This is a genomic window from Serratia sp. X3 (assembly GCF_014982455.1).
GTDB classification, from domain to species: Bacteria; Pseudomonadota; Gammaproteobacteria; order Enterobacterales; family Enterobacteriaceae; genus Serratia; species Serratia ureilytica.
In genome coordinates this window covers 1-224,055 of the sequence record NZ_JADCNB010000005.1, presented here as the reverse complement: position 1 = coordinate 224,055, position 224,055 = coordinate 1, and the positions used below count along the sequence as shown (strand labels likewise).

The following is a 224,055-nucleotide window of genomic DNA, read 5'->3' as shown; positions in this document are numbered from 1 at the left end:
TTCAATTGACGTGCCAATTTGTCGATCAGCGTATCAATTGCGGCATACATATTCTCGTCTTCCGAGGTGGCGTGCAACTCGCCTCCATTCACGTGCACCGTTGCTTCCGCAATTTGCTGCACTTTTTCCACACTTAATACAACATACACCTGATTGATGCGATCAAAATACTGTTCGAGTTTGGCGAACTTGTTGTTCACGAACTCGCGCAACGGATCGGTGATTTCGATGTGGTGTCCGGTAATGTTGAGCTGCATAGTGTCTTCCTTCTCAATAGAGGTCAAACCAACTGTTTACGCTGGTTCGACGGCGGGATGGACAAAGACTCTCGGTACTTGGCGACGGTGCGCCGTGCCACGATGATCCCCTGATCGGCGAGCAGGGTGGCCAGCTTGCTGTCGCTGAGTGGTTTGGCGGGGTTTTCCGCCGCAATCAATTTCTTCACCAACGCGCGGATCGCCGTCGAGGAGGCTTCGCCGCCGCTGTCGGTATTCACGTGGCTGGAGAAGAAATATTTCAATTCGAAAATGCCGCGCGGGCTGTGCAGAAACTTCTGCGTGGTGACGCGCGAGATCGTCGATTCATGCATCTCCACGGCCTGGGCGATATCCGCCAGCACCATGGGTTTCATAAACTCTTCGCCTTGCTCGAAGAACGCCTGCTGCTGATCGACGATGCAGCGGGTGACCTTCAGCAACGTCTCGTTGCGGCTCTCCAGGCTTTTAATCAGCCACTTGGCTTCCTGCAGGTTGCTGCGGATGAACTGGCCGTCGGCTTCGCTGCGGGCGCTGTTACCCAGCGCGGCGTACTGCTGATTGATCTTCAAACGCGGCACGCTGTCGCCGTTGAGCTCGACCGTCCATTTGTTCTGCGTCTTGCGCACCAGCACGTCCGGAATGACGTATTCCGATTCGCCGGTATTGATCGACTGCCCCGGGCGCGGATCGAGCGACTGAATCAGCAGCATCGCTTCTTTCAGTGTATCTTCTTTTAGCCGGGTTGATCGCATCAGGCTGCGAAAGTCGTGGTTGGCCAACAGATCCAGATGCTCGCTGATGATCAGCCGCGCTTCGGCCAGATAAGGCGTATCTTTGGCGTATTGGGAGAGCTGCACCAGCAGGCAATCGCGCAGATCGCGCGCGGCGACGCCGATCGGATCAAAACGCTGCACGCGCTTCAGCACCGCCTCGACTTCCTCGAGGGTCACGTTCTCGTCGCCCAGGCTTTCCAGAATGTCTTCCAGCGGGACGGTGAGATAGCCGGTGTCATCCACCGCGTCGACGATGGAAGTGGCGATGGCGGCGTCGGTATCAGAAAACGGCGTCAGATCCACCTGCCACATCAGATAATCCTGCAGCGTTTGGGTGGTCTCGCCCTGATAGACCGGCAGCTCGTCGTCGCTGTAGTCGGTGCCGGTGCCGGACGGCGTGCCCGCGGTATAGATTTCATCCCAGGTGGCGTCCAGCGGCAGCTCTTCCGGCATGTCTTTCTGCTCCAAGGCTTCGCGGGTATCGAGCCCCTCGGTCTCCTGGGTTTCTTTGGCGTCGATTTCGTCGTGCAGATCGGTCTGTTCAAGCAGCGGATTGCTCTCCAGCGCCAGCTGGATCTCTTGCTGAAGCTCAAGCGTGGACAACTGCAGCAGGCGGATCGCCTGCTGGAGCTGAGGTGTCATGGCCAGCTGTTGGCTGAGCCTGAGTTGCAAACCTTGCTTCATAATTTTCTGTCTACTTCCGTTAACGGTGTCGTCCTGCAGGACGCGCCGGCGCTTAGAGGCGGAACTCTTCGCCCAGATAAACGCGTTTAACCTGCTCGTCGGCCAGAATAGCATCCGGCGTGCCGTGGGCAATCAGTTTGCCCTGGCTGACGATGTAGGCGCGTTCACACACGTCCAGCGTCTCGCGCACGTTGTGGTCGGTGATCAGCACGCCCAGGCCGCTGTCACGCAGGTGCTCGATGATTTTCTTGATATCGATAACGGAAATCGGATCCACCCCGGCGAAGGGTTCGTCCAGCAGAATGAATTTCGGGTTGGCCGCCAGCGCGCGGGCGATTTCGACGCGGCGGCGTTCACCGCCGGACAGCGCCTGGCCGAGGCTGTCGCGCAGATGGGAGATATGGAACTCTTCCATCAGCTCTTTGGCGCGGTCTTCGCGCTGTTCGCTGGTGAGATCGGGACGGATCTCCAACACCGCCATCAGGTTGTCGTACACGCTCAGTCGGCGGAAGATCGACGCTTCCTGCGGCAGGTAACCGATGCCGCGGCGCGCACGGGCGTGCAGCGGCAACAGGCTGATGTCTTCCTCGTCGATCACGATGCGCCCGGCGTCGCGCGGCACGATGCCGACCACCATGTAGAAGGTGGTGGTTTTACCGGCGCCGTTCGGGCCGAGCAGGCCGACGATCTCGCCGGATTTCACTTTCAGGCTGACGTCTTCGACAACTTTACGGCCCTTGTAGGCTTTCGCCAGGTTTTCTGCGATGAGTGTTGCCATAAGTGATTAGTTACTCTTTTTTTGCCCGTTTTTGTCTTGCAACTGCGACGGTACCAGAACCGTTGTCACGCGCTTGCCTTTGTCGCTAAACGCCTGCATTTGCTGCTGTTGCACCAGATAGGTGATGCGATCGCCTTTCACGTTGCTGTCGAGCTGCTCCAGATAGGCGTTGCCCGTCAGGGTCACCAGCTGGGTCGCCACGTCGTAACGCACTTTCTGCGCGTGGCCTTTGACCGGCTTGCCGCTGTCCTGCATCTGGTAGAAGGTTACCGGGTTGCCGAACGCTTCAATATAGGTCTTATTCTGATCTCCGCCCGGACGGGTGACCACCACCTTGTCGGCGCGGATATCGATGGTGCCCTGTTTGATCACCACGTTGTCAGTAAAGGTGCTGACGTTGCTTTGCATGTCCAACGACTGCTTGAGCGAGTCGATGCTGACCGGCTGGCTGGAGTCGGATTTCAGCGCCAGTGCAGGGGCGCTGGCGGCCAAAACTAAGCTGCCGATCAACAGATTACGGAGTTGGTTTTTGGTTCTGGATTTCATAGTTGGTCTTAACCTTATCAATCAGCTCAGCGGTTTTGGTCCGCAGGTTCCCACGCATTTTCATGCCGTTAGAGGTAAAATTGGTCCCGTAAAGCGTGACTTCGTCATCGGAGGTGACGTCCTGGGTGACCAGGTTTACCTGAGCGTTGTCCGTCTTAATTTTTTCCAGCTGCGAGGTGGTGGTCAGGCTGTTTACCTCGACGTGGCCATACAGATACAGCATCCGGTCTTTCGTCAGTTTGGCGCGATCGGCGCGAACTGACCAGGTGGCCACAGCATTCTCGTCGAACAGCGTCATCACCGGCTGGGTGAACCAGCTCAGCTCGCCGGCGGTGTAATACTTCGCGTCTTCCGCCACCAGCTTATAATTCAGTTTACCGGCCGGATTGTACACCACGGTGACCGTGTGCTGGCTCTGGTAGGTCGGATCCTGATCGTTAGCCGGACCAGGAGCCGTATCGTCGCTGAAGTCCGTCATGTTCCAGCCGATCAGCGCCAGAACGATCACCGTCAACAGGATGGTGATCCAAAGTTTGGTTTTACTCATATCGACAGCCCTTTGGCGTCCTCCAGCTTATTTTGAGCCAAAAGAATGATGTCGCACAGTTCGCGCACCGCGCCGCGGCCGCCGGCAATGCGGGTGACGTAGTGGGCACGCGGCGTCAGCAGCGGATGGGCGTCCGCGACCGCGACCGCCAGGCCCACCTGCGCCATCACCGGCCAGTCGATCAGGTCATCGCCGATATAGGCGACCTGATCCGCTGTTAACGACAGTTTATCCAACAGTTCGCGGAAGGCCAAAAGCTTATCGGATTGCCCCTGATACAGATGGGTGATGCCGAGCGTTTGCGCGCGGTCTTCCAGCAGCTTGGCGGAGCGACCGGTAATGATCGCCACCTCGATGTCGGAGGTTTTCAGACAGCGGATGCCGTAACCGTCGCGCACGTTGAACGCCTTCAATTCTTCACCGTTGTTGCCCATGAAGATCAGGCCGTCCGACAGTACGCCGTCAACATCGCAAATCAACAGGCGGATGTTCCCGGCACGCGCCATAACCTCTTGTTCTACCGGCCCGTAGCAGGTTTCTACCATACCCATTCCGTTCTATTCCTTAATTAAACGACGCCGGCGCGCAGCATGTCATGCATATGTACCACACCCAGCAACTGGTCGCCATCGGCAACCAGCAGCGCGGTGATGTGACGTTGCTGCATCAGATTCAGCGCATCGACCGCCAAGAGATTGGGACGTACCCGCACGCCGCCCGGCGTCATGACATCGGCGATCTTGGCTTCGTGCAGGTTGATGCCCATGTCGAACACCCGGCGCAGGTCGCCATCGGTAAAGATGCCGGCGATTTTCATCAGATCGTCGCAGATCACCGTCAGACCCAGATTTTTGCGGGTGATTTCCAGCAGCGCGTCGCGCAATGAGGCGTCGGCGCTGACGTGGGGCATTTCGTCGCCGCTGTGCATGATATCGCTAACTCGCAGCAGCAACTTGCGGCCAAGTGCGCCGCCCGGATGCGACAGCGCGAAATCTTCCGGCGTGAAACCGCGCGCCTTCAGCAGCGCGACGGCCAGCGCATCGCCCATCACCAGCGTGGCGGTGGTGCTGGTGGTCGGCGCCAGCCCCAGCGGGCAGGCCTCCTGCGGCACCTTGATGCACAGGTGGATGTCCGCCGCCTTGCCCATCGAACTTTCCGGATTGTTGGTCATGCAGATGAGGGTGATCCGCTGCCGTTTCAACACCGGGATCAGCGCCAGGATCTCGCTGGACTCACCGGAGTTGGAGATGGCGAGCACGATATCCTGCGCAGTGACCATGCCCAAATCGCCATGGCTGGCTTCCGCCGGGTGAACGAAGAATGAGGGGGTGCCGGTGCTGGCGAAGGTCGCGGCGATCTTGCAGCCGATATGGCCGGATTTGCCCATGCCCATCACCACCACTTTGCCGCCGCAGGCGGCGATCGTTTCGCAGGCGCGGGTGAAGTCTGCGTTGATGTAGCTGTCGAGCTGAGCCAGCCCGTCACGCTCTATCTGAAGCACTTCTTTGCCGGCCTGTTGAAAATCGAAGCCCGGTTGCAACTCAATGTTCGACATACTCATTCCCGTCGGTTTAGCCGAAAGTACTGAAAGGGTTAAAGAACAGCACCGCAAGATACGCAATAAAGCCGCATAATAACAGCGCGCCGGCCAGGTGGCCGATGCGGTGTTTGCGGCCGATGCACAGCACGCTTAGCAGCACGCTGGCCGCCAGCATCACCCAGTAATCGCGCTGGAAGGCGGCGGCGTCCACGCTGCCCGGCGACAGCAGGGCGGGGACGCCCAGCACGATCACCGTGTTGAAAATATTGGAGCCGATGATATTGCCAATCGCCATATCATCTTCGCCCTTTAATGCGCCGGCGATGGACGTGGCCAGCTCGGGCAGGCTGGTGCCGATGGCGATAATGGTCAAGCCGACCACCAGTTCGCTCAGGCCGAAATAGTGCGCGATCACCGTCGCGTTATCGACCACCATTCTGGAAGAGAGCGGCAGAATGATAAACGCCAGCACCAGCCACAGCACCGCCACGGTATTGCTGCTGTCCTGCGGCAGTTCGGCGATCTGCTCCATGGTCAGGCTGTCGCTGCCCTCGCGCTGCGCCAGCCGGGCGATTTTCAGCATCAGCAGGATGAAACCGGCGGCGGCGGTCAGCAGAAGCACGCCGTCCAGCCTGCTCAGGGTGCCGTCCATCAATACGAAACCGCACAATACTGTGACCGCTAACATCAGCGGCAGTTCGCGCCGCAGTATTTCCGATCGTGCAGCCAGCGGGTGAATCAGCGCCGCTACGCCCAGGATCAATAAAATGTTGGTGATGTTGGAACCTAATACGTTGCCAACGGCCATATCTATCTGCCCGTTCAGCGCGGCGGTGGTGGACACGATCAGCTCCGGCAGTGAAGTGCCGATGCCGACGATGGTCATGCCGATGATCAACGGCGGCACGCCAAGCGAACGGGAAATCACGGCAGCACCATAAACTAAGCGGTCTGCACCATACACCAGTAGAAATAAACCAACGATTAATAATGCTATTGCGAGAAACATGCAGGGTCCTTTGTCGGGTATTATCCCGGTTCGTTGGTTAAAGCCGTCAATGCGGCGGTATTGCTTGCCCTCCGGTGCGTGCGCTTGAGCGCAGCAACGGTTTTTCCCGGCTAATTGTTGAACACTTTCGTTTTTTTTCGTTATGGCGCCAATTTTGACCGGGTGGCGCGGAAAAGTAAAACCAATGGCATCATTGGTTGCGAAATGGCAGTAAGTTTTTGTAAAGATGAGACGGATTGCGCCCATTGCTTTAACATCACGGGTAGATTCAGCAAAAGATGAGTCGTAAAGGGTCCATTAACATGCTCCAAAAGGCAGATAATTTGGTCGAAGTGCGCGACATGAGCTTCTCGCGCGGCGACCGGCGGATATTTGAAGACATCAACCTGACGGTGCCTCGCGGTAAGATCACGGCGATCATGGGGCCGTCGGGCATCGGCAAAACCACGCTGCTGCGTCTGATCGGCGGTCAGCTGACGCCGGACCGCGGGGAGATTTGGTTTGACGGCGACAACATTCCCGCGTTGTCCCGTCGTCAGTTGTACGACGCGCGCAAAAAGATGAGCATGCTGTTCCAGTCGGGCGCGCTGTTCACCGATTTGACCGTATTCGAAAACGTGGCCTACCCGTTGCGTGAGCACAGCAACCTGCCTGAGCCCCTGCTGCGCAGCACGGTGCTGATGAAGCTGGAAGCGGTCGGGTTACGCGGTGCGGCGCAGCTGATGCCCAATGAACTCTCCGGCGGCATGGCGCGCCGGGCGGCGTTGGCGCGCGCGATCGCGCTGGACCCGGAAATGATCATGTTCGATGAGCCCTTCGTCGGCCAGGATCCGATCACCATGGGGGTGCTGGTCAAGCTGATCGACGAGTTGAACCATGCGCTGGGCATTACCTGCATCGTGGTGTCGCACGACGTGCCGGAGGTGCTGAGCATCGCCGACTACGCCTATATCGTGGCCGATCACCGGGTGATTGCCGAAGGCACCACGCAGCAATTGCAGAACAATCCTGATGCGCGCGTGCGCCAGTTCCTGGATGGTATAGCGGATGGACCGGTGCCGTTCCGCTATCCGGCCGGGGATTATCAGACTGAACTGCTAGGCTTAGGGAGTAAATAAGCTCATGTTATTAAGAGCGTTAGCGTCTCTGGGGCGCAGTGGCATCAACACCAGCGCCAGCTTCGGCCGCGCCGGGTTGATGCTGTTCAACGCATTGATTGGCCGGCCGGAACCCGGCAAGCAGTGGCCGCTGTTGTTAAAACAGCTTTACAGCGTCGGCGTGCAGTCGCTGCTGATCATCATGGTTTCCGGGCTGTTTATCGGCATGGTGCTGGGCCTGCAGGGGTATATCGTGCTTACCACCTACAGCGCTGAAGCCAGCCTCGGCATGATGGTGGCGCTGTCGCTGCTGCGCGAGCTGGGGCCGGTGGTGACGGCGCTGCTGTTCGCCGGCCGCGCCGGTTCCGCGCTCACGGCGGAAATCGGCCTGATGAAGGCGACGGAACAGATCTCCAGCCTGGAAATGATGGCGGTCGATCCGCTGCGGCGCATCGTGGCGCCGCGTTTCTGGGCGGGGATGATTAGCATGCCGTTGTTGACCATCATCTTCGTGGCGATCGGCATTTGGGGCGGCTCGGTGGTCGGCGTGGATTGGAAGGGCATCGACAGCGGCTTCTTCTGGTCGGCGATGCAGGGCGCCGTAGAGTGGAAAAAAGATCTGCTCAACTGCTTGATCAAGAGCGTGGTGTTCGCCATTACCGTAACCTGGATTGCCATTTTCAACGGGTATGACGCCGTGCCTACCTCTGAAGGGATTAGCCGGGCGACGACGCGTACCGTGGTGCATTCGTCACTGGCGGTGTTGGGATTGGATTTCGTGCTGACCGCACTGATGTTTGGGAATTGATTCGATGCAAACGAAGAAGAGTGAAATCTGGGTTGGGGCATTCATGCTGATCGCGCTGTGCGCCATCGTGTTTATCTGCCTGCAGGTGGCGAACCTTAAATCGATCGGCAGCGAGCCGACCTACCGCGTTTACGCGACGTTCGACAATATCGGCGGCCTGAAACCGCGTTCGCCGGTGAAGATCGGCGGCGTGGTAATCGGCCGCGTGGCCGACATCGAACTCGATCCGAAAACCTACACGCCGCGCGTGGCGCTCGATATCCAGAAAAAGTACAACGAAATCCCGGATACCAGCTCGCTGGCGATCCGCACCTCCGGCCTGCTGGGCGAGCAATATCTGGCGCTTAACGTGGGCTTCGAAGATCCTGATATGGGCACCACCATTCTGAAAGACGGCGGCACCATTCAGGACACTAAATCAGCCATGGTTCTGGAAGATCTGATCGGCCAGTTCCTGTATAAAAGCGGCGGTCAGGACAGCGCCAAACCGGGAGACGCGGCCGCTGAGCCGGCTGCCGGCGCTGCACCGCAACCCGCTGTTCCAAATCATTAAGAGAGGATACCTGCATGTTTAAACGTTTACTGATGGTGGCTCTGCTGGTGGTTGCGCCGCTGGCGAGCGCAGCCGACCAAACCAATCCTTACAGCATGATGCAAGACGCGGCGCAGAAGACCTTCAGCCGTTTGAAGAACGAACAGCCGAAGATCAAGCAGGACCCGAACTACCTGCGCTCCATCGTGCATCAGGAACTGATGCCGTTCGTGCAGGTGAAATACGCTGGCGCGCTGGTGCTGGGCCGTTACTACAAAGATGCGACGCCTGCGCAGCGCGAAGCTTACTTCACCGCTTTCCAGGCTTACCTGGAGCAGGCTTACGGCCAGGCGCTGGCGATGTACCACGGCCAGACTTACCAGATCGCGCCTGAACAGCCGCTGGGCAACGCCGACATTGTGGCCATTCGCGTCACCATCATCGACAACGGCGGCCGCCCGCCGGTGCGTCTGGATTTCCAATGGCGCAAGAACAGCAAAACCGGCTATTGGCAGGCGTATGACATGATCGCCGAAGGCGTCAGCATGATCACCACCAAGCAAAACGAGTGGGCGTCTACGCTGCGTACTCAGGGCATCGACGGCCTGACCAAACAGCTGCAGGCCGCCGCCGCGCAGCCCATCTCGCTGGACAAGAAAAACTGATGTCGGCAGCGCTCAGCTTCGAATCAGAGCAGCAGACGCTGATCCTGCGCGGTGAACTGGACCGTGAAACGCTGCTGCCGTTGTGGCGGCAGCGAGACGCGCTGATGGCGGATAAAACCGCGATCGACGTGGCGCAACTGCAGCGCGTGGACTCCTCCGGGCTGGCGCTGTTGCTGCATCTGCAGGAAGAGCAGCGCCAACGTGGCGTCGCGCTAAAAATTTTCGGCGTCACCGAGCGTCTGAAAACGCTGATCGCGCTCTACAACCTGCAGGCGATAATGCCTGTCGATACCGCCGGTTAGCGGCGTTTTACACCGCCTTTGCGTGGTTAAACGATACAAAGCCCCTGTTATGCAGGGGCTTTTTCTTTAGTTTAAGAAAACATCGTATTCCACTAAGATACTAGGCTGTTTATGATCCTTTAGCGGCAGAACTGGATACTATGGAAACCAACGAGATTAAAGACGTGCTGATGCAGGCATTGGCACTGGATGAAGCGCACGTGACGGGCGACGGCAGCCATTTTCAAGCGATCGTGGTCGGCGAACTGTTCGCCGGCATGAGCCGCGTCAAAAAACAGCAGACGGTTTACGCACCGCTGATGGAATACATTGCGGACAACCGCATTCATGCCTTGTCTATCAAGGCGTACACCCCTGAAGAGTGGCAGCGAGACCGCAAACTCAACGGATTTTAAGGCTGTTTGCCCTGCCGGGCGGGCAGCTTCAGATTAGATAACAGAGAGTAGTCAGATGGATAAATTTCGTGTGCAGGGTCGGACCCGCCTGAGCGGTGAAGTGTCTATTTCCGGGGCCAAAAACGCCGCCCTGCCGATCCTGTTCGCCGCCCTGTTGGCGGAAGAGCCGGTCGAGCTGCAGAATGTCCCCAAGCTGAAGGACATCGACACCACCATTAAACTGCTCAGCCAGTTGGGCACCAAGATTGAGCGCAACGGTTCGGTCTTCGTGGACGCCAGTGGCGTGAACGAGTTTTGCGCGCCTTACGATCTGGTGAAAACCATGCGCGCTTCCATCTGGGCGCTGGGGCCGCTGGTGGCTCGTTTCGGCCGCGGTCAGGTTTCCCTGCCGGGCGGCTGCGCGATCGGCGCGCGTCCGGTCGATCTGCACATCACCGGCCTGGAGCAGTTGGGGGCCGAGATCAAGCTGGAAGAAGGTTACGTCAAGGCGTCCGTCGATGGCCGTCTGAAAGGCGCGCACATCGTGATGGACAAGGTGAGCGTGGGCGCAACCGTGACCATCATGAGCGCCGCGACCCTGGCGACCGGCACGACCGTTATCGAGAACGCCGCGCGTGAGCCGGAAATTGTCGATACCGCCAACTTCCTCAATACGCTGGGCGCGAAGATCAGCGGCGCAGGCAGCGACAAGATCACCATCGAGGGCGTCGAGCGTCTGGGCGGCGGCGTGTATCGCGTGCTGCCTGACCGTATCGAGACCGGTACCTTCCTGATCGCCGCCGCGGTTTCCGGCGGCAAAGTGATGTGCCGCAACACCCGTCCGGATACGCTGGATGCGGTGCTGGCCAAGCTGCGTGAAGCCGGTGCCGATATCGAAGTGGGCGAAGACTGGATCAGTCTGGACATGCACGGCAAGCGCCCGAAAGCGGTCACCGTGCGCACCGCGCCGCACCCGGGCTTCCCGACCGACATGCAGGCCCAGTTCAGCCTGTTGAACCTGGTGGCGGAAGGCACCGGCGTTATCACCGAGACCATCTTCGAAAACCGCTTCATGCACGTGCCGGAATTGATCCGCATGGGGGCGCACGCGGAAATCGAGAGCAACACCGTGATCTGCCATGGCGTTGAACAGCTGTCCGGCGCTCAGGTGATGGCGACCGATCTGCGCGCTTCCGCCAGCCTGGTGATCGCCGGCTGCATCGCCGACGGCGTGACCGTCGTCGATCGCATCTACCATATCGATCGCGGCTATGAGCGTATTGAAGACAAGCTGCGCGCGCTGGGTGCGAACATCGAGCGTGTGAAAGGCGAGTAAGGCATTAGCGCCGGCGCGGCTGCGTCGGCAGGATGAAAATCAAAGGGCCGGCTATCAATGCCGGCCCTTTTTTAATTGCTGTCTTCCGGGAATTCACCCACCGTCATTTTCAACGTAATGCGCTTGCCGTCACGCAGCACGATAACCGGTATCTCGGTGCCCGGTCTGATCTCCGCCACCTGATCCATGGTCTCCAGCACGGACACCGCCGGTTTGTTATCCACGTTGATGATGATGTCGTTGATCTGGAAGCCGGCGTTGCTCGCCGGGCCGTTCGGCGTAATCTCGGTCACGATGATGCCTTGAAGGCGATCGATGCCGGAATTGGACGAGCGCAGCGGAATGATCTCTTTGCCCTGAATGCCGAAATAGCCGCGGATGACGCGGCCGTCGCGGATCAGCTTGTCCATGATTTTGGTGGCCAGTTCGATCGGAATGGCGAAGCCGAGGCCCTCCGGCGTTTCGCCGTCGGTAATTTTGTCATAGGTCAGGGTGTTGATGCCGATCAGCTCGCCCAGCGAGTTGACCAGCGCGCCGCCGGAGTTGCCGCGGTTGATGGAGGCGTCGGTCTGCAGGAACGTCTGTCGGCCGGTGGTGCTCATACTGATGCGGCCGGTGGCGCTGAGGATGCCCTGTGTGACAGTCTGCCCCAGGTTATAGGGGTTGCCGATCGCCAGCACGACGTCGCCGACGTGGGCAACGCGATTTTTATTGGTCGGGATCACCGGCAAATTGCCGGGATCGATCTTCAGCACCGCCAAATCGGTCAGGCCGTCCGAGCCGACCAGCAGCGCTTCATAGCGGCGGCCATCCTGCAACACCACGGTGATCTGCTGAGCGTCTTTGATCACGTGGCGATTGGTGATGATATAGCCGCGTTCATTCATGATCACGCCGGAACCGAGCGACAGCACGTTGGCGGCGCCGTTCAGGTTGCGGTTGTAAATGTTCACCACGGCGGGCGCGGCGCGGCGCACCGCTTTGTTGTAGCTCACTGGCGTTTCGTCGCTGGTGCTCTCAGGTTTGTCTGCAAACAGGCCGTTGGAAGAACGCAGCATGGGCAGTGCGGCCAACAGCAGGCCGGCAACGATGAGACCGATAACGACGGAACGCAAGAGCTTAGCAAACATGGAGTTTTCGTGGTGTGGTGAACGATGTTCGGAGGATAGCATGAGTTAACCGGGCGCAGTATGTCACCGAGCCCGGTTTTTGCACAAATTAACGCAGCAGCAGATAAATGGTTTCGTTGCCGCGCACGATATTGAGCGCCATCACCGGTGGCTTGGCCTCCAGCACTTTACGCAGCGTGGTGATGTTGTCCACGCGCTGACGGTTGACGCCGATGATCACGTCGCCTTTCTGCAGGCCGATCTGCGCCGCCGTTGACCCTTTATCCACGTTCTCCACCTTCACGCCCTTGTCGCCGCTCGGCAACGCGCCATTGCTGAGGGAAACCCCCTGCAGTGCCGGCGACAGCGTTTCGGCGTTGGTCGAGGCGCTCTCGCTGTTGTCCAGCGTGACCGAGACTTCCTGCGGTTTGCCATCGCGCAGCAGGCCCACCTTGAGGGTTTTGCCCGGCGCGGTGGTGCCGACTTTGGCGCGCAGTTCGGCAAAGCTGCTCACCGGTTTACCGTCGACGGAGACCAGGATATCCCCGGCCTTGATGCCCGCCTTGGCGGCGGCGGATTTCGGCAGCACTTCGCTGACGAAGGCGCCGCGCTGCGCGTCGGTGTTGAAGGCTTTGGCCATATCCGGGGTCATTTCGCTGCCTTTGATGCCCAGCAGGCCGCGTTTCACTTCGCCGAATTCAATCAGCTGCTGGCTCAGGTTCTGCGCCATATTGCTCGGAATGGCGAAACCGATGCCGACGTTGCCGCCGCTCGGCGCCAGAATGGCGGTATTGATGCCGATCAGCTCGCCGTTCAGGTTAACCAGCGCGCCGCCAGAGTTGCCGCGGTTGATGGAGGCGTCGGTCTGAATGAAGTTTTCCAGTCCTTCCAGATTCAGGCCGGAGCGGCCCAGCGCCGAGATAATGCCGGAAGTGGCGGTTTGGCCCAGGCCAAACGGGTTGCCGACCGCGACGGCAAAGTCGCCGACGCGCAGCTGATCGGAGTCGGCCATCTTGATGGCGGTCAGGTTTTTGGTGTCGCTGAGCTGCAGCAGGGCGATGTCGGATTGCTCATCGCGGCCGACCAGCTTGGCGTCCAGCTCGCGACCGTCGTTCAACTGCACGCGGATTTTATCGGCGTTGTTGATGACGTGGTTGTTGGTCAGCACGTAGCCTTTGGCGGCGTCGATGATCACGCCGGAACCCAGCCCTTCAAACGGGCGGGAGCTTTGCTGCTGGCCGGGGAAGTTAGGGCCGAAGAAGCGTCTGAACTCTTCCGGCAGTTGTTGACGCTGCACCTGAGTGCCGGCGACATGCACGCTCACTACGGCGGGCAAGACTTTTTCCAGCATCGGCGCCAGGCTCGGCAGCGGCTGCCCCTGAACGGCGACGGGCAGGGCCGCGTTGGCCACCGGTACGGAGCTGAGCGTCAGGCCGAGGCTCATTGCCAATGCACTAAGAATTAACGACTTTTTCTTCATTGATTATAACTCTCTCAATACCTGCCGATGAAAATTTGATGATAAGGCAATCGCCTTGTCATAGTGAAGGGTAAGACCGTGAATTTGCGTGCAAAGTTCAGTAAAGGTAATGCGAGGGAAGGTCAAGACGGTAAACGGAGGAAGCCCGCGGGTGGCCCCGCGGGCGAAGGGGGGTCAGTCGCGGCGCGCGCTTTGCCCGCGCAGCAGGCCGGAGGCGCCTTCCGAATAGTCGCGCGGCATTTCCACCGGCGCTTGATCGTTGTCTGCTTCCGCTTCGGTCAGGCGATAGCGGAACGGATTTTCCTGCATCGGCAGATCCGGCAGCAGGTTGTTCGAGCTTTTCGCCATGTGTTGATACAGCTGACGATAATCGCGCGCCATGTTGTCCAGCAGCTCGGCGCTGCGGGCAAAGTGGCCGACCAGCTCCTGACGGTACTCTTCCAGCTCGGTTTTGCTCTTGTCCAGCTCGTTCTGCAGGACTTGTTGTTGACGTAATTTACGGTTGCCAAAACGCATCGCCACCGCACCAATCACGATACCGACGACCAAACCAATCAGCGCATACTCCCAGGTCATGATGACTCCTATTTTGACTTCGTTGTTCCGCAGGGATTTTTCACTTAATAATATCCACTATAACCGTTAACCTTGTCCGAGTGGAATCCTGATGCGCTTCCACCTAATTTTTACAGGGTTTTCAGCGGCGCCCACAGCGGGCATTTGTGGCGATAACGGTGCGAATCGGCATCAACTTGCCGCCAACGTTGGCTAAATAATTTCTAAGCGTTCTTAGGGAACATCGAACAGATGCAGGCACTATCACCGTTATCTCGCTACCAGCAGGCGCTGGATGCGGGGGAATATCAGGCCGATGAGGTTCAACGCCGGGCCGTCACTCAACTGGATCGCATTTATCAGGCTCTGCTGCAAAAGCCGGCGGCGAGCGCGCCTGCCGGCGGGCTGCGCGGCAAGTTCAGCCGCTTGCTGGGTAAGGGCGGCGACACGGCGCCGCAGCGCCCGGTGCAGGGGCTGTATATGTGGGGCGGCGTCGGGCGCGGCAAAACCTGGTTGATGGATATGTTCTTCCACAGTTTGCCGGGCGATCGCAAAATGCGTCTGCACTTCCACCGCTTCATGCTGCGGGTGCATGAAGAGCTGACCGAGCTGCAGGGGCGGGAAAACCCGCTGGAAATCGTCGCCGACGGCTTTAAGGCTGAGACCGACGTGCTGTGTTTCGACGAATTCTTCGTGTCCGACATCACCGACGCCATGCTGCTGGCCACGCTGCTGCAGGCGCTGTTCGCGCGCGGCATCACGCTGGTGGCCACGTCGAATATCCCGCCGGACGATCTGTACCGCAACGGTCTGCAGCGGGCGCGTTTCCTGCCGGCCATCGATCTGATCAACGAGTACTGCGACGTGATGAACGTCGACGCCGGCATCGACTATCGTCTGCGTACCCTGACCCAGGCGCATCTCTACCTGACGCCGCTGAACGACCAGACGCGCGAGACGCTGGATCGGATGTTCGTCAAGCTGGCGGGCAAGGCGGGGGAGGACGCGCCGGTGCTGCAGATCAACCATCGGCCGCTGCAGGCGATCCGTTCGGTGGACGGCGTGCTGGCGGTGGATTTCCACACGCTGTGCGAAGAGGCGCGCAGCCAACTGGACTACATCGCGCTGTCGCGGCTGTATCACAGCGTGATCCTGTATAATGTGCGGGTGATGGGGCCGCTGAAAGAGAATACCGCGCGCCGTTTCCTGGCGTTGGTGGACGAATTCTACGAGCGGCACATCAAGCTGGTGATCGGCGCCGAAGCGTCGATGTTCGAGATCTATCAGGGGGTGCAGCTGAAATTTGAATTCCAGCGCTGCCTGTCGCGCCTGCAGGAAATGCAGAGCGAAGAGTACCTCAAGCTGCCGCATTTGCCCTGAGTCTGCCGGGCTTGCCGCCGCCGTATCGCCGGTTGTCCGCCGCCGGCGATAAATTTATTTTCCATTCAAAAACCGTTCGATCTTTGTGAGCGACTTCTCTATAATCTTGCGACCCCACGTTACAACAAAGTTTTTTTTCCCAAAAACTTTATAGTGCCGGCAATGGCTATTCGAAGGGGTAGGTTTGCTGGACTTGTATGGTCGTGTGAGCCTCAACTGTTTTCGAGCGTTTGGGTGTTCACCAACGTGTAACTAATTATTGGGTAAGCTTTCTAATGAAAACTTTTACAGCTAAACCAGAAACCGTAAAACGCGACTGGTACGTTGTTGATGCAGATGGTAAAACTTTAGGCCGTCTCGCTACTGAACTGGCTCGTCGCCTGCGCGGCAAGCATAAAGCGGAATACACCCCGCACGTGGATACCGGTGATTACATCATCGTTCTGAACGCTGACAAAGTTGCTGTAACCGGCAACAAGCGTACAGACAAAGTGTACTACCACCACACCGGCCACATCGGTGGTATCAAGCAAGCGACCTTTGAAGAGATGATTGCCCGCCGTCCTGAGCGCGTGATTGAAATCGCGGTTAAAGGCATGCTGCCAAAGGGCCCGCTGGGTCGTGCTATGTTCCGTAAACTGAAAGTTTACGCGGGCACCGAGCACAATCACGCGGCACAGCAACCGCAAGTTCTGGACATTTAATCGGGATTAATGGCAATGGCTGAAAATCAATACTACGGCACTGGTCGCCGCAAAAGCTCCGCCGCTCGCGTCTTCATCAAGCCGGGCAACGGTAACATCGTTATCAACCAGCGCAGCCTGGAACAGTACTTCGGTCGCGAAACTGCCCGCATGGTAGTTCGTCAGCCGCTGGAACTGGTCGACATGGTTGGCAAACTGGATCTGTACATCACCGTTAAAGGTGGTGGTATCTCCGGTCAAGCTGGCGCTATCCGTCACGGTATCACCCGTGCACTGATGGAGTACGATGAGACTCTGCGTTCTGAACTGCGTAAAGCTGGCTTCGTCACCCGTGACGCTCGTCAGGTTGAACGTAAGAAAGTCGGTCTGCGTAAAGCACGTCGTCGTCCGCAGTTCTCCAAGCGTTAATTTCCGCTGCTTCGGCAGTGCGATTTACGCAAAAAACCCGGTGCCTCACCGGGTTTTTTTATGCCTGAAATCCGCCGTCCCCGACTAAAATCTGTGGCATATCAGACAATTCAACATGAATTCGCCGCAGCGCCCCCACAAAACAAGCAAAATCTGGTAAACTATCATCCACTTTTGCGCCTGTTCGCCGTGCAGTTGACCTCCTGGGCCGGTTTTTTTATGGGTTCGGGTCCGCGCTGCGTGCTGCCGGCCTGCGGCAAGATTATTCAGGATAGCAGCCTGTCAGTTGGCTATTCGCAGTATTTTCTAGATAACTTGGAGGTTTTCATGGCTGTCGCTGCCAACAAACGTTCGGTAATGACGCTGTTCTCTGGCCCGACCGACATTTTTAGCCATCAAGTACGCATCGTACTGGCGGAGAAAGGTGTCAGCGTCGAGATCGAGCAGGTCGAAATGGATAACCTGCCGCAAGATCTGATTGACCTCAACCCTTACCAGACGGTGCCTACGCTGGTCGATCGCGAACTGACCCTGTATGAATCCCGCATCATCATGGAATACCTGGATGAGCGCTTCCCGCACCCGCCGCTGATGCCGGTTTACCCGGTTGCCCGTGGTGAGAGCCGTCTGATGATGCTGCGCATCGAGAAGAACTGGTACTCGCTGATGGACAAGATCGAGAAGAGCAGCGGTCAGGAAGCGGAATCCGCCCGCCGCCAGCTGCGTGAAGAGCTGCTGGCGATCGCGCCTATCTTCGGCCAGGCGCCGTATTTCATGAGCGAAGAGTTCAGCCTGGTGGATTGCTACCTGGCGCCGCTGTTGTGGCGTCTGCCGCAGCTGGGCATCGAGTTGAGCGGCGCCGGCTCCAAAGAGCTGAAAGGCTACATGACCCGCGTCTTCGAACGTGACGCTTTCCTGGCTTCCCTGACCGAAGCCGAGCGTGAAATGCGCCTGCAAACCCGGGGCTAAGCGCGATGGACATGTCTCAGATGACGCCGCGTCGCCCGTATCTGCTGCGGGCGTTCTACGACTGGCTGCTGGATAACCAGCTGACGCCGCACCTGGTGGTCGATGTGACTCGCCCTGATGTTCAGGTGCCGATGGAGTTCGCGCGCGATGGCCAGATCGTGTTGAATATCGCGCCGCGCGCGGTAGGCAACCTGGCGTTGGGCAACGAAGACGTGCAGTTCAACGCGCGCTTCGGCGGCGTGCCGCGCCAGGTTTCGGTGCCGATGGCCGCCGTGCTGGCGATTTATGCGCGTGAGAACGGCGCCGGCACGATGTTTGAACCGGAAGCCGCCTACGACGAAAGCGAAGGCGTGTTCGAAGGTTTGGACAATGAGACGATCCCTTCGGAAACGTTGATGTCGGTCATCGACGGCGATCGCCCGGATACCGCAGAAGATGACGGCCCGGACGACGAACCGCCGCAGCCGCCGCGCGGTGGCCGCCCGGCGCTGCGCGTGGTGAAATAAGCCTGCGTGAACAAACGAAAAAGCACCCCGTGGGGTGCTTTTTTTTTGGTTCATCACGTTAAAACGCGATGAACCTTTTTTTTGCCCGGCAGAAGCGGGTCAGCCTTTCAGGGCGGCAATGCAGGCATCGCGCGGCGCGCTGAGATCGCCTACGCGCACGGTGGACAGCGCGCGGGCCGCGCGCTCACGGAAGCTGGTGATGGCGGTGTCGCCTTGCACTTCCGGTGGCGCGGTGCAGATGTCATTGAGCGGCAGATCGTTGCCTTGGTTGAGCGCCTGCAATACCGCCGCCGGGTTGTAGATCAGGGCCGCGGAGAGGGCAGATTTAATGCCGGCGGTAAATCCGGCATTGCCGCCGCCGGCCAGCTTGGGCGCCAGGGCAATCCAGTTGTCGTCCCCCAACCGGATGCTGTTTTCCACGGCGCTGAACTGTCCGGCCTTGCCCAACTGCGCTACGACCGGCCGCGCGCCGCGCGCTTCGATATTGTAACCGACCTCCTGCGAATCCAGCGCCATGGCTGAGGTGCTGAAACTGACGGCCAGCAGTGCGCCGGCCAACAGGGAAATGGAGCATTTCATGTTCGCTATCCTTATCACGGTGTCAGGCGCAGCCGCGCCCTGCAATGGTGCTAACTCAATACTATAGCGCGTTGAGGCAGTGAGGAGAGGGGAGGTTGTTACAAAGCGTGGCCGGTTAAAACAAAGGCCCGGCAATGTGCCGGGCCTTTGGCGGTTCGGAAGGTTTACACTTCCAGGTAGTTCATGATGCCGTCTGCCGCTTTGCGGCCTTCGGCGATCGCCGTCACCACCAGGTCGGAGCCGCGGACCGCGTCGCCACCGGCGAAGATTTTCGGGTTGCTGGTCTGGAACGCGTTGTCGCTGCCTTCCGGCGCCACGATGCGGCCCTGTTTATCGAGCTGCACGTCGTGCGCCGCCAGCCAGTCCATGCGGTGTGGGCGGAAGCCGAACGCCATCACCACCGCGTCGGCGTCGATCACGTGCTCGGAACCCGGCACCTGCTCCGCCGCCTGGCGGCCGTTGGCATCCGGCGCACCCAGCTGAGTGCGCACCATTTTCACCCCGGCCACGCGGCCGGCGCTGTTCAGTTCGATGCTCAGCGGCTGCAGGTTGAACTGGAAGTCCACCCCTTCTTCCCGGGCGTTCTTCACTTCGCGCTTGGAACCCGGCATGTTGGCCTCGTCGCGGCGGTAGGCGCAGGTGACCTGCGTCGCGCCCTGACGCACCGAAGTGCGTACGCAGTCCATGGCGGTATCGCCGCCGCCCAGCACCACCACTCGTTTGCCTTCCATGCTGACATAAGGCTCGTGCTGCTCGGTTTCATACCCCATCAGCTGCTTGGTGTTGGCGATCAGGAACGGCAGCGCGTCGTACACGCCCTGCGCATCCTCATTCTCCAGCCCGCCACGCATCGATTGATAGGTGCCGACGCCGAGGAACACCGCATCGTACTCGCTCAGCAAAGTCTCCATGCTGACGTCTTTGCCCACTTCGGTATTCAGCTGAAACTCGATGCCCATCTCGCTGAAGATGCCGCGGCGTTTGACCATCACTTCCTTTTCCAGCTTGAAGGCCGGGATGCCGAAGGTCAGCAGACCGCCGATCTCAGGATGACGATCATACACCACCGCCTTAACGCCGTTGCGGGTCAGCACGTCAGCGCAGGCCAGCCCGGCGGGGCCGGCACCGACGATCGCCACGCGCTTGCCGGTCGGCTGCACGTGCGACATGTCCGGCTTCCAGCCCATTTCGATGGCCTTATCGCTGATGTAACGCTCGATATTGCCGATGGTGACCGCGCCGAACTCGTCGTTCAGGGTGCAAGACCCTTCGCACAGGCGATCCTGCGGGCATACGCGGCCGCACACCTCCGGCAGGCTGTTGGTCTGATGCGCCAGGTTCGCCGCTTCCATGATGCGGCCTTCGTTGGCCAGCTTCAGCCAGTTCGGGATGTAGTTGTGCACCGGGCACTTCCACTCGCAATACGGGTTGCCGCAGGACAGACAGCGGTCCGCCTGGGCTTTGGCCTGGGTTTCCGAAAACGGTTCGTAGATCTCGACGAACTCGATTTTGCGGATCTTCAGCGGTTTCTTAGGCGGATCAACACGCTGCAGGTCGATAAATTGATAAACGTTCTGACTCATTAATGACCTACCTCTTACTGCGCCTGCACCCGCAGCTCAGCTGCGGAACGGCTACGGTGACCCAACAGCGCTTTGACATCGCTGGACTTCGGTTTGACCAGGGCGAACTTCGGCGCCCACTCCGGCCAGTTGGCCAGGATCTCTTCCGCGCGGGAAGAGCCGGTCGCCTGCACGTGTTCGGTGATCAGGCCGCGCAGATGCTCCTCATGGATCGCCAACTGATCGACATCCAGCACTTCCACCAGCTCCGGGTTCACGCGCTTGCGGAACTCGCCGTCTTCGTCCAGCACGTAGGCGAAACCGCCGGTCATGCCGGCGCCGAAGTTGATGCCGGTTTTACCCAGCACGCAGACGATGCCGCCGGTCATGTATTCGCAGCCGTTGTCGCCGATGCCTTCCACCACGGTGATGGCGCCGGAGTTGCGCACCGCGAAACGCTCGCCCGCGCGGCCGGCGGCGAACAGTTTGCCGCCGGTGGCGCCGTACAGGCAGGTGTTGCCGACGATGCTGGCTTCATGGCTGCGGAAGGCGGAGCCGATCGGCGGACGCACCGCGATGCTGCCGCCGGCCATGCCTTTGCCGACATAGTCGTTGGCGTCGCCGGTCAGGGTCAGCTCGACGCCGCCGGCGTTCCAGACGCCGAAGCTCTGCCCGGCGGTGCCGGAGAAGTGCGCCTTGATCGGATCGGCCGCCATGCCCTGATCGCCGTGCACGTTGGCGATAGCGCCGGACAGCATGGCGCCTACGGAGCGGTCGGTGTTGCGAATGTCGAAGTAGAAGGTTTTACCCTGCTTCGCTTCGATGTGCGGCTGCGCCTGCGCCAGCAGCTCTTTGTTCAGCAGGCCCTTGTCGAACGCCGGGTTGCTGCTTTCGGTGCAGTACACTGCTTTGCCCGGATGCGGCGTGGCGGTTTTCAGCAGCGGCGACAGATCCAGCTTGTTCTGCTTGGCGGAGATGCCGTCCAGCTCGGTCAGGAAGTCGGTGCGGCCGATCAGATCCACCAGTTGGCTCACGCCCAGTTGCGCCATGATCTCGCGGGTTTCTCGCGCGATAAACTGGAAGTAATTCGTCACGCGTTCCGGCAGGCCGTGGTAGTGATCGCGGCGCAGCTTGTCGTCCTGAGTCGCGACGCCGGTCGCGCAGTTGTTGAGGTGGCAGATGCGCAGGTATTTGCAGCCCAGCGCCACCATCGGCCCGGTGCCGAAGCCGAAGCTTTCCGCGCCCAGGATCGCCGCTTTGACGATGTCCACGCCGGTTTTCAGGCCGCCGTCCACCTGCAGGCGGATCTTGTGGCGCAGACCGTTGGCCACCAGCGCCTGCTGGGTTTCCACCAGGCCCAGTTCCCATGGGCAGCCGGCATATTTCACCGAGGACAGCGGGCTGGCGCCGGTGCCGCCGTCGTAACCGGCGATGGTGATCAGATCGGCATAGGCTTTCGCCACGCCGGTGGCGATGGTGCCGACGCCCGGCTCGGACACCAGTTTCACCGAGATCACCGCCTTCGGGTTGACCTGCTTCAGATCGAAGATCAGCTGCGCCAGATCTTCGATCGAATAGATGTCGTGGTGCGGTGGCGGGGAGATCAGCGTCACGCCCGGCACCGAGTAACGCAGTCTGGCGATGTACGGGGTGACTTTGTCGCCCGGCAGCTGGCCGCCTTCGCCCGGCTTGGCGCCTTGCGCCACCTTAATCTGGATCACGTCGGCGTTCACCAGGTAGGCCGGCGTTACGCCGAAGCGTCCGGAGGCCACCTGTTTGATGCGCGACACCTTGTTGGTGCGGTAGCGCGCCGGATCTTCGCCGCCTTCGCCGGAGTTGGAGAAGCCGCCGAGGCCGTTCATGGCGATCGCCAGTGACTCGTGCGCTTCCGGGCTCAGCGCGCCGATCGACATCGCCGCCGTGTCGAAGCGTTTGAACAGCGATTCCGCCGGTTCGACCTGATCGACCGGAATCGGTTCGCCTTTCGGCGTGATGGCCAGCAGATCGCGCAGCATGGCGACCGGCCGCTCGTTCACCAGCTTGGCGTAAGCCTGATAGTCGCTGTACTCGCCGCTGTGCACCGCTTTTTGCAGCGAGTTCACCACGTCCGGGTTGTAGGCGTGGTATTCGCCGCCGTGCACGAACTTCAGCAGGCCGCCTTGCTCCAGCGGTTTGCGTTTCAGCCAGGCGCGCTTGGAAAGGTTCTGCAGATCCTGCTGGAAATCGCTGAAGCTGGCGCCGCCGATGCGGCTGACCACGCCCTGGAAGCACAGATCCGCCAGATCGCGGTGCAGGCCGACCGCTTCGAACAGCTTGGAGCAGCGGTAAGAGGCGATGGTCGAAATGCCCATCTTGGACATGATCTTGTACAGGCCTTTGTTGATGCCGTTGCGGTAGTTCAGCATCACGTCGCGGTATTTCTTGTCGATCGCCTGGCTGTCCACCAGCTTGGCCAGGGTTTCATAGGCCAGATACGGATAGATGGCGGTCGCGCCGAAGCCGAGCAGCACGGCGAAGTGGTGCGGATCGCGGGCGCTGGCGGTTTCAACGATCAGGTTGGCGTCGCAGCGCAGGCTTTTCTCCACCAGACGGGTTTGCACGGCGCCGACCGCCATCGGGGCCGGCACCGGCAGGCGGCCGGGCGCGATGGCGCGGTCGGACAGCACCAACAGCACCGCACCTTCACGCACCTTGCGTTCCGCTTCGTCGCACAGGGCGCGAATGGTTTGCTCCAGATCCTGCTGCTGCGGATCGAAGGTCAGATCGAGCGTCTCGGCGCGATAGTATTCGCCTTCCAGCGTGGTGAGCTGTTTGAAATCGGAGTACAGCAGGATCGGCGATTTGAAGCTCAGGCGGTGCGCCTGGCCTTCGGCTTCGCAGAACACGTTCATTTCGCGGCCGATGCTGGTGGCCAGCGACATGACATGCGCTTCACGCAGCGGATCGATCGGCGGATTGGTGACCTGCGCGAACTGCTGGCGGAAATAGTCGTAAACGATGCGCGGCCGGCTGGAGAGCACGGCGAACGGGGTATCGTCGCCCATCGAACCGGTGGCTTCCTGGCCAATTTCGCCCAGCACGCGGATCACCTGATCCAGCTCTTCACTGCTGTAGCCGAACTGTTTCTGATAGGTTTCGAGCTGCGCGTCGTCGAGCTCGCGGCTGCCGACCTGATCGTCCGGCAGATCTTCGAACGGCACCAGGCGTTTGACGTTTTTCTCCATCCACTCTTTATACGGGTGGCGGCTTTTCAGATCGTTGTCGGTTTCCGCCGAGTGCAGGATGCGGCCGCTGCGGGTGTCGATCACCATCAGCTCGCCGGGGCCGACGCGGCCTTTTTCCACCACTTCATCCGGCTGGTAATCCCAGATGCCGACTTCGGAGGCGCAGGTGATCAGCTTGTCTTTGGTGATCACGTAGCGCGCCGGGCGCAGGCCGTTGCGATCGAGGTTACAGGCGGCGTAGCGGCCGTCGGACATCACGATGCCGGCCGGGCCGTCCCACGGCTCCATGTGCATCGAGTTGAAGTCGAAGAAGGCGCGCAGATCGCCGTCCATGTCCGGGTTGTTCTGCCAGGCCGGCGGCACCAGCAGGCGCATGGCGCGGATGAGATCCATCCCGCCCGCCAGCAGCAGCTCCAGCATGTTGTCCAGCGAACTGGAGTCGGAGCCGGTTTCGTTGACGAACGGCGCGGCGGCCTGCAGATCCGGGATCAGCGGCGTTTGGAATTTATAGGTGCGGGCGCGCGCCCACTGGCGGTTGCCGGTGATGGTGTTGATTTCGCCGTTGTGCGCCAGGTAGCGGAACGGCTGCGCCAGCGGCCAGCGCGGCACGGTGTTGGTGGAGAAGCGCTGGTGGAACAGGCAAATGGCCGACTCCAGGCGCAGATCCGCCAGATCGAGATAGAAGCGCGGCAGATCCGCAGGCATGCACAGGCCTTTATAGATCGTCACCAGGTTAGAGAAGCTGCAGACGTAGAAACTGTCGTCCTGCACGCGTTTCTCGATGCGGCGACGCGCTACGAACAGGCGGCGCTCCATATCGCGCGGGCGCCAGCCGGCCGGGGCGTTAACGAAGATTTGCTCGATGCGCGGCAGGGAGGAGAGGGCGATTTCACCCAGTACGTCCGGGTTGGTCGGCACTTCGCGCCAGCCGACGATCGACAGCGTTTCGTTTTGCAGCTCTTCTTCCACGATGCGGCGGCTGAGGCGCGCTTCCTCTTCATTCTGGCTGAGGAACATCATGCCGACGGCGTAGTTCTTGGCCAAACGCCAGCCGCGCTCTTCCGCCACCATGCGGAAGAAGCGATCGGGTTTTTGCAGCAACAGGCCGCAGCCGTCGCCGGTCTTGCCGTCGGCGAGGATCGCGCCGCGGTGCTGCATGCGGGCCAGCGCGTGAATGGCGGTGCGCACCACCTTGTGGCTAGGTTCGCCTTCTATATGGGCGATCAGGCCGAAACCACAGTTGTCCCTCTCTTGGGATTTATCGTACAACATATCGTGAACCTCCCCAGGCTCTGCGTGACTCTCACAACCTACTGCGAGGGGGCTTCCCAATTTCAGGCAGAAGTCCAATCAGCAAGTTAACCCCGCCAATCTGCTTTTCCGCCCTCCATCAATGGCCTCTCGTGACGGTCTCACAAGTGGTATAGGACTTGTTTTAAGAGGGAGTCTTCAATTACTGCATAAATATGACGAGACGTTTGCCCGTCCAGAAAGCTTCCAGCGGACTTCCAACTTAGCGAGAAAGAATTCGCAGGTCAAATGTGGGCTTAAGATAGATTCTTATCGAATTGATGATGTTTATTTATTTGAAAAATAAGTATTTTAATGCATTTTTGCACTATCGTGGGGCAACGCCGATCCCCGCAGAAGTGTGAGCTGTCTCACTATAGTGCAACCCCTTAATCTCTGCACCATGCTAGTGCGGGGGGTAATGCCAGAGTTTTATTCTATAAGATATTGCTTATCTGATGTTTATGACTATTTTTCACCGTGTTGTCATATTGCCGTTAACGGTTGCGTGACGATTAGAATAATTCATCAGAATTAGAGTGAATTGATTTGCGTTTATGATGAATAGTTATGCCTAGTGGCGCCTTGCGGGGAAAGCGTTGATCTCTGTCATCGCGGGAAAAACCGTTTCTTATTAGCATCGCGGCTTTGAACACAGAGAAGCACCAAGATTATGCAGTTGCCGCAATTAGTCAATATGTTTGGCGCGGATCTCCAGCGCCGCTATGGCGAAAAGATCCATAAACTCACGCTGCACGGCGGATTCAGCTGCCCTAACCGCGACGGCACGTTGGGGCGCGGCGGCTGTACGTTCTGCAATGTCGCCTCGTTCGCCGATGAAGCGATGCAACGCCAGAGCATCGCCGAACAGCTGGCGCAGCAGGCCGCGCGGGCCGATCGGGCGCGGCGCTATCTGGCCTATTTCCAGGCCTATACCAGCACCTATGCGGAGGTTGAACGGCTGGAGACGATGTATCGGCAGGCGTTGGCGCAGAGCGCCATGGTCGGCCTGTGCGTCGGCACCCGGCCGGACTGCGTGCCGCCCGCCGCGTTGGACCTGCTGGCGGGCTACCGCGAGCAAGGCTATGAAGTGTGGCTGGAACTGGGGCTGCAGACGGCGCACGATAAAACGCTAAAGCGCATCAACCGCGGCCATGATTTTCGCTGTTATCAGCAGACGGCGCGGCTGGCCCGGCAGCGCGGGCTGAAGGTGTGCTGCCATCTGATCGTCGGGCTGCCGGGAGAAACTCAGCGCGATCATCTGCTCACGCTGCAGCGGGTGACGGAGACCGGCGTGGATGGCATCAAACTGCATCCGCTGCACGTTGTTACCGGCAGTACCCTGGCGCGGGCGTGGCAGGCCGGGCGGTTGCCCGAACTGGCGCTGGAAGCTTACGCCGTCAGCGCCGGGGAGATGATCCGCCATACGCCGGGCGAGGTGGTGTACCACCGTCTTTCCGCCAGCGCCCGTCGGCCGACGCTGCTGGCGCCGCTGTGGTGCGAAAATCGCTGGAGCGGCATGCAGGCGGTCGGCGCTTATCTGCAGCAATACGGCGGGCAGGGCAGCGCGCTGGATGAAAAGCGGCGCTACCGCCCCGGAATGCCGCTCTGAAGTGCAATCTTTGCCACACTTCGGCGTTTGCCGCCTTATCTCATCGCGGTTTTACGGTATGATTCAAAAGATTGTGTCTGATGGGAGCCGCTATGAAGCAAATCCGGGTGTTGGCCCAGTACTACGTTGATTTAATGGTGAAACTGGGGTTGGTGCGCTTCTCGCTGCTGCTGGCCTCGGCGCTGGTGGTGCTGGCGATGGTGGTGCAGATGGCGGTGACCATGCTGCTGCGCGGCGAAGTGGAAAGCATCGACGTGGTGCGTTCAATCTTCTTCGGCCTGTTGATCACCCCGTGGGCGGTCTACTTTCTCTCAGTGGTGGTGGAACAGTTGGAAGAGTCGCGCCAACGGCTGGCGCGGCTGGTGGACAAACTGGAAGAGATGCGCCACCGCGATCTGGAGCTTAATCAGCAGCTCAAAGACAATATCAGCCAGCTGAATCAGGAGATCGCCGACCGTATCAAAGCGGAAGAAGAGCGCCTGCAGGTGATGGAAAAGCTGACGGAAGAGATGGAACAGCGCGAGCAGGCGCAGATTGAGCTGGGCCAGCAATCGGCGCTGCTGCGCTCCTTCCTCGATGCCTCGCCGGATCTGGTCTACTACCGCAACGAAGACAAAGAGTTTTCCGGCTGCAACCGCGCGATGGAGCTGCTGACCGGCAAGAGCGAGAAACAGCTGATCGGCCTGACGCCGTTCGACGTCTACGGCAAGGAGATCGCCGAAAAGGTCATTGAGACCGACGAGAAGGTGTTCCGCCACAACGTTTCGCTGACCTACGAACAATGGTTGGTGTATCCCGACGGCCGCAAAGCCTGTTTCGAGCTGCGCAAGGTGCCGTTTTACGACCGGGTGGGCAAACGCCACGGGCTGATGGGCTTCGGCCGCGATATTACCGAGCGTAAGCGCTACCAGGACGCGCTGGAGAACGCCAGCAGGGAGAAGACCACCTTTATCTCCACGATCAGCCACGAGCTGCGTACGCCGCTTAACGGCATCGTCGGCCTGAGCCGCATTTTGCTTGATACCGAGCTGAACGACGAGCAACTGAAATACCTGAAGACCATTCACGTCAGCGCCATCACCCTCGGCAATATCTTCAACGACATTATCGAAATGGACAAGCTCGAGCGGCGCAAGGTGCAGCTCGACAACCAGCCGGTGGACTTCACCGGTTTCCTGGCGGATCTGGAGAACCTCTCGGGCCTGCTGGCGCAGCCGAAAGGGCTGCAGTTCATCATGGAGCCGCAGACGCCGCTGCCGCAGCAGATCGTGACCGACGGCACGCGCCTGCGGCAGATCTTGTGGAACCTGATCGGCAACGCGGTGAAATTTACCCAACAGGGGCAAATTGTGGTGCGCGTGCGGCGCGAGGCGCAGGAGAAGCTGGTGTTCGAAGTGGAAGACTCGGGCATGGGCATCCCGCAGGACGAGCAGGACAAGATCTTCGCCATGTATTACCAGGTGAAAGATCAGCGCGGCGGCCGCCCGGCCACCGGAACCGGCATCGGGCTGGCGGTCTCCAAACGGCTGGCGCAGAGCATGGGCGGCGACATTACCGTGCGCAGCGAACAAGGGCACGGTTCTTGCTTCACGTTGACCATCAAGGCGCCGGCGGTGCAGGAAGCCGTCAGCGCGGCGCCGGAGGAAGAGGAGCTGCCGTTGCCGGCGCTGCACATCCTGCTGGTGGAAGATATCGAACTGAACGTGATCGTGGCGCGCTCGGTGCTGGAGAAGCTGGGCAACAGCGTCGACGTGGCGATGAACGGCCACGACGCGCTGGCGATGTTCGATCCGGACGAGTTCGATCTGGTGCTGCTGGACATTCAACTGCCGGACATGACCGGGCTGGATATCGCCCGGGCGCTGCGCGAGCGTTACGCCGGGCAGGCGCTGCCGCCGTTGGTGGCCCTGACCGCCAACGTGCTGAAAGACAAAAAAGAGTATCTCGAGGCGGGCATGGACGATGTGCTGAGCAAGCCGCTGTCGGTGCCGGCGCTGACCAAGATCATCAAACACTATTGGGATCATCAACCTTCTCACACTTCTAAGAAAACGGAGCACAAGGCGATGCAGATTAATGAGTCGTTACTCGATACCGCGATGCTGGAGCAGTACATGGACCTGGTTGGCCCGCAGTTGATCCATCAAAGTCTGGAGATGTTCGAACAGATGATGCCGGGTTATCTGGCGGTGCTGGATTCCAACATGACGGCGCGCGATCAGAAAGGCATCACCGAGGAAGGGCACAAGATCAAGGGCGCCGCCGGTTCGGTCGGCCTGCGTCACCTGCAGCAGTTGGCGCAACAGATTCAAACGCCGACGCTGCCGGCCTGGTGGGATAACGTGCAGGACTGGGTAGATGAGCTGAAGCAAGAGTGGCGCAACGACGTGCAGGTACTGCGGGCTTGGGTAGAGAACGCTGAAAAAAAATGACCCCGACGTGAGCCGGGGTGCGCGAATATTGCGCCAACACCAGGGAAATTGTGAACCTGCGTATTGGTTTCAGTGTTCTGGTCGAGCAGGTTGTAGCGAATTCCTAAACATCATACAGCCAACAACATAGCAAATGTAAGCGCTCTTGTTAGAAGATTCATTAAAATGTGTGATGTAGATTAGTGTTTGTCAACTCCGAGCACGAACCAGTTGACAGCAGCGACAGGAGGAAGAGTGATGAAAAAGGTGGGTGTAGTCCTCAGCGGCAGCGGCGTTTATGACGGTACGGAGATCCACGAAGCGGTGCTGACGCTGCTGGCGCTGGACCGTGCCGGCGCGCAGGCGGTGTGTTTTGCGCCTGATAAACCGCAACGCCATGTTATTAATCACTTATCTGGTGAGGAGATGGCGGAGTCGCGCAACGTCCTGATTGAATCGGCGCGCATTGCCCGCGGCGCAGTGCAGCCGTTGGCGCTGGCGGATGCCGCACAGCTGGATGCGCTGATTGTGCCCGGCGGCTTTGGCGCCGCCAAGAATCTCAGCAATTTCGCCGAGGCCGGCGCGGAATGTTGGGTCGATGAAGCGTTGGCGCGTCTGACGCGCGAGATGCATAAGGCCAACAAACCAATTGGCCTGATGTGCATCGCACCGGCGCTGTTGCCGAAGCTGCTCGATCAACAAGCGCGGCTGACCATTGGCAACGATCCCGACCTGGGAGAAGTGATTGACGCCATGGGCGGCGAGCCGGTGATTTGCCCGGTGGACGACATCGTGGTGGACAGCGAGCACAAGATCGTGACCACGCCAGCTTATATGCTGGCGCCGTCGATCGCGCAGGCGGCCGTCGGCATCGATAAACTGGTGGCGCGGGTGCTGGAACTGGCTGAATGAGCAAATCGGTCGGCGGATGGCGGCGGCTGCGTCCGTGGTATTGGCTGAAGCGCGGTGTCATCGCGATTATCGGTCTGTGGGTGTTGGGCATTGTGGCCTTCGCCTTCCTGCCGGTGCCGTTTTCCGCCGTGATGGTGGAGCGGCAGGTCAGCGCTTGGCTGAGCGGCGACTTCGGCTACGTCGCTCATTCGGACTGGGTGTCGATGGACGACATTTCGCCGCAGATGGCGCTGGCGGTGATGGCAGCGGAAGATCAGAAGTTTCCAGACCATTGGGGCTTCGATGTGGCGGCCATTGAAAAGGCGCTCAGCCACAACGAGAAGCGCCCGACGCGCATCCGCGGCGCGTCCACGCTGTCGCAGCAGACCGCTAAAAACCTGTTTCTGTGGGATGGCCGCAGCTGGCTGCGCAAAGGGTTGGAGGCCGGGCTGACGTCGGGCATCGAGCTGGTGTGGACCAAGCGGCGCATTCTGACGGTGTACCTGAACATCGTCGAGTTCGGCGACGGGGTGTTCGGCGTGGAAGAGGCTTCACAGCGCTTTTTCCATAAGCCGGCCAAGCGCCTGACCGCTGCCGAAGCGGCGCTGCTGGCGGCGGTATTGCCGAATCCGCACCGCTTCAGGGCCGATGCGCCTTCCGGCTATGTGGTGCAGCGTCAACAGTGGATTATGCGCCAAATGCGGCAACTGGGCGGGGAAACGTTTTTACGCGAGAACAAGCTGGATTAAGCGGGCGGGAACGGCACGGCGCCGCTCCCGCCAGGCGGATTACTTCACATAGGTAAAGGCGGTGGTGACGTGTTTCACGCCGCTGACCTGGCTGGCGATCTGCGCCGCCGACTGCCCTTCCTGCTGTGTGACCAAGCCCAGCAAGAACACTTCACCGTTTTCGGTGGTGACTTTCACGTTGGACGATTTCACCGTATCGCTGGTGAGCAGCTGCGAACGCACCTTGGTGGTGATCCAGGTGTCGGAGGACGCGGTGCTCAGGCTGACCGGCGTGCCCTGGCGGATTTCGTTATACACTTCGGTGGTGCCTTCCACGCCCATGGCGATCTGCTTGGCGCGCGCGGTGAGATCGGCGTTAGGCGACTGGCCGGTCAACAGCACCTTGCCCTGATAGGCGGTGGCGACCACCCGGGCCTCTTTCTTCAACTGCTGGTCTTTGCTCAGGGCGCTTTCTACCCTGGCTTCCAGCGTGCCGTCATCCACCTGGGTCCCTACGCTGCGCGGGTCGGTGGCGGTTTTGGTGGCGACGGCCGCACTGCCGACGACGACGCCGGCGATACAGCCTTGCAACAGCAGGGCGCTGGACAGCACTGCAAATGTGGCTTTTAGCTTCATCTCAGTTCCTTAATCGTCCTGGTGGGGGAATAACGTATTGTCTATCAGGTCGCACAGGCAGTTTACGGTAAGCATATGCATTTCCTGAATGCGCGAACTGCGGTGCGACGGGATGCGGATCTCGACATCCTGTTGGCCGAGCAACCCGGCCAGTTCGCCGCCGTCGTAGCCGGTGAGCGCGACGATGGTCATGTCGCGCGTGACGGCCGCTTCGACCGCTTTCACAATATCACGGCTGTTGCCGCGGGTGGAAATCGCCAGCAGCACGTCGCCGGTGTGCCCGAGCGCGCGCACCTGCTTGGCGTACACTTCGTCGTGCAGGCGATCGTTGCTGATCGCCGTCAGCACCACGTTGTCGGCGTTGAGGGCGATGGCCGGCAGGCTGGGGCGCTCGGTTTCAAAACGGTTGATCATGCTGGCGGCGAAGTGCTGCGCGTTGGCCGCCGAGGTGCCGTTGCCGCAGCACAGGATTTTGTTGCCGTTGAGTAAGGATTGAACCAGCGTCATCGCCGCGCGGGAGATGGCGTCAGGCAACGCTTCCGCCGCCGCGATCTGGGTTTGGATGCTTTCGGTAAAACAGACTTTAATTCTATCCAGCACGTTGTATTAATCCACTAAGTCAAAGGGCCGGTCTGCGCCGCAAAACCCCGATTAATCCGCATTGAAGGCGTTGGGTATCCATTCTAACTGGCTACCGGTAATGGCCAAAACATCAAAACGGCAAGATGATGTGTCAAAACTGGCTCCGCGTCCCGCCAACCAGACGGCGTCGGCGTGCAGCAACCGCTGCTGTTTGCGAGAGGTGACGCTGGCGGCCGCGCCGCCGAAAGCGTCGTTGCGGCGGTAGCGCACTTCGACGAACACCCAGGTGGCGCCGTCGCGCATGATGAGGTCGAGCTCACCGCCGCGCACCGCGACGTTGGCGGCGCAGAAGGTGAGCCCGGCGTGTTCCAGATGACGGCGGGCCACTAACTCATAGCCCGCCCCTGAGGCGCGTGGGTTCAAGAGACCGGGACGACCGTACCCTGACGGTATTGCAGCCAAGGCAGTTTGCGGTTGATCACGCAGTTCGGCGACGCGCTCAGCGTACCGGTGGTGCCGGAAACCTGGAAGCCCGGCAGCTGGCGCATTTCAGCAAAATGGTTGGCCAATGTCCAGGCATCCATCCCCATCGCATACAGGCGCACCAGCGAGTAATCGTTGCGGAAACGGGCGCTGGCTTGCTGCAACAGCTGAGGGTTTGAGCCCGCCAGCAGAGGGATATCGCTGAACTGCAGACCTTCCATTTCCAGACGGAAGTCCGGGCCGGCGCCGGCCTGGTAGCTGCGCGAGCTGGCGTACATCGCCGGTTTGCCGCGCGAGCTGGTGGCCATGTCGATCATCGGTTTGATCAGCGTCAGCTGGGACTGGGTAGCGACGATATACACCGCGTCGACGCTGCCGCCGGTAGCGGCGGGCACGTCGCTCGGCGGCGCCGGAATGGTCAGCCCGGCGATGGTCACGCTCTGCGGCGCCGGGGCGCTCGACATCGGCGTGCCGGTCATGCGGATGCCGCCGCTGTTCACCATCTGGCGCAGTTCACCGGCGGAACCGATGTCCTGACGCAGCACGGTTTGCCCGCCTTGCTTCTGCCATTCCTGGTTAAAGGCCTTGGCGACGCGATCGCCGAAGGCGCCGCGCGGCACCAGCAGCAGCGGTTGACGCTTCTGTTGTTCCCAGATGTGGCGGGCGGCGTCGCGCGCTTCATCTTCCGGCGACAGGGCGAAGTAACAGATGTTCAGATTGTCCTTCGGCGTTTCGGGCTGGTTGAGCGCCAGCACGTTCAGCGTGGTGGTGCTGGCGGACAGTTGATCGACGTTCTCTTTCAGCAGCGGCCCGACCACCAGAGTGGCGCCATCCTGCTGCGCCTGGCTCAGCAAGGCGGCCAGCGGCTGGCTGGTGGTGTCGTACACTTTGACCTGTGCATTAGCGGCCTGCAGCGGCGTTATCGGCGCGCTGGACGGCGCAGCGGGTTGCGCGGCGGTCACGGCCGGCTGGCTCTCTTGCGCCGAAGGGCTGACCGCGCCGTTGGCGTTGATGTCACCGGCAGCGGCCTGATCGGCCGGCGCCGTTTGGGCCGGCGCGCCGGCTGGTTGCGCGGCTTGAGGCTGCGGCGCCGGCATGGAGCCGCCGTTTTTCGCCGCTTCGAACCCTTGCTGGATGGCGTCAGCGAACACTTTCGCTTGGCCGTTCAACGGCAGCAGCAGGGCGATTTTCGAGGTGGAGGCCTGGGTGAAGTTCAGCACCTGATTCAGGCGAGCCGGCAGCGTTTTGGCCGCCGGGTTCTTCGGATAACGGTTCTGCCAGTCTTTGATGCCGGCCTTCAGCAGATCGGGATCCTGCTTGTTGTCCTGATAGACACGCAGCAGATCCAGCCAGCCTTGCAGCACGTTCTCGTCGGCGTTGATCACCAGGCTGTTCATCTCCTGCGGCGTCAGCTGCAGCAGGGCCTGCCAGGTTTGATCCAGATTGTCCTGGTGCGCCTTGCCGGTCAGCAGCGGCTCCTGAGCGATATAGGCGCGGATCAGCGGCAGCGATGCTTTGCCCTGATTGGCGGCGATCTGCGCCTGGTAGTAACGCACCTTCTGATTCGGCGACAGCGCACCGCTGTCCAGGTGGCCCAGCGTGCTGCGGGCGCTGACGTAGCTCTTGTTGGCGATCTGCAGTTCGGCGGTCAGCAACTGGCGTTCGGTCTGCTGTGCACCACTGAGGTTTTTCGGCAACTGATTCAACTGGTCGCCGGCCTGCGGCAGTTTTCCTTCACGCAGCAAGGCGCGAATAGCAAGTAATTGCCAGTCAGCCTTGTTATCATCGCTGCTTTGCTGCAACTGCTGCAGGTAGTAATCGGAGCTGGCGCTCGCTTCGTCCTGTATATTGGCGGGCGGCGTTTGCGGGGCCCGACTCGGACAGCCTGCCAGGAAAAGGGCGGCGGCGATGACTGCGGTCAGTCGGACAGGCTTGGAACGCCCTGCTTTGGTACGAACGAATGTTGAGGAAAGCATACTGTATCCAGTGATGTTTTTTTCAAGATGCTCAATATTAAATCGGCAACCCGGATGAAACAATGAATCAACACCAACAATCAGTCATTTCTGCATCAACGCTGTATGTGGTGCCCACCCCAATCGGCAATCTGGGCGATATTACCCACCGCGCGTTAGAGGTACTGAAAAGCGTTGATCTGATCGCGGCGGAAGACACGCGCCATACCGGATTGCTGCTGCAACACTTTGCGATCAACGCGCGTCTGTTCGCGCTGCACGATCACAACGAACAGCAAAAGGCCGATCAGCTGCTGGCGAAACTGCAGGAAGGCCAAAGCATTGCGCTGGTTTCCGACGCCGGCACGCCGCTGATCAACGATCCCGGTTATCACCTGGTGCGCCGCTGCCGCGAGGCCGGCATTCGCGTGGTGCCGCTGCCGGGCGCCTGCGCCGCCACTACCGCGCTGTGCGCCGCGGGCGTCGCTTCCGACCGTTTCTGCTACGAAGGTTTTCTGCCGGCGAAAACCAAGGGGCGCAAGGATACGCTGATGGCGCTGGCGGAGGAACCGCGCACGCTGATTTTCTACGAATCCACTCACCGCCTGTTGGAAAGTCTGCAGGACATGGTCACCGTTTGGGGCCCACAGCGCTATGTCGTGCTGGCGCGTGAGCTGACCAAAACCTGGGAATCCATCCACGGCGCGCCGGTGGGCGAGCTGCTGGCGTGGGTGCAGGAAGATGAAGTGCGCCGCCGCGGTGAGATGGTGCTGATCGTCGAAGGCCACAAAGCGCAGGAGGATGCGTTGCCGCTCGAGGCGCTGCGCACGCTGGCGCTGCTGCAAAAAGAGCTGCCGTTGAAAAAGGCGGCGGCGCTGGCGGCGGAAATCCACGGCGTGAAGAAAAATGCGTTGTATAAGCACGCGCTGGAGCAACAACAGCCGTAAAGCGGTTGACCTGCCGCCGCCGCGACGCTAATATCCGCGCCGGAGTTGACCAGACAGTCGCCGCTTCATTGCCGTCCTCTTCGGGGAGACAGATGGAGGGGAGGAAAGTCCGGGCTCCATAGGGCAGGGTGCCAGGTAACGCCTGGGAGGCGCAAGCCTACGACTAGTGCAACAGAGAGCAAACCGCCGATGGCCCGCGCAAGCGGGATCAGGTAAGGGTGAAAGGGTGCGGTAAGAGCGCACCGCGCGGCTGGCAACAGTTCGTGGCACGGTAAACTCCACCCGGAGCAAGGCCAAATAGGGGTTCACATGGTACGGCCCGTACTGAACCCGGGTAGGCTGCTTGAGCCAGTGAGCGATTGCTGGCCTAGAGGAATGACTGTCCACGACAGAACCCGGCTTACCGGTCAACTCCCTCGACAAAAGAAAACCCCGCGCAACGTCAGTTGCGCGGGGTTTTTCGTTTTCCGGCCGGCTTACACCGGCAGATCAATCAGCAGCGCGCGCAGCGGCGTCTCGGCGCGGACCGTCAGGCGATTCTCCTCACGCACGAAGGCGCCGTCGCCGCAGGTCAGGCGTTGTTCCTCGTGGCGCTCGCCGGTGGCGGCGATGGTGCCGTGTATCGACTGCAGATAAGCGCGCGGCCCGTTAATCGTCAGCGTTTGTTCTTCGCCCGGCTGCAGATCGAGATGATGGATCCAGACCTGCTGGCGCAGCTGCAGGCTGCCCTGCGCGCCGTCCGGCGAAGCCAACAGCAGGCTGCCCGCCGCCGGCAACGCCAGGCGCTGCACCCGTTCGTTGCTGCGTTCCGGGCAGGCGTCCAGCCACAGCTGCAGGCGGGTGAGCGGCGTATCGCTGCTGACGTTCTGCTCGCTGTAGCTCAGGCCTGGGTGGGTAGCCAACAGCAGCGCTTCGCCGGCTTTACCGCGCGTGGTGTTGCCGTCGCTGTCGCGGTATTCCGCCTCGCCCTGCAGGATCAGGTTCAGGATATCCACGTTGGGATAGGTGCGCGGCTGGAACGACGCGCCCGGCGCCAGCACCTCCTGATTCAGCACCCGCAGCGACGCGTAGCCCATCAGTTTGGGATCGAAGTAGTGACCAAAGGAAAAGGTGTAGCGAGCCTGCAGCCAACCAAAGTCAGCTTGCCCGCATTGTTGTGCTGTTCTGCATGTAATCATGGCAATTGGCTCTCTAAATTCATTATCCAAATGGTAAGCATCTGGACGTCGGATTGTTAGCCAGTTAATCTGGTCGGCATATTCAAATTTCCTGACAGAGGGATGCGATGGCCAGAGATCGGGCGCTCACGCTTGAGGCGCTGAGAGTGATGGACGCGATCGACCGGCGCGGCAGTTTCGCCGCGGCCGCCGACGAATTGGGCCGGGTGCCGTCGGCACTCAGCTACACCATGCAAAAATTGGAAGAAGAATTGGACGTGGTGCTGTTCGACCGTTCGGGCCACCGCACCAAGTTCACCAACGTGGGGCGCATGTTGCTGGAACGCGGTCGGGTGCTGCTGGAGGCGGCCGATAAGCTGACTACCGACGCCGAAGCGTTGGCGCGCGGTTGGGAAACTCACCTGACTATCGTCAGTGAAGCGCTGTCGCCGCCGAGCCTGCTGTTCCCGCTGGTCGACAAGCTGGCGCTGAAGGCCAACACCCAGGTGTCCATTTTCACCGAGGTGCTGGCGGGCGCCTGGGAGCGGCTGGAGCAGGGGCGCGCCGACATCGTGATCGCGCCGGACATGCATTTCCGCGCGTCGTCGGAGATCAACACCCGCAAACTGTATAAGGTGATGAGCGTTTATGTCGCCGCGCCGGATCACCCGATCCACCTGGAGCCGGAGCCGCTTTCCGAAGTGACCCGCGTGAAGTACCGCGGCATTGCGGTGGCCGACACCGCCCGTGAGCGCCCGGTATTGACCGTACAGCTGCTGGACAAGCAACAGCGCCTGACGGTGAGCACCATTGAAGACAAACGCCTGGCGCTGCTGGCCGGGTTGGGGGTGGCGACCATGCCGTACCCGATGGTGGAGAAAGATATCGAAGCCGGGCGGCTGCGCGTGGTCGGGCCGGAATACAGCCGCGAAGCCGACATCATCATGGCCTGGCGGCGCGACAGCATGGGGGAGGCGAAAGCCTGGTTCCTGCGTGAGATTCCGCGCCTGTTCGCGCAGCGTTAACGTCGGTTGGATGACATCCCCTTGCCGGGCGGCAAGGGGATTTTTTTCGCCTTAACCAAAGCGCTGGTCGCGGCCGTGCGGCTCGTCCAGATCCTGCGCCGGCCCGATGGAAATGATGCCGTGCGGGTTGATGGTGGCGTGGCTACGGTAGTAGTGGTTGCGAATGTGCGGCAGGCTGACCGTCTCGGCGATGCCCGGCATCTGGTAGATGTCGCGCAGGAAGCCGTACAGATTGAGGTAGTCGCTGATGCGGTGTTTGTCGCACTTGAAGTGGGTGACGTACACCGGATCGAAACGCACCAGCGTGGTCCACAGACGCAGATCGGCTTCGGTCAGCCGATCGCCGGTCAGGTAACGATGCTGCCCCAGGATCTGCTCCAGGCGTTCCAGCGCGTTGAATACCCCGTTGACCGCTTCGTCATAGGCTTCCTGGCTGGTGGCAAAACCGGCCTTGTACACGCCGTTGTTCACTTGATCGTAAATCCAACTGTTCAGCTCATCGATCTTGCCGCGCAGCGCGGTCGGGTAGTAGTCGCCCGCCCGAGCGCCGACGCCGTCAAACGCGCTGTTGAACATGCGGATGATGTCGGCGGATTCGTTGCTGACGATGGTTTGCCGCTGTTTATCCCACAGCACCGGCACGGTCACGCGCCCGCTGTAGTGCGGATCGGCCCGCAGATAGATCTGGTACAGGAAGTCGGCGTGATACAGCGGATCGCCGGTGGTTTCAGGAAAATCCTGGCCGAAGGTCCAGCCGTTTTCCAGCATCAGCGGGTGCACCACCGAGACCGGAATGATCTGCTCCAGCCCTTTCAGTTTGCGCATCAGCAGCGTGCGATGCGCCCAGGGGCAGGCGAGAGAAACATACAGGTGATAACGGCCCGCTTCGGCCTGGAAGCCGCCCACGCCGTGTTCGCCCGGCTGACCGTCGGCGGTCACCCAATTGCGAAACTGAGCGGTTGAACGTTTGAAACGGCCGCCGGTAGATTTGGTGTCATACCAGATGTCTTGCCAAACGCCATCGACGAGTTGTCCCATGGGAATCTCCTTGGTGTCCGAGTTAAAAAACGGCAGGGCCCGGCATGCCGGGCCCTGAATGACAGTTTAGATTACCATTTCTTGTTCAGAATACGGTCGATGCTGAAGCCGCCTGGGCCTACGACCGCCAACACGATGAAGCCGCCGGCGATGGTCAGGTTTTTCATGAACATCAGCTGGTTTACTTCGTTCGCAAAATCAGTGTGGAACAGCAGCGCGGTCAGGATGGTGAAACCGGCAGTGAACAGCGCCACGGTGCGGGTCAGGAAACCGAACAGGATCGCCAGACCGCCGCCAAATTCCAGCAGGATGGTCAGCGGCAGCAAGAAGCCAGGCACGCCCATCGATTGCATGTACTGTTGGGTACCGGCATATGCGTCACCCATTTTGCCGTAGCCTGCCACGATAAACAGGATTGGCATCAGAATACGAGCAACCAACAAACCTGTATCTTCTAATTTTTTCATCATCTACTCCAAAGTGTTTTTGTATGCCTGTTCGGCGGAAGCCATGTCAACGAGCGGTATATCAGGACATTCGCCCTGTCCGGCTCGTATCGTATTGATGGAGTGAATGTTAAGCGGGAAGTGCTCAGGTTGTTAGCAAGTAAAACTGTCGTAATTTTTCAAAAAATCTGAATCTTTAGCGTGCTAATAAAATGCCGCCGATCAGCAGGTTGCCCGGCCCCGGGGTTGGACGCGTTGTATCAAGGGAGAAAATGCGGGCAGAGCAACAGGAGGTTTGAAGGAAAGGCCAAGCGGCTTACTTGGCGGAAAACGTCTTTTTAAACAGACGGATAGCGCTCCAGGCGCCGAAAGCGCGACGCGACCAGCGGATCATCTTGCTGGGATGGCGGATGCCGTACAGCGCCATGACGCTGGAACCGAGCACCAGATAGCGGCGCAGGCCAAACACCGTTTGCCAGCCGCGGTCGATGCGTTCGGTCTTTTCCAGCCACAGAGACTTGTGTTCGGCCAGATCCAGACGCTGTTGCTGGATCTGCCGAATCAGCCTCTCTTTTTTCCATGCCAGATAGCGGCGGCGGCTCATGGCTCTCGCTCCAGCTCGGCGCGATCGAGCTCCAGTTGCTTGCGCGTGGCGCCCAGCAGCGTGGTGCGACGGGCCTTGACCAGCGTCCAGATGGTGCCGACTACGGCGAGGAACAGCAGCACGCCGGTTGTCGCGCCCAGCGCCACCAGCCGATAGACCGGATCGATGGCCCAGAAGATCAGGATCAGCAGGCTCATCAAACCGAAGGCGGTGAACAGCAGCGTCATGCCGGCCATGATCAGCAGCTGAATGAGGTTGGCTTTCTCCTCTTCCAGCTCGACGACCGCCAGCCGGACACGGGTTTCGACCATGCCGACCAGGATCGTGATGATGCGCTGACCGATATCCAGGACCCCTTTAGCGGGGCCCTGTGCGCGCACTTGCGGTTGTTCAGCCATGATTAGCGACGCGCGAGCAGCACGCCCAACACCACGCCGACCGCCGCGCCGATACCGATGCCGGTCCACGGGTTGTCGCGCACATAGTCGTCGGCCTGGCCGGCGATCTGTTTGGTTTGCGAAGCCAGCTTGTCACCGGCGTCGCTCAGGCGAGCGCGAGTCTCTTTCAGCGCGCCTTCCGCCTTCGAGCGCAGCTTCTCCAGCTCGGCTTTCGGCTTGTCGGTGGAGGAGTTCAGCACTTCCTCCAGCGTATCGGCTAAGGACTTCAGTTCAGCGCGTAAGTTTTCTGCATTTGAATCATGTGCCATGTGATTATTCCTTAACGTTTATTTCGACAGACTTTTAACATAGCGGATTTTTTCGCCGGAGCAAAGGGGTGATGGCCAGCAGATAACACCAGACATCAATTCCATATGCTTAAGAAATCCCGTGTGATGGGGCTCTCATCGATAAATCCGCTGGTGTAAAAAAATTATTCCGCCTGGGCGCGTTTCAATTCAGCCTGCGCTTCGGCCAGCTTTTGCTGCTTCTTGGCGACCTTGTCCAGCTTGCCGGTTTGTTGCGCTTCTTTCAGCTCTTCCCGGCGCTCGTCCACCTTGCGCTGTTTCTCTGCGATATTTTTCTGGCGTTCGGCCTGCAGGCCGGCTTCAGTGCAGTGGGTCTGCACTTCGCTCAGCGCTTTTTTCAGCCCATCCACGCGGTGGGTGTTGCCGTGCTGAGTCGCGTAGTCGATTTGCTGCTGGATATTTTGCGCTTTGGCGGCGCAGCCGCCCTCAGCGGCCGAGGACAGCGTCGGCAGCGCGCAGAGTGGCAGCAGCAGTAACAGTGAGTGGCGAAATTTCATTTCTCAGTTCCTTTTCATGGGATGCCTGCACAGGCATCCGCTTTCCTGACTGCCGGAGGCGGCAGCGCGAGAGGAGGGCGTTCATCGCCAGCTGAAGTTACCCTTCAGCATAGTCATAAAACCGGCGCGCCCCCAAAGAATCAGTCGCGGCCTGGTGTCGACTGACTGATTTTTGAGCTAAGCGGTGCGAATGCAAATGAAGATAACGGCAATGAAAGGAATCCCCTTCATTTGAAGGGGATTATCCCAGATTGAGCGGGGAGCGCGCAAATTCGCGCACCCAGTGCGTTGGCACGGGAGATTCGCTCAGCGCGATGTGATAACCGGGCGGCAGGATGGTTTGCAGCGCTTCGCGCGCCAGCAACTGCTGCTCCGGAGAATCCAGACGGATAACCAAGCCATCGCCTTCCGGCGTGATGCTTTTGATGCGGATACCGCGCTCATCCAGGCGCTGGTAGACATAAAAACCGTCGGGCAGCGACAGCCCTTGCTGGCTGGCGCGAATGCGCAGCTCGCTCTCGGTGCGCACCATGCAGGGCACCAACAGCGTCGCCAGCGCCAGCAGGGCGAGCGCGATCATCAGGACGTATTGCCAGCGCGGGCGCTTTGCTGTCACGCCCCTTTCCCCGGGTTCTGGCCGCTGGCGCGTTTCTTGCGCCACAGCACGATCAGCGAGCCGACCAGGCCGACCACCAGCAACACCAGCGGCAACATCATCAGGCAGAACATCAGCTGATCTTCATACTTGCGGAACACCGGGGTTTTTCCGAGGGCGAAGCCCAGCGTCGTCAGGATCAAGACCCACAGCAGGCCGCTCATCCAGTTGAAGAACTGGAAGCGTGCGTTGCTCAGGCCGGACAGGCCGGCGATGGTTGGCAGCAGGGTGCGCACGAAGGCCAGGAAACGGCCGACCAACAGGGCGGAAAGGCCGTGGCGGTGGAACAGGTTATGCGCACGCTGATGGTAGTGGGCCGGCAGATGCGAAAGCCAGCCTTGCACCGTTCGCGTATTGCCGAGCCATCGGCCCTGTATGTAACTGACCCAGCACCCCAGGCTGGCGGCGACGGTCAGGATAACGATGGTCAATGGGAAGCCCATGGTGCCTTTGGCGATCAGCACGCCGACCAGGATCAGCAGGCTGTCGCCCGGCAGAAAAGCGGCCGGCAGCAGGCCGTTTTCCAAAAACAGGATCATGAACAGCAGGATGTAGAGGGTCCACACCAACGAAGGGTTCGCCAGCGTCTCAAAATCCTGCTGCCATAAGGCATGTATCAGTTCTTTAATGATGTCCATCCGGTGTTCCTAAAACGTCATTGTTTATTTTTATCTCAGCGGCGGAGCGGGCGTGGGCTGAAAGCGCGCGGCGATCCTGGATGCTGATAACGATGAAACGGCGTTGCTTTAAGGTTTCTAAGCGGTGCGACACCGGTCATAGGTGGTAAGTCAGCGTGCCACGGTACTGCATGTTGCTTTCTTTCCAGCCGGCCTGCCGACTTTGTTGCCTGGAGGCGTCCAGCATCCAGTCGACCTGGGCAAGCCGGTTGGGGGCCGGGGTGTCCTGGCGGGGGAAACGAATTCGGTAGCCCGGCTCTGCGGCCAGGATATAGACCGGCGCCGGCAGGGAGGACGCGAGCAGCGAACCGGGGAAAGAGTACGCTCTGGGCAGCAGCAGCGGCAACTTGCCGGGCGCTTTGCGGCGCGCTTCGGCCGGTGCCCGATACACATGATCATAGGGGGAAAGCGCCGGCTCCGCCAGCGGCGGCAGGCTGCTCAGCGCGCTGGGGGTGGGCTTGGATGACGCCACGCATAGCTGTTGGCCGGAGACCGAACCGGTCCAGCAGAAAAGAGCAATCAGCATGGCAAACAACCAGCGCATTTATTCGCGTCCCGCCCCCGCAGCAATGGGTAAAAAAGTGGGCTAACTCTACCAAAATAGCACGATTGGCAACAGGGAAATCTACGTTGCCGACGGTGAAATAGTACACGGCAAACGGCGGTTCCGGCATCGATTCAGCGGATTTTACATTACCTGACATAAGCCGACGGTTTTTGACCGCCGTGGCTATTTCTGCTCGTGGCTCACGCCGTCCAGGTGCACCACCGGGTTCTCGGCGAACAGATAGCGGTCGGCGTTGTATTCGAAGTCGTCGCTGGTGGCGTTGAACAGCATCTGCTTGGTGTTCTCCAGGTGCTGCCACATCGCCAGTTTGGCGGCGTAAGGATCTTTGCGCATCAGCGCCTTGAGGATCTGATCGTGATCGTCGCACCAGCTGGCGATCGAGCGTTCGTCGATGTGCTCGTGCAGTTTCTTCCAGTAAGGGTTGTTGACCCGCTGCACCCACATTTTTTCCACGATGGTGGCCATGGCGGTGTTCTGGGTGGCCAGCGCTACCTGCACGTGGAACTTCAGATCCCACTGCGAGTCGCGGAAACGGTCTTCTTTGCGGGCGTGTTCCTGGATCTCCATCAGTTGTACGATATCCTGCTTGGTCACCTGGGTGGCGGCGAATTCGGCGATGTTGCTTTCTATCAGCTGGCGGGCCTGCAGCAGCTCAAACGGGCCGGCGGTGGCGAACTCGATGCTGTCGCCCGGCACCACCAGGTGCTTTTGCTGGTTGGACACCACGTGGATCCCGGATCCCTTGCGCACGTCCACATAGCCTTCCACTTCCAGCATGATGATCGCCTCGCGCACCACGGTGCGGCTGACGTTCATCTCTTCGGCGATGTATCGCTCGGCCGGCAGCTTGTCGCCCACCGGGTAACGGCCGCTTTCGATGCGTTGCTTCAGCTCGGCGGCCAGTTGCTGATACAGGCGTCTGGTTTCAGTGAATTCCATAGTGAATGCTCTATACGGTGCGGTGGGAAGGGGCGCGTGGCCATCGGATTTGTTATACCACTTATTCGGCACCGCTGCCAGAGGAGCAAGGGGCCCGGCGCAGCGGCCGGGCGGGGGATCAGCTGCGCGCCGGGGTGGGCTGCAGCGCAGCGGGTTGCGGTTCGGCGGCCGGACGGTTTTGCAACACCGTCCAGATAACGATGGCGCCGAGAATGTCGAAGACCGACAGCGCGGCGAACAGCGGGCTGAAGCCGAGGGTGTCCGCCAGGGCGCCGACCACCAGGGCGAACAGCGTGCTGGCGGTCCAGGCCGCCATGCCGGTCAGCCCGTTGGCGGTCGCCACCTCATTGCGGCCGAACACGTCGGAAGAGAGGGTGATCAACGCGCCGGACAGCGCCTGATGGGCGAAGCCGCCGACGCACAGCAGCGCGATAGCCGCGTAAGGGCTGGTGAACAGGCCGATCATGCCGGGGCCGATCATCAACACCGCCCCCATCGTCACCACCAGCTTACGCGAGACGATCAGGTTGACCTTGAAATACTTCTGGAACAGCGGCGGCAGGTAGCCGCCGACGATGCAGCCGAGATCGGCGAACAGCATCGGCATCCAGGCGAACATGGCGATCTCTTTCAGGTTAAAACCGTAGGCCTTGAACATGAACAGCGGGATCCAGGCGTTGAAGGTGCCCCACGCCGGCTCCGCCAGAAAGCGCGGCAGCGCGATGCCCCAGAACTGGCGGTTGCGTACGATCTGCCAGGCGGACATCTTTTTGGCGTTAGAGGTCTGGTGCTGCGCTTCCTGGCCTTCGAGAATGTAACGGCGTTCTTCCTGGCTCAGTTTCTTCTGATCTTTCGGGTGTTTGTAGAACAGCAGCCAGCAGATGGCCCAGATCAGGCTCAGCACGCCGGTGATGATGAACGCCATCTCCCAGCTGTGCGCGACGATGGCCCATACCACCAGCGGCGGGGCGATCATGCCGCCGATCGACGAGCCCACGTTGAAATAGCCGACGGCGATCGAACGTTCTTTGGCCGGAAACCATTCGCTGCTGGCCTTCAGCCCGGCGGGGATCATCGCCGCTTCCGCCATGCCGACCGCGCCGCGCGCCAACGCCAGCCCGCCCCAACTGTTGGCCAACGCGGTGCCCATGCAGAACAGCGCCCACAGAATAGCGAACATCGCGTAGCCGACCTTGGTGCCCAGCACGTCCAGCACGTAGCCCGCCACCGGTTGCATCACGGTGTAGCACGCGGAGTAGGCGGCGACGATATAGGAATACTGTTGGGTGGTGATGTGCAGCGTATCTTCCAGCGTCGGCGCCGCCACGGCGATGGCGTTGCGGGTCAGGTAACCCAGCACAGTGCCGATGGTCACCAGTCCGATCATGTACCAGCGTAACCCTTTAATTTTACGCATCCGAAGTGTCTCCCCGTTTGAAGGTGTGGCCGTCGATGCGGCTGGCGAGACAATAACCTGTCATACAGGTTTAAAAGTTGAGTGATATCACAAAAGGAATTATTCGCCTGAGTGATACTGTGGCCGGTGAAATAGGGCATTTTTGCCGGTAAATTGAGCGAAAAAGGGCGTGGAGAGAGGATGAACGGCAGACATCGGGAAAAATCTGCTGGACGCCAGTTAAAATTGGTGTGATAACTTTTGTGATTCGAACCCCGTGCCGCACGGCAAGTAAGGAGCCCGAGATGGCGACGTTTTTGAGCGAAGATTTCCTGCTGGACAGCGAATTTGCCCGGCGCTTGTATCACGACTACGCGGCGCAGCAGCCGATTTTCGATTACCACTGCCATTTGCCGCCGCAGCAGATCGCGGAGAATACCCGCTTCAGCAACCTGTACGATATCTGGCTGCGGGGCGATCACTACAAATGGCGGGCGATGCGCACCAACGGCGTGGCGGAGCGGTTGTGCACCGGCGATGCGGGCGATCGCGAGAAATTCGACGCCTGGGCCGCCACGGTGCCGCACACCATCGGCAACCCGCTCTATCACTGGACGCATCTGGAGCTGCGTCGCCCGTTCGGTATCACCGATATGCTGTTGTCGCCGGCCACGGCGGATGAAATCTGGCAGCGCGGCAATGCGCTGCTGGCGCAGGATGAGTTTCGCGCGCGCGGCATCATGCAGCAAATGAACGTGAAAATGGTCGGCACCACCGACGATCCGATCGACGATCTGCGTCATCATCGGGCGATCGCCGACGATCGCAGTTTCGCTATCAAAGTGCTGCCGAGCTGGCGGCCGGACAAGGCTTTCACCATCGATGCGCCCGGCTTCAACGACTATCTGCGGCAGTTGGAGGCGGCGGCGGACACCGCCATCGGCCGCTTCAGCGCGCTGTGCGACGCCCTGTACAAGCGCATGGATCACTTTGCCGCCCACGGTTGCAAGGTGGCCGACCATGCGCTGGACGTGGTGGTGTTCGGCGAGGCTGATGAAGCGGCGCTGGATGCGATCCTGCTGCGCCGCCTGAACGGCGAGCTGCCGACGCCGGAACAGAGCGCCCAGTTCAAAAGCGCGGTGCTGCTGTTTTTGGCCGGCGAGTACCGGCGCCGCGGCTGGGTGCAGCAGTATCACATCGGCGCGCTGCGCAATAACAACAGCCGCATGTTGGCCGCCGTCGGGCCGGATATCGGCTTCGACTCAATCAACGACCGGCCGCTGGCGGAACCGCTGTCGCGGCTGCTGGATGCTCAGGCGCGGCAGGGCGGTCTGCCGAAAACCATTCTCTATTGCCTCAATCCGCGCGATAACGAAGTGATCGGCACCATGATCGGCAATTTTCAGGGGGAAGGCACGCCGGGCAAGATGCAGTTCGGCTCCGGCTGGTGGTTCAACGATCAGAAGGACGGCATGCAGCGCCAAATGACGCAGCTGGCCCAGCTCGGGCTGCTGAGCCGCTTCGTCGGCATGCTGACCGACAGTCGCAGTTTCTTGTCTTATACGCGCCATGAATACTTCCGCCGCATCCTTTGCCAGATGATCGGCCGCTGGGTGGCGGACGGCGAAGCGCCGGCGGATATCGCGCTGCTGGGCGAGATGGTGAAAAACATCTGCTTCGACAACGCCAAAAACTATTTCGCCATTGAACTGGCGTAGCCTTTATCCGGGACCGGTTTATGCAAAGTACGATAAAGATTCACGAGCAGGATAACGTGGCGGTGGCGCTGCGCGATCTGGCTGCCGGAGAGCGCGTTGAGCTGGAAGGGGCAGTCGTCAAACTGGCGCAGCCGGTGGCGCGCGGGCATAAATTTGCGCTCGGCCCGATCGCCGAGGGTGAAGACATCATCAAATATGGCCAGCCGATCGGCCATGCGCTCGCGGCCATTGCGCCTGGGGAGCATATTCATTCGCAAAACGTCAAAACCAACCTGAGCGATCTGGACAACTACCGTTACCAGCCGCAGTTCCCGACGCTGCCGCCGCAGGCGGCGGATCGCGAGGTGCGGCTGTACCGACGGGCCAACGGCGAAGTGGGGATCCGCAACGAGCTGTGGATCGTGCCGACCGTCGGCTGTGTCAACGGTATCGCTCGCCAGATCCAGCAGCGTTTTTTGCAGCAAACACAGGCGGACGGGATCGACGGCGTGCATCTGTTCAGCCACCCGTTCGGCTGCTCGCAGCTGGGGCAGGATCATGCCAACACCCGCATCATGCTGCAAAACCTGGCGCGCCATCCCAACGCCGGCGCGGTACTGGTGATCGGGCTGGGTTGCGAGAACAATCAGGTGGATGCCTTTCGCGCCACGCTGGGGATAGAGGACGAGCGGCGGTTGCGCTTTATGGTGTGCCAACAGCAGGACGACGAAGTGGAGGCCGGGCTGGCGCTGTTGCACGAGCTGTATCGGGAGATGCGCCACGATCGCCGCGAGCCGGGCCGCCTGAGCGAGCTGAAGTTCGGCCTGGAATGCGGCGGTTCGGACGGATTGTCGGGTATCACCGCCAACCCGCTGCTGGGGCGGTTCTCCGATTATCTGATCGCCAACGGCGGCACCACGGTGCTGACCGAAGTGCCGGAGATGTTCGGCGCCGAGCGCATTCTGATGAGCCGCTGCCGCGATGGGGAGACCTTCGACAAAACCGTCGACATGATCAACGATTTCAAACGCTATTTCATCGCCCATCAGCAGCCGATTTATGAGAACCCGTCGCCGGGCAACAAGGCCGGCGGCATCACCACGCTGGAGGAGAAATCGCTCGGCTGCACCCAAAAGGCGGGGCTAAGCCAGGTGGTGGACGTGCTGAAATACGGCGAGCGGCTGCGTGTGCCGGGGCTGAATCTGCTCAGCGCGCCGGGCAACGACGCCGTGGCGACCAGCGCGCTGGCCGGCGCCGGCTGCCATATGGTGCTGTTCAGCACCGGGCGCGGCACGCCGTACGGCGGCTTTGTGCCGACGGTGAAGCTGGCCACCAACAGCGAGCTGGCGGCGAAGAAACCGCACTGGATCGATTTTGACGCCGGCAGCCTGATCCACGGCGTGGCGATGGAGACGTTGCTCAGCCGCTTCATCGATCTGATTGTCGAGATCGCCAACGGGCGCCCGGCGCGTAATGAAACCAACGACTTCCGCGAGCTGGCGATCTTTAAAAGCGGGGTGACGCTGTAAGGCTGACAAAAAAGGCGCTCGAAGGAGCGCCTTTTTGATGAAGCAACGCGCGATTAACGCACCTTCAGCGGATCTTCGTTCGCCAGCCGCTGGTCTTCCGCCTGGCAGGCCGCGGCGGTGAACAGCACGTCGGTGGAGGAGTTGAGGGCGGTTTCCGCCGAATCCTGCAGTACGCCGATGATAAAGCCGACCGCCACCACCTGCATCGCCACGTCGTTCGGAATGCCGAACATGTTGCACGCCAGCGGGATCAGCAGCAGCGAACCGCCGGCCACGCCGGAGGCGCCGCAGGCGCAGAGGGCCGCCACCACGCTCAACAGCAGGGCGGTCGGGACGTCCACCGCGATGCCCAGCGTGTTTACCGCCGCCAGCGTCAACACGGTGATGGTGATCGCCGCGCCGGCCATGTTGATGGTGGCGCCCAGCGGGATGGAAACCGAGTAGGTGTCCTCATTCAGGTTCAGCTTCTTGCACAGTTCCATATTCACCGGGATGTTGGCGGCGGAGCTGCGGGTGAAGAAGGCGGTCACGCCGCTCTCGCGCAGGCAGGCGAACACCAGCGGATACGGGTTGCGGCGGATCTTCCAGTAAACGATCAACGGGTTGAGCACCAGCGCCACCAGCAGCATGCAGCCAAGCAGCACCATCAGCAGCTGGGCGTAGCCCCACAGCGCGCCGAAGCCGGTTTCCGCCAGCGTGGAGGCCACCAGGCCGAAGATGCCGAGCGGCGCACAGCGGATCACCGCGCGCACCACCAGCGTGACCGCATGGGACATGTCGTTGATCAGCCCCTTGGTGGCCTCGGAAGCGTGGCGCAGCGCCAGCCCCAGCCCGACGGCCCACGCCAGAATGCCGATGTAGTTGGCGTTAATCAGCGCATGGAACGGGTTGGCCACCACGCTCATCAACAGGCCCTTCATCACCTCCACGATGCCGCCCGGCGGGGTAATGTCCGTCGCGCCGGTGGTCAGCGCCAGCGTGGAAGGGAAGATAAAGCTGACGACCACCGCCACCAGCGCGGCGGCAAAAGTGCCCAGCAGGTAGAGGAACAGGATCGGGCGAATGTTGGTCTTCTGCCCCTGTTTATGGTTGGCGATCGAGGCCATGACCAGAATCAGCACCAGCACCGGCGCCACCGCTTTCAGCGCGCCGACGAACAGGGTGCCGAGCAGGCCAACCGCCGCCGCCGCCGCCGGTGAAACCAGCGCCACCAGAATGCCGGCCACCAGGCCGACCATGATTTGTTTGACCAGGCTGCCCTGCGTGATCTTTTGTAGTAGTTTTTGCATAGTGCTTTCTTCCTGATGTTATCTGGCCGCCGCGGCGGGAACGACGCCGGGCAGCTTTATATGATTCTGTAACTAAGTGTGTTTGCCGAATCAGTATTCAGCAATCGAATGATGTTGGAAAGAGGCGAGGGTGAAATTCTGAGCGCGGATCAACACTTGATAACATACTGGTTACATTTGTGTGATCGCAATAACGTTTGGCGTTTTGCGGGAATTGCCAAACAATCACGGGGCGACTAGCGCCCCGGATAACAGATTATGGTTATTTCTTCGCCAGGCGATCGTTGCGGTGATTGACCCAGGCGTTGATCAGCAAGGTGAGCGTCAGGATGCCCGCCACCACGCCGAGCGAAACGCCGATCGGGATGTGGAAGAAGTCGATAATCAGCATCTTGATGCCGATAAATACCAGGATCACCGACAGGCCGTATTTCAGCATCGAGAACCGTTCCGCCACGTTGGCCAGCAGGAAGTACATGGCGCGCAGGCCCATGATGGCGAACAGGTTGGAGGTCAGGACGATGAACGGATCGGTGGTCACGGCGAAGATCGCCGGAATGCTGTCCACCGCGAAAATCACGTCGCTCAGTTCCACCAGGATCAGCACCAGCACCAGCGGGGTGGCGAACAGGATGCCGTTGCGGCGCACGAAGAAGCGCTCGCCTTCCAGGCTGTCGGTCATGCGCAGGCGGCTGCGCAGCCATTTCACCAGCGGCTTGTCGCCGATCGCCGAGTCATCTTCCTTCGCCAGCGCCATCTTAATACCGGTGAACAGCAGGAAAGCGCCGAACAGATACAGCAGCCACTGGAACTGGCTGACCAGCCAGCTGCCGGCGAAGATCATGATGGTCCGCAGCACGATCGCCCCCAACACGCCATAGATCAGCACTCGCCGCTGCAGGTTGGCCGGCACGGCGAAGTAGCTGAACAGCATCAGCCAGACGAACACGTTATCCACCGCCAGCGCTTTTTCGATCAGGTAGCCGGTCAGGAAGGCCAGCGCCTGGGTATCGGCGACGGCGCGCCCGGCGGTTTCATTCAGGTAGTACCAGAAACCGAAATTGAACAGCAGAGAGAGGCTGACCCACACCAGCGACCAACTGGCGGCCTGCTTCAGGGTCATGGTGTGCGCGCCTTTACGGCCCTGCAACAGGAGGTCGATTGCGAGCATCACGACTATGACGGCGGCGAAGCTGCCCCATAACCACGGTGTGCCAACGGAATTCATCATCAGAGGTATCCTTCAAAAACAAAAACGGCCAACGTCGGAAGACGCCAGCCGCTCTGTGAACGCTGCAAGCAAACCTCGCCTTCCGGCAAGGTCTCACTTACAACGTTGATGAAGGTGGTTACACCTTTGACATCAGGTTGCCCGGTAACCGGATGCTTGCGCATCGTAATGACGATTGACCGGCAATGAAGTTACTCCCCTTTGCAGAGCAGAAAGTAATGCAAAATGTGTCGGCGGTCAACGTGAATCGCGTTAGCCGGCCAACGCTTTTTGCGCGCCCAGGCTGACGACGAATCCCTGCAGCAGCAGGCGGCTGAACGGCGTGTCGCTAACCTGTTGTTGTTGCTGCTGATAGCGGGCCTGCTGCTCGGGATGCAGCTCGCCGAGCCACTGCAGATACTGGCTCATCACCGCGCCGTTGAATTCCGGGTGGAACTGGGTGGTCAGGGCATGATCGCCATAGCGCAGGATCTGGTGCGCGTCCTGCTGCGAACGCGCTAGCGTCTGCGCGCTGGCGGGCGGCGTCAGCACGCTCTGCGAGTGGATCAGGTTGGCTTTGAAGCGCGGCGGCAGCAGGGTGAGCCGCCGGTCTTCGGCCGCGGCGGGCAGCAGTTCGATCTCCAGCGTACCCACCTCCATGCCCTGCGGGTGGTAGCCCACTTCGCCGCCGAGCGCGTAGGCCAACAGCTGGTGGCCGTAGCAGACGCCGAACAGCGGGAGTTTGATCGCCATCGCCTGGCGCAGCCACTCGGCCGCTGCCTCGCTCCACGGCAGCTGTTCGGTCACCATCGCCGGCGAGCCGGTGATGACCACGCCGCAATAGGCGGCCGGCGGCAACGGCCGTTCGCCGGCGGGCAGGTGCACGATGTGCGCACGTTCGGCGTCGATATTGCCCTGTTGCAGGAACATGTCTTCAAAGTTGGCCAATTCCTGACGAATGGCCTGCGGCGCGTCGCCGGTTTGCATCACGAGCAGCGGTTTCATCTCATTCTCCGTCGGCGGGGAAGACGACGCCGGTCTGGCGGCGGATATCGGTCAGCAGGCGGGCGACGATCAGCGAATTCTCCAGCCCCGGATGCTCCACCCGGTGATTTTCCACCAGCTCGGCAAAGGCCAGCGCCTCATACAGCATGGTGTTGATGTGCTGCGGCTGGCTCAGATCTTGACGGTTGCCGCCGCGCGGCGTTAGCGCCACGCCCTGGCACTCGGAAATCTTGTCGATAATCAGCGTGCCTTCCTCCCCCTGGATCTCGCTGGGGATCGCCGAGTCGCTGACCTTGGAATGGGAAAGCGTGACGTCGAAATCACCGTAGTTCAGGCAGACGGTGCCGTGGGCGTCAACGCCGGTATCGAGCAGTGTGGCGCTGGCGAGCACCGACTGCGGCGCGCCGAACAGCGCCACCGCGCTGGCCAGGCAGTAGTAGCCGATATCCATGATCGAGCCGTTGGAGAACTGCGGGTTAAACGTGTTGGGGTTCTCGCCGGCCAGGTAGCGCGGGTAGCGCGAAGAGTATTGGCAGTAGTTGATGAAGGCTTTGCGCAGCCGGCCGACTTTCGGCAATGCCTGCTGCAGCGCCAGAAAATTCGGCAGATAGGCGCTTTTGAACGCTTCGAACAGCACCACCTGATTTTCCCGCGCGCAGGCCGCCAGCTGTTCCGCTTCGCGCTGGTTGGAGGCCAGCGGTTTTTCGCAGATCACGTGCTTTTTATGGCGCAGGAACAGCAGCGATTGCGGGCAATGCAGGGAATTGGGGCTGGCGATATACACCGCGTCTATGGCGTCGGACTGGGCCATCACCTCGAGAGAGTCGAAAAACTGCGTGACCTGATAGTTGGCGCCAAACGCCTGCGCCTGTTCCAGCGAGCGTGAATACACGGCGCTCAGCTTGAGTTTGCCGCTTTCATGGGCGGCATCAATAAAACGTTCCGTAATCCAGTTGGTGCCGACGACGGCAAAGCGAATCATGGCGAGCTCCGGTCCAGGCTTAAAACCGCAGATTATCACGCCCTCATTCGCTATGCATACAGCTCGCCGAACAGCGAAAGGTGCGTCAGATACAGCCGGGTATCGAACTCCAGCTGGTGGTAATCCGGTTCCATATGGCAGCACAGGCTGTAGAACGCCTTGTTGTGATCTTTCTCTTTCAGGTGCGCCAGCTCATGCACTACGATCATGCGCAGGAACGGCTCGGGCGCGACTTTGAACACTGTCGCCACGCGGATTTCCGCCTTGGCTTTCAGCTTGCCGCCCTGCACGCGCGAGATGGCGGTATGCAGGCCAAGCGCGTGCTTCATGACGTGGATCTTGCTGTCGTAAGCCACCTTGCTCAGCGGCTGGGCGTTGCGCAGATACTGGTTTTTCAGATCGACGGTAAACTGATACAGCGACTTGTCGGTGGTGCAGTCGTGCACCTGCGGATAGCGCTGCAGCAGCACGTCTCCCAGCCGGTTCTGGTGGATCAATTGCTGCACCTGGCTTTGCAGATGCGCCGGGTAGCCTTGCAGGTAAGCGAGCTCGATGTCATGCATGAGTGATATTGCGTCCCAGTATTTCTTTGATTGGCCGCAGCCGCACACGCTGCGCATCGGCCTGTCTGGCCTCCCAGCGATCGTGCGCCGCCTGCAGGTTCAGCCAAAAGTCGGCGGTCGTTTCGAACAGATCGGCAAACAGGTTGGCCTCGGCAACGCTCATGCGTCGATGCCCATTGCACAGGCGGTTAACGGTGGCGCGGGTGACGCCCAGCACCTTCGCCAGTTCTTCCTGGCCGATGCCCAACGGCGTTAAATACTCTTCCTGCAGCACTTCCCCCACCGTGGTGGGTTCGCGAGTCGTGGTTTCCAACATGGGTTCTCCCTCGTTCAGGTATCTTGGTGAGGATCGAGGTAAATTCTTTCAGCGGCATCATGTCGCCACTGGAACATCAGCCGCCAGTGCATATTAACGCGCAGACTTGACCACCCCTGAAACGGCCCGGATAGCCGCTTGTAATAGTTGCCCGTGGGGTGATGCAAATCCCGCTCTTGCTGCGCGGCCGCCAACATATCGAGCTTTCTGGCCAACTGCCGTTCGAGCATGCCGGGAATCAGACGGCTGCGCCTGCCTTCCAGATAGAACTGTTCCAGATAGCGATCGCGGAAAGATTTAATCATGCTTCCCCCTTCCATAGGGATTGGCAGTGTAACATTTAAAGTTACACTCCGTCAGGTTAAAAAAACGTCAACATGGACGTGCGAGCAAGGAAGGTTAATGTTGTTAAAGGGGAAAAGGGGCGTGGGTTTTCAGATACGCGGCGCAATACGCAATTTATCCGAAAAAACATTTTACTGACGGGCGTTTTTAGGGGATAAACAGCCCAAATTTTATCAGTCAGGAGGGGCAATGACCCAACTCGATCTGGGAACACAGCAACTTGAGCTGGAGCGTTATCCCCAACAGGAAGAATCCACCCAGCTGCAGGCGTGGGAAGCAGCGGACGAATATCTGCTGCAACAGCTTGAAAATGTAGATATCGGCGGCCGCCCGGTGCTGATTTTCAACGATAACTTCGGCACCCTGGCCTGCGCGCTGCACGCGCATCGTCCTTACAGCGTCAGCGACTCGTACATGAGCCAGTTGGCGACGCGCCACAACCTCAAGCTCAACGGTCTGGATCCCGAGCAGGTCACGCTGCTGGACAGCCTGGCCGAGCTGCCGGCGGCGCCGGCAGTGGTGCTGATTCGCGTGCCGAAAGCGCTGGCGCTGCTGGAACAGCAGCTGCGCGCGCTGCGCCACGTCGTGACCGAAGACACGCTGATCGTCGCCGGCGCCAAAGCCCGCGACGTGCATACCTCGACGATGCAGCTGTTTGAAAAGGTGCTGGGCCCGACGCGCACCAGCCTGGCGTGGAAGAAGGCGCGCCTGATTTTCTGCCAGGCGGCGGACATCGTCCCGCCGGCGGCGGCGGAAACCACCAACTGGACGCTGGACGGCACCGATTGGCTGATCCACAACCACGCCAACGTCTTCTCGCGCGGCAGCCTGGATATCGGCGCGCGCCTGTTTATGGAGCATCTGCCGCGCGGCCTGAACGGCCATATCGTCGATCTGGGCTGCGGCAACGGTGTGATTGGCCTGACGGCGCTGGCGCAGAATCCGGACGCGCAGGTGACTTTCGTCGATGAATCCTACATGGCGGTGGCCTCCAGCGAGCTGAACGTGGAGCACAACCTGCCGCAAGAGCTGGACCGCTGTCAGTTTGAGGTGAACAACGCGCTGGCAGGCATCGAGCGTGAAAGCGTGCAGGCGGTGCTGTGCAACCCGCCGTTCCACCAGCAACACGCCATTACCGATCACACCGCCTGGCAGATGTTCTGCGACGCCAAGCGCTGCCTGCAAGTGGGCGGCGAACTGCGCATCGTCGGCAACCGTCACCTCGACTACCATCAGAAGCTCAAGCGCCTGTTCGGCAACTGCACGCTGGTGGCCTCGAACAAGAAGTTCGTGATCTTGAGAGCGGTGAAATCCGGCGCGCGTCGCTGAGCGTGAATAACAAGGGGCGCCGGGCGCCCCTTTTTTACAGCGCCATCGCCAACCGCGTACCCTGATCGATCGCGCGGCGGGCGTCCAGCTCGGCGGCCACGTCGGCGCCGCCGATCAGGTGCACGGTTTTCCCCATCGCCAGCAGTGGTTGCTGCAGTTCGCGGCGCGGTTCCTGCCCGGCGCAAATGACCACCGTGTCCACCGATAGGCAGCTGTCTTGCTCGGCGCGGGTGATGTGCAGCCCTTCGTCGTCGATCAGCCGATAGCTGACGCTGTTGAGCATCTTCACGCCGCGCATCGCCAGGCTGGCGCGGTGGATCCAACCGGTGGTTTTGCCCAGGCCTTCGCCCACTTTGCTGGTTTTGCGCTGCAACAGGTAGATTTGCCGGGCGGCGCGCGGCGCCTGCGGGCCTTGCTCAGCCAGCCCGCCGCGCTGTTCAAGGCGGCCATCGATGCCCCATTCGCGGTTGAATTCCGCCTGATCCAGGCTGCTGGACACGCCGTGCTGGCTAAGGTACTCGGCGGTATCGAAGCCGATGCCGCCGGCGCCGACGATCGCCACCCGCTGGCCGACCGGTTTTTTATCGCGCAGCACGTCCAGATAGCTCAGCACCTTGGCGTGCCCGATGCCGGGGATGTCCGGGGTGCGCGGCACGATGCCGCAGGCGAGGATCACCTCATCGAATTCGCTTAAATCCGCCGCCTCGACCTTGACGCCCAGTTTGACCGTCACTTCACGCAGCGCCAGCTGGCGGCGGAAGTAACGCAGCGTTTCATGGAATTCTTCCTTGCCGGGGATCTGCTTGGCGATGTTGAACTGGCCGCCGATCTGCTCGGCGGCGTCGAACAGCGTCACCTGATGGCCACGGCTGGCGGCGGTGGTGGCGAAGGCCAGCCCGGCAGGGCCGGCGCCGACCACCGCCAGTTTTTTCGGTTTTTCCGCCATCGTCAGCGGCATTTCGGTTTCGCGGCAGGCGCGCGGGTTGACCAGACAGGAAGTCAGCTTGCCTTCAAAAATCTGGTCGAGACAGGCCTGGTTGCAACCGATGCAGGTATTGATCTCGTCGGCGCGCCCCTCGGCGGCTTTCTGCACAAAGGCGGCGTCGGCGAGGAACGGACGCGCCATCGACACCATGTCGGCGCAGCCGTCCGCCAGCACCTGCTCGGCCACCGCCGGATCGTTGATGCGGTTGGTGGTGATCAGCGGGATGCTGACCTTGCCCATCAGCTTGCGGGTCACCCAGCTGAATCCGGCGCGCGGCACCATGGTGGCGATGGTCGGAATACGCGCTTCGTGCCAGCCGATGCCGGTATTGATGATCGTGGCGCCCGCCTGTTCGATCGCCAGCGCCAGCTGCTCGATCTCCTGCCAGCTGGAGCCGTCTTCCACCAGATCGAGCATCGACAGCCGGTAGATCAGAATGAATTCCGGGCCCACGGCCTGGCGTACCGCCCTGACGGTTTCGACGGCGAAGCGCATGCGGTTGGTGAAGCTGCCGCCCCATTGGTCGTCGCGCTGATTGGTGCGCGTCGTCAAGAATTGGTTGATCAGATAGCCCTCGGATCCCATCACCTCAACGCCGTCATAGCCGGCCTGCTGCGCCAGCGCCGCGCAGCGGGCGAAGTCGGCGATAGTCTGCTCGATCTCCGCTGCGCTGAGCGCGCTCGGCGTAAACGGGTTGATCGGCGCCTGCAGCGCGGAAGGGGCCACCAGCTTGGGTTGATAGCTGTAGCGGCCGGTGTGCAGGATCTGCAGCGCAATTTTGCCGCCCGCCCGGTGGACGGCTTCAGTCACCGGGCGGTGGTGGGGCAATTGCGCCTCGCTGTTGAGGATCGAACCGCCGCGAAACACCACGCCCTGTTCGTTCGGGGCAATGCCGCCGGTGACGATCAGCGCCACGCCGGCGGCGGCGCGCTCGGCATAGAACGCGGCCAGGCGCTGCGGGCCGTCGGGCAGCTCTTCCAGGCCGGTATGCATCGATCCCATCAGCACCCGGTTTTTCAGGGTGGTGAAGCCGAGATCCAGCGGCGCCAGCAGGTGAGGGTAATTGCTCATTGCACTCTCCATCGGGTGAAATCGGGCCCGTTGTTATAATTATGTGAACAAAAGTGGTCGGATGAGATAAATCTAGCCGTTGTCGCGTCGCTTGGGAATTTGCGTTGCGCCGAATGTGATAGATGTCATGAATCTCAGACTCTGTTTGCATAACGAACAAAAGATCGGTTAGCCTTTACGCGTTGCAAATTCCTTCTCTCTGCGGAGCCATTACCGAAAATGAACACCCACACCTGTTGATATCTGGTCCCACGCCGTGCGCTCTCGCGCCCTGTGGGGATGTTTTGATCTCATTCAGGAGTGCTTATGGCTCATTTTGCGCAGTCCCCTTATTTCGTTTTACATCAACTGACCTGCCAATTTGCTGACGGCGAAACGCTGTTCGGCCCGCTGGATCTCGCTTTCGACCGGCAGCTCTGCGGCCTGGTAGGGCGCAACGGCGTCGGCAAAACCCAGCTGCTGCGCCTGATCGCCGGGCTGGATCAACCGGGCAACGGGCACGTCGAATCTCATGCCGCAGTAGCTTACGTTGCACAGCAGCCGGAGATCGCCGCGGACACCACGCTGGCCCAGCTGTTGGGCTATGGCGAGGCGTTCGCCGCGCTGGCGCGTATCGAGCAGGGGCGGCCGCTGGCGGACGATATCGATCGTCTGGAAGGGCGATGGGATCTCCACGATCGCCTGCAAAACGCCTTCGCCGCCGCCGGGCTGCCGGCCTTCGATCCGTTGCGATCCGCCAGTTCGCTGAGCGGCGGCGAGCGGATGCGCGCGGCGCTGTGCGGCGCCTTGCTCGGCGAAGCGGATTTTCTGCTGCTGGACGAACCGACCAACCACCTCGACAGCGCCGGCCGCGCCTGGCTGTATCAGCAGCTGGATCAGTGGCGCGGCGGGTTGCTGATCGCCAGCCATGACCGGCAGCTGCTGGCGCGCATGGAGCGCATCGTCGAACTGACGCCCGGCGCGCTGCGCAGCTACGGCGGCAACTATGATGACTACCGGCGGCAGCGCGATGCGCAGCAGCAGGCGGCGCGCGCCGATCTGGAGCATGCGCGCGAGGAGCGCCGCCGCACCCGCGCCCGCCAACAGAAAGAGCACGACATGAGCCAGCGGCGCTCGGCGCAAACGCTGCGCGTCGTCGATACGCTGAATATCGCCTCTTTCGAGCGGGTGGCCTACAAGTCGGCGGCGAAGGAGAGCCTCGGCACGCTGCGCAAACAGCATCAGGATCGGCGCGACAGCCTCGATGCGGCGGTGCGCGAAGCCTACCAGCGGGTGGAAGAGGAACAGCCGGTGTTGCTGGCGCTGCCGGGCAGTGAAGTGAGCGCGAACAAGCAGGTGCTGGTGCTCGAGCGGCTGCAGCTGCCGTTCGTCAGCGCGCCGCCGCTCGATCTGCGTATCGACGGCCCGATGCGCGTCGCGTTGACCGGCCCCAACGGCTGCGGCAAATCCACCCTGCTGAAGACTCTTCTCGGTCAGCTGACGGCGCTTTCCGGCTATTGTCATTGTCCGCTGTCGACCGCCTACCTCGATCAAACCCTATCGCAGCTCGACCCGGGCCTGTCGGTGATGGAGCATCTGGGGCTACAGGATTCGCCGCTGGCGGAAGGCGCGTTGCGCACCCGGCTGGCGCAGCTGCAGCTTGGCGCGAATCGCATCGCGTTGCCGCTGGGCTCGCTCAGCGGCGGTGAAAGGCTCAAGGCGGCGCTGGCCTGTGCGCTGTGGCGGCGCCAACCGGCGCAGCTGCTGTTGCTCGACGAGCCGACCAACCACCTGGATCTGGCGTCGTCGTTGGCGATCGAAACCGCACTGGCGGATTTTCCCGGCGCGATGATGGTGGTGTCGCACGACGAAGACTTCCTGCAGGCGCTGCGGCCGACGCATCGCCTGAACCGGCAGGCGGATGGCTGGCGGCTTCAGGCCTGGTGAGGCAGGCGGGCGGCATTCTGACTTAGTGCGGGGCGTTGATGCACGTAAGCAGTTGGGTGAAGGCGGCGGCCATCTGCTCTTCCGGCACGCAGGCAAAGCCCATCAGCAGGCCGCGTCGGCGGTTGGGCAGCATGTAATAGCGCGACAGCGGCCGCACCAGCACCCCGCGCGCGCCGGCGGCGGCGGCGATCGCCACGTCGTCGGCCTCGTCCGGCAGGTTGAGGATCAGGTGCAATCCGGCGTTGCTGTTGAACTCGCTGAGCGCCTGCTTGCCGAGGTGCTGTTCGATCAACCCGGTCAGGAAGGCGCGCCGCCGGGCGTACAGCAGCCGCATGCGGCGGATATGCGCGGTGTAGTGTCCCTCTTGGATAAATTCCGCCAGCGCGCTCTGGATCAGCAGGTGCCCGCCGCGGTACAGCTCGGCGTGGGCGGTTTTCAGCGGCTGCACCAGCGGCGGCGGCAACACCACATAGCCGAGGCGCAGCGCCGGATAGAGCGTCTTGCTGAAGGTGCCGATGTAGATCACCGGCGCGTCGGCTTCCAGCCCTTGCAGCGCCGGGATCGGTTGGCCGGAAAAGCGGAATTCGCTGTCGTAGTCGTCCTCGACGATCCAAGCGCCGGCGTTGCGCGCAAGCGCCAGCAGCCGTTGGCGGCGCGCCAGGCTCATCACCGAACCGAGCGGATACTGGTGCGACGGGGTGACAAAGATCAGGCGCGGCGGGTTGACCGGCTGCTCCGGCGGCACCAGCCCGGCCTCGTCCACCGCCAGCGGGCAGATGTTCAGCGCATTGATGCGCAGGATATTGCGGATCCCCCAATAGCCCGGCTCTTCGATCCAGGCGTCATCCCCCGGATTGCACAACATGCGCGTCACCAGATCGATCGCCTGATGGATGCCTTCAGTGATCAGGATCTGTTCCGGCGAGCAGCGCACCGAGCGCGCCACCCGTAAATACTCCACCAACGCATGCTGCAGCTCCGGGCTGCCGCCCTGATTGCTGTAGGTCAGCCGTTGCGGCGTCGGGCGGCGGCTGAGGCGCGCCTGGATCTTGCTGAACAGCTGATGAGGAAAGGCGTTGACGTCGGGGACGCCGGGAATAAACGCCCCCCACTGTTTGGGGCTGGCGCTGGCGTGATGCAGCAGCGTGGCGCCGCGCTCCGACAGGTCGACGCGCCGCGGTTGCCCGCTGCCGTCCGCCGAAGCGCCGCCGGTGGAGAGGCAACTGTCCGGCACCGTGTCGGCGACGAAGGTGCCGCTGCCGGCGCGCGCCGACACGTAGCCTTCCGCCAGCAGTTGTTCATAAACGGTTAACACAGTGTTGCGGGACAGGCTGAGCTCCTGTGCCAGATCGCGCGAGGCGGGCAGGCGGCTGGAGGGCGGCAGGCTGCCGTCGAGAATGCTGGTGCGGATCGCGTTGTAAAGCCGCTTGTGCAGCTTGTCATCGGGCTGTTCGCCGAGGCGCTGCAGCAACAGATCACCACTCAATGAGCGCAATTGGATCCCTCAATTATTCGTAACTGGCACTCGATTATAGGGCCACATCCTGTGTAAATAAACGGCATTGTTTCACTAATGTGAACGAAACGTGTAACTGGCATCGACCGGAGAGAACAGCATGAAAAACGCAGAATTGAACCAACGCCGTCAGGACGCCACCCCGCGCGGAGTGGGCGTGATGTGTGGTTTTTACGCCGAGCGTGCAGAGAACGCCACGCTGTGGGATGTGGAAGGCAAAGAAGTGATCGACTTCGCCTCGGGGATCGCCGTGCTGAACACCGGCCACCGTCACCCGAAGGTGATCGCCGCGATTGAAAAGCAGCTGCAGGCCTTCACTCACACCGCCTATCAGATCGTTCCTTACGAAAGCTATGTCTCGTTGGCGGAGCGCATCAACCAGCGCGCGCCGATCGCCGGCCCGTGTAAAACCGCCTTCTTCACCACCGGCGCGGAAGCGGTGGAAAACGCGGTGAAGATCGCCCGCGCTTATACCGGCCGCCCGGGGTTGATCACCTTCGGCGGCGGCTTCCACGGCCGCACCTACATGACCATGGCGCTGACCGGCAAAGTGGCGCCTTACAAACTGGGCTTTGGCCCATTCCCCGGTTCGGTGTTCCACGGCCAGTACCCGAACGCGCTGTACGGCGTGACCACCGAAGACGCGATGAACAGCCTGGACCGCCTGTTTAAAGCGGATATCGATCCCAAGCAGGTGGCGGCCATTGTGCTGGAGCCGGTGCAGGGCGAGGGCGGGTTCAACGTGGCGCCGGCCGATTTCATACAGGCGCTGCGCGCGCTGTGCGACCAGCACGGCATCCTGCTGATCGCCGACGAAGTGCAGACCGGCTTCGCCCGTACCGGCAAGCTGTTCGCCATGGAGCACTACAGCGTTAAGCCCGATTTGATCACTATGGCGAAAAGCCTGGCAGGCGGCATGCCGCTGTCGGCGGTGGCGGGCCGCGCCGAGGTGATGGATGCGCCGGCGCCGGGCGGGCTGGGCGGCACCTATGCCGGTAACCCGCTGGCGGTGGCCGCCGCGCACGCGGTGCTGGACGTGATCGAAGAAGAGCAGCTGTGCCAGCGCGCTCAGCGCTTGGGCCAACACCTGGTGGAAGTGCTCCAGCAGGCGCGTAAAACCAGCCCGGCGATCGCCGATGTGCGCGCGCAGGGATCGATGGTGGCGGTGGAGTTCAACGATCCGGCTACCGGTAAACCTTCAGCCGATGTCACCCGTCAGGTGCAGCAGAAGGCGATGGAGGAAGGGCTGCTGCTGCTGAGTTGTGGCGTGAACGGCAACGTGATCCGCTTCCTCTACCCGCTGACCATCCCGGACGATCAGTTCACCAAGGCGATGGGCATTCTGTCCCGCGCGCTGGCCCACTAAGGAGCGAACGGCATGAAATTGAATAATCCCGAGCTGTTGCGCAGCCAGTGTCTGATCAACGGCGAATGGTGCGACGCCCTGAGCGGCAAGCGCGAAGCGGTGATCAACCCGGCCACCGGCGCCGAGCTGGCCAGCATTCCGCTGGTCAGCGAAGAGGAAACCCAGCAGGCGATCGCAGCGGCGCAGCGGGCGCAAAACGACTGGAAACAGCTGACCGCCAAGCAGCGTTCCGCGCTGCTGCTGGCCTGGGCCGATAAGGTGCTGGCCTCGCAGGAGGATCTGGCGCAGCTGATGACCGCCGAGCAGGGCAAATCGCTGGCGGAAGCGCGCGGCGAAGTGGCCTACGCCACGTCGTTCATCACCTGGTTCGCCGAAGAGGCCAAACGGGTGGACGGCGCGGTATTGCAGGCGCCGCAGGCTTCGCAGCGCCTGGTGGTGGTGAAGCAGCCGATCGGCGTGTGCGCGGCCATCACCCCGTGGAATTTCCCGGCGGCGATGATCACCCGCAAGGTGGCGCCGGCGCTGGCGGCCGGTTGCGCCATCATCGTCAAACCGGCCGAGCAAACGCCGCTGACCGCGCTGGCGTTGGCCAAGCTGGCGCAGGACGCCGGCATTCCCGCCGGCGTGTTGCAGGTGGTGACTGGCGAAGCGGCGCAGGTGGGCAAGGTACTGTGCGACAGCCCGGTGGTGCGCAAACTGAGCTTTACCGGCTCGACCGAGGTCGGCCGCATTCTGATGGCGCAGTGCGCGCCGAGCATCAAGAAACTGTCGCTGGAGCTGGGCGGCAATGCGCCGGTCATCGTGTTCGACGACGCTAATCTGGACGCGGCGGTGGCGGGCATCATGGCCTCCAAGTTCCGCAACAGCGGCCAGACCTGCGTGTGCGCCAACCGCATCTACGTGCAGGACGGCATCTACGAGCGGCTGGCGGAGAAGCTGGTGGCGGCGGTCGAGCAGTTGAAAGTCGGCGACGGCAGCCAGGAAGGCACCACTCAGGGGCCGCTGATCGACAGTGATGCGGTGGCGAAGGTGCAGAGCCACATCGATGACGCGCTGATCAAAGGGGCGCAGATCGCCACCGGCGGCCAGCCGCACGCGCTGGGCGGCACCTTCTTCCAGCCGACGGTGGTGACCGGCGTGACGCAGAAGATGCGCTTCGCCAAAGAAGAGACCTTCGGGCCGGTGGCGCCGCTGTTCCGCTTCCATGACGAGGCGGAAGCCATCGCCATGGCCAACGACACCGAATTCGGCCTGGCCGCCTACCTGTTCACGCAGAACGCCGCGCGCCAGTGGCGGGTGCCGGAAGCGCTGGAGTACGGCATGGTCGGCATCAACACCGGGCTGATTTCCAACGAAGTGGCGCCGTTCGGCGGCGTGAAACAGTCAGGGCTCGGGCGTGAAGGATCGCGCTACGGGATAGAAGAATATCTGGAGCTGAAATACCTGTGTATCGATGTGAGTTGTTGAGCGTCAGGACGTTAACCCATCCCGGCGGCCAGCGTCGCCGGGCGATAAAGGATGATGCATGTCTGATAATATCTCTGTTTCTCCGGCGCTTGCCGCCGGGGTGCGAGCACCTGCACCCGCCAAATCGTTAAGTTTCCTCGAAGGGGTGGCGATGATCGTCGGCACCAACATCGGCGCCGGGGTGCTCTCCATCGCCTATGCCTCCAGCAAGGCCGGTTTCCTGCCGCTGCTGTTCTGGCTGGTGCTGGTGGGGAGCCTGACCACCATCACCATGCTGTACGTCGCTGAATCCACGCTGCGCACCCGCGCGCATCTGCAGCTGAGCGGGCTGGCGAAGCGCTACGTCGGCGGGCTGGGCGCCTGGTTGATGTTCGCTTCGGTGTGCGTCAACAGCGTCGGGGCGCTCACCGCCTATATGACCGGCAGCGGCAAGCTGCTGCAATCGCTGTTCGGCATCTCGCCGGCGCTGGGCAGCCTGCTGTTCTTCGTACCCGCTGCCGGCGTGCTGTACCTCGGTTTGAAAGCGATCGGCCGCGGCGAGAAGTTCATCAGCATCGGCATGGTGGTGATGTTGACCGCGCTGGTGGCGGCGACGCTGCTGAAAGACACCACTCAGATGCGCAACCTGCTGGACGGCGAATGGCGCTATATGGTGCCGGTGTTCAACGTGGTGGTGTTCTGCTTCTCGGCGCAGTACATCGTGCCGGAGATGGCGCGCGGCTTTGCCGATAAGCCGGAGCAGCTGCCGAAGGCGATCATCGTCGGCATGGCGGTGACCTTCATTCTGCTGGCGGCGGTGCCGATGTCGGTGATTGCGCTCAGCGGGCTGGATGACATCTCCGACGTGGCCACCATTTCCTGGGGCCAGGCGCTGGGGCAGTGGGCGTTCTTCTCCGCCAACATCTTCGCGCTGTGCGCGATGTTGACCTCGTACTGGGGATTGGGCGGCAGCTTCCTGACCAATATTTTCGACAAGTTCCGGCTGGGCAACGACGAGCTGCCGCTGCGCCGCTTCGGCGTGCTGCTGCTGGTGGTGGTGCCGCCGTTCGTGCTGGCCTACAGCGGGCTGGTGTCGTTCGTCAACGCGCTCTACTTCGCCGGGGTGTTCAGCGGGGTGATCCTGTCGATCATGCCGATGCTGATCCTGCGCGGCGCGCGCAAACACGGCGACCAGACGCCACGCTGGCAGTGCAACTGGATCACGCACCCGCTGCTGCAGATCAGCATTGTGTTGCTGTACTTGGCCAGCGCGGTGTACGCCATCGCTTCATTGTTAGGCTATCTGCCCTCTGGATGGTGATTTGCCTTCCCTCAAGCAGTGATGTTGTTTCTCGGCATTGAGAACGGCGGCGTCGTGGCCGCCGATTTTTTCTCACGCGCGCTGCTTTTCCGACAGCGCCAGCCAGGCCTGCACCGAAGGGCGCTGCCACTGCTTGTGCGCATAATGGCGCACGCGCTCCGGCACCGGATCGCCGTGCATTACCAGCCGGTTAAGCATCAGCGCCAGATCGGTGTCGGCGATGCACCATTCCCTGAACAGATTATCCTGCCCGTGGCTCAGCAGCTTTTCTACGGCGGCGATCAGTTTGTGCGCGGCCTGTTGAGCCGCTTCGGACAGCGGCGGAAACTTGCCGTTGTTGAATACCACCTCGGTCGAGCGCTCGGCGCGGATCGGCAGCAGATCGCTGCGCAGCCAGGCCTGGATTTCGCGCGCCTTGGCGCGCAGCTTTACGTCGCGCGGGTATACGGCGTGGGCCGGATGGATGTCTTCCAGGTATTCGGCGATCGCCGAAGACTCCGAGAGCTGGAACTCGCCGATCGCCAGCGTCGGCACCCGGCGGGTGAGCGACAGCGCCGCGTAGGCCGCCTCTTTGTTCTCTTCTTTCGCCAGGTCCACCGGCTTCACGGTGAACGGAATGCCTTTTTCCGTCAGCACGACAAAGGCGGACATGGCGTACGGGCTGAAAAATTCACTGTCGGTATAAAGCTCGGTGATCGGTTGAGACATCGGCGGTTCCTCGGGGTTAAGGGGGGAACATTCATCATTGTTGAGGGGAGGCTAAAAATCAATCTGTTAGCCTAAAAGTTCTTTTATGACGTGGCGGACGGCGGCGCTGGCCATCGGCACGAGGCGTTGATGCAGGGAGATCTGTTCGATATCGATGAGGACGATCTGCAGGAGATCCTGCCGCGCGCCGAGCAGCTGGCGCATCAGCGGCAAAGCAAGACCGCCTGATCAGCCCAGCGTTTTGCGGTAAAACACCACCCGTTCCGTTTCGGCAAAGCCCAGCGCGGCATGCAGGCGCTGGGAGTCCAGATTGGCGATATCGGTATCCGATGCCAGCTCGCTGCAGCCTTGCTGCTTGGCCCATTCCTGCACCTGTGCGATCAATCGCGTGGCCCAGCCCTGGCGGCGGGCGCGTTCGACGGCATAGATCCCTTCCAGAAACGCCACCGGCGACGACTCGCAGCCGTTGACGTAATCGTAGCGCAGCGCCACTTCGGCAAAGCCGATGAAAGCGCCGTCCAGCCCCCGCGCCATAAACGCGGTGTGGTGCGGCGAAGCCAATATTTCGCGCATCTCCGCGCGGTGCTCTTCAGGCGAACTGGATGGCCACAGCGCCGCGCGCAGCGCCAGCCAGGCGTCGAGGTTGTCGTGGTCGCAGATGACGATCATGCGGGATCCTTATAAGTCGGAATAAATCAGGTATGCCGAAAGAGAAGTGTGGCACGGCGGCGGGAAACAAAAAAGCCACCCCGGACAGGATGGCTTGTAAGGCTGTGAAAACAGCAAAAATTTGGTGGCCCCTGTTGGGTTTGAACCAACGACCAAGCGATTATGAGTTCCTACGAAAACAACCGAAAATCAATAGTTTGCCTTTGTTTTCAGTGACATATTGGGCCAATGTAGGCCATTCATATGACATCATGTGCCAGTTCTACCGCCATTCTATCGCCATTTGTAGCCAGAGGATTTAACCGTACTGCGTCCTCTAAATGGTCGGGGGCAAAGTGAGCATAACGCATTGTCATTTTTATGTCCGTATGACCTAAGACTCTTTGTAGTACCAGTATGTTACCTCCATTCATCATGAAGTGGCTGGCGAATGTATGCCGTAGAACGTGAGTTAACTGGCCCGCGGGAAGTTCTATGCCAGTTCTTTCTAGGGCGGCTCGGAATGCTCCATAGCAACTAGTAAAAAGCCCCGTCTGTGGTTTGTTCTGGCTAGGTAGAGAATCGTACAGATCTTTACTGATAGGCACTGTCCGGTTTTTCCTGCCTTTAGTATTGATATATGTGATTTTGTATTTTGACAGCTGGCTTTTTCTGAGCCCTTCGGCTTCTGACCAGCGTGCGCCGGTAGCAAGACAAATTCTTACAACCTTTTCGAGATCAGTATTCTCGTGACGTTGGCATTCAGCCAGCAGGAGGGCAATCTGATCTCTATTGAGCCAGGCCATCTCCATTTCTTCAGTACGAAAAGGGCGTATGTTTTTTAATGGATTATCACCTTTCCACTCACCAAGGCGGTTTAGTTCATTGAATACGGCCCGAAAATAGGCCAACTCGAGGTTTAGCGTGCGAGGGGAAACCTCTTTCACTCTGTTGGAACGGGCATATTCACCTTTCAGCCTTTTTTCCCTGTAACGGGAGAACATTTGAGCATCGAAATCGCGAGCCAGCGGTTCCCCCATACAGTTAAAAGCATGATGCATGGATAATTGTCGTTTTAACCCATCTTTCAGGGTTATGCCGTGGGCGCTATACCATGAGTCCACGAGTTCTTTGACTGTGCGCCGATCCTCTTTCTCTTCTTGCCACGGGTTTTGTATGGTGTATTGCTCAAAGGCTAAGGCTTCACCTTTGGTTGCGAACTTTTTTCTGATCCGCTTACCCCTAGCCCCATTCGGATACAGCTCGCATACCCATCCGCCAGCAGGAATCTTACGGACAGCCATTAGTTAACCTCGCTGTAAATGCCAGCAATACGTCCAAGTATGCGGATCTCATCAGTTAAGCACTCAAACGGAACCTTCCCGCCAGCCACATGGAGCTTTTTACCGGGTAATACGGTTAGCTCTCGGATGCTAATTGCCCCCTCAATGTCTACCAGCCAAGTCCCATCTGCTAGCGAGGCTGATTTATCTATGAAGTGCAGCTTTCCATCGGTTCGAACTGCAATGCCGTCAGTAGGTTTCTTACGGAAAAAGTTAGGATCGATGCTCAAGCGGTCATCTTCTCTTAGCTCGCCGTCCTCAAGAGTGAATAATTCAATCTCAAGTGGGGATTCTTCCGTGGTTTTATTCTCAAATTTCGAGCCTTCACCAGTAAGAAGCCATTTAAGACTTGCACCAGTCTCTATGGAGCAGAGAGCTGCATAGTCATAAGAGATAGTGCCTCTCGTATAGCGATTTTGGAGAGAACTTGCAGAAATATCAAAGTGATGGGCTAGCTGAACTTTCTGCGTGAAACCATAGACATCGCAGATGCGCTCGAGGATTTTGATAGGTTCAAAACTAGTCTCTCTGATACTCATAAGTTAATCCAAATGTTGACCAATGCTAAAAAGTTCATTAGATTGCTCGTTAGTGAATTGTTTGTATTGGCCTACATTGGCAAATGGGCGGTCAATACTGGTTAAAGTTGGCAAATAGGGAATCATGCATTATGGCTTCTGAGATCGCAATCTTCAAAATCGCCTCCCCCATTGTGACGTTAAAGGAATTCGCGGAGCTAGAAGGCGTTTCTACTCGTACTGCTCGTCGCTGGAGTACTGGTGAAACCCCGTGTTTACCTATTGAACCCCGCGTTATCCGTAAAGGATGCAAGAAAGCAGGCGGCCCGATCCGTATCTACTACGCACGCTGGAAAGAAGAGCAGTTGCGTAAAGCGTTAGGGCATTCACGTTTTCAACTCGTCATCGGTGCGTGATTCACTTTAAGTGAATTCATAGGGGTAAAGTATGTTTGATTACGCCATTTCTAAACATCCGCACTTCGATGAAGCCTGCCGACAGTTTCCAGCTCGCCACAATGTGACGGCGCTTGCTAAACAGCTCGGCATGAATGCCCAGACGCTGCGCAACAAATTGAGTCCGGGCCAGCCGCATCAGCTCACGTGTGCCGAACTGCTGGCGATCACTGACGCTACAGAGGATTCCAGCCTGATTGATGCCTTGCTGGCACAAATCAACTGCATGCCGTCCGTGCCTGTCAATGAGGCTTGCGCCGGGAATATTCCAACGTATGCACTGCAGGCTACGGCCGCAGTTGGCAACGTTGCCGCCGCCGCCGTTCAGGGCGACCACAAAACGCCGGTACGCAAAAGCGCACTGCTTGAAAGCGTCAACACGGCGATCCGCCATTTGTCGCTGATCGGCTTGACCGTTCAGAACCGCATCCAATCCACCCCGGCTCTGGCCTCCACCGTTGACGTGTTCAGCGGGCTGAGTGCTGTTGCTGGTTTAAGCTGAGGTGATCACCGTGGTTATTTCTATCGCTCCGCTGCTGAAACAACAAAGCCCATCGCGGCATTTTGAACACGGTTTTATTGAACTGCCGGGCGGTAAGCGCTGGCGCCCACGTCACGATCAGTCTGCCTTGCTGCGTGGCCTGTCAACGGCTAAGCCAGTTTCACCGCTGCGCCGCTTTTTCTGCCGTTAATTGGGGCTGTCATGTTGTTGGCTACTGAAACACAAAAAGCGATCGGCATTAAGCGCATTTCACAAATTAAGCGTGAGCTGTTCCCGCATAAGCAGAATCAGGCGCAAGAGGCTTTTGATAAGTCGCCGGAACATATCCGCAGAACTGTTTGTTTTCATGCCGGGCTGAAAGAGCGGCATATAAAAATGAAGTTTGCAGAAATGATTTATTCAGAGCGTAAACAAATCGTGTGGGCGCTGAATGACCTGATTGATTTATCAAAAACCTTACCGCGATTTATCAGTGATGATGATTGCGAATTAAATGTTAATTAACCGCATTGCGTAATTTTGGCGTTAACCCGCCGGGCATCGCTTTGTCTGAAATAAGGATTAAATATGTCGAATGTGATTTTTATGGGTTTAGACCCGGCAAAGCAAGGTAGCGATATTTCACAGGTGGCTGTGTTGCTTGACCACGCCCGCCTTGATGAGCGTAAGAATCAAGCCGATCTCGCCGCTGCTCGTCTGGTGCGTTTGGCTGCACATATCTCTAAGAACGGTTTAACGGCTATCGAAGCTGTTGAGCTGCTCCGCCAAGAGGCTGAAGCCATCGAGCATCAAGTGCAGGAGCTGCACTAATGGCCGACTTGATGGACTACGAACAGGAGCGGCAGGCGCTGGTATTGGAGGCGCAGATTATCAATGCCCGTAAATCCTCTGCGCTGCCTTCTGCCTTTGTTTGCGAAGAATGTGACGCTCCGATTCCTGCCGCGCGCCGCGCAGCCGTTCCCGGCGTTGATACCTGCGTAAGCTGTCAGCAGATCCGCGAGACGCAAAGTCACCTTTACGCGGGGAAGGCATGACGGAGTTCTCTATTTTGTTCGGCCTGCTGGCGTTGCTGGCAGGTCATTTTATTGCGGCTGATTTGAGCGATTCAGAATTTGCACGCAGACCAGAAAACCAAAATTACGATTAAGGAAATAACATGGAAATTAAAATCGGCTCTGAGTTTGTTATCACCAGCGATAACCTGCAATTCATTCTTAATACGGTGAAGGTAGGTAAAACAGGAAAAAGCGAAGGTCAAGAACGTTACGAGGCTATCGGCTATTACCCTACGATTAACCAGCTTGTGAACGGCCTTATTCATCACAGCGTCCGTAATTCCAGTGTTAATAGCATTGCATCACTGGGTGCGGAGATAGGCCGCATTGGCAATTTATGCCAAGAGGCTTTTGCTGCATGTGAGGCGGCGAAAGTTCAATGAGCCAAGCGGCTACCGCCTACGCTTACCCATGGAACGAACCGCGCCCGGCTGTTGCCGGGCCGGTAAGACCGCTTACCCGTGAGGAACTCGCTCAGGGGCAAGCTGTTTTAACCAATATTCGCCGCCTGCCGCGCTTCCTAAGCGCCATGTTCCTGACACGTTACACCAACTTGCTCAAGAGCAAAGGGCTGCACGACGCCAACAAATGGCTGGTGTTCCAGTTCGATCGCCGCATCTGGCCCCGACTGCAAACGGTGAGCGCCAAAAATGCAATGAACCTCGCCGCGTCAATGCGGTTTTCTGCTGAAGTTGATAATTACGCTTCACTGCCCGGCATGGATGATAAAGAGTTACGCCGCCTCGCCGATCGGGTGGCCGGTCAACTTCTGCAGAATTATGAAGATTACTGCGATGAGTTTGTGGCGGAGAACGGCGGCGACAATGCCGGGCTTTTCGAAGATGCCACCCAATCAGAATTTTATGGCCGCATTGCCGGTATGGCGCGCGCCTTCAACATCACCCCTATGCATTGGCGCAAATACCGCAAGGGCAAACTGGATGCCCGGTCAGCGGTTGCCAGCCTGTCACGGTTGGTTAATTCCGAGTGGTGGGAACGCCAGTTGAAGGCTCAGCGCACGCGCTGGCGCGAGGCGTTGCTGATCGCCCTGGGTAATGTGAACCGCGGGGCGTCGTCGTATGCCAGTAAGCAGGCTATTCGGGATGTGAAAGCGCGCCGCCAGTCCAATTTTGATTATCTGAACAGCCGCGAGCTTGAGAACGTCGAAACCGGCGAACGCTTCAGCCTCATCGACAAGGTGATGGCAAGTATCTCTAACCCAGAAATTCGTCGTATGGAGTTAATGGCGATGATCGCCGGTGTTGAGCAGGCCGCCGCTATCCGTGGCGATAAAGGGATGTTTATCACCATCACCACCCCATCCAAATATCACCCGACGCGCGCCGTTGGCAAGAACAGCCCTAAGGTGCATTTTAATCACAAATGGGATGAAGAGGCGTACACGCCAAAAGACGGCCAGCGCTATCTTGTGAAGCTGTTTAGCAAGATCCGCACGGCGTTTAAAGATGCGGGCCTGCAGGTCTACGGCGTGCGCGTTGTCGAACCGCACCATGACGCGACGCCGCACTGGCATATGATGCTGTTTACCTCCAAAAAACAGCGCCAGCAGGTGATCGACATCATGCGCCGTTATGCCATGGCTGAAGATGGGGACGAACGCGGCGCCGCGAAAAACCGTTTTGACTGCAAGCACCTGAACAAAGGCGGTGCGGCGGGCTATATCGCCAAATACATTGCAAAAAACATCGACGGCTACGCGCTGGACGGCGAACGCGATCATGAAACCGGCGAGCTGTTGACTGATACGGCCGCCGCCGTCACCGCGTGGGCGTCAACATGGCGCATCCCTCAATTCCACTTTATCGGCCTGCCGTCGCGCGGCGCATGGCGAGAGTGCCGCAAGATCCGCTCTGTCAGTCTGGCCGATGAGTTTGACGAAACCGTTGAGGCGGTGCGCGCTGCTGCTGATGCCGGTGACTTTGCCGCTTACATTCTGGCCCAGGGCGGCCCTAACGTTGCCCGTGACGATCAAACTGTGCGTGTAGCCCGCCGGGTTGCCGACGAGCGCAACGCATATGACGAAGAAGTGCAGAAAATCGCGGGGATTTTTGCCCCGCATATTGGCGCCGATCGCGTTTATGAAACCCGCACCACGCAATGGCGCATCGTCGCCAAAGCCGTTGCCGTTGAGCCTTTGACTTTGAAAAGCGCCTCCGGCGCGCCTCGGAGTCCTGTCAATAACTGTGGGTTGGTCGGCAGCGGTGGCGCCGAAAATGCGCAGGATGGGGGGCCTGTAGAGGCCGTGGCGGTGATGGAACATGCACCGGAAACCCTGATTGACTGGGATGACATGACCGTTGCACGGTCTGTTATGACGCGTTTACGGGCAGATGCCCCGCAGATAAACAGGCAGCAAAGAGGAATTGACCCATATAAGCGTATAGAGCCTGCTGCATCGGCCAGATTGACCACTGCCGAGCGCGATCGCGTATCCAAAATTTACTCAGAGCTGGCACTACACGGTATCGAGCCGACGCGCTGGGAACTTGAGGCACTGGCGCGCGGCGCTAAAGTCAAATTTGGTGATATTTCAATGCACTATCCGGCAGTTAGCGATTGGGCTGGCTTCCAATAATTTCTTGCGCAATTAAATCCGATAGGCATATACTGTATATGTATACAGTAATTAAGCATCGGAGGGAAAGGGTGCAAGCAGTGGATGAAGTGGTTGTTTTAGAAAGAATTGAACTCATCGCCCGTCTGGGGGTTTGTTATGAGAGCCAAGCGAAAGACAAAGACATTGCACTGATATGGATTTCAGAACTGGCGGGGGAGATGAAAACCAGCATTACCCCTGAAAAAGCAGAAGTGATCAGGCAGCTTGCCGCGATCTCTTAATCCATAGGTGACGTATGAGACGAGATTTAAACTTAGCCGGGGCGTTTATGGAGGCGCTGAACTTCAACGAGAACGGCAAAGGCCGCCGCATAAAGACCGTTGATTTCATTCACGCCGCAAACCGACTCGGCACACATCTAACCCCTGAAGAGGCGAATTACTACATCAAGCACCAGTCTGGTCACGTGTTCAGGCTGATTGACGAGGGGCGTTATCATTACAATATATACCTTTATCTGTGCTAAAAATCGTGTTATCTCAGATTTTATCTGGCATTGTCCCAGCTCGGAGTTTAACCTAATCTAACACGGCTGCTTTGTGCCAGAAGCGAACCTTACTTCCGATAGCGTATGTTAATCAATGGGGAGCGGGGTAATATGAAAACTTGAGTAAAGTAAAATAAAAAAGGATAATGTTAAGTGTGATGGTTCACAATGAGATAATGCTAATGTGGGAAAAGATTAAAGATAATTACATTCGAGTGCTGTACATAATAGCAAGTGTTTCTATTGTTTATGTTTGTTATATTTATCAGTCTGATATAATTAGCAAAAATGAAAATATGAGTATGTTTTCATATTATGCTTCTGTTGCTACTGTTGTTGCATTATTGATTTCAATAATGGAGATTTTTTATAACATTAGCATTACAAAAAGCATTGAAAGTCGTTCTCAATCTTATCTGGCCAAGTTCAAAGATACAACTGGATTAAGTTTTGCTCATGAGTGTGTATCTTACTATGATCAATGTCTCAATGATCTCGCGACAAAAAAATACCCAATTTTAGTGGCTAATTTTACTATAGCAAAAAAATTACACATAAGTCTCGCTAATTACTTCATGGCAGAAGAAGATAAAAAAGAATTTGATGACAAAAAAAAGTCATTAAACGAGTTGGAAAATAAAATACTTTCGATGCGCCATGTCAATGCTTCAAGTTCTTTGGGTAATGCTCAGGTTAAAGAGATCCGAGATGCTTTACTTGAGGTAAGGCAAGGGTTTGAAACAAAATACACATTCAGAAGAACAGAGGGTTAATAGATGTTGCCAAATACAATCGTAAATTTTGTAAATAAGTTAATTTCTGAGACTCAGAGTGATATTTTGCATTGGAGTTATAATTCAGATGAAGATAAAGTATGGACTAAATACCAAGGGATGAATATAACTTTAGATTATGCTTTCGATTTCAACATGGAAGTAGGTGTACATAGGTTGAGCATCTTACATAGTGATGGAAGGAAATTTTTCTTCCCTATATCTGAATACGATTCTGGCTATACGTTATTGAAGCAACTTTATAACGAAGCTCAAGCTTCAGATTTTAAATTCTAATATCAGGCCACATACGTGGCCTAGTTGTATTAAGCCAGTATATACATCATACTTGAATAATTCATTCACTTTTGTGAATCTCTTGCATTTCGGTGGGGTACATGTCCGCTCTGGCTGAGAGCAGACTGTCAGACCTGATAGTATGCTGCTAGGGAATGTTGTCAGCTTAAGTCTGTACTAAATATCATGCATTGGGTGCATGAAATCGCATGATGATCCGGTGTTATTTTTACCCACGCAGCGCCAGCACTGGCGCGGGTCGCGCCGGATCATGCAACTGCATTAAAAGCGACACATGAAGCGCGCAGGCGAGGCGGGGATAGCATTGCGCGCAAGCCGTGTTGAACCCCTCCCAAAAGAGCCGCCAGCGTCCCGTCACGGCGATTTATCGCAATACTTGTATGAGAATGGGGTTTGATGTCGTTGGCGCCATGGTGGCGTTCTCAGGCGCTTACGGCGCATTGCATAACATCGTCAACTAGTGATACCAAAAAATGACACCATAATATTCTTGAAATGGTGTCGTAAAGTGATACTATAAACCCCATGAACAAACGACACCAAAAAACGCTGTTAGATGTGTTTGCCCGGCCTGTCAACGGTTCTGTAAAGTGGTCTGATATTGAGACGCTTTTTACCGCATTAGGGGCGGAGATTCACGAAAGGGAAGGTTCTAGGATCGCGGTGCTGTTGAAAGGTGAAAAAAGAGTCTTTCACCGGCCACACCCCAGACCTACCACTGACAAGGGGGCGGTTAACTCCATTCGGATCTGGTTGGATAGCTTAGGAATAAAACCATGATGAATAACACACTGAAAATTGACGGCCATACGGCCGTCATCAACTTCGACCCTGAAATTGAAATGTTCCGGGGCGAGTTTGTCGGGCTGAATGGCGGCGCCGACTTCTACGCCTACAGCGTGGACGAGCTGAAGAAAGAAGGCGCGATCTCACTCGCGGTCTTTCTCGATGAATGCCAAAAAGACGGCATCGAGCCTTACAAGTCGTACAGCGGAAAAGTGACCACCCGCCTGTCGCCGGAACGTCATCAGGCGCTAGCAATTGCTGCACAGGCCACCGGTCAGTCGATTAATGAGCTACTGAATGAAGGTGTTGATTTAGTTATCGAAAAACATTCTTAATTCTGTTCAAATAGGGGCTGTGGCCCCTATACATAGTATATAGAAAGGATATATATATGACGCATCAGCTTGGTGGTTTAAACTCTCTTTTGACATCCCCCAGTACACCGACAGGTCTTTCTTCAGGGCTTGGACTAGGCGTATATAAAATGCCTGAAATGAAAAATGCTTGGTATAATAATCAAGACATTATTATTGATGGTTGGACTTTTATATCTTGCCGCTTTGATAACTGTAGGTTGTATGTTTCTACAGGAAACTTTAAGTTTGAAAGCTGTTTTATTGACGATAGTACAGTTGTTCACTTCCAAAATAATGCGTTGAGTATAATTCAACTTTTAAATCGTTCTAATGCATGGGTTAGAGAAAACTATCCAGTCTTTGCGCCAAGCTTAAACCCTGATGGCACAATAACAGTAGGGGGTTGATGATGAAATCCCCGTCTGTTAGCATGAAAACGAAAGTAGAGTTAAAGCCACTAAGAAGTCAAATATTTGTTATTTTAACAGCATTAATGGCATTCGTTTTTTTTATAATTGCATGCTTGTTTTCATGGTTTGAAAAAAAAGGGGTTATACTTCCGATCCTCGGTTCAATTGTGTTGATATTGATTTCATTATGGGCATATTTCAAAACATATTTGAATGCTGGTCTAGATGATGCTGCGCCTTTAAATATAGCATTAAATGGACTTAATTTAAGAGTGGACTCCAAGCTGGTCGAAACGCCAGAAAATCTAAATAAGTTAATTGTATTGCTTCAAGGAGCGAAAGAATTGCCGGCCCCAGCGGGTTTGGTGACAGATGACGGTGCAATAATACCAAACTCTAAGGGGGATGCTATAAATAGAGTGAATATAGCTAATGCATCGATTCACAATACTATTATTGAAAATGTCGATAGGTTCAATAAGGGTGAGCTAAATAGTGATGATTCGACATTTTATAGGGAACCCCCCCAACAAAAAAATCAAAAAGTAATATTTACAGATATTGCAGATGCTGAATGAAGGTTAGAACCGCCAATCACTGGCGGTTTTTTATTATTCTGTCGGCAACTCATACGGCGCGAATCTAATCACCTCCTCCCCAATCCAGTCGTTCACTTCCTTCATGCGTTCTTGCAGCGGCGTTAGCTCGTTGCGCACAAACACCTGAGCGGCCTTTTTCACATCCCCGAAGCCGCCGGTATTGTTCGGGATGATCCCCATCATCTGCGGCGGTACGCGGTGCGCGCTTAGCAGATCGTCGCGGCTGGCATTCTTGATGTTGAAAAAGTCGTCCTTGGTGGCAACCTCGGACAGCGGCAAGATCTTAATGCCGTCCGGCTTACCATTCGGGGCGTACATGAATAGATTGCGGAAGTTACCCAAACCCTTGGTGTCGCGCATGGCTTGGCGCATCCTGTCAACGTCGCTTGTACTTTGCGCGGCGTCGGTCATATACAGGATGTAACCGGCGTGCGCCCCGTTCTGGTAATACTTACGACGGAACAGCGTCGCCGCCTCGTTCAGCCAGGCGGAGTTAAGCGCGCTGAGGTACTCCGGCAGGCCGTACAGTTCCTGATTGATGTCCGGCTCAATCAGGTGAAAAACGCTGTCGGTCTTGAAGCGGTGCGCCTCTTTCCAGTCCTGCACAAACCAGTAAGCGCCGCGTTCCACGCCGCGCCGCGTGTACTTGGCCGGGGAGGATTTCAGCTGCAGCGGCGCGCCGAGCCGGTTTTGGCGCTCTTCTAAATAGGCGTTACCAAACACCAGATAATCCAGCGCATATCGGCTAAACTCTTGCTGACTTAACAGCCGGTGCGGGATAAACGTTGACGCTAAAATGTTGCGCTTAACGTACATCGGCGAGCTGTGATGCACGGCGGCGCGCACACTGCGTGCCAGCCCATCGAAGCTGATCGGCGGCTCGTACCACTTGCCATTGGTCGTGCACTCGATGTAATCCAGAATTTCCCGCTTATCCAGCACAGCAGACGGCTCGCCAAAGGTAAACGCCTCAAAACCCTGCTTTTGCTCTGCTGCCGGGGCTGGCGCCGGGGGGGTAAATGCCTTGCGGCCTTTGCGTTTGCTCATCAGTAAAACTCCAAAATGTTCGGGCTGCTGTGGCCGCTGCCTGCGGTCAGCGGTTCGTTTAAGAGGGCGTGCATGATCGCCCACGCGACATCGGCGTGGCTGGCTTCTTCGCTGCGGCTGGCGGTGTAGGTGGAGCGCGCACCGCTGGCGGTCATGGTTTTCCGGATCGCCATAAAGGCGGCGGTGATGTCGGTGTGGCTGGTGTCGTATTCCAGACAGCCGCGCCCGATGGTGTCTTTTGCCTTCAGCACCATGGCGGTTTTGATTTCCGGGGTGTATTTGATTTCCCGTGCGGCCGGGAAGAACTCGCGCACCAGCTGGAAAACACCTTGGCCGACGGTGGTCGCATCGATGCCGATATACTCCACGCAATATTTTTCGGTAAGAGCTTTAATCTTCTGGGCCTGATCGGCAAAGTTCATGCCCTGCCACTGGTGGCGCTCGAGCACGCGGAACTTGCCCCCGGCCACCATTGGCGGCGCGATCACCGCGCACCCGGCGCTGTCGCCGCCGTTGGCTTCTGATGGATCGTAGCCGATCCACACCGGGCGATAACCGAACGGCCGCACGGCGTATGGGTTGAAGTCCTCCCACTCTTCCAGCGTATCGACCATGCAGCCTTGCAGCTCGGCGAACGGGAATACCGACGCGGTATCGTCCACAAATTCACACATCAGCAGGTTCTGATACTCAGCCGGGCTGTATTCGAGCGACAGCTGATCGAGGTCGAACAGGTTACAGCCGCCGGTCAGCGCATCCTCAACCGTGACAATCTGGCGCCATTGCCCATCGCCGCACAGCACGCCTTTTGACAGGTGGCTGTGACTGAGGTCGAGCTGAACGTGGTCGGCTTTGCTGCGGCGGCCTTTGTTGAACAGTTCCCCCGACCAGAACGGATAAGCGGAGTGCGCCAGACTCGACGGCGTGGAAAAGTAGGTGGTGCGCCACCGCTTGTGCAGCGACATCCCGCTGGCGACTTTGCGCAGCTCCTGAAACTTCGGTATCCAGAAATACTCATCAAGATACAGATTGCCGGTGTAGCTCTGCGCGGTGCGCACGTTGGTGCCGAGGAACATCAGGCGGGCACCGTTCGGCAGCACCATCGGATCGCCTTTCAGGTCAACCTCGACCAGCCGGGCAAAATCAATGATGTAATTGCGGAATACATGCGCCTGCGCCTTACTGGCCGACAAGAAAATCTGATTGCGGCCGGTGGTCAGCGCATCGAGCAACGCCTCGCGAGCAAAGAAGAACGTAGCGCCGATCTGGCGCGACTTCAGGATGTTGCGGATACGGTGTTGCAGCCCGGCGCGATACCACCCCATTTGATACTCGAAGGTGGTTTCCGTGAAGATGCTTTGTAGCTTCTCTACGGCGGCCTCGCTGAACACGTTGCGCTCGGCGGGCTTGCGCTCGCCTTTGTTGCGGTTGGCGACGTTCGGGTTTAAGTCCGCCTCGTTGCCGGTCGCCGAATAGCGATTGACCCGCGCCAGCCGTTCAATCTGGCGGCCTAACAGGTCGATTTCTTTGAAGTCTTTCCCCTCCTTGAGGTCTTTCATGATGAGCTGAATCAACCGCGCTTCCATGCTTTGCTCCACGCGGGAAATGGGCGCGATGTCGTCCCATTTATCGCGCAGTTTCCAGCTCTGCACGGTCGGCCCCTTGAGGTTCAGCGTTTCCGCAATTTGGCGCACAGAGAAGCCCTGCCAGTAGAGCAAGGCAGCTTGGCGGCGCGGATCGCTGATGATGGTTGTTGTCGGTGTCGTATTCATGCCGCCAAGGCTACGAAAGCGCCGGAAGACTCGCATTAAGCCCTTGTTGTGCCTCAGATCTTCCAACCGCAACGCGTTGAGACACGGCGCCATTCCCCCGAAACTAGCCCCGAACCCAATCACCACAACCGGAGCTGTTTACATGGCAAAGAAAGTTACTAAGTTTTTCCGCATCGGCGTTGAAGGCGACACCGTTGACGGCCGCGAGATCGGCGCTGCGGATATTCAGCAGATGGCCGCGACCTACAGCCCGAAGGTGTACGGCGCCCGCATCAACATGGAGCACATCAAGGGGATTTTGCCGGATGGCTATTTTCGTCGTTACGGCGGCGTGGTTGAGCTGAAGGCCGAAAAAATCGACGAGCCGGACGAACCGCTGTTGCACGGCAAGTGGGCGCTGTATGCCAGTCTGGCCCCGACCGCCGATCTGGTGTCGATGGTCGGCGCGGGGCAAAAGGTGTTTACCTCGATGGAGATCCGCCGCGATTTCGCCAAGACCGGCAAGTCTTATCTGGTCGGGCTGGCCGTCACCGATGATCCGGCCAGCCTCGGCACTGACATGCTGGAGTTTAGCCGCCGCCACGAGAACGTCGAGTTCTCCGCGCCGCTGGAAGTCTGTTTCGATTTTGAGCCGGTCGCTGACCCGGAAGCCTCATTCTCTGCCCGCATCAAAGCGATGTTTAGCCGCAAGCAGACTACCGACGATGTGCGCTTTGGCGAGATGGAAGGCGCTGTGATGACCGTGGCCGAGCAGTTGCAGGACGCGGACACCCGCTTTACCGAGAAATTCGCTGCACTGAGCGAGCAGGTTGCCGACCTCAAGCAACAGGTAAAAACCGGCAGCGATGCGTTCAGCGCGCTGCAAGCCCAGCTTTCCGCCTCGGAAGATTTCAGCCAGCAGGCGCGCCCGGTGGCCACCGGCGGCAACAGCGCGCAAGACGTGCTGACCGACTGCTAAGGCAGTCACACCCGATAAAACCGAACAAAAACAGGAAGAAAAATGCGCAAGCAAACTCGTTTTAAATTTAATGCGTTTATGTCTCGCCTCGCCGAACTGAATGGCGTAGCAACCGGCGATCTGGATAAAAAATTCAGCGTTGAGCCGTCCGTCACGCAAACCATCATGACCCGCGTACAGGATTCCTCCACGTTCCTGACCCGTATTAATATCCTGCCGGTTAAGGAAATGAAGGGAGAGAAAGTCGGTTTAGGTGTGAGCGGCTCCATCGCCAGTACCACCGATACCGCCGGCGGCGATGAACGTGAAACGGCCGACTTTGCCACGCTGGATGCAGAAGGCTATTTCTGCCAGCAGGTGAATTACGATTTCCACATCCGCTACAACACTCTCGACCTGTGGGCCCGTTATCAGGATTTCCAGACCCGTTTACGCGATGCAATTGTTGAACGTCAGGCGCTTGACCGCATCATGATCGGCTTTAACGGTACGCACCGCGCCAAAACCTCCAACCGCGTTAAATTCCCGCTGTTGCAAGACATCGGGCCGGGCTGGTTGCAGAAGTACCGCGAGAATGCGCCGGGCAGCGTGATGAATAAAGTCGTGGCGGAGGACGGCAGCGTGGTGTCTGAAAAAGTCCGCGTGGGCGCCGGTGGCGATTACGCCAACCTCGATGCGCTGGTGATGGATGCCACCAATACCCTGATTGCACCGTGGTATCAGGAAGACCCGGAACTGGTGGTGATCTGCGGTCGCCAGTTGCTGGCCGACAAGTATTTCCCGCTGGTCAATCAGGAACAGCCCAACACCGAAGCGATGGCCGCCGATCTGATTATCAGCCAGAAGCGCATCGGCAACCTGCCCGCCGTGCGTGTGCCGTACTTCCCGGCGGATGCGCTGTTGATCACCCGCATGGATAACCTGTCAATCTACTGGCAGGAGGACACGCACCGCCGCCATATGGTGGAAAACTCGAAGCGTGACCGCATCGAAAACTATGAATCCATCAATGAGGATTATGTGGTGGAGGATTACGCCTGCGGTTGTCTGGTGGAGAACATTAAGCTGTTACCGACGGAGCCAAAAAAAGATGAAATCGCCGAGCTGGCCGAGGCCATTGTTAAGGCGGTCAAAGTAGCCGCCGCGCCAGCGGAGCCTGCCGCTGATACCGAGGTGAAAGCCCCGGAGGAAGCATCGGCAGACGACAAAGCGAAAGGCGGTAAATAACCATGACCAGTCCTGCCCGCCGTCACCTTATGCGCCAGTCAGCGGTCGAGGCCGCGCAGCGGGAGAATGACCCGCTGCGCCACGCCAACGGCTATGAACGGATGATGCTTAAACTCAATGAAGATAAGCGAAAGCTCAAACAGGTGCGCTCAAACGAGCGTAAGGCTGAACTCAAACGCCAACTGCTGCCGGACTATGCCCCCTGGGTTGCCGGTGTGCTGGCCGAAGGTCGCGGCGCGCAGGACGCCATTCTGATGACGGTCATGATCTGGCGTCTGGATGCCGGGGACATTCCCGGCGCGCTGGACATCGCCCGCTATGCGCTGCGTTACCAGCTGGCGCCGCCGGGCAATTTCGCGCGCTCCACGCCATACCTCATCGCAGAAGACGTCGCCGAGTCTGCCACCCGCGCCTTTGAGGCCGGGGAGCCGGTCAACATTGACCACCTCACGCAGACGATGGAACTCACCGACGCAGAAGACATGCCCGACCAAGTGCGCGCCAAGCTGCACAAAATCACCGGGTACGTCTTGCGCGCGGCGGGCAGGGCTGAACTGGCATTGAACCACCTTAAGCGTGCGCTGCAGTTGCATAACGGCTGCGGCGTGAAAAAAGACATTGAACGGCTGGAGCGGGCAATACGCACCGCCGCCAGCCGTTGACAGAACGCGCCCCGCGCCGGGCGGCACGACGGCCGCGACAGGTTTCACCTCGTCAACGCCGTCGTCCACCGCCCCCTAACTTTCTGAGGTCATATGAGCACCGTTGTGATCCAACGGCCACGCCCGGACGCGCCAGCACCGCGCCCGGAGGATGAGCCGATCGTTAAAAACGTCTTTTTCTGGCCGGACATTGACCCGGCGGACGTGCGCGACGTGATGCGCATTGAAGGCACCATCACCGCCCCGCGCCTGCGGATGGCAATTAAAAGCGCGATCGCGGAGGTGAACGCCGAATTGTTCACCTTCCGCCGCGACCAGATGGCCGACGGCTATCAGCGGCTTGAGGATGTGCCGGGCGAACAGCTCGACGGCGAAAGCGTGCGGGTGAGCGAATACCGCAATGCCGTTAGCGCGATGACCATGGCGACGCTCTCGGAGCAATACCGCAGTTTCGACACCACCGCCACCGGCGGCCGCAAGGCTGACGTGGTCGAAGCCTCGATCGGCGAGCTGTGGCGCAACGCCCGCAACGCGATCAGTAACGTGGCCGAGCGTAGCCACTGCATCATCGGGCTGCTCTGATGAGAGTCTACGCCCTGCAGGGCGACACCGTTGACGCGATTTGTTGGCGCTACTACGGACGCACGCAGGGCGTGGTTGAGCAGGTCTATTCGCTAAATGAAGGGCTGGCAGCTGCCGGGGCGATTTTGCCCCACGGCCACCCGGTCGAGCTGCCGGACGTGACCGCCGCGCCGCAGCGTGAAACCGTCAATTTATGGGATTAGCAATGGAGAAAATTACGTCGTGGGTGGCCTATACCGTAGCGGCCTTTCTCGCTTGGATTGGCCGATACAGTCCGCAGGACATCGCCTTTATGGTCGGCGCCGCCGTTGGCGTTGGGACGTTCCTCGTTAACTGGTACTACCGCCGCAAAAGCTACCAGCTGTTGAACAAGTTGGGCGTCAGCCGGAGGGTTTACGATGAACTCAATCGCTAAACGCTGCAGCGTGGCCGCCGTGCTGGCGCTGGCGGTGCTGCTGCCGCAATTCAGCGCGCTGCAGATCTCTGAGGCCGGGTTGCGCCTGCTGGCCGATTTCGAGGGCTGCCGTTTATCCCCTTACCAGTGTCAGGCGGGCGTCTGGACAAGCGGCATCGGCCACACGGCCGGGGTAAAGCCCGGCGCGGTTATCAGCGAGCGCCAAGCTGCCGTTAACCTCGTTGCCGACGTGTATCGCGTGGAGCGCGGCATAGGGCGCTGTATGCCTGTCACGATGCCGCCGCCGGTTTATGACGCGGTGGTGTCCTTTGCCTTTAACGTCGGCGTCACGGCCGCCTGCGGCTCTACGCTGGCCGGTTTCATCAAGCAGCAGGACTGGCGCAGCGCCTGCCAGCAGTTACCGCGCTGGGTGTTCGTCAACGGCGTCAAATCGCCGGGGCTGGAACGGCGTCGGGCGGCGGAGCTGGCCCACTGCCTGATCGGGGCCGCGCAATGAGCCGCGCGATCGGCTGGTTTCTGGTGCTGGCGCTGGTCGTCGCCGGTTGGATGAAATGGCAGGTTGTCACGTTGGGTGAACGGCTGGAAAGCGCCCGGCAGGAGAACGGCCGGATAGCGGCGGCGCTGACCGATACCCGCGCGGCGATCGACACGCTGCAGGCGGCGGCAGGTGTGCTGGCGCAGGAAGAGGAAAAGTTAAGGGGCGACCTAAACGCCGCGCACCGGCTGGCGCTGACGCGCGAGCAGAAAATACAGAGGTTACTCAATGAAAATCAGCAATTACGGGACTGGTTTAACACTGCTTTGCCTGCTGACGTTGCCCGGCTGCACCAGCGCCCCGGCTTCACCGGCGCCGCGGATTATCTACGTTGGCTGTCCGAAAGTGAGTCTGTGCCAAATCCCGGCCAGCCGCCCGGCGACTAACGGCGATCTGAGCGCCGATATTCGCCAGCTTGAAAACGCCTTGGCGGCCTGCGCGGTGCAGGTCGAAACGATAAAACAGTGTCAGGAACAACACGATGTTAAAACCGCAACAGCTCCGCGCTGAGCTGACAAGCTGCCTGCCGTGGCTACAGCGCAACCCTGAAAATCTGCAAGTGCGGGTAGAACGCGGCAATGTGGCCGCCACGCTTGCCGCCTCGCTGTCCCATGAGTACCGCTATACGCTGAACCTGTTGTTTTTGGACTACACCGGCGATCTGGATTTAATCATGGTGCCGATTCAGGCATGGCTACGGGAAAACCAGCCGGACATCATGGCAACGGAGGAAAAGCGCCGCACCGGGATCACCTTTGCGAGCGATTTCAACAGCAACGGCTCTTACGATTTCAGCGTGTCGCTGCAGTTGACTGAACGTGTGCTGGTGAAAGAGCAAGGGGATGGCGCGTTGCATATTGAGCACCTGCCGGAGCCGCCGTTACCGGAGGACGTCACGCGGCCGATGCAGCTCTTTGTTCATGGTGAATTAGTGAGTGAATGGCATGAGCGAGCTTAACCCTTTCGACACCCGGCTGGCCGGGCTGATTGCCAAGCTGTCGCCGCAGTCGCGTAAGTCGTTGGCTGTTGCCGTGTCAAAGCGCCTGCGCGCCGGTCAACAGCAACATATCAAACGCCAGCAGGCGCCGGACGGTACACCCTACACGCCGCGCAAAACGCGGCTTCGCAACAAAAAGCGCTTGCGTGATCGGGCGATGTTCTCGAAGCTGCGCACGGCCCGTTACCTGAAAGCTCAGGGCAACAGCGATGCGGCAGTGGTTGAGTTTGTTGGGCGGGTTCAGCGCATGGCCAATGTGCATCATTACGGCCTGCGCGATCGGCCGACGCCGCACAGCGAGGCGGTAAAATATGAGTCGCGACCGTTGCTGGGTTTTAATGAATCTGCCCTAGAGGAAATAGAGCAGATTCTTATAGATTTTATTTCTTATTGAATTGACTCAGACCAACGGATAAAAAATAGCAAATAAGGGTCTCTGATATCTAGTACGTCATTTTCAGAATCCCACTCAATTACATTTTCGTTAGATGAATTATTTGCAAGTGTTGATGAGTGCAAGCAGGCACTAGTTATACTAGACCCACTTGGTATTTCATTTGTGCAAATCCTAGTTATCCTTTCTACAAGTTGATGGTATCGATAATTTAGCTGTGGTGGGCTTAGGGCAATGGCCTTTATCAGGATTCTATATACATCGCCTTGGCTGCCATCCTTCATAATATAGACTTTTCTTTCTGAACCCCTAGTTTTAGGACCATCTAACATTTTATTTATAACTGAGCTGAAGTCCGTGGCTAGGACGGTTCTCTTACATATGCTATCCAGTATGGCTGCATCGTCGGGGAATGGCAGGATAACTTGTTGAACTTCTCGGGCTCCAAGTTCAAAACAAGAGTTTAAACAAAGGTATTGCATGAGCTGAGGTGAGCCAGCAGATTCATCAACCATTTTCTTTATAACATCTTTGTTACACTCAATGTTTAGCTTGGAGAACCCTTTAATTGCAATCTGCTCAAGAATTTCGCCTCCCCAATAGTCAAAGTTTATTGAGAAAAACCTACCTGATAAGTCAGGGTTCCCTTTTATTACATCATCGGAGTGGTATGGGACTGATGCACATATGAATTTACATCCATTCCTGATTGCCTCTTTAATTTGTTTTGCTAGTTCTGATTGTACATCCCTTGGTATGTAATGAAAGTCATCAATGAATATAATGAAGTCAGTTCCCCCGACTTCACTAATAAGAAGCTGTAAGTAATCAATAGATTGGCTGGTTGATTCAGCGTTTTGCTGAGCGATCGCTCCGCCGATGTTACCTTCTGCTGATGCTTTGGCAAAGATAATGCCTGCTTGACCACTAACTTTACCTGATGCGTTTATTGATGATGTGTTTCCTGTTGTGGTGCTCTTAGTTATAGGTGTTCCTAGTACATCGAAAACTTTCAACCATAGGCCTTCAGCAGATGTGATACCAGCACCAGTTACCTGAATCAATGATTCCTTGCCTAATAATTTCTCAACAAAAACAGTTTTTCCTGATTTAGATGGGCCTGATATGGAAATCAGCATTGAACCTGTTTCTAAAACATCTAAAAGCTGCTGTTCCTTTTCCTTTAAATGGTCGTCAACAAAGGTAATGGCTGGAAAACTCCCAGGAGTAAAGACTTCACTGGCTCTCATGTAAATATCCTATGCTGTGAACGAATAAATATAGTTTTGAATGATTTTTCAAATCCATAATACATTAAAAATCTGCCTTGGTAATGTCTAAATATATTGGTGTCGAAGTATAAAGTTGTACCGGAGCTCTTCCAACTGCATGGCATTGTTGTTGCCCTTAGTAGGCGGCATCATTCCATTATGAACAATCAACACGACATTTTGCGCCTGCTGCGCAACCTGATCCGCATCGGCACCGTGAGCAGCGTTGATCTTGATAACGGCCTGTGCCGCGTCGAAACCGGCGGTAATCTTACCGACTGGCTCAACTGGTTAACCTGTCGCGCCGGGCGTATCCGCAGCTGGTCGGCGCCTTCCGTCGGCGAGCAGGTGCTGATCTTTGCGCTAGGTGGCGAACTCGATACCGCTTTTGTGCTGTGCGGCATTTTCTCCGATGACTTCCCGGCCCCGTCTGCGTCGGCGGATGCGCTGCATATCGCGTTCCCGGATGGCGCAGTTATCGAGTACGAACCGGAAACCGGCGCGCTGAGCGTGTCCGGTATTAAAACTGCCGACGTGCAGGCGTCGGAGTCCATCACCGCCAGCACCAAAGTGGTGATCGTTACGGCTGACAAAATCACGCTCGATGCGCCGGAGGTGGTCTGCACCAACAAACTCACCACCGGCACGCTGGAAGTGCAAAAAGGCGGAGAGATGCGCGGGAACATCGAGCACAAAGGCGGCTCGTTCTCGTCGAATGGCATTGTTGTTGATACGCACACCCACGGCGGTGTCCAGACCGGTGGCGGGAAAACGGGGAAACCAACATGAACAGCGCCAAATATATCGGCATGAACCGAGGCACCGGCCGCACGCTGACGGACATCGAGCATATTCGCCAGTCCGTGGCGGACATCCTGATCACGCCGCAGGGTTCGCGCCCGATGCGCCGGGCTTATGGCTCGTTGCTCTCTGAGCTGCTCGACCAACCGCAGAACGACGCGCTGCGCCTGCAGATTATGGCCGCCTGCTACAGCGCGATTTTGGCGTGGGAGCCGCGCGTCAAGCTGACCGGCATCGCTTTTAATACCACCTATGACGGCAAGATGGTGATCGACATCACCGGCACCCGCACCGATGCCCCCGGCGCGTTGTCGCTGTCTGTTCCTGTGAGCTGAAACCATGGCAACGATTGACCTTTCACAGCTGCCCGCGCCGATCGTCGTTGAGGTGCTGGATTATGAAGATATTTTGGCGGAGCGTAAGGCGACGCTGATTTCGCTTTACCCGGAGGAACAGCGGGAGGCCGTCGCGCGCACGCTGGCGCTGGAGTCGGAGCCGATCGTTAAGCTGCTGCAGGAGAACGCTTACCGCGAGGTGATTCTGCGCCAGCGCGTCAACGATGCTGCGAAAGCGGTGATGCTGGCGCACGCTACCGGCGAAGATCTCGACCAGCTCGGCGCCAACTTCAACACGCCGCGACTGGTGATCACCCCGGCGGATGAAAGCACTATCCCGCCGACACCGGCAGTCATGGAAACGGATGAAGATTACCGCCTGCGTCTGCAGGATGCTTTCGAAGGCATGAGTACGGCGGGATCGGCCGGTTCCTACCGTTTTCACGCCCGCTCGGCTGATGGCCGGGTGGCCGATGTGACGGCAATCAGCCCATCACCGGCTAACGTGACCGTCACCGTGTTGTCACGAGACGGCGACGGCACCGCCAGCCCCGAACTGCTGCAGGTTGTCCGCGATGCGCTGAATGATGAGGACGTGCGCCCGGTTGCCGATCGCGTCATCGTGCAAGCGGCCAAAATAACCCGCTATGGCATTGTTGCCACGCTGTTTCTCTATCCCGGCCCGGAGGTTGCGCCGATCCTCACGGAGGCGAAACAACGTTTGCAAAATTATGTACTGACCATGCGCCGCTTAGGCCGCAGTATCCGGCGTTCCGGCATCATCGCCGCGCTGACCGTAGAAGGTGTTGAACGTGTCGAAGTTGCTCAACCGGCCGCCGACATCGTGCTGGATAAAACGCAGGCGGGTTACTGCACCGGCGTGAACATCACACCGGGGCGCGCCGATGACTAACCGCTTATTGCCTGTCGGCTCATCACCGCTGGAAATTGCCGCCGCTGCCGCGTGCGCCGAGCTGGAGCGCGTGCCGGTTCCCCTGCGTGATCTGTGGAATCCGAAAAACTGCCCGGTGCATCTGCTGCCCTATCTGGCGTGGGCGTTCTCTGTCGATCGCTGGGATGAGGCGTGGCCGGAGGACGTCAAGCGGGGCGTGGTTTCGGCCGCGTTCTACATTCACCGGCACAAGGGCACCATCGGCGCCGTGCGCCGCGTGGTGGAGCCGCTCGGCTACCTGATTAACGTCATTGAATGGTTCCACACCGACGGCGCCGATCCGCCCGGCACCTTCCGGCTGGATATTGGCGTGCTGGAAACCGGCATTACCGAGGAAATGTATCAGGAAATGGAGCGCCTGATCGCCGACGCCAAGCCCCTGAGCCGCCACCTGATCGGCCTCAACATTTTGCAAGACATCCCCGGCCGGATTTACACCGGCGCGGCCGCCATTGATGGCGATGTCATTACCGTTTACCCCGGATAAGAGAAAGTCATGAATAAATACAAAGCGATTATTACCACCGCCGGGGCGGCCAAGATTGCCGCCGCCAGCGCGGGCGGCACGCAGTTGAAAATCGTGTCTATGGCTGTCGGCGACGGGAACGGCACGCTGCCGACACCTAACCCGGCTCAGACCAAGCTGGTCAACGAGAAATACCGCGCGGCGCTCAACGGGCTGACTATCGATAAGGCGCTGAAAAATCACATTCTGGCCGAGATGATTATTCCGGCGAACGTCGGCGGCTTCTGGCTGCGTGAGATGGGCCTCTATGATGAGGCCGGGACGCTGATTGCCGTCAGCAACATGGCGGAGAGCTACAAGCCGAAGCTGGAAGAGGGCAGCGGCCGCACGCAGACGCTGCGCATGATCCTGATTGTCAGCAGCACCGAGGCGATTCAGGTGATCGCCGGTGGCGACACCGTGCTGGCGACCAAGGATTTTGTGGCCGACGCGATCGCCGCGCATGAGAAAACCCGAAACCACCCGGACGCCAGCACCACGGCGAAAGGGCTGGTACAGCTGAGCAGCGCAACGACCAGCACCGACGAAACGAAAGCCAGCACCCCGAAGGCGCTTAAAGCTGTCAGCGATGCCAGCATGAAAAAGGCCGCCAATCTGTCCGACTTGCCCGACAAGGCCGCCGCGCGTGGCAATCTGGCGCTGGGTGATGCCGCGACGCGCAACGTAGGGGTAGAAGGCGGGCAACTGATGGCCGTCGGCGCGTTTGGTCTGGGGGCGGGCGCGCGGGCTTTCGATAACGCTTATTGCAACACTGCGCAAATTTACCGGCTGAATGCGACCTCTGAGAACAAACCGCCGATCGCTGGAAATATTGCCGTCGGGGTGCTGAGCCTGCCTTGCGATGCCGCACCCTCAACGGGCTATGTCAGCGTGTCGGGGCTGGGGCATGGTTTTATTGGCCGTTCTAACCGTCCTGAAAATGGGGTGGTATGGTCACGGATTTACACCACCGATTACAAACCAACGGCCGCCGATGTCGGTGCATGGAGTAAAACCGAAGCTGACGGCCGTTTTCTGATGCTGTCCGGCGGCACGGTTAAAAAACTGGCTATTAAGCCCGGCAACGCTGAAACGGATGGGGACTCACTGAATATTGAGGGAAACCAGCATACGCCGTTGGTCATGAGCCGCCCTTCAGCACAGAGTAATTTATCAATCGGTTTCCAAGTCGCCGGAAAGGCGTTAATGCGCCTTGGTATGGGGATCGATGACGAGCTGCATTGGGGAGCTGAAGCTAATCAGGGGGCAAATCCGCGTATTTATACGACGGCGAAACCGCCTACCGCGCAAGAAACCGGTGCGCTGACGGATGCGCAGGCTATGCAGAAATATGCGCTGCGATCCATCAAGGTGAACGGCAAACCGTTGAGCGGGGATGTCAATCTGTTGGCCGGTGATGTCAACGCATGGAACAAAACCGAAGCGGATGGCCGCTATGTAAAACAGACCGGCGACACGATGAAAGGGGCGTTAACTCTGCCGCGTATTGTATTCCCGAACGAAAATACCGCCAATGCAGACGATGACTTAAATCGCGAAAATGGCTTTACCGTTGAGTCATTGGTTACCACTACCAATAAGGGCTATCCCGTGCCGGGCGGCATGGGGGTGTTGTTTACCGGGAAAGTGAACGAGTTCCGCAATGTGCAATTTGCCGTAGGCTCCGGCGACTTGGCGTTTTACTTGCGCTCGATGCGAAAAGACAGCGCGGCTTCGCTCCGCTGGGCGCGAGTTTATACGACGGACTACAAACCGACGGCGGCTGACGTTGGCGCGCTGACCGACGCGCAAGCCGCGCAGAAATACGCGCTGCGCTCTATCAAGGTGAACGGTAAGCCGCTGTCCGCCGATGTCAATTTGTTGGCCGCTGACGTTAACGCGTGGAATAAAACCGAAGCAGATGGCCGCTATCTGGCGAAGACTGGCGGGCAGCTAACCGGGACGCTAAAGACCAGCGCGGAGATCCAATCTACCCACATTGATAATTATCGCATGGTCGGCGGCGGGTTCGGTTCCTTCTGGCGCAATGACGGCAACCGGCTTTATCTGCTGCTGACAAACGAAAATGACCAATACGGCACATTCAACACCCTGCGTCCGTTCTCTGTGGATGTCAGAACCGGCGCCGCCGCTTTTGAGTCGGGTATTCATATCGGCGGTAAATGGCCTGCGATCACCACCTCCAGCGGGACGACGTGGCACCCTGACGGTAACGTTCAAGGCAGCTGCTGGGGCGGATACCTCAGCAACTGGCTTAATCAAAATATCTCGGCTGCGCAGAACAATGCGCAGAACTGGGCCTATCAGAATCTGGTTCAGGGCGTGCGCATGGCCGGGCGCACGGTTATCGCGGATACCGGCGGCCGCATCGATTTACCGTCGGGCTGTGTTTATACCGGCATGTCCGGCTCAAACTACAACCCCTCAATCTGGGGCGCTTATTCAGCGGTTCAGGTCCTGATTAACGGCACATGGGCAACAATTGGAACGGTGTAAAATGCAACACATTAAGAATTTGAAGCGATACACGCCGGAAGAATTATTCCTCGGCGAGAACGTGATTTATCTTCAGGATGATAACGGTATTGACTGGTACGCCGCGCAAAAATTGTTTTCGCCGGACACCGTAAAACTGGCTTATGACGAAAGCGGCATTATCTGCGCGATTAACAGCGATGTGTCGATGCTGTGGCCGATTGGCTTATCGGTTGTTGAGCTGAACCCAACGAAACTACCAAAGCGCTGTCTGGCTAATGGTGAGTGGGTGTTTGACGGTAAGAAGGTGAGCCAGCGCGCCTATTCTGCCGAAGAAATGATGGCGAGGGCTGAAGCCAGAAAAAATGAATTACTGGCGATCGCGGGTAAGGCTGTTGCGCCGCTTCAGGATGCTGTTGATTTGGATATGGCGACCGAGGCAGAAAAAGCGCTGTTGGCGGACTGGAAAAAATACCGCGTGACGCTGAATCGCCTTGATATGTCAGCCCCGGAAATTGACTGGCCGGTGGCGCCCGCCGCCTAAGAAAAAAGCCCGCAGCGATGCGGGCTTTTGTATTTGCGGTATTCCCTGATGTTGCCGCATCTACCTTTCGACATTACCCCGCCCGGCTAAAATCCGTCCAATTGATTGCATAGATCAATACAGCGTTATTGATCGGCGCGAGCGATCGTTATTTCCTCAAAATCCCCCAATCCGGCTCTGCCTGTTGTCTGGTCGGCCTTCCAGCACCCACCGCGTGCGGCACGGCGTGCCGGGCGTCATCATGCCTGCACCTACTCACCACCCGGAGCAAATTAATGGGCGATTATCATCACGGCGTGCGCGTCGTCGAAATCAACGACGGCACCCGCGTTATTTCCACCGTATCGACGGCTATCGTCGGCATGGTCTGCACGGCGGAGGATGCCGACGCATCGGTTTTCCCGCTCGATATCCCGGTACTGATCACCGACGTACTGGCCGCCTCCGGCAAGGCCGGTAAAAAAGGCACGCTGGCGGCGTCGCTGCGGGCGATCGCTGAACAGGCGAAGCCGGTCACGGTAGTTGTCCGCGTTGCCACCGGCAAAGACGCGGCGGAAACCACCTCCAACATCATCGGCGGCGCGAATGCGGAAGGCCGCTATACCGGCATGAAAGCGCTGTTATCTGCACAGGCTGAGCTGGGCGTTAAGCCGCGCATCCTCGGCGTGCCGGGGCTGGATAATCAGGAGGTCGCGACGGCGCTGGCCGGGATTTGCCAGCAGTTGCGCGCGTTCGGCTATATCAGCGCCCACGGCTGCAAAACCGTGCAGGAGGCTACCAAGTACCGCGACAATTTCAGCCAGCGCGAGCTGATGCTGATCTGGCCGGATTTTGTCAGCTGGAACACCACCGCCAACCAGAGCGACATCGCCTACGCCACTGCCCGCGCGCTGGGCCTGCGTGCAAAAATCGACACGGAAACCGGCTGGCATAAGACGCTTTCAAACGTTGGCGTTAACGGCGTGACCGGCATCACCGCCAGCGTGTTCTGGGATTTGCAGGCGCCCGGCACCGATGCTGACCTGTTAAACCAAGCGTGCGTCACCACCCTTATTCGCAAAGACGGCTTTAAATTCTGGGGTTCCCGCACCTGTTCCGATGATCCGTTGTTCCTGTTCGAGAACTACACCCGCACCGCGCAGGTGCTGGCCGATACCATGGCCGAGGCGCACCTATGGGCCGTTGACCGCCCGGTAACGCCTACGCTGGTGCGCGACATGATTGACGGTATCAACGCGAAATTCCGCGAGCTGAAATCCGCCGGGCTGATTATCGACGGCACTTGTTGGTACGACGAAAGCGCCAACACCAAGGAAACCCTGAAGGCGGGCAAGCTGTTTATCGATTACGACTACACGCCGGTGCCACCGCTGGAAGATTTAACCCTGCGCCAGCGCATCACCGATCGCTATCTTGCGACGTTTGCGGCATCCGTGAACCGCTAAAGGAGACGTTAGAACATGGCACTGCCGAAAAAACTGAAATACCTGAACCTGTTCAACGACGGCTACAGCTACATGGGCGTGGTGTCCTCGCTGACGCTGCCGAAGCTCACCCGCAAGCTGGAGAAATACCGGGGCGGCGGAATGAACGGCGCGGCCTTCATCGATATGGGGCTGGACGATGACGCGCTGGCCGTTGAGTGGTCGATGGGCGGCATTGATGAGCTGGTGCTGAAGCAGTGGGGCGCCGTCGATGCTGTGCCGCTGCGCTTTGCCGGTTCCTTCCAGCGTGACGACACCGGCGAGGTGTCCGCTGTGGAAGTGGTGATGCGCGGCCGCCACAAAGAAATCGACTTTGGCGAGTACAAGCAGGGCGAGGATACCGAAACCAAGGTTTCCACCGAGTGTACTTACTTCAAGCTGACCGTGGACGGCAAAGAGCTGATCGAAGTCGACACGGTGAATATGGTCGAAAAGGTCAACGGCGTTGACCGGCTGGCCGAGCATCGCAAGGCGATCGGCCTGTAATTTTGGCGCCAGCCCGCCGGGCTGGCCCTTTTCCCCCTGATTTGAGAGAACACCATGAAAGACGCAAAAGAAAATACCGTTACCCTCGACACCCCGATCCAGCGCGGTGAAACCACCATCACCGAGGTGCAGGTGATTAAACCGAACGCGGGCGCGCTGCGCGGCGTCGGGCTGGCGGCGATCGCCAACGCCGATGTTGACGCGCTGCTGGTTGTGCTGCCGCGCGTGACCGTGCCTAACCTGACCAAAGAAGAATGCGCGCGCCTTGAGCTGCCGGATTTGGTGGCGCTGGCCGGGAAAGTGGTCGGTTTTTTGTCGCCGAACTCGGCGGCGTAATCCCTGACGCCCGGCTGGGCGTTGATGACCTGATGGCGGACATCGCGGTGATCTTCCACTGGCCGCCGTCTGAAATGGCCGGAATGACGCTCACGGAGCTGTTGAACTGGCGCCATTTGGCACTGCAACGCAGCGGAGTTAATCACGATGAGTAAAAGCCTGCAGCTACAGGTGCTGCTGAAGGCCGTAGACCAAGCCACCCGCCCGCTAAAGAGTATCCAACAGGCAAGCAAACAGCTTGCCGGTGACATCAAAACCACGCAGCAAACCCTCAAGGCACTGGACGCGCAAAGTGCCCGGATTGAGGGGTTTCGCAAGGCACAGGGCCAGCTCGCTGTCACCGGCAAGGCACTGAAGAAAGCCAAGGAAGAGGCGGCCGCGCTGGCCGTCCAGTTCAAGGCGACGGAAAAGCCCACGGCGCAGCAAGCGCGCTTGCTGGAGGCATCGAAGCGCGCCGCCGCCGAGTTGCAGACGAAATACAACGGCCTGCGCCAGTCGGTGCAGCGCCAGCGTGACGCGCTCAACGCTGACGGCATCGCTACCCGGAACCTGAGCGCCGAACAGCGCCGGTTGAAGGCCAGCGCCAGTGAAGCCACGACAGCGCTGGGCCGCCAGCGCGGCGAGCTGGAACGCCTGAGCAAGAAGCAAGAGCAGGTTAACCGCGTCAGCGCGCGTTACCGTGCCGGGCAATCGGCAACCGCGGCTGTCCGTAATACCAGCGCGGCCGGGCTGGGTATCGCTACCGCCGGGCTGGTCGCTGAAGGGGCGTTTATTGCGCCGGGGGTGCAGTTCGACAGGCAGATGTCAGACACGCAAGCCACGTTAGGGCTGGCGAAGGATGACCAGCAACTGGCCGCCATTCGCCAGCAGGCGCGGGATATTGGCGCCACCACTGCGTTTTCGCCGACGGACGTCGCCCGCACGCAATCCGTATTGGCAAAATCCGGCTTTAACGGCGATGCCATTCTGAAATCGACCGAATCAACGGTAAATCTGGCGCTGGCCTCTGATCTGGACATCGCCGACGCGGCCGACATCATCACCAACATGCAATCGGCGTTTAACATGCCGATAGACGAGATCCAGCGCGTCGCGGACGTGATGACCAAAGGTTTCACCAGCTCGAACAGCAACCTGATGGATTTTGGCGAAGCGATGAAGTACGTCGCGCCGATCGCCGAGGCTGCCGGGGCCAGTATCGAGGACACCACCGCCTTGCTGGGCGTGTTGGCTGATAACGGCATCAAGGGGTCTATGGCCGGTACGGCGGCCAGTGCGATGTTTACGCGGTTACAGGCGCCCGTCGGGCAGGCGGCTGATGCGTTGTCAGAATTGGGCGTAAAAACCAAGGACGGCAAAGGGAACATGCTGCCGATCGCGAACATCCTCAAGAAAATTAACGGCTCGTTTAAAACCAACAAGCTCGGCACCGCGCAGCAGGCCGAATACCTGAAAGTCATTTTCGGCGAAGAGGCGATGAAAGGCGCTATCAAGCTGATTGATGCCGCCGGTAACGGCAAGCTGACCGAAAAACACAGCACCGTCACCCAGTCAAAAGGGGCTACGGCCCAGATTGCCCGAGTGAAGGTGGACAACCTCGACGGCGACCTGAAAAACCTGTTTTCGGCTTGGGAAGATGTTCGCATTGAGGTGTTCGACGGCCAGAATTCAGCGCTGCGCAAACTCACGGTTTCCGCCACCGAATGGCTCACCAAGGCCGGGGCATGGGTGAAGGCTAATCCTGAGCTGGTCGGCACGCTGGTGAAAGTCACGGCGGGCGTTACGGCCCTGATCGGTGGCCTCGCTGCGCTGGGCCTTATTGCATGGCCGGTGATGGCCGGGGTCAATATGTTGATCGCCGGGGCCGGGCTGCTGGGAACGGTCTTTACCACCGTCGGCGCCGGGATTGCGGCCGCATTCAGTGTGATCACCTTGCCGGTGGTTGCGGCGGCGGCGGTGATTGCCGGTGTGGCGTTGACTATCCGTAAATATTGGGAGCCTATCAGCGCCTTTTTGACGGGCATCGGCGAAGGCTTCAGCGCCGCTTTCGCGCCGATGCGCGCCGCGCTTGTCCCGCTGGCAGGCGCATTTACGCCGCTGCTTAGCATGGTGCGCAACGTGTGGCAGTGGTTCGGCAAGCTGATCGAGCCGGTGAAATCTTCACAGGCCGAACTCCATACGGCCGCGCGCTATGGTCGCATGTTCGGTGAATGGCTCGCGGCCGGATTGAGCCTGCCGTTGCAGCTGTTGGGCGGATTGCCCGGCCTGCTGACCGGCATCTGGGGCGTTGCGAGCGGTATCGCGGAGCGTGCCGCCGCCGTCTGGGACACCATCGGCGAGCGTGTTAACGCGGCATGGCTGGCGCTGAGCGCCGCTACGGTTCAGGCATGGGATCGGCTGACTGGCTGGCTTAATGGCAAATGGGAGGGGCTGGTAAATGGGGCTAAAGCGCTGCCGGGGCAGTTCAAAGAAGCCGGGATGAACATGATTAACGGGGTCATTGACGGCATTAGCGAGCGCTGGCAGGCGCTGAAAGACAAGTTTTCCAGCCTCACGGATATGCTGCCTGACTGGATGAAGTTTGGCGACGATGAGGCGGAGGTTAACCCGGCGATTTCATACAATCGCCCGGCGCCTGAGCTGATGCCGGGGCCGAGCTATGCGGGGGCATTCGACAAGGGCGGCATCATCCCGCGTGGCCGGTTCGGCATCGTTGGCGAGCGTGGCCCGGAGATCGTCAACGGCCCGGCCAATGTCACCGGGCGCCGGAAAACGGCAGAGCTGTCAGCGGCGATGTTATCGCTGTCAACACCGGTGATGGTGTCGGCCCCGGCTGCGGCACCTGCCATGGCGTCGGCCCCGATCACGATTCAGGTGTACGGCGCCCCCGGTCAAGATGCGGCCTCCATTGCGCGCGAAGTCTCGCGCCAGCTTGAGGCCGAACGACGCAAACACGCGGCGGCCGCGCGTAGCCGCATGAACTACGAAGGGTAAAACCATGATGTTAACGCTGGGCCTGTTTGTTTTTATGCTGCAGACGCTGCCGTATCAATCCATGAACCGCAACGCGGAATATCGCTGGCCGAGCAACGGCCGCGTTGGCCTGCGCCCGGCGGCGCAATTTCTGGGGATGGATGAGGAAAAAATTACGCTGTCCGGGGTGCTGCTGCCGGAGATCACCGGCGGCCGCTGGTCACTGCTGACGCTGCAACTGATGGCCGAGCAGGGCCGGGCGTGGCCGCTGATTGAAGGCACCGGCACGATTTACGGCATGTTTGTGATCGAGTCGATTTCTGAAACGCACTCCGAGTTTTTCGCCGACGGCAGCCCGCGCCGCACAGAGTTCACGCTCAACATGAAGCGGGTCGATGAATCCCTGTCGGCGATGTTTGGCGATCTGCGCCAGCAGGCCGGGGAACTGTACGATAAAGCCGGAGAGATGGCCGGGAAGGCCGCCGGAGAGATGGGAGGGTTGTTATCATGATCACCGGCGTAAGCCTGCCAGCCGGGGCGCGAGTTGCCCCGGATTTTTCGCTGTTGCTGCAGGATAACGACATCACGCAGAACATCCGCAAGCGGCTGATTTCTCTATCGCTGACGGATAACCGGGGCTTTGAGGCCGACCAGCTCGACATCGAACTGGACGACAGCGACGGACTGATGGCGATGCCTCAGCGCAATGCGGTGCTGTCGCTGGCGCTCGGCTGGCAAGGCTCGCCATTGACGCCAAAAGGCCAGTTTACGGTCGATGAGGTCGAACACCGGGGCGCGCCGGACACGTTGACTATTCGCGCGCGTAGTGCGGATTTTCGCGGCTCGCTGAACACCCGGCGCGATGAGTCCTACCACGACACCACCCTGGGCGACATTGTGCAGAAGGTGGCTGCGCGCAATAAGCTGAAAGCCTCGCTGGCCGCCGGTCTGGGCACCATCAAAATCAGCCATATCGACCAGACGCAGGAGACGGACGCGGCATTTATTACCCGACTCGCAACGCTCAACGGCGCGGTGGCGGCGGTGAAAAATGGCGTTCTGCTGTTGTTGCGACCGGGGAACGGCGCCACGGTAGGCGGGAAGCCATTGCCGGTGTATACCATCACCCGGCAGGATGGCGATCAGCACAGTTTCAGCATTGCCGATCGGGATGCCTACACAGGCGTTACGGCGAGCTGGCTCAACACAAAACAGCCGAAGCCGAAGAAAGTGAAGCTGCAGCGCAAGCCAAAAGAGCAGCATTTGCGTGCGCTGCAACACCCGAAGGCGAAGCCGGGCAGCAGTAAAAAACCGGGGAAACCGGCGGAGGCGGCGAAAGGCGACTATCTGGTGGGGGCTGACGATAACGTGTTTGCGATCACCAAAATTTACGCCACCAAGGCCGCCGCGATGCGCGCCGCACAGGCCAAGTGGGAAAAGCTTCAGCGCGGTGTGGCTGAGTTCTCACTGTCGCTGGCGATGGGCCGGGCCAACATCACCCCGGAAACGCCGGTACGCGTCAACGGGTTTAAAGCGGCGATCGATGCGCAAGACTGGATAGTGAGCAAAGTTACGCACAATTTGAGTAACGGCGGTTTTACGACGGCACTGGAGTTTGAGGTTTTGCTGTCGGATGTGAATTATGCGGTCACATAAAGTGAATTGTAAATTCACTTAAAGTTTATTCTGTTTCGAGTCCTGAGAGGTATTATCGGCGGCAACAGTGTTAGTGACGAGGAATTAATCATGTTTCATTGCCCGTTATGCAGAACAGCGGCACATGCCCGCACTAGTCGTTACCTGAGCCAACACACGAAAGAGCGTTATCATCAGTGCCAAAATATTAACTGCGGTCACACGTTTAAAACGATGGAAACCTATGATAGCGCGATCATGACGCCGGGGCAGGTAGATGCAGTGCCGCCGCATCCGGTCGGTGCCAGTGTGGCAGGACAGCAACAGGTTATGTGGATGTAATCAGCCCATAGAAAAATAGCCCGCTTAGTGCGGGCTTTTTTATGTCTAAAGCAAAGTGGCGGCAAAAACCCATCGCCATTTCATCGCCACTGTGATTTGTGGTAAAAAAAAGTCACCTCAAGAGGTAGCTTAACTATATGATTTTAAAGCTAAAATTTGGTGGCCCCTGTTGGGTTTGAACCAACGACCAAGCGATTATGAGTCGCCTGCTCTAACCACTGAGCTAAGGGGCCAAGCCGCGAGATTATAGGGAATCCTTAAGCATCGGTCTACTGTTACCCGCCCGTATGTTGCTTTTCTGCACAGTTCTAGCCTGTTGTAATTGCTGGCGGATTTTGCGATAACCGCAGTAAATCCCTGCAATGGACTCACGACACTCATGGAACTTCTGGCGCCCAACCTGCGAGTGGTGTTTTGCGGCATCAATCCCGGCCTTTCTTCCGCCCATCAAGGCTACCCTTTCGCCAACGGCAGCAATCGCTTCTGGAAGGTGATCCATCAGGCCGGTTTTACCGAGAGCCAGCTGGCGCCGGAGCAGTGGCAGCAGCTGAAGGATAATGGCTGTGGCATTACCGCGCTGGTGGCGCGCCCGACGGTGGCGGCCAGCGAGCTGTCGCGTGACGAGTTGCGCAGCGGCGGCGAGGCGCTGCAAGAGAAGATCCTGCGCTATCAGCCGCGTGCGCTGGCGATTCTGGGCAAGCAGGCGTTCACCACCGCCTTTGGGGTGAAAAACGCGCCCTGGGGCAAGCAGGCTATGATGCTGGGGCAAACCGAGGTGTGGGTATTGCCCAACCCCAGCGGGTTGAACCGCGCCACGCTGGAGCAGCTTACCGCCAGCTATCGTGAGCTGTTCCTGGCGCTGCAATGACATAAGGGAGTGTGCGATGACATCGATGATGAAAGGCTGTTTGATGGCGCTGCTGTTGGTGACCGGCGCCGCGCAGGCGGGGCATTCGCCGCAGGAAGCGCGCAACAAGCAGAACGTGCTGGAGTTTTATCGGCAGGGGCTCAACAACAAGGATTTTGCGGCGGCGCGGCCGTTTTTGGGTGAGCAGTACAAGCAGCATAACCCCAATGCCCAAGACGGCGTGGAGGGATTTCGTCAATTTGTCGAGCTGCTGAAAACGCGTTACCCCAACTCGCACAGCGAGATTAAACAGGCGTTCGTCGACGGCGACTACGTGATCCTGCATGTGGAGGTCAGCGGACGCGAGGCCGGCAAGACCGCGGCGATCGTCGATATCTTCCGTCTCGACAGCGCCGGAAAAATCGTCGAGCACTGGGACGTGACGCAGCCGGTGCCGGAGAAGACCGCCAGCGGCAACAGCATGTTCTGAGGCATAAAAAAACCCCGGCAGGCCGGGGTTTTTGTTTTTGATGCGGCAGCCGGACTTAGTCGTCCAGGAAGCTGCGCAACACTTCGGAGCGGCTTGGGTGACGCAGCTTGCGCAGCGCCTTGGCTTCGATCTGACGGATACGCTCACGGGTAACGTCAAACTGCTTGCCTACCTCTTCCAGCGTGTGGTCGGTGTTCATGTCGATACCGAAACGCATGCGCAGCACTTTCGCTTCGCGCGCGGTCAGGCCGGCCAGCACGTCGTGGGTGGCGGAACGAAGGCTTTCCGAGGTCGCGGAATCCAGCGGCAGCTCGAGGGTAGTATCCTCGATGAAGTCGCCCAGATGCGAATCTTCGTCGTCGCCGATCGGTGTTTCCATCGAGATTGGCTCTTTGGCGATCTTCAGCACCTTGCGGATCTTGTCTTCCGGCATCAGCATGCGCTCGGCCAGCTCTTCCGGCGTCGGCTCGCGGCCCATCTCTTGCAGCATCTGGCGCGAAATACGGTTGAGCTTGTTGATGGTCTCAATCATATGCACCGGAATACGGATGGTGCGCGCCTGGTCGGCGATGGAGCGGGTGATAGCCTGACGGATCCACCAGGTGGCGTATGTCGAGAACTTGTAGCCGCGGCGGTATTCGAACTTGTCTACCGCTTTCATCAGGCCGATGTTGCCTTCCTGGATCAGATCCAGGAACTGCAGGCCGCGGTTGGTGTATTTCTTGGCGATGGAAATAACCAGACGCAGGTTGGCCTCAACCATCTCTTTCTTCGCGCGGCGGGCTTTCGCTTCACCGATCGACATGCGACGGTTGATGTCTTTGACTTGCTCGATGGTCAGGCCGGTTTCTTCTTCGATCTGACGCAGTTTCTGCAGGCTGCGCTGCACGTCTTCAGCAACGTCTTTCAGCTTTTCCGACCATGGCTTGGCCATCGCCAGCGCGGCTTCGAACCAGGAATCGCTGGTTTCGTTGCCGGCGAACAGGGTGACGAAGTTTTTCTTCGGCATTTTGCACTGTTCAACGCACAGCTTCATGATGATGCGTTCCTGGGTGCGAACGCGGTCCATCATGGTGCGCATGCTGTTGACCAGGAAGTCGAACTGTTTCGGCACCAGGCGGAACTGCTTGAACACTTCAGACAGCTTCAGGATCTCGTCCGCGGCGCTGGCATGGCTGCGGCCGTTTTTCTTGATCATCTGACGGGTTGCTTCGTACTGATCGCGCAGCTCGGCGAACTTCTGACGCGCCAGCTCAGGATCGATGCTGTTGTCGTCTTCGGTATCGTCGTCTTCGGCGTCCTCATCTTCGTCGTCGTCGTCTTGCTCTTCGCTCGACAGTTCGGAACCGATGTGGGTGGCGGTTGGGGCGATGTCCTCTTCCGCGTTAGGATCGACGAAGCCGGTGATCAGGTCGGACAGGCGCGCTTCGCCCGCTTCGACGCGATCGTACTGCTCAAGCAGATAGGTGATGGCTTCCGGGTATTCGGCAACCGAGCACTGAACCTGGTTGATGCCGTCTTCGATGCGCTTGGCGATGTCGATTTCGCCTTCGCGCGTCAGCAGTTCGACGGTACCCATTTCGCGCATGTACATGCGCACCGGGTCGGTGGTGCGGCCGATTTCGGATTCCACGCTGGACAGAACCTGTGCGGCGGCTTCTTCCGCATCTTCGTCCGTGCTGTTCGAGTTTTCGGCGAGCAGCAGGTCATCGGCGTCCGGTGCTTCTTCCATCACCTGGATGCCCATGTCGTTAATCATCTGGATGATGTCTTCGATCTGATCGGAGTCGACGATATCTTCCGGCAGATGGTCATTGACCTCAGCATAGGTCAGATAGCCTTGCTCCTTACCACGGGTGACAAGTAGCTTCAGCTGTGACTGCGGGTTTTGCTCCATAAGACGGTATCCACACTTCAGAGTATTTAGGTTGGTGTCGGTCGGCGAAACCGCCAACAATAGCATTTGGGGCGTTTTCGTTATCGCCGCGGCCCACTATGGCGGCACTGTGCAGGGCTCTGCCCTCGCAATTATCGGCACTTAAGCCGTTTGGTATTCAGTTTTTCTTCGCTAAAACCTGGTTGAGGGAACGGACTTCTTCACGTTCCTCCGGGCTCAGGCCGCGCGTTCTGGCCTGCGCGATCAGCGTTTCCAGCCGTTGCTCGAGCACCGAGTCGTACAGGCTGGCCAACGTATCCAAAAAGGTCTGTTCGACCATGTCCTCAACGATCATATGGTTCCAGGTCGCCAAGGTTTCAAGCTGCTGGCTGAATTTGTTGTCGCGATACAGCTCCAGCAATTGCCCGGTTGTCAGGCCCGGCTGCGCCAAACAGGTCTGCACCAGTTCGACGAACAGCGGCAATCCCGCCTGTTTGGTCTGCTCCAACCCTTCCAGCGAAGGGATAAGTGTAGCCAACTGCGGATTTTGCACCAGTAACCCTATCAGTATACGCATGGTTGTGCGTTTTAGCTGGGGCGCCTGATAAGGATTCGCATTTTCAGCCTGCTTGGGCATCAGCTTGTCGAGCTGGCTGTCGTCCAGCAGCCCCAGCTTGTTGCCGAGCTCCTGACGCAGGTACAAACGCAACGTTTCGCCCGGCACCTGAGTAATCAGCGGCAGCGCCAGCGTGCTCAGCTTGGCGCGCCCGTCCGGGCTGCTCAAATCCACCTGCGGCAGCAGGCTTTCGAACAGGAACGTGGACAGCGGCTGCGCCTGCTCCATTCGCTGCTCGAAGGCTTCTTTACCTTCCTTGCGCACCAGCGTGTCCGGGTCTTCGCCGTCGGGCAAAAACATGAACCGCAGCTGGCGCCCGTCGTTCAGGTACGGCAGCGCGGTTTCCAGCGCTCGCCAGGCCGCTTCGCGGCCGGCGCGGTCGCCATCGTAACAGCAGACGACGTTGTCGGTGGCGCGGAACAGCAGCTGAATGTGTTCAGCCGTCGTCGAGGTGCCGAGCGAGGCGACGGCATAATCGATGCCGAATTGCGCCAACGCCACCACGTCCATATACCCTTCCACCACCAGCAGCCGCTGCAGGGTAGGGTGGTTCTGCTGTGCTTCATACAGGCCGTACAGCTGGCGGCCCTTATGGAAAACTTCGGTTTCCGGCGAGTTCAGGTACTTGGGCATGCCGTCGCCCAATACGCGGCCGCCGAAGGCGATCACACGCCCGCGCTTGTCGCGGATGGGGAACATTACCCGTTCGCGGAAACGGTCGTACGAACGCCCCTGATCGTTAGTCACCAGCATGCCGGCATCGTTCAATGCGCGGCGCGAGTCGGCGTCGCGGCCGAAACGCTTCAGGGCGTTGTCCCATCCCGCCGGCGCGAAGCCGATGGCGAAATGGCGAATAACGTCGTCACTTAATCCGCGCTGCTGCAAATAGTTGCGCGCCGGCGCCCCGGAGGACTGCTGCAGTGACTGTTGATAGAACGCGCTGAGCTGTTCCATCAGTTGGTATAGGCTCTGGCGCTGATGGCGTTCGATCTGGGTCGGCCCGGTGCCCGCTTCGTAAGGCACTTCCAACCCGTGCATGGTCGCCAGCTCTTCGATGGTTTCGACAAACTCGAGTCGGTCGTAATTCATCAAAAAGTCGACGGCGTTGCCGTGCGCACCACATCCAAAACAGTGATAAAACTGCTTTTCGCCATTAACGGTAAAGGAAGGCGTCTTTTCGTGGTGGAACGGACAGCACGCGTGATAGTTCTTGCCTTGCTTCTTGAGCTTCACGCGGGCGTCGATCAAATCGACGATGTCGGTGCGAGCCAGCAAGTCATTGATAAATACGCGCGGAATTCGTCCAGCCATAAGCCCTTACTTCATTAGCCTATAAACGAGAACAAGCCGCGCATTCCTTTCGGAAAGCACGGCCTTCGTATGCAACTACTCGGTCTGCGCGATTTTGAAAATCAGAAATTCACGCGGTGGGGTTGCCCCCGAAGAATTAATACAGACGAGTGCGGCGTGCGTTTTCGCGAGCCAGTTTCTTCGCGTGACGTTTCACAGCAGAAGCTTTAGCGCGTTTACGTTCGGTAGTTGGTTTTTCATAAAACTCACGACGACGAACTTCAGCTAAAACACCCGCTTTTTCGCAAGAGCGTTTGAAACGACGCAGAGCAACGTCAAATGGCTCGTTTTCACGTACTTTAATTACCGGCATGTGCCTCTCACCTCAATAAAATTCGGTTTGCTGCTGGCCAAGCGCCAGCCTTTTCAAAATGGTGCGGAATTTTACTCCAATGGATGCTGCTTTGTAAAGCATCACCGCAAATTGAAACCCGCGTCGCTCTGCCGCAACGTGCGCAATTTTGCACCGGGCGCTGATTATAGACTAATCAGAAAAAAATGCTCGTGTTTAATCGCCTGGGCATTTTCTGGATGAATCATCGACATAGGCGCAAGCCGGTGACAAGATGCGCCGCGCTGGCGGTAAATGCGGCGGAATGTGGTAGACTGGCGGCCGCACGTGAATGATGGGAAATGTAATGCGAGTACTGGGTATAGAAACGTCCTGCGATGAAACCGGAATTGCAGTGTATGACGATCAAACCGGTTTGTTGGCCAACCAATTATACAGCCAGGTGAAGCTGCACGCCGACTACGGCGGCGTGGTGCCGGAACTGGCCTCCCGCGATCACGTGCGCAAAACCGTGCCGCTGATTCAGGCGGCGCTGAAAGAGGCCAACCTGACCCCGGCCGATATCGACGGCGTGGCTTATACCGCCGGGCCGGGCCTGGTAGGCGCGCTGCTGGTCGGCGCTACCGTCGGGCGCGCGCTGGCGTTCGCCTGGAACGTGCCGGCGGTGCCGGTGCACCACATGGAAGGCCACCTGCTGGCGCCGATGCTGGAAGATAACCCGCCGGCGTTCCCGTTCGTCGCGCTGCTGGTCTCCGGCGGCCACACTCAGCTGATCAGCGTCACCGGCATCGGTGAATATGAACTGCTGGGCGAGTCGATCGACGATGCCGCCGGCGAAGCGTTCGACAAAACCGCCAAGCTGCTCGGCCTGGATTATCCCGGCGGGCCGATGCTGTCGAAGATGGCGCAGCAGGGCACGGCGGGGCGTTTCACCTTCCCGCGGCCGATGACCGATCGTCCGGGGCTGGACTTCAGCTTCTCCGGCCTGAAAACCTTCGCCGCCAACACCATTCGCTCCAACGGCAACGACGATCAGACGCGTGCCGACATCGCCCGCGCCTTCGAGGATGCGGTGGTGGATACGCTGGCGATCAAATGCAAACGCGCGCTGGAGCAAACCGGCTTCAAACGCCTGGTGATGGCCGGCGGCGTGAGCGCCAACCGCACGCTGCGCGCCAAACTGGCGGAGATGATGCAGAAACGCGGCGGGGAAGTGTTCTATGCCCGCCCGGAATTTTGCACCGACAACGGCGCGATGATCGCCTATGCCGGCATGGTGCGGCTGAAGAGCGGCGCCAACCCGGAGCTGAGCGTGTCGGTGCGGCCGCGCTGGCCGCTGGCGGAACTGCCTGCGGTATAAAACAAAGGGCCGGTTAGTCCGGCCCTTACGTTATTCGTCTTTCGGCTGGTCGCCGTTATCCTCATCCGCGTCGTTTTTCTTCTTGCGGAACTTGCCCCAAATCTTGCCTTCCTGGCCGCGCCACAGGCGCTGAATATTGTCGTGATGCCGCATCAGGATCAGGCAGGAGAGCATCGCCACCGGGAAGGTGAACTGCGGTTTGAACCACCAGACGTAGAACGGGGCGATCAGCGCGCTGACGATGGCGCCGAGCGAGGAGTAGCCGCTGAGCAACACCGTCAGCAGCCAGGTGCCGGTCATCAGGCCGGTCAGATCCCAGCCGATAGGCGCGATGGCGCCAAACGCCGTCGCCACGCCTTTACCGCCGCGAAAGTGGAAGAACACCGGATAGATGTGCCCAAGACAGGCGGCGATCGCCGTCAGGCCCAGATACAGCGGCGGCACATTGAGTTTGTAGGCCAGCCAGACCGGCAACATCCCTTTCAGAATATCGAACACCAGCACCGCCGCCGCCGCCAGCCGGCCGCCGATGCGCAGGACGTTGGTCGCCCCGGGGTTTCCTGAGCCATGTTCACGCGGGTCCGGCAGCCTGGCGATCCGGCAAACCAGGATCGCGCTCGAAATCGAGCCGCACAGATACGCGAAGATAATCATGCCAAGCGCGGTAGCACTCATAACGCGGTTCCGTTTAATAATGGTCGTTTTACTCGCAACATCTATGGATAATACGCACATTCCGCTGGAAGTGGTATCCGGCAAGGCCAAAAACAGAGAATGACGTGATGGATATCGTATTTATTGAAGAGCTTACCGTAATTACCACCATTGGCGTTTATGAGTGGGAACAGGGCATTCGTCAGAAGCTGGTGTTCGATATCGAAATGGGCTGGGATAACCGGCCGGCCGCCGCCAGCGACGACGTAAATGACTGTCTGAGCTATGCCGACGTCAGCGATGCCGTGATCCAACACGTGGAGTCGAACCGGTTCGCGCTGGTGGAGCGCGTGGCGGAGGAAATATCTGAAATTTTGCTCAAGCGCTTCAATTCCCCCTGGGTCCGTATTAAGGTCAGCAAACCGGGCGCTGTAGCACATGCCAATCGGGTCGGCGTGATCATTGAGCGCGGCACTCGTCCCGCATGATTTTATGTCATCTGCTTGCAACGAAAGACCGTTAACCTGGTCTTAATCCTGAGAATTGTTTTAGCGGCATTGTCTTTAAGCATTGCCGCTTTTTTATGTGATAGCCGTTATTTTATGGGGTGAGCGAAGCACATGGCAGACATGCATTCACTGTTTATTGCGTTTGTTCTTGGGGTTGTCGAGGGATTAACCGAATTTTTGCCGGTTTCTTCCACCGGACATATGATCATCGTCGGCGAGTGGCTGGGCTTTACCGGCGACAAAGCCAAAACCTTTGAAGTCATTATCCAGTTGGGGTCGATCCTGGCCGTTGTCGTGATGTTCTGGCGCCGGTTGTTCGGTTTGATCGGCATCCATTTCGGCGGCAAGCCGGTGGAGCACGAAGGCAAAACCAGCGGCCAGCTGAAGCTGGGGCACATCCTGCTGGCGATGATCCCGGCGGTGGTGCTGGGGCTGGCCTTCCATGATTTCATCAAGTCGCTGTTTGCGCCGAAAAACGTGATGTACGCGTTGGTGGTCGGCGGCCTGCTGCTGCTGGCGGCGGAATGGCTGAAGCCGAAGAAGCCTAGCGCGGAAGGGTTGGATGACATCACTTACCGTCAGGCGTTCATGATCGGCTGCTTCCAGTGTCTGGCGCTGTGGCCGGGCTTCTCCCGTTCGGGTTCCACTATCGCCGGCGGCATGCTGGTGGGCGTGAACCGCTATGCGGCGTCCGAGTTCTCCTTCATTCTGGCTGTGCCGATGATGATTGGCGCCAGCGGCCTGGATCTGTACAAGAGCCTGCACTTCCTGACCTGGGGCGACCTGCCGATGTTCGCCGTCGGTTTCGTCACCGCTTTCGTGGTGGCGCTGGTTGCGATCAAGACCTTCCTGTCTCTGATCAAACGCATCTCGTTCGTGCCGTTCGCTATCTACCGCTTTATCGTGGCGGCCGTGGTTTACATGGTGTTCCTGTAAGCCTTCACGCCAGGAAAAAACCCCGCTCTGCGGGGTTTTTTTATGCCTGATCGTTGATGATGGTTTGGGTGAGCTTCCACTCGGCCAGCGCCTGCTGGCGGCGGCGTTTGAGCTCGTCGCGGATCGCGGTGCCCTGCAGCCCGCTGGCCACCACCTCTTTAATAGATACCGCGTTCGCCACCTGATACGCCTGACGCAGATAGTCGCCCTGCGGATAGGGATTCTCCTCAAAGCCGGTACGGCCGCGTGCGTCCGCCTCGCTGGTCAGGATCATCTGCTCCAGCCGGTGCGGCTTGCGCCAGACGTCGATGGCGTCGAACAGCTTCAATAGGGTCTCCGGCCGCAGCTTGTTCACGGTGTGGATCAGATCATGGTACTCGGCCACCAGCTTGCTCAGATCGCGCACCGGGTTGGGCACCCGCAGCCGCTGGCACAGCGCCTCAACCAGCCGCACGCCGGCCGGGCCGTGGCCGTGGTGATGCGGCCAGAACGCTTTTGGCGTCAATCCCTTGCCGAGGTCATGGCACAGGGTGGCGAAGCGCACGTCCACCTCCGGCGTGAGGCGGGCGGCGATCGCCAAAGCCATCAGCGTGTGCACGCCGGTGTCGATCTCCGGGTGCCACTTGGCGGGGGCCGGCACGCCGAACAGCGCGTCGATTTCCGGGAACAGCACCGCCAGCGCATCGCAGTCGCGCAGCACCTGAAAATAGACCTGCGGGCTCTGGCTTTGCAGTGCCTTTTCAGTTTCTTTCCAGACGCGTTCGGCGGTCAGCGCGGCCAGTTCACCGCTGTGCGCCATCTGGCGCATCAGGGCGAGCGTTTCGTCGGCGATGCGAAAACCCAGGTGGGCGAAGCGGGCGGTGAAGCGCGCCACGCGCAGTACGCGCAGCGGATCTTCGCCGAAGGCGTCGGAAACGTGGCGCAGCACGCGCGCCTGCAGATCGGCCACGCCGCCGTAAGGATCTATCAGCTCCCCCTCGGCGGAACGGGCGATGGCGTTGATGGTCAGATCGCGCCGCAGCAGATCCTCCTCCAGCGTGACGTCCGGCGCGGCATAGCAGGTAAAACCGGTGTACCCCTGGCCGGATTTGCGCTCGGTGCGCGCCAGCGCGTACTCCTCGTGGGTGTCGGGATTGAGGAATACCGGAAAATCTTTGCCGACCTGCTGGTAGCCCAATGCCAGCAGCTCGGCCGGCGTGGCGCCCACCACCACCCAATCATGATCGACCACCGGAATGTCGAGCAGGCTGTCGCGAACGGCGCCGCCGACCAGATAAATCTGCACTGTTGACTCCTGAATATCGTGTAAGGCTCTGTCTATCAGATTACATGAATTGGCCGCGGGATGTCGGCGCCAATGAAAAGGGCGCCCGCAGGCGCCCATACTCAAACTGAACGATACTGAGATCAGTTCATCCAGCGATTGTTGTTCTTGCGGCGCGGGATCAGGTGCGGCAACAGCAGGCCCAGCAGCAAGCCGACGCCGGCGACGCCGCCGCCGTACATGAACCACTGCAGAATAATGGTGCGCTGTTTGTCGTCGAGCTGCAGGTTAACGGCGTTCACCTTCTTCTGCGCGACCACCAGCTGGTTTTTCAGATCCTGGTTTTCCTTCTGCAGGCTGCTGATGGTGCTGTCGCTGCCCGCGACTTTTTCCTGCATTTCCGCCGTGCGCTGGTTCCAGGTGTTATCGATGTTGGCCAGCTTGTCGGTCAGGGTTTTCACCTGTTGTTCCAGCTCCGGCACGCGGGTGCGCAGGCTCGGCGTCTGGCTGAGCTGGTCGAGCGGGATCCAGGTGGTGCGGCCTTTCGGATCGCGGATCTGGCCGTAGTTGGTGCTGTCGTTGACGCTCAGCAGGGTGACTTCTTCACCGGCGTTCAGAGTGCCGACAATACGGTACTGATTACCTGGGCCGCTATGGACGTAAGTGCTTAACTCATCGGAGATATAGCGTTTATCTTCGGCATGTGCGCCCCAAGTGATGCTGAAGCTCAGCGCGGCAAGGCAAATCAGGCGTAATTTCTGCATTAGTTCATCGTTTCTGGGTGAATTTATGGAACGATAGTAGAGCGTTCAGTCTGACGACGCAACGCCAAAACCGGAATGAGAACTATCTTACTGTGGCTGATTCTGTGAGTTGCGCGGCGTTTTATAACGTAACAGGTTTTTTCTACAGTTAGCAGGGTTAAGGCGCCGGGAATCGCGGTAAGATAACGGCAACTGTGCGTCATTGGGCAGTATGCGGCGGGCCGAACGCGCCGCGCTGAAACAGACGTGAATGCATAACTTATTGGTGTTAAAGAATTATGACCGTTGAAATTGAACTGAAATTCATCGCCGCGCCGCAAGCGGTGGCCGCTCTGCCGCAATGGCTTGCCGCCTGGCCGCATCAGCATTCCGCGCCGCAAAAACTGACCAACATTTACTTCGAAACGGCCGATAACTTCCTGCGCAGTCACGACATGGGGCTGCGCATTCGCGGTTTCGACGATCGTTATGAGATGACCATCAAAACCGCCGGTAAAGTGGTGGCCGGCCTGCACCAACGTCCGGAATACAACGTCGCTATCGCCGAGCCGCAGCTGGCGCTGGCGCAGTTTCCTGCCGACATCTGGCCGCAGGATTGTGATATCGCGGCGCTGCAGCAGGCTTTGCAGCCGCTGTTCCGTACCGACTTCGCGCGTGAAAAGTGGGTGGTCACTTACGGCCAAAGCGAGATCGAGATTGGCTTGGATCAGGGAGAGGTGCGCGCCGGTGACCTCAGCGAAGCCCTGCGCGAGATCGAACTGGAGCTGCTGAAAGGCAACACCGCCGATCTGCTGGCGTTGGCCGGCGAGCTGGCGGCCCATGGCGGGCTGCGTCAGGGCAGCCTGAGCAAGGCGGCGCGCGGCTATCACCTGGCGCAGGGCAATCCGCCGCGCGAGGTGCGCCCGCTGCGGGTGCTGAAGCCGGCGGCCAAGGCGACCGTGGAGCAGGGGATGATCGCCGCCTTCGAGCTGGCGCTCAGCCATTGGCAGTATCATGAAGAGCTGTGGTTGCGCGGCGATGCGCAGGCGCGCGGGGCGGTCCTCGAAGCGGTTGGCGCGATCCGCCAGGCGCTGGTGATCTTCGGCGGCCTGGTGCCGCGCAAGGCCAGCGCCGATCTGCGCGCCCGCCTGACCGAACTCGAACCGCTGTTGGCGGACAAAGCCGCGCAACCGGAGAGCTTGTGCTACAGCGCGGCCTATCTGCAATGTAAGTTGGCGCTCACATCATGGCTGGTGAGCGGCGCCTGGCGGCCGTTCATCGACGCTAAAGGGCAGGCCAAACTGGACAGTTCATTCAAACGCTTCAGCGACATCATGCTGGGGCGCAGCGGCGCGGAGCTGAAAGAAGCCTTCAGCCGTACGCTGAACGAAGATGAATATCAGGAACAATTGCCGCGCCTGACGCGTCAGATTTCGGCGCTGGTCCTGCTGTCGGGCGCTTACCCCGACGAGCAGACCGGGCCTTATATCGACGCCTGGCGCGAGCTGCAGGCGGCGCTGAGCGAGCGCCGCCAGGGCTGGTATGAAGCCAGCCGCAAACAGGCCTTATCGCATGCGCCATTCTGGTTAAACGGCGCGCTTCGTTAATCCAGCCGGCCCGCCAGCCGTGGGCCGCAGAACGGGTCAAACACTATGTCGCCACTTTCAGCCGCGTTACAGGCTCAGGCACAGCAGGTTGTGCAGCGTTTTCAGGAAGTTCACGGCGCGGACTGCGCCTTTAGCGAGCAAGAGCAGTGGGTGCTGGCGTCGAGCGACTTCGTCAGCGACGCGCTGCTCGCCCAGCCGGCCTGGTTGGCGACGCTGCGCGAACAGCCGCCGGCGCCCGGCGAGTGGCAACACTACGCCGCCTGGTTGCAGGACGAGCTGGAAGAGGTGCGCGACGAAGCGCAACTGATGCGCACGCTGCGTCTGTTTCGCCGCGAAACGCTGGTGCGCATCGCCTGGGCGCAGGCGCAGGGGCTGTGTTCGACCGAAGAAACGTTGCTGCAGCTGAGCGGGCTGGCGGAGACGCTGATCGTCAGCGCGCGCGACTGGCTGTATCAAACCTGTTGCCGCGAGTGGGGCACGCCGTGCAATGCCGACGGCGAACCGCAGCCGCTGCTGGTTCTCGGCATGGGCAAGCTGGGCGGCGGCGAACTGAACTTCTCGTCGGACATCGATCTGATCTTCGCTTACCCGGAAAATGGTCAAACCCAGGGCGGGCGGCGCGAGCTGGATAACGCCCAGTTCTTCACCCGTCTCGGCCAGCGGCTGATCAAGGCGCTGGATCAACAGACCATCGATGGCTTCGTCTATCGCGTGGACATGCGGCTGCGGCCGTTCGGCGACAGCGGCCCGTTGGTGATGAGCTTTGCGGCGCTGGAGGATTACTACCAGGAACAGGGGCGTGACTGGGAGCGCTATGCGATGGTAAAGGCGCGCCTGATGGGCGGGGCGGAAGACGCCTACAGCCAGGAGCTGCGTAAAACGCTGCGTCCGTTCGTGTTCCGTCGTTACATTGATTTCAGCGTCATTCAGTCTCTGCGCAACATGAAGGGCATGATCGCCCGTGAAGTGCGGCGGCGCGGCCTGAAGGACAACATCAAGCTGGGCGCCGGCGGCATTCGCGAAATCGAATTCATCACCCAGGTATTCCAGCTGATCCGCGGCGGCCGTGAACCGGCGTTGCAGGGGCGTTCGCTGCTGCCGACGCTGCAGGCGGTGGGCGAGCTGGGGCTGCTGGAAAGCGAGCAGGTGCGGGCGCTGAGCGCCGCCTACCTGTTCCTGCGGCGGCTGGAGAACCTGCTGCAGGCGATCGGCGATCAGCAAACCCAGACGCTGCCGCAGGAGGCGCTCGATCAGGCCCGGTTGGCCTACGGCATGGGGTTGGCGGATTGGCCGGCGCTGATGGCGGCGCTGGACGTGCACATGCAGGCGGTGCGTGCGGTGTTCGACGACCTGATCGGCGACGATAGCCCGGATGTCGGCGAAGATCCCGACTATCAGCACTACCACAGCCTGTGGCAGGACGCGCTGGAGGAGAACGAGCTGGCGCCGCTGACGCCGCACCTCGATGAAGAGGGGCGCCGACAGATGCTGCGCACCATCGCCGATTTCCGCCACGACGTAGACAAACGCACCATCGGCCCGCGCGGCCGCGACGTGCTCGATCAGCTGATGCCGCGCCTGCTGGCGGAGGTATGCCCGCGGCAGGACGCGCCGACTGCGCTGGTGCGGCTGGCGCAGCTGCTGCTGAGCATCGTCACCCGCACCACCTACCTCGAGTTGCTGGTGGAGTATCACGCGGCGCTCAGCCATCTGATCCGCCTGTGCGCCGCGTCGCCGATGGTCGCCAACCAGCTGTCGCGTTACCCGCTGTTGCTGGACGAACTGCTGGATCCGGCCACGCTGTATCAGCCGGTGGCGCTGGACGCCTACCGCAGCGAGCTGCGTCAGTACCTGCTGCGGGTGCCGGAAGACGATGAAGAGCAAAAGCTGGAGGCGCTGCGTCAGTTCAAACAGGCGCAGCAGTTGCGCATCGCCGCGGCGGATATCGCCGGGGCGCTGCCGGTGATGAAAGTGAGCGATCACCTGACTTATCTGGCTGAGGCGATCATCGACGCGGTGGTGCAACAGGCCTGGAGCGACATGGTGGCGCGCTACGGCCAGCCCACCCATTTGCAGGAGCGGGAGGGGCGCGGCTTTGCGGTAATCGGCTATGGCAAACTGGGCGGCTGGGAGCTCGGGTACAGTTCCGATCTCGATCTGGTGTTCCTGTTGGATTGCCCGCCGGAGGTGATGACCGACGGCGATCGCTGCATCGACGGCCGCCAGTTCTACCTGCGGCTGGCGCAGCGGGTGATGCATCTGTTCAGCACCCGCACCTCCTCCGGCATTCTGTATGAGGTGGACGCGCGCCTGCGGCCTTCCGGCGCCGCGGGGATGTTGGTCAGCACCGTCGAGGCATTCGCCGACTACCAGCAAAACGAAGCCTGGACCTGGGAGCATCAGGCCCTGGTGCGCGCGCGCATCGTGCACGGCGATCCGGCGCTGCATCAGCAGTTCGACGCGATCCGGCGCGAGATCCTGTGCAAAACGCGCGATGCGCAGACCCTGAAGCGCGAAGTGCGCGAGATGCGCGAAAAGATGCGCAACCATCTCGGCAACAAGCAGCGCGATCTGTTTGATATCAAGGCCGATGAGGGTGGCATTACCGACATCGAATTTATCGCCCAATATCTGGTCTTACGCTATGCGCCGGGTGAACCGCGCCTGACGCGTTGGTCGGACAACGTGCGCATCTTCGAGCTGATGGCCAATTACGACATCATGCCGGAAGAGGAGGCGCGCGCGCTGACCCAGGCCTATGTCACCATGCGCGACGAGATCCACCACCTGGCGCTGCAGGAGCATTCCGGCAAGGTCGGCAGCGAGCTGTTTGCCGCCGAGCGCGAGCAGGTGCGCGCCAGCTGGGCCAAATGGCTGGATTAATACCTTTTTGCGGGTATTCCGGCGGTCTGTGGTAATATCTGCGCCACTAAAATTTTGTTCTTTTTTGGAGTTATCGGATGAAAGTTACGCTGCCTGATTTTCGCCGCGCCGGTGTGCTGGTGGTCGGTGACGTCATGTTGGATCGCTATTGGTATGGGCCGACCAGCCGCATTTCACCGGAAGCCCCGGTGCCGGTGGTCAAGGTCGATACCATCGAAGAGCGTCCCGGCGGCGCGGCTAACGTGGCGATGAACATCGCTTCGCTGGGCGCCACTTCCCGTCTGGTGGGCCTGACCGGCATCGACGATGCGGCGCGGGCGCTGAGCGCCAAGCTGAATGAAGTCAACGTGCGCTGCGACTTCGTCTCGGTGCCGACCCATCCGACCATTACCAAGCTGCGCGTGCTGTCGCGCAACCAGCAACTGATCCGTCTCGACTTCGAAGAAGGCTTCTCTAACGTCGATCCGCAGCCGATGCTGGAGCGCATTCAGCAGGCGCTGCCGCAGATCGGCGCGCTGGTGCTGTCCGATTACGCCAAGGGCGCGCTCAGCCAGGTGCAGGGCATGATCCAACTGGCGCGCGCCGCCAAGGTGCCGGTGCTGATCGATCCGAAAGGATCCGATTTCGAGCGCTATCGCGGCGCGACGCTGCTGACGCCGAACCTGTCCGAGTTCGAAGCGGTAGTGGGCCACTGCAAGGATGAAGCGGAACTGGTGGAACGCGGCATGAAGCTGGTGGCGGATTTCGAGCTGTCGGCGCTGCTGGTCACCCGTTCCGAACACGGCATGACGCTGCTGCAGCCGGGCGTTGAGCCGCTGCACTTGCCGACCCAGGCGCAGGAAGTGTTCGATGTGACCGGCGCCGGCGACACCGTGATCGGCGTGCTGGCCGCCTCGCTGGCCGCCGGCAACTCGCTTGAAGAGTCCTGTTTCCTGGCCAATGCCGCCGCCGGCGTGGTGGTGGGCAAGCTCGGCACGTCCACCGTGTCGCCGATCGAGCTGGAGAACGCGGTGCGCGGCCGCGCCGAGACCGGTTTTGGCGTGATGACCGAAGCGCAGTTAAAAAACGCCGTGGCGCAGGCGCGTCAGCGCGGCGAAAAAGTGGTGATGACCAACGGCATCTTCGACATTCTGCATGCCGGTCACGTCTCTTATCTGGCCAATGCCCGCAAGCTGGGCGATCGCCTGATCGTGGCGGTGAACAGCGATGCGTCAACCAAACGCCTGAAAGGGGAAAAACGCCCGGTCAACGCGCTGGAGAACCGCATGATTGTGCTGGGCGCGCTGGAAGCGGTAGATTGGGTGGTGCCGTTCGAAGAGGACACGCCGCAGCGCTTGATCGCCGACATTCTGCCGGATCTGCTGGTGAAAGGCGGCGATTACAAGCCGGAAGAGATTGCCGGCAGTGCGGAAGTGTGGGCCAACGGCGGCGATGTCAAAGTGCTGAACTTTGAAGACGGCCTGTCGACCACCAACATCATCAAAGCGATCAAAGACGGGCGCGGCTAACGTCGGACGACGTAAAGAACAAGGGCGCGCGGTGCGCGCCCTTGACGGGAATTATTCGTCTTCCTGTTTGGCGGCCGGCGCCGCGCTCAGCTTGCTTTCCAGCTCGGCCATGCGCTGTTCCAACAGCGCCAGCTTTTCGCGGGTGCGCAACAGCACTTGAGTCTGCACGTCGAACTCTTCGCGGTTAACCAAATCCAGGCGGGTCAACTGCGACTGCAGCACCTGACGGATTTTTTTCTCAACGTCTTCCCCGAATTCACGAACGCCTTTAGGCATGGACTCATGAACCTGGCGTGCGATTTGTTCGATTTTTTTCGGGTCAATCATGGCGTATCCCTTTCAGAGTTTAATAGCTGCCGCTTAGTGTAATGCGAGTTGCCCGCCGGATAAACACCATTAAGCGCATTCGCCGCGCGTGGCCGAATTGTGCTTTTGCTAATTGCCCTGTCTATCCATTAGCGTTATAGTCATCTGGCTTATTCTCAGGGCGGGGTGAAAGTCCCCACCGGCGGTAAATCACCTTCTACGGTGAAAGCCCGCGAGCGCTCAGCCAGCCTGTAAAGGCCGGTTAGAGGTCAGCAGATCCGGTGTAATTCCGGGGCCGACGGTTATAGTCCGGATGGGAGAGAGTAACGGTATCTGCCGGGCATGCGCCCGCTTGCGTTATTTTTTTAGCTATTGCTAGCTACTCCTCAAGATCGCCCTGGTTCTGGTAATCCATAATTTTTAATGAGGTTTTTTACCATGAATCAGACGCTACTTTCAGACTTCGGCACGCCGACAGAACGCGTTGAACGCGCGATCGACGCACTGCGTAACGGGCGCGGCGTGATGGTGCTCGATGATGAAAACCGTGAAAACGAAGGGGACATGATCTTCGCCGCGGAAACCATGACCGTTGAGCAGATGGCGCTGACCATTCGCCACGGCAGCGGCATCGTGTGCCTGTGCATCACCGAAGAACGCCGTCAGCAGCTTGAGCTGCCGATGATGGTGACCAACAACTCCAGCCAGTTCCAGACCGCCTTCACCGTGACCATCGAAGCGGCGCAGGGCGTGACCACCGGGGTTTCCGCTTCCGATCGCCTGACCACCATCCGTGCGGCGGTGGCAGATAGCGCCAAGCCGAGCGACCTGAACCGTCCGGGCCATGTGTTCCCGCTGCGCGCGCAGCCGGGTGGCGTGCTGAGCCGCCGCGGCCACACCGAAGCGACCATCGATCTGGTCTCCATGGCCGGTTTCAAACCTGCCGGCGTGTTGTGTGAACTGACCAACGACGATGGCAGCATGGCGCATGCGCCGGAAGTGATCGCCTTCGCCAAACAGCACGACATGGTGGTGCTGACCATCGAAGATCTGGTGGCTTACCGCCAGGCGCACGAGAAAAAAGCCAGCTGATAGCCGGCTGCTTTCATCGATAAAAAAGCCGCGTAACGCGGCTTTTTTGTATCTACCGTTCTGACAGGCGTTCGCCGATGCGGCTGGCGTAATTCATCACGTGGAAGGTGTAGTTCTCTTCAACCGTACCCTGGAACAGGTGCGCCCAGGGGCCGATGGCGTAGATGCCGAGATCTTCCCCGCCGTGCGTCTCGCTTTTCAGCGGCACCAGCGCCGGCTGAATAAAGTCGGGCGCGGTGGCCTGTTCCATGGTTAATGCCGGGCGCTCGGTCAATGGGATCGCGCCGCCGGGGCCGTTGGCGAAGCCAACGGTGGTGTACGGCTTGCCGTCGCTGCCCAGCCGCGGTTTGCCGTCGACGCCGACGGAAATGCCGAGGATAGGATTGCCGCGCTTGGCATAGCCGGCGATGGTCAGCGTGTGACTGTGATCGCCGGTCACGATCACCAGGGTTTCGTCCAGATTGACCTTGTCGACGATGGTTTTCACCGCTTCGTTCAGCGCGACCGCGTCGCTCAGCGTGCGGTAGGCGTTACCGTTATGGCTGCCATGATCGATGCGTCCGCCCTCCACCAACAGCAGGTAGCCCTCGGGATTCTTGGCCAGAATATCGATGGCCTTGCCGGTCATTTCCGCCAGCGAAGGCTCTCCCGCCGCGTCTTGCCGCCGATCGTGCTCGAAGTTCATGTGTGACGGCTCGAACAGGGCCAGCAAATGGTCGACTTTGCCCGGTTCGATTTTGTCGAACTGCGCCTGATTCCAGACGTATTGTCCGCGCTCGCCGTAGCGTTGCAGCCAGGCCTGCGTCAGGTCACGGCCGTCCTTTCTGGCGCCTTTCTTGCCGGGATATTCCGGATCGCTCACGCTGTCGGGCAGGAAGTTGGCGCGCCCGCCGCCCATCGCCACGTTCAGGCCGTTGCCGTACTTCATTTCCACCAGCTGGCGTGCGATGTCGCGGCAGCCTGCGGCCAGAGCATCCGCCGGCATTTTGGCGTCGGATTCCCAGTCACGGTTGGCGATATGGGCATAGGTGGCGCCCGGCGTGGCGTGGGTAATGGTCGCGGTCGTCACGGCGCCGGTGGACATGCCGAGCGTTGCGGCCATCTCCCACAGCGTGGTGACAGCCTTGGTTTGCTGATCCTCGCAGTTGTTGAGGGCGGCCGTATGGTTGAGGCCCATCAGATCGTTGATGGTTTTGACGCCGGTGGTCATCGCCACCGCGCTGGGCGCGGAGTCGGTGATTTGGGCGTCGGCGGAATAGGTTTTGGCTGCCGCCAGATAGGGGAAGGCTTCCCAGGCCAGCACGTTGGATTCGCCATCCACGCCGCGCTGCTGCCCTTCAAAAATACGGGCGGCGGTCACGGTGGAAAATCCCATGCCGTCACCGACCACCAGAATGACGTTTTTGGCGCGGTTGGTGTTTGGCGTTTGCTTCAGCCGCTGTTGCAGCTGAGCTTGAGCCTGAAGGAAGTAAGGGTCTTCGCGCTGCGTCAGCTGCGCGTTGTCCGCCGCGCCGGCGACTGCCGCCCCGGTGGCCAGCAAGGTCATGGAAAGCGCCAGCTGGGTTGCCAGTGTGAGTCTGAACATGAATTCCTCCTTGGTGAGACGTGATTCCCGTAGCGCCGACGGGCTGCCAACACCCTGTCGACTGAAAGAGGAGTGTATCGACTGCGTTAACAAAAAATACATAAATTGTTCACAAATTAGATCTGTGTGGCAGTAATGCCATAGTATTCACAGAATTTATTAATTAATTGAAAAATATGTATTTTTTAACTTTCTGTTGGCCGGTGCATTTTTGCGCTTTTTAATTCAAATTTATTGAAGATCATCATCACGGTTATCCGGCTGTGTTGCTGCGGCAAAGCGCGTAATGTAACGCCATAGCACAATTTGAACTAAGGATCCCTCTATGAACACCTCTCGTATGCCAGCACTGTTCCTGGGCCACGGTAGCCCGATGAACGTGCTGGAAGACAACCGCTACACCCGGGCATGGCGTGCGTTGGGTGAGTCATTGCCGCGCCCGAAGGCGATCGTGGCGGTTTCCGCGCATTGGTACACCCGCGGCACTGCGGTCACCGCGATGGAAAAACCCAAAACCATTCACGACTTCGGCGGGTTCCCGCAGGCGCTGTTTGATACCCGCTATCCGGCGCCGGGCTCTCCCGCGCTGGCCGCGCAGCTGCAGCACATTCTGGCGCCGGTGCCGGTAACGGCGGATCTCGGCGAGTGGGGATTGGATCACGGCACCTGGGGGGTATTGATCAAGATGTATCCCGATGCTGATATTCCGGTGGTGCAGCTCAGCGTCGACGGCACTCAGCCGGCGGCTTACCACTATGAGCTGGGCCGCAAACTCGCGGCGCTGCGGGATGAGGGCGTGATGATCGTCGCCAGCGGCAACGTGGTGCACAACCTGCGCATGGTGAAATGGCAGGGCGATACCAGCGCCTATCCGTGGGCGGAATCATTCAATAACTTTGTCCGGGATAGCCTGCGTTATCGAGGCGATAACCATCCGCTGGTGGATTTCATGCGCCATGAGGGCGCGGCGCTGTCGAACCCGACGCCGGAACACTATCTGCCGTTGTTGTATGTGCTCGGCGGCTGGGATGGAAAAGAGGCCATCAGCGTGCCGATCGACGGTATCGAGATGGGTGCGCTGAGCATGCTGTCGGTACAGGTGGGATAAAGAAAAAACGCCAGTCAGAGACTGGCGTTTTTGCCTTCAGCGGGGCGATCAGCCGAGGATGGTGTGCGGATAGAAGCGCGACAGATCTTGCGTGATCAGTTCGCGATCTTCGCGCAGGCCGATGCCGCATGGTTGATCGTTCACCAGCCAGCTGCCGATCAGCGTGTAACTGTCTTCGAACTTCGGCAGCGGATGGAACTGCTGCACGATCATGCCTTCTTCGCCGTACGGCCCATCGACGCGCGCCACTTCCTGACCGTTTTCGACGATCTGGATATTGGCGCCTTCGCGTGAGAACAGCGGCTTGGTGACGTAATGATCCATCGGCGGATGATCGTCTTGCGCGAAATAAGCCGGCAGCAGATTAGGGTGATTCGGGAACATTTCCCACAGCAGCGGCAGCAGCGCCTTGTTGGAGATGATGCTTTTCCAGGCCGGCTCCAGCCAGCGCACGCCGGCGTCTTCCAGCTTGGTGGAGAACATCTCGCGCAGCATGAATTCCCACGGATAGAGCTTGAACAGGTTGCCGATCACCTGATCCTGCAGATCGGTGAACTGGCCTTTCTCGCCAAGGCCAATCTCTTCCATGAACAGGAACTCGGTCGGCAGACCGGCTTCCTGCGCGCAGTCCTGCAGGTATTGCACCGTGCCGCGATCTTCTTCGCTGTCCTGGCAGCAGGCCAGGTGCAACAGGCCGAAGCCGTGATGCGCTTTCAGCTCGGCGAAACGCTCGATCAGTTTCTCCTGCAGGCTATTGTACTGATCCGATTGCGGATCCAGCTTGCCGGCGTTGATCTGGTCTTCCAGCCACAGCCATTGGAAGAAGGCCGCTTCATACAGTGAGGTCGGCGTATCGGCGTTGTTCTCCAGCAGCTTCGGCGGATTGACGCCGTCGTAGGCCAGATCGAGACGCGAATACAGCGACGGCTGGTTGGTGCGCCAGGAGCTGCGCACGAATTCCCAGGTGTGTTTCGGGATGCAGAACTTGGCCATCAGCTCGTCGCTGGCGACCACTTTCTCCACTACCTGCAAGCACATCTGATGCAGCTCGGCGGTGGCGCTTTCAATCTCTTCAATCTGCGCCAGCGTGAACTGGTAATAGGCGTCTTCACACCAGTACGGCTCGCCGTACATGGTGTGGAAACGGAAGCCGAACTCGGTCGCTTTTTCGCGCCAGTCCGGGCGCTCGGTAATGGCAATACGTTTCATGCATCAACCGCCCATGCTGCGAGAGCCGGAGTTGGAGGTGGCGCTGCTGCGCTGCATGCTGGTCTGCTTGGCCACGGTCTCGCCGAAACCGCCGCGGGTTACGGTGTTGGTGACCGCAGGCTTTGGCGCCATGGCGGTTTTCGGCACGGTCATGGTGCGGCCGCCGGCGGTGGCGGGGCCGTAGCTCTTGCCGCTGGCGTCGACAAACTTGCCGTTCGCCGGGCTGGCGGCGTTCTTGGAGGTGAACAGCGGCTGCTGCGCGAAGCCGGAACCGCCCATCAGGCGGCCCATCATGTAGCCCGCCATCAGCGGCATCCAGAAGCTGCCGCTGCTTTGCGATTCCGCCGCCATGCCGGCCTGCGCCGGAGCCGGCGCCTGGGTGCACTGCGCTTCGCCGAACTCGGCGACGCAGTCTTCGCGGGTGGCGTATTTCGGCGCGGTTTTCGCCGCTTCTTTCAGGGCGTTGTTGTAGGCGGTGGTGCACTGCTCGCTCATCGAAGGGTTGGCGCGCGAACAGTCATCGGCATTCTGATACAGGGAGACCGTTTCATCGCTCTTCTCGCAGCCAGCCAGCATAAAGACGGCGCTGATCGCCAAGGCCACGGGCGCGACACGGTAGCTGCGCCAGGATTTGCGGAACGTCTCTTGGTTGATGTTTTTTGTCCGTTTCATCGTTATCAATCCCATCATGCGGGCTGTTTTCGCCCTTTCCCAGTAGTGGCGCTAAGGATAGGGGAAACATGGTCAAAATTAAAGCTGAAACGCCCGCAGAATCCACTCTTTACGCAGTTATACGTTGGGGTGTGCGCCAGTTCGCTTTCGCGGCGAAAAAACGCGCGTTGGCGTTTCATCATGAAACGTTATCGCTATGATGATGTTCCATAATGGAACAAAAATCGCGTGGCTCGCCAGGTGGGCGGCGGGCGCTCATAGTCGAAGCACAACAACAAGCCGGCGGCGAAGTCGGCGCGTCATCACCTGATATCTGAACGTACCATCGCCAACTCCCTACAAGGATCCGGTTATGTTGAGAATCATCCAGTCACCAGGCAAATACATTCAGGGCGCCAATGCGCTGGCCGCCGTCGGCGAATACGCCAAATCCCTCGCCGACCATTATTTCGTGATCGCCGACGACTTCGTGATGCAGCTGGCGGGCGACACCCTGATGGGCAGCCTGCAGCAGCACGGCGTGAAACATCATGCGGCCCGTTTCAACGGCGAGTGCTGCCGTAAAGAGATAGACCGGCTTGGCCGCGAGCTGCAGACCCACGGCTGCCGCGGGGTGATCGGCGTCGGCGGCGGCAAGACGCTCGACACCGCCAAGGCTGTCGCCCACTACCAACGGCTGCCGGTGGTGCTCATTCCCACCATCGCCTCCACCGATGCGCCGACCAGCGCGCTGTCGGTTATCTACACCGAACAGGGCGAATTCGCCGAATACCTGATCTACCCGCGCAACCCGGACATGGTGGTAATGGACAGCGCCATCATCGCCAAAGCGCCGGTGCGCCTGCTGGTGGCCGGCATGGGCGACGCGCTCTCCACCTATTTCGAAGCGCAGGCCTGCTTCGACGCTCAGGCCACCAGCATGGCCGGCGGCAAATCGACGCTGGCGGCGCTCAGTCTGGCGCGGCTGTGCTACGACACGCTGCTGGCCGAAGGGGTGAAGGCCAAGCTGGCGGTCGAGGCCGGCGTGGTGACTGAAGCGGTGGAACGCATCATTGAGGCCAATACGTATCTGAGCGGCATCGGCTTTGAGAGCAGCGGGCTGGCGGCGGCGCACGCCATTCACAACGGTTTCACCGTGCTGGAGGAGTGTCACCACCTGTATCACGGCGAAAAAGTGGCGTTCGGCACCCTGGCGCAGCTGGTGCTGCAGAACAGCCCGATGGCGCAGATTGAAACCGTGCTGGCGTTTTGTCATGGCATCGGCTTGCCGATCACGCTGGCGCAGATGGGCGTTACCGGCGACGAGGCGACGAAGACGATGGCGGTGGCCGAGGCCAGCTGCGCCGCCGGCGAAACCATTCACAACATGCCGTTCAAGGTCACCCCTGCCGGCGTGCAGGCGGCGATCCTGACGGCGGATCGGCTCGGCGCCGCCTGGCTGCTGCGTCATTGATACCGTTGGGGCGCGGTGCGCCGCGCCCCTGGCTTACAGAGGAAACCATCGTGAAAAAACTGATTAATCAGGTCGAGTCGGTGTTGGAAGAGCAGTTGCAGGGGCTGGCGGAGGCTCATCCCGAGTTGCTGGTGCATGCGGATCCGGCGTTCGTCACCCGCGCCGACGCGCCGGTAGCGGGCAAAGTGGCGATCCTGTCCGGCGGCGGCAGCGGCCACGAGCCTATGCACTGCGGTTTTGTCGGTGAAGGGATGCTCGACGGCGCCTGTCCGGGCGAGATTTTCACCTCGCCGACGCCGGATAAAATGTACGAGTGCGGTCAGGCGATCGACGGCGGCGCCGGGGTGCTGCTGCTGATCAAGAACTACACCGGCGACGTGCTCAACTTCGAAACCGCCACCGAGCTGCTGCACGACAGCGGCGTCGCGGTGGCGACGGTGCTGGTGGATGATGACGTGGCGGTCAAGGACAGCCTGTTCACCGCCGGGCGGCGCGGGGTGGCCAACACCGTGCTGATGGAGAAATTGCTGGGCGCCGCCGCGGCGCGCGGCGACGATCTGGACAGCGTGGTGACGCTGGGGCATCGCATCAACAACCACGGGCATTCGATCGGCATCGCGCTGGGCGCCTGTACCGTTCCCGCCGCCGGCAAACCGTCGTTCACCCTGGCGGAGAACGAGATGGAGTTCGGCGTCGGCATTCACGGCGAGCCGGGCATTGCACGCCGTCCGTTCACCACGCTCAACGCGGCGGTGGACGACATGTTCCATACGCTGATCGACCACGGCCACTATCAGCGCACGATCCGCGTCTGGGATCGCCAACAGGGCGAGTGGCGCGACGAGATGCAGACCAAGCAGCCGCTGACGCGCGGCGATCGGGTGATCGCGTTGGTCAACAACCTGGGCGCCACGCCGCTGTCCGAGCTGTACGGCGTGTACCATCGGCTGGCGGAGCGCTGCGCCGAGGCGGGCATCATCATCGAACGCAACCTGGTGGGCGCATATTGCACTTCGCTCGATATGCAGGGCGTGTCCATCACGTTGTTGAACGTGGACGACGAACTGTTGTCCTTGTGGGATGCGCCGGTGAAAACGCCTGCGCTGCGTTGGGGTTGCTGAGGAGGAATCATGGCGTTGACCAAACAACAGGTCGTCGATTGGCTGATGCGTTGCGGCGAAGTGTTCAGCCGGGAGCGCGATTTTCTTACCCAACTGGACACCGAGATCGGCGATGCTGATCACGGCCTGAACATGAATCGCGGTTTCAATAAGGTGGTGGAAAAGCTGCCGTCGGTGGCGGACAAGGATATCGGCTTTATCCTGAAAAACACCGGCATGACGCTGCTGTCGAGCGTAGGCGGCGCCAGCGGCCCGCTGTTCGGCACCTTCTTCATCCGCGCGGCGCAGGCGGCGAACGCCAAGCAAAGCCTGGATCTGGCGGAGCTGCATCAAATGATGCAGGAAGGGGTGGAAGGCGTGGTGATGCGCGGCAAGGCGGAGCCGGGCGACAAGACCATGTGCGATGCCTGGTGGCCGGTGGTGGAAAGCCTCGGCCAGTCCGCACAGCAGAACCTGAGCGTGGCGGAGGCGCTGCAGCGCGCCGCCGACAGCGCCGAGCGGGCGGTGGAGAGCACCATCACCATGCAGGCGCGCAAGGGGCGGGCCAGTTATCTGGGCGAGCGCAGCATCGGCCACCAGGATCCCGGCGCCACTTCGGTGATGTTGATGATGAAAACGCTGGCCGAGGTTGCCGGCAGTTAGCAGGAGGCGAGATGATTAATATCGTGGTGGTTTCGCACAGCGCGTTGCTGGCGCGCGGCGTTGAGCAGTTGGCGCGGCAGATGATGCGCGGCGACGGCTGCAAACTGGCGCTGGCGGCGGGCGTCGATGACGAGCAGCACCCGATCGGCACCGACGCGGTCAAAGTGATGGAGGCGATCGAAGCGGTCGCCGACGGCGACGGCGTTCTGGTGCTGATGGATCTGGGCAGCGCGCTGCTCAGTGCCGAAACCGCGCTCGATCTGCTGGATCCGGATCTGGCCGCCAAAGTGCGGCTGTGCGCCGCGCCGCTGGTTGAAGGTACGCTGGCGGCGGTGGTGGCCGCCAACTCCGGCGCTTCGCTGGAGCAGGTGGTGGCGGAGGCGCAGGGGGCGCTGCAGGCCAAGCAGGCGCAGCTGGGCGAGGCTTCACCTACGGCGAAGCGCGCGGCTTTGCCGCTGGCGCAGGGCAAAAGCGCAACCTGGACGGTGCAGAACCCGCACGGACTGCACGCGCGCCCGGCGGCGCGGCTGGTCGAAGCGCTGGCGCCGTTCAAGGCCGAGCTGGTGCTGGAAAAACAGGGGCAGTGTGTCGATCCGCGCAGCCTTAATCAGCTGGCGCTGCTGCAGGTGCGCCACGGCGACACCATTCGTTTGATCGCCGACGGCGCGCAGGCGGACGAGGCGCTGGCGGCGTTCAAGGCGCTGGCGGAGCAACACTTCGGCGAGACGGTCTCCGAGCGGCAGCAGCCTTCGCTACACGGCATTCCGGTGGCGGAAAGCGTCACCAGCGGGCCGGTGTTTCAGGCCCGCAGTGTCTGGCCGCCAACCGCCGAGCGCCGGATAGGCGCGGACGAGGTGTTGGGCGAACAGCAACGCCTGCGGGAGGCGCTGCAGCAAACGTTGAGCGATCTCAACCGGCTGGCGGAGCGCACCGGCACCTTGATCGGCAAGCCGCAGGCGGCGATCTTCGGCGCTCACAGCATGCTGCTGGACGATCCGGATCTGCAGCAGGCGGCTTACACCCGCATCGCGCAGCAGCTGTGCAGCGCCGAGCAGGCCTGGCGGCAGGTGCTGGAGGCGATCGCCGAAGAGTACCGCGAGTTGGATGACGACTACATGCGGGCGCGCGAACTGGACGTGCGCGACATGCTGCGCCGCACGCTGTGCCACCTGCAGGGGCAGCCACTGCCGATCATTGCGCTCGCAGAGCCGTCAATATTGGTGATGGATGAGCTGATGCCTTCGGAGGTGGTGATGCTGGATCGCCGACTGGTGCTCGGCATCTGCCTGAGCGGCGGCAATGCCCTCTCGCACAGCGCCATTCTGGCGAAGGCGATGGGCATTCCGATGGTGGTCGGCATGCAGGATTGCCTGAGCAAAACCCGCAGCGGCCAGAAGGCGATGCTGGACGCCGCGCGCGGGGTGTTGCAGCTCAGCCACTAGGCGCGCAGCTTGAACTGGCGGATGTCGATCCCGTGCTGTTTGATCTTCCGCCACAGCGTGGTGCGGCCGATGCCCAGCAGCTGCGCCATTTCCGTCAGCTGGCCGCGGCTGACGGTCGCCGCCCGCAGGATCGCCTGGCGCTCCATGTCCGTCAGCGTCAACAGCGGCGCGCCGGGCTGCGGATCGCTTTCCAGCAGCGACGGCTGGCCGAGCAGGTGCGCCGGCAGGTCCGCCAGCTGGATGTGGTGGCCGTGGCAAATCATCGCCGCGCGCTCCACCACCCCTTTCAGTTCCAAATCGTTGCCCGGCCACAGATAGAGCGTCAACTGAGCCATCACCTCGTCATCCACCCGGAAGCGACACTGAAAATGTTGCTCCAGCGTGCCCAGATGGTGTTTGACCAGCAGTGGAATATCGCTCAGCCGCTGGCGCAGCGGCGGGATTTGGATCTCGAACGCCTGCAGGCTGTAAAACAGCTGGCGGCGGAAGCGGTTTTGTTGCACCAGCAGCGGCAGATCGGCGGCGCTGCCGGCGATCACCCGCACATCGACCGGGATCACCCGACTGGAATTGAGGCGGATCACCACGCCGGTTTTCAGCACCTGCAGCAGCGCCGACTGCATCTCCGCCGGCAGGTATTCGATCTGTTCCAGGTACAGCGTGCCGCCGTTAGCCAATTCGAATTTGCTGAGCTGGCCCGCCTCTTCTTCGCTGGCGTCGCTGCCCAGCAGCTCACGCAGCCCCTGTGCCTGCGGCAGCAGTTGGCAGTTGAGGGCAATATACGGCCCGGCGGCGCGCTCGCTGGCGTTGTGGATAGCCTGGCTGAGCCGCTCTTTGCCGACGCCTTCCTCCCCGCGCAACAAGATCGGATGCTGGCCTTTGGCCGCCTGCTGGCCGTAACGGATCAGTCGCCGCATTTCCAGCGAGGCGGAGGGCATCTGCTCGAAGCTGTGGCTGACGCGCCCCAGCTGGCTGCTGACATACTGACGCAGCCGTTCGAGCGGGTGCAGCAGGGCGATGAAACTGCAGCGATCGCCGTCGAAAATCGGCTTGAGCGTCAGCAAGGCGGCGATAAACTGCCGCTGGCTTTCGAAGGTGACTTCGACGTGTTGCAACGGTTGGCGGTCGGCGATGGCGCGCTTGAGCAGCGCGGGCAGCGTCAGCAACTGCGCCAACGGCTTGCCCTGACTCTGCTGTTCGTCCAGCTTCAGCAGGCCGGCGGCGCGCTGGTTGATGTATTGCAGGTAGCCGCGGTGATCCCAGGCCATGACGCCGTCGTCCACGCCGTCCAGCAGCCCGTAAAGCTGATTCAGATGGCGGTTGGATTCCGCCAGCAGGCTGTCGGCGTTCAGCGAGTTGCCGATTTCGCGGGCGATGGCCAGCGTCAGCGACAGATCGCCGGCAGCGCTGTCGGCCAGCAGGCAACCCAGGGCGATCGAGCCGCGCTGGCGGCCGCTGTTGTCGTAGACCGGCGTGGCGCAGAACGACCAGCCGTGCAGCGCCCGGCGCACGTGTTCTTCACCGCTCACCCGCACCGGGTGGCCTTCCGCCGCCGCCAGCGCCGGGGCATTGGTGCCGATCTGTCCTTCGGCCCAGTAAGCGCCGGGGGCGAATCCCAGTTGCTGCAGAATCTCCCAGGTTTGGGCGTCGCCGCAGCGCCACAGCATGCAGCCGCTCTCGTCGAGGATCATCAGCAGGCAACGCCGCGGCTCCATGTATTCGCAGGCGTCTTCCAGCGCCGCCTGGCCGAGCGTCAGCAGATCGTTCTTGCGGCGGCAAATCGATTCGAAGGTCGCGCCCTGCGCGCGGTGCGGCGCTTGCCAGACATCAGGCTGCATCAGGCTGCGGCAACGCAGCCAGGAGGCATACACCGCCGGCGTCGGGCGCAGCGGCGGCGGCAGTTCGCCGTCGTTAATCAGTTGCTGCCAACGTGAATCGTTGTCCATCGAACCTCATCCAACTGCGAAAACGAGAGTGACGATGATATCACCTGGCGCAGCGGCGGCTGTGAGGCGGCGGGCAGAAGCGGGGAAAATCGGGACAAAAAAAACGGGGCGCGGCGCAGGCCGGACCCCGTGTTTGTCAGCGTGCGGACATCAGTTGCGGAATGGGTTACCGCTGTGGCGAGCCGGTTGGCTGGTGGTAACGGCCGGCGCGGATGCGCGAGTGGCCGCCGGCGCTGGCGCCGCAGTCTGTTGCATCGGCGCATTGTCCTGATAACCGTCCGCATAGGCGTCCTGCGCGCGGTTTTGCGGTGCGACGGCGTCTGGCGCGGTCGATACCGGCTTGCCCAACGCGCCGTTCAGCAGCAGCAGATCGTTCTGGTTCAGCGTGCCGAGCGCCGACTTGATGTTCAGCTGGTTGATCAAATAGGTATAACGCGCGTCGGACAGCTGACGTTTGGCGTTATACAGCGTGGTGGTGGCGTCCAGCACATCGACGATGGTGCGGGTACCGACCTGATAACCGGCTTCCATCGCGTCCAGGGAGCTCTGCGCGGAGATCACCGCCTGTTTATAGGCGTTGATGCTGCTGATCGAAGCGTTAACGTTGTTGAACGATGAACGCACGGTCTGCACCACGCTGCGGTGAGCGCTTTCCAGCTGCTCGCTGGCGCCGACAAAGCCGTACTGCGCTTGTTTAACCTGCGAGTTGGTCGCGCCGCCGCTGTACAGCGGCAGATTGAAGCTGATGCCCACTTTATTTTGGCCCGCATCGGAGTCGCTGTAGCGTGCAGCATTCGCGCCGCCGGTCTTTGAGCCGTTGTATTTGGTATTGCTGATACCGGTTGACGCGCTGACGTCAATCGTCGGCATATAGCCGGTTTGGGCTGCGCGGATTTGCTCGCGCGCCAGATCCTGGCTCAGGCGGGCGGACAGCAGGCTCAGGTTGCGCGCCTCCGCTTCTTTCAGCAGGTTGTTCACCGCTTCCGGGCGCTGGGTGCTGAAGCGATCGGTGTTCAGCGAGGCCAGCTCAGGATAGAAGCTGCCGGTGACCTGACGCAGCGTTTCCAGCGCGTTGTCCAGATCGTTGCGGGCGGAGACTTCCGCCGCCAGCACGGTGTCATAGTTCGAGCGGGCGTTCTGCACGTCGGTGATCGCCACCAGGCCCACGTTGAAGCGCTGAGTGGTTTGATCCAGCGTGCGGTACACCGCGTCTTTCTGGGCCTGAGTGTACGACAGCGTGTCGATCGCCTTCAGCACGTTGAAGTAGGCGGTGGCGGTGTTGAGAATCAGCGACTGCTCTGCGGTCTGGAAGGTGACGTCGGAGATGCCGGCGCTCTTTTCCTGCAGCGTCAGCTGGCGCCATTTCGACATGTCGAAGAGGGTCTGCGTCAATGCCAGCGAACCGCTGGTGACGTTGCTGTTAACGCCATTGCTGTCACGATAACCGTTGGTGTAATCGTAACCTGCAGTTAAACCGAGCTGCGGCAGCAGCGGGCTGCGCGCTTCATTGATCTTTTCGAATGCGGCGTCGCGGTCAGCAGCACTTTTGCGCAGATCCGGGTTACTTTCCCTGGCCTGTTTGTAGACCTGCAGCAGGTTCTCTGCCTGGCTCATTGCACTGAAGCCGCCCAGGCTCAGTCCGATAAGAAGGGGGAGCAGTTTCTTCATTTGCATTCCTTGTTGTGCAGCAATATTGCTATGTTAGCGCTGACGATAGACGAAATAGTTGCCGATTCTAGCAGAGTCTGCGGTACGCATCAGGTGGCTGAATGTGCCATCTCACGTAACTTTTACCTTTCAGACCGCCCATTTACCTTGGCGTACTGCCCGGGCCGACTGCAGCTGATATTATGGCTGACAATCAGGATTGTTTCCCGCTATTACCCGCGAGCGCACAAACGCGCCGCGTCCGGCGGCGAAAAACAGCCTAACATAAAGCGGCGGCGGTGAGACCCGCTGTTTCTGTCATCAAAACCGTTTATTTTATCGGCATACTCACGCAGGAGAATTCGCGCATGAACCGTTCGCAGCCGTCACCCGTCACCTTCGATAAAAAAGATGTAGAAATTATTGCACGCGAGACGCTGTACCGTGGTTTTTTTTCACTCAATTTATACCGGTTTCGCCATCGCTTGTTCAATGGTGAAATGAGTCCTGAAATCACGCGTGAAATTTTCGAACGCGGCCATGCGGCGGTGCTGCTGCCCTACGACCCGGTGCGCGATGAAGTGGTGCTGATTGAACAACTGCGCATCGCCGCGGTCGATACCAGTAATTCACCCTGGCTGCTGGAAATGGTGGCGGGTATGATCGAAACCGGCGAAAGCGTCGAAGACGTGTGCCGCCGCGAAGCGCAGGAAGAAGCCGGCGTGGTGGTCGGGCGCTGCAAGCCGGTGCTGAGCTATCTGGCCAGCCCCGGCGGCACCAGCGAACGCTTGTCGATCATGGTCGGCGAGGTGGACGCCGGCACCGCCGAGGGCATCCACGGCCTGGCGGAAGAGCATGAAGATATTCGCGTCCATGTGGTCAGCCGCGAGCAGGCTTACCGCTGGGTGGAAGAGGGCGCGATCGATAACGCCGCATCAGTGATTGCATTGCAATGGCTGGCGTTGCACCATGAATCGTTGAGAAAAGAGTGGGCCAACTAATGAAACAGCGCTATACCCCTGATTTCCCCGAAATGATGAGATTGTGCGAAACCAACTTCGCGCAATTGCGCCGCTTGCTGCCGCGCAACGACGAAGCGGGCGAAACGGTGACTTATCAGGTGAATGGCGCCGGCTATCGTTTGACCATCGTTGAGTCCACGCGTTACACGTCGCTGGTGGCGATCGAGCAGATCTTTCCGGCGGTCAGCTACTGGAGCCTGCCCGCGATGACGGTGCGGTTATACCATGACGCCATGGTTGCGGAAGTGTGTTCCAGTCAGCAGATCTACCGCTTTAAAGCGCGTTATGATTATCCTAATAAAAAGTTGCATCAACGCGACGAAAAGCATCAAATTAACCAGTTTCTTGCTGATTGGCTGCGCTACTGTTTGGCGCATGGAGCGATGGCGGTTCCGGTTTGTTAGACAGACTGAAATAACAAAGGACACCATTTGGAAAGCCTGTTTAAACTGCCCGTGGCGAGTGGGGCCGCGGTCAGGATTCTACAAATAACAGATACCCACCTTTTTGCCGGCGAACACGAGACGTTGCTCGGCATCAATACCTATCGCAGCTATCACGCGGTGCTGGACGCCATTCAGGCGCAGCGCCGCGATGTTGATTTGATCGTCGCCACGGGAGATTTGGCGCAGGATCATTCGCAGGAGGCGTACCGCCACTTCGCCGCCGGCATTGCGCAACTGCCGGCTCCGTGCGTGTGGCTGCCGGGCAACCACGATTTCCAACCGGCGATGGTCGACGCGTTGGCCGCCGCCGGCATCGCCCCTTCCAAGCAGGTGCTGCTGGGCGATAACTGGCAGGTGCTGATGTTGGACAGCCAGGTGTTCGGCGTACCGCACGGCGAGCTGAGCGAATACCAGCTCGAGTGGATGGAACGCTGCCTGCAGGCGCACCCCGAGCGCTACACGCTGTTGCTGCTGCACCACCATCCGCTGCCTTCCGGCTGCACCTGGCTCGATCAGCACAGCCTGCGCAACCCGCATATGCTGGGCGCGATCCTGTTGCGCTACCCGAAGGTGAATACCGTGGTGTGCGGTCATATTCACCAGGATCTGGATCTGGAATGGCAGGGCCGGCGCCTGTTGGCGACGCCGTCCACCTGCGTGCAATTCAAGCCGCACTGCACTAACTTTACCATCGACGACGTCTCCCCCGGCTGGCGTTACCTCGATCTGTTGCCGGACGGCCGCGTCGAGACGCAGGTGTTCCGCCTGGAAAACGACGATTTCCGCCCCGATATGGACTCGGATGGATACTGATGCCTTCGACACTGCTCTACCTGCACGGTTTCAACAGCTCGCCGCAGTCGGCCAAGGCGGTGGCCTTCAAGGCCTGGCTGACCGAACACCATCCCGCTATCGAGATGCTGGTGCCGCAGCTGCCGGCCTTTCCGGCGGAGGCCGCCGAGATGCTGGAAAATCTGGTGCTGGAACGCGCCGGACAAACGCTCGGATTGGTGGGGTCCTCGCTGGGCGGCTATTACGCCACCTGGCTGTCGCAGTGTTTTTCGCTGCCGGCGGTGGTGGTCAACCCGGCGGTCAAGCCGTTTGAATTGCTGGTCGACTATCTCGGCGCCAACGAGAACCCCTACACCGGCCAGCAATATGTGTTAGAGTCTCGTCACGTTTACGATCTGAAAGTGATGCAGATCGATCCTTTGGAGTCGCCGGATTTAATCTGGCTGCTGCAGCAAACGGGCGATGAAATTCTCGATTACGGCCAGGCAGTGGCGTATTACACCGCGTGTCGGCAAACGGTGGAGTCGGGTGGAAACCACGCCTTCGTCGGTTTCGAGCACTACTTCCCCCAGATTGTGGATTTTTTAGGGCTAAACGCGGTCTGACGGACCGTTCCGGCACCTCCCTTTAACCACGAAAAAATAATCAACGATGACTCAATCCAGCTATAACGCTGATGCCATTGAAGTACTCAGCGGTCTAGAACCAGTGCGCCGTCGTCCCGGCATGTATACCGACACGACGCGCCCAAACCACCTCGGCCAAGAGGTGATCGATAACAGCGTCGACGAAGCGTTGGCCGGACACGCCAAGCGTATCGACGTGATCCTGCACGCCGATCAGTCGCTGGAAGTGATCGACGACGGCCGCGGCATGCCGGTGGACATCCACCCGGAAGAGGGCGTGCCGGCGGTTGAGTTGATCCTGTGCCGGCTGCACGCCGGCGGTAAATTCTCGAATAAAAACTACCAGTTCTCCGGCGGCCTGCACGGCGTTGGGATCTCGGTGGTCAACGCCCTGTCGAAGCGGGTAGAAGTCAACGTGCGCCGCGACGGCAACGTCTATGGCATCGCCTTCGAAAACGGCGACAAAGTGCAAGACCTGACGGTGACCGGCACCTGCGGCAAACGCAACACCGGCACCAGCGTGCACTTCTGGCCGGACGAACAGTTCTTCGACAGCCCGCGTTTCTCGGTATCGCGCCTCACTCACCTGCTGAAAGCCAAAGCGGTGCTGTGCCCCGGCGTTGAGATCTATTTCATCGACAAGGTGAACAACACCGAGCAGCGCTGGTGCTATCAGGACGGCCTGACCGACTACCTGATGGAAGCGGTTAACGGCCTGATCACCCTGCCGGAAGCGCCGTTCGTCGGCAATTTCGCCGGTGATACCGAAGCGGTGGACTGGGCGCTGCTGTGGCTGCCGGAAGGCGGCGAGCTGCTGACCGAAAGCTACGTCAACCTGATCCCGACCATGCAGGGCGGCACCCATGTCAACGGCCTGCGTCAGGGGCTGCTGGACGCGATGCGCGAGTTCTGCGAATTCCGCAACATCCTGCCGCGCGGCGTGAAGCTGTCGGCGGAGGATATCTGGGATCGCTGCGCCTACGTGCTGTCGGTGAAGATGCAGGATCCGCAGTTCGCCGGGCAGACCAAAGAGCGTCTCTCTTCGCGTCAGTGCGCGGCCTTCGTTTCCGGCGTGGTGAAAGACGCCTTCAGCCTGTGGCTGAACCAGAACGTTCAGGCGGCGGAACAGCTGGCCGAGCTGGCGATTTCCAGCGCCCAACGCCGTCTGCGCGCCGCCAAGAAAGTGGTGCGCAAGAAGCTGACCAGCGGGCCGGCGCTGCCGGGCAAGCTGGCGGACTGCACCTCGCAGGATCTGGCCATGACCGAACTGTTCCTGGTGGAAGGGGACTCGGCGGGCGGATCGGCCAAGCAGGCGCGCGATCGCGAATATCAGGCGATCATGCCGCTGAAGGGCAAGATCCTGAATACCTGGGAAGTCTCCTCGGACGAAGTGCTGGCCTCGCAGGAAGTGCATGACATTTCCGTGGCGATCGGCATCGATCCGGACAGCGAAGATCTCAGCCAGTTGCGCTACGGCAAAATCTGCATCCTGGCGGATGCGGACTCCGACGGCCTGCACATCGCTACGCTGCTGTGCGCGCTGTTCGTGCGCCACTTCCGTTCGCTGGTGAAAGGCGGGCACGTTTATGTGGCCATGCCGCCGCTGTACCGCATCGATCTCGGTAAAGAGGTGTTCTACGCGCTGGATGAAGAAGAGAAAGCCGGCGTGCTGGAACAGCTGAAGCGCAAGAAAGGCAAGCCGAACGTCCAGCGCTTTAAAGGGCTGGGCGAGATGAACCCGCTGCAGCTGCGCGAAACCACCCTCGATCCGAACACCCGCCGTCTGGTGCAATTGACGGTCGCGGAAGATGATGTCGATCAGACGCTGGCGGTGATGGACATGCTGTTGGCCAAGAAGCGTTCGGAAGATCGCCGCAACTGGCTGCAAGACAAGGGCGACATGGCCGAATTGGCGGTCTGAGCCTGACCCTGGCCCGGTGAAACGCCGGGCCGGCTTTCCCGCAGGGCGTTCATGCGGCGCCCGATAACCTGGGCCGGAATGCATGAAGATCACGCTCGAAGAATTGCTGGCGTTCACTTCGGTGGTCGACAGCGGTTCCATTACCGCCGCCGCCGATCGGCTCGGCCAGACGACTTCCGGCATCAGCCGCGCGCTCAGCCGCCTGGAGAATAAGCTCGAAACCACCCTGATGCGCCGCACTACGCGTCGCCTGGAGCTGACCGAAGAGGGGCAAAGCTTCCTGAGCCATGCGCGTACGATCATCAGCTCGGTGGAAAATGCCGAAGAACAAATGGCGGTGCGCCGGCAGATGCCGGCCGGGCGACTGCGGGTCAATGCGGCTGCGCCTTTTATGGAGCACGTCATCGTGCCGCTGGTGGCGGGGTTCAGGGAACGTTATCCGCAAATTTCGCTCGAGCTGAACACCGACAATCTGATCATCGATCTGCTGGAAAAACGCACGGATATCGCCATTCGCATCGGCGCGTTGCGCGATTCGACCATTCATGCACGCGCGCTGGGCGCCAGCCGGTTGCGCATCCTCGCCAGCCCGGCTTATCTGCAGCAGCACGGCACGCCGCAGAGCGTGGAGGCGTTGCACCGGCATTGTCTGCTCGGTTTTACCCAGCCGGAATCGCTGAACCAGTGGCCGTTGCGCTATCGCCAGGCACCGCATTTCACCATCACGCCGACGATCTCGGCGTCCAGCGGTGAAACGCTGCGGCAATTGGCGCTGCGGGGCGAGGGGATCGTACAGCTGGCAGACTTTATGACCCGGCGCGATCGGGAAGCGGGCAAGTTGGTGACGTTGCTGGAGCAGGAGACGCTGGATGTACGCCAGCCGATTAATGCGGTGTATTACCGCAATACGCAATTGGCGGCGCGCATCACCTGTTTTCTGGACTACGTCAGCGCGCACATCGACGCGCAGACGTTATAAGGCGGAGCTTACAGGGCGTTTTCCAGGATGTAGATCTCGGTGTCCAGCACGCTGTCTTTGAGGGTGTCGCGGTGTTTGAGCATGTGATCAATGGCCAGATGTTTTTCCAGATGCGCCATGCTTTCCCATTTCTCCAGCATGAACACCGAATCCGGCGACCGCTTCTGCCACGGCGCCTGGGTATTGCTGTCGACCATCGGCGTGTATTCGCCGCAACCTTCTTCCGCCAGCACCAGCGGCACCAACTTTTCAATGGCTTGCAGTACGGTGGCGCGGTGGCCGGGTTTCACTTTGATTTCTGCGATTACGGTGATCATGCTTACCTCGTTGATGAGTATGTTCTGCGTCAGTTAAGCAAAAATTTTCGCCAGATGCTCGCGATAACGTGCGATGTCCGCTTCGATATCCGGTTGTTTTATCACGTCATTGCAGATAAAGGTCGGCAGCGCTTCCATTCCCAGGAACTGGTTGGCCTTGTGGAAGTGCAGGTAAACGCCGTCGACGCCGACGCCGTGGAAGAACTGATCGGGATCGGTGAAGGCCTCCAGCGGGGCGTTCCAGGTCAGGCTCAGCAGGTATTTTTTGCCCTGGATCAGGCCGCCGGAGCCATATTTTTTGCTTTCGTCAGAACGAGAGCGGCCGTCGCTGGCATACAGGCTGCCGTGACCGGCGGTGAACACTTCATCGATGTATTTTTTCAGGATCCAGGGTTCGCCCATCCACCAGCCCGGCATCTGGTAGATGACCGCGTCGGCCCACAGGTATTTCTTTACCTCGGCTTCGATGTCATAACCGTCGTCGACCACGGTGACCTGCACATCGTGCTGCAGATCGCGCAGGAAGCTTTCCGCCACGTCGCTCAGGGTTTGGTTGAGTTCGCCGTTGGAATGGCCGAATTGCTTTTTAGCGTTGATAATCAGGATATTGCTCATCTTTCGCGGCTCCCGTCAGAGTTAAGATATGGCATGCTTCCCGCCGAAAAGGGGGAAACTACCTAGCTGGCGATGAGTGTAATCGTTAGCCGCGCAGGTAAAAATGCGATCCAGCGCACAACAGTGTTGACTGCCAGTCAATAAACGGGCCGCCAGACAGCGAAATTTTGCATAAACCGCATCGCGCAACCGGCCGCCGCCGGCGATCCTTGCGCCAACTGTGACAGCCACCCTGCAGATGGGTTACTATCGCGGGCAGAATCGACAAGCGATGCCTTTTGTCGTCCAAGGGATTGCCAAGCCACGGTCTGAGGATAATTGAGTAATGAGTGATCTGACTCATGACGGTGTAGAGCGTTTACCGCTGCACACATTCACTGAAAACGCCTATCTGAACTATTCCATGTACGTCATCATGGATCGGGCGTTGCCGTACATTGGCGACGGTTTGAAGCCGGTACAACGCCGCATCATCTACGCCATGTCTGAACTGGGGCTGACCAACAGCGCCAAATTCAAGAAGTCCGCCCGCACCGTGGGCGACGTGCTGGGTAAATATCACCCGCACGGCGACAGCGCGTGTTATGAAGCCATGGTGCTGATGGCGCAGCCGTTCTCGTATCGCTATCCGCTGGTGGACGGCCAGGGGAACTGGGGTGCGCCGGACGATCCCAAGTCGTTCGCGGCGATGCGTTATACCGAATCGCGCCTGTCCAAATACGCCGAGGTCTTGCTGGCCGAACTGGGCCAGGGCACGGTCGACTGGATCCCGAACTTTGACGGCACGCTGCAAGAGCCGAAGATGCTGCCGGCGCGCCTGCCGAACATCCTGCTGAACGGCACCACCGGCATCGCGGTCGGCATGGCGACCGACATTCCGCCGCACAACGTGCGCGAAGTCGCCGCCGCCGCGGTGGCGCTGCTCGACAAGCCGGGCGCCTCGCTCGATGACCTGCTCGAGTTCGTGCAGGGGCCGGACTTCCCGACCGAAGCCGAGATCATCACCCCGCGCGATGAAATTCGCAAAATTTACCAGAGCGGCCGCGGCTCGGTGCGCATGCGCGCCGTGTGGAAGAAAGAGGATGGCAGCGCGGTGATCACCGCCTTACCGCATCAGGTTTCCGGCGCCAAGGTGCTGGAGCAGATAGCCAGCCAGATGCGCGCCAAGAAGCTGCCGATGGTCGAAGACCTGCGCGATGAATCCGATCACGAGAACCCGACGCGTCTGGTGATCGTGCCGCGTTCCAACCGCATCGATCTGGAGCAGGTGATGAATCACCTGTTCGCCACCACCGATCTGGAGCGCAGCTACCGCATCAACATGAACATGATCGGTCTGGACAACCGCCCGCAGGTGAAAGGGCTGGTGGATATCCTCACCGAATGGCTGGCCTACCGTCGCGATACGGTGCGCCGCCGCCTGAACTACCGCCTCGAGAAGGTGCTCAAGCGCCTGCATATCCTCGAAGGTTTGCTGGTGGCGTTCCTCAACATCGACGAGGTGATCCACATTATCCGCAGCGAGGATGAGCCGAAGCCGGTGCTGATGCAGCGTTTCGGCATCTCCGATACCCAGGCGGAAGCGATCCTCGAGCTGAAACTGCGTCACCTGGCCAAGCTGGAAGAGGTCAAGATCCGCGGCGAGCAGGACGAACTGGCGAAAGAGCGCGATCAGCTGCAGGCGCTGCTGGCGTCCGAACGCAAGCTGAATACGCTGATTAAGAAAGAGATCCAGGCCGATGCGCAGACCTACGGCGACGATCGCCGTTCGCCGCTGACCGAGCGCGCGGAAGCCAAGGCGATGAGCGAGCACGACTTCGTGCCGTCCGAGCCGGTGACCATCGTGCTGTCGGAAATGGGCTGGGTGCGCAGCGCCAAGGGCCACGACATCGATCCGGCCGGCCTGAGCTACAAGGCTGGCGACAGCTTCCGCGGCGCGGCGCGCGGCAAGAGCAATCAGCCGGTGGTGTTTATCGACTCTACCGGGCGCAGCTATGCGCTCGATCCGATGACGCTGCCTTCGGCGCGCGGGCAGGGCGAGCCGCTGACCGGCAAGCTGACGCCGCCGCCGGGCGCCACCATCGAGCAGGTGCTGATGGCGGCCGACGATCAGAAGCTGCTGATGGCGTCCGACGCCGGTTACGGTTTCGTCTGCACCTTTAACGATCTGGTGGCGCGCAACCGCGCCGGCAAGGTGATGATCACGCTGCCGGACAACGCCAGAGCGCTGCCGCCGATGGAGATCCACGGCGCAGATGATATGCTGCTGTCGATCACCGCCGCCGGGCGCATGCTGATGTTCCCGGTCGCCGATCTGCCGCAGCTGTCGAAGGGCAAGGGCAACAAGATCGTCTCCATTCCGGCGGCGCAGGCCGCCGCCGGTGAAGACAAGCTGGCCTGGCTGTTCGTGCTGCCGCCGCAGGCGTCCGTCACGCTGCACGTCGGCAAACGCAAGCTGACGCTGCGTCCGGAAGATCTGCAGAAGTTCCGTGCGGAACGCGGCCGCAAGGGCACCCAACTGCCGCGCGGCCTGCAGCGCATCGATCGCGTCGAAGTGGATGCGCCGGTGCGGGCGTCGGGTGGCGACAGCGAAGAGTAAGCGTTGGCACCAGCGTTAACGGGCGGTCGCAGCATGCTGTGGCCGCCTTATTTATTTTTGCTGGCGTTTATTTTCCAAATAGTTAACATTTCTGCGCATAAAATTATTGTGCGTACTGCCGCCTGGCGGGAAAATAGCGAGAAATGCAGGCGACATAGGCGTGCTTTCCGCCTGGTCGGCAAATAATGAGTAAAGGAATCTGCGCAGCGAAGTAAACTGCGTTGGCAGTGTGCTAATGAGGTTGTTATGTTATTGATTTTGCGTGCCGTTCTCGCCACTCTTTTCTGTATTCTGGTGTGTATTTTCGGTTCGGTTTACTGCTTGTTCAGTCCGCGTAATCCTCGCCATGTGGCGACCTTCGGCCATCTTTTCGGCCGTCTATCGACGCTGTTCGGCATCAAGGTTGAAACCCGCGTGCCGGCCGATGCGGCCAACAACGGCAACTGCATCTATATCGCCAACCACCAAAATAACTACGACATGGTGACGGCCTCTAATATCGTGCAGCCGCGCACCGTGACCGTCGGTAAAAAAAGTCTGGTGTGGATCCCGTTTTTCGGCCCGCTGTATTGGCTGACCGGTAATCTGCTGATAGATCGTGATAATCGCGCCAAGGCGCACGGCACCATCGCCCAGGTGGCGGAGCAGTTCAAGAAGAAAGACATTTCGATCTGGATGTTCCCGGAAGGGACCCGCAGCCGCGGCCGTGGGCTGATGCCGTTTAAAACCGGCGCGTTCCACGCGGCCATTGCCGCCGGCGTGCCGATTGTGCCGATCTGTGTATCGACCACCAGCGGTAATATAAATCTTAATCGCTGGAATAACGGTCATGTGATCGTCGAGATGTTGGCGCCGGTGGATACCAGCAAATACGGCAAAGAAAACGTGCGCGAGCTGGCGGCCCATTGCCGCGAGCTGATGGAGGCGAAAATCGCCGAATTGGACGCCGAAGTCGCCCAGCGCAACGCCGCCAAAAAATAAGAGTCTACCGGCTTCAAAGAAGAGTTTTTTAATTGGCGTTCAGCGCCGTTAACGCCTGAGCGCCTGCTAATCTTGATTGGCGGGCGTTTGGGTTTTGCACACGGTTTAGTTATTGCTTTTCATGGAGAAAATATGTCACTCAGTCGACGTCAGTTTTTACAGGCATCGGGCCTGGCGCTGTGCGCGGGCGCCGTGCCGCTGAGGGCTGAGGCGAGCGGAACGCAGACCCCATTACCCATTCCCCCGTTGCTGGAGTCTCGCCGCGGTCAGCCGCTGTTCCTGACCTTGCAGCGTGCCCACTGGGCGTTTATGGATAACCGCAAAGCGGCGGTGTGGGGCATCAACGGCATGTACCTGGGGCCGACGGTGCGGGTTTACAGCGGCGACGACGTCAAACTGATCTACAGCAACCGCCTGCAGGAGCCGGTGGCGATGACCATCAGCGGTCTGCAGGTGCCGGGCACGCTGATGGGCGGCGCGCCGCGCATGATGTCGCCCAACGTCGACTGGTCGCCGGTGCTGCCCATTCGTCAGGCGGCGGCCACCTGCTGGTACCACGCCAACACGCCGAACCGCATGGCGCCGCACGTGTACAACGGGCTGGCCGGGCTGTGGCTGGTGGAGGATGCCGTCAGCAAAGCGCTGCCGCTGCCCAACCACTACGGCGTCGACGATTTCCCGCTGATCATTCAGGACAAACGCTTCGATAACTTCGGCACGCCGCAATACGATGCGCCGTCGCAGGGCGGCTTCGTCGGCGATACGCTGTTGGTCAACGGCGTGCAAAACCCGTATGTCGACGTGTCGCGCGGCTGGGTGCGTTTGCGTTTGCTCAACGCCTCCAACGCGCGGCGTTATACCCTGCAGCTCAGCGACGGGCGGCCGTTCAACGTGATCGCCAGCGATCAGGGCTTCCTGCCTGCGCCGGTTGCGGTGCAGCAGCTGTCGCTGGCGCCGGGCGAACGCCGGGAAGTGCTGATCGACATGTCGAAGGGCGACGAGGTGACCATCACCGCCGGTGAAGCGGCGGGCATCATGGATCGCCTGCGCGGCCTGTTCGAGCCGTCGAGCATTCTGGTGTCCACCCAGGTGCTGACGCTACGCCCGACCGGCCTGCTGCCGCTGGTGACCGACAACCTGCCGATGCGCCTGCTGGCGGATCAGCTGTTGGACGGCAGCGCCAGCCGCACCCGCGATTTCCGCCTGGGCGACGGCGGCGTCGGCATCAACGGCGCAATTTGGGACATGAACCGCATCGACGTACAGGCGCAGCAAGGCACCTGGGAACGCTGGAACATTCATGCGGATACGCCGCAGGCGTTCCATATTCAGGGCGTGCAGTTCCTGATCAAACGCGTCAACGGCGCGCAGCCGATGGCGGAAGATCGCGGCTGGAAGGATACCGTCTGGGTCGATGGCGACGTCGAGCTGCTGGTGTATTTCAACCAATCCACTTCCGAACACTTCCCGTTCCTGTATTACAGCCAGACGCTGGAAATGGCCGATCGCGGCACCGCCGGCCAGCTGATGGTGCAGCCGACGATGTAACCCGCTCTGCGGGCCGCTTAGGGCGCCCGCAGCATCGCCAAAAAAGCCTGCACCACCGGCGTGACGCTGTCGGTACGGTATACCGCATACAGATCCGCCGGGGGCGCCTGCTGCAGCGAGCAAAACCGCACGCCGGGCCACGGGATGCGGCCGTAGCTGTCCGGCAGCAGCGTAATGCCGCAGCCTTCCGCTACCAGCGCCAGCAGGGTTTGCGGTTCATTGACCTGATAAGCGACGTCCGGCAAAAATCCCTGCTGCAGACACAGATTGTGCAGATACAGCCCCAGGCTGGCCTCATGCGGCGGCAGCACGATGAAGCTGTCGTTTTGCAGCGCCGCCAGCGGGATATTCTCCTGCTGCGCCAGCGGATGATCGAGTGGCAGCACCACGGCGATGCTTTCGCGCGCCAGCCGTTGGCAGCTCAATCCCGGCAGCGTCTGCTGCTGCGCCTCTCGCCAGACCCCGATATCGATATGCCGCTTTTGCAGCGCGGCGATTTGCTGGCTGGGCGTCAGCTCATTCAACGACCAGGTAGCGCCGACGCTCTGCTCGCTGAACCGCCGCAGCGCCGCAATCAAGCCGCCCCAGGCCGAGGTGCCGACCATGCCGACCACCATGTGGCCGCCTTCGCCGCGCCCCATTTGTTGCACCTGATGCAGCGCGCTGTCGGCCTGATCCAGCAGCCGCTCGACGTTGCGCAGCAGCGTGCGGCCGGCCGGCGTCAGCGTCATGGAGCGGGTGGTGCGTTTGAACAGCACTACGCCGAGTTGGCTCTCCAGCTCTTTGATGTGCTTGCTGAGCGGCGGCTGTGACATATTCAACCGCCGCGCCGCCTGAGTGAAATTCATCTCTTCCGCCACCACGCGGAAATAGTGCAGCAGGCGGAAGTTAATCCGACCGGGATCGGGCAGGGCATGGTGCGGGTTCATTCGGGACATCGACTCCTGTGACGCAGCTCAACTTATAGGTAAATGGAATAAATCGGCCGTCAAGAATGTATTGGTCTCGGCCGCGCCTCGCTCTCTACTATGGGGCTTATTGTCCCCCGCTTAAAGAGAGAATACGATGTTTAATCAAGAAGATGCTTTTATCTGCGCCGATGTTGTCCGCGCACGTCTGCCCGGTTTTCAGCCGAAAGCGGCCTTGATTCTCGGCTCCGGACTCGGCGCTCTGGCGGAGGTGATGACCGAAACCGTCACCCTCGATTACGCGGAGCTGCCGGGCTTCCCGGTGAGCGGCGTTGCCGGCCACGCCGGGCAACTGGTCGCCGGCAAGCTGGAGGGCGTGCCGGTCGTGTGCATGAAAGGGCGCGGTCACTTCTATGAAGGGCGCGGCATGCAGGTGATGACCACCGCAGTGCGCACTTTCAAACTGCTGGGCTGCGAATTCCTGCTGGCGACCAACGCCGCCGGTTCGCTGCGCCGCTCGGTGGCGCCGGGCAGCCTGGTGGCCATTACCGATCATATCAATTTCATGCCGGAATCGCCGCTGGTCGGCGCCAACGACGAGCGCTTCGGGCCGCGCTTCTTCAGCTTGGCGAACGCCTACGATCGCGATCTGCGCGCCCAACTGGCGGCGGTGGCCGAAAGCGCGGGCATCCCGCTGGCGGAAGGGGTGTTCGCCGCTTACACCGGGCCGAACTTCGAAACGCCAGCGGAGATCCGCATGATGCAGACCCTCGGCTGCGACGTGGTGGGCATGTCGATCGTGCCGGAAGTTCTGACGGCGCGCCACTGTGGCCTCAAGGTGCTGGTGGTGTCCGCGATGACCAACTACGCCGAAGGGCTGTCGGATACGCCTCTTTCTCACGAACAAACGCTCAGCTGCGCGGCGCTGGCGGCGGACGATTTCATGCGCCTGATCCGCGAGCTGTTCAAAACGCTGTGACACCGTAAGCAAACCGGCGGCGGGCTGCAGGGGGCCCGCCGCACCAATCATCGTTGAAAGCATAATAACAAGGTGATGGCGATGGCGATAAAAACACGATTGAAGGTGATGATTTTCCTGCAGTTCTTTATCTGGGGCGCCTGGCTGGTGACGCTGGGATCCTATATGATCAACACGCTGCATTTCAGCGGCATGCAGGTGGGAATGGTTTACAGCGCCAAGGGGATCGCGGCGCTGATCATGCCGGGCCTGGCGGGCATCATCGCCGACCGTTGGATGAGGGCCAACTACCTGTATGCGCTTTTCCACCTGCTCGGGGCGCTGGCGCTGTACTGTGCGGCGCAGGTTGAGCAACCGATGCTGATGTTCTGGGTGATGTTGTTCAACGCGATGGTCTATATGCCGACCATTGCGCTCTCCAACGCCATTTCCTATTTTTGCCTGGAGAAGCACGGCTTTGACACGGTAAAGGACTTTCCGCCGGTGCGGGTGTACGGCACCGTGGGATTCATTCTGGCAATGTGGCTGGTCGGTTTCAGCCAAATCGAGCTCAGTAATCTGCAGCTGTATCTGGCTTCTGCGGCGTCGCTGCTGCTGTCCACCTATTCGCTGACGCTGCCACGCTGCCCGACCAACCGCGCGGCCGAGTCGAAGCGCTGGGTGAGCGTGCTGGGGCTGGATGCGCTGGTGCTGTTTCGCCAGCGGCGCATGGCGCTGTTTTTCCTGTTCGCCATGTTGCTCGGCGCGGCGCTGCAGATAACCAACACCTTCGGCAACCCGTTCCTGCACGATCTGTCGCTCAATCCGCTGTATCAGGACAGCCTCAGCGTCCGGTATCCGGCGGTGCTGCTGTCGCTGTCGCAGATCTCTGAAGTGTTCTTTATCCTCACCATTCCCTTTTTCCTGCGCCGTTACGGCATCAAGCAGGTCATGTTGATCAGCATGGCGGCCTGGACGCTGCGTTTTCTGTTCCTGGCCTACGGCACGCCGGTCGGTTTTGGTTTCGTGCTGCTGCTGTTGTCGATGATCGTTTACGGTTGCGCGTTCGACTTCTTTAATATTTCCGGCGCCATTTTCGTCGAGAAGGAGGCCGATCACCGCATCCGCGCCAGCGCGCAGGGGCTGTTCATGACCATGGTCAACGGTCTGGGCGCCTATCTGGGGGCGCTCGCCAGCGGCGAAGTGGTGGATTTCTTCAGCCATGACGGCGTGAAAGACTGGCAGAACATCTGGCTGGTGTTTGCGCTGTATACGCTGGTGCTGGGGATTGTGTTCGCGTTGAGCTTCAACTATCGCCACTCGCCGCAGGAGAGTGCGGCGGCGGCGCAGTAAGGCTGAGGGCGCTGGATGGCGGCGCCCTGAAACGTCAGGCCTGCGGGAAGCGTTGTTGCAGTTGAAGCCAGTCCGGCGGATTGGCGGCGCCGAGGCTGGCCACCACGCAGGCGGCGACCCGGTTGGCCAGATCGACCGCCCGCGGCAGCGGCCAGCCGGCGGACAGCCCCGCCAGCAAACCGGCGCAGTGGGCATCGCCCGCGCCGATGGTATCGATGACGTCCACCGGATAGGCGGGAACGTGCAGCGGCGGCGTGCGGCCGTCACAGATCCAGGCGCCGTCGCGATCCAGGCGGCAGATCAGCGTCAGGTTACGGGCGGCGGCATAGCGCTGCGCGGCATCCACGGCGTCGCCGGCGCCGCACAGCGCGGCCACTTCGTCGCGGTTGAGTGTCAGCAGGGTGTGGCTGTCGCTGAGCATGGCGAAGAAATCTTCGCTGAGCTGGGCGATGCGCGGGCCGGGATCGATCAGACGCGGTTGGTCGAACGGCATGCGCGTCAGCCACTCGCGCAGCGCTTCGCCGTTTTCGCCCGCCAGCTCGTAGCCGCTGGCGTAGATCAGGGTGTGTTCCGTCAGCGGCAGGGTCGCCAGCTGCGCTTTATTCCATTGGCTTTCGCAACCGGAAACCGTGATAAAGGTGCGTTCGCCGTTCGGCTCCACCAGCGCCAGGCACCAGCCATTGTCCATCTGGCCGTGGCGCAACAGCACCTCCAGCCCCAGTTCGCCCATGGCGGCTTCGATCGCCGCGCCCCATTCGCCGTTGCCGACCGGCATACCGTTGATCACCGGCACTTCAAGGCGCGTCAGCGCGCGCGCTACGTTGAACGCGCAGCCGCCGATTTGCCGCGCCTGCGGCTGGGCTTCGATATCTTCGCCGCTGGTCGGCAGGCGGGGCAGCGTCATCACCAGATCGCCGACCGCGCCCCCCATCACCAGGACAGGTGTTACAGCTTCCCACTCATTCATTGATGTTCTCTGCGTTGGGTCAGGTACAGACCGTAAGCGATCAGACTAACCGCAAACGACACAAACAGCCCCAGGCTGGAGTCGGCAAACAAGCCTTTGGCCAGCGGGCCGTCGATAAAACCGGTTTTGGTGACCAGCAGGCCGCACAGGGCGCCGAGGAACCAACAGAACAGCGGGGCTTTGCGCACGCCGCGGTTCTGGCCATGCAGGCCGTACAAAGCGTTGCCATCATACCCGTAGCGGCGGCGCAGGCACAGGTAATCGAGCAGGAAAATCGCCTCCCAGGCCGCCAGGAACACCCCGCAGAACACCAGGAAGGAGATGAACGGCCCCATAAAGTCGCCGGAGATGAACAGCACATACAGGGCGATACCCAGCACCACCACGGCGTCGATCGATACCGCCAACCACTGTTTGACCTGCACGCCGATGGTCAGCAGGTTAAGGCTGGCGGAATACAGGCTGAGCACCGCGATGGTGACGATGCCGGCGGTGGCGGCCAGCAGATAAGGGATCGCCATCCAGGCGGGCAGCACCGAGCCTATCAGCGCGATGGGATTGGCGGCGTTGGCCAGATCGGGCAGCTGCACGGAAAGCAGAATACCGGCCAGCATCAGCAACATCAGCGGCAAACAGGCACCGCCCATCACCGCGGCGAAAATGCCTTTGTTCGACGAGCTCGGGCTTTGATAGCGGCTGTAATCGGCGCCGGCGATTGCCCAGCTGATGCCGGTACCGGCGGCGATCACCGAGACCGCCGGCAAGAAGCCGGTCAGCCAGCTGCCGGAAGGCAGCGCCAGCACCTGGCTCCACTCGGTGTTGAGCAGGATATAGAGCACCACGATCAGCGTCATGGTGCCGAAGATGCGGCTGAACCAGCTTTGCATCCAGACTACGGTATTCTGCCCCAGCAGGCTGACGACGATAGTGAGTCCGGCGAACAGCAACAGGCTGAGCGCGGTCAGCAAATGGCTGGCCCCCAGCCCGAAGGCCTCGAACAGCGCCGCCAGCGTCAGGGTGCCGGTGATCACGTTGACCGCTTCCCAGCCCATCAGATTAATCCAACTAAACAGGGTGGGCGCCACGTTGCCCTTCAGCCCGAAAATCACTCGCGACAGCGTCAGCGTAGAGGTGCGCCCGCGCTTGCCGGCGAAGCTGGTGAGGCCAACCAGCACGAAGCTGGCGACGCCGAACAAAGCGGCGAGCACCGATTGCAGGAAGGATAAGCCGAAGCCGACGATGATGGCGCCATACACCACGCCGAGAATGCCGATATTGGCTGCCGACCAGATCCAAAACAGCTCGATGGGCCGCCCGGTCTGTTCCGCATCCGGCACCCGGTCGATACCGGTGCTCTCTACCTTCCATGCTTCATTGCGATTGATATCGGTCATAGCAATTGATCCCTGTTGCGCAGGGCCTTGAGGGCCGCCGCAGTTAGCTGAAAATCGATTTTGTTGGCGCTGTGGCCGCCTCCTCGGATGAGGTTTATCGGCCGCACGGCGCCAATGAGTGTAGACAAAGAGTGGGTCTGCAGCGGAGTTTGGAAGAGAGAGAACGTTTTTATTTGCAGGCATCAGTCCGTTTCACCCGGCGCAAGGGGGATCGCGCGAGGGGATGATGAGCCGTGAGCAAGCTATCCATTAGCACCGTTGCTTATTATTTGTCATTTGTCGTGGCGTCTTGGGCAACGTGACCCATCGGGTACGGCGAGAAGCGGGCAATTCATCCCAAAGGGTCGCCCATCCGCTTCAGCGAACGGGATGTGGACAGCGTATGCCCGCTGCCTGACCATCAGGTGCGTCCTGTCTGGTCGGCAGCGGATTTTTAGTTGTTTTAAAGGTGGATCCCTGGTGTTGGTGCCATTGATGTTTCAACATCAATAAGCACAGATTACGCGCGATCTAGATCCAATGAAAGTCCATTGAATAAAAATTGTGATGTCCCTCTGAAAACATTAGCAATATTTTAGTTATGGTGAGAGGCTTTATCGCCGGATCGGCGATAGGAGAAAGCGAAGTTTGGGCATAGGGCGGAACAAGAGGGCGGGCGAATGACGGATTTTATGGCCTGGCTGCGTGAACATCTGGTGCAGGGGGCGGCGGCGCCGCGCTATATTCAGCTGGCGACGGCGATAGAAACCGCGATCAGGCAGCAGGTGCTGTCAGCGGAGGCATTTCTGCCGCCGGAACGGCACATGGCGGAAGGTTTGGCGCTGTCGCGCGTCACCGTCAGCAAGGCGATGAAACTGCTGGAGGAGAAGGGGCTGATTTCGCGGCAGCAGGGCGTTGGCACCCGCGTGGCGATGCGTATCGGCTATTCCCTCGATAAGGACAGCGGTTTTACCGCTCAGGCGCTGCGTCATGGCAGCAGCGTCAGCAACCGATGGCTGCTGCGCGCGCGGGTCGGCGCGCCGGCCAAGGCCGCGGCGGCGCTGGGGATCGCGGAAGGGGATGAGGTGGTCAAACTGCGGCGTTTACGCTTGTTGAACGGCAGCCCGGTCTCGCTGGAAACCACCTATATTCCGCTGCGCTTCCTGCCTGAACCGGCGCAGCTGGAGCATTCGCTGTATGCGTTATGGCAATCGCGCGGCATCGTGCCTGAAGATAAACACTTTTTGTTGAAGGCGGTGTCCTGCAGCGGCGAGGTCGCCGAGCTGCTCAACGTACCGTGCGGCGCGCCGTTGTTGCACATCATCCAAACCAGCCGCAACGCCCGGGGCGAGGCGCTGGAGTTCAGCGATATCTTGTGCCGCAGCGACGTTTATGAATTCGAGGTGAATGGTTAGCGAAATAACCATGCTCTTTTTGCCACTAGTGCGTATAATCGCCGCCCGGCGATTAATTAACCTGTAAAAAGAGCAGCAGAATGAGCACCACCAGCCTGATCCAACCCGATCGTGAACTGTTTTCTTATAAGCCTTATTGGGCGGAATGTTATGGCACCGCGCCGTTTTTACCGATGTCGCGAGCAGAGATGGATCAACTGGGCTGGGACAGCTGCGACGTGATCATCATCAGCGGCGACGCCTATGTCGATCACCCGAGCTTCGGCATGGCGATCATCGGCCGCATGCTGGAAGCGCAGGGCTTCCGCGTCGGCATCATCGCGCAGCCGGACTGGAGCAACAAAGAAGACTTCATGCGGTTGGGGAAACCGAACCTGTTCTTCGGCATCACCGCCGGCAACATGGATTCGATGATCAACCGCTATACCGCCGATCGCAAACTGCGCCACGATGACGCCTACACCGCCGGCAACGTCGGTGGCAAGCGCCCGGATCGCGCCACCCTGGTCTACAGCCAGCGCTGCAAAGAAGCCTATAAAGACGTGCCGATCGTGCTGGGCGGCATCGAAGCCAGCCTGCGTCGCATCGCTCACTACGACTATTGGTCGGATACCGTGCGCCGCTCGGTGCTGGTGGACTCCAAGGCCGACATGCTGATCTACGGCAACGGCGAACGCCCGTTGGTGGAAGTGGCGCACCGTCTGGCCGCCGGCGAGAAGATCGGCGATATCCACGATATTCGCAATACCGCGGTGATGCGTAAAGAAGCGCTGCCGGGCTGGAGCGGCGTGGATTCCACCCGCCTCGACAAGCCGGGCCGCATCGAACCTATCCCGAACCCGTACGGCGAGGATCTGCCGTGCGCCGACGGCGCCAAGCCGAAGGAGCCGGAAGCCAAGCCTGTCACGGTGCGCGCCGCCAAGCCGAAGCCGTGGGAGAAGACCTACGTGTTGCTGCCGTCTTTCGAGAAAGTGAAGGGCGACAAGGTGCTGTATGCGCACACCTCGCGCATTTTGCACCATGAAACCAACCCCGGCTGCGCCCGCGCGCTGATGCAAAAACACGGCGATCGTTACGTGTGGATCAACCCGCCGGCGATCCCGCTGACCACGCCGGAGATGGACAGCGTCTTCGCCCTGCCTTATCAGCGCGTGCCGCACCCGTCCTACGGTCAGGAGCGCATTCCTGCCTACGACATGATCCGCTTCTCGGTGAACATCATGCGCGGTTGCTACGGCGGCTGTTCGTTCTGTTCGATCACCGAGCACGAAGGGCGCATCATCCAGAGCCGTTCGGAAGATTCGATCGTTCGCGAAATCGAAGAGATCCGCGACAAAGTGCCGGGCTTTACCGGCGTGATCTCCGATCTGGGTGGCCCGACCGCCAACATGTATATGCTGCGCTGCACCAACCCGCGCGCCGAACAGAGCTGCCGCCGCGCCTCGTGCGTGTATCCGGAGATCTGCACCTACATGGATACCAACCACGAGCCGACCATCAAGCTGTATCGCCGCGCGCGTTCGCTGGAGGGCATCAAGAAGATCCTGATCGCCTCCGGGGTGCGTTACGATCTGGCGGTGGAAGATCCGCGCTATATCAAAGAGCTGGCGACCCACCACGTCGGCGGTTATCTGAAGATCGCGCCGGAGCACACCGAAGAAGGCCCGCTGTCGAAAATGATGAAACCGGGCATGGGCAGCTACGATCGCTTCAAACAGCTGTTTGATCACTATTCGAAGCAGGCGGGCAAAGAGCAGTACCTGATCCCGTACTTCATCTCTTCGCACCCGGGCACCCGCGATGAAGACATGGTGAACCTGGCGCTGTGGCTGAAGAAGAACCGTTTCCGCCTCGATCAGGTGCAGAACTTCTATCCTTCGCCGATGGCCAACTCCACCACCATGTATTACAGCGGCAAAAACCCGCTGAGCAAGGTGGGGTACAAGAGTGAAGACGTGGTGGTACCGCGCGGCGAGCGCCAGCGTCGCCTGCATAAGGCGCTGCTGCGTTACCACGATCCGGCCAACTGGGCGCTGATCCGCACCGCGCTGGAAGAGATGGGGCTGAAGCACCTGATCGGCAGCCGCCGCGAGTGTCTGGTGCCGGCGCCGAGCATCGACGAGCAGCGCGAAGCGAAACGGCTGCAGCGCCACACCCGACCGGCGTTGACCAAGCATACCGACATCAATCGGCAGCGCACGCCGTCCAACCGGCCGCCGCGCAAACCGATTCGCAAGGCCAAGCCGTAACGACGAGGCCCGCGCGCAAACAAAAAGGAGAACCCTCGGGTTCTCCTTTTTACTTTGGCTAATTACAACCGTTCGTAAGCGGCTTCCACTTTCATCAAATGGCGCGGCGCCTGCGGGGCGGGATGGTATTTGCGCACGTGCCAGTTAAAGGCTTCCGGCGTCAGGTTGTTAATCATCGCGATCGCCTGCTGGCGGTTGCTGGAGAAGGTGCGCAGCAGCGCGCCGGTGCCGTTGACGTAGGCGATGATGGTGGCGTAGCGCAGCGTGACGGGATTGGCGATCCCTTTAAGCTGTTGTTTTTGCAAGGTGGCCAGATAGGCGGCGCCGAGATCGATATTGGTGTCGGGATCCCGCAGGTCATCATCGTCCGGGCAGCCGCGTTTGCCTTTGTAGCGGTAGGCGTCGCAGCCGGCGGTATCGGCTTTCAGCTGCATCAGACCGATCGCATTGGATCTGCTCACTGCGGAAGGGTTGAAGCCGGACTCCACCTGGATCATGGCGGTGATCAGCTTGGCGTCCACGCCGTATTCGCTGGCGGCGTCTTGAATGGCGCTATCGAAGGCGTGGCGATCGTAGCTGACGCGCTGTTTCTTGCCGGCGCAACCCGCCAGCACCAGCATGATGCAAAGCATGCCCAGCCGTGACCCGTGTGAGAAAGAGAATTTCATGGTGCTCCGTGCTTGTCTGTTTTTTAACGGCGTTAACCGGCGGCCGGAGCCTCCGGCGTCGTCATCATAACGTCAGGCGGCGCAAAGGAGCAATGTGCGGGAAGGAAAAGCCCCCTCCGGCGGGAGAGGGCTTGAGAGGGGTTACAGGGTATCCGGATCCGGCCCCAGGCGGTTGCCGACGTCCAGCTTGGCGATCTCGCCCAGTTCGTCCTTATCGAGTTTGAAATCAAACACCTCGAAGTTTTCGCGGATGCGCGACGGCGTGACCGATTTCGGGATCACGATAAGACCGCTGTCCAGGTGCCAGCGCACCACGATCTGCGCCGGAGTCTTCTCGTATTTCTCGGCCATCGCCTTGATCAGCGGCTGGTCGAATACCCCTTCACCGCCCTGCGCCAGCGGGCTCCAGGATTCGGTGGCGATATGGTGCGTGGCGTTCCAGGCGCGCAGCTGGCGCTGTTGCAGCAACGGGTGCAGCTCGATCTGGTTGACGACCGGCGCCACGTTGGTTTCATCCAACAGACGCTGCAGGTGCGGCGTATGGAAGTTGCACACGCCGATGCTTTTCACCAGGCCTTGTTCGCGCAGTTTGATCAGCTCGCGCCAGGCGGAGACGTATTGATCCTGCTGTGGGCGCGGCCAGTGGATCAGATACAGATCCACGTAGTCCAGCTTGAGCTTTTCCAGACTGGTTTCCAGCGCCGCCAGCGGATCGCTCTGATCGTCGTTCCACAGCTTGGTGGTGATGAACAGGTCGCTGCGCGGCAGCGCGCTGGCCTGCAGCGCGGCGCCGACGCCTTCCTCGTTCTTGTAGATCGCGGCGGTGTCGATGGAGCGGTAACCGATCTCCAGCGCTTTGCTGACCGCGCGGGTGGTCTCTTCAATACTCGCCTGCCAAACGCCGAGACCCAACTGCGGCATCAGATTACCATCGTGGAGTTTGATGATGGGTTGTTGCGTTGTCATGCGCATCTCCTTGTGTACGGATTGCGGCGCCTGCGGCACCGAAACGGCTATAGATAAATTCTAGTTGGCAAAATGGGCGGTTGCCGGGTTTGCCAGCCTAATTTCAGCGGTGGCGGGAGTGCGATTTTCTCCCCGCTCTCCCTGCGAATGAGCGGTAAGACGAAGGGTGCGAAACGAGCGGCGGCGCGCTGAGGCGCCCGACTGCGCCCGGCGATCGGCCGAGCGCAGAATGCGGCGAAAAATGGCTGGCGAAGACTAAAGCCTAGCAAAAAATCGCCGTTTTGCGATTAACGCGCCGCTTCATAAATGCGGCGGCTGACGTCCAGGGTGATGTCCTGATGCTCGCCCAGGGCGGTCATGCCGTGCTGCTGCAGCTTGTCGAGCAGCGCGGGAATGCTGCTGCCGTCAAGCTGATAATCCGCCATGCGGGTCGGCACGCCCATCTGCTCGAAGAAGGCGCGGGTGGCGGCGATCGCGTCGTCGATGCGGCTGTCTTCGCTGCCTTCGCGCAGGCCCCAGACGCGTTCAGCGTATTGCAGCAGCTTTTCGCGTTTCTGCGCTTTCTTCTCGTGCAGCAGCGCCGGCAGCACGATGGCCAGCGTTTGCGCGTGGTCGAGGTCGTGCATGGCGGTCAGCTCATGGCCCAGCATGTGGGTCGCCCAGTCCTGCGGCACGCCAGCGCCGATCAGGCCGTTCAGCGCCATGGTGGCGCTCCACATCACGTTGGCGCGCACCGCATAGTTCTCCGGATCGGCCAGCGCGCGCGGGCCGTCTTCCAGCAGGGTCAACAGCAGGCCTTCGGCGAAGCGATCCTGTACCTTAGCGTCGACCGGGTAGGTCAGATACTGTTCCAGGGTGTGTACGAAGGCGTCGACCACGCCGTTGGCTACCTGGCGCGGCGGCAGCGAGTAGGTCACCAGCGGATCCAGCACGGCGAAGCGCGGCTGCACCAGCGGCGAGAAGAAGTGCTGCTTGTCGCCGCTGCTTTTACGGGTGATCACTGCACCGCTGTTGGATTCGGAACCGGTGGCCGGCAGCGTCAGCACGCAGCCCATCGGCACCGCGTCGGTGATGTGGCTGCCGACGGTCTGCAGAATATGCCAGGCATCGCTGTCGGCCGTATAGCGGGCGGCGGCGGCGATGAACTTGGTGCCGTCAACCACCGAACCGCCGCCGACCGCCAGCAGGAAATCGATGTTTTCCGCTTTCACCACCTCGACCGCTTTCATCAGCGTTTCGTAGGTCGGGTTAGGCTCGATGCCGGAGAATTCCCGCACGTCGCGGCCGGCCAGCGCGCTATGCACCTGATCCAGCACGCCGTTTTTCTTTACGCTGCCACCACCGTAGGTGATCAGGATGCGTGCGCTCGCCGGGATCTGGCCGGCCACGTCGGCAATTTGCTCCTTGCCGAACAGGATTTTGGTTGGGGTATGCAGAATGAAGTTTTGCATGGCTGATTTCTCTCTTTCTGTCAGGCGGGCGCCAAAGCGGCGCAAAGGTGTCTGGCCCGTATTGTCAGGAACCGGGCGGCAACGCACAATGCATATTCCTGTCGGGTTCTTGCCTATTCCTACAAGTCGATGTAGAAATAGAGAGTTTTAAATTATTATTTATGCCGAATCGTTCTGACTGTAAGAGGGTGTTTCCGTGATTGAAATCGATGCGCTGCGCAGCCGCATGGCGCGCCAGGCGATGGCTATCGCCAGCGGCAATGGCTACACGCCGTCGCCGGTGCCGCGGGTGAAGATTTTGTATGTCGATCGCCACACTCCGCGTCAGCCGGTGATGTACGAACCGGGGATCGTCATCATCTTTCAGGGACACAAGGTCGGTTATTGCGGCAATAAGAAGTTCCAATACGATCCGCGCAACTACCTGCTGATGACGGTGCCGCTGCCGTTTGAATGCGAAACCTTCGCCAGCCCGGAACTGCCGCTGGTTGGGTTGGCGGTCAATATCGATACCCAAATGTTGCAGGACTTGCTGATCGACATCGGCGATGACGACTACCTGATGCAACCGCGGGCTGAGAGCAACGGGGTGAACCTGGCGGAAATGACGGAAGAGTTGCTGTGCGCCACCGAACGTCTGCTGGACGTGATGGCCAATCCGCTCGACGCTCGGGTGTTGGGGCCACAGATCGTGCGCGAGATCCTCTACTATGTGCTGCGCGGCGCCTGCGGCGCGTCGCTGCAGGAGCTGGTCAACCGTCATACCCATTTCAGTCAGATCGCCAAGGCGCTGCGGCGCATAGAAAATCAGTATGCCGAGAGCCTCAACGTCGAGCAGTTGGCCGGTGAGGTCAACATGAGCGTGTCGGCGTTTCACCATAACTTCAAGGCGGTGACCAACACCTCGCCGCTGCAGTACGTGAAGTCGTACCGGCTGCACAAGGCGCGTTTGCTGATGGTGCATGACGGCCTGAAGGCCAGTACCGCGGCGATCCGCGTCGGTTACGAGAGCGCATCGCAGTTCAGCCGTGAATTCAAACGCCTGTTTGGCGTCACGCCGGGGGATGAAGTCGCCCGGTTGCGCGACGCCAATCCGCTGATGCTGGAGGGGTGAGCCGCCGCCGGGCGGCGGGCTATGGGGTCAGCACGATCTTGCCGAACGGGCCGCGATCGAGGTGATCCAACGCCTGCGGCAGTTGATCGAGCCGGTATACCTGGTCGATCACCGGCTGCAGGTTGACGGCGTCCACGGCGCGCACCAGATCTTCCAGCGAGCGGCGGTGGCCGACGCCGATGCCCTGGATCTCCGCCGATTTCAGCAGCAGCAGGCCGGCGGGAGCGGAGATCTCGGCCCCCGCCAGCACGCCGATCACTGAGATGCGGCCGCCCACTGCCACGGCGCGCACCGAGTTGCCCAAATTCGGGCCGCCGACGGTATCGATCACATGGTCGATGCCGCGATCCTGCGTCAGCGCATAAATCGCTTCCACCCAATCGCCGTCCAGCCGGTTGATGCCATGATTGGCGCCCAATGCCAGGGCTCGCGCCAGCTTTTCATCGCTGCCGGAGGTGACATAGACCTCCGCGCCGTGGGCTTTGGCGATCTGCAGCGCGAACAGCGCCACGCCGCCGGTGCCTTGCACCAGCACCGTCTCGCCGGCATGCAGTTTGCCCTGTTCCACCAGCGCGAACCAGGCGGTCAGCCCGGCGCAAGGCAGGGTGCTGGCCTGCACGTCGTCCAGCGACGCCGGCGCCGCCACCAACCAGTCTTCATGCAAAATCACATATTCCGCCAGCACGCCCTGATAGAAACCGCCAAGGGTGTGGTAAGGCACCTGGCGCGCATCGCCGTACGGTTTTTGCCGGCCGTCGATCCAGCCGGGGCTGAAGGTAGAGATGACCCGGGCACCGGGTTGGAAACGGCTGACGCCGGGCCCGACGGCGTCGACCTCGCCGGCCATGTCCGAGGCGGGGGTGAACGACTGCGGCAGCGTCAGCCCCATGCCGCTTTCAATCATCATTTTGTCGCGGTAGTTGAGCGCTACCGCCTTCACTTTCACTCTGATCTCGCGCGGCCCCGGCTGCGGGATCGCGTCGGTGGTCAGCTGCAGGTGTTCACGCCCCAGGGCATCCATCGTCCAGCGTTGCATCGTGTTGGTCATGATGTTCTCCAAAGTCTGCGATTAACGGCCTGTCGATAATATCGTTGATGAAGGTTCGCCAGTGGCGATAAGATTTCCGCAGATTGTTTCTTTTAGAGCGACAAACCATGAGCGATCGATTGAGCGGCATTTCGGTATTCGTCACCGCCGTGGAGGCGGGCAGTTTTGCGTTGGCGGCCAGTCGGCTGCACCTGTCGCGCTCGGCGGTGGGGAAAACGATCGCCCGGCTGGAACAGCGGCTGGGCGTGCGGCTGTTTCATCGTACCACCCGCAGCCAGAGCCTGACCGACGACGGCGCGTTGTTCTATGAGCGTTGCCTGCGGGCGCTGGAGGAGATCCGCGGCGCGGAAACGCTGCTGGAGTCGGGCAAGCGGCAGGTCAGTGGCCGGCTGCGGGTATCGATGCCGGTGTTGTTTGGCCGCATGTGCATCGCGCCGCTGCTGACCGAGCTGACGCGTGAGCATCCCGGCCTGGAGCTGGAGCTGTCGTTCAGCGATCGGGTGGTGGATCTGATTGAGGACGGTTTCGATATGGCGATCCGCAACGGCACGCTGGCCAACAGCAATGGGCTGGTGGCGCGGCGCATCGGCGATCACCGCATGACGCTGTGCGCCTCGCCGGCCTATCTGCAGCGGTGCGGCGAACCGCACAGCATTGAGCAACTGACCCAGCACGAGGCGGTGACCTATATGCGCGCCGGCGCGCGGCGCAGCTGGCGGGTGCTGGACGAGAACGGCGAGCCGCAGGAAGTGATGCCGAATAACCGATTGCAGATGGACGATTTGCAGGCGATTGCGGATGCGGCGACGGCCGGGTTCGGCATCGCCTGGCTGCCGTGTTGGCTGGTGCGTGAGCAGCTGTTGAGTGGGGCGCTGGTGCGCCTGCTGCGCGATCGGCCCGGCGCCGCCTTTGAAGCGCATGCGGTGTGGCCGCACACGCCTCACCTGCCGCTGAAGGTGCGGCTGGCGGTGGATACGCTGGTGAGCAAGTTGCCGCCTCGCCTGGCGTTGGTCGAGAAAGCGCTGTAGCGCGCCGGGATCAGGAAGAGGAGGCGCGTTTTTTACGCCAGACCACCAGCATGGCGCCGAGCAGGCCGACGAACAGCAGCAGCAGCGGCAGAAGCATCAGGCCGGTCATCACCTGGCTTTCGTGGCGTTTCACCAGCGGAATTTGGCTGAAAGCGTAGCCGAGGCCGACCAGCGCGCAGACCCAGATCGCTGCGCTCAGCCAGTTGAAAACCTGGAAGCGGGAGCTGTTGAGCCCGGAAATGCCGGCCATGGTCGGCAGCAGCGTGCGCACGAAGCCGAGGAAGCGGCCGATCAGCAGCGCCGTCAGCCCGTGGCGGTTGAACAGGTTATGCGCGCGCTGATGGTATTGCGCCGGCAGTTGCAGCAGCCAGCCTTTCACCAGGCTGGTGTGGCCCAGCCAGCGGCCCTGGATATAGCTCAGCCAGCAGCCGAGGCCGGCGGCGGCGGTCAGAATCAACAGGGTGGGGGCAAAGCCCATCACGCCTTTGGCGATCAGCGCGCCCGACAGCAACAGCAGGCTATCACCGGGGAGGAAGGAGGCGGGCAGCAGTCCGTTTTCCAAAAACAAGGTGGTGAAAAGTACGGCGTAAACCACCCAAATCACGCTGGGATCGGCGAGGGCGATGAAGTCCTGCTGCCAAAGCGCATGAATAATCTCTCGTAATACATCCATTTTATGTCCTGTTGCATGCCGGTTGCGCCCGGGGTCACGTTCTCCAGGATGCGGCGGTTACCGTATCTGACAGTTACCCGGTTAGTGTACCGCTAATAGCTTAAGCCGACATTAAACGAGACGAAGAAAATTACCGGAATCCGCCTTAGCGCACGCCGTTGAGGCGATCGAAGCCGGCGGCCAGATCGGCGATCAGGTCTTCGACGTTCTCCAGGCCGATATGCAACCGCACCAGCGTGCCGGAAAAATCGACGCCGCCCGCCGGGCGGATCGCTTCCAGCTCTTCCGGCTGATTGGCCAGGATCAGCGACTCGAAGCCGCCCCAGGAGTAGGCCATGCTGAAGTGGTTGAAGTTGTCCAGGTAAGCGGCCAGCTGCGCCTCATCCAGCCGCTCTTTCAGCACGAAAGAGAACAGCCCGTTGCAGCCGCTGAAGTCGCGGCGGTAGAACGCGTGGCCCTTGCAGCTGGGCAGGGCCGGGTGATTGACCGTCGCCACCTCCGGCCGTTCGGCCAGCCAGTTGGCGACCTCAATGCTGCTGCGTTCGTGCTGCTTGAGCCGCACGCTCAGGGTGCGCAGGCCGCGGCTCGCCATGTAGGCGGTGTCGGCATCCACCATCTGCCCCATCAGATAGGAGTACTCGCGCAGTTGCTCCCAACAGCGCGCGTTGGCGACGGCGGTGCCGAGCATGTAATCGGAATGGCCGATCAGGTATTTGGTGCCGGCCTGAATGGAAATGTCGATGTCGAAATCCAGCGCCTTGAACAGCACGCCCGCCGCCCAGGTGTTGTCTATCATGATCACCACGTCCGGCGCCACGGCGCGAATGGCCTGCACCATCGCCGGGATATCCTGCACTTCCAGGGTGATGGAGCCGGGGGACTCAAGGAACACCACGCGGGTATTGGGTTGGATAAGCGTGGCGATGTCGGCGCCGATCAGCGGATCGAAATAGGTGGTGCTGACGTTCATGCGGCCGAGGATGTGGGTGCAGAAGTCCTGGGTCGGTTCATACGCTGAGCCGGTGACCAGCAGGTGATCGCCGGCGCCGACGAACGACAGGATCGCATTGGCCACCGCCGCCGCGCCGCAGGGGTACAGCACGCAGCCGGCGCCGCCCTCCAGCTCCACCATCGCATCCTGCAGCGCGAAGTGGGTCAGCGTGCCGCGTCGGCCATAAAACAGCTCGCCGTGGGCGCGTTGCGCGGTGGCCTGTTTTTTGGCGGCGACGGAGTCGAAGACCAGGGAAGAGGCGCGTTGAGTCACGGGGTTGACGGAGCCCTGGGTGTAGCGTTTGCCGCGGCCGGCGCCGATCAGCGTGGTTTCGATGTGTTTTGACGTCATGGTATCTGGCTCACCTCTGGTTGCTCTGCACTGCCCGTTTGCGATAGCCCTTACGTTAGCATGAGTTATTATAGCCATCCAGACGTTTTAACTTCTGGATATAGAAACGGCTATAATTGGCTGCCGCCCGCGCATTTTTCGCGTCATCCTTCTGCCGAGCGGCCAGAGAGAAGCCCATTCATCGGTCGAGACGTCGTTCGGCAGCGTGGCGTTGTTGCGCCGTTGTGGGAGAAAAGTAACGAAATCGCCCTATAAAAGGGGCTTTTAGCGGTGAACGGGCGCGGATTGGCGTTTGGTTGCGGAGGTGTCTAAAATTTTCTCGTTTATTTGGTAAATAATAATGAGAACTACTATCAATCCCCGGTTGGTTTGATATGATCGCACGCTGAATTATTCCTTAATTTTGATCGGTAATGGGTGGAGGCACAGCGTGAAAACGGCTGGCAAGAATTTAAATCAAGGATCGTTCGGCCAGGGCCGAGCGCAGTGGGGCAAGGCCTTTGGCCGCAGCCTGATGGCTTCAATGGTGCTGGTCGTGGGGCTGGCCGGCAGCGCGCAGGCTGCGCCGGCGACCCATCCGACCGTTGCCGAAAGCGTTGCGCCGGCCACCGCGCCTGCAGCCGCCGCGCCGGAAAGCATCACGCCGGTGAACCCGGCGCCCACGATCCAGCCACCGGAAACCCGCGGTATGGACTTGTCCATTTGGGGCATGTACCAGCACGCCGACGCGGTGGTGAAAGCGGTGATGATCGGCCTGGTGCTGGCGTCTATCGTGACCTGGACCATTCTGTTCGCCAAAGGCAGCGAACTGCTGCGCGCCAAGCGCCGTCTGCGCCGCGAGCAGTCGGCGCTGGCCGACGCGCGCTCGTTGGATGAAGCTTCCGAGCTGGCGCAAAATTTCTCCCCGGAGAGCGTCAGCGCGGTGCTGCTGAACGATGCGCAAAACGAGCTGGAGCTGTCCGCCGAGTCTGACGACAACAACGGCATCAAAGAGCGCACCGGTTTCCGCCTCGAGCGCCGCGTGGCGGCCTACAGCCGCAACATGGGCCGCGGCAACGGCTTTCTGGCCACCATTGGCGCCATCTCGCCGTTCGTCGGCCTGTTCGGTACCGTATGGGGCATCATGAACAGCTTCATCGGCATCGCCCATTCGCAGACCACCAACCTGGCGGTCGTGGCGCCGGGCATCGCCGAGGCGCTGCTGGCGACCGCAATGGGCCTGGTGGCGGCAATCCCGGCGGTGGTGATCTACAACATCTTCGCCCGCGTTATCAGCGGCCATCGCGCCCAGGTGGGCGACGTGGCGGCCCAGGTCTTGCTGCTGCAGGGCCGCGATCTGGATCTGGCCGCAACGGCGGAAGCCAAGCGCTCACAGCACGCACATCAACTGCGGGCGGGGTGAGTCATGGCGATGCGCTTAAATGAAGATCTGGACGACAGCGGCGAACTACATGAAATCAACGTGACGCCGTTTATCGACGTCATGTTGGTGCTGTTGATCATCTTTATGGTGGCCGCGCCGCTGGCAACGGTAGATATCCGCGTCGATCTGCCGGCTTCTTCCGCCAAGCCGCAGCCGCGGCCGGAAAAACCGGTCTTCCTGTCGGTGAAGGCCGACAAGCAGCTCTACGTCGGCGATCAGCCGGTGAATGCCGATCAGCTGACCTCGGTGCTGGATCAGCGCACTCAGGCGAACAAAGAAACCACCATCTTCTTCCAGGCGGACAAGAGCGTGGACTATGAAACGCTGATGAGTGTGATGGACACCCTGCGTAAAGCCGGTTACCTGAAAGTGGGGCTGGTGGGCATGGAAGGCGCCGCCAAGTAGCGGCAGCAAAACGATAAAGGGCGCTCAGGCGCCCTTTTTTTACGGCTAAAGAGCTGTCACGCCTTTGCCAACAAATCCCTGGAACCGGCATGGCGCCAGTGGATGCGGCCCGGCAGATACAGTGCGTTCTGTTCCAGCGGCCGCTCGTCGATAAGCGCGGTGACGTTATCAAAACTATGTTGCGCCAGTGCCAGGCAGTCTTGCGCGACCGTGTCTATCTTCAGCGTCATGCAGTCGAACAGGTAGTGATCGTCGAAGCTGCACAGGTGAATGTCGCTCTCCATCAGCTGATGCTGAGTCAGGTAACGCAATACGCCCTCCAGCAGGCCGCAGGCGGCGGTAAACAGCGCTTTGGGCGGACGCCCCAACTGTGCGCACAGCTGAGCGAACATCTCGTAACCTGAGCTGGGGTGATAGTTGCCGTTGATGATCCATTCCGGTTTGCACGTTACGCCGGCGCGCTCCAGGCCAAGCTGGAAGCCGGCCAGGCGATCGCGGGTCGGCGAAATGCGCGGCTGCCCGCCGAGAAAATAGATCTCATCCGGATGTTGGCGCGCGACCGTTTCCACCAGGTCGGCGGTCGAATTGACCGAATCGGTGATCACCAGCGGCAGTTCGGAGCCAGCGATCAGGCGGTCCATCTGCACCACCGGCAGCCCGGCGTTGATCTTCTGGTATTCTGCGTCGTTCAACTGGCTGGAGGCGACGATCAGGCCGTCCACCTGCCGCTGTACCAGACTGTTCACCGCCATCATCTCCTGCGCCGGGTTTTCATCGGTGCAGGCGATCAACAGCTGCAGGCCGGCTTCGCGGCACAGCGTTTCCAGCTCGCGTGAAATCACCGCAAAGCCGTAGTTGGTCATCTCCGGCACCACCAGCCCCAGCGTGTGGCTGCGGTTGGAGCGCAGGGAGCGGGCGTGGATGCTGGGCTGATAATGGTGCTCGTACGCCAGCGCCAGAATGCGGTCGCGGGTGTCGTCGGACACCCGGTATTCCTTGCTGCGGCCGTTCAGCACCAGGCTGGCGGTCGATTTCGACACCCCGGCCAGCGTGGCGATGTCACTGATGGTAATGCGTTTATTTTTTTTCACTGACGCCATCTGAAGTCATCGGAGGATGCGTCATTCTAGCATGCATGGCGTCAGCGGCCAGTATTCCAACGCCAGCGGCGCGTTTCCGGACAGCCGCAGTTGCGGCTCAATGGCCGGGAAGTAGCGCGCGCTCATCACGGCCTCGCCGCGGTTGATGAAGATCTCCACGCTGGAACGATCGAACAGCAGCTGCAGATGCGTGACCGGGCCGCGCCAGTAACGGTGTTCCGGCTGGCCGTCGGCCAGGGAAGCGCGCGTCAGCCGCAGCCTTTCGCCGTTCCAGTTCAGCGTCATTGCGTCGCCAAAGGCGGCGTTGAACGCGCCCTGCGGCGCCAACTGCAGCTCCGCGGCTCCCAGCGCGCAGACGGGGGCGTCATCGGCGCGGCCCTGCCAGCATGTTCGTTCGCCGCGCAGCTGTTGCAGCTCGCGCGCCGGCCGCTGCTGGAGGCGGCCATGCCGCAGCGACAGCTCGCGTGGGCAGGTCATGGTGTGGATCCAGCCGTAGCGGCGCGTCGGATGGGCTTCTTCATCTTGCTCGGGCACGCCCATCCAGCCGAACAGCAAGCGGCGGCCATCTTCCGCCAGCGTCGTCTGCGGCGCATAAAACTCGAAGCCGGCGTCCAGTTCGCGGAATTCGCCGTGACGGAAGGCCGCCTGGCGGTAATCCAGCTTGCCGATCAGATAACCGGCCTGATAGCGATTGAGGTAGCGTTCCGGCTGCGGCGCCAGCCCCTGCGGGCAGCAGATCAACACCTCGGCGTCGTCCAGCGAGAACAGATCCGGGCACTCCCACATGTAGCCGAATTCGCCTAAGCCGTTCAGGCCGGAACCGGCGATCTCGCCCAGCGGTTGCCAGCCGCGCAGATCGGCGGAGCGCAGTAACAGCACCTTGCCGCGATCCTGCAAGTCCCGCGCGCCGAGCACCATGTACCACGCATTCTGATGGCGCCATACTTTGGGATCGCGTACGTGCCCGCTGTAGCCCGCCGGCAGCGGCAGCACCGGCCCGAGTTTGCGGTACTCGCCCCGATCGCTTTCCTGAGCCAGGCACTGATAAGCGGTGCGTGAGCCGTCGGGGAATTTCACGTTGCCGGTGTAGATCAGCGTGATTTTGTCTTCCGCCACTACGGCCGAGCCGGAGTAACAGCCGTGGCTGTCGTAACAGGCGCCCGGCGCCAGGGCGATCGGCTGATGCGCCCAACGCAGCAAGTCGGTCGACTGCCAATGTCCCCAGCACTTGTTGCGATGGTCGCAGCCCAGCGGATTCCATTGATAGAACAGATGATAAACGCCGTTGTGCTGAATGAAGCCGTTGGGATCGTTCAGCAGGCCAACGCTGGGCGCCAGATGCCAGGCCGGGCGGTGCGGATCGCGCAGCGCTCCCGGCTGGCCGTTCATGACCGCCCGCAGTGCCTGTTTGATTAAGCTGAGCTCCTCCATCATTGCGCGTCCGTTTTATATTTCAGCAGCAGGGAGAGGGCGAAGGCGCTGCCAAACGCGATCGCCAGGCCGATGATATAGCTGACCAGCGAACTGGCCTGCACGATCGCCATGCCGGGGATCGCCGTCAGCCCGACCGCGTTCATGCCGACATGGTTGGCCACCACCCAGGCGCCGCCGAGCGCGCCGCCCGCCAGCGCCGCCAGGAACGGTTTCACGAAGCGCAGGTTGATGCCGAACAGCGCCGCCTCGGTGATGCCGAGCATGGCGGAAAAGGCTGAAGGCACCGCGATGGCTTTGATTTTGGCGTCGCGCGTTTTGAAATACACCGCCAGGCAGGCGCCGCCCTGAGCGATGTTGGCCATCGACCAAATCGGCAGCAGGAAGTTGACGCCGATGTTGGGGTTGCCGAGCAGCCCGGCCTCCACCGCGTGGAAGCTGTGATGGATGCCGGTGATGACAATGGCGGAATAGAGGCCGCCGAACAGCAGGCCGGCGAACCAACCGGCATGGGCGATCAGCGTGCTGAGCACGAAGGAGATGCCGTCGCCCAGCGCACGGCCGGCGGGGCCGATAAACAGCAGGGCGACAAACCCGGAAATCACGACCGTCAGGAACGGCGTCAGGATCAAATCCAGCGCGTTGGGGATCACCTTGCGCAGCCGTTTTTCCAACAGGCTCATGAACCACACCGTCAGCAGCACCGGGAATACCGTGCCTTGGTAGCCGATCATGGCGATGTCCAGACCGAAGAAGTTCATGGTGTGGAACCCTCCGGCGACGCCCCAGGCATTGGTCAGCGCCGGATGCGTCAAAATGCCGCCGAGCGTGGCGCCCAGATAGGGATTGCCGCCGAATTCGCGTGCGGCGGTGAAGCCGATCAGAATCGGCAGAATAATGAACGCTGCCGAGCTGAACATATCCAACATGATGAACAACGCGCTGTTGGCATCGGCCCAGCCGTAGGTTTTCACCATGCCGAGCAGCCCCATCAACAGGCCGGACGCGACGATCGCCGGGATGATAGGCACGAAGATGTTCGACAGCAGGCGGGCGATGCGCTGCAGCGGGTTGAGCTTTTTCGCCGCGATATCGGCGGCTTCGGCCTTGCTGGATTCGCTGACGCCCGCCGCCTTGATGAATTCCGCATGCACCTTGTTGACCAGCCCGGTGCCGAAGATCACCTGGATCTGGCCGGCGTTGCTGAAGCAGCCTTTGACGCCGTCCAGTTTGCTGATGGCCTCTTTGTCCACCTTGCTGTCGTCCACCAGCACCAGGCGCAGGCGCGTGGCGCAGTGGGCGGCGCTGGCGATGTTCTCTTTACCGCCGAGCAGCGGCAACAGCGCGTTGGCGGTTGCGGTAATGTCCATGTTGTCCCCTTGCTGAATTAAAATGCCGCCGCGCTCTGCGCGGCGGAAATACGTTCATCGATGTCAGAAGAAATACTTGAATCTGGCGCGCACGCCGTAACGCTGGTCGTTGTCGCCGTTGGCGATCTTGTTCTCGGCGTTGGCTTCCAGCAGCGAAACATAGGCGCCTAAATACACATTGAAATTCTTCATATTCATAATGTTAGGTATCTGATACGACGCGTGAACGGTGTGGATGTCGTAGTTGCCCGGCTCGCTGAGCGGATTGTGGATATCGGCGGCGATCCCGGCGGTATTGAACTCTTTGATGTTGTTGTGCGCATAGATATAACCCAGTTCGAAGCGTCGCCACAGCACGTTGACGCCGGCGGTCAAGTCTTGCTCGCCGGCGGCGTCCAGGTAGGCGGTGCTCAGGTTGGCCACCACGCCGTTATCCGGATCGGCCGCGTTGGTGTTCCAGCTCATGGTCATGCCGTAGCCGTTGCGCTTGGATTGATCGACGAAGCGGCCCTGGCTGTCCTGATAGCCGTAGGCATTATTCACCACGTTGCTTTCCATCGCCGCTGCGATGCTGAAGGCCTCTTTCTTCCAGGCGATCACCGGGCGCAAATAGGCGACGTTTTTCTTATTGTTCAGCGCATTGCCGTGGTAGCTGTTGTCCTGGAACAGCGAGGTGCCGTCTTCCACCAGCGTGTTCAGTTCGAAATAGACATCCCCGGCGTATTTGCTCAACATCAGGTTTCCGCCGCTGCTGCTGCGGCCACGGCCTTCTTTCATCATATAGATATAGCCAAAGCCGTCAGCGTAAAGATCGTTGGCGGTGTTGCCTGAATACTGAATGAAAGTGTCCTGATTCAGCGGGAACATGTCGTAGGCTTCGAAGCGGCCGATTTTGGTTTGCCAGTTCTTTTCATTGCCGAAGAAGAAAGCGGCGTCGTCCAGGTTCATTTTGCCGGTCATGTCCGCCAGCGGCTGGACGCTGAAACCGGAGAAGTTGCCGTCCGGATTGCGGCGATAGCCGTCCAGCCCCACCAGAATGCGGCCGTTGATGTCCCAGCGCTCTTTGTTGCCGGGTTTCCAATCCTTGTGATCGCTGCCTTTCAACGACGTCAGTTGGCCGCTGCGGCTGGCGCCGTCCAGATTGAACTCCACGTCGCCGTACAGCTTCAGATCGTTGAAGCCGTTCAGTTTCAGCGCGCCGGTTGCGGGGGATTGCGTTTCCAGCGCGGCGGCGCGTTGCGCGACCCGCGCGGTTTGCCGCTCGGTGCTGGCGGTGCGCTGCTCCAGCTGTTGCGCCCGGCGTTCCGCTGCCGTGGCGCGGGTTTCAGCCTGAGCGGCGCGCTGTTCCGCCTGCGCCAGACGTTGTTCCAGCGCGTTAAGACGCGCCTCGATACTGCCGTCGCCGGAGGCCGCAGCGGCAGAAGTGGAGAGGAAAAGCCCTGTTGTTATCGCCAAATAGCTGAGTTTTTTCATCATCGTCTATCATCCGGGAAGGGTTGTTATTATTTTTTGCTAAATTGCTAAACCGGTTTTTCATGGCGAAAGATAGCGATCGAGAAGCGGACTGGCAATCAAGTTTGCTAACCCGATTCAGCTATTGTGATCGAGTGCGCAAATCGTGGGGTTAAAAGACCACGGCGCCCAGGGGATCGCCGTGGATGCAGAGGATCAGCGCAGAAAAGCGGCGAGCTCTTCGGCGCGGGGCAGGGCGGTCATGGCGCCTTTGGCGGTGGTGGCCAACGCGCCGCAGGCCTGAGCCTGGGCGATAATCGCCGGCCATTGCGCTTCTTGCGGCAATGCGTGAAGGCGCGCCAGCGCCGCTAACAGCCCGGCGACAAACGCGTCGCCGGCGCCGGTGGTATCGACCGGCACGACAGGCGCTGCGCGGAAATGACGTAGCCGTTGGCCGTCATGCACGTAGACGCCGTCGCCGCCCAGCGTGACCAGCAACAGGCGCAACGGGTAGGTTTGCATCATCCAGCGGATGCCGTTCTCCACATCGTCAAGATGGCTGATGAAAACCAGCTCTTCGCGCGACAGTTTCACCACGTCCGCCAGCAGCAGCGCCTTTTGCAGGCAGGGGCGCAGCGCTTCCGGTTGGCGCCAGATCTCTTCGCGGATATTGGGATCGAAACTGACCCGCCCGCCGGCCGCCCGAATGTTTTCCATTGCCGTAAAGGCCGCGCTGCGGCTGGGTTCCTGCGACAGTGCGATGGAGCAGAGATGCAGCCACTCGCCGCGTTGGAAGGCCGGCAGATCGTCAGGCTGTAAAAACAGATCGGCACTGGGCTGTACCATGAAAGTGAATGAGCGTTCACCGTGCTGATCGAGATCCACCACTACCGTGGAGGTGTGGTGTTCGGGATCCGAAAGCATATGGTCAATATCCACCCCTTCTTCGCTCAGCACCTGCTGCAGAAAGGCGCCGAAGCTGTCTTGCCCCACACGGCCGATAAAGGCGCTGTCGCCGCCCAAGCGGGCGACGCCCACCGCCACGTTAGCCGGCGCGCCGCCGGGGCATTTAAGATAACTGTTTGAATTTTCTGGCACCAAATCGACCACTGCGTCGCCCAGCACCCATACGCGATTCGTCATGCTTAATCCCTGTTTCTTCCGATGTCTGATGGGTGGCTAAAATAGAAGAACCGGTTTAGCAAAGCAATGAAATAATGCGTCAGGCGTTTGGGGAGTGAGGAAGATCAAAAAATAGGGCGGGTCAGGCGCAGGAAATACCGCCCGCGATGCGAGCGGGCGGTATGGATGAACGAAGCGCCTGTGGTGGGCGCTGGGCGTCAGAATGCGACGGAACCCTGCACGAAGAAGGTGCGCGGTTCACCGACGTACTTGCCGAAGTTATTGTCGTTGGAGCGGGTAAAGTAGCGCTGATCGAACAGGTTTTTCACCCCGGCGCCCAGCGTCAGGTTCGATAGTTGCGGCCCGAAATTATATTCCCCGCGCATGTTCCACACCATGTAACCGGCGATATTGCCGAACTGACCATCGGCGCTTTCCTGCGTGACGTACACCGGCCCGGTGCCCGGCGAATGCTGTTTGGACTGCGCGTAACCGTCCAGATTCCATACCCAGTTGCCGGTGGCGTAGCGCGTGCCGACGGTATAGACCTGGCGCGAGTAGAACGGCAGGTCTTTACCGGCGAAGTCGCCCTTGTCGGTGCTGGCCTTGGTGTAGGTATAGCTGGTGTAGACGCTGGCACCGTCGAGCGCGCGATTCAGCTCGCTGAGATCGTAGCTGAGCGCCAGCTCGATGCCTTTGTGCTTGGTGGCGCCCATGTTGGTCCAGCCCACATCGTTGCTGATGTATTGCAGCTGATTATCGAAGTCGATATAGAACAGCGTGGCTTCGGCCTTGACCACGGTGTCGTCGTAGCGGGTGCCGAACTCATAGGTATGCGCTTTTTCCGCCGTCAGCCCCGGCGCAGGCTGGTTGCCGTTGCCGCCTTTGGTCAGCTGGAAATACTGCATGCTGCCGAACGAGGTGTTGGCGTTGGCGAACAGTTTCCAGGCGTCGGACAGGTGGTACATCACGTTCAATGACGGCAGCGGTTCGCTGTAGCTTTTCTCGCGGCTGATGTTGTTGAACGAATCGTCCACGTGGGTGCGAATGCTTTCATAACGCAGGCCCGGCGTGACCGTCCAGTTGCCGACGTTAATGGTATCGTCGATATAGAACGCGTTGGCTGCGGTGCCGCCGGAGGTGTGCTGGTAATAGTCCGGGGTATCCGGCGTGGCGCCGACGTTCGCCGGGTTATACCAGGCCGAACGCGACGCCTTTTCATCCATGGTTTCATTCAGGTAGCGGTAACCGAGGGTGATCTCGTGCGCCATATCCCAGAAGCGAAACAGCTGCGAATAGCTTGGTTCGATCGCCCAGGTCGAATAGTGGCGCGGATAGGACACCATGCGCCGCAACCCGGCATTTTTGCCGGTGCCTTCCGATTCGATGTTGCTGCCGCGGTAGCTGTCGGTGAAGTAGGTCAACACTTCGAACTGTTTGTCGTCTTCCTGATGTTTGTATTTGAACGACATATCCTTGCGGCGGCCTTCGAACTGGTCCCAGGGACGCGTGGACTGGAACGGGTTCTGCGCGTATTGCGCGCTGCTCAGTCCGCCCGGCATGCCGGCTTTGGCGTCGTAGTAGTGGAAATTGGCCAGCAGTTCGTCGCGATCGGTGAACGCATAACGCGTTTTCAGCATGAAATCGTCGATGTCGGTGTTGTCGTTGTTGTCGCGGTAGCCCTGGCCGTGCAGGCCGGAGTAGAGCAGCTCGGCGCCGAAGCCGTTATCTGCGGTGCCGCCCACCGAGGCGCTGGTCAGGGTCTTCAGACCACCGTGGCTGGCGCCCTGAGTTTGCACGCCGGCGGTGCCGCCAAACGCTTTTGGAATGTCGCGGGTGACGAAGTTGATCACGCCGCCGACGTTTTGCGGCCCGTAACGCACCGCGCCGCCGCCGCGCACCACGTCAACCGATTGCAGGTTGCCGATCGACAGCGGCGCCATCGACAGCTGCGGCTGGCCGTAAGGCGCAACGGCCAACGGAACGCCGTCCATCAGAATGGTTGAGCGCGGAGAAAGGCGTGAGGTCAGGCCGCGCACGCCGACGTTGAGCGAAATGTCGCTGCCGCCGGTGCCGTTGCTGTCGCGCACCTGCACGCCGGGCACACCGCGCAGGCTGTCGGCGATGGTTTGGTCGCCTTGCTCATGCATCTGCTGCTGAGTGACGATGGATCGCGCGCCCGGATGGTTGAGCAGCACCGAACTGGTATCAGGGTTGTCCAGCCAGTTGCCGACGACGGTTACCGTATCGGCATCGTTTTGAGATGAGTTATCAGCAGCAAGGACGGGGAAAGCAACGGCGATAGAGGTCGCCAGCAGGGAGAGGCGAAAAAGAATTGACATAATAATGCCTTAGAAGTTTCAGACCCGGATGTGTTTTTTTATAAACGACAATCTTAATGATAATTATTGGCAAGTAAATAGAATTGTTATGGAATAGTTAAGTGGGTAACTACATGAAGGGTGCTGGTAGCAGGGCCCGGTTGGCGGGCCCTGGCGGGGATTATTGCGGCGTAAGCCAGAAGACCCCGCTGTAATCCAGCGCGGTGAATTTCTGGTGCACGCTTTCGATATCCGCTTGCGGATCAATATCTTTAAACAGCGCCGGGTGCAGGAATTTGGCGATCGCCTCGACCGCGATAAAGTTGAGCGGCGTGTCGTAAAATTGATGATAAATCGCCATCACGCGTTTTTCTTTCACCGCTTTCAACACGTTAATACCGGTGCGATCCAGCAGATGCGCCAGTTTCTTTTGGCTGGTGGCCATATCGGTGGTGTAGCCCAGCGGCACGGCCAGCGTGCCGCGATGGCCACGGCTCCAGTCGGCGCCGGTCAGCAGATAGAAATCCGGATTGCTGGCGATCACCTGTTCGACGTTCACTTCACCGCCCATGTCTGAAAACAGTTTGCTGCCGATATTGTCGCCGCCGGCGGTATCGATAAACTGCCCGAAGCTGCCTTTGCCGAAGGTATTGCAGCACTGCTCGCCTTTGATGCCAGCGCTGCGTTCGATGAAGACGCTGGGGCGCTGCTCCGGTTTCAGCGTGGCGACGCGCTGGCGCACCAGCTCGAGGCGTTGCTGATAGAAGCGGATAAAGGCGTCGGCGTTGGGCTGCTCGTCAAACACTTTGCCCAACAGCGCCATGCTGGCGACGGTGTTGGTCAGCGGCTGCTGGCGGAAATCGATGATCAGCACCGGGATGCCGACTTTTTCCAACTGGGTCAGTACGCCGCTGTCCTTCAATTTGCTCAGCAGACCGATGTCGAAAATGATCAGATCCGGTTGGCGCACCACCGCGCTTTCCACGCTGAAGTCACTGGTGTAGGGGTTGTCGAAGGTGGGGATTTGCATGACCTGCGGGAATTTTTTCGCATAGGCCTCAACCAGATCCGGGGCTTTGACCTTCAGTGAGTTGTCCCAGGCGATGATGTTTTTCAGCGGCTCCTGCGGATGCAGAATATTCAGCGCCAACAGCGCGCGGGCGTCGGCCAGGATAACGCGCTTGGCCGGTTGCGGCAGCGTAACCTGACGGCCGGCGACATCGGTAACGACGATCGGCGCGGCTTGAGCGGCGCCGGCCAACAGCAAAACGCAGGCGGCCAGCCAGCGGCCAGCTTTGGCGATAAGAACAGCGGACATGGAGATCCTTGAGTAATCGGCTAGGAACGAGAACGCAATGATAAGCGATATCCTTTCGCTTTTTGAACCTCTTCGCTGTCGATAGGCTACTCCTGGCCCATCAGCGGGTCGCTGACGCTGTGTTCGCCATCCTCAAGTCGGCCCGCCAGGCGGCGGCGCCAGCCTCCGGCGCTGTGCAGCGCAAGATCATACCAACCGCCGCTGGCGCGGGCGTCAAACGTTTGGCGGTGGCTGCCGCCCGCAGGCAGCGTGATGGGCCACGGGCCTTGTTGCGTGTAAGGACAGCGGTCGAGAGTGACCGTCACCGTTTCGGCACCCGGGTTATCCAACTGCAGCAGCAGGCTGCGGCCCGTCGGGCGCAAACGCACTTCCGGCTGCGGCCGACTCAGCGCGCCGCGCATTTCACGATGAAAACCGTTGGGGCCGAGCAGCCACAGATGGTACTCGTCCTCCGTCTGCCAGTCGTCGCTGACCGCCTTGCCGGCCTCGACGGTATAGCGGCGCGGGATCTGCGTCAGATCTCGCCGGTCGTAGACGTGAAACACCGCCCCTTGCTCGCCGGTATTGAACAGGTTCAGCGTTACGCGCCGCTGCTCGGCCGCGACGCTGGCCTCGACGTGCAGCTGGTAGGGCAGCGCGCGAGAAGGGCGCGCCAGGCGGCGTTGGTGTGGCAAACGCTGGCGGGCCGGCGGCGGCAGCGGCACCTGCGGCAGCTGCTCCTGGCATTGACGCAGACCGTCGGCAGCGTGGCGGCTGGTGGCGGGCAGGCTCGGCAATGCTTCGCCGTTAGGATCGACAAAGTTGAACGCCGAGGTGAGATCGCCACACACCGCGCGGCGCCAGGCGCTGATGTTGGGTTCATGCACCTGAAAGCGCTTTTCCAGGAATTGCAGCACCGAGGTGTGATCGAAGACCTGCGAATTGACCCAGCCGCCGCGGCTCCAGGGCGACAGCACCAACATCGGCACCCGCGGGCCGGGGCCGTAGATGCGGCCGTCCGGCGGCGGCTGCTCCTGCGAGCCGGGCGGCGCCACGTGCTGGAAGATCTCGGTATCGAACGGCACCGTCGATTTACCGGCGAAGCTGCCGTCTTCGCGCAGCGACGGCGCGGAAGGCGAAGGCATATGATCGAAAAAGCCGTCGTTTTCGTCGTAGTTGACCAGCAGCACGGTTTTACTCCACACCTCCGGGTTGTCGGTCAGCGCGTTGAGGATCTCTTGCGTGAACCAGCCGCCCTGCACCGGGCTGGAGGGATCGGGATGTTCCGAATAGGCCGCCGGCGCGATGATCCAACTGACCTGCGGCAGTTTGCCCTGCTGCACGTCGGTGCGGAATCCGGCCAGCATGGCGTCCAGATCGTTGCCGTCGGCGGCCGGCAGGGTGTTGCCGTTGCCTTTGTACAGCGGCGCGGTCGCGTTGAGCTCGTCGCGATAAGGCACGAAGGCGTTGAAGTCTTTTGGCGGCCGAGCCGGGTTGCCCACCTGAATGCTGGCGGCGCGGTATTGGCGAAAGCCCGCCAGCGGGTTATCGGTAAAGTTGTCCGGCAGGAATTGGTACACCTTCCAACTGACGCCGCTCGCCTCCAGCCGTTCCGGATAGGTGGTCCACCGGTAGCCGATCTCTGCCGGGCCGGGGCTGTCCCATTCGTTGACCACTACCGCCACGTCGGCGGCGGACGGGCCGTTGGTGCCGGTCCAGTGGAACAGCCGGTTGGTGTTGGTGCCGGCGTGGATGGAGCAGTGATAGGCATCGCACAGGGTGAAGGCGTTGGCCAGTGCGAACTGGAACGGCAGCTCCTGCTGGCGGTAGTAGCCCATCGAGGCCGGCGTTTTGTAGGTGGGCCAGGCGCTCATGCGGCCGTGATCCCAGGCGGCTTGCTCATCCACCCATGAGTGCGGCGTGCCGGTGACGCGCTGAGCGTTGCCGCGTTTGCTGTCCAGATGGTAGGGCATTACCAGCCGTTCGGCGCCCTGTTGCTGCCAGACCAGGCGATCGCCGGGCAGTGGAATGGTAAATCGATCGCTGAAGCCGCGCACGCCCGGCAAGGTGCCGAAGTAGTGATCGAAAGAGCGGTTCTCCTGCATCAGGATCACCACGTGTTCGACGTCGCGCAGGGTGCCGGTGCGGTTATTGGCGGGAATGGCCAGCGCTTTGCGAATCGAGGCGGGCAACAGCGAGAACGCCGATCCGATGGCGGCAGCCCGCAGGATGTCTCTGCGAGAAAGGTCAGGCATGCGTCGTTAATCTCCGTCAGTGTGCTTTGAAGATAGCTGCTGACGACGATAATGGCGAAAAATAACAGGGAGATGAAAGCGAGAGAAACAATGCTCCCTGGCGGGAGCATTGGGGGATGGGCTTACTGTCTGATCAGGCGGCCGAGCGTCGGCGCCGTTTCGAAATCGCTGCGGAAGGGGTTGATGTCCAGGCCGCCGCGGCGGGTGTAACGCGCGAACACGCTGAGTTTTTCCGGGCGGCAGCTCTGTTTGATGTCGTTGAAAATGCGCTCGACGCACTGCTCGTGGAATTCGTTGTGCTGGCGGAAGGAGATCAGGTAGCGAAGCAGGCTTTCGCGATCGATTTTGCGGCCTTCATAGTGGATCACCACGCTGCCCCAGTCCGGCTGGTTGGTGACCAGGCAGTTGGATTTCAGCAGATTGGAAGACAGCGTTTCCGCTACGTGCTCCCCTTGATCGGCCGCGCCGCTCAGGTATTCCGGTTTGAAGGCGAAGTCGTCGACCGCGATATCCAGATCGTCGATGTTGATGCCCGGCAGACGATCGATCTGCGCCGGATAACCTTCCAGACCCGGATAGAGCTTGACGGTGACCTGGCCATTGGCCGCCTGCGACAGATCCTTCTGCATGGCGGCGCTCACCTGTTCCACGCTGTCGAAGCGCGTTTGGTTGAAGCTGTTGAGATACAGCTTGAACGATTTGGATTCGATCAGGTTGGAAGAGGAGTGCGGGAAGGTAAATTCGCCGATGCCCACCACCGGTTTGCCCTTGCCGTTGAGCCACGACAACTCGAAGGCGGTCCACAGATCAAAGCCGCTGAACGGCAGCTGCCGTTCGTCCACGCCGATCAGATCGCGGCCGCGTGCGCGCGGCAAGGCTTCGAGCAATGCGGGAGCATATTGGTCCGGATAATCGGAGTTCGCGCCAAGATGGGTGATCTTATCTTGCTTTTGGATATGCATATTCATTGCCCTTTGCTTGTTCGGTATTGATGTAGCGGTTAAACAGACTGCGGGTGGCGTAAATCGGCCCGACGCCCAGCAGGGCGTAAACCACCTTGATCAGGAACTGAGACAGGATCATGGTTTTGATGATGTCCCAGCTCAGCACGTTGTAGAACGCCAGCGTACAGAACACCACGCTGTCGATGGCCGAAGCGATTACGGTGCTGGTGATCACGCGCACGAACAGGTAGCGGGAGTTGGTCAACTCCTTGATCTTGCAAAGCAGATAGGAGTTGACGTTCTCGGAGATCAGATAGGCCGCCGAAGAGGCCACCAGCACCGCCATGATGCTGTGCACGATGCCGTTGTAGGTCTCGCTGTACTCCCACTGTGGAATGCTCGGCACCAGCGTCGTAACCCAGACGCCGAGAACGAAGGTCAGGTTGGCGATGAACGAGATGATGATGGTGCGCCTGGCCAGCCGCAACCCATAGAACTCGTTGAGTATGTCCACCAGAATGAACGTGAGCGGATAGATGAAGATCGCCGGCGGCGTGATGAGATTCAGCACCGGAATTTGGATCGGCTTGACGCCGCACAGCGTCGAGAAGATGTAAATCACGCTGAGCGCCACGGTAATAATCAGGTAGGCGTACCAGGAACGTTCATGGCGATCGCTGAGCTCATAGGCGGTTTTTTGTTGATTGTCGCCGTAGAGTTTACGGTACAGCGCCTGCAGCTCGTGTCGGCTCAGGTCTTCCGATATTTCGCTGTCGGCCAGCTCATTGAGCCCCATGGTAATGGTTTTGCCGGTGGCCAATACCATGACATTGGCCGCGATGGTGCCATGTCGGGTGAAGCCCAACAGCTTGAACTTCTGATTCGGTTCCATTTATAACCTTTCTCCAACGATATAACCCAGGAATTGCACCGTCTCCTGAAGGCGTTTGTCCATGCTTTCGCTGTCTTTGTCGTCAACCACAAAGAAGCCGCTTTTTCCCGAGTGATACAGCAAAGGTGAATCGCAAATCAGTACCGGCGGACGTTTAATGATAATGACTTCGCCCGGAATGAATGACCCTTTAATTTCGGTCTCTATTTTCATTGCCAACATGTTCGACTCATCGCCGAAGAAATAAGTCAAAGGAAACTCGGTGACCAGTTGCCCGATCTTGCGCTGCGAGACGGCCAGATAGCGCGACTGCGGGATCACCGGAATGGCGGAAGGGTTCTTGTTGCCTTCGGTGGACAACGTTTCGTTGAGCAGCTCCAATTTTTCCAGATCGTAGTCTTCGATCTCTTCACAGGAGACACCGAAAAAATCTGAAATCCGATTAACGGTGGATTGCTGAACGTTGTTCACTCTTCCATCAAGAATTTTGTATAGGGTAGTGCGCGTCAGGCCGCTGCGGTTGGAAAAGGAAGCCTTGGTTTCACCGCGGGTACGCATTAGATATTCAATATTTTTAATGATGTTGATTTTGCGCTGTGCGTTGGGGGTTTTCATAGGCTGTCCTTACAAACATTACGCTGGCTTCACTATATCTTACGCGTTGGCGTTGTCCAGATAAAAAGGCGCAGGGAATAGGATAACAGACTGATTATTTTCGTTAATTATTGCTTTCTGTCAGCGGCTTGGCGGGGGGGGGGGGCGACGTGGATGCGGAAGGCGGTTTGGGGAAATGATAAAGCTGTGCAAATCAATTGATTAGCTTTTGCTTATGGAAAAGTGAACACAAAAGCCAATTTTATGTTCACTTTTATGTTGACCAAAGGCGATTTCATGGGCTACTGTTCATGCAAGCTGAAGTTTTTCTTTACGATCAAAACACTGAAGCTAACGACTTTTATAATAAAAAGCTCAGAGGGGGATGTTCCCGCACTCTGAGCATAATGGATAGCTTGCTACCGACACCAGGGACCCTCATCACCACGGCCGTTTGTCTGCGCGATCGGCCTATTCCTTTACGCTGAACTCCGCATTTTGCGAGCAATAAAACACTCCCCCGTCATTGGAGGAGTGCGTTAACGCCTGTGCGAAAATCAGAGCGACTTCTGCGAGGCCAGGGGTTTTTGCGCCCGACTGAAGGCCAGCTTGAGCACCCAATACAGCAGGCTGGCGGCCACCAGTGAGTTGATGGTCGGTACGCCCCATTCGGTCGCCAGGCCAACGGCGCCGCCGGCGATGCTGGCGACGATCGCCGCCCAGCCGATGGTTGGGGTTTCGTTCGGCAACTGGCCCGTACGGCGGCTCTCGTCCAGGATTTTGCGGTGGCTGCGCAGCAGGTAATAGTCCACCAGCATGATGCCGATAATGGGCGGGAAGACCACGCCAAGCACCGTCAGGAAGTCGACGAAGCGGTCGAGAATGCCCAGCACCGACAGCGTGGTGCCCAGAATACCGATCGCCAACGTGGTGTAGGTGTACTTCAGCTTTTTGCCGGTGATGCCTTCCACCGCGTTGACGATGCCCAGCGAAGAGGAGTACAGGTTGAGATCGTTGACGCGCAGGGTGGAAAACACCACCACCAGCAAACCGGCGCCGCCGGCCGCTTGCGACATGATGGTGACCACATCCGCAGTGCCCAGGGTTTTGGCGATCAGGATAGCCAGGCCATTCACCACGAACTCGCCGGCGACGATGGTGAAGATCGTAACGCCGAGCACGTGTTTGCCGTTTTTGGAGTAACGGGTCAGATCGGGCGTCATCAGGCTGGCCACGATGGCGCCGCCGACGACGATGGTGATGCCGGCGCTGATGGTCAATGGTTCACCCGGCGGCGCCAGCTGGATGATCTCCTGCAGGTTATGGCCGGAAAGCGCGGTCACTGAAATATAGGCCACCAGCATAATGAACATCGGCACCGCGATACGGGCGGCGATGCGCAACGCCTTGAAGCCGAATGCCACCAGGATGGTCAACAGCGTGCCTGAGAGCCCGGCGGCCAGGCCAAAGCCCAGCTTATTGCCGAGCGCGAAATCGAGCGACTTGGCGAAAATGGCGTTTTGAATGCCGAACCAACCCAGCAGGCTGACGGCCACGACCACGCCGATCAGCACCGAGCCCAGGCGGCCAAAGCCGCACCAGCGCGCCAGCAGGCTGCCGGAAATCCCTTCGCGCATGCCCGCCATCCCAAGCCCATAGGTCACCACGCCGAAGATCAGGCTGCCGACGAAAATGGCGGTGAAGGCGTCAATCAGCGTCATGGAGTTGCCGAGCACGGCGCCGAGCATGAACTGGTCCAGCGCGGTCAGCATGCCCATATGCACGATGGCCACGCTTAAAAACGAGACTCTTTTATCCTGCGGCACTCGGGTGAGCGGATAATCTTCGATCTTTATCACGGTGAGATCTTCCTTGCGGTTCAAATAAACTGAATGCCCTTGGTTATCAGGCGATCGGGAATGTAGTTATCCAGGTTGGCGTATTTGCAATACTCCTCAAACTGTTGCTGAGTATGCACGTTGGCCTTCTGGTAAATATTATAAATGCGGTTTTCGATGGTCTTATTGCTGACGTTATAGATTTTGGCGATCTCTTTCACCGTAAATCGCTGCAGCATAAGGAAAATGACATCGAGCTCGGCGCGGGTGAACAGCTCGTTGTTAACTTCGGTGGTCAAGATGCTGGGTTTTTGCTGATTGATGTATTTCAGCGGCGACAGGCTGTTCATCGGCTTGGCGTTCCAGATCACGCCGATCACCTGTTTGTCATCGTTGTAGACCGGTAGCTTTTCGCTGATAAACGGCGTCAGGCTGTCTTTGCCATACCAGTAGTGCGTCTCGATGACCGTGACCCGATCGCGCGCCGCTTCGGTCATCTTGTCATGCTCGATAAAGTCGGCGGCGGAATCGGCCCAGTCGGCGGGGAATTCGTGGTCATATTTTCCGGCGACGTCGAAATTCAGCGGCGTATTGGTATAGAGATAAGCGGCGCGGTTCATATAGAGGTGGCGGGACAGCTGGTCTTTGATGCCCCAAGGCTCGCTCAGGTGCTCCATCATGGTGATGAGGCCCTTGAAATAAGATTCATTATTTTTATGCGATGAACCCATACCCACCTCTGCGCCGCTCAGGCCGCGTTACAGGCTTTTAGCCAGGTAATGGCGGGTATGGCGATGCGCATAGTCACCCAGCTCGCCATAGACCCGGTAGCCCAGTTTTTCGTAGAAGCCTCTGGCCTGGAAATCGAAGGTATCGACGTAGGCCATATGGCAACCGCGCTTGCGGGCCTCTTCTTCGGCCAGCTGCATCAGTTGGCGACCGTAACCGCTGTTGCGGCATTGATCGCCGACCCAAAGATACTGTACTTCCAGGCCGCCCCACCAGGTACGTGCGACCAGACCGCCGACGATCTGCTGGTTGTCGTCGGTGACGGTCAGGAACAGCGGGTGAATGTCTACGGGCTGGGTTTTATGGTTGTGCGCCCAGAGGCTGTCGATAACGAACTCTTCATCCTGCGGGTTGGGTTTGTCGGTGATATTAATATTCATTTTTAATATAATTCCCTGATTTAATTATTCAAATCTGAACTAGACGCTTTCGCCCCAACCGCTTCTATTATCACTTTTATTAATGTATTTCAAGGGTGGTTTTCACCCTTTTCCGCCGTGCAGGCGGGCGCTTATAGTAAGCATCACAGGGTGAAGAAAATAGCGAAACAGGCAGTATTAAAACGCTGAAATGCCCTGCCAACACCATCTTTTCCTACTTGCGCCTCACCAGGGCCCCACCGGGAAAACTGCAGTACTGTATGGCTCCACCGGATAGAGCAAGCTAACTTGCCGACGGGGGAGCCACTTTGTTTTTGCGCATCCGTTCCGCGATGACTGCGCGCTGTCTCAGATATTAAACGCTCTTCTTATCAGAAGATATGAGCCGCCGATGAAAATGCGGTCGATACCCTCCTTTAGTCTTCATATGCCACGCTGCGCAGTGCCGGCTCGATGGCGGCACCCAGCATGGCGCCGTGTCCCAAGCCGGGCCACTCCCGATAGCCGACGGTAAGACCGTCGAGCTTTGCCAGGCGTTCCGCCAGCATTTGCGCCGCGTTCGCCGGCAGTGCAGGGCTCTTCACGCCGGGCGGGGCCGCGCGATCGCGCTCCGCCAGACCCACCCACAACTGCAGCCTTGCCGCCGGCGTCGGATGCCGTTCCGCCCACTGCTGCGCCTCTTGCAGGATCATGCCGTTGCCCCACCACAGTGAGGGTTCCACGGCGATATAATGCTGGAAGGCGGCGGGATGGGCGAATAACGTATGCAGAACGAAGAGCCCGCCGTAGGAATGGCCCCACAGCGTTTGCCGCTGCGGATCGACCGCCAGTTTGGCGGCGATCGCCGGTTTGATCCGCGTTTCAATCAATTGCAGGAAGGCCTCCGCGCCCCCGCCCGCCCGCGGCGGTTTCTTCATGCCCGTCGGCAGAGGCAGCGTATAGTCGTAGGCGCGGCCGGCGGCATCGATGCGCAGATCGTTGTCATAGCCGATCATCACCAGCACCGGTGGCCGCTTCGCCGTCGCCAATCTGGCCAGTAAGCTGGCGTTCAGCTCCATCAGCACCGCATTGCCGTCGAGGAAATAAATCGTCGGATAGCCGTCAGGCGCAGGCGCCCGACGCGGCTGGGCGATACGGACGCGGTAACGCCGTTGACCATCGGCGGAGGTGAAGCGCAGATCGCTGAAGCGGTAATCCGCAGAGTGGCTATCGGCGACGGTCACGCCGATCCTGCGTTCCAGATCGGGCCTGGCCTGCACGGTAGTCGGCAACCAAAAGCCGATGGCGAGCGCCAGAAGCGTGCAGATAAAATGCCGGTGAGACAATAACATGCGGGGCAGCGTCCTCGAAAAAGGCCGATATTAGCATCGGTACGCGCCCAGTAAAAACCTCTCCTTCGGGCGGGTATTTCAGTGGCGAAGTGCGGCCGGAGTCAGGCGGTGGCTGCCTGATGCTTCGCAGGGTTAATAGCAACTCATTGTTATTATTGGCAAGTCACGAATAAGAAGGGTTACGATTAATTAGAAATGATTATGTTTTTTTTGGAGGGGATAATCTGCTGATGGGTGCAAAAACACTCAGTCATCAATGGGTGTTAGTGAAAAAAAAGCCCTATAAAATAGGGCAAAGACACACAACAACACCAGGGAAACTTTCCGGTATCTTATATTATAGCTTCCTATACATATAGAACATTTTATTATAAATATGTAAACGATTCTTATTAATGTTCTAATGCCATTGTTTTTCAAAGGGTTATGTCGCTCAAGGGGGAACGTTCCCGTTGGCGGTGCAAGCCACTCCGCTGTGGATAAAGCGCAGGTGGCGGAGCGGTGCCGGCCCGACGCCCTACAGTGAGATGCTGGCGGGCGGCCTGCGAAAACGCCGGCCGGTATCTCCTGTTTGATGGATGCGCAGGGGAATTGCGCCGCCTTTTGTTGATGATAATCAGTGCTGTTGCAGCGTCAGCATCTTGCCAAGCAAAACATCGGTCGGTGGCAGAATATCCGTATCCAGCCCGGCCGAGGGGGTAAAGGTCAGCTCACCGAAAATGATTTGGCCCTGAGAGATGTAGAAATCAACGCGCACGAACTCGAAGGGCGCCGACAAGCGAGCGGCATACTCAAACAGCTCATCGTATCCCTCCGGTTTCACGAAGGCGTCTATCTCCTCCTGGCTCAACGCCAGGCAGTCCTCGCTATAGCAAAGGAACTTGAAATCTTTGTCGAAGAAGTAATATTTCGGCGTCCCGGTATCCCTGCCGACGCACAGCAAGGTGCAGTAAGGCACACCGCGAAAACAATAAATTTTATAGTCTTCAGGCCCGTGACCATTGGCCGATTCGATATACTTTTCTCCAATGATCTTTTTTTGTATCCCTTTGTAGTTGAGTTCTACATAGGTTTTCCAGTAATCGTCTTTCATCCAGCCATCGATCAGCTGGGAGGCGCTTTTAATGTTCAACGATTGTTTATTCTGGCAAATTAAATTATATCCTGAGCCGTGATTTCCCTTGATGACAAATTTCTCAGGCAGCGTTTCCCATGGGATCTCCTGTACTGAATCACAGGCAAAGTACAGCTCATTAAGGATCTCTTCACATCCTTTTGCCTTGATGTACTCTCTAACCGCATATTTATCTGCGCATTGAGTGACTAAGGCATTTTTACTGTAGTCATTCAACTTAAGGTGATTGATTTTTTCATTCCAGGTCGATGGCGCCTGCAAGTTCAGCGGTTTGCCAAATGCTCTTTTGTAGATCAATCTGGCCTTGAATTCGGGGGCCAATATGGCCAACTGATTCATAATGAACTTGTTTATTTGTCTTTTCATATACGTAATTCCATCAAAGCATAGTGACAATGATTAAGACGTTCTTGTATTTAAAACGCGGGTGGCGCGCCTTCACTGCGCCATTGAATGGCTGTCGGCGTTGTTCCCAGATCAAATGGCTGGTGGTCTAACGCCCGATTAAGAATGCGGGCCGAACGCCACGCCATCAGGCTCAGCTGCGGATCGGCAATGCCGTGATTATGCATACTGGCGTTCATCGCAAATAAGCAGTTCTCCGCCGGGCCTTCCCACTCAAAGGTAAAGTCCGGGGCTATGCGGTACTCGCCGTCCGCCGTGGTCAACAGTCGGTGGGCCAGAGGCGCAAGGAACTCAGGCGTCGCCGATTGATAACCGGTAGCAAAGATCACCACGTCCGCCTTGAAGGTTTCCTCGCCGTGATCGAGATGATGACGCGTTTCGAGTTGGTAGGCGTTATCCAGCGTGTGTTTTACGGCCGTCAGCGAACGGCTGGGCAGCAGGCGCACCCATAATTTCTCGCGCAGCACGTCGAAGCGGTGGTACATGGCGCGATAGATGGCCAGCAGCGACTCGCTGGTGATGCCGTCTGAGGTCATCTTTTGTTCGGCCAGCATATGCCGCTTGGCCGCGCTGTCCAGTGAGTAGAAACTCTCGACGTAATCTGGCGTGAAATATTCATTGGCAAAGGCCGCCTCATCAAGCGCGTTGTAATTGTTGCGTCGCGATATCCAGTCGAGTTGTTCCGGCTGCCCCCATTCCCCTTTAAAAATATTCAGGAACAGATCGGCGCCGCTCTGGCCGCCGCCGACGATCGCCACGCGTTTGCCTGCCAGATTAGGGTTGCGCAGCATCATTTCGCTGGCGTGGAAACAGCGATCGTTTTGCGCCGTCACGCAGTCCGGCAACTTTATTTTCTTGCCAATACCGATACTTACGTGTCTGGCGTGGAAGATCTCCCGCGAGGTGGTCACCACGAACTGGCGTTGCCGATCGTCAAACTCGACTCGCTGAACGTCTTGATTGAACGCCAACGATCCCATCCCGCTTGCGGCCCAGGTGAGGTAATCGGCGAACTCTTCACGCGATGCGGTACGCTGTTCGGTCGTCAGGAAACGGTAGAATTTTCGGTTTTTTACCAGATAGTTGAGAAAGCTGTAGGGATTGGTTGGGGCAACCGCGCTCACCAAATCCTTTAAAAAGTTGGTTTGCATGTTGCAGTCAGCCAAAATCATGCCCGGGTGCCAGGAGAAATGAGGTTTGCGCTCAAGGAATTGCCCCGTAAATCCCTCGATTTCGCTCCCTAAGGCCGCCAGGCTAAGATTCGACGGGCCAAGGCCAATACCGATGATATCGAAACGCTGATTCATTAATAAACTCCAGTATAATGAGAATAATACCCAGAAATACGGCTGCAAAGGGGTTGGCTTATAGCAACCAGGCTGCCTTTTTCTTATAAGTAAACGACATGAATTAAAAATAATTAAAAGACATGCGGGTTAAAAATGCGTCATTTTTAAATGCCCGTTTAGAATTCGGTAGCACATCAGGTAAAGGCTACGGGTGTATTTCTTTCCATGAAAGTCCCTGCGAAAGCTTGCGTATGTGTTTAATTAATATTCTTAAGCAATAATCTTAGAAACCGCGTTCATCATTCCATGTAAACGACTCTTCGCAAAGAGGATAAGCCGCATGGAATTGGCATCGACTATTGACTGTTAACGTGTATACGCCGTTCTGCGTTCGGCTTGTGTTGCTTGAATCAGGTATTCGCTGCTTAGAATAGCGTTAAAAGGGATTCTGGGAAGGTGAAATAACATGATATTAGGCGTTGAGCGCTTTTTGAAAAGATGAAATTAAAGTGAAATTATGAAATCAGGCCGTTTTGGTAGTATTTTTATTATTATATTCAATGTGTTATTGTTTTTTGGATGCGAGGGCTATTGCGTCTGGGCGGCATGGGGGCATCCGCTTTCACATCGGCCAATGCGCCCAGTTTTGTTGTTTGCGGGCCTGTATGGCGGGAAATTATCCCTATATGCATTAATTTCAATGAGTGAATGTTCATGTTATATACAGAGGCGCCTGTTGACGTTGGAAAAGCGCCAATTAAAAACCGATTGGCCGACAGTTTGACGTTTAGGTTCGTTTAGGTTCAGCGACGGCGTGACGTGCAAGGATATCCGTGTGCCGCCGGAACTTGCCTGAATGTAGCCGCCATTATATCAACCCGGTTTGAATTGTTTTGGCGTTTCTCTTTTATAATTCCTTTGCCGCTGATGATGATTCTCATTACCTTAGCGTTCACGTTATCGACACGTTAAACGCCATGGGAATGGGGTAAAGTATGGCGCTCGTGGGCAAGAGAATCGATGTTGGCGCTGCGACAAATGGATTGCCGCAGCAATAATTTACTCGTGGATAAATTTAACGTCAGTTGGCGTACCTATCTGGACGCTTACGCCGTTGCCATATAATTCGCCGGTATCCAGATCGCGTTGTAATACGGTAACGTTATTACTAAACACATTGGCGACTAGCAAAAACTTTCCGCTTTTATCGAAGGCGAAAGCGCGCGGTTCGATTCCGCCGGAAAGCGTGCGGCCAATCAGCCTGAGTTTGCCATTCTCCGGGTTAATTTTATAACCCACGATTTCGTTGGTTTTTTGGCGATTGCTCGCATAGAGGTATTTTCCGTCAGGGGAAAACGCCAGTCCGCCGCCGCCCTTTGCATCCGCGCGGGCGCTTTCCGTCAGCGCTAATGTCTGGATGTTCTCCAACCGATCGTTATTAATCTGGTAGGCAAAAATATTCGCCGACATTTCGCTGATCACGTAGGCGAATTTGCCATTTGCGGAAAAGATCATATGTCGCGGGCCGGTGCCCGGCGGAAACGACAAATCGTAATCCGGCGCGAGCCTGAACGGCGCGGCCTTATTTGCCGCATCGTAGAAGAAGGCATGAATGATGTCGCCGCCTAAATCGGCGGCGTACATCATGCGCCCGTCAGGGGTAAAGTTGACGGAGTGAATATGGGCGCTGGCTTGCCGCGCGGCAACGGCCTCTGAGCCCTTGGTGAAGGGAAAGCGCTGCAGCACCTCGCCGAGTTCACCGCTCTGGAGAATGGGAGCCACGATGACGCTGGCATGCCCGGGGGCGTTGGAGTAATTGGCGGCCAATAAGTAGCGCCCGTCTGGACTGATGGCGGCATGCGTCGGCTCTTGTCCCTGCGAGTCGATGCCGCTGATGCGTTGCGGGTCGCCGCCTTTGCCGAGCCTGAGCGTGCTGATTTGGCCTTGCTGAGTTTCATTGGTGGTATAGGCAAATTGGCGATTTTTGCTCAGAACTATCCAGGAAGGGCTGTCCATTTTTATGCGATTCAATGGCAGCAGGCTGCCGTCTTCGTTGAGCGCCAACCGATACATCCCCTGGCTGGGATAAACGGGCGGCTGAACCCGATCGCCGTCTCTTTCCCCTGTCCAGGTGCCAATCAAAACGATTTGCGCGGTGCTGCCCGGCTGCGGTTGTGGGGGAGCGGCCTGGGTGATCCAGGCCGGCAATAATAAAGACAGAAAGGAAAACTTGGCGATGCTGGGGAACGTTGCGTTTTTCATGGTCGGGCTCCTGGCGTGATTGACTGTGTTTTGTGACCGAGGCTAACGGTGTACAGGGTTTATCGTCGTAGCGAGGCACCGCCCAGAATGAACAGGCAGACATAACCAAAATAGTGCAAAACGCCGGCGGGGCCTATTTTTAGCACATCATTGGTATATGGCATCAGAGCCTTGCGATCCGGCAGAAAGCTCCCTGCGGCCGCCAGCGTAGGGAGCTTTAATTGGCGTGAATCACGCGCCGCGGCGTTTGCGCACCCGCCACGCGATGGCGGCCAATAGCGCCAGCGCGCCGCCGCCCAAACCCGGGGCCATATAGGGCTGCATCTCGGCCAGCAAGGGCGCCGGGCCCCCTCGTCTGAGGATCGCAACGTCTTCGGCGGTGACGTGCGCCGCGGGGTTGCCGTAATGTTGCAAGACATAGTTGCCGATCGCCGCAATCTGCTGGTCGTTCAAGGGATTGACATAGGATTGCGGGCCGAAATTCGGCATCAGGATATGTTGATCCCCGACGCGGCGTTCGACGCCGAACAAAATGGCCGAGATCAGATTGGAGGGATTGCGCGAGCCCGTCGCCGTGTTGTTGAACAGCGATGGATAGGCCTGGTTTTGACTGCCGCTGCCGTCGGGTTGGTGGCAGCTGGCGCAGTTGCCGCTAAACAAGGCGGCGCCGTCAATCACCGTCTCGTTGGCGGTCGGCGGATGCGCGCCGCGCAGCTCGGGTTCAACGTTGAACGGCTTGCCAAAGCTGTCTGCCGGCCGCGTATCGCGTCGATCTCTGATCGGCGGACTGTTTTTCAGGTAAGCGGCAATCGCGGCCAGATCGTCGTCCGACAAATATTGCAGGCTGTTTTCTATCGCTTCCGCCATGCCCCCCGCCGCCTGGTTTTTTCCCGCCGCGCGCCCGGTTTTCAAATACTGGATTAGCTCAGCCTGGCTCCATCCGCCAATGCCGCTGATCGGGTCGGAAGTAATATTGGGCGCATACCAACTGCCGACCATGGCGCCGGAAAGCGGTTGCCCGCTGTATTCAGCCAGTAACACGTTGCGCGGCGTATGGCAGGTATCGCAGTGTCCAGGGCCGTTGACCAGGTAGGCGCCGCGGTTCCATTGCGCATCTTCGCTGCTGTCGGCGCTGAAATGCCCCTCTTCCAGAAACAAACTGTTCCAGGCCGGCATGATAAAGCGCAGGTTAAAGGGGAAGGGCAGTTCGGTTCGCCTGTTATGCTGAACGACGGGGGCGACGCCGTTCATAAAGTAGGCGTACAGCGCGTGAATGTCCTCGTCGTTTAATTTGACGTATGACGTATAAGGCATTGCCGGGTACAGCGGGGTGCCGTCCGCGCGAATGCCTTCACGCACGGCGCGGGCGAATTGCGCTTCGCTGTAGCGGCCAATGCCGGTTTCCTTATCGGGGGTGATGTTGGTGGTGTAAATCACGCCTACTGGCGTGGCGATGCTGTAACCGCCGGCAAATCGCTCGCCGCCTCCCGTTTGGGTGTGGCAGGCCTGGCAGTCCGCCGCCACCGCGAGCCGCTCGCCTTTTTCAATCAGCTCGGCGCTGAAATGCGGTCCTTCGTCGGCGGCGAACGCCGAGCCGCCGCCCGCCGCGAGGAGCAGCGCCAGCCAGGCTATCCTTGCAGGTTTTCTCATGATTTCACCGCCAGTTTGCGGGCAATGTCGTCCGCCGCTTTAAGGCCCAGGGCCGCCATCGTCAGCGTGCTGTTCACCACGCTGGCTGAAGGGATGGCGCCACCGCCGGGCAGCCACAGGTTCGGATGATCGTGCGCACGGCAATCGCCGTTCACCACGGAATTTTTCTCATCGTTGCCCATGATGGTGCCGCCCATAATGTGATTATTGGCATTCAGGCTGGTGGTGATGTTGAATTCATCGGCATCAAACAATTGGCCAATATGTTTGAGCTGCCGGTGCGCCGCTTCAGCCCCTTTTCGCACATAGTCCCCCACGTCATAGTAAATGTCGGGGCAAGGCAAACCGTGGGCGTCTTTGCGCGTTGCGCTCAACGTCAGACGGTTATTGGGATCGGGCAGCGGTTCCAGACTGATGGACAAATCGACGCCGTGCGCCGCGCGGCGGCGGATCTCGTCATCCAGCGCTTTCCCCACCAGGCCCTGCGCCAAGGCCTGGCGCGTAGCCGGCAAAACGCGGTTGATGTTATTGAGGATCATCTTGTTGGCTGAGTAATGCTTGCGGAAATCCCCATCGCGCGGGCCGACCAAACAGCTGCTCTGTGCCGGGCCGCGTCCTGGCCACAGCGGCTCTTTCGCCAGGAAGGTGCAGTGAAAGCCGGAGTGATCCATCATATTGCGGCCAACCTGATCGGAGCTGTTGGCGATCCCATTCGGGTTTTGCGCATTGGCGGCCATCAACAGCAGGCGCGGGGTTTCGATGCCATTGCATGCCAGGACGAACGCGCTGGCGCTGGCTTTGTGCGACCGCTTTTGGTTGTCCAGCCAATGCACGGCGGTAACCTGATTTTGTCCATCGGTATCGATTTTGTACGCCACCGCTTCCGCCAGCACGAGTGCTCCTTTCATTTCGGCGCGTTCGATGTGATGGATGCCGTTATACATGGCGCCAATCGGGCAGATAGGTTGGCAGTTATTGTTGCCGCAGCAGGTGGGCCGCCCCTGCCATGGTCGCGTGCTGCGCCCTTGGGGGATCGGCACGGAGCGGTAACCGTGCGGGTTGACCACTTCGGCGAAGCGCGTATCTCCGTGGGCCCAGGGCACCATATCCATGGGATAAGGCTTGCTGCGCGCTGAAGGCGATTGTTTGGCCGGATCGTTTGGGCCGGCGACGCCAATCGCCTCCTCCGCGCGGCAGTAGTAGGGCTCCAGATCGTCATAGGCGATGGGCCAGTCGCGGCCAACCCCGTACAGCGTTTTCATTTTGAAATCGTTTGGCAGATGGCGCCAGCAGGAGGCGGCCCAGTGCCAGGTCGTGCCGCCCACGGTGCGTAAATAGCCCTGCTTAAAGCTGTCCGCGCTTGGGCCACTTAACGCGACATAATCGTTTGGCGGAAAATAGAGCGGCGCGGTGGCGTAGGCTGATTGCGGGTACAAGCCTTGAAAATCGGAGCCCGCACGGTTATCAAACGGCATATTGCGCCAGTTTTCGACGGCCTGCGCGCGATCGATACGCAGGCCCGCCTCCAATACCAGCACGGAATAGCCTTGGCCGGCCAACTGGTCCGCCATCATGCCGCCGACGATCCCCGAGCCGACGATGACAATATCGGCCGAGGCATCGCCATCAGCCGTGAATACCGGTTTTTTCATGATTCAGCTCTCAGAGGGCAGAAAGGCGTTAACCTCAGGTGGGGCGGCGGTCCACCAAAGCGGGCCGTTGCCGCAATAGGTGGGCACAATCAAGGCGTCTTTAACCGGGCGATACATCAGGGCATCTTTATAAGCGATGAGACTGGCGTTTGCCCCCTGGCCCACGGTACCGGTATACCAGGCGGTGACGATGGCCGAGACCAATGCCGGCAGCCCCAGTTGGCCGGCGATTTGCTGAAGTTGCCGGGCGCTTTGTCCGGCCTTCACGCGCGCGCTTAATCGCTCAACCTGTGATGAGAATTGCGGGTTTGCGAGGCTCAACGCAGTGAAAATACGAGCCGAAATGCCAGGGTCAATATCCTGATGTTCTGTCAATTGCCGGGAGAGCGCGAAGAAACGGGCAAAAAGCAGGGGGTTTTGCGCGGCGGTATGCTGTTCCGCCAGCGTGAGGAATGGGGCGCCGGCCAATGCGGTGGCGACAAGCGTTGACGCCAGGCCGAGCAAGACATTTCTGCGGCTGACGCCCTTGCCGTGTTGATCCGGCTGTTCGCCATTGTCTGATAAACCATATTCCATATGTTTTTTCTCAACGGGTGTTTAATGCCAGAGCCAAAAAAGGCCAAAATATCAGTGGGTGAGCAGGCTAAATTAAGCGTTCTATTACGGTGATATGGCGATCTTCACCGATGTGATGTTTTAAGAACGCCTGTCGGTAAATTAGCAGCGGCGGCAGGCGGTATTTATCAAAAAATCACAAGGTGAATGCCGACCGCATTTTTGGTTTGTTTTTAATAACGGCAGGAAATTATGTGGTGGGCTCTGTTTAATTGGTTGTTATTTAATGTTTTTATCGGTTTGTGGCTGTGGGTTTTTATCAGGCGCAGAATGAAAACATTAATGGCATTGCTGCGTAACCCGTGTTTGCGTATTAATTCAAATGACAGCGAAAATAAGGAAGGTCGGGTTATGGCGCAAATGGAAATAATAGAGTGCCGTAAACACAGGGCAGGGGGGCGGGCATCAATTAAGACAGCGAATATAAAGGCCGAGATTTAGGTTAAAGAGATAGGAACAGGAGCACTTCTGCTGGGTATTCAAGGTCTCAGCGCTGGCCCGCAGGGTGAGGCCCTTGGCCGAATAATCGAACGCAGTTCGATGGAGAGTCCGTACCCCAGAAAGCGAAAAACCCGCCATAGGCGGGTTATTCTGAAGATGGTGCCCGGACTCGGACAACCGGCGCTGGCGCCGCGTTGAACAGCGCTTCAGCGCTGGCCCACAGGGTGAGGCCCTTGGCCGAATAATCGAACGCAGTTCGATGGAGAGTCCGTACCCCAGAAAGCGAAAAACCCGCCATAGGCGGGTTATTCTGAAGATGGTGCCCGGACTCGGACAACCGGCGCTGGCGCCGCGTTGAACAGCGCTTCAGCGCTGGCCCACAGGGTGAGGCCCTTGGCCGAATAATCGAACGCAGTTCGATGGAGAGTCCGTACCCCAGAAAGCGAAAAACCCGCCATAGGCGGGTTATTCTGAAGATGGTGCCCGGACTCGGAATCGAACCAAGGACACGGGGATTTTCAATCCCTGTGCTTGTTGCAAAATTGTTAAAGGATATATAATTTAACCGTTTACACGCGAATTGATAAATTCGAGTGTAAAACATGCATAAGTTAGCTAAATCCACATCTATGGGTGTTAGCCACCCGGCACCTCGCGTTATCCCTATGGTCTCAACCAAAGGGGGCGAAGGTAAATCCACTCAAAGCGCCAACCTTGCCGGCTTCCTTGCCGATGCAGGTAAAAAAACTCTCCTCATCGATGGTGACCACTCCCAACCCACCGCAAGCAGCATTTTCTCCCTGGAATATGAAGCCCCCAACGGTTTGTATGAACTGTTGATGAAGACAGTAGATCTCAATCACCCCGAAGAAATCATCTCCCGTTCTGTTATCCCAAATTTAGACATCATCGTTTCCAACGATCCCCACGACCGTTTATCCTCTGCCATGTTGCATGCCCCTGATGGTCGTATGCGGCTGAAGAATGTTCTGCAGCACCCTTTGTTCAACGAGTACGACGTTATCGTTATTGACTCCAAAGGTGCAGCGTCTGTGATGCTCGAACTCATTCTTGTTGCCAGTACGGAGTTCGCCGTCGGTGTTATCAAGCCTATATTGCCGGATACGCGTGAGTTTCTGCGTGGCACATTGGGGTTGATGGAGGGATTATTGCCGCTGTCCAGCTACGGTATTGCGTTACCGCGTATCCGTATTCTGACGAACTGCATGGAGTATACGAATCTGGATTGGCAGACCCTGAACAGTCTGCGCGGCATTATCGCAAACGGGCAGTATCTGCGTGCAGATACCTTCGACGTCTCCCTTCTCGACACCATCATCCCCAAGCTTGAAATTTACAAAATGGGGCATGCTTCCGGCCAACCTGTTCATCGTCTCGAAAGAACCACCACCCGTACATCAACGCTCGCTGCTGCTGACACTATGTATGAGCTGGCCTGCGAGTTGTTCCCTCACTGGGTTGCCGACTTCGACGTTCTGCGTCAGGAGGCAAATCAATGAAGGTTGATATGCATATACCTTATTCTTCAGATGCCGAGCAGGCCGTTCTCGGTGGCTTGATGTTGGATAACGAGCGTTGGGATGACATTCTTCCATTAGTTGGAGATCGTGATTTTTATCTGGCGGTACATCGTCGCATTTTCCAGGCTATGGCTCGCTTGATGGCTGTTCAGCAGCCGATTGATCTGATTACGCTCCATGAGTCATTGGAACACAATGGTGAGCTCGAGCAGGTCGGCGGTTTTGCCTATCTGGCGGAGTTGTCTAAAAACACACCGAGCGCAGCCAATATTGTCGCCTATGCCAGGATTGTCGCTGAACGAAGTCGACTGCGTAGCCTGTTGCAGCTCGGACGTGAATTGAGCGCAGATGCTGCTCATCCCCGCGCAGATTCTGCCGCCCTGACCGAAAGGGCGGAACAGCAATTGTTCCAGCTCTCGGAACAAACACCGTCACAGCAGAATGTCAGCCTGACCGATGGGCTGAATGCTGTCGTGACTTATCTGGAGACGGTGAATGGCGGTAATGGTATCACCGGCACCCCGACTGGCTTCTTAGAGCTTGATGCGATGACGTGTGGTTTGCAACCGGGGGATTTGGTTTTGCTTGCGGCACGGCCATCGATGGGTAAAACCGCCTTTGCGTTGAGCGCTTACACCGGCGCACTCCGAGGCACGGAGAAACCTGCATTCTTCTTTAGTCTGGAAATGCCGCGCGAGCAGTTGCTCCAACGCCTTATTGCTGTTGACGGGCGGGTTGAACTTTCAAGGCTGCGCAGCGGCCAGTTGGATGATGAGGATTGGGCGCGCATTTCCAAAGCGATGGAGCGGTTGTTGCCATTGGAAAACCGCCTGATTATTGACGATGAATCGTATTTGACCCCCGCACTGCTGCGTTCCAGGGCACGGCGCTATACCCGGTTGTATGGTTATCCGGGTTTAATTATGGTCGATTACCTGCAGCTGATGCGTTGCCCTGGCCAGGAAAACCGCACCCAGGAAATTTCAGAAATTTCCCGCAGTCTGAAAGCACTGGCCAAAGAACTTGATTGTCCCGTTGTGGCGCTATCTCAGCTGAACCGTCAGTTGGAAAGCCGTGCTGACAAACGCCCCTTTAATGGTGACCTGCGAGACTCCGGTGCGCTGGAGCAGGATGCCGATGTGATCGCCTTCATCTACCGGGATGAGGTCTATTACGCTGACTCTGATGATGCCGGCACGGCAGAAATTATCATTGGTAAGCAGCGGCAGGGGGCAACGGGCACCGTTCGCGTCAAGTTTGAAGGGCAATTCACCGCGTTCAGTGACTTCCACGATGGTCAGTATGACCAATACTCGGGGAGGGCGTAACTATGGCGCGTACTAAAACCAAGATCCTCGATCTGAACAGTGCTTTGCTCCAGCAGGGAAAAACAGCTGCAGGCACTCATGCAGTAACTTCGACATCATCTGTACTGCCAGTGAGTGATATGCCGTTGGTGCTTACTCTCGACCAGCTAAGCGTATCGCCGTATAACCCACGAATTTCGAGGAATCCTGAATATGATGAAATCAAGGCGGGGATTAGGGTTCGCGGTCTGAGAACTGTGCCATTAGTTACTCTTGATCCTGAACAACCCGAACTGGGTTATTTTTTCAGTGATGGTGGTAACACCCGTTATTCAATCTTGCAAGAACTATGGCAAGAAACAGGGGATGAACGGTTTTACCGCATTTCTTGTGTTTTCAAGCCATGGCCCGGTCGTTTGTCCTGTCTTCTTGGCCATCTGGCCGAGAACGAACAACGGGGAGATCTGGCGTTTATCGAAAAAGCTCTGGGGATCCGGGATGCTCGTGCCCTGTATGAAGAAAAATTGGGTAAAGCTGTTTCTCTGCGTGAGCTCTCAAGTTTGATGAGTGCTGATGGATATCCGGTGCATTTCTCCAGTATCAGCCGTATGGAAGATACGGTGAAATACCTATATCCATTCATGCCATCTCTTCTTAAATCGGGATTGGGAGCCCCCCAAATTCGTCAATTGCTTGCTTTACGAGCTGAAGCTGAAAAAACTTGGGAGGAACATAGTGTTACTGTCGAGGTTCAAGAACCGTTTGATAGCGTCTTTGGCAAAGTTTGCAGCCAATTTGATGACCCCGAAATCTACTCTCTGGATATGTTTCGTGATGAGTTGATTGGTGCGCTCATCAACGCGTTGCCACACCCGTTGCTCAATTATGACCGCTGGCTACTGGAGCTCGATCCCAAAGAGCAAAACCGGCGCAAGCACCTCGGTGACCCTGAGCCGGCATTAACGCCTGAGCTGTCAGGCGAAGGCAATACTGTCGAACTGGCGCCAGCACTGCAGCAGGGAAATACCGGCGGACCGACGGTACCTGAAGTACAGGGAGAAGGCTCTTCTTTGGTGCTGGACAGCGCGTTGCATAAATCAACGAGAGATGCCGATGATGAATCACAGAACGCTCAGGAAGAGGAAACGCCTGCAACTCAAACTGAACCACGTGTTGAAACTCAGCCTGATTTATACGGTGCGCCTTCTGTGTTGTCGGGTGACGTTGAAACGGTTTTAGATGGTGAGAATACCACAGCCCCCCTGCCGGCCCCTCATGAGCCGACAGCCCCTCACAGCAATACCGTGACACAGCCAAAGCAAGGTATAACCCCTGTTGCAGAGGTGCCTTTTGCCGAGGTAGGACTTGAGCCGGTCTCCTCCATCTGGGCTATTTCTGCCCTGTAGGACGATATCGAGCACCTGCAGGTGATCACCTTCCGATTGGCATTCGAACTGGCCGAAGTGGCGGGCTGCGAGGCGGAAATCAAAGCCGATAAAGCCGACTTGCAGGCTGCCGGCTACGCATTGACTGCCGAACGTCCTTCTCGATTTACCGCGTTACTCCTGACCCTTGCCGGCAACAACCCAGACGGTGCCTCATCCAGCTCGCTCAATGAAGCCCTTATCGGTTCGGAAAATGCGGCTGACTGGCCTTTGCTTGACGATATTCATGCCGTGAAATTGATGCGCCTTATTCGCGTCTTACGCCGTCTGCGTGAACTGCAGCGTGATTTATCTGCAACAGAGGAGGCAGTCTGATGAGCCATTCACAACGACAGGCGCACCTGGTGAAACTGGTGCGCAAACTGCTTGAGCTTGCCCGCAGCAACAGCAATGCGCATGAGGCTGGACTGGCGTTAGCCCGGGCGCAAAAACTGATGGAAAAATACGGCATCAGCGAGCTGGAGGCCAGCCTGTCATCTATTCAGACGGCACCGAGTCGGGGAGCACCTTCCGAAGCGAAACAAAAACTGCCTGAATGGATGTCCAGCCTGGCGTGGGCGATTGCCCGTGCCTTTGGATGCCATTTGTATTTTTCCTGGAGGGATAGCGCGTCAGGCCCGCGCCGCAACGTGACGTTCTACGGTTTTAGTGAGCGGCCGGCCGTTGCGGCTTATGCGTTCGATGTGCTGAGCCGGCAGTTGAAAGATGCGACTGCAGACTACCTGAAAACCCAGAATAAGCGCCTGAAAACGAGCACGCGGCGTGCCCGAGCAGAGCAGTTTCGTGCCGGCTGGGTTGCCGGCGTCCGGAGAGTCATCACGACGTTTACCGTTACTGAACAGGAATGCGAGCTGATTGGAGCCTAGCTGGAAAGCCAAAAGATGGGGGAGCTGCAAACGCGCGCCCCGAAAACCTGCCGCGGTGATGATATTGCCCGTTTACGTGGATACGAAGCAGGCCAGAACGCCCGTTTACACCAGGGGGTTCAGGGGGCTGTGAACACTGGCATTGGTTATCAGGGAGGACGCAACTTATGAACCCTTATTTGTATCTACTCACAATGCAGACCTTCGTTTTTTGGTTCCTGCTTCTAGGTATGGGCAACGTTCCTGATCCCAGAACGTGGTTTAAGGGCAAGGGCAAAAACTTCATTTCAGCGTTGCCATTCCTGTTCGTTTCCATGGTGTTGCTGGCATGCTTGTTTGCTGTTTTTTCGAGATATTTTTCAGAAATCGGGGGGCTTCACTATGAGTAATAGCTTGTCTCAGGCGACGAACAGCCTGCTCACCCAGCTCGTGATGGAACTTAAATCAGGCTATATCCGCCGCTGTGAATCTCTGGGGCTGACCACGGAGGAGATGCAACTGCTGCACGGTTTGACCATTGAAGACCTGCATTACCTGATGAACAGCTCGGTATCGGTGCTGACCTTCCAAATCCATCACGAGAATTTCTCTCTGATGCTGCAACATGCGCGCCGTGAGCAGCAGCGCATGCAGCGGATTGATCGTGCACTGGCGTTGGGGGGCTCTATCGAAATGATGCAGCACTATTTTGGCCTCTCGACCGTTGAAGTTGCCGCCCGCCGACGCATGACCGGTATCAACATTCGCCAGGGGCGCTGTGCAGCGCTCAGCGACGACGAGAATGCGGCATTGTGGCGCCAGTGGCAAAAAGCCGACATCGATGACGCTTCCAGTGCGGATGGACTGGACGTCATGATGCTGGCCGCCGAACAGATGGATGTTTCTCTGACAGCTGTCTGGCATGCAGTTCGCAGCTTCGATGCCCCTCAGACTGCGACGGCCAGAAAAGCCATTCAGGCCGTGCGTACGCCACGCGCTACGCCGGGAGGAAATACAAGGAGGTTGGCATGAAGCCTGTGATGTTAATGCCGGGGTTGCAGGTCCCCCGTTCGGCGCCACCATCCTGCCAAAGAAAGGCGAAGGAGCAGGTCAGGCGTTTCCGCCGCGGGGAACGTAACTATAAGCACCTTCATGTTAAAGGCAAGCACGCCCCTGGGCGTGCCTGGATGAAGATTGATATCGGTACCAGCTGGCGACTGCTCAGCCGAAACAGTGGTGATGACTGGGAGCTGTTGACCCATGAACGCTACAACAACGAACTGTGGAAGTGATGACACTGACCCTGTACCTGATGTCGGGTACAGGCCTGAGTGCCGTTAGGCCTACAACCGCTTGATGCTTTCGCCCTGTGGGCGTGGGCCGCGTAAAAGGATGCGCAAAATCGATGAGCATAAATAAAACACCTGATGACAGCCTGATCACCTTTACGCTCGAACAAATGAATGCCCGCCTGGGGGAACGAATAGGCGCGGAAAAGCACACGGGGAGTCCCGATGTCACGAATCTGCGCAGCGGTCTGCTGTACATGGGCAATGTGCATGACTCTATCCCCCGCCGGTTGCTTCTGGACACTCGCCTGTCACCGCTGGATAAAACCGCGTGGATAATGATCCGCCTGTACGCACAACAGAACCAGGGCGCCGTGTTCCCGACCTATGACGAACTGCAGCTGCAGCTCGCCTCGCCATTTAACGGTAAGGCGTCCCGCGAGACTGTCAGCCGCGTGCTGCTGATGTTACGCCTGACAGGCTGGCTCAGTTTGTGCCGGCGTGTGCGTGACGACAAGGGGCGAGTGAGGGGGAACATCTATGCCCAACATGATGAACCACTCTCGGCCCGTGATGCGGAGACATTGGATCCGACCTGGCTGGATACGGTCGCCATGGGCTGCGCGCATAAAAATCGCACCGTCAGCCAGACTGCCTGGTCGGTACTGACCGATATTCAACATGACCCGACAATGCGTCATCAGCATTCACAGATGGCGGCGATTGCTGAACGGCTTGGGTCGCCACAAACCCCGCAACAGATGGCTGCCAGAGTGTTTCAACGACAGGAAAATATCCCCAGTTCGGACGCCGAACTCAGTAAGAAATCCCCGGGTTCGGATACCGAACTGAGTCAAATTAAGCCCAGTTCTGATGCCGAACTCAGTGTAAAACAGGGAGGCAAAACACTGGGTTCGCTTCCCGAACTCATGCTGAAATCAGTCAATTACGGTGCATCAACGAAACCGAACTGTAACGTACGTTCTTTCACACAGAGTGTGAATAAAACAACGTACCTACCTGAGTTACCGGCCGAACTGCAGAACAGCATAGCGGCAGATGATCAGCGGCAGATTGGTGTCCAGCTTAAGGCATTGCCTGCAGAGGTTGCCCGTCAGGTGCTGGAGAGTCTTGAGCAGGCGATGGCCAAAGGCAGCCTGAATAACCCCACTGGCTGGCTGCTGGCAGTGATCAAGCGCGCCCGGAACGGTGAGCTGTATGCGAGTGCAAAATCCCCAGAACCTACCCGGCCTGTACCACGACGCCAAATACCTTGCTCTGCGGCGCCAGCAAAACCAACAGATCCGGTCCGTCAACACCTGGCGTCGCGGGAGCATGTCAGCGACATAGTTACGAAGCTACGTTTGGGAATGGCACGCGCAAAAAATAAGTCATAAATCTAAACAGGAAGAGGTGTTTAAAAAATACACAGCGTTGGCACTGCCAACACCGCTTAAAAAATAAACAACCTAAGGTCTGGGTATGTATCCAGAATTTTCGACACTCTCAGATTAAAACTTGTGTGATTAAAAAGTGGCCACTGTTGGTACTGCCAGTAGTGGCTAAAAAATGAGCAAAATTCATGTCATCACTTTTCCTTTGGAAATGAAAAAGAGTTTTGGATTGCTGCTAATGGTGACTGCCGAGACTATTTCAAGCCACACACATTCCCGGAAGGATGCTTCTAATGGTTGAATCAGCAAAGAATAACGAACAAAAACCGGCGGCTGCACGCGCTGGTGCATTAAAATCCACTCTTACCGTAGAGCTTCATACCCTCTATGCCATTCGTTTATGGGAAGGGCGACGTAGCCAAAACGCTGATCCTGAAACGTCGGGGAAGCGACGCCCTGATATTTATAGTATGCCCCGTTTTATTCTACGAGCAGGGCAGATCAATGAGGCTTCTGGTGAAGATAACCCTTATGCCGATGCTGCAATGGTCGCCCTGGAAGAGACCTTAAATAAAGGTACGCAGTTACTTCAACAGGCTGTTGCCGAGCTGGACAAAACACTGGCAAACATCCCTGCACAAATTTCTCTTTCAGATGTTGCTTCCGTGTCTCCTCTAAATATTGGTGTATTTAGTCGCACTCCTGTGGGATATCGCTGTGTTTTCCTTCTGGTCGGTTATGACCAGCTTGCGATGAAAGCCTTTCAAGCTTGGCACTATGGGCTTATATCACGTTCGGAACGCGACACTCTATTGGACCGAGGGGGGCATTGGATCCGTAGCGTTTACGGTGTCGTCCAACACTATCGTCCCGCGAAGGTGACTCGAGATGATATTCGTCTCGAAACGCCCGCAGGTAAGGATGCGATCACCCGTTTTGGTATGCCTGACGAAGATATTATGTCGGGCGCAATACGCTCCTCTTTCTCTCCACCACTCAAGACCTCTGCATTAATTTCCTCTAAAAAAGGAGCTAAATCATGAGTATGAGTCGACAGGTAACGTCTTTTTTGATGCCAGGTGTTCTTTGCGCCGCGTTGGTGTTAACGGGGTGTGCAGGCACTGCGTTGGGCGAGTGGAACCAGAAAATCAGTGACGCTGCACATTCGCTGGCAAGCGGTGGTAGCGGTAGCTCCAGTGAGGGTAGCATGCCTTGGATGACCCGAGCCGTTATTTCCGGGCCCCGGCAGGACGTGCATCATTCGTATAGCCTCCCGGTGGACGTTGATACCGCGGCGGCGCGCCTGAAAAGTCATTATCAGTTCATCTCCTCCGAGGAGCTTGAAAGTCTGCGCCAGCGTGATCAGCACGGTGACTGGAGTGCGAGCTCCATTGATGAAGCACGTCCGGTCTGGTCGGCAAATCGGGGCAGTTATTACAAGATGGGGCAGGAATGGAAAGGCAATGATCGCCTTGAGCTCGAAGTGGTCAAGTCCGGCGTTGGCAGCCGTCTGAAAGTGACATACAGCTCACCGGATGCGTCACACCTGACTGACGCTTACCTTGGGAGACTGATGACGCAGCTGCAGCAGGTTGCCAAAGGTCAGGGCTGAGGGAGGTTATCTGATGCAGCTCTACCTGTGTGAGAAACCCAGCCAGGGTAAAGATATCGGTGCCATTCTCGGAGCGACCCAGCGTAAGCAGGGCTATCTGGCGGGTAGCGGCGTCATCGTCACTTGGGCAATAGGGCACCTGCTGGAGCAGGCTCAGCCGGAGACCTACGGTGAACAGTTCGGTAACCCCTGGCGGGAGTCTGTACTGCCTATCGTTCCTGCTCAGTGGAAAATGACGGTAAAAAAAGACACTGCCGATCAGTTTGCGGTCATCCGTGGGTTGCTCAAGCAGGTTGATTCTGTAGTGATTGCGACCGATGCGGATCGTGAGGGGGAAGTGATCGCACGGGAATTACTGGAGCACTGCCACTTTACCGGCCCAGTCCAGCGGCTCTGGTTGTCAGCGCTGGACGAGGCCAGTATCCGGCATGCTCTGGCAAACAAACTCCCTGACGAGAAGACTGCACCCCTGTATGAGGCCGGCCTGGCACGCGCCCGGGCTGACTGGATGACGGGGATGAACCTGACCCGACTTTATACTCTAAAGGCGCGGGAACAGGGATACGGCGAGGTGTTGTCGATCGGGCGGGTACAGACCCCCACGCTGGCGCTGGTCGTGAACCGTGACCGCGAAATCGCCAATTTTATTTCCAAGCCGTACTGGCAAGTCAGGGCGAACCTGCAAAAGGATGGCATTACTTTTCCTGCGAACTGGGTGCCGGCTGCCAACTACTGTGATGAAGAGAAACGCTGTATTCAGCAGAATGTGGCGCAGGCCGTGGTGCAGCTGTGTCAGCAAACAGGTCATGCCGTTGTGCTTGAGGTAGGGACCGAGCGCAAGAAAGAGTCCGCGCCTTTGGCCTTTGACCTGGGGACGCTGCAGCAGGCTTGCTCACGCAAGTGGGGGATGAGCGCAAACCAGGTGCTGAGTATCGCGCAGTCGCTGTATGAAACGCACAAAGCGACCACATATCCCCGGACAGATTGCGGCTATCTGCCGACATCGATGCGGGAAGAGGTTGCCGATGTGCTGAGTGCGGTTACCCGCACGGATCCAACGCAGAGCGAAAGTGTGGCCAGGCTCGACAGGGCCTTTGTTTCCCGCATCTGGAACGACAAAAAAATCACGGCGCACCATGGGATTATCCCGACCAAGCAGCCGTTCGATTTGAGCAAGCTGTCTGCCGATGAGCTGAAGGTCTATCAGCTGATCCGTCAGCATTACCTGGCACAGTTCCTGCCGTTACACGAAGTGGATGTCACGGAAGCGACCTTCAATATCAGCGGGCAACTGTTCCGCACCCGCGGCAAGGTCGAGGCGGTAGCTGGATGGAAAGTGTTGTTCCAGCATGACGCGAGCGAGGCGAAAGAGGAGTCGGCTGACACGGATGATGTCCGACTGCCTGTCCTGGTAAAAGGTGAATCCGTCGCGGTTGCCGGTGCGGAGCTTAAAACGCTGCAGACGAAGCCCCCGGGGCATTTTACTGACGGGACACTGATCGCCGCCATGAAAAATGCTGCGGCGTTCGTCAGTGACCCGCAACTGAAGAAGGTGCTGAAAGAGAACGCGGGGCTGGGTACTGAAGCGACACGTGCCGGTATCCTAGAAACGCTGTTTAAACGCGGCTACCTGGAGAAGAAGGGAAAAATCCTGCTTTCCACGCCGATTGCCGGCGAACTGATAGATGCGTTACCGACCGCGCTGACCAACCCCGGGATGACGGCGCTGTGGGAGCAGGCGCTGGACGAGATTGCCCAAGGCCAGATGACACTCGAGACGTTCATGAGTCGCCAGGCACAGTGGACGGGCCATCTGGTGGAGAAAGGGAAGACGCAGGCGGTGAAGTTCACTGCGCCTCCTTCACCGCCGTGCCCGACATGCGGTGGGACGATGCGCCGGCGTGCAGGCAAGAAAGGTGGCGGTGCCTTCTGGGGCTGCAGTAATTATCCCACTTGCCAGGGCATCATCAACATTGATGCAAAAGGTAGTCGTAAGGCTAAGCGCTATAAAGCAAAATCACAGGCTAAAAATAAAACAACCGGAGCGGAGTAAGAGATTGTCTGATGTTTATCGCTGAAAGTTTTGCTAATGTGGGCGAGCTTTGATGCAGAGCACCCCGAGGCTGCGGATGGCAGGAAAGTTTAATGCATGGACAATTCTGCTTCAGCCCGTATCAATGGCCTCCACACTCAGGTTGATTGATTAAGCGCATGCGACTTCGTGAAAAGCGCGCCAGGAGTCTACTACTCCTCCTCGAAGTCAGATGAGATCTACTACCAGTTATGGTGCAAACTCCGCGGCGCAGTCTTTGACTGTGCCGTTTTTGTTTTCTCAATTCACAAAATTGATATTCCTGGTTGACAGCAGCAGCACCTGAACTAAAAATGAACAGGCTTACTTGTTGTCTTCGGACAACCACCAATGCTCAGTGGGTCTGTGATGAGCGCCTTCGGGTGACCCTGCTGTTAATTGACAGCCACTAATGATCCCGTTACCTGAGAGGATCGCCTTCGGGTGGTAACAAAAGAACGCTTCCTTAGCCTGAGAGGGAGTACGTAGCTTAGCTGCGTGGTACATCTGCCCGCCTTTGAGAGTAGATATCGTTGATAGTGAGCGCGACTTTGCGTAACGATTAAGGCTTATTCAATCTGATCAGACTGTCAGGATATGGCGTATACCCATACCTGGCTCCCGACGGGAAATACTTTTCCCGTCGGGGAAGGTGTATTTCTCCGTCACCGAATCTTTACTCCTGGAGAAAACATCATGTCTACCCAATCTCAGCAAGCATCTACCAAAACTGAATACTTCAACCTGACTATCAAAGGGATGGGGTACCTCAGCAACATTCGTCAAGTTAATGGCCCGAATGGCACCTTTATCAGCTGTGTCATCAATGGACTTTCCGGTCCTACCGATAACGCCAGTTACACGCGTTTCGATGTGACGGTCGCCGGTAAAGAAGCCAGCAGCCTGATCAACCGCTGTCAAAAGTCAGTTGATGAAGACAAAAAAGTCCTGATTGGTTTTGTGCTCAGCAATCCCAAAACGGACATCTTCACGCTCAACAGCGGCGAACATGCCGGTGAACAGCGCGTCAGTCTTAAAGCCCGCCTTATCAAGGTCGATTGGATCAAAATCGGTCAGGAAAAGGTATATCAGGCTGAGAAATCCGACTCTACGCCGCCTCAGCAGGGTTCCGCACAGCAACAATACGCGGAAAACTCTTTCTGATAACGCCCTCTACGCCTCGATTTTTCGGGGCGTTTTTCCCTTTCTAATTCTATTCCCTATGAGGATTCGATTATGGCGTCTCGCGGCGTAAACAAAGTCATACTTGTCGGTCATCTCGGCCAGGATCCTGAAGTCCGTTACATGCCAAATGGCGGTGCGGTGGCTAACATTACCCTGGCGACCTCTGAAAGCTGGCGCGATAAGGCAACCGGTGAGCAGAAAAAAAAAACCGAATGGCACCGTGTTGTGTTGTTCGGCAAGCTTGCTGAAATTGCCGGTGAATATTTGCGTAAGGGCTCACAAGTTTACATTGAAGGCTCCCTGCAGACACGCAAATGGACCGATCAGGCCGGTGTTGAAAAATACACCACTGAAATCGTCGTCAACATTGGCGGCACTCTGCAGATGTTGGGTGGGCGTTTGCAACTTGCCAACGCCGGACAATCAGGCCAGGGCAGTTGGGGGAAACCTCAGCAACCGCAACCTTCGCATAGCGGTACGCCGGCTCAGCAACCCCAGCCAGCTCAATCGGGTGGAAATGCCGCGCCGATGGATTTTGACGATGACATACCGTTCCTTGGGTTTGGTTATGGTATCGCAAAATCAGCCATTTACGCTTTGTGATCGTCGGGAGACATTATGCCGACAATACTTAGAGTAGGTGGTTTTCGCTTTTACTTTTACAGTCATGAACCTAACGAACCGGCGCATGTCCATATTGATAAGGGCAATGCAACCGCTAAAATATGGTTACATGATGTCAGTATTGCGCGTAGTGTGGGATTTGCATCACATGAACTGCGTATACTGCAGCGTTTGGTGACTGAACATCGGACACTTTTACAGGAGGCCTGGGATGCTTACTTTACGCAATGAAAATGATCTGCGTGTAATGAATGTCCGCATCGATGATGACCTTTTGTCGGTTGATTTGATGGATGGCCGAACTATTTCGGCACCGTTAGCTTGGTATCCACGGCTTGCGGCCGGTACGCAGGCGCAACGGGAAAACTGGGAACTCTGCGGGGCTGGAATGGGTATACACTGGCCAGATCTGGATGAGGACTTAAGTACGGAAGGGTTGTTGATGGGAGCGAAAGGCATTACTCGTACCCCTTCATTATCCTGATGTTGTTCCTCGTCATCTGACACTAAACGCTGACCTTCGGGTTGGCGTTTTTTTTTGAATAGCAATAAAGAGTTGTTAATTGAGCCTCCCGGACGGTAACCGCACAGTGACACCTGCCAATTGTCACTGAACAGGAAATCTTCCGGATGAAAAAAACAATTCTCTTCTCTTCCCTGGTTGCACTCATGCTGACCGGGTGCGTTACTCAGCAGCCACTGCAGCAGCGCGATATTTCCCCTGTCACGCCTTCGTTTACCGTCACCCGCAACGTTCAACCGGTCAGCCCGGATGCTTACGGGCAGGTGCCTGAGGTCGTGCGCTACGACCGTTATTTACTGGTCAGCACCGACCCGGCGGCCGTTCAGCGTGATCCGCTCTCGCAAATCATCGATATCCGTATTCCGGCATCAGTAAAACCGACGGTGGCTGACGCGTTGCGTTATGCGCTGCGCCAGTCGGGCTATTCACTGTGCGCGACCGGATCGGCAAACGGCGTGCTGTACCGCCAGGCGCTGCCGGCGGTGCAGTACCAACTGGGACCGATGCGTTTGCGTACCGCGCTGCAGGTACTGGCAGGCACCGCGTGGCAGCTCGAGGTAGACGACGTGCAACGTGTTGTCTGCCACAGCCTGCGTGACGGGTATCAGTTGCCGGCGACACAGCTGCCGCCGGTGACGGTGGTTCCGGTCAGGGCGGTTTCAGTACCGGTTTCAGCGCCTCCTGCTGCAACGGTCATTGCACCTCAGCCGGTTAACGCGGTACCGGCAACCGGCGGGTGGCTGAAAAAATGACTGAGCATAATGAAGACATGGTGCCGATGACACCGGCAAAAAAAGGGGTGCTACGCAGCAAGACCTTCTGGGGGGCAACGGCTGGCGTCGTTGTTGCCCTGATGGCTGGACTCGTCGGTTCAGGGGCTATCAGGCATGTCGATCAGCGTATTGCCCTGCTTGAGCAGGCACAGAAAGCACTGGCGCCGCAGGATGGCATGAACTCTATGGCCGATGAGCTGCAGGCGCAGGCTAAACAGCTTAAAAGCCTGGCTGAGCGTCAGGACTCGCTCACGCGGCAGATTGGTGCGCTGACGCTAACCAATGGGTTATCGGAAAAACTTGCGCAGCAGTTGCAGGCGCAACAGGTTGAGTTGAATGCGCTGAAAGACAGCATTGAGTCCGTGAAAAAGTCAGCGACTGAAAAGCCTGTACCGGCAGTGGCACCCTCAACGGACGTACCCGCTGCACCGTCAGCCACCGCCAAAATCATCCCAAAGCACAAGCCCACGCCAATTAAATCCTCCCCGCGTAATGCGGTACCTCGTATGGCGCGCAAAGCGCCATTCGTGCTGACCGGGGTGGAGCAGCGCGGGACGTCGGCCTTTGCGGCTGTGGCGCCGCAGGGGTTCAGTGATTTGTCGCAGGTGCGGTTAATCGGGGAAGGGGAGTCGATCGCCGGCTGGATCCTGGTCAGTGCCGGCTATGGGCAGGCGACGTTTCGTGTGAACGGTCGCCTGCAGACCGTCAGCGCCCAATAAGGAGAGCGTGATGAAACTGAAATACAGCGTGATTGCCCTGATGCTGCTGAGCCCGTTATCACAGGCGGCGCAGCAGTCGGCCATTGAGAACAGCCAGTCTACCCTGAGCGAGATTCAGCAGAGTCAGGCCAACAAGACGGCGCAGCAGGGCAGGCAGTGGGGCCTCAGTGGCGAAGAGTACCAGCGTTATCAGCAGTTGATGGTTGGCCCTCGCGGGACGCAGTCTCCGGGGCTTGATCCGTTAACTGCTCTTGGCATCGAGGCGCAGAGCGATGCCGAACGTAAAAAGTACGCGCAGCTGTGGGTAAAGCAGGAGTTCGCCCGCACTGAGAAAGAACTCAAGTTCCAGCGTGAGGTGGATGCGGCCTGGCAGCGCCTTGGTGTGTTGCCGGTGAACATGGGGAATGCGGCCGGTATCGTACATGACACCGGCGGGCGACTGGCGCTGTTCGTGAAAGCGAAGGACTGCGGGCAGTGCGATGCACGCCTGGCGGCGGTGCTGGCAGATAACCGGCCGGTCGACATTTACTTGGTTGACAGCAAGGGTAATGACAGTCTGCTGCGTAACTGGGCGAAGGCGCATCACATTCCTGTCGACAAGGTGCGCGCACGTCAAATCACGCTGAATCATGACGGTGGCCGCTGGATGAAATTCGGCAACGGCCTGATGCCGGTGGTGCTGCAACAAGGGGAAAACGGATGGACACTCGCCGCATTCTGACCCGGGGACTGTTGCCCCTGTTTGCCCTCCTCACCGTTGTGAGCGGTGGCGTCGTACATGCCGCCACCCAGCAGGTTCCTTCCGGCTACCGGGAGGTGGCGCTGCGTCACGGGGTGCCACCGGAGTCCCTGTACTCGGTGGCGCTGGCCGAGACATCGATGGCGCCGAAAAGCATCATCTCGGTGACTCGCGGGGCCGGTCCGGCCCCGGATGTGGAACGCCCCTGGCCCTGGACCATTAACGTGGCCGGCAAAGGGTATCGTTACGCCAGCCGCCTGCAGGCCTGGGAAGCACTGCAGCGCTTTTTGAAAACACATCCTCGCAAGCGCATCGATGTTGGGATTGCCCAGGTCAATCTGGGCTGGAACGGCCATCACTTCACGTCGACCTGGGAGGCGTTTGACCCTTACACCAATCTCAACGCGGCAGCGGCCATCCTGCGGGAATGCTATGACCGCAATCCCGGAAGCTGGCTGGTTGCCGCCGGGTGTTATCACCACCCCGCCGGCGGCGCACCGGCAGCCCGGTATAAATCCATCGTGAGCGGCAAGCTGGCACGCCTGAACGGCAGGGGGACCGCCCCGATTCGGATGGCCAGTACAACGCCCACGGCCACGGTGTTACCGGCACAAACGGTGGCGCTGACCTGGATTGAACCACGGAACCCATAATCATGAAAAAAATGACTTTTCTCCTGTTCGGCCTGAGTCTGGTGACTACCACGGCATTGGCCAACCTGAATGTTATCGCTGATATCGGTGGCGATGACGCATCACCTTATTTTGAGGGGATTAATCGGCAGGGTGACGCGGTAGCACCGTCGGCCATGCCGCAAGCCCCAGCCTCTGTTGATGAAGTTGAAGTGGCCGTATTGCCGGTGACGACACCGGAGCTGGCGCCGGGTGTGGTAGCGGCGCGCCCGCTGCAACTGCCCGGGATTGGTTCGTTGTTTATTGTGGGTGATGACGATGCCAGTCGTATCTGGCTGCAGGCGAACGCGGAACAACTCAAATCCCGGCATGCTGCGGGTCTCGTCGTTAACGTCAGTAACCTGCCTGCACTGCAGGCACTGCGTGAACTGGCGCCGGGTGTGCCGATGGCACCAGCCTCCGGCAGTGAGTTGGCGCGCCGGCTGCAGCTGTCGAATTACCCGGTACTTATCACTGATACCGGTTTGTCCCAGCAGGTCACACCATGATATCGGCGCAACACATTGCTGCAGCATTAATGCTAAACCCTGTGCTGACGGTTGTGCTGGTTGTGCTGGTTGTGTTGTTTGTTGCTGTTATGGTGGGGCTGAACTGCCGTGGCCGGGAGACAGCCAGTCGTCGGCGCCACCGCCGATATCAGGCGACGGCCACGCGGGTACTGGCGCGCTTACCGTTGCTGGGCGGTGATGGCCAGCGTCTGACCTATCTACGCAAAATCAACCCCTATGTATTTGAAGAGCTGTTGCTCCTGGCATTTGAACGTCAGGGGTATGCCGTTATTCGCAATACCTCCTACAGCGGCGACGGCGGCCTAGACGGTCAGGTCATTATCGAAGGCAAGACCTATTTCATCCAGGCCAAACGTTACGGACGGACGATCTCACCGTCCCATATCACGCGTTTTGGTGCGCTGCTGCGACATCACCATTGTGATGGTTTTTTCATTCATACCGGCCGTACCGGTCAACTGAGCCGGGTGTTGTTGCAGAACCATCCCTACGTCCACCTGGTCAGTGGCCGAAAGCTGCTTGCGTTGCTAGCCGGCAATACAGAGTGGTTGCTTTTTTTAACTGTGAATTCGGTCACCAACCTGAATGATAAGGAAGGTCGTCATGAGTAATCGTCATGTCATGGAAGCGCTGCTGCGCCCGGCGGTAGAATTGAATACCGCGATCGTTGCCGGTGCTGCGGCAGCGATTTGTTTTGCTGCTCCCTGGTCGGTCGCCCTGGCGCCGTCGGTGAGTTATGTTACTGCCGGCGGGTTTGCGGTGCTGTCCGCGGTACGAGCACGGCAGGGCCTGCGGGTGGTCCTTTATCGCCGTAATCTGCGTCGGTTACCGCGCTATGTCATGGAAAGTCGACAGATCCCGGTGAGCAGGCAGCGGCTGTTCCTGGGGCGGGGTTTCCGTTGGCAGCAAAAGCACACCCAGCGCCTGATGGATACCCGTCGGCCGGAAGTGGAAAAATATGTCCAACCGTCGCAGTTGTACCAGATGGCGCGCCGACTGGAGCTTAAAGCCGAATATACCCTGCCGTGGTTGTCCCAGCTGCTGCGCAAGGATTCTCCACTCAATCCGGTGCGGCCGCTGCCACCGGTCGGGGGGAACCCGGCGATCCATGGTATTGAACCCGATGAGCTCGATGTCTCGATGGCACTGGGTGAACGCGTAGGGCATAGTCTGGTGTTGGGCACTACCCGTGTCGGTAAGACCCGCCTGGCGGAACTGCTGATCACCCAAGATATTCGCCGCGGTGATATCACCATTGTGTTTGATCCGAAAGGGGATGCTGACCTGCTGCGGCGTGTTTGGGCTGAAGCCCACCGTGCCGGCCGTGGGGATGAGCTGTTCATCTTCCACCTGGGCTGGCCGGATATCTCGGCACGCTATAACGCCGTCGGGCGCTTTGAGCGTGTGTCCGAAGTGGCCGGGCGTATTTCTGGGCAACTGAGCGGAGAGGGCAATAGTGCTGCGTTTCGTGAGTTTGCCTGGCGATTCGTCAATATTGTGGCGCGTGCCCTGGTCGCGCTGGGGCAACGTCCGGACTATCAGTTGATCACCCGTTACGTGAACAACATCAGCGAGCTGTATGAGACCTACGCGAAGAAAGTGATTGAGGCGCGTATGCCGGCGCTGCAGCAACAAATCGACAACAGCCTGCAGGTGCTGACGGAGGACGATGTAACGCGCAATATGCAGGGCCAGCCGAATGCGATAAAAATCATGGCGGTGGAAATGGCGCTGAGTTCCGAGGCCGGCAAGCAGCTGTATGACCCCATTCTCGATGGCCTGCGGTCAGCCGTCCGTTATGACCGTACTTACTTCGATAAAATTGTGGCGTCCCTGTTGCCGCTGCTGGAAAAACTTACCACCGGCAAGACCGCCGAGCTTCTGGCGCCGAACTATATGGATATGAGCGACCCGAGACCCATTTTTGATTGGGAGCAGGTCATCCGCAAGCGCGGTATTGTCTACGTGGGGCTGGATGCCTTGTCGGACGGGGTGGTCGCCTCTGCCGTCGGCAACAGCATGTTTGCCGACCTGGTGTCGGTTGCCGGTCATATCTATAAACACGGTATGCACGGCGGGTTGCCGACCCGGGCAGATGGTAAACTGCCAATCAACCTGCACTGTGACGAGTTCAACGAACTCATGGGGGACGAATTTATCCCGCTTATCAACAAAGGCGGCGGTGCCGGTATGCAGGTGACGGCCTACACGCAAACCGAGTCGGATATCGAGGCGCGCATCGGCAGTACCGCCAAGGCGGCTCAGGTGACGGGTAACTTCAATACCCTGATCATGCTCCGTGTCCGTGAGAACCGCACCGCGCAGTTGCTTACCACACAGTTGCCGGAAGTGGATATCTACACCAAAACCCTGGTATCAGGGCATGCCGATACGGCCGATGTGGAGAAGGGACAGGATTTTACCTCCAACACCCAGGACCGCGTCGGTACTGTGAAAGCCCCACTGCTTGCCCCGGCGGATGTGATTAACCTCCCGAAAGGACAGGCGTTCGCGCTGCTGGAAGGTGGTCAACTGTGGAAAATTCGGATGCCACTGCCCAGCGGCGACAGGGATGATGCGCTTATGCCGGCCAACCTGCAGAAGATTGCCGAGGAGATGCAGCGCAACTACCGTACCAGCGAGTCCTGGTGGTCAGCCAGCACTGTAATGCCGGATGTTGCCATCCAAGGGGGGCTGAATGTCGCAAGCGGTGAATAATCAGCCTCAGCAGCTCGCACAACCCCGTAAGCATGGACTGTTTTACAATGTACTGTGGGGCTGGCCGTGGATGCTGCTCGGTATGTTCCTGGCTTCGCTTTTGGTGAGCCTGGTGATCGAATATGTCGGGATGGCATTCTTCTGGCCGGAGCTTGACGCGTCGCACAGTGAAGCGGTGATGAACACCGAGTTGGGGTATCTGTCCTCTGAGTTTACACGCAGCCTGCTGTTGTCTGAACCGTCAGTGACCGTCACCCGTTGGATTATGATGGCGTATCAATGGACCTTCGTGGACAGTGGCTTTTTGGACTGGATTAAGCAGGCGTATGACACGCAGGTACACAGCCAGAATGCCGTGGCCAGGGAGCTGAACAGCTGGAGCGGTTGGCTGGCTACCACGCTTAAAGAGTACCTGATGGCAACGGTGTACGTCACCGTGATCACCCTGGTACGCGTGACCATTTTAGTGCTGTCCATCCCGCTGTTTATCCTGGTGGTCCTGGTTGCGTTGACTGAGGGGTTGGGGCGGCGTGATATTCGGCGCTACGGTGCCGGCTATGAGTCGAGCTTTGTGTACCACCACGCCAAGCGGATGGTGAAACCGGCTGTGTATATCCCCTGCATGCTGTACTTGTCCTGGCCAACAGCGGTATACCCAAATCTGCTGTTGTTGCCGGCCGCTATCCTGCTCGGCATTGCGGTGACAGTGACGACAGCGTTGTTTAAGAAATATTTGTAGGTCTGAAATCCAGGCTGGACGGCGGCGTACAAAACTGGCTTTTGTGCGCTGCCGTCAGCAGGCAAGTCGCGTAGCGACGCGTCAGTTGATCTGGAATTTATGAAACGAAGGAGTAAAAAACTTTATAAAACCAGAAAGAATTCCATGCTGACCTGGCGGATATATTTTCCCACTCTTGATGTTCTTGACATGAAGAGGAGCAACTAACGATGATGAAAAGTGAAAGGATTTTTGCAGGCGTGAATACCGCACAAGTCGAGCAAAAGTACTCGCCGAATGAAGATGTCCATGACATACATTTTACGTTGAGGGATGAGCAACATCATTTCATTATGACGCTTGAGGCAGTTTTGTCGTGCTTGCGCTTTGCAGAACGAGATGGTGACATTCCCGCTCTGCCTCTGGAATGGTGGCAGCTTCTGCAGACAAGGTATCGTCAATTGAACTAGCGAAGCCGTGGCCCCAGGATGTCTTTGGCCAGGGTGAGGAGTTTTTGGTTGCGTTCAGTAACCTCCCATTTGGCAAAATTGATGATATTGGCGAAATACCTGTAATCGAAAGTGATTTTTTTTCGGCAAATTTCGTGGGTACGCTCAGAACCTTTCTTAAAGGTAAACACGCACTCCATGCTTTCTGTGAGTTCATTATCCAAGACTTGGTGTGCGTGTTTTGTTTGATACATGCCAACATGTACGTAGTCTTTGCAGTCTGGATGCTTTATCAACTGCCCCCATTCATTTATTACCAGGTCCTTTGGGTAGCGCTCACACAAGGTTGCTGCAAGGGATTTATCAAGGATCTTTGTATACATGATGTCTTGATTATCAGTCATGTATAAAAAAGCCCATGGCGCATTCATCAAAGTGGCTCGCGCGTACAACCATCCATCTTCATCTCGAAATTTCAGCAACATATTTCTGGCGATCCTTTCATTGATGGAAACGCCTGAGTCTTTACTGATGAAATAGGCAACTTTATCAAAATTATTAATGAGCAAGCTAAGGATTTGCTCTGCAAGATAGCCCTTTTCCCTTTTGGGGCGCTCTGCTTGATCCCCCGTATTTTTCTTAGAATAAGGACACCATTCATAAGCATCGCGATCATAGATCCCCACACCTGGAATGGGGCGACCAAAGTGTTTCCCATAGGGTTTCGGTGTATTAGCCAGTGTTTTGTAAAAACCGATAATTTGCACAGGATTATTACACGCCGGGCAGATGGCAAAATATTGGGGAGTTCCATTATCGCTGGTTTTATACCAGGGTGGTCTACGAGCGGTACGTTTCTCGTAATCTGTGATATCAATGGGATAGTACGCTTGTGATTTCAGCTCAACCTTGTAGACATTCATGAATACTCTCTCCTTTAGGATAAGGTTAATATTGCAAAACCTGTTTTTGGGATCAAGGTTTCCAGCCTTGCATATAGCCTTCCTCACTGAGCTGAAAATTATCAAAATTCCATAAAGAGTTATCCGCTGACCTCCCGCCCCATCTATCGCACCCTGAGAGCACCCTAAATCATCAAGGAGTGCTTGTGTATGCCTATCCCCGTTGTTCGTGGTCTTGGCGCCGGCTGTGTGCTGGGGCTGACTTTGCTGACCGCACTGCCTGCCTTTGCCGCTGAAAAAGATGAGCTGGCTTCTGCCCAGCGCATGCTGATCCAGGTGCAGGCAGCGCTTGAACGTGCGCGTGTTGCCGCCGTTCAGGCGGATCCGTCGGAGCGCGGTCGTTTCTTCTTCGACTATGCCCGCGCTACCGCCGATCTCAAGACCATCAATGCCGGTATTGACCGTTACCTGGAACCCTCGCGCGCACAACCGCGTGATGGTAGCGCGGTGGCCGGCAATTATCGTCGAGAGCGCCCCTGATGGCCATGAATGCGGCGCAGGAACAGGCCTTCAAGGCGGCCAGCGGCGGCGTTGAAATCAATATCCTGTCGCTGATTTGCATCGGCGGGTTGCTCGCGGTGATGTTTGTCTGGGCGGCCTGGGCTTTGGTTGATGTTTACCAGGGCTGGAGCAACGAAAAAGTACGAAATGGGGCGTTGGTTCACTTCGTCATCAAAACCGTGCTGTTGCTGGTTGTTTCAATCTGGATGTTTGCCAGCTGACCTGTGAGAGGCGCTGGACCGTATTTCACGATGATATTTTCACACACCAATAAGGAATGTTTTATGAATGCTGTAGTTCGTCTTTTCCGTCAACTCTGCGCGCGTGTCGCAGTAGCCACTTCCCTGGCGTATGTCGCCAGCCAGCCGGTGCAGGCGGCTCTGCCGTCGGTTGAGCCCCCGTCCTCCGGCGGTGGCGGTGGTCTGATGGATACCATCAAAGGCTATTTCCAGGACGGGATCGTTATTATCGGTCTGGTCGCCGCTGCGGTGGCCTTCCTGATTGTCGCCAATGCTGCGATCCATACCTTTGCCGAGGTCCGTGATCAGAAGGCGACCTGGGCCAAGTTTGGCGCTATCGTGCTGGTTGGTGTGGTGCTGCTGGTCACCGTCATTTGGCTGGTTGGCAAGTCTGCCGAAATCCTGTTCTAAGGTTACCCGCCATGCAGACTATCCGATTTTTATCTGACCGCCTCAATGCCGAGCCCGTCGTTTTCCGGGGATTTACGACCCCGGAGATGGGACTGGCGGCGTTAGCCGGCGTGGGACTGGGTCTGCTCGTGTCGTTGCCGTTTCTTCCTCTTGCCGGTTGGGTCGTGATACCCACCGGCATGCTGGTGACGCCGCTTCTCGTCATCTGGTTTGGAGGCAGCCGGCTGACGCGCCTTAAGCGCGGTAAACCGGAGAATCATATCTGGCAGCGCCTCGAGGCGCGTAAACGTCGCATGGGGTGGGGGGATCCCACCCTGATTATCGACAAACAGGGCTGGTCGTTGCGTCGCTGCCGCGTTGTTAAGAGGTCCACATGAGCCGTTTCAGACATGCGGTTAAAAACCGCGATCAGCACATTCTCACGTTACGTGTTGCCTGCGGTGTGCTGGTCGTTTTTCTTCTGGTGGCCAGTATCGGCTGGATGCGGGCGCCAGATAATTTGACTATCCATAATCCCCCCGACCTGCGCAGTGGTTCTACCCGTGCCTGGTGGGAGGTGCCACCGTCCACGGTTTACAGCTTCGGTTTTTATATATTCCAGCAACTCAATGCCTGGCCAAAGAACGGTGAGGTGGATTACCCGGGAAAAATCAATGGCCTGTCACCGTACTTGACGCCGTCGTGTGAGCGCTTTCTGAAAGCGGACGCCAAAAAGCGTAGCGAAAGCGGTGAGCTTGCCGGCAGAACGCGCGTGGTGTTCGAAATCCCTGAGCACGGCTACAACGGCCGCTATAACCAGTTCCCGGTGACGGTCAAAGGCCGTGATAACTGGATAGTGCGTCTTGACCTGGTGGCGGATGAGTCCTTTGCCGGCGAACCGGTGAAACGGGCACTGACACGTTACCCGCTGAAAGTGGTGCGCGCAGAAGGGGATCCGGAGCGTAATGAGTTTGGTCTGGCGCTGGATTGTTACGACAGCATGCCACAGCGTCTTGCTGCGGCGCCAGCGGAACCCGCGCCTGAGAAAAAAGGAGTATTCCAATGATGAAAGCACGTGTTCTGGCGCTTTCCCTGAGTGTACTTCCCCTAGCGGCGACGTTCAGCGTGCCGGTTACCCAGGCGGAAGAGCTGATGAAATGGGAGCGTATCCCGTTGCAAATCCCGCTGGCCGTTGGCAAGGAGCGGGTGCTGTTTGCCGATAAAAATGTCCGCGTCGGCTTCCCGCCGGCGCTGAACGGTAAGCTGCGGGTGCAAAGCAGTGGCGGCGCGGTTTATCTGAAAGCGGATGCCGCTTTCCCTTCAACTCGTCTGCAGCTGCAGGACGTGGAAAACGGGGAGGTTATTCTCCTTGATGTGACGGCATCGGACAAAGGCTCGGCCGAACCGGTGCGCATTGTCTACAGCGGTGACGTGACATCGGTCAGCAGTAGTAATGACACGTCTGCTGCTTCAGGGGGAAACAACGCGGCCCCCGGGGCGGATAACGGCACCCAGGCGAAGCGTAAAAAAGTCAAATACAACGCGCCGCTGCCTGTCGTCCTGACACGGTACGCAGCACAAAGTCTGTACAGCCCGGTGCGCACGGTTGAAGCGGTGCCAGGCATTCATCCGGTCAACCCGCACCTGCCGAAACGTATCACCACACTGTACCCGTCAGAGCCGGTGACCATCACGCCGCTCGGCGGCTGGGGTATTGGCAGTCGCAACGTGGTGGCGCTGAAAGTGCAGAACACGGCCAGCCGCAAAATCACGCTCGATCCCCGGGTACTGCAGGGGCAGTTTGTGACGGCGACGTTCCAGCACCGCTATCTCGGCCCGGTGGGGACCCCGGAAGACACCACAACGCTGTATCTGGTTACGTCCGGTCGCCCGGACGGGGCGTTTGTCGCGGAGCCATCAGTGGTTCGCAAAGCCGTAAAAGCGGTGAAGAAGGGGGCTGGTCATGGCTGATGTGAAATCCAACATGTTGCCGAAAGTGATTGTGTTCGGCGTGCTGGCCACCGCGATCCTCGTCGGGCTTAAGGCTTGCAGCGGCGGTAAAACACAGGAGGAGACTCAGCAGGCGCATAACGTTCTGGCCAGCATGTCGTCGGAAGAGCTGCGGGCGCTGGGTGTTGAGGGGGATACCCCGGAGGACACGCTGCGTACCCTGGTGGGCACCCTAGGTACTACCCGAACCCAGCAGGCCGAGCTGCAGAAGAACATTGATAAAGTGCTGAAAGAAAACGAAGAACTTCGTAAGCGCAATACCAATGTGTCCGGTCAGGTCAATGAGGCCGTGGCCGGCTTCCAAAAACAAGCGCAGCAGCGCCAGCAGCAGCTTCAGCAGGAGCAGCAAACGCTGATGGGAAAAATCCAGACGCTGACCGAGCAGTTGAGTGCGAACAAGGACAAGGCAAAAAGCGACAGTGATATCCCGCTGGGGCTGGGACTGGATGGTATGGGCGCCGGGGACGGTGGTGCCGCTCCTGGTCAGGATGGCTTGATGTGGGTCGGACCGAAAGACATGAAAGAACCCGACCCGCGTAATCCGAATAGCGCCAAAGACGGCCCGCAGTTCTCGACGTCGTTCCTGTCCGACAATGCGATCACACGCCAAAAAGCTGCCTATGAGCAGCAGGTGAAAGGGCATACCAATGAAAAAGGGGCGGAGGAGAACGCCGAGCCGGTGTTTACCCTGCCCGAGAATTCCACCCTGGTGGGCAGCCGCGCCATGACGGCGCTGTTGGGCCGGGTGCCTATCAACGGCACGGTGACCGATCCTTATCCTTTCAAGCTGATGATTGGTAAAGACAACCTGACGGCGAACGGCATCGAGCTGCCGGACGTCGAGGGTGCGATTGTCTCGGGAACCGCCAGCGGGGACTGGACGTTGTCGTGCGTGCGCGGCCAGGTCAACAGCATCACCTTCGTGTTTGCGGACGGGACGGTCCGCACCCTGCCAAAACCCAACACCAACATGAATGCCAACGGCAGTAACAATAATGCCAGCAGTAATGCGAAAGATGTCAGCACCACCGCCGGCATTGGCTGGATCTCCGATGACAACGGCATCCCGTGCATCGGTGGAGAGCGTAAGTCCAATGCCTCGACCTATCTGCCGACGATCGCCGCCTTGTCGGCCGCCAGCGCCGCCGGGGAAGGGATCAGTCAGGGACAATACACCACGCAAAACAATGTGAATGGCATCACTTCGACCATGACCGGTAATGCCGGCCAGGCCGTGCTGGGCAAGGCGCTGTCCGGCGGGATGAAAGAGACTGCCGATTGGGTGCGTGAGCGCTACGGCATGATGTTCGACGCCGTGTACGTTCCGCCGGGCCAGAAGCTGGCCGTGCACATTACTCGCCAGCTGGCGATCGACTTTGAGACCAAAGGGCGCAAGGTGCGTTACGACGACTTCAGCCTGCCCGGCGAAGACGGCAGCACTGGCGGGCTGGATTAACGCGTCATTCAGAGGAGAAAAGGCATGCTGTGGCGTCAATGCGAAAGGATGAGTCGCCCACAGAGTTGGGCGCTGGTTTTGCTGTCCTGCAGCGCGTTTTGGCTGGGTGTGCTGCTCCTGCTGTGTTTGCTTATAAGAGAATGATAATCATGCGGAAAAATCTGTTTAATCGAGTTATGGCCGTCGCGGTGATGGTCGGCGCTATCGCACTGACCGGCTGTTCAACGTCGAAAGAGGAAATGCTGCCACCGGGCGACAGCTCGATGCTGGAATTGTGGCAGGGTGAGGATGGCGGCGGAACGGCGCGCAATGCTGTAGCAGCGCGCGACAGCCTGCGCAGGCCGCTCACTGAGGGCGAAAGCCAGGCAACAGCCGCGAGCGATCGCAGCTACAGCCGCACGCAGGAAAGCGAAATCAGCCAGCAGTTCCCGCGCCTGCCGAATCCCGATCTTGTGATGTATGTGTATCCGCACCTGGCGGATGGCAACGCGCCGGTGCCGGGGTACAGCACCGTGTTTCCTTTCTACAGCCAGGTGCAGTATGCGATGCTGGGTGAACGGACGGAGGCTTACTGATGCGGTTTTCCCTGTTTGATAAAAAGCGCTTGGCGCGAAAAACGCCGGCAGCTGTTGCCCAGGACGCACTGAACGTGACCGAGGACGGTGTGCCGCTGTCTGTCGACGGCCGTGAGCCATTACGGCGCCAGGGCAAGATGACGGTAAAGGATGAGCAGCAGGTGTACCACGCCAATCCGTCCATTGTTGATTACCTGCCCTGGGCGGAGTTTCTCGACCGCGAGCAGTGTATCCTGCTCGATGACGGCGTATCTGTCGGCGCTGTGTTTGACATCACGCCGGTGGCGACCGAAGGGCGGACGGACGATCGCCTGGAGCAGATGCGTGACACGGTGGAGGATGCCCTGCAGGACTCGTTTGACGAACATGATGAAAACCCCTGGATCGTGCAGTTCTTCTGCCAGGACGAAAACAATGTCGAGGCGTATATCGGCAGGCTGCGACAGTATGTCAAACCCCACGCGCAGGGCAGTGCGTTTACTGAAGACTGGTTGAAAGAGACCGAGCGCCATCTGCGCGGGATTGCCCGTCCGGAAGGTCTGTTCAAAGATACGCTGATAACAGACCAGCCATGGCGTGGGCAGCAGCGACGGACCCGCATGGTGGTCTATCGCTGGATTGGCAAGAGCAATCATGATCCGATGCCACCGATTGCCATGCTCAATCAGACCTGTGAGCGCGTGACCGGGGCCCTGGCTGGTGCCGGCGTTGCCTGCGTGCGCCAGAACGGGGCGCAGGTCCATGACTGGTTGCTGCGTCATTTTAACCCCAGCCCGGAGTGGGTGGATAAAGAGACGCTGTACCGCGATGCCGCCTATTTTGACAGCCGTGACACCCCGGAAGGCGCGATGCCGGTGCAGAATGATTTTGCCGAAACCCTGCTGTTCACCCCGCCCGTATCCGATCCTGACCACGGCGTATGGTGGTTCGATAATCAGGCGCATTGCGCCATTCCGGTCGAGAAACTGCGCCGTCCGCCGGAGCCGGGCACCATTACCGGTGAAATGAAACGCGGCGAGAAGAAAATCAACGCGCTGATGGATCTGTTCCCGGAAGGGACGATGGTATGTATGACCATTGTGGTGCAGCCCCAGGACACGTTGGAAAACGATTTTAACCGGCTTGCCAAGAATGCCGTCGGTGAGAACACCGAATCCGGGCGCGTGCGTCAGGACGTGGCTCAGGTAAAGGAATACCTTGGTAATCGTCACAAGCTGTACCGTGCCGGTATCACCTTCCTGCTGCGTGCCGGCGATCTGACCGCGCTTAATCACAAGCGCGTCGAGCTCACCAACGTGCTGCTCGGTGCCGGCTTGCAGCCGGTTCGCCCGGAGTTTGATGTGGCGCCGCTCAATACCTACCTGCGGGCGCTGCCGATGTGTTTTAACCCGGAGACGGACAAGAAACACTGGTATACCCGGTTGACCTGGGTGCAACACCTGGCGGGGCTTTTGCCGGTGACCGGCCGCGAAACCGGGACCGGTCACCCCGGCATGAGCTTCTTCAACCGCGGCGGGGATACGCTGACGTTTGATCCGCTCAACAAGCACGACCGGAGTCAGAATGCGCACATGCTGTATTTTGGTCCGACCGGTGCGGGGAAGTCGGCGACGTTGTGCGCGACTCTGTCACAGCTGATGGCAATACACCGACCGCGGCTGTTTATTGCCGAAGCGGGGAACTCGTTCGGACTGCTGGCCGATTATTTCGAAAGCCTGGGGCTCAGCGTCAACAAGGTGAGTATCAAACCGGGCAGTGGCGTCTCGCTGCCGCCGTTCTCCTACGCGCATAAACTCGTCGACGATGCGTTAACCTCGCTGGCCCTGGATGAAAATGACCTGCCGGACATCGATGCCGATGACGACGAGGATGAAGATAAGCGCGATTACCTGGGAGAAATGGAAATCTCGGCGCGCATGATGATCACCGGCGGCGATGCGAAGGAAGAACATGAACTGAAACGCGCTGACCGCGCGATGATCCGTGAGGCGTTGCTGATGGCAGCGCGGCAGACCTATGACGAAGGGCGGCAGATGTTGCCGGCAGACCTGCAGAAGGCACTGTACGCCATATCCAAAGACGAAGGGAGTGATATCCGTAACGTCCAGCGCCGGGCCAAAGCGGCCGAAATGGCGGAGTCGCTCGGGATGTTTACCCAGGCCGGCAGTTTTGAAGCAGAGCTGTTTAACCGTGAGGGCAGCCTGTGGCCAGAGGCGGATGTAACTCTGATTGACCTGGGGCATCTGGCTCGTGAGGGCTATGAGGCGCAGATGGCGCTGACGATGGTGAGCCTGACCAACACCATCAACAACATTGCCGAACGAGACCAGTACTCGGAGCAGGATATCGTGTTCGCGGTGGATGAGGCGCACATTGTGACGGTGAACCCGCTGCTGGCGCCGTACATAACCAAAATTGTCAAGATGTGGCGTAAGCTCGGTGCCTGGCTGTGGCTGGCCACGCAGAACCTGAAAGACTTCCCGGATATTGCCGAGAAGATGCTGAACATGGCGGAGTGGTGGGTCTGTCTGACCATGCCGCCGGAGGAGGTCAACGACATTGCTCGCTTCAAGGCGCTGACCGAGGAGCAAAAGGCGGTGTTACTGTCGGCCAGTAAATTGTCGGGTTGCTATACCGAAGGTGTGGTTCTGTCGAGAAAACTCGTGGCGCTGTTCCGTGCAGTACCACCGAGCCTGTACCTGGCGCTGGGGATGACGGAGAAAGAAGAGAAGGCCGAACGCCGCGCGCTAATGCAGGAATTTGGCTGCAGTGAGCTGGAGGCAGCTCGCAAGATAGCAAGAAAACTTGACTTTCTACGCGGCCTAACGATTTAAGATTTTCCTAATGATTATACTATCTCGTAGTATTTTTTTCGTCTCGAAGATGAGTTTGATCCTAATTATGTTCAAGTGGTGACTGAGAGAGCTTAATCCGACAATATGTAAATCACTAGAAATAATCTACTAACATAGTTGCGCCGCTTGTGAATTTACCTTCTGTCAGATGCACTGAACCTTTTTTTACAGGCACTACATCAAGTGTCGGTGGGCTGGAGTAGGTGATGTCTAGAGGCGTATTAATTGCGAAAGATCTTCCGTTCGCCAAAAGTTTGATGCCTAATCCATTAATGTTACTTCCTAATATGCTAGAGTCAAAAGTCGCTGCGGTACCAATAATTTTCATTTTCAACTGACGGCTGTTATCTAGAAAATCGCATTTTATGCTATAATCAATACGTTGCATGTATCGATTACCATCGATACGGTTAATGCCAACATTGCCGAAATCTATATCAATAGTGCGTCCGTCGTTGATAACGCAAGGAGGGGGCGCAACCACTGTTGCGGTTATGCTGATCTTGGTTCCCTGGTCAGCAGCCTGAGCAAAGGTTGTATGCAGACTCAGTGCTAGCAGTAGAACATGACATCTTCGTATCATCATTTTATATATTCTCCACTATTTTCAAGGAGCGCTGAAGAGCAATGTTGCAGAGCCTGATAAAGGTCCTGTACTTAAGCTGGTATAGGGAACATTCCTCTTTACTGGTACAAAGGTTACGGTATCGCTGCCAAGACCGTTAACGATACGAGTTCTAAAGGTATTATTGGGCTTAACCACATTTCCGTTATAAACCATGGCTACACCAATATCCGGATTGGTCGTTTTTATAAAGTCGCTCGAGAAGCTAGTTGGGTCGCTGATTAATTGAACTAAAATGTCCTGTGTGGAGCTAAGATCATCACATTGATAAGTAATACTTTTATTCTGGCTAATCTGAGAGTTGTTTGGGCTCTGGGTTAAAAAGTCTTGGCGAATCGAACCGAAGTCAACATTTATCTGCTGGCCGTTATTGATGGAGCAGGTGGTTGTAACAAAATAGGCATCGTTATTTGCGATTAGACGCCAACGATAAGGGCCGCAATTTGGGCATCCTGACTGATCATTAGACTGAACAAAGTTTACTTGACCTATTATGTCGCCCTTGTTTATCTTAATATCTGATGTAGGTGAGCGGTTTAAAACAATATAAACCCGAATAGGAATGGATCCACTTTGTAAATTAGTCAGTGTCAATACGTTTATACCTGCTCGTATTGGCGATAAATAGTCAGCCCCGTTAATTGTCATACCAGTGCTAACAGATCTAAGAGCGCCACTGACGGATAGTGCATTGCTATCTGTTTTGAGATAGTCATACCAGCTCGCGATAGTATTTTTGCAGGTTACTTGACTTACGTTGACGATTTCATTTTTGCCATAAGATAATTGAGGGCCGATGGTTACGCGTACGTCTACCGGCGTTTGTGAGCCTCCGGCACCAATAGTGCGACCATCGGAGGTTGTGCAGTCAAACGCGTTAGCGTTGGCAGTCATCATGAAAGATAATGCTAAAGAAGAACGGAGTAGTAGATGTATTATTCTATTCATGATTATGTCTCAATAGATAAATTTTTTTCGGCTTGTGCTGCAATGAGGTGTTGCAAACTACTCATTAGGGATAACTTAGCGAATTTTATTCACCAAATGCATCTTTTTTATGTGTCGTCTTTGTTGACGACGAGTAGAGCGGTAGGATACCACCTCAGTGATTTTCCTATAGGGCCATCTGTTACAATCACCTCTTCTCTATCAAGCATATTTAGCAAAAGGTGTCTAGCTCGATATACCCCGACGTTTACTGCATTTGCTAATTGCCTTGTCGTCATCCAATTATGCTGTGGCGGAAGCTCAGTAGCCTGATAATGTTGTGGTGACATATCAAGTAATGCAGCAAGTAGATCTTGCTGTAACTTACGTGTTTCTTTCTGTTTGCTAGACAAATCTTCCATTTTTCCCCTTGGTATCTCGATAGTCATCTACGGCTAAGAAGGGTTTTGAACCCTTACAAATCTAGAAAAACTTTGTTCTTAGATTTCAGTCATGAAGGCTTTTTCGCTTTTACCTAGATTGGTGCGTTTGTGTAGCGTGAGCTGTAGCGACCAAACAAAATATTGGATGATTATATTACACAGAGGTCTCTTTGCGATCTGATAGGTTGCATTTTACTTAAAAAAAGCATTAAATGCTGAAAAATTTTTTTTTGCGATCTATATCGCTAATTAATGTCGCTAATTAACTCTGGCTAGGGAATAAATATTGATTTTTTGCTTTTTTGTAAAAAAAACTTTTCTTATTAAGATTGGTTTGACAAGATATCTAGGCAGAGCAAAAACACTGGCTTAACTATGTGTGTTTATCTATTTAGTTATTTTGCATAAGTAAATTTACCTTAGAATTAACTAGCTGTATTGCGGCCAGGTGTTGTGTTCAAAACTAAACTGAAGTTATTCTAAGTGACTGATTTTTAGTTAGCTAAAACCTTTCATTTAGTTAGTAAGCACAATTTTCTATTAAGGAATGTAGATTTTATGAAAATTGAAAAAATTATCTTGGCTGCAGCGGTTGCATTTGGTGCAAACTTCTATGCACAAGCAGCAGATCAGGGACAAGGGAAAGTTACATTCAAGGGCTCTATCATTGATGCACCTTGCTCTATCTCAAGTAAAACTGCTAATCAAGAAGTTGATCTAGGTTCAATTTCCAATGTGGCGTTAAAAAACTCTGGAAAATCTAAGGCCGTAGATTTCTCAATCGATCTCGAGCAGTGCGATTTCCCAACTTCAAAAACTGTAAAAGCCACTTTCACCGGTGCATCGTCGACAGTAAATACATCTCTTCTGGGAATTACTGGTACAGCTAGTGGTGCAGGCGTAGTTATTACATACGGTGGTAAACCGGTGAAATTGGGTCAGGCAACTACTGCACAAACGCTAAATCCTGGTAATAACACCCTGCATTTCGCCGCCTACCTGCAGGGTGAAGGCGCTTCCGCCGCCATCGTTCCGGGCGACTTCACCGCCGTAGCCGATTTCACCCTGGCTTATCAGTAAGTGAGTCCGAAGGCTTAATCAACCAGGCATGGGGCTCGCCGCATGCCTGGTGAATCTCCCTGTCAAAGGAATGTCGCGATGTTTTTACCAAGGAATCGAGCGGGTGCCGTTCTTTTGGCGTCGTTGGCGTTTGCGAATAGCAGTGCAACTAACGCCGTACAGGGGTGGGGCAAAGTCAGCATGCACGGCGCCATTATCGACACCGCCTGCGCCATTGCCGCCGGCAGCCGCGATCAGACGATCGATATGGACACTCTTCCTCTCGGGCAAATCATTCGTGATGGCCAGGGGATGACCAAACCTTTCAGTATTGAATTGGTCAACTGCATTTTGGAACGGCCGGAAAACAAACCTGATTGGAAATTCTTTCAGGTCACGTTTGATGGTTATGCGGAAGGCGCTCTGTTTGGCGTACAGGGCGAGGCGCGCGGCGTCGCATTGAAGATAAAAGACAGCAGCGGCACGCCGATTATTCCAGGGAAACCCTTACCGATGGAAGGAATAATACCGGGAAATAGAGTGCTGAATTATTCCATGACGTTGATGCCGAATCACCAGCCGTTGAAGGCGGGAGCGTATTTTTCCACAGTGCGTTTTAAGCTGGATTATTTTTGATTTTTTCTCGTACTGACGGTTAATTCGTTATTGAAAGGACTTTTATTATGCTTTCACCGGCAGGGAA

Annotated in this window: 224 protein-coding genes, 1 tRNA gene, 1 other RNA gene, 3 pseudogenes and 1 riboswitch (1 of these 230 only partly in view); of the genes and pseudogenes, 134 read left to right on the top strand and 95 right to left on the bottom strand. The window is 58.7% G+C overall.

Annotation, left to right across the window (positions count from 1 at the left end; genetic code table 11):
* The 8 genes in view from hpf to IMX17_RS19410 are tightly spaced (at most 52 nt apart) and all read right to left on the bottom strand, a layout consistent with a single transcriptional unit that may run on beyond the window.
* Window positions 1-257 carry the 5' portion of a ribosome hibernation promoting factor gene (gene hpf / locus IMX17_RS19445; RefSeq protein ID WP_004937038.1) on the bottom strand. Its footprint begins 31 nt before the window's first position, so only the first 257 of its 288 coding nucleotides appear in the window; it begins with the start codon at window positions 255-257; its stop codon lies off the left edge, out of view.
* Between the two features lie 23 nt (window positions 258-280).
* Window positions 281-1,714, bottom strand: a complete 1,434-nt coding sequence (rpoN, locus tag IMX17_RS19440) for an RNA polymerase factor sigma-54 (protein WP_004937039.1) — start codon at window positions 1,712-1,714, stop codon at window positions 281-283.
* Between the two features lie 52 nt (window positions 1,715-1,766).
* Entirely contained in the window at window positions 1,767-2,492 is a 726-nt protein-coding gene (gene lptB / locus IMX17_RS19435) for an LPS export ABC transporter ATP-binding protein (protein WP_004937040.1), read from the bottom strand.
* Window positions 2,493-2,498: 6 nt separating this feature from the next.
* The gene (lptA, locus tag IMX17_RS19430; protein WP_025160121.1) at window positions 2,499-3,038 is read right to left on the bottom strand and encodes a lipopolysaccharide ABC transporter substrate-binding protein LptA; all 540 of its coding nucleotides are present in this window, start codon (window positions 3,036-3,038) and stop codon (window positions 2,499-2,501) included.
* Entirely contained in the window at window positions 3,007-3,585 is a 579-nt protein-coding gene (gene lptC, locus IMX17_RS19425) for an LPS export ABC transporter periplasmic protein LptC (protein ID WP_033644491.1), read from the bottom strand. Before lptC ends, lptA begins: the two co-directional genes overlap by 32 nt.
* Complete coding sequence (gene kdsC / locus IMX17_RS19420; RefSeq protein WP_021505108.1) at window positions 3,582-4,136, bottom strand: 3-deoxy-manno-octulosonate-8-phosphatase KdsC; 555 nt, start codon at window positions 4,134-4,136, stop codon at window positions 3,582-3,584. The genes lptC and kdsC overlap by 4 nt, the downstream gene beginning before the upstream one ends.
* A gap of 17 nt (window positions 4,137-4,153) precedes the next feature.
* Window positions 4,154-5,140, bottom strand: coding sequence for an arabinose-5-phosphate isomerase KdsD (kdsD, locus tag IMX17_RS19415; RefSeq protein WP_046897241.1), 987 nt, complete (start codon window positions 5,138-5,140; stop codon window positions 4,154-4,156).
* A gap of 16 nt (window positions 5,141-5,156) precedes the next feature.
* Window positions 5,157-6,134 (bottom strand): calcium/sodium antiporter, encoded by a 978-nt coding sequence (locus IMX17_RS19410; protein ID WP_033644493.1) that lies wholly within the window; start codon window positions 6,132-6,134, stop codon window positions 5,157-5,159.
* Window positions 6,135-6,436: 302 nt separating this feature from the next.
* Here IMX17_RS19410 and mlaF point away from each other — a divergent pair, with 302 nt between their 5' ends.
* The 7 genes from mlaF to murA all read left to right on the top strand — a co-directional run bounded on the left by mlaF (window position 6,437) and on the right by murA (window position 11,248).
* Window positions 6,437-7,252 (top strand): phospholipid ABC transporter ATP-binding protein MlaF, encoded by an 816-nt coding sequence (mlaF, locus tag IMX17_RS19405; protein WP_033644494.1) that lies wholly within the window; start codon window positions 6,437-6,439, stop codon window positions 7,250-7,252.
* 4 nt (window positions 7,253-7,256) lie between these two features.
* A complete protein-coding gene (mlaE, locus tag IMX17_RS19400; RefSeq protein WP_033644495.1) occupies window positions 7,257-8,039 on the top strand; it encodes a lipid asymmetry maintenance ABC transporter permease subunit MlaE in 783 nt (260 codons plus the stop codon).
* Between the two features lie 4 nt (window positions 8,040-8,043).
* On the top strand, window positions 8,044-8,592 hold the full coding sequence (mlaD, locus tag IMX17_RS19395; protein WP_046897243.1) for an outer membrane lipid asymmetry maintenance protein MlaD: 549 nt from the start codon (window positions 8,044-8,046) through the stop codon (window positions 8,590-8,592).
* A 14-nt stretch (window positions 8,593-8,606) separates the two neighbouring features.
* Window positions 8,607-9,236 (top strand): phospholipid-binding protein MlaC, encoded by a 630-nt coding sequence (gene mlaC, locus IMX17_RS19390; RefSeq protein ID WP_033644498.1) that lies wholly within the window; start codon window positions 8,607-8,609, stop codon window positions 9,234-9,236.
* Window positions 9,236-9,538, top strand: a complete 303-nt coding sequence (gene mlaB / locus IMX17_RS19385; protein WP_033644499.1) for a lipid asymmetry maintenance protein MlaB — start codon at window positions 9,236-9,238, stop codon at window positions 9,536-9,538. Before mlaC ends, mlaB begins: the two co-directional genes overlap by 1 nt.
* Before the next feature lie 140 nt (window positions 9,539-9,678).
* Window positions 9,679-9,933, top strand: a complete 255-nt coding sequence (gene ibaG, locus IMX17_RS19380; protein WP_025304370.1) for a BolA family iron metabolism protein IbaG — start codon at window positions 9,679-9,681, stop codon at window positions 9,931-9,933.
* Between the two features lie 55 nt (window positions 9,934-9,988).
* Entirely contained in the window at window positions 9,989-11,248 is a 1,260-nt protein-coding gene (murA, locus tag IMX17_RS19375; RefSeq protein ID WP_019453131.1) for a UDP-N-acetylglucosamine 1-carboxyvinyltransferase, read from the top strand.
* Window positions 11,249-11,319: 71 nt separating this feature from the next.
* Here murA and degS read toward each other — a convergent pair whose 3' ends face one another.
* From degS to zapG, 3 genes are all read right to left on the bottom strand, one after another.
* Window positions 11,320-12,378, bottom strand: coding sequence for an outer membrane-stress sensor serine endopeptidase DegS (gene degS, locus IMX17_RS19370; RefSeq protein WP_042785432.1), 1,059 nt, complete (start codon window positions 12,376-12,378; stop codon window positions 11,320-11,322).
* 88 nt (window positions 12,379-12,466) lie between these two features.
* The gene (gene degQ, locus IMX17_RS19365; RefSeq protein WP_025304368.1) at window positions 12,467-13,837 is read right to left on the bottom strand and encodes a serine endoprotease DegQ; all 1,371 of its coding nucleotides are present in this window, start codon (window positions 13,835-13,837) and stop codon (window positions 12,467-12,469) included.
* Between the two features lie 174 nt (window positions 13,838-14,011).
* Entirely contained in the window at window positions 14,012-14,413 is a 402-nt protein-coding gene (gene zapG, locus IMX17_RS19360; protein WP_004937074.1) for a Z-ring associated protein ZapG, read from the bottom strand.
* Window positions 14,414-14,644: 231 nt separating this feature from the next.
* On the opposite strand from zapG, the gene zapE reads away from it, so the two are divergent.
* The 5 genes from zapE to sspB all read left to right on the top strand — a co-directional run bounded on the left by zapE (window position 14,645) and on the right by sspB (window position 18,359).
* On the top strand, window positions 14,645-15,772 hold the full coding sequence (gene zapE / locus IMX17_RS19355; protein ID WP_193550138.1) for a cell division protein ZapE: 1,128 nt from the start codon (window positions 14,645-14,647) through the stop codon (window positions 15,770-15,772).
* Window positions 15,773-16,047: 275 nt separating this feature from the next.
* On the top strand, window positions 16,048-16,476 hold the full coding sequence (gene rplM, locus IMX17_RS19350) for a 50S ribosomal protein L13 (RefSeq protein ID WP_004937079.1): 429 nt from the start codon (window positions 16,048-16,050) through the stop codon (window positions 16,474-16,476).
* Window positions 16,477-16,491: 15 nt separating this feature from the next.
* Window positions 16,492-16,884, top strand: a complete 393-nt coding sequence (gene rpsI / locus IMX17_RS19345; protein WP_004937080.1) for a 30S ribosomal protein S9 — start codon at window positions 16,492-16,494, stop codon at window positions 16,882-16,884.
* A 327-nt stretch (window positions 16,885-17,211) separates the two neighbouring features.
* Window positions 17,212-17,853, top strand: a complete 642-nt coding sequence (gene sspA, locus IMX17_RS19340) for a stringent starvation protein SspA (protein ID WP_004937082.1) — start codon at window positions 17,212-17,214, stop codon at window positions 17,851-17,853.
* 5 nt (window positions 17,854-17,858) lie between these two features.
* Window positions 17,859-18,359 carry a ClpXP protease specificity-enhancing factor gene (gene sspB, locus IMX17_RS19335; RefSeq protein ID WP_025304365.1) on the top strand — a complete coding sequence of 167 codons (501 nt, stop codon included), beginning with the start codon at window positions 17,859-17,861 and terminating at the stop codon, window positions 18,357-18,359.
* A 99-nt stretch (window positions 18,360-18,458) separates the two neighbouring features.
* Here sspB and IMX17_RS19330 read toward each other — a convergent pair whose 3' ends face one another.
* From IMX17_RS19330 to gltB, 3 genes are all read right to left on the bottom strand, one after another.
* Complete coding sequence (locus tag IMX17_RS19330; protein ID WP_094143372.1) at window positions 18,459-18,938, bottom strand: hypothetical protein; 480 nt, start codon at window positions 18,936-18,938, stop codon at window positions 18,459-18,461.
* A 164-nt stretch (window positions 18,939-19,102) separates the two neighbouring features.
* Window positions 19,103-20,521: a glutamate synthase small subunit gene (locus IMX17_RS19325; protein WP_193550137.1), complete on the bottom strand. Its 1,419-nt coding sequence runs from the start codon at window positions 20,519-20,521 to the stop codon at window positions 19,103-19,105.
* Between the two features lie 14 nt (window positions 20,522-20,535).
* Window positions 20,536-24,996, bottom strand: coding sequence for a glutamate synthase large subunit (gene gltB, locus IMX17_RS19320; RefSeq protein ID WP_046897247.1), 4,461 nt, complete (start codon window positions 24,994-24,996; stop codon window positions 20,536-20,538).
* Window positions 24,997-25,687: 691 nt separating this feature from the next.
* Here gltB and IMX17_RS19315 point away from each other — a divergent pair.
* From IMX17_RS19315 to mtgA, 4 genes are all read left to right on the top strand, one after another.
* Window positions 25,688-26,626 carry a TIGR01212 family radical SAM protein gene (locus IMX17_RS19315; RefSeq protein WP_193550136.1) on the top strand — a complete coding sequence of 313 codons (939 nt, stop codon included), beginning with the start codon at window positions 25,688-25,690 and terminating at the stop codon, window positions 26,624-26,626.
* Between the two features lie 92 nt (window positions 26,627-26,718).
* Window positions 26,719-29,058, top strand: coding sequence for an aerobic respiration two-component sensor histidine kinase ArcB (gene arcB / locus IMX17_RS19310; protein ID WP_193550135.1), 2,340 nt, complete (start codon window positions 26,719-26,721; stop codon window positions 29,056-29,058).
* A gap of 237 nt (window positions 29,059-29,295) precedes the next feature.
* Window positions 29,296-29,949, top strand: coding sequence for an isoprenoid biosynthesis glyoxalase ElbB (gene elbB, locus IMX17_RS19305; protein WP_193550134.1), 654 nt, complete (start codon window positions 29,296-29,298; stop codon window positions 29,947-29,949).
* Window positions 29,946-30,677, top strand: a complete 732-nt coding sequence (gene mtgA / locus IMX17_RS19300; protein WP_046897250.1) for a monofunctional biosynthetic peptidoglycan transglycosylase — start codon at window positions 29,946-29,948, stop codon at window positions 30,675-30,677. Before elbB ends, mtgA begins: the two co-directional genes overlap by 4 nt.
* A 39-nt stretch (window positions 30,678-30,716) precedes the next feature.
* Here the strand turns inward: mtgA and dolP are convergent, their stop codons facing one another.
* Genes dolP through IMX17_RS19280 form a run of 4 tightly spaced genes read right to left on the bottom strand, consistent with a single transcriptional unit; the run spans window position 30,717 to window position 34,333 of the window.
* Complete coding sequence (gene dolP, locus IMX17_RS19295; RefSeq protein WP_021505102.1) at window positions 30,717-31,292, bottom strand: division/outer membrane stress-associated lipid-binding lipoprotein; 576 nt, start codon at window positions 31,290-31,292, stop codon at window positions 30,717-30,719.
* A 9-nt stretch (window positions 31,293-31,301) separates the two neighbouring features.
* A complete protein-coding gene (gene diaA, locus IMX17_RS19290) occupies window positions 31,302-31,892 on the bottom strand; it encodes a DnaA initiator-associating protein DiaA (RefSeq protein WP_004937103.1) in 591 nt (196 codons plus the stop codon).
* 51 nt (window positions 31,893-31,943) lie between these two features.
* Window positions 31,944-32,297 (bottom strand): YraN family protein, encoded by a 354-nt coding sequence (locus IMX17_RS19285; RefSeq protein WP_193550133.1) that lies wholly within the window; start codon window positions 32,295-32,297, stop codon window positions 31,944-31,946.
* A complete protein-coding gene (locus tag IMX17_RS19280; RefSeq protein ID WP_060660213.1) occupies window positions 32,294-34,333 on the bottom strand; it encodes a penicillin-binding protein activator in 2,040 nt (679 codons plus the stop codon). The genes IMX17_RS19285 and IMX17_RS19280 overlap by 4 nt, the downstream gene beginning before the upstream one ends.
* A 62-nt stretch (window positions 34,334-34,395) precedes the next feature.
* Here IMX17_RS19280 and rsmI point away from each other — a divergent pair, with 62 nt between their 5' ends.
* A complete protein-coding gene (gene rsmI / locus IMX17_RS19275) occupies window positions 34,396-35,259 on the top strand; it encodes a 16S rRNA (cytidine(1402)-2'-O)-methyltransferase (RefSeq protein ID WP_004937108.1) in 864 nt (287 codons plus the stop codon).
* A 41-nt stretch (window positions 35,260-35,300) separates the two neighbouring features.
* Window positions 35,301-35,678, top strand: an RNA gene (gene rnpB / locus IMX17_RS19270) — RNase P RNA component class A.
* Window positions 35,679-35,735: 57 nt separating this feature from the next.
* Here the strand turns inward: rnpB and IMX17_RS19265 are convergent.
* The gene (locus IMX17_RS19265; RefSeq protein WP_193550132.1) at window positions 35,736-36,437 is read right to left on the bottom strand and encodes a pirin family protein; all 702 of its coding nucleotides are present in this window, start codon (window positions 36,435-36,437) and stop codon (window positions 35,736-35,738) included.
* Window positions 36,438-36,544: 107 nt separating this feature from the next.
* On the opposite strand from IMX17_RS19265, the gene IMX17_RS19260 reads away from it, so the two are divergent.
* The gene (locus IMX17_RS19260) at window positions 36,545-37,441 is read left to right on the top strand and encodes a LysR family transcriptional regulator (RefSeq protein ID WP_025304355.1); all 897 of its coding nucleotides are present in this window, start codon (window positions 36,545-36,547) and stop codon (window positions 37,439-37,441) included.
* Window positions 37,442-37,492: 51 nt separating this feature from the next.
* Here the strand turns inward: IMX17_RS19260 and IMX17_RS19255 are convergent, their stop codons facing one another.
* From IMX17_RS19255 to IMX17_RS19205, 11 genes are all read right to left on the bottom strand, one after another.
* The gene (locus tag IMX17_RS19255; protein ID WP_046897253.1) at window positions 37,493-38,479 is read right to left on the bottom strand and encodes a glutathione S-transferase family protein; all 987 of its coding nucleotides are present in this window, start codon (window positions 38,477-38,479) and stop codon (window positions 37,493-37,495) included.
* A 71-nt stretch (window positions 38,480-38,550) separates the two neighbouring features.
* Window positions 38,551-38,946 (bottom strand): DoxX family protein, encoded by a 396-nt coding sequence (locus IMX17_RS19250; RefSeq protein WP_193550147.1) that lies wholly within the window; start codon window positions 38,944-38,946, stop codon window positions 38,551-38,553.
* Window positions 38,947-39,241: 295 nt separating this feature from the next.
* A complete protein-coding gene (locus tag IMX17_RS19245; protein ID WP_094143359.1) occupies window positions 39,242-39,529 on the bottom strand; it encodes a YqjK-like family protein in 288 nt (95 codons plus the stop codon).
* Window positions 39,526-39,927: a phage holin family protein gene (locus IMX17_RS19240; protein WP_015379160.1), complete on the bottom strand. Its 402-nt coding sequence runs from the start codon at window positions 39,925-39,927 to the stop codon at window positions 39,526-39,528. The genes IMX17_RS19245 and IMX17_RS19240 overlap by 4 nt, the downstream gene beginning before the upstream one ends.
* Window positions 39,928-39,929: 2 nt before the next feature.
* Window positions 39,930-40,235, bottom strand: coding sequence for a YqjD family protein (locus IMX17_RS19235; protein ID WP_004937125.1), 306 nt, complete (start codon window positions 40,233-40,235; stop codon window positions 39,930-39,932).
* Window positions 40,236-40,399: 164 nt separating this feature from the next.
* A complete protein-coding gene (locus IMX17_RS19230) occupies window positions 40,400-40,771 on the bottom strand; it encodes a DUF1090 domain-containing protein (protein WP_033644521.1) in 372 nt (123 codons plus the stop codon).
* Window positions 40,772-41,012: 241 nt separating this feature from the next.
* On the bottom strand, window positions 41,013-41,387 hold the full coding sequence (gene mzrA, locus IMX17_RS19225) for an EnvZ/OmpR regulon moderator MzrA (protein ID WP_071845111.1): 375 nt from the start codon (window positions 41,385-41,387) through the stop codon (window positions 41,013-41,015).
* Window positions 41,384-42,064 (bottom strand): DedA family protein, encoded by a 681-nt coding sequence (locus IMX17_RS19220; RefSeq protein ID WP_033644523.1) that lies wholly within the window; start codon window positions 42,062-42,064, stop codon window positions 41,384-41,386. Before IMX17_RS19220 ends, mzrA begins: the two co-directional genes overlap by 4 nt.
* Window positions 42,065-42,200: 136 nt before the next feature.
* Window positions 42,201-42,647, bottom strand: coding sequence for a hypothetical protein (locus IMX17_RS19215; RefSeq protein ID WP_046897255.1), 447 nt, complete (start codon window positions 42,645-42,647; stop codon window positions 42,201-42,203).
* Between the two features lie 186 nt (window positions 42,648-42,833).
* Window positions 42,834-43,610 carry a transcriptional regulator ExuR gene (exuR, locus tag IMX17_RS19210; RefSeq protein ID WP_033651265.1) on the bottom strand — a complete coding sequence of 259 codons (777 nt, stop codon included), beginning with the start codon at window positions 43,608-43,610 and terminating at the stop codon, window positions 42,834-42,836.
* A 118-nt stretch (window positions 43,611-43,728) separates the two neighbouring features.
* Window positions 43,729-45,027 (bottom strand): MFS transporter, encoded by a 1,299-nt coding sequence (locus IMX17_RS19205; RefSeq protein ID WP_025304349.1) that lies wholly within the window; start codon window positions 45,025-45,027, stop codon window positions 43,729-43,731.
* A 284-nt stretch (window positions 45,028-45,311) separates the two neighbouring features.
* Here IMX17_RS19205 and uxaC point away from each other — a divergent pair, with 284 nt between their 5' ends.
* Both uxaC and IMX17_RS19195 read left to right on the top strand, forming a co-directional pair.
* Window positions 45,312-46,724: a glucuronate isomerase gene (gene uxaC, locus IMX17_RS19200; protein ID WP_193550131.1), complete on the top strand. Its 1,413-nt coding sequence runs from the start codon at window positions 45,312-45,314 to the stop codon at window positions 46,722-46,724.
* Window positions 46,725-46,744: 20 nt separating this feature from the next.
* Complete coding sequence (locus IMX17_RS19195; protein WP_193550130.1) at window positions 46,745-48,232, top strand: UxaA family hydrolase; 1,488 nt, start codon at window positions 46,745-46,747, stop codon at window positions 48,230-48,232.
* 53 nt (window positions 48,233-48,285) lie between these two features.
* On the opposite strand, the gene sstT is transcribed toward IMX17_RS19195, so the two are convergent.
* From sstT to IMX17_RS19160, 7 genes are all read right to left on the bottom strand, one after another.
* Entirely contained in the window at window positions 48,286-49,521 is a 1,236-nt protein-coding gene (gene sstT, locus IMX17_RS19190) for a serine/threonine transporter SstT (protein ID WP_193550129.1), read from the bottom strand.
* Window positions 49,522-49,783: 262 nt separating this feature from the next.
* The gene (locus IMX17_RS19185) at window positions 49,784-50,752 is read right to left on the bottom strand and encodes a TerC family protein (RefSeq protein ID WP_304621630.1); all 969 of its coding nucleotides are present in this window, start codon (window positions 50,750-50,752) and stop codon (window positions 49,784-49,786) included.
* A 252-nt stretch (window positions 50,753-51,004) separates the two neighbouring features.
* On the bottom strand, window positions 51,005-51,736 hold the full coding sequence (locus IMX17_RS19180) for a glutamine amidotransferase (protein WP_193550128.1): 732 nt from the start codon (window positions 51,734-51,736) through the stop codon (window positions 51,005-51,007).
* 1 nt (window position 51,737) lies between these two features.
* Window positions 51,738-52,718, bottom strand: a complete 981-nt coding sequence (locus IMX17_RS19175; protein WP_193550127.1) for a Gfo/Idh/MocA family protein — start codon at window positions 52,716-52,718, stop codon at window positions 51,738-51,740.
* 50 nt (window positions 52,719-52,768) lie between these two features.
* Window positions 52,769-53,281: a M48 family metallopeptidase gene (locus tag IMX17_RS19170; protein ID WP_042785417.1), complete on the bottom strand. Its 513-nt coding sequence runs from the start codon at window positions 53,279-53,281 to the stop codon at window positions 52,769-52,771.
* The gene (locus tag IMX17_RS19165; protein ID WP_015379150.1) at window positions 53,274-53,597 is read right to left on the bottom strand and encodes a HigA family addiction module antitoxin; all 324 of its coding nucleotides are present in this window, start codon (window positions 53,595-53,597) and stop codon (window positions 53,274-53,276) included. Before IMX17_RS19165 ends, IMX17_RS19170 begins: the two co-directional genes overlap by 8 nt.
* Window positions 53,598-53,611: 14 nt before the next feature.
* Entirely contained in the window at window positions 53,612-53,902 is a 291-nt protein-coding gene (locus IMX17_RS19160; RefSeq protein ID WP_046897263.1) for a type II toxin-antitoxin system RelE/ParE family toxin, read from the bottom strand.
* A 229-nt stretch (window positions 53,903-54,131) separates the two neighbouring features.
* Between IMX17_RS19160 and rlmG the strand changes: the two genes are divergently transcribed.
* Entirely contained in the window at window positions 54,132-55,271 is a 1,140-nt protein-coding gene (gene rlmG, locus IMX17_RS19155) for a 23S rRNA (guanine(1835)-N(2))-methyltransferase RlmG (RefSeq protein ID WP_046897264.1), read from the top strand.
* Between the two features lie 34 nt (window positions 55,272-55,305).
* Here rlmG and IMX17_RS19150 read toward each other — a convergent pair whose 3' ends face one another.
* Window positions 55,306-57,327, bottom strand: a complete 2,022-nt coding sequence (locus IMX17_RS19150; protein ID WP_046897265.1) for an FAD-dependent oxidoreductase — start codon at window positions 57,325-57,327, stop codon at window positions 55,306-55,308.
* A gap of 306 nt (window positions 57,328-57,633) precedes the next feature.
* On the opposite strand from IMX17_RS19150, the gene IMX17_RS19145 reads away from it, so the two are divergent.
* Window positions 57,634-59,253 (top strand): ABC-F family ATP-binding cassette domain-containing protein, encoded by a 1,620-nt coding sequence (locus tag IMX17_RS19145; protein ID WP_193550126.1) that lies wholly within the window; start codon window positions 57,634-57,636, stop codon window positions 59,251-59,253.
* A gap of 22 nt (window positions 59,254-59,275) precedes the next feature.
* On the opposite strand, the gene IMX17_RS19140 is transcribed toward IMX17_RS19145, so the two are convergent.
* Window positions 59,276-60,748, bottom strand: a complete 1,473-nt coding sequence (locus tag IMX17_RS19140) for a PLP-dependent aminotransferase family protein (RefSeq protein ID WP_182265451.1) — start codon at window positions 60,746-60,748, stop codon at window positions 59,276-59,278.
* A gap of 121 nt (window positions 60,749-60,869) precedes the next feature.
* On the opposite strand from IMX17_RS19140, the gene IMX17_RS19135 reads away from it, so the two are divergent.
* From IMX17_RS19135 to IMX17_RS19125, 3 genes are read left to right on the top strand one after another with little or no spacing between them, the layout of a single operon-like run.
* Complete coding sequence (locus IMX17_RS19135; RefSeq protein ID WP_193550125.1) at window positions 60,870-62,135, top strand: 4-aminobutyrate--2-oxoglutarate transaminase; 1,266 nt, start codon at window positions 60,870-60,872, stop codon at window positions 62,133-62,135.
* Window positions 62,136-62,147: 12 nt separating this feature from the next.
* The gene (locus IMX17_RS19130; protein WP_193550124.1) at window positions 62,148-63,602 is read left to right on the top strand and encodes an NAD-dependent succinate-semialdehyde dehydrogenase; all 1,455 of its coding nucleotides are present in this window, start codon (window positions 62,148-62,150) and stop codon (window positions 63,600-63,602) included.
* 58 nt (window positions 63,603-63,660) lie between these two features.
* On the top strand, window positions 63,661-64,902 hold the full coding sequence (locus IMX17_RS19125; protein WP_193550123.1) for an amino acid permease: 1,242 nt from the start codon (window positions 63,661-63,663) through the stop codon (window positions 64,900-64,902).
* A gap of 72 nt (window positions 64,903-64,974) precedes the next feature.
* On the opposite strand, the gene yfcF is transcribed toward IMX17_RS19125, so the two are convergent.
* A complete protein-coding gene (gene yfcF, locus IMX17_RS19120) occupies window positions 64,975-65,610 on the bottom strand; it encodes a glutathione transferase (protein ID WP_193550122.1) in 636 nt (211 codons plus the stop codon).
* A 117-nt stretch (window positions 65,611-65,727) separates the two neighbouring features.
* On the opposite strand from yfcF, the pseudogene IMX17_RS19115 reads away from it, so the two are divergent.
* Window positions 65,728-65,838 (top strand): annotated as a pseudogene (locus IMX17_RS19115) (HPP family protein); the annotation flags it as partial.
* Here the strand turns inward: IMX17_RS19115 and aac(6') are convergent.
* The 3 genes from aac(6') to IMX17_RS19100 all read right to left on the bottom strand — a co-directional run bounded on the left by aac(6') (window position 65,839) and on the right by IMX17_RS19100 (window position 68,140).
* Window positions 65,839-66,279, bottom strand: coding sequence for an aminoglycoside 6'-N-acetyltransferase (gene aac(6') / locus IMX17_RS19110; protein ID WP_193550121.1), 441 nt, complete (start codon window positions 66,277-66,279; stop codon window positions 65,839-65,841). It lies immediately after the preceding pseudogene.
* A gap of 239 nt (window positions 66,280-66,518) precedes the next feature.
* Window positions 66,519-67,562 (bottom strand): tyrosine-type recombinase/integrase, encoded by a 1,044-nt coding sequence (locus IMX17_RS19105; RefSeq protein ID WP_193550120.1) that lies wholly within the window; start codon window positions 67,560-67,562, stop codon window positions 66,519-66,521.
* Window positions 67,562-68,140, bottom strand: a complete 579-nt coding sequence (locus IMX17_RS19100) for a phage repressor protein CI (protein ID WP_033649028.1) — start codon at window positions 68,138-68,140, stop codon at window positions 67,562-67,564. The genes IMX17_RS19105 and IMX17_RS19100 overlap by 1 nt, the downstream gene beginning before the upstream one ends.
* Before the next feature lie 131 nt (window positions 68,141-68,271).
* Between IMX17_RS19100 and IMX17_RS19095 the strand changes: the two genes are divergently transcribed.
* The 16 genes from IMX17_RS19095 to IMX17_RS19020 all read left to right on the top strand — a co-directional run bounded on the left by IMX17_RS19095 (window position 68,272) and on the right by IMX17_RS19020 (window position 76,477).
* Complete coding sequence (locus IMX17_RS19095) at window positions 68,272-68,535, top strand: hypothetical protein (RefSeq protein WP_071998162.1); 264 nt, start codon at window positions 68,272-68,274, stop codon at window positions 68,533-68,535.
* A gap of 31 nt (window positions 68,536-68,566) precedes the next feature.
* A complete protein-coding gene (locus IMX17_RS19090) occupies window positions 68,567-69,076 on the top strand; it encodes a phage regulatory CII family protein (protein WP_193550119.1) in 510 nt (169 codons plus the stop codon).
* Window positions 69,077-69,086: 10 nt separating this feature from the next.
* Window positions 69,087-69,266 carry a phage filamentation protein Fil family protein gene (locus tag IMX17_RS19085; RefSeq protein ID WP_193550118.1) on the top strand — a complete coding sequence of 60 codons (180 nt, stop codon included), beginning with the start codon at window positions 69,087-69,089 and terminating at the stop codon, window positions 69,264-69,266.
* Between the two features lie 11 nt (window positions 69,267-69,277).
* Complete coding sequence (locus IMX17_RS19080; protein ID WP_193550117.1) at window positions 69,278-69,580, top strand: hypothetical protein; 303 nt, start codon at window positions 69,278-69,280, stop codon at window positions 69,578-69,580.
* Window positions 69,581-69,643: 63 nt separating this feature from the next.
* Complete coding sequence (locus IMX17_RS19075) at window positions 69,644-69,886, top strand: DUF2732 family protein (protein ID WP_193550116.1); 243 nt, start codon at window positions 69,644-69,646, stop codon at window positions 69,884-69,886.
* Window positions 69,886-70,110, top strand: a complete 225-nt coding sequence (locus IMX17_RS19070) for a TraR/DksA C4-type zinc finger protein (protein ID WP_015379132.1) — start codon at window positions 69,886-69,888, stop codon at window positions 70,108-70,110. The genes IMX17_RS19075 and IMX17_RS19070 overlap by 1 nt, the downstream gene beginning before the upstream one ends.
* A 122-nt stretch (window positions 70,111-70,232) precedes the next feature.
* Window positions 70,233-70,514: a DUF5405 family protein gene (locus IMX17_RS19065; RefSeq protein WP_117287275.1), complete on the top strand. Its 282-nt coding sequence runs from the start codon at window positions 70,233-70,235 to the stop codon at window positions 70,512-70,514.
* On the top strand, window positions 70,511-72,727 hold the full coding sequence (locus tag IMX17_RS19060; RefSeq protein WP_193550115.1) for a replication endonuclease: 2,217 nt from the start codon (window positions 70,511-70,513) through the stop codon (window positions 72,725-72,727). Before IMX17_RS19065 ends, IMX17_RS19060 begins: the two co-directional genes overlap by 4 nt.
* An 80-nt stretch (window positions 72,728-72,807) precedes the next feature.
* Entirely contained in the window at window positions 72,808-72,990 is a 183-nt protein-coding gene (locus IMX17_RS19055; protein ID WP_227944620.1) for a hypothetical protein, read from the top strand.
* A gap of 47 nt (window positions 72,991-73,037) precedes the next feature.
* Window positions 73,038-73,235, top strand: coding sequence for a hypothetical protein (locus IMX17_RS19050; RefSeq protein WP_193550114.1), 198 nt, complete (start codon window positions 73,038-73,040; stop codon window positions 73,233-73,235).
* Window positions 73,236-73,411: 176 nt separating this feature from the next.
* Window positions 73,412-74,029, top strand: coding sequence for a hypothetical protein (locus IMX17_RS19045; protein WP_193550113.1), 618 nt, complete (start codon window positions 73,412-73,414; stop codon window positions 74,027-74,029).
* Between the two features lie 3 nt (window positions 74,030-74,032).
* Window positions 74,033-74,326, top strand: a complete 294-nt coding sequence (locus IMX17_RS19040; protein WP_193550112.1) for a hypothetical protein — start codon at window positions 74,033-74,035, stop codon at window positions 74,324-74,326.
* Window positions 74,327-74,872: 546 nt separating this feature from the next.
* On the top strand, window positions 74,873-75,127 hold the full coding sequence (locus tag IMX17_RS19035) for a type II toxin-antitoxin system HicA family toxin (protein ID WP_076740401.1): 255 nt from the start codon (window positions 74,873-74,875) through the stop codon (window positions 75,125-75,127).
* Window positions 75,124-75,468, top strand: coding sequence for a type II toxin-antitoxin system HicB family antitoxin (locus IMX17_RS19030; protein WP_227414634.1), 345 nt, complete (start codon window positions 75,124-75,126; stop codon window positions 75,466-75,468). The genes IMX17_RS19035 and IMX17_RS19030 overlap by 4 nt, the downstream gene beginning before the upstream one ends.
* Window positions 75,469-75,524: 56 nt before the next feature.
* Window positions 75,525-75,896 (top strand): hypothetical protein, encoded by a 372-nt coding sequence (locus IMX17_RS19025; protein WP_139339695.1) that lies wholly within the window; start codon window positions 75,525-75,527, stop codon window positions 75,894-75,896.
* Entirely contained in the window at window positions 75,896-76,477 is a 582-nt protein-coding gene (locus IMX17_RS19020) for a hypothetical protein (RefSeq protein ID WP_193550111.1), read from the top strand. Before IMX17_RS19025 ends, IMX17_RS19020 begins: the two co-directional genes overlap by 1 nt.
* A gap of 33 nt (window positions 76,478-76,510) precedes the next feature.
* Here IMX17_RS19020 and IMX17_RS19015 read toward each other — a convergent pair whose 3' ends face one another.
* Both IMX17_RS19015 and IMX17_RS19010 read right to left on the bottom strand, forming a co-directional pair.
* Entirely contained in the window at window positions 76,511-77,545 is a 1,035-nt protein-coding gene (locus IMX17_RS19015; RefSeq protein WP_076740400.1) for a phage portal protein, read from the bottom strand.
* The gene (locus IMX17_RS19010) at window positions 77,545-79,317 is read right to left on the bottom strand and encodes a terminase ATPase subunit family protein (protein ID WP_193550110.1); all 1,773 of its coding nucleotides are present in this window, start codon (window positions 79,315-79,317) and stop codon (window positions 77,545-77,547) included. Before IMX17_RS19010 ends, IMX17_RS19015 begins: the two co-directional genes overlap by 1 nt.
* A 142-nt stretch (window positions 79,318-79,459) precedes the next feature.
* Between IMX17_RS19010 and IMX17_RS19005 the strand changes: the two genes are divergently transcribed.
* The 11 genes from IMX17_RS19005 to IMX17_RS18960 all read left to right on the top strand — a co-directional run bounded on the left by IMX17_RS19005 (window position 79,460) and on the right by IMX17_RS18960 (window position 85,087).
* Window positions 79,460-80,275 carry a GPO family capsid scaffolding protein gene (locus tag IMX17_RS19005; RefSeq protein WP_193550109.1) on the top strand — a complete coding sequence of 272 codons (816 nt, stop codon included), beginning with the start codon at window positions 79,460-79,462 and terminating at the stop codon, window positions 80,273-80,275.
* A gap of 42 nt (window positions 80,276-80,317) precedes the next feature.
* Window positions 80,318-81,502 (top strand): phage major capsid protein, P2 family, encoded by a 1,185-nt coding sequence (locus tag IMX17_RS19000; RefSeq protein ID WP_193550108.1) that lies wholly within the window; start codon window positions 80,318-80,320, stop codon window positions 81,500-81,502.
* Window positions 81,503-81,504: 2 nt separating this feature from the next.
* Window positions 81,505-82,164, top strand: a complete 660-nt coding sequence (locus IMX17_RS18995; RefSeq protein WP_193550107.1) for a terminase endonuclease subunit — start codon at window positions 81,505-81,507, stop codon at window positions 82,162-82,164.
* A 93-nt stretch (window positions 82,165-82,257) separates the two neighbouring features.
* Window positions 82,258-82,746 (top strand): head completion/stabilization protein, encoded by a 489-nt coding sequence (locus tag IMX17_RS18990; RefSeq protein ID WP_116286667.1) that lies wholly within the window; start codon window positions 82,258-82,260, stop codon window positions 82,744-82,746.
* Entirely contained in the window at window positions 82,746-82,949 is a 204-nt protein-coding gene (locus IMX17_RS18985; protein WP_015379118.1) for a tail protein X, read from the top strand. Before IMX17_RS18990 ends, IMX17_RS18985 begins: the two co-directional genes overlap by 1 nt.
* A gap of 2 nt (window positions 82,950-82,951) precedes the next feature.
* Window positions 82,952-83,161, top strand: coding sequence for an HP1 family phage holin (locus tag IMX17_RS18980; protein ID WP_015379117.1), 210 nt, complete (start codon window positions 82,952-82,954; stop codon window positions 83,159-83,161).
* Window positions 83,145-83,657, top strand: coding sequence for a lysozyme (locus IMX17_RS18975; protein WP_193550106.1), 513 nt, complete (start codon window positions 83,145-83,147; stop codon window positions 83,655-83,657). Before IMX17_RS18980 ends, IMX17_RS18975 begins: the two co-directional genes overlap by 17 nt.
* Window positions 83,654-84,082 (top strand): Rz-like lysis system protein LysB, encoded by a 429-nt coding sequence (gene lysB / locus IMX17_RS18970; RefSeq protein ID WP_015379115.1) that lies wholly within the window; start codon window positions 83,654-83,656, stop codon window positions 84,080-84,082. The genes IMX17_RS18975 and lysB overlap by 4 nt, the downstream gene beginning before the upstream one ends.
* Window positions 83,976-84,206 carry an Rz1-like lysis system protein LysC gene (lysC, locus tag IMX17_RS25280; protein ID WP_230199882.1) on the top strand — a complete coding sequence of 77 codons (231 nt, stop codon included), beginning with the start codon at window positions 83,976-83,978 and terminating at the stop codon, window positions 84,204-84,206. Before lysB ends, lysC begins: the two co-directional genes overlap by 107 nt.
* Window positions 84,178-84,654: a phage tail protein gene (locus tag IMX17_RS18965; protein ID WP_060426785.1), complete on the top strand. Its 477-nt coding sequence runs from the start codon at window positions 84,178-84,180 to the stop codon at window positions 84,652-84,654. The genes lysC and IMX17_RS18965 overlap by 29 nt, the downstream gene beginning before the upstream one ends.
* Window positions 84,641-85,087, top strand: a complete 447-nt coding sequence (locus IMX17_RS18960) for a phage virion morphogenesis protein (protein WP_060426783.1) — start codon at window positions 84,641-84,643, stop codon at window positions 85,085-85,087. Before IMX17_RS18965 ends, IMX17_RS18960 begins: the two co-directional genes overlap by 14 nt.
* On the opposite strand, the gene IMX17_RS18955 is transcribed toward IMX17_RS18960, so the two are convergent.
* Window positions 85,081-86,337: an ATP-binding protein gene (locus tag IMX17_RS18955; protein WP_154613477.1), complete on the bottom strand. Its 1,257-nt coding sequence runs from the start codon at window positions 86,335-86,337 to the stop codon at window positions 85,081-85,083. The two genes, IMX17_RS18960 and IMX17_RS18955, sit on opposite strands and share 7 nt — an antisense overlap.
* A gap of 180 nt (window positions 86,338-86,517) precedes the next feature.
* Here IMX17_RS18955 and IMX17_RS18950 point away from each other — a divergent pair, with 180 nt between their 5' ends.
* The 14 genes from IMX17_RS18950 to IMX17_RS18885 all read left to right on the top strand — a co-directional run bounded on the left by IMX17_RS18950 (window position 86,518) and on the right by IMX17_RS18885 (window position 99,247).
* Window positions 86,518-87,147, top strand: a complete 630-nt coding sequence (locus IMX17_RS18950) for a phage baseplate assembly protein V (RefSeq protein ID WP_193550105.1) — start codon at window positions 86,518-86,520, stop codon at window positions 87,145-87,147.
* A complete protein-coding gene (locus IMX17_RS18945) occupies window positions 87,144-87,494 on the top strand; it encodes a GPW/gp25 family protein (RefSeq protein WP_033639346.1) in 351 nt (116 codons plus the stop codon). The genes IMX17_RS18950 and IMX17_RS18945 overlap by 4 nt, the downstream gene beginning before the upstream one ends.
* A gap of 4 nt (window positions 87,495-87,498) precedes the next feature.
* Window positions 87,499-88,407 (top strand): baseplate assembly protein, encoded by a 909-nt coding sequence (locus IMX17_RS18940; protein WP_193550104.1) that lies wholly within the window; start codon window positions 87,499-87,501, stop codon window positions 88,405-88,407.
* Complete coding sequence (locus tag IMX17_RS18935) at window positions 88,400-88,933, top strand: phage tail protein I (protein ID WP_193550103.1); 534 nt, start codon at window positions 88,400-88,402, stop codon at window positions 88,931-88,933. The genes IMX17_RS18940 and IMX17_RS18935 overlap by 8 nt, the downstream gene beginning before the upstream one ends.
* Window positions 88,934-88,942: 9 nt before the next feature.
* Entirely contained in the window at window positions 88,943-91,468 is a 2,526-nt protein-coding gene (locus IMX17_RS18930; protein ID WP_193550102.1) for a phage tail protein, read from the top strand.
* A 1-nt stretch (window position 91,469) separates the two neighbouring features.
* Window positions 91,470-91,991, top strand: coding sequence for a tail fiber assembly protein (locus tag IMX17_RS18925; RefSeq protein WP_193550101.1), 522 nt, complete (start codon window positions 91,470-91,472; stop codon window positions 91,989-91,991).
* A gap of 275 nt (window positions 91,992-92,266) precedes the next feature.
* Complete coding sequence (locus IMX17_RS18920; RefSeq protein WP_193550100.1) at window positions 92,267-93,436, top strand: phage tail sheath protein; 1,170 nt, start codon at window positions 92,267-92,269, stop codon at window positions 93,434-93,436.
* 15 nt (window positions 93,437-93,451) lie between these two features.
* Entirely contained in the window at window positions 93,452-93,961 is a 510-nt protein-coding gene (locus IMX17_RS18915) for a phage major tail tube protein (protein ID WP_193550099.1), read from the top strand.
* Window positions 93,962-94,015: 54 nt separating this feature from the next.
* Window positions 94,016-94,297 carry a phage tail assembly protein gene (locus IMX17_RS18910; protein WP_060418393.1) on the top strand — a complete coding sequence of 94 codons (282 nt, stop codon included), beginning with the start codon at window positions 94,016-94,018 and terminating at the stop codon, window positions 94,295-94,297.
* A gap of 32 nt (window positions 94,298-94,329) precedes the next feature.
* Complete coding sequence (locus IMX17_RS18905) at window positions 94,330-94,452, top strand: GpE family phage tail protein (protein ID WP_023456045.1); 123 nt, start codon at window positions 94,330-94,332, stop codon at window positions 94,450-94,452.
* Complete coding sequence (locus IMX17_RS18900; protein WP_193550098.1) at window positions 94,445-97,291, top strand: phage tail tape measure protein; 2,847 nt, start codon at window positions 94,445-94,447, stop codon at window positions 97,289-97,291. Before IMX17_RS18905 ends, IMX17_RS18900 begins: the two co-directional genes overlap by 8 nt.
* A gap of 4 nt (window positions 97,292-97,295) precedes the next feature.
* Entirely contained in the window at window positions 97,296-97,781 is a 486-nt protein-coding gene (locus IMX17_RS18895; protein WP_193550097.1) for a phage tail protein, read from the top strand.
* The gene (locus IMX17_RS18890) at window positions 97,778-98,926 is read left to right on the top strand and encodes a phage late control D family protein (protein WP_193550096.1); all 1,149 of its coding nucleotides are present in this window, start codon (window positions 97,778-97,780) and stop codon (window positions 98,924-98,926) included. The genes IMX17_RS18895 and IMX17_RS18890 overlap by 4 nt, the downstream gene beginning before the upstream one ends.
* Before the next feature lie 90 nt (window positions 98,927-99,016).
* Window positions 99,017-99,247 carry a DNA-binding transcriptional regulator gene (locus tag IMX17_RS18885; protein ID WP_071998163.1) on the top strand — a complete coding sequence of 77 codons (231 nt, stop codon included), beginning with the start codon at window positions 99,017-99,019 and terminating at the stop codon, window positions 99,245-99,247.
* Between the two features lie 157 nt (window positions 99,248-99,404).
* Here IMX17_RS18885 and IMX17_RS18880 read toward each other — a convergent pair.
* Window positions 99,405-99,480: transfer RNA gene (locus IMX17_RS18880), tRNA-Ile, on the bottom strand.
* Between the two features lie 146 nt (window positions 99,481-99,626).
* Between IMX17_RS18880 and mug the strand changes: the two genes are divergently transcribed.
* Window positions 99,627-100,115, top strand: a complete 489-nt coding sequence (gene mug, locus IMX17_RS18875) for a G/U mismatch-specific DNA glycosylase (RefSeq protein ID WP_033632050.1) — start codon at window positions 99,627-99,629, stop codon at window positions 100,113-100,115.
* Between the two features lie 16 nt (window positions 100,116-100,131).
* Window positions 100,132-100,584: a nuclear transport factor 2 family protein gene (locus tag IMX17_RS18870; protein WP_370571553.1), complete on the top strand. Its 453-nt coding sequence runs from the start codon at window positions 100,132-100,134 to the stop codon at window positions 100,582-100,584.
* A 55-nt stretch (window positions 100,585-100,639) separates the two neighbouring features.
* Here IMX17_RS18870 and rpoD read toward each other — a convergent pair whose 3' ends face one another.
* The 3 genes from rpoD to rpsU form a co-directional block, all read right to left on the bottom strand.
* Window positions 100,640-102,481, bottom strand: a complete 1,842-nt coding sequence (rpoD, locus tag IMX17_RS18865) for an RNA polymerase sigma factor RpoD (RefSeq protein WP_019453085.1) — start codon at window positions 102,479-102,481, stop codon at window positions 100,640-100,642.
* 157 nt (window positions 102,482-102,638) lie between these two features.
* Entirely contained in the window at window positions 102,639-104,387 is a 1,749-nt protein-coding gene (gene dnaG, locus IMX17_RS18860; protein ID WP_019453084.1) for a DNA primase, read from the bottom strand.
* A 136-nt stretch (window positions 104,388-104,523) separates the two neighbouring features.
* Complete coding sequence (gene rpsU / locus IMX17_RS18855; RefSeq protein ID WP_001144069.1) at window positions 104,524-104,739, bottom strand: 30S ribosomal protein S21; 216 nt, start codon at window positions 104,737-104,739, stop codon at window positions 104,524-104,526.
* Window positions 104,740-105,064: 325 nt separating this feature from the next.
* Here rpsU and tsaD point away from each other — a divergent pair, with 325 nt between their 5' ends.
* The gene (gene tsaD / locus IMX17_RS18850) at window positions 105,065-106,078 is read left to right on the top strand and encodes a tRNA (adenosine(37)-N6)-threonylcarbamoyltransferase complex transferase subunit TsaD (RefSeq protein WP_004937199.1); all 1,014 of its coding nucleotides are present in this window, start codon (window positions 105,065-105,067) and stop codon (window positions 106,076-106,078) included.
* A gap of 30 nt (window positions 106,079-106,108) precedes the next feature.
* Here tsaD and plsY read toward each other — a convergent pair whose 3' ends face one another.
* The gene (gene plsY / locus IMX17_RS18845) at window positions 106,109-106,753 is read right to left on the bottom strand and encodes a glycerol-3-phosphate 1-O-acyltransferase PlsY (RefSeq protein ID WP_033644590.1); all 645 of its coding nucleotides are present in this window, start codon (window positions 106,751-106,753) and stop codon (window positions 106,109-106,111) included.
* A gap of 107 nt (window positions 106,754-106,860) precedes the next feature.
* Here plsY and folB point away from each other — a divergent pair, with 107 nt between their 5' ends.
* Window positions 106,861-107,220, top strand: coding sequence for a bifunctional dihydroneopterin aldolase/7,8-dihydroneopterin epimerase (gene folB, locus IMX17_RS18840; RefSeq protein ID WP_046897274.1), 360 nt, complete (start codon window positions 106,861-106,863; stop codon window positions 107,218-107,220).
* A 132-nt stretch (window positions 107,221-107,352) separates the two neighbouring features.
* On the top strand, window positions 107,353-108,177 hold the full coding sequence (bacA, locus tag IMX17_RS18835; RefSeq protein ID WP_033644592.1) for an undecaprenyl-diphosphate phosphatase: 825 nt from the start codon (window positions 107,353-107,355) through the stop codon (window positions 108,175-108,177).
* 40 nt (window positions 108,178-108,217) lie between these two features.
* On the opposite strand, the gene IMX17_RS18830 is transcribed toward bacA, so the two are convergent.
* Complete coding sequence (locus tag IMX17_RS18830) at window positions 108,218-109,462, bottom strand: multifunctional CCA addition/repair protein (protein ID WP_046897275.1); 1,245 nt, start codon at window positions 109,460-109,462, stop codon at window positions 108,218-108,220.
* A 122-nt stretch (window positions 109,463-109,584) separates the two neighbouring features.
* Window positions 109,585-110,205: a TIGR04211 family SH3 domain-containing protein gene (locus IMX17_RS18825; protein WP_033644594.1), complete on the bottom strand. Its 621-nt coding sequence runs from the start codon at window positions 110,203-110,205 to the stop codon at window positions 109,585-109,587.
* A 278-nt stretch (window positions 110,206-110,483) separates the two neighbouring features.
* On the opposite strand from IMX17_RS18825, the gene IMX17_RS18820 reads away from it, so the two are divergent.
* From IMX17_RS18820 to hldE, 3 genes are all read left to right on the top strand, one after another.
* On the top strand, window positions 110,484-111,791 hold the full coding sequence (locus IMX17_RS18820) for an inorganic triphosphatase (RefSeq protein ID WP_046897276.1): 1,308 nt from the start codon (window positions 110,484-110,486) through the stop codon (window positions 111,789-111,791).
* 45 nt (window positions 111,792-111,836) lie between these two features.
* Window positions 111,837-114,674, top strand: coding sequence for a bifunctional [glutamate--ammonia ligase]-adenylyl-L-tyrosine phosphorylase/[glutamate--ammonia-ligase] adenylyltransferase (gene glnE / locus IMX17_RS18815; protein ID WP_182265446.1), 2,838 nt, complete (start codon window positions 111,837-111,839; stop codon window positions 114,672-114,674).
* 77 nt (window positions 114,675-114,751) lie between these two features.
* Window positions 114,752-116,182 carry a bifunctional D-glycero-beta-D-manno-heptose-7-phosphate kinase/D-glycero-beta-D-manno-heptose 1-phosphate adenylyltransferase HldE gene (hldE, locus tag IMX17_RS18810; protein ID WP_004937214.1) on the top strand — a complete coding sequence of 477 codons (1,431 nt, stop codon included), beginning with the start codon at window positions 114,752-114,754 and terminating at the stop codon, window positions 116,180-116,182.
* A 51-nt stretch (window positions 116,183-116,233) separates the two neighbouring features.
* On the opposite strand, the gene IMX17_RS18805 is transcribed toward hldE, so the two are convergent.
* Window positions 116,234-116,509, bottom strand: a complete 276-nt coding sequence (locus IMX17_RS18805; RefSeq protein ID WP_004937216.1) for an accessory factor UbiK family protein — start codon at window positions 116,507-116,509, stop codon at window positions 116,234-116,236.
* A gap of 147 nt (window positions 116,510-116,656) precedes the next feature.
* Window positions 116,657-116,817, top strand: a riboswitch (FMN riboswitch).
* A gap of 109 nt (window positions 116,818-116,926) precedes the next feature.
* On the opposite strand from IMX17_RS18805, the gene ribB reads away from it, so the two are divergent.
* Window positions 116,927-117,580: a 3,4-dihydroxy-2-butanone-4-phosphate synthase gene (gene ribB / locus IMX17_RS18800; RefSeq protein ID WP_033636071.1), complete on the top strand. Its 654-nt coding sequence runs from the start codon at window positions 116,927-116,929 to the stop codon at window positions 117,578-117,580.
* A 52-nt stretch (window positions 117,581-117,632) separates the two neighbouring features.
* Here ribB and IMX17_RS18795 read toward each other — a convergent pair whose 3' ends face one another.
* Complete coding sequence (locus tag IMX17_RS18795) at window positions 117,633-119,165, bottom strand: alkaline phosphatase (RefSeq protein ID WP_193550095.1); 1,533 nt, start codon at window positions 119,163-119,165, stop codon at window positions 117,633-117,635.
* A gap of 325 nt (window positions 119,166-119,490) precedes the next feature.
* Between IMX17_RS18795 and ygiD the strand changes: the two genes are divergently transcribed.
* Window positions 119,491-120,273: a 4,5-DOPA dioxygenase extradiol gene (ygiD, locus tag IMX17_RS18790; RefSeq protein WP_193550094.1), complete on the top strand. Its 783-nt coding sequence runs from the start codon at window positions 119,491-119,493 to the stop codon at window positions 120,271-120,273.
* 48 nt (window positions 120,274-120,321) lie between these two features.
* Here the strand turns inward: ygiD and IMX17_RS18785 are convergent, their stop codons facing one another.
* Window positions 120,322-121,482, bottom strand: coding sequence for a glutathionylspermidine synthase family protein (locus IMX17_RS18785; RefSeq protein WP_193550093.1), 1,161 nt, complete (start codon window positions 121,480-121,482; stop codon window positions 120,322-120,324).
* A 3-nt stretch (window positions 121,483-121,485) separates the two neighbouring features.
* On the bottom strand, window positions 121,486-122,154 hold the full coding sequence (locus tag IMX17_RS18780) for a DUF1190 family protein (RefSeq protein ID WP_033644601.1): 669 nt from the start codon (window positions 122,152-122,154) through the stop codon (window positions 121,486-121,488).
* A gap of 352 nt (window positions 122,155-122,506) precedes the next feature.
* On the opposite strand from IMX17_RS18780, the gene IMX17_RS18775 reads away from it, so the two are divergent.
* The 4 genes from IMX17_RS18775 to dhaM are packed head-to-tail and all read left to right on the top strand — an operon-like array spanning window position 122,507 to window position 126,812.
* The gene (locus tag IMX17_RS18775; RefSeq protein ID WP_193550092.1) at window positions 122,507-123,607 is read left to right on the top strand and encodes a glycerol dehydrogenase; all 1,101 of its coding nucleotides are present in this window, start codon (window positions 122,507-122,509) and stop codon (window positions 123,605-123,607) included.
* Between the two features lie 50 nt (window positions 123,608-123,657).
* Entirely contained in the window at window positions 123,658-124,728 is a 1,071-nt protein-coding gene (gene dhaK / locus IMX17_RS18770) for a dihydroxyacetone kinase subunit DhaK (RefSeq protein ID WP_033644603.1), read from the top strand.
* Between the two features lie 9 nt (window positions 124,729-124,737).
* The gene (dhaL, locus tag IMX17_RS18765; protein ID WP_046897285.1) at window positions 124,738-125,370 is read left to right on the top strand and encodes a dihydroxyacetone kinase subunit DhaL; all 633 of its coding nucleotides are present in this window, start codon (window positions 124,738-124,740) and stop codon (window positions 125,368-125,370) included.
* Window positions 125,371-125,381: 11 nt separating this feature from the next.
* Complete coding sequence (gene dhaM, locus IMX17_RS18760; RefSeq protein WP_182265444.1) at window positions 125,382-126,812, top strand: dihydroxyacetone kinase phosphoryl donor subunit DhaM; 1,431 nt, start codon at window positions 125,382-125,384, stop codon at window positions 126,810-126,812.
* Here the strand turns inward: dhaM and dhaR are convergent.
* Together dhaR and hasF are read right to left on the bottom strand one after the other, a co-directional pair.
* Complete coding sequence (gene dhaR / locus IMX17_RS18755; protein WP_193550091.1) at window positions 126,809-128,758, bottom strand: dihydroxyacetone kinase operon transcriptional regulator DhaR; 1,950 nt, start codon at window positions 128,756-128,758, stop codon at window positions 126,809-126,811. The genes dhaM and dhaR overlap by 4 nt on opposite strands.
* Window positions 128,759-128,908: 150 nt before the next feature.
* A complete protein-coding gene (gene hasF, locus IMX17_RS18750) occupies window positions 128,909-130,426 on the bottom strand; it encodes a multidrug efflux transporter outer membrane subunit HasF (protein ID WP_046897288.1) in 1,518 nt (505 codons plus the stop codon).
* A gap of 347 nt (window positions 130,427-130,773) precedes the next feature.
* Here hasF and nudF point away from each other — a divergent pair, with 347 nt between their 5' ends.
* The 6 genes from nudF to IMX17_RS18720 all read left to right on the top strand — a co-directional run bounded on the left by nudF (window position 130,774) and on the right by IMX17_RS18720 (window position 136,191).
* Entirely contained in the window at window positions 130,774-131,406 is a 633-nt protein-coding gene (gene nudF / locus IMX17_RS18745) for an ADP-ribose diphosphatase (protein ID WP_004937242.1), read from the top strand.
* Entirely contained in the window at window positions 131,406-131,831 is a 426-nt protein-coding gene (locus IMX17_RS18740) for a DUF1249 family protein (RefSeq protein ID WP_046897289.1), read from the top strand. The genes nudF and IMX17_RS18740 overlap by 1 nt, the downstream gene beginning before the upstream one ends.
* Window positions 131,832-131,858: 27 nt before the next feature.
* Window positions 131,859-132,686, top strand: a complete 828-nt coding sequence (cpdA, locus tag IMX17_RS18735; protein WP_004937250.1) for a 3',5'-cyclic-AMP phosphodiesterase — start codon at window positions 131,859-131,861, stop codon at window positions 132,684-132,686.
* Window positions 132,686-133,270, top strand: a complete 585-nt coding sequence (yqiA, locus tag IMX17_RS18730; RefSeq protein WP_182265442.1) for an esterase YqiA — start codon at window positions 132,686-132,688, stop codon at window positions 133,268-133,270. Before cpdA ends, yqiA begins: the two co-directional genes overlap by 1 nt.
* Before the next feature lie 46 nt (window positions 133,271-133,316).
* Window positions 133,317-135,212, top strand: coding sequence for a DNA topoisomerase IV subunit B (parE, locus tag IMX17_RS18725; protein WP_025304305.1), 1,896 nt, complete (start codon window positions 133,317-133,319; stop codon window positions 135,210-135,212).
* Between the two features lie 82 nt (window positions 135,213-135,294).
* The gene (locus tag IMX17_RS18720; protein WP_193550090.1) at window positions 135,295-136,191 is read left to right on the top strand and encodes a LysR substrate-binding domain-containing protein; all 897 of its coding nucleotides are present in this window, start codon (window positions 135,295-135,297) and stop codon (window positions 136,189-136,191) included.
* Between the two features lie 8 nt (window positions 136,192-136,199).
* Here IMX17_RS18720 and IMX17_RS18715 read toward each other — a convergent pair whose 3' ends face one another.
* Window positions 136,200-136,508, bottom strand: coding sequence for a putative quinol monooxygenase (locus tag IMX17_RS18715; protein ID WP_182265441.1), 309 nt, complete (start codon window positions 136,506-136,508; stop codon window positions 136,200-136,202).
* A 33-nt stretch (window positions 136,509-136,541) separates the two neighbouring features.
* Window positions 136,542-137,123, bottom strand: coding sequence for an NAD(P)H-dependent oxidoreductase (locus tag IMX17_RS18710; protein ID WP_042785391.1), 582 nt, complete (start codon window positions 137,121-137,123; stop codon window positions 136,542-136,544).
* A gap of 325 nt (window positions 137,124-137,448) precedes the next feature.
* On the opposite strand from IMX17_RS18710, the gene parC reads away from it, so the two are divergent.
* The 3 genes from parC to ftsP all read left to right on the top strand — a co-directional run bounded on the left by parC (window position 137,449) and on the right by ftsP (window position 142,251).
* On the top strand, window positions 137,449-139,722 hold the full coding sequence (gene parC, locus IMX17_RS18705; protein ID WP_193550089.1) for a DNA topoisomerase IV subunit A: 2,274 nt from the start codon (window positions 137,449-137,451) through the stop codon (window positions 139,720-139,722).
* A 246-nt stretch (window positions 139,723-139,968) separates the two neighbouring features.
* Window positions 139,969-140,703, top strand: coding sequence for a 1-acylglycerol-3-phosphate O-acyltransferase (locus IMX17_RS18700; protein WP_004937266.1), 735 nt, complete (start codon window positions 139,969-139,971; stop codon window positions 140,701-140,703).
* A 132-nt stretch (window positions 140,704-140,835) separates the two neighbouring features.
* Window positions 140,836-142,251 (top strand): cell division protein FtsP, encoded by a 1,416-nt coding sequence (ftsP, locus tag IMX17_RS18695; protein WP_182265440.1) that lies wholly within the window; start codon window positions 140,836-140,838, stop codon window positions 142,249-142,251.
* Between the two features lie 17 nt (window positions 142,252-142,268).
* On the opposite strand, the gene IMX17_RS18690 is transcribed toward ftsP, so the two are convergent.
* The gene (locus IMX17_RS18690) at window positions 142,269-143,180 is read right to left on the bottom strand and encodes a LysR family transcriptional regulator (protein ID WP_182265490.1); all 912 of its coding nucleotides are present in this window, start codon (window positions 143,178-143,180) and stop codon (window positions 142,269-142,271) included.
* Window positions 143,181-143,316: 136 nt separating this feature from the next.
* Between IMX17_RS18690 and xapA the strand changes: the two genes are divergently transcribed.
* Both xapA and IMX17_RS18680 read left to right on the top strand, forming a co-directional pair.
* Window positions 143,317-144,138 carry a xanthosine phosphorylase gene (gene xapA / locus IMX17_RS18685; protein ID WP_046897294.1) on the top strand — a complete coding sequence of 274 codons (822 nt, stop codon included), beginning with the start codon at window positions 143,317-143,319 and terminating at the stop codon, window positions 144,136-144,138.
* An 81-nt stretch (window positions 144,139-144,219) separates the two neighbouring features.
* Window positions 144,220-145,470 carry a nucleoside permease gene (locus tag IMX17_RS18680; RefSeq protein WP_193550088.1) on the top strand — a complete coding sequence of 417 codons (1,251 nt, stop codon included), beginning with the start codon at window positions 144,220-144,222 and terminating at the stop codon, window positions 145,468-145,470.
* A 34-nt stretch (window positions 145,471-145,504) separates the two neighbouring features.
* Here IMX17_RS18680 and IMX17_RS18675 read toward each other — a convergent pair whose 3' ends face one another.
* The gene (locus IMX17_RS18675; protein ID WP_182265438.1) at window positions 145,505-146,437 is read right to left on the bottom strand and encodes a PfkB family carbohydrate kinase; all 933 of its coding nucleotides are present in this window, start codon (window positions 146,435-146,437) and stop codon (window positions 145,505-145,507) included.
* A complete protein-coding gene (locus IMX17_RS18670) occupies window positions 146,434-147,831 on the bottom strand; it encodes a cytosine permease (RefSeq protein WP_193550087.1) in 1,398 nt (465 codons plus the stop codon). The genes IMX17_RS18675 and IMX17_RS18670 overlap by 4 nt, the downstream gene beginning before the upstream one ends.
* Before the next feature lie 659 nt (window positions 147,832-148,490).
* Here IMX17_RS18670 and IMX17_RS18665 point away from each other — a divergent pair.
* Together IMX17_RS18665 and IMX17_RS18660 are read left to right on the top strand one after the other, a co-directional pair.
* On the top strand, window positions 148,491-149,225 hold the full coding sequence (locus tag IMX17_RS18665) for a GntR family transcriptional regulator (protein ID WP_193550086.1): 735 nt from the start codon (window positions 148,491-148,493) through the stop codon (window positions 149,223-149,225).
* Window positions 149,226-149,305: 80 nt separating this feature from the next.
* Window positions 149,306-151,474, top strand: a complete 2,169-nt coding sequence (locus IMX17_RS18660; protein WP_193550085.1) for a YgiQ family radical SAM protein — start codon at window positions 149,306-149,308, stop codon at window positions 151,472-151,474.
* Window positions 151,475-151,536: 62 nt separating this feature from the next.
* Here the strand turns inward: IMX17_RS18660 and IMX17_RS18655 are convergent, their stop codons facing one another.
* From IMX17_RS18655 to yqhD, 3 genes are all read right to left on the bottom strand, one after another.
* Window positions 151,537-152,142 (bottom strand): transglycosylase SLT domain-containing protein, encoded by a 606-nt coding sequence (locus IMX17_RS18655; protein ID WP_046897297.1) that lies wholly within the window; start codon window positions 152,140-152,142, stop codon window positions 151,537-151,539.
* 141 nt (window positions 152,143-152,283) lie between these two features.
* Complete coding sequence (dkgA, locus tag IMX17_RS18650; RefSeq protein WP_193550084.1) at window positions 152,284-153,108, bottom strand: 2,5-didehydrogluconate reductase DkgA; 825 nt, start codon at window positions 153,106-153,108, stop codon at window positions 152,284-152,286.
* A 287-nt stretch (window positions 153,109-153,395) separates the two neighbouring features.
* Entirely contained in the window at window positions 153,396-154,559 is a 1,164-nt protein-coding gene (gene yqhD, locus IMX17_RS18645; RefSeq protein WP_046897299.1) for an alcohol dehydrogenase, read from the bottom strand.
* Window positions 154,560-154,785: 226 nt separating this feature from the next.
* Between yqhD and IMX17_RS18640 the strand changes: the two genes are divergently transcribed.
* Window positions 154,786-155,673: an AraC family transcriptional regulator gene (locus tag IMX17_RS18640; protein WP_227414636.1), complete on the top strand. Its 888-nt coding sequence runs from the start codon at window positions 154,786-154,788 to the stop codon at window positions 155,671-155,673.
* A gap of 19 nt (window positions 155,674-155,692) precedes the next feature.
* On the opposite strand, the gene IMX17_RS18635 is transcribed toward IMX17_RS18640, so the two are convergent.
* On the bottom strand, window positions 155,693-156,721 hold the full coding sequence (locus IMX17_RS18635) for an NAD(P)-dependent alcohol dehydrogenase (RefSeq protein WP_193550083.1): 1,029 nt from the start codon (window positions 156,719-156,721) through the stop codon (window positions 155,693-155,695).
* Between the two features lie 107 nt (window positions 156,722-156,828).
* Between IMX17_RS18635 and IMX17_RS18630 the strand changes: the two genes are divergently transcribed.
* The gene (locus IMX17_RS18630; RefSeq protein WP_193550082.1) at window positions 156,829-157,749 is read left to right on the top strand and encodes a LysR family transcriptional regulator; all 921 of its coding nucleotides are present in this window, start codon (window positions 156,829-156,831) and stop codon (window positions 157,747-157,749) included.
* 10 nt (window positions 157,750-157,759) lie between these two features.
* On the opposite strand, the gene IMX17_RS18625 is transcribed toward IMX17_RS18630, so the two are convergent.
* Complete coding sequence (locus IMX17_RS18625) at window positions 157,760-158,422, bottom strand: DedA family protein (RefSeq protein WP_033644630.1); 663 nt, start codon at window positions 158,420-158,422, stop codon at window positions 157,760-157,762.
* A gap of 145 nt (window positions 158,423-158,567) precedes the next feature.
* Window positions 158,568-159,764: a cystathionine beta-lyase gene (gene metC, locus IMX17_RS18620; RefSeq protein ID WP_193550081.1), complete on the bottom strand. Its 1,197-nt coding sequence runs from the start codon at window positions 159,762-159,764 to the stop codon at window positions 158,568-158,570.
* A 430-nt stretch (window positions 159,765-160,194) separates the two neighbouring features.
* On the opposite strand from metC, the gene exbB reads away from it, so the two are divergent.
* Window positions 160,195-161,166, top strand: a complete 972-nt coding sequence (exbB, locus tag IMX17_RS18615; protein WP_193550080.1) for a tol-pal system-associated acyl-CoA thioesterase — start codon at window positions 160,195-160,197, stop codon at window positions 161,164-161,166.
* A gap of 3 nt (window positions 161,167-161,169) precedes the next feature.
* Window positions 161,170-161,592 carry a TonB system transport protein ExbD gene (gene exbD, locus IMX17_RS18610; RefSeq protein WP_004937307.1) on the top strand — a complete coding sequence of 141 codons (423 nt, stop codon included), beginning with the start codon at window positions 161,170-161,172 and terminating at the stop codon, window positions 161,590-161,592.
* Between the two features lie 56 nt (window positions 161,593-161,648).
* Here exbD and IMX17_RS18605 read toward each other — a convergent pair whose 3' ends face one another.
* The 21 genes from IMX17_RS18605 to IMX17_RS18505 form a co-directional block, all read right to left on the bottom strand.
* Complete coding sequence (locus IMX17_RS18605) at window positions 161,649-162,692, bottom strand: LacI family DNA-binding transcriptional regulator (protein ID WP_193550079.1); 1,044 nt, start codon at window positions 162,690-162,692, stop codon at window positions 161,649-161,651.
* A 21-nt stretch (window positions 162,693-162,713) separates the two neighbouring features.
* Window positions 162,714-164,123, bottom strand: a complete 1,410-nt coding sequence (locus IMX17_RS18600) for a sucrose-6-phosphate hydrolase (RefSeq protein ID WP_193550145.1) — start codon at window positions 164,121-164,123, stop codon at window positions 162,714-162,716.
* Complete coding sequence (locus IMX17_RS18595) at window positions 164,123-165,493, bottom strand: sucrose-specific PTS transporter subunit IIBC (protein WP_193550078.1); 1,371 nt, start codon at window positions 165,491-165,493, stop codon at window positions 164,123-164,125. The genes IMX17_RS18600 and IMX17_RS18595 overlap by 1 nt, the downstream gene beginning before the upstream one ends.
* Before the next feature lie 63 nt (window positions 165,494-165,556).
* Window positions 165,557-166,966, bottom strand: coding sequence for a carbohydrate porin (locus IMX17_RS18590; protein ID WP_033651352.1), 1,410 nt, complete (start codon window positions 166,964-166,966; stop codon window positions 165,557-165,559).
* Between the two features lie 195 nt (window positions 166,967-167,161).
* On the bottom strand, window positions 167,162-168,088 hold the full coding sequence (locus tag IMX17_RS18585) for an aminoimidazole riboside kinase (protein ID WP_193550077.1): 927 nt from the start codon (window positions 168,086-168,088) through the stop codon (window positions 167,162-167,164).
* 197 nt (window positions 168,089-168,285) lie between these two features.
* Window positions 168,286-170,409 carry a TonB-dependent siderophore receptor gene (locus tag IMX17_RS18580; RefSeq protein WP_193550076.1) on the bottom strand — a complete coding sequence of 708 codons (2,124 nt, stop codon included), beginning with the start codon at window positions 170,407-170,409 and terminating at the stop codon, window positions 168,286-168,288.
* A gap of 160 nt (window positions 170,410-170,569) precedes the next feature.
* On the bottom strand, window positions 170,570-171,706 hold the full coding sequence (locus tag IMX17_RS18575; RefSeq protein ID WP_033644639.1) for an ABC transporter substrate-binding protein: 1,137 nt from the start codon (window positions 171,704-171,706) through the stop codon (window positions 170,570-170,572).
* Window positions 171,707-171,792: 86 nt separating this feature from the next.
* Complete coding sequence (locus tag IMX17_RS18570) at window positions 171,793-173,940, bottom strand: phosphocholine-specific phospholipase C (RefSeq protein WP_193550075.1); 2,148 nt, start codon at window positions 173,938-173,940, stop codon at window positions 171,793-171,795.
* Window positions 173,941-174,062: 122 nt separating this feature from the next.
* Window positions 174,063-174,902 (bottom strand): NADPH-dependent 7-cyano-7-deazaguanine reductase QueF, encoded by an 840-nt coding sequence (gene queF / locus IMX17_RS18565; RefSeq protein WP_033644641.1) that lies wholly within the window; start codon window positions 174,900-174,902, stop codon window positions 174,063-174,065.
* Window positions 174,880-175,776, bottom strand: a complete 897-nt coding sequence (locus IMX17_RS18560) for a queuosine precursor transporter (protein WP_033644642.1) — start codon at window positions 175,774-175,776, stop codon at window positions 174,880-174,882. The genes queF and IMX17_RS18560 overlap by 23 nt, the downstream gene beginning before the upstream one ends.
* Entirely contained in the window at window positions 175,777-176,391 is a 615-nt protein-coding gene (locus tag IMX17_RS18555) for a helix-turn-helix transcriptional regulator (RefSeq protein ID WP_033644644.1), read from the bottom strand.
* A gap of 536 nt (window positions 176,392-176,927) precedes the next feature.
* The gene (locus IMX17_RS18550; RefSeq protein WP_033644921.1) at window positions 176,928-178,229 is read right to left on the bottom strand and encodes a cytosine permease; all 1,302 of its coding nucleotides are present in this window, start codon (window positions 178,227-178,229) and stop codon (window positions 176,928-176,930) included.
* A gap of 20 nt (window positions 178,230-178,249) precedes the next feature.
* Window positions 178,250-178,939, bottom strand: coding sequence for a PAS and helix-turn-helix domain-containing protein (locus IMX17_RS18545; protein WP_033644646.1), 690 nt, complete (start codon window positions 178,937-178,939; stop codon window positions 178,250-178,252).
* A 27-nt stretch (window positions 178,940-178,966) separates the two neighbouring features.
* Complete coding sequence (locus tag IMX17_RS18540; RefSeq protein ID WP_046897308.1) at window positions 178,967-179,377, bottom strand: GNAT family N-acetyltransferase; 411 nt, start codon at window positions 179,375-179,377, stop codon at window positions 178,967-178,969.
* 416 nt (window positions 179,378-179,793) lie between these two features.
* Complete coding sequence (locus tag IMX17_RS18535; protein ID WP_193550074.1) at window positions 179,794-180,708, bottom strand: alpha/beta hydrolase; 915 nt, start codon at window positions 180,706-180,708, stop codon at window positions 179,794-179,796.
* A 616-nt stretch (window positions 180,709-181,324) separates the two neighbouring features.
* Window positions 181,325-182,209 carry an ATP-grasp fold amidoligase family protein gene (locus IMX17_RS18530; protein WP_046897310.1) on the bottom strand — a complete coding sequence of 295 codons (885 nt, stop codon included), beginning with the start codon at window positions 182,207-182,209 and terminating at the stop codon, window positions 181,325-181,327.
* Window positions 182,210-182,259: 50 nt separating this feature from the next.
* Window positions 182,260-183,555, bottom strand: coding sequence for a lysine N(6)-hydroxylase/L-ornithine N(5)-oxygenase family protein (locus tag IMX17_RS18525; RefSeq protein ID WP_072626982.1), 1,296 nt, complete (start codon window positions 183,553-183,555; stop codon window positions 182,260-182,262).
* 1,041 nt (window positions 183,556-184,596) lie between these two features.
* Window positions 184,597-185,799 carry a lactonase family protein gene (locus tag IMX17_RS18520; RefSeq protein WP_080350179.1) on the bottom strand — a complete coding sequence of 401 codons (1,203 nt, stop codon included), beginning with the start codon at window positions 185,797-185,799 and terminating at the stop codon, window positions 184,597-184,599.
* Window positions 185,800-186,030: 231 nt separating this feature from the next.
* Window positions 186,031-187,449, bottom strand: a complete 1,419-nt coding sequence (locus IMX17_RS18515; RefSeq protein WP_046897312.1) for a cytochrome c — start codon at window positions 187,447-187,449, stop codon at window positions 186,031-186,033.
* Window positions 187,446-189,101, bottom strand: coding sequence for a GMC family oxidoreductase (locus tag IMX17_RS18510; RefSeq protein ID WP_033644658.1), 1,656 nt, complete (start codon window positions 189,099-189,101; stop codon window positions 187,446-187,448). Before IMX17_RS18510 ends, IMX17_RS18515 begins: the two co-directional genes overlap by 4 nt.
* A 3-nt stretch (window positions 189,102-189,104) precedes the next feature.
* Window positions 189,105-189,677, bottom strand: a complete 573-nt coding sequence (locus IMX17_RS18505; protein ID WP_193550073.1) for a sorbitol dehydrogenase family protein — start codon at window positions 189,675-189,677, stop codon at window positions 189,105-189,107.
* Between the two features lie 1,082 nt (window positions 189,678-190,759).
* On the opposite strand from IMX17_RS18505, the gene IMX17_RS18500 reads away from it, so the two are divergent.
* The 24 genes and pseudogenes from IMX17_RS18500 to IMX17_RS18385 all read left to right on the top strand — a co-directional run bounded on the left by IMX17_RS18500 (window position 190,760) and on the right by IMX17_RS18385 (window position 211,331).
* On the top strand, window positions 190,760-191,677 hold the full coding sequence (locus tag IMX17_RS18500; protein ID WP_182265425.1) for a ParA family protein: 918 nt from the start codon (window positions 190,760-190,762) through the stop codon (window positions 191,675-191,677).
* Complete coding sequence (gene dnaB-PI / locus IMX17_RS18495) at window positions 191,674-193,026, top strand: SPI-7-type island replicative DNA helicase (RefSeq protein WP_182265424.1); 1,353 nt, start codon at window positions 191,674-191,676, stop codon at window positions 193,024-193,026. The genes IMX17_RS18500 and dnaB-PI overlap by 4 nt, the downstream gene beginning before the upstream one ends.
* A gap of 2 nt (window positions 193,027-193,028) precedes the next feature.
* Window positions 193,029-194,765 (top strand): annotated as a pseudogene (locus IMX17_RS18490) (ParB family protein).
* A pseudogene (locus IMX17_RS18485) lies at window positions 194,765-195,487 on the top strand (DUF2786 domain-containing protein). The pseudogenes IMX17_RS18490 and IMX17_RS18485 overlap by 1 nt, the downstream one beginning before the upstream one ends.
* Entirely contained in the window at window positions 195,484-195,705 is a 222-nt protein-coding gene (locus tag IMX17_RS18480) for a hypothetical protein (RefSeq protein WP_182265422.1), read from the top strand. Before IMX17_RS18485 ends, IMX17_RS18480 begins: the two are co-directional and overlap by 4 nt.
* Window positions 195,698-196,327, top strand: a complete 630-nt coding sequence (locus IMX17_RS18475) for a DUF2857 domain-containing protein (RefSeq protein WP_060558267.1) — start codon at window positions 195,698-195,700, stop codon at window positions 196,325-196,327. Before IMX17_RS18480 ends, IMX17_RS18475 begins: the two co-directional genes overlap by 8 nt.
* Window positions 196,324-196,587, top strand: a complete 264-nt coding sequence (locus IMX17_RS18470; RefSeq protein ID WP_043143926.1) for a hypothetical protein — start codon at window positions 196,324-196,326, stop codon at window positions 196,585-196,587. The genes IMX17_RS18475 and IMX17_RS18470 overlap by 4 nt, the downstream gene beginning before the upstream one ends.
* A 113-nt stretch (window positions 196,588-196,700) precedes the next feature.
* Window positions 196,701-197,981 carry an STY4528 family pathogenicity island replication protein gene (locus IMX17_RS18465; protein ID WP_193550072.1) on the top strand — a complete coding sequence of 427 codons (1,281 nt, stop codon included), beginning with the start codon at window positions 196,701-196,703 and terminating at the stop codon, window positions 197,979-197,981.
* A gap of 290 nt (window positions 197,982-198,271) precedes the next feature.
* Complete coding sequence (locus tag IMX17_RS18460) at window positions 198,272-199,021, top strand: PFL_4669 family integrating conjugative element protein (protein ID WP_160204623.1); 750 nt, start codon at window positions 198,272-198,274, stop codon at window positions 199,019-199,021.
* Entirely contained in the window at window positions 199,018-199,590 is a 573-nt protein-coding gene (locus IMX17_RS18455; protein ID WP_182265420.1) for a hypothetical protein, read from the top strand. Before IMX17_RS18460 ends, IMX17_RS18455 begins: the two co-directional genes overlap by 4 nt.
* A gap of 13 nt (window positions 199,591-199,603) precedes the next feature.
* Window positions 199,604-201,643: a DNA topoisomerase III gene (locus IMX17_RS18450; protein ID WP_182265419.1), complete on the top strand. Its 2,040-nt coding sequence runs from the start codon at window positions 199,604-199,606 to the stop codon at window positions 201,641-201,643.
* Between the two features lie 714 nt (window positions 201,644-202,357).
* Window positions 202,358-202,825, top strand: a complete 468-nt coding sequence (locus tag IMX17_RS18445) for an STY4534 family ICE replication protein (protein WP_043143807.1) — start codon at window positions 202,358-202,360, stop codon at window positions 202,823-202,825.
* Between the two features lie 72 nt (window positions 202,826-202,897).
* Entirely contained in the window at window positions 202,898-203,449 is a 552-nt protein-coding gene (locus tag IMX17_RS18440) for a single-stranded DNA-binding protein (protein WP_182265418.1), read from the top strand.
* A 15-nt stretch (window positions 203,450-203,464) separates the two neighbouring features.
* A complete protein-coding gene (locus IMX17_RS18435; RefSeq protein WP_012146806.1) occupies window positions 203,465-203,701 on the top strand; it encodes a DUF4160 domain-containing protein in 237 nt (78 codons plus the stop codon).
* Window positions 203,682-203,954 carry a DUF2442 domain-containing protein gene (locus tag IMX17_RS18430; RefSeq protein ID WP_182265417.1) on the top strand — a complete coding sequence of 91 codons (273 nt, stop codon included), beginning with the start codon at window positions 203,682-203,684 and terminating at the stop codon, window positions 203,952-203,954. Before IMX17_RS18435 ends, IMX17_RS18430 begins: the two co-directional genes overlap by 20 nt.
* Window positions 203,955-204,100: 146 nt before the next feature.
* Window positions 204,101-204,745, top strand: coding sequence for a PilL N-terminal domain-containing protein (locus IMX17_RS18425; RefSeq protein ID WP_193550071.1), 645 nt, complete (start codon window positions 204,101-204,103; stop codon window positions 204,743-204,745).
* Window positions 204,742-205,485 (top strand): hypothetical protein, encoded by a 744-nt coding sequence (locus IMX17_RS18420; RefSeq protein WP_182265415.1) that lies wholly within the window; start codon window positions 204,742-204,744, stop codon window positions 205,483-205,485. Before IMX17_RS18425 ends, IMX17_RS18420 begins: the two co-directional genes overlap by 4 nt.
* A 10-nt stretch (window positions 205,486-205,495) precedes the next feature.
* A complete protein-coding gene (locus tag IMX17_RS18415; protein WP_182265488.1) occupies window positions 205,496-206,206 on the top strand; it encodes a TIGR03759 family integrating conjugative element protein in 711 nt (236 codons plus the stop codon).
* Window positions 206,185-206,877: a transglycosylase SLT domain-containing protein gene (locus tag IMX17_RS18410; protein WP_193550070.1), complete on the top strand. Its 693-nt coding sequence runs from the start codon at window positions 206,185-206,187 to the stop codon at window positions 206,875-206,877. Before IMX17_RS18415 ends, IMX17_RS18410 begins: the two co-directional genes overlap by 22 nt.
* 2 nt (window positions 206,878-206,879) lie before the next feature.
* A complete protein-coding gene (locus tag IMX17_RS18405; protein WP_182265413.1) occupies window positions 206,880-207,404 on the top strand; it encodes an integrating conjugative element protein in 525 nt (174 codons plus the stop codon).
* The gene (locus IMX17_RS18400; RefSeq protein ID WP_193550069.1) at window positions 207,401-208,036 is read left to right on the top strand and encodes a restriction endonuclease; all 636 of its coding nucleotides are present in this window, start codon (window positions 207,401-207,403) and stop codon (window positions 208,034-208,036) included. Before IMX17_RS18405 ends, IMX17_RS18400 begins: the two co-directional genes overlap by 4 nt.
* Window positions 208,029-210,143 carry a type IV conjugative transfer system coupling protein TraD gene (traD, locus tag IMX17_RS18395; protein WP_182265411.1) on the top strand — a complete coding sequence of 705 codons (2,115 nt, stop codon included), beginning with the start codon at window positions 208,029-208,031 and terminating at the stop codon, window positions 210,141-210,143. Before IMX17_RS18400 ends, traD begins: the two co-directional genes overlap by 8 nt.
* Entirely contained in the window at window positions 210,124-210,882 is a 759-nt protein-coding gene (locus IMX17_RS18390) for a TIGR03747 family integrating conjugative element membrane protein (protein WP_182265410.1), read from the top strand. Before traD ends, IMX17_RS18390 begins: the two co-directional genes overlap by 20 nt.
* A gap of 209 nt (window positions 210,883-211,091) precedes the next feature.
* Window positions 211,092-211,331, top strand: coding sequence for a hypothetical protein (locus IMX17_RS18385; RefSeq protein ID WP_182265409.1), 240 nt, complete (start codon window positions 211,092-211,094; stop codon window positions 211,329-211,331).
* Here IMX17_RS18385 and IMX17_RS18380 read toward each other — a convergent pair.
* Window positions 211,328-212,233: a hypothetical protein gene (locus tag IMX17_RS18380; protein WP_193550068.1), complete on the bottom strand. Its 906-nt coding sequence runs from the start codon at window positions 212,231-212,233 to the stop codon at window positions 211,328-211,330. The two genes, IMX17_RS18385 and IMX17_RS18380, sit on opposite strands and share 4 nt — an antisense overlap.
* 189 nt (window positions 212,234-212,422) lie before the next feature.
* Between IMX17_RS18380 and IMX17_RS18375 the strand changes: the two genes are divergently transcribed.
* From IMX17_RS18375 to IMX17_RS18335, 9 genes are all read left to right on the top strand, one after another.
* On the top strand, window positions 212,423-212,752 hold the full coding sequence (locus IMX17_RS18375; protein WP_060558308.1) for an RAQPRD family integrative conjugative element protein: 330 nt from the start codon (window positions 212,423-212,425) through the stop codon (window positions 212,750-212,752).
* Entirely contained in the window at window positions 212,752-212,994 is a 243-nt protein-coding gene (locus IMX17_RS18370) for a TIGR03758 family integrating conjugative element protein (RefSeq protein WP_182265407.1), read from the top strand. The genes IMX17_RS18375 and IMX17_RS18370 overlap by 1 nt, the downstream gene beginning before the upstream one ends.
* Before the next feature lie 63 nt (window positions 212,995-213,057).
* Window positions 213,058-213,423 carry a TIGR03745 family integrating conjugative element membrane protein gene (locus tag IMX17_RS18365; protein ID WP_182265406.1) on the top strand — a complete coding sequence of 122 codons (366 nt, stop codon included), beginning with the start codon at window positions 213,058-213,060 and terminating at the stop codon, window positions 213,421-213,423.
* Between the two features lie 11 nt (window positions 213,424-213,434).
* Window positions 213,435-213,800: a TIGR03750 family conjugal transfer protein gene (locus IMX17_RS18360; RefSeq protein WP_182265405.1), complete on the top strand. Its 366-nt coding sequence runs from the start codon at window positions 213,435-213,437 to the stop codon at window positions 213,798-213,800.
* Window positions 213,797-214,468, top strand: coding sequence for a PFL_4703 family integrating conjugative element protein (locus IMX17_RS18355; RefSeq protein WP_182265404.1), 672 nt, complete (start codon window positions 213,797-213,799; stop codon window positions 214,466-214,468). The genes IMX17_RS18360 and IMX17_RS18355 overlap by 4 nt, the downstream gene beginning before the upstream one ends.
* Window positions 214,465-215,373 (top strand): TIGR03749 family integrating conjugative element protein, encoded by a 909-nt coding sequence (locus tag IMX17_RS18350; protein ID WP_182265403.1) that lies wholly within the window; start codon window positions 214,465-214,467, stop codon window positions 215,371-215,373. The genes IMX17_RS18355 and IMX17_RS18350 overlap by 4 nt, the downstream gene beginning before the upstream one ends.
* Entirely contained in the window at window positions 215,366-216,868 is a 1,503-nt protein-coding gene (locus IMX17_RS18345; RefSeq protein ID WP_182265402.1) for a TIGR03752 family integrating conjugative element protein, read from the top strand. The genes IMX17_RS18350 and IMX17_RS18345 overlap by 8 nt, the downstream gene beginning before the upstream one ends.
* A 149-nt stretch (window positions 216,869-217,017) precedes the next feature.
* The gene (locus tag IMX17_RS18340; protein WP_182265401.1) at window positions 217,018-217,443 is read left to right on the top strand and encodes a TIGR03751 family conjugal transfer lipoprotein; all 426 of its coding nucleotides are present in this window, start codon (window positions 217,018-217,020) and stop codon (window positions 217,441-217,443) included.
* Window positions 217,443-220,277: a conjugative transfer ATPase gene (locus tag IMX17_RS18335; protein ID WP_182265400.1), complete on the top strand. Its 2,835-nt coding sequence runs from the start codon at window positions 217,443-217,445 to the stop codon at window positions 220,275-220,277. The genes IMX17_RS18340 and IMX17_RS18335 overlap by 1 nt, the downstream gene beginning before the upstream one ends.
* A 115-nt stretch (window positions 220,278-220,392) precedes the next feature.
* Here IMX17_RS18335 and IMX17_RS18330 read toward each other — a convergent pair whose 3' ends face one another.
* The 3 genes from IMX17_RS18330 to IMX17_RS18320 form a co-directional block, all read right to left on the bottom strand.
* Window positions 220,393-220,884 (bottom strand): fimbrial protein, encoded by a 492-nt coding sequence (locus IMX17_RS18330; protein WP_227414632.1) that lies wholly within the window; start codon window positions 220,882-220,884, stop codon window positions 220,393-220,395.
* A gap of 21 nt (window positions 220,885-220,905) precedes the next feature.
* Window positions 220,906-221,820: a fimbrial protein gene (locus IMX17_RS18325; protein WP_227414631.1), complete on the bottom strand. Its 915-nt coding sequence runs from the start codon at window positions 221,818-221,820 to the stop codon at window positions 220,906-220,908.
* A 158-nt stretch (window positions 221,821-221,978) separates the two neighbouring features.
* Window positions 221,979-222,272, bottom strand: coding sequence for a hypothetical protein (locus IMX17_RS18320; protein ID WP_182265399.1), 294 nt, complete (start codon window positions 222,270-222,272; stop codon window positions 221,979-221,981).
* 579 nt (window positions 222,273-222,851) lie between these two features.
* On the opposite strand from IMX17_RS18320, the gene IMX17_RS18315 reads away from it, so the two are divergent.
* Together IMX17_RS18315 and IMX17_RS18310 are read left to right on the top strand one after the other, a co-directional pair.
* Entirely contained in the window at window positions 222,852-223,373 is a 522-nt protein-coding gene (locus tag IMX17_RS18315; protein WP_182265398.1) for a fimbrial protein, read from the top strand.
* A 78-nt stretch (window positions 223,374-223,451) separates the two neighbouring features.
* Entirely contained in the window at window positions 223,452-223,988 is a 537-nt protein-coding gene (locus tag IMX17_RS18310) for a fimbrial protein (RefSeq protein WP_182265397.1), read from the top strand.
* The last annotated feature ends 67 nt before the right edge of the window (window positions 223,989-224,055 follow it).

What these genes read in the sequence shown, in the direction of transcription:
- rpoN (WP_004937039.1), bottom strand. Translation starts at nt 1,714, where the DNA reads ATGAAGCAAGGTTTGCAACTCAGGCTCAGCCAACAGCTGGCCATGACA.
- lptB (WP_004937040.1), bottom strand. Translation starts at nt 2,492, where the DNA reads ATGGCAACACTCATCGCAGAAAACCTGGCGAAAGCCTACAAGGGCCGT.
- lptA (WP_025160121.1), bottom strand. Translation starts at nt 3,038, where the DNA reads ATGAAATCCAGAACCAAAAACCAACTCCGTAATCTGTTGATCGGCAGC.
- lptC (WP_033644491.1), bottom strand. Translation starts at nt 3,585, where the DNA reads ATGAGTAAAACCAAACTTTGGATCACCATCCTGTTGACGGTGATCGTT.
- kdsC (WP_021505108.1), bottom strand. Translation starts at nt 4,136, where the DNA reads ATGGGTATGGTAGAAACCTGCTACGGGCCGGTAGAACAAGAGGTTATG.
- kdsD (WP_046897241.1), bottom strand. Translation starts at nt 5,140, where the DNA reads ATGTCGAACATTGAGTTGCAACCGGGCTTCGATTTTCAACAGGCCGGC.
- IMX17_RS19410 (WP_033644493.1), bottom strand. Translation starts at nt 6,134, where the DNA reads ATGTTTCTCGCAATAGCATTATTAATCGTTGGTTTATTTCTACTGGTG.
- mlaF (WP_033644494.1), top strand. Translation starts at nt 6,437, where the DNA reads ATGCTCCAAAAGGCAGATAATTTGGTCGAAGTGCGCGACATGAGCTTC.
- mlaE (WP_033644495.1), top strand. Translation starts at nt 7,257, where the DNA reads ATGTTATTAAGAGCGTTAGCGTCTCTGGGGCGCAGTGGCATCAACACC.
- mlaD (WP_046897243.1), top strand. Translation starts at nt 8,044, where the DNA reads ATGCAAACGAAGAAGAGTGAAATCTGGGTTGGGGCATTCATGCTGATC.
- mlaC (WP_033644498.1), top strand. Translation starts at nt 8,607, where the DNA reads ATGTTTAAACGTTTACTGATGGTGGCTCTGCTGGTGGTTGCGCCGCTG.
- mlaB (WP_033644499.1), top strand. Translation starts at nt 9,236, where the DNA reads ATGTCGGCAGCGCTCAGCTTCGAATCAGAGCAGCAGACGCTGATCCTG.
- ibaG (WP_025304370.1), top strand. Translation starts at nt 9,679, where the DNA reads ATGGAAACCAACGAGATTAAAGACGTGCTGATGCAGGCATTGGCACTG.
- murA (WP_019453131.1), top strand. Translation starts at nt 9,989, where the DNA reads ATGGATAAATTTCGTGTGCAGGGTCGGACCCGCCTGAGCGGTGAAGTG.
- degS (WP_042785432.1), bottom strand. Translation starts at nt 12,378, where the DNA reads ATGTTTGCTAAGCTCTTGCGTTCCGTCGTTATCGGTCTCATCGTTGCC.
- degQ (WP_025304368.1), bottom strand. Translation starts at nt 13,837, where the DNA reads ATGAAGAAAAAGTCGTTAATTCTTAGTGCATTGGCAATGAGCCTCGGC.
- zapG (WP_004937074.1), bottom strand. Translation starts at nt 14,413, where the DNA reads ATGACCTGGGAGTATGCGCTGATTGGTTTGGTCGTCGGTATCGTGATT.
- zapE (WP_193550138.1), top strand. Translation starts at nt 14,645, where the DNA reads ATGCAGGCACTATCACCGTTATCTCGCTACCAGCAGGCGCTGGATGCG.
- rplM (WP_004937079.1), top strand. Translation starts at nt 16,048, where the DNA reads ATGAAAACTTTTACAGCTAAACCAGAAACCGTAAAACGCGACTGGTAC.
- rpsI (WP_004937080.1), top strand. Translation starts at nt 16,492, where the DNA reads ATGGCTGAAAATCAATACTACGGCACTGGTCGCCGCAAAAGCTCCGCC.
- sspA (WP_004937082.1), top strand. Translation starts at nt 17,212, where the DNA reads ATGGCTGTCGCTGCCAACAAACGTTCGGTAATGACGCTGTTCTCTGGC.
- sspB (WP_025304365.1), top strand. Translation starts at nt 17,859, where the DNA reads ATGGACATGTCTCAGATGACGCCGCGTCGCCCGTATCTGCTGCGGGCG.
- IMX17_RS19330 (WP_094143372.1), bottom strand. Translation starts at nt 18,938, where the DNA reads ATGAAATGCTCCATTTCCCTGTTGGCCGGCGCACTGCTGGCCGTCAGT.
- IMX17_RS19325 (WP_193550137.1), bottom strand. Translation starts at nt 20,521, where the DNA reads ATGAGTCAGAACGTTTATCAATTTATCGACCTGCAGCGTGTTGATCCG.
- gltB (WP_046897247.1), bottom strand. Translation starts at nt 24,996, where the DNA reads ATGTTGTACGATAAATCCCAAGAGAGGGACAACTGTGGTTTCGGCCTG.
- IMX17_RS19315 (WP_193550136.1), top strand. Translation starts at nt 25,688, where the DNA reads ATGCAGTTGCCGCAATTAGTCAATATGTTTGGCGCGGATCTCCAGCGC.
- arcB (WP_193550135.1), top strand. Translation starts at nt 26,719, where the DNA reads ATGAAGCAAATCCGGGTGTTGGCCCAGTACTACGTTGATTTAATGGTG.
- elbB (WP_193550134.1), top strand. Translation starts at nt 29,296, where the DNA reads ATGAAAAAGGTGGGTGTAGTCCTCAGCGGCAGCGGCGTTTATGACGGT.
- mtgA (WP_046897250.1), top strand. Translation starts at nt 29,946, where the DNA reads ATGAGCAAATCGGTCGGCGGATGGCGGCGGCTGCGTCCGTGGTATTGG.
- dolP (WP_021505102.1), bottom strand. Translation starts at nt 31,292, where the DNA reads ATGAAGCTAAAAGCCACATTTGCAGTGCTGTCCAGCGCCCTGCTGTTG.
- IMX17_RS19280 (WP_060660213.1), bottom strand. Translation starts at nt 34,333, where the DNA reads ATGCTTTCCTCAACATTCGTTCGTACCAAAGCAGGGCGTTCCAAGCCT.
- rsmI (WP_004937108.1), top strand. Translation starts at nt 34,396, where the DNA reads ATGAATCAACACCAACAATCAGTCATTTCTGCATCAACGCTGTATGTG.
- IMX17_RS19265 (WP_193550132.1), bottom strand. Translation starts at nt 36,437, where the DNA reads ATGATTACATGCAGAACAGCACAACAATGCGGGCAAGCTGACTTTGGT.
- IMX17_RS19260 (WP_025304355.1), top strand. Translation starts at nt 36,545, where the DNA reads ATGGCCAGAGATCGGGCGCTCACGCTTGAGGCGCTGAGAGTGATGGAC.
- IMX17_RS19255 (WP_046897253.1), bottom strand. Translation starts at nt 38,479, where the DNA reads ATGGGACAACTCGTCGATGGCGTTTGGCAAGACATCTGGTATGACACC.
- IMX17_RS19250 (WP_193550147.1), bottom strand. Translation starts at nt 38,946, where the DNA reads ATGAAAAAATTAGAAGATACAGGTTTGTTGGTTGCTCGTATTCTGATG.
- IMX17_RS19245 (WP_094143359.1), bottom strand. Translation starts at nt 39,529, where the DNA reads ATGAGCCGCCGCCGCTATCTGGCATGGAAAAAAGAGAGGCTGATTCGG.
- IMX17_RS19240 (WP_015379160.1), bottom strand. Translation starts at nt 39,927, where the DNA reads ATGGCTGAACAACCGCAAGTGCGCGCACAGGGCCCCGCTAAAGGGGTC.
- IMX17_RS19235 (WP_004937125.1), bottom strand. Translation starts at nt 40,235, where the DNA reads ATGGCACATGATTCAAATGCAGAAAACTTACGCGCTGAACTGAAGTCC.
- IMX17_RS19230 (WP_033644521.1), bottom strand. Translation starts at nt 40,771, where the DNA reads ATGAAATTTCGCCACTCACTGTTACTGCTGCTGCCACTCTGCGCGCTG.
- IMX17_RS19220 (WP_033644523.1), bottom strand. Translation starts at nt 42,064, where the DNA reads ATGGACATCATTAAAGAACTGATACATGCCTTATGGCAGCAGGATTTT.
- IMX17_RS19215 (WP_046897255.1), bottom strand. Translation starts at nt 42,647, where the DNA reads ATGCGCTGGTTGTTTGCCATGCTGATTGCTCTTTTCTGCTGGACCGGT.
- exuR (WP_033651265.1), bottom strand. Translation starts at nt 43,610, where the DNA reads ATGGAATTCACTGAAACCAGACGCCTGTATCAGCAACTGGCCGCCGAG.
- IMX17_RS19205 (WP_025304349.1), bottom strand. Translation starts at nt 45,027, where the DNA reads ATGCGTAAAATTAAAGGGTTACGCTGGTACATGATCGGACTGGTGACC.
- uxaC (WP_193550131.1), top strand. Translation starts at nt 45,312, where the DNA reads ATGGCGACGTTTTTGAGCGAAGATTTCCTGCTGGACAGCGAATTTGCC.
- IMX17_RS19195 (WP_193550130.1), top strand. Translation starts at nt 46,745, where the DNA reads ATGCAAAGTACGATAAAGATTCACGAGCAGGATAACGTGGCGGTGGCG.
- sstT (WP_193550129.1), bottom strand. Translation starts at nt 49,521, where the DNA reads ATGCAAAAACTACTACAAAAGATCACGCAGGGCAGCCTGGTCAAACAA.
- IMX17_RS19185 (WP_304621630.1), bottom strand. Translation starts at nt 50,752, where the DNA reads ATGATGAATTCCGTTGGCACACCGTGGTTATGGGGCAGCTTCGCCGCC.
- IMX17_RS19180 (WP_193550128.1), bottom strand. Translation starts at nt 51,736, where the DNA reads ATGAAACCGCTGCTCGTGATGCAAACCGGCGACGCGCCGCAGGCCATT.
- IMX17_RS19175 (WP_193550127.1), bottom strand. Translation starts at nt 52,718, where the DNA reads ATGATTCGCTTTGCCGTCGTCGGCACCAACTGGATTACGGAACGTTTT.
- IMX17_RS19170 (WP_042785417.1), bottom strand. Translation starts at nt 53,281, where the DNA reads ATGCATGACATCGAGCTCGCTTACCTGCAAGGCTACCCGGCGCATCTG.
- IMX17_RS19165 (WP_015379150.1), bottom strand. Translation starts at nt 53,597, where the DNA reads ATGTTGGAAACCACGACTCGCGAACCCACCACGGTGGGGGAAGTGCTG.
- IMX17_RS19160 (WP_046897263.1), bottom strand. Translation starts at nt 53,902, where the DNA reads ATGATTAAATCTTTCCGCGATCGCTATCTGGAACAGTTCTATCTGGAA.
- rlmG (WP_046897264.1), top strand. Translation starts at nt 54,132, where the DNA reads ATGACCCAACTCGATCTGGGAACACAGCAACTTGAGCTGGAGCGTTAT.
- IMX17_RS19150 (WP_046897265.1), bottom strand. Translation starts at nt 57,327, where the DNA reads ATGAGCAATTACCCTCACCTGCTGGCGCCGCTGGATCTCGGCTTCACC.
- IMX17_RS19145 (WP_193550126.1), top strand. Translation starts at nt 57,634, where the DNA reads ATGGCTCATTTTGCGCAGTCCCCTTATTTCGTTTTACATCAACTGACC.
- IMX17_RS19135 (WP_193550125.1), top strand. Translation starts at nt 60,870, where the DNA reads ATGAAAAACGCAGAATTGAACCAACGCCGTCAGGACGCCACCCCGCGC.
- IMX17_RS19130 (WP_193550124.1), top strand. Translation starts at nt 62,148, where the DNA reads ATGAAATTGAATAATCCCGAGCTGTTGCGCAGCCAGTGTCTGATCAAC.
- IMX17_RS19125 (WP_193550123.1), top strand. Translation starts at nt 63,661, where the DNA reads ATGTCTGATAATATCTCTGTTTCTCCGGCGCTTGCCGCCGGGGTGCGA.
- yfcF (WP_193550122.1), bottom strand. Translation starts at nt 65,610, where the DNA reads ATGTCTCAACCGATCACCGAGCTTTATACCGACAGTGAATTTTTCAGC.
- IMX17_RS19105 (WP_193550120.1), bottom strand. Translation starts at nt 67,562, where the DNA reads ATGGCTGTCCGTAAGATTCCTGCTGGCGGATGGGTATGCGAGCTGTAT.
- IMX17_RS19100 (WP_033649028.1), bottom strand. Translation starts at nt 68,140, where the DNA reads ATGAGTATCAGAGAGACTAGTTTTGAACCTATCAAAATCCTCGAGCGC.
- IMX17_RS19095 (WP_071998162.1), top strand. Translation starts at nt 68,272, where the DNA reads ATGGCTTCTGAGATCGCAATCTTCAAAATCGCCTCCCCCATTGTGACG.
- IMX17_RS19090 (WP_193550119.1), top strand. Translation starts at nt 68,567, where the DNA reads ATGTTTGATTACGCCATTTCTAAACATCCGCACTTCGATGAAGCCTGC.
- IMX17_RS19080 (WP_193550117.1), top strand. Translation starts at nt 69,278, where the DNA reads ATGTTGTTGGCTACTGAAACACAAAAAGCGATCGGCATTAAGCGCATT.
- IMX17_RS19075 (WP_193550116.1), top strand. Translation starts at nt 69,644, where the DNA reads ATGTCGAATGTGATTTTTATGGGTTTAGACCCGGCAAAGCAAGGTAGC.
- IMX17_RS19070 (WP_015379132.1), top strand. Translation starts at nt 69,886, where the DNA reads ATGGCCGACTTGATGGACTACGAACAGGAGCGGCAGGCGCTGGTATTG.
- IMX17_RS19065 (WP_117287275.1), top strand. Translation starts at nt 70,233, where the DNA reads ATGGAAATTAAAATCGGCTCTGAGTTTGTTATCACCAGCGATAACCTG.
- IMX17_RS19060 (WP_193550115.1), top strand. Translation starts at nt 70,511, where the DNA reads ATGAGCCAAGCGGCTACCGCCTACGCTTACCCATGGAACGAACCGCGC.
- IMX17_RS19050 (WP_193550114.1), top strand. Translation starts at nt 73,038, where the DNA reads ATGGAGGCGCTGAACTTCAACGAGAACGGCAAAGGCCGCCGCATAAAG.
- IMX17_RS19040 (WP_193550112.1), top strand. Translation starts at nt 74,033, where the DNA reads ATGTTGCCAAATACAATCGTAAATTTTGTAAATAAGTTAATTTCTGAG.
- IMX17_RS19035 (WP_076740401.1), top strand. Translation starts at nt 74,873, where the DNA reads ATGAACAAACGACACCAAAAAACGCTGTTAGATGTGTTTGCCCGGCCT.
- IMX17_RS19030 (WP_227414634.1), top strand. Translation starts at nt 75,124, where the DNA reads ATGATGAATAACACACTGAAAATTGACGGCCATACGGCCGTCATCAAC.
- IMX17_RS19025 (WP_139339695.1), top strand. Translation starts at nt 75,525, where the DNA reads ATGACGCATCAGCTTGGTGGTTTAAACTCTCTTTTGACATCCCCCAGT.
- IMX17_RS19020 (WP_193550111.1), top strand. Translation starts at nt 75,896, where the DNA reads ATGATGAAATCCCCGTCTGTTAGCATGAAAACGAAAGTAGAGTTAAAG.
- IMX17_RS19015 (WP_076740400.1), bottom strand. Translation starts at nt 77,545, where the DNA reads ATGAGCAAACGCAAAGGCCGCAAGGCATTTACCCCCCCGGCGCCAGCC.
- IMX17_RS19010 (WP_193550110.1), bottom strand. Translation starts at nt 79,317, where the DNA reads ATGAATACGACACCGACAACAACCATCATCAGCGATCCGCGCCGCCAA.
- IMX17_RS19005 (WP_193550109.1), top strand. Translation starts at nt 79,460, where the DNA reads ATGGCAAAGAAAGTTACTAAGTTTTTCCGCATCGGCGTTGAAGGCGAC.
- IMX17_RS19000 (WP_193550108.1), top strand. Translation starts at nt 80,318, where the DNA reads ATGCGCAAGCAAACTCGTTTTAAATTTAATGCGTTTATGTCTCGCCTC.
- IMX17_RS18995 (WP_193550107.1), top strand. Translation starts at nt 81,505, where the DNA reads ATGACCAGTCCTGCCCGCCGTCACCTTATGCGCCAGTCAGCGGTCGAG.
- IMX17_RS18990 (WP_116286667.1), top strand. Translation starts at nt 82,258, where the DNA reads ATGAGCACCGTTGTGATCCAACGGCCACGCCCGGACGCGCCAGCACCG.
- IMX17_RS18985 (WP_015379118.1), top strand. Translation starts at nt 82,746, where the DNA reads ATGAGAGTCTACGCCCTGCAGGGCGACACCGTTGACGCGATTTGTTGG.
- IMX17_RS18980 (WP_015379117.1), top strand. Translation starts at nt 82,952, where the DNA reads ATGGAGAAAATTACGTCGTGGGTGGCCTATACCGTAGCGGCCTTTCTC.
- IMX17_RS18975 (WP_193550106.1), top strand. Translation starts at nt 83,145, where the DNA reads ATGAACTCAATCGCTAAACGCTGCAGCGTGGCCGCCGTGCTGGCGCTG.
- lysB (WP_015379115.1), top strand. Translation starts at nt 83,654, where the DNA reads ATGAGCCGCGCGATCGGCTGGTTTCTGGTGCTGGCGCTGGTCGTCGCC.
- IMX17_RS18965 (WP_060426785.1), top strand. Translation starts at nt 84,178, where the DNA reads ATGTTAAAACCGCAACAGCTCCGCGCTGAGCTGACAAGCTGCCTGCCG.
- IMX17_RS18960 (WP_060426783.1), top strand. Translation starts at nt 84,641, where the DNA reads ATGAGCGAGCTTAACCCTTTCGACACCCGGCTGGCCGGGCTGATTGCC.
- IMX17_RS18955 (WP_154613477.1), bottom strand. Translation starts at nt 86,337, where the DNA reads ATGAGAGCCAGTGAAGTCTTTACTCCTGGGAGTTTTCCAGCCATTACC.
- IMX17_RS18950 (WP_193550105.1), top strand. Translation starts at nt 86,518, where the DNA reads ATGAACAATCAACACGACATTTTGCGCCTGCTGCGCAACCTGATCCGC.
- IMX17_RS18945 (WP_033639346.1), top strand. Translation starts at nt 87,144, where the DNA reads ATGAACAGCGCCAAATATATCGGCATGAACCGAGGCACCGGCCGCACG.
- IMX17_RS18940 (WP_193550104.1), top strand. Translation starts at nt 87,499, where the DNA reads ATGGCAACGATTGACCTTTCACAGCTGCCCGCGCCGATCGTCGTTGAG.
- IMX17_RS18935 (WP_193550103.1), top strand. Translation starts at nt 88,400, where the DNA reads ATGACTAACCGCTTATTGCCTGTCGGCTCATCACCGCTGGAAATTGCC.
- IMX17_RS18930 (WP_193550102.1), top strand. Translation starts at nt 88,943, where the DNA reads ATGAATAAATACAAAGCGATTATTACCACCGCCGGGGCGGCCAAGATT.
- IMX17_RS18925 (WP_193550101.1), top strand. Translation starts at nt 91,470, where the DNA reads ATGCAACACATTAAGAATTTGAAGCGATACACGCCGGAAGAATTATTC.
- IMX17_RS18920 (WP_193550100.1), top strand. Translation starts at nt 92,267, where the DNA reads ATGGGCGATTATCATCACGGCGTGCGCGTCGTCGAAATCAACGACGGC.
- IMX17_RS18915 (WP_193550099.1), top strand. Translation starts at nt 93,452, where the DNA reads ATGGCACTGCCGAAAAAACTGAAATACCTGAACCTGTTCAACGACGGC.
- IMX17_RS18910 (WP_060418393.1), top strand. Translation starts at nt 94,016, where the DNA reads ATGAAAGACGCAAAAGAAAATACCGTTACCCTCGACACCCCGATCCAG.
- IMX17_RS18905 (WP_023456045.1), top strand. Translation starts at nt 94,330, where the DNA reads ATGGCGGACATCGCGGTGATCTTCCACTGGCCGCCGTCTGAAATGGCC.
- IMX17_RS18900 (WP_193550098.1), top strand. Translation starts at nt 94,445, where the DNA reads ATGAGTAAAAGCCTGCAGCTACAGGTGCTGCTGAAGGCCGTAGACCAA.
- IMX17_RS18895 (WP_193550097.1), top strand. Translation starts at nt 97,296, where the DNA reads ATGATGTTAACGCTGGGCCTGTTTGTTTTTATGCTGCAGACGCTGCCG.
- IMX17_RS18890 (WP_193550096.1), top strand. Translation starts at nt 97,778, where the DNA reads ATGATCACCGGCGTAAGCCTGCCAGCCGGGGCGCGAGTTGCCCCGGAT.
- IMX17_RS18885 (WP_071998163.1), top strand. Translation starts at nt 99,017, where the DNA reads ATGTTTCATTGCCCGTTATGCAGAACAGCGGCACATGCCCGCACTAGT.
- mug (WP_033632050.1), top strand. Translation starts at nt 99,627, where the DNA reads ATGGAACTTCTGGCGCCCAACCTGCGAGTGGTGTTTTGCGGCATCAAT.
- IMX17_RS18870 (WP_370571553.1), top strand. Translation starts at nt 100,132, where the DNA reads ATGACATCGATGATGAAAGGCTGTTTGATGGCGCTGCTGTTGGTGACC.
- rpoD (WP_019453085.1), bottom strand. Translation starts at nt 102,481, where the DNA reads ATGGAGCAAAACCCGCAGTCACAGCTGAAGCTACTTGTCACCCGTGGT.
- dnaG (WP_019453084.1), bottom strand. Translation starts at nt 104,387, where the DNA reads ATGGCTGGACGAATTCCGCGCGTATTTATCAATGACTTGCTGGCTCGC.
- rpsU (WP_001144069.1), bottom strand. Translation starts at nt 104,739, where the DNA reads ATGCCGGTAATTAAAGTACGTGAAAACGAGCCATTTGACGTTGCTCTG.
- tsaD (WP_004937199.1), top strand. Translation starts at nt 105,065, where the DNA reads ATGCGAGTACTGGGTATAGAAACGTCCTGCGATGAAACCGGAATTGCA.
- plsY (WP_033644590.1), bottom strand. Translation starts at nt 106,753, where the DNA reads ATGAGTGCTACCGCGCTTGGCATGATTATCTTCGCGTATCTGTGCGGC.
- folB (WP_046897274.1), top strand. Translation starts at nt 106,861, where the DNA reads ATGGATATCGTATTTATTGAAGAGCTTACCGTAATTACCACCATTGGC.
- bacA (WP_033644592.1), top strand. Translation starts at nt 107,353, where the DNA reads ATGGCAGACATGCATTCACTGTTTATTGCGTTTGTTCTTGGGGTTGTC.
- IMX17_RS18825 (WP_033644594.1), bottom strand. Translation starts at nt 110,205, where the DNA reads ATGCAGAAATTACGCCTGATTTGCCTTGCCGCGCTGAGCTTCAGCATC.
- IMX17_RS18820 (WP_046897276.1), top strand. Translation starts at nt 110,484, where the DNA reads ATGACCGTTGAAATTGAACTGAAATTCATCGCCGCGCCGCAAGCGGTG.
- glnE (WP_182265446.1), top strand. Translation starts at nt 111,837, where the DNA reads ATGTCGCCACTTTCAGCCGCGTTACAGGCTCAGGCACAGCAGGTTGTG.
- hldE (WP_004937214.1), top strand. Translation starts at nt 114,752, where the DNA reads ATGAAAGTTACGCTGCCTGATTTTCGCCGCGCCGGTGTGCTGGTGGTC.
- IMX17_RS18805 (WP_004937216.1), bottom strand. Translation starts at nt 116,509, where the DNA reads ATGATTGACCCGAAAAAAATCGAACAAATCGCACGCCAGGTTCATGAG.
- ribB (WP_033636071.1), top strand. Translation starts at nt 116,927, where the DNA reads ATGAATCAGACGCTACTTTCAGACTTCGGCACGCCGACAGAACGCGTT.
- IMX17_RS18795 (WP_193550095.1), bottom strand. Translation starts at nt 119,165, where the DNA reads ATGTTCAGACTCACACTGGCAACCCAGCTGGCGCTTTCCATGACCTTG.
- ygiD (WP_193550094.1), top strand. Translation starts at nt 119,491, where the DNA reads ATGAACACCTCTCGTATGCCAGCACTGTTCCTGGGCCACGGTAGCCCG.
- IMX17_RS18785 (WP_193550093.1), bottom strand. Translation starts at nt 121,482, where the DNA reads ATGAAACGTATTGCCATTACCGAGCGCCCGGACTGGCGCGAAAAAGCG.
- IMX17_RS18780 (WP_033644601.1), bottom strand. Translation starts at nt 122,154, where the DNA reads ATGAAACGGACAAAAAACATCAACCAAGAGACGTTCCGCAAATCCTGG.
- IMX17_RS18775 (WP_193550092.1), top strand. Translation starts at nt 122,507, where the DNA reads ATGTTGAGAATCATCCAGTCACCAGGCAAATACATTCAGGGCGCCAAT.
- dhaL (WP_046897285.1), top strand. Translation starts at nt 124,738, where the DNA reads ATGGCGTTGACCAAACAACAGGTCGTCGATTGGCTGATGCGTTGCGGC.
- dhaM (WP_182265444.1), top strand. Translation starts at nt 125,382, where the DNA reads ATGATTAATATCGTGGTGGTTTCGCACAGCGCGTTGCTGGCGCGCGGC.
- dhaR (WP_193550091.1), bottom strand. Translation starts at nt 128,758, where the DNA reads ATGGACAACGATTCACGTTGGCAGCAACTGATTAACGACGGCGAACTG.
- hasF (WP_046897288.1), bottom strand. Translation starts at nt 130,426, where the DNA reads ATGAAGAAACTGCTCCCCCTTCTTATCGGACTGAGCCTGGGCGGCTTC.
- nudF (WP_004937242.1), top strand. Translation starts at nt 130,774, where the DNA reads ATGAACCGTTCGCAGCCGTCACCCGTCACCTTCGATAAAAAAGATGTA.
- IMX17_RS18740 (WP_046897289.1), top strand. Translation starts at nt 131,406, where the DNA reads ATGAAACAGCGCTATACCCCTGATTTCCCCGAAATGATGAGATTGTGC.
- yqiA (WP_182265442.1), top strand. Translation starts at nt 132,686, where the DNA reads ATGCCTTCGACACTGCTCTACCTGCACGGTTTCAACAGCTCGCCGCAG.
- parE (WP_025304305.1), top strand. Translation starts at nt 133,317, where the DNA reads ATGACTCAATCCAGCTATAACGCTGATGCCATTGAAGTACTCAGCGGT.
- IMX17_RS18720 (WP_193550090.1), top strand. Translation starts at nt 135,295, where the DNA reads ATGAAGATCACGCTCGAAGAATTGCTGGCGTTCACTTCGGTGGTCGAC.
- IMX17_RS18715 (WP_182265441.1), bottom strand. Translation starts at nt 136,508, where the DNA reads ATGATCACCGTAATCGCAGAAATCAAAGTGAAACCCGGCCACCGCGCC.
- IMX17_RS18710 (WP_042785391.1), bottom strand. Translation starts at nt 137,123, where the DNA reads ATGAGCAATATCCTGATTATCAACGCTAAAAAGCAATTCGGCCATTCC.
- parC (WP_193550089.1), top strand. Translation starts at nt 137,449, where the DNA reads ATGAGTGATCTGACTCATGACGGTGTAGAGCGTTTACCGCTGCACACA.
- IMX17_RS18700 (WP_004937266.1), top strand. Translation starts at nt 139,969, where the DNA reads ATGTTATTGATTTTGCGTGCCGTTCTCGCCACTCTTTTCTGTATTCTG.
- ftsP (WP_182265440.1), top strand. Translation starts at nt 140,836, where the DNA reads ATGTCACTCAGTCGACGTCAGTTTTTACAGGCATCGGGCCTGGCGCTG.
- IMX17_RS18690 (WP_182265490.1), bottom strand. Translation starts at nt 143,180, where the DNA reads ATGAACCCGCACCATGCCCTGCCCGATCCCGGTCGGATTAACTTCCGC.
- xapA (WP_046897294.1), top strand. Translation starts at nt 143,317, where the DNA reads ATGTTTAATCAAGAAGATGCTTTTATCTGCGCCGATGTTGTCCGCGCA.
- IMX17_RS18680 (WP_193550088.1), top strand. Translation starts at nt 144,220, where the DNA reads ATGGCGATAAAAACACGATTGAAGGTGATGATTTTCCTGCAGTTCTTT.
- IMX17_RS18675 (WP_182265438.1), bottom strand. Translation starts at nt 146,437, where the DNA reads ATGAATGAGTGGGAAGCTGTAACACCTGTCCTGGTGATGGGGGGCGCG.
- IMX17_RS18670 (WP_193550087.1), bottom strand. Translation starts at nt 147,831, where the DNA reads ATGACCGATATCAATCGCAATGAAGCATGGAAGGTAGAGAGCACCGGT.
- IMX17_RS18665 (WP_193550086.1), top strand. Translation starts at nt 148,491, where the DNA reads ATGACGGATTTTATGGCCTGGCTGCGTGAACATCTGGTGCAGGGGGCG.
- IMX17_RS18660 (WP_193550085.1), top strand. Translation starts at nt 149,306, where the DNA reads ATGAGCACCACCAGCCTGATCCAACCCGATCGTGAACTGTTTTCTTAT.
- IMX17_RS18655 (WP_046897297.1), bottom strand. Translation starts at nt 152,142, where the DNA reads ATGAAATTCTCTTTCTCACACGGGTCACGGCTGGGCATGCTTTGCATC.
- dkgA (WP_193550084.1), bottom strand. Translation starts at nt 153,108, where the DNA reads ATGACAACGCAACAACCCATCATCAAACTCCACGATGGTAATCTGATG.
- yqhD (WP_046897299.1), bottom strand. Translation starts at nt 154,559, where the DNA reads ATGCAAAACTTCATTCTGCATACCCCAACCAAAATCCTGTTCGGCAAG.
- IMX17_RS18640 (WP_227414636.1), top strand. Translation starts at nt 154,786, where the DNA reads ATGGCGCGCCAGGCGATGGCTATCGCCAGCGGCAATGGCTACACGCCG.
- IMX17_RS18635 (WP_193550083.1), bottom strand. Translation starts at nt 156,721, where the DNA reads ATGACCAACACGATGCAACGCTGGACGATGGATGCCCTGGGGCGTGAA.
- IMX17_RS18630 (WP_193550082.1), top strand. Translation starts at nt 156,829, where the DNA reads ATGAGCGATCGATTGAGCGGCATTTCGGTATTCGTCACCGCCGTGGAG.
- IMX17_RS18625 (WP_033644630.1), bottom strand. Translation starts at nt 158,422, where the DNA reads ATGGATGTATTACGAGAGATTATTCATGCGCTTTGGCAGCAGGACTTC.
- metC (WP_193550081.1), bottom strand. Translation starts at nt 159,764, where the DNA reads ATGACGTCAAAACACATCGAAACCACGCTGATCGGCGCCGGCCGCGGC.
- exbD (WP_004937307.1), top strand. Translation starts at nt 161,170, where the DNA reads ATGGCGATGCGCTTAAATGAAGATCTGGACGACAGCGGCGAACTACAT.
- IMX17_RS18605 (WP_193550079.1), bottom strand. Translation starts at nt 162,692, where the DNA reads ATGGCGTCAGTGAAAAAAAATAAACGCATTACCATCAGTGACATCGCC.
- IMX17_RS18600 (WP_193550145.1), bottom strand. Translation starts at nt 164,123, where the DNA reads ATGGAGGAGCTCAGCTTAATCAAACAGGCACTGCGGGCGGTCATGAAC.
- IMX17_RS18595 (WP_193550078.1), bottom strand. Translation starts at nt 165,493, where the DNA reads ATGGACATTACCGCAACCGCCAACGCGCTGTTGCCGCTGCTCGGCGGT.
- IMX17_RS18590 (WP_033651352.1), bottom strand. Translation starts at nt 166,966, where the DNA reads ATGAAAAAACTCAGCTATTTGGCGATAACAACAGGGCTTTTCCTCTCC.
- IMX17_RS18585 (WP_193550077.1), bottom strand. Translation starts at nt 168,088, where the DNA reads ATGACGAATCGCGTATGGGTGCTGGGCGACGCAGTGGTCGATTTGGTG.
- IMX17_RS18580 (WP_193550076.1), bottom strand. Translation starts at nt 170,409, where the DNA reads ATGTCAATTCTTTTTCGCCTCTCCCTGCTGGCGACCTCTATCGCCGTT.
- IMX17_RS18575 (WP_033644639.1), bottom strand. Translation starts at nt 171,706, where the DNA reads ATGTCCGCTGTTCTTATCGCCAAAGCTGGCCGCTGGCTGGCCGCCTGC.
- IMX17_RS18570 (WP_193550075.1), bottom strand. Translation starts at nt 173,940, where the DNA reads ATGCCTGACCTTTCTCGCAGAGACATCCTGCGGGCTGCCGCCATCGGA.
- queF (WP_033644641.1), bottom strand. Translation starts at nt 174,902, where the DNA reads ATGCATATCCAAAAGCAAGATAAGATCACCCATCTTGGCGCGAACTCC.
- IMX17_RS18560 (WP_033644642.1), bottom strand. Translation starts at nt 175,776, where the DNA reads ATGGAACCGAATCAGAAGTTCAAGCTGTTGGGCTTCACCCGACATGGC.
- IMX17_RS18555 (WP_033644644.1), bottom strand. Translation starts at nt 176,391, where the DNA reads ATGAAAACCCCCAACGCACAGCGCAAAATCAACATCATTAAAAATATT.
- IMX17_RS18545 (WP_033644646.1), bottom strand. Translation starts at nt 178,939, where the DNA reads ATGGGTTCATCGCATAAAAATAATGAATCTTATTTCAAGGGCCTCATC.
- IMX17_RS18540 (WP_046897308.1), bottom strand. Translation starts at nt 179,377, where the DNA reads ATGAATATTAATATCACCGACAAACCCAACCCGCAGGATGAAGAGTTC.
- IMX17_RS18535 (WP_193550074.1), bottom strand. Translation starts at nt 180,708, where the DNA reads ATGTTATTGTCTCACCGGCATTTTATCTGCACGCTTCTGGCGCTCGCC.
- IMX17_RS18530 (WP_046897310.1), bottom strand. Translation starts at nt 182,209, where the DNA reads ATGAAAAGACAAATAAACAAGTTCATTATGAATCAGTTGGCCATATTG.
- IMX17_RS18525 (WP_072626982.1), bottom strand. Translation starts at nt 183,555, where the DNA reads ATGAATCAGCGTTTCGATATCATCGGTATTGGCCTTGGCCCGTCGAAT.
- IMX17_RS18520 (WP_080350179.1), bottom strand. Translation starts at nt 185,799, where the DNA reads ATGAAAAACGCAACGTTCCCCAGCATCGCCAAGTTTTCCTTTCTGTCT.
- IMX17_RS18515 (WP_046897312.1), bottom strand. Translation starts at nt 187,449, where the DNA reads ATGAGAAAACCTGCAAGGATAGCCTGGCTGGCGCTGCTCCTCGCGGCG.
- IMX17_RS18510 (WP_033644658.1), bottom strand. Translation starts at nt 189,101, where the DNA reads ATGAAAAAACCGGTATTCACGGCTGATGGCGATGCCTCGGCCGATATT.
- IMX17_RS18505 (WP_193550073.1), bottom strand. Translation starts at nt 189,677, where the DNA reads ATGGAATATGGTTTATCAGACAATGGCGAACAGCCGGATCAACACGGC.
- IMX17_RS18500 (WP_182265425.1), top strand. Translation starts at nt 190,760, where the DNA reads ATGCATAAGTTAGCTAAATCCACATCTATGGGTGTTAGCCACCCGGCA.
- dnaB-PI (WP_182265424.1), top strand. Translation starts at nt 191,674, where the DNA reads ATGAAGGTTGATATGCATATACCTTATTCTTCAGATGCCGAGCAGGCC.
- IMX17_RS18480 (WP_182265422.1), top strand. Translation starts at nt 195,484, where the DNA reads ATGAACCCTTATTTGTATCTACTCACAATGCAGACCTTCGTTTTTTGG.
- IMX17_RS18475 (WP_060558267.1), top strand. Translation starts at nt 195,698, where the DNA reads ATGAGTAATAGCTTGTCTCAGGCGACGAACAGCCTGCTCACCCAGCTC.
- IMX17_RS18470 (WP_043143926.1), top strand. Translation starts at nt 196,324, where the DNA reads ATGAAGCCTGTGATGTTAATGCCGGGGTTGCAGGTCCCCCGTTCGGCG.
- IMX17_RS18465 (WP_193550072.1), top strand. Translation starts at nt 196,701, where the DNA reads ATGAGCATAAATAAAACACCTGATGACAGCCTGATCACCTTTACGCTC.
- IMX17_RS18460 (WP_160204623.1), top strand. Translation starts at nt 198,272, where the DNA reads ATGGTTGAATCAGCAAAGAATAACGAACAAAAACCGGCGGCTGCACGC.
- IMX17_RS18455 (WP_182265420.1), top strand. Translation starts at nt 199,018, where the DNA reads ATGAGTATGAGTCGACAGGTAACGTCTTTTTTGATGCCAGGTGTTCTT.
- IMX17_RS18450 (WP_182265419.1), top strand. Translation starts at nt 199,604, where the DNA reads ATGCAGCTCTACCTGTGTGAGAAACCCAGCCAGGGTAAAGATATCGGT.
- IMX17_RS18445 (WP_043143807.1), top strand. Translation starts at nt 202,358, where the DNA reads ATGTCTACCCAATCTCAGCAAGCATCTACCAAAACTGAATACTTCAAC.
- IMX17_RS18440 (WP_182265418.1), top strand. Translation starts at nt 202,898, where the DNA reads ATGGCGTCTCGCGGCGTAAACAAAGTCATACTTGTCGGTCATCTCGGC.
- IMX17_RS18435 (WP_012146806.1), top strand. Translation starts at nt 203,465, where the DNA reads ATGCCGACAATACTTAGAGTAGGTGGTTTTCGCTTTTACTTTTACAGT.
- IMX17_RS18430 (WP_182265417.1), top strand. Translation starts at nt 203,682, where the DNA reads ATGCTTACTTTACGCAATGAAAATGATCTGCGTGTAATGAATGTCCGC.
- IMX17_RS18425 (WP_193550071.1), top strand. Translation starts at nt 204,101, where the DNA reads ATGAAAAAAACAATTCTCTTCTCTTCCCTGGTTGCACTCATGCTGACC.
- IMX17_RS18420 (WP_182265415.1), top strand. Translation starts at nt 204,742, where the DNA reads ATGACTGAGCATAATGAAGACATGGTGCCGATGACACCGGCAAAAAAA.
- IMX17_RS18415 (WP_182265488.1), top strand. Translation starts at nt 205,496, where the DNA reads ATGAAACTGAAATACAGCGTGATTGCCCTGATGCTGCTGAGCCCGTTA.
- IMX17_RS18410 (WP_193550070.1), top strand. Translation starts at nt 206,185, where the DNA reads ATGGACACTCGCCGCATTCTGACCCGGGGACTGTTGCCCCTGTTTGCC.
- IMX17_RS18405 (WP_182265413.1), top strand. Translation starts at nt 206,880, where the DNA reads ATGAAAAAAATGACTTTTCTCCTGTTCGGCCTGAGTCTGGTGACTACC.
- IMX17_RS18400 (WP_193550069.1), top strand. Translation starts at nt 207,401, where the DNA reads ATGATATCGGCGCAACACATTGCTGCAGCATTAATGCTAAACCCTGTG.
- traD (WP_182265411.1), top strand. Translation starts at nt 208,029, where the DNA reads ATGAGTAATCGTCATGTCATGGAAGCGCTGCTGCGCCCGGCGGTAGAA.
- IMX17_RS18390 (WP_182265410.1), top strand. Translation starts at nt 210,124, where the DNA reads ATGTCGCAAGCGGTGAATAATCAGCCTCAGCAGCTCGCACAACCCCGT.
- IMX17_RS18385 (WP_182265409.1), top strand. Translation starts at nt 211,092, where the DNA reads ATGATGAAAAGTGAAAGGATTTTTGCAGGCGTGAATACCGCACAAGTC.
- IMX17_RS18380 (WP_193550068.1), bottom strand. Translation starts at nt 212,233, where the DNA reads ATGAATGTCTACAAGGTTGAGCTGAAATCACAAGCGTACTATCCCATT.
- IMX17_RS18375 (WP_060558308.1), top strand. Translation starts at nt 212,423, where the DNA reads ATGCCTATCCCCGTTGTTCGTGGTCTTGGCGCCGGCTGTGTGCTGGGG.
- IMX17_RS18370 (WP_182265407.1), top strand. Translation starts at nt 212,752, where the DNA reads ATGGCCATGAATGCGGCGCAGGAACAGGCCTTCAAGGCGGCCAGCGGC.
- IMX17_RS18365 (WP_182265406.1), top strand. Translation starts at nt 213,058, where the DNA reads ATGAATGCTGTAGTTCGTCTTTTCCGTCAACTCTGCGCGCGTGTCGCA.
- IMX17_RS18360 (WP_182265405.1), top strand. Translation starts at nt 213,435, where the DNA reads ATGCAGACTATCCGATTTTTATCTGACCGCCTCAATGCCGAGCCCGTC.
- IMX17_RS18355 (WP_182265404.1), top strand. Translation starts at nt 213,797, where the DNA reads ATGAGCCGTTTCAGACATGCGGTTAAAAACCGCGATCAGCACATTCTC.
- IMX17_RS18350 (WP_182265403.1), top strand. Translation starts at nt 214,465, where the DNA reads ATGATGAAAGCACGTGTTCTGGCGCTTTCCCTGAGTGTACTTCCCCTA.
- IMX17_RS18345 (WP_182265402.1), top strand. Translation starts at nt 215,366, where the DNA reads ATGGCTGATGTGAAATCCAACATGTTGCCGAAAGTGATTGTGTTCGGC.
- IMX17_RS18340 (WP_182265401.1), top strand. Translation starts at nt 217,018, where the DNA reads ATGCGGAAAAATCTGTTTAATCGAGTTATGGCCGTCGCGGTGATGGTC.
- IMX17_RS18335 (WP_182265400.1), top strand. Translation starts at nt 217,443, where the DNA reads ATGCGGTTTTCCCTGTTTGATAAAAAGCGCTTGGCGCGAAAAACGCCG.
- IMX17_RS18330 (WP_227414632.1), bottom strand. Translation starts at nt 220,884, where the DNA reads ATGATGATACGAAGATGTCATGTTCTACTGCTAGCACTGAGTCTGCAT.
- IMX17_RS18325 (WP_227414631.1), bottom strand. Translation starts at nt 221,820, where the DNA reads ATGATGACTGCCAACGCTAACGCGTTTGACTGCACAACCTCCGATGGT.
- IMX17_RS18320 (WP_182265399.1), bottom strand. Translation starts at nt 222,272, where the DNA reads ATGGAAGATTTGTCTAGCAAACAGAAAGAAACACGTAAGTTACAGCAA.
- IMX17_RS18315 (WP_182265398.1), top strand. Translation starts at nt 222,852, where the DNA reads ATGAAAATTGAAAAAATTATCTTGGCTGCAGCGGTTGCATTTGGTGCA.
- IMX17_RS18310 (WP_182265397.1), top strand. Translation starts at nt 223,452, where the DNA reads ATGTTTTTACCAAGGAATCGAGCGGGTGCCGTTCTTTTGGCGTCGTTG.